Source organism: Phytobacter sp., from assembly GCF_059074235.1.
Genome location: NZ_JCACPZ010000004.1, coordinates 113,789 through 336,553 on the forward strand (window position 1 = coordinate 113,789; position 222,765 = coordinate 336,553).

Consider the following 222,765-nt stretch of genomic DNA (forward strand, 5'->3'; position numbering starts at 1 on the left):
TATCCGGGATGCGAAACGGCTTAATGACGTGCACCGACGCGTCCCAGAGATGGTCAAAGCGTCCGCCGCTGGTAACGTCCCAGGAGCCCTCAACCCATGCTTTGCGCCGGTTAGGGTCTTTGATTGCCATCAGCGTTGCGATGTACTGCGGATCCAGATAAGGGTTTTCTTTGAACGAACCGTGAATTGCAACGCGGGTGAGCGTCACATCCTCTTCTCGCTCGGTCTGCGGGTTAAACACCTGCTGCGTTTCGCGAATGATGGTGCCGCGTGGTGCTGGCTCGATGAAGCGTTTCTTCACCCAGGTATGGCCGATGCCAAACGGGTTGGTCGTGCTGAATGTTTCCAGGGGGATCGGCTTCAATAGGCCGCCACCTGCCAACGGGTAGTTCTCTGGGCGAAACGATGAGCGCCGACATGAGAACATCATTTCGTAAAACTCTGCTGACTGCTGTTTGGTCAGTTCGTTGAAACCGATAAACGGAAACTCCTGCCCGTGGTAGTCCCAATAATCGCTCTCTTCTTTCCCGAAGCGAAACAGCAGCTCTTCGCCGGTAGGCCAAACCCAACGCAATTCACTGGCCGATGCCAGATAGCGAGCACCGTCATTAAACAAGCGATACATACGCTTTGACTGGGTAATGATGTCGGTGAGGTTTTTATACTCGGTATCAAAAATGACGCCCCGCCAGAATGAGCCGTAGCCCAGCCCAACAAGGCGGCGAAAACGTGCCAATTGCGCGGCAGTCTTACCGGGTCCGCGCGTTCCCTCGTAGAGGATCTCGTTACACGGACAACTCAGGGAGAGCGATTGCGATCCCGGCAAAGGTTTCCAGACGGCTTTGTAATTCATCCACCCAGTACCTCGCTCCGCTGCTTCTGCGCTGCTGCTTCCCAGTCGTCGACGTTATCGCAGGACGGGACTGGCATAATGCTGTGGGTCGCAGTGACCTTCTGTTCAACCTGCTCTTTAAACGCCTGCACCTTTATGTGCTTGCCGAGCAACTCCAGATTCTTAACCTTATCCGGCCACTTAACCTTTTTAAGGATGGTTTCCGCCGTCTCCTCGTCGAAGTTCTGAATCGTGGTGCTGATGTCCAGACCAGTTAGCGACGTTCTCCAGGCTTTCGGCCATGAGCTAATCGGCCTCAGGCTACCGTCATCGTTCAGGATATCCAGAACGTCCATCTGGTCAATCTCAACCAAGCGCCGGAGCACGTAATCTGCATCAATGCCAACGTCTTCGTTGCGCTTCGCTTTGAGTTCAGAGATTCTGTTTTGGATGACAGGTTTTGACAGGTTCTCGGATGCGGTACGATTTGCAGTCTTGACGCTGTACCCCGCCCGAATAGCCGCCTGCGTGGCGTTTAAATCGATGAGGTACTCGCGACAGAACATTTCTTGCTTGTCGGTGAGTGCCATTTGAATTCCTTAGGGAGGTACCGATGGGCAACTTAAAGATTTATGCTGGGTTAGTTAATGGTGATCTGATGCCAATCATCGAAGATAAAACCTCAAAAGAGATCGTCACCGAGTTCACTGGTAATGACACTGGCGCACCACCTACGTCTGTAACAATAGAGGTCGTAACTGAAAGCGGAGCACGAATTAGAATTTATATTCCCAATAGCACAGCTGATGCCAGCGTTACGGTTGATGGGAAAAAATTGTAGTCGCACATGCTATTACCATGGGTCTACCCATGGTGATGGCAATAAAAAACCCCGCTATTGCGAGGCTTCCGTGGTAGAGATGAAATTTAGCTTTTACTAAGAACTCTTTTAGCAGTTAGTCAGAGAAGCTTGTTGGCAGCACTCACAATCTCTTCTGGCGATAACTCTCTGTCCGATGCCACATAAATCTCAGTATGATCACCGGTAATGGAATGGATCCCAGCAAGCATAATCTTAAGATGAGTTTCCTCACCGTTTGGGTAGTTTCTTGCAATGGTGGTTACAGCTTTAATCGTCTCTACCACTTCTACTGATTTTGCATTGAAGAATACTAAGACTTTTTTCATCATCTCACCTACAACAGGCCTATAGGATGAATGTGCTTATTTTCCGAGCGTCGCATTAACATTCTCGCTGACGATTGAGCAACAACACAAACGTTAGAAAAGGCCACGTGAATATTAAACGTGGCCTTTAGTATTTGTTATCCGGGCCAAATGCTCTCACACCATGGAGCCACCCAGAGGGAAACGAGAAGTCTCGCCGGGATAACAGACCCTGTCATCTGGTGTTGGGATTGCTTACAGGGTCATAGCTGAGAGTAGGTTATTAACAGGATTAATCAAACAATATTAATCATACCAATCGACATTTTTTATCAACAACTTGATTTCGTTAACTTTGTTAAAAAATATTTATATATCAATTGCTTATTGATTTATCATGCACGCCTGTTTCAGGCACTATCCACGCACATACGTTTGCAGGCCAGTCAGTCGTTTGGTGACTGTTTCGATTCGCTCTCTGAGGGTGAAACAATCCCGTTTAGTGGCCTCAGTAAAGTGAGATCTTTCACCATTACCACTCCTATAAATCGACATTGTCACCGGCTCTCAGTGAATGCATGCTGTAATGCCTGCCACTAACCGTAGTGGTCACGCTCATGCTGCCATATAATGCTCGCTGGCTTGCTTAAGTTGCTCTTACGCTGAGGTACTCATGGCTATTTTTCAGTTGCATAAGGAAGGAATGCCACATGCTGTAGATATAGGCCTGTGGTTCAACAACGGCTTCTATTGGGCTCAAACATCTGAATTTATACTTAAAGCGAAAACTCTCGAAGATATGGCTGCTTCAATTGCTATGGCCGTTAAGGAAATGTCAGCAGATGAAGTAATGAAAGAATTGAACATTATTGATTTAAAGACTGTTCACATACATACACGGCCAGGCCATTTGACTGTCTGGTGATGCTTTCGATTCGCCCTCTACGACGCATCAGTGGCGTCTGTAAGTGAGTGTTTTTGCCATCATTACAGGCACTCAGTGAATGCCTGCTGTAGCATTCCTTAATTAAGGGATGCTTTTTCTGCCTTTTGCTTTGCAAGAGTGCGAGCCAGAATAGAAGAATACAATGGTTTACCCCCCAGAAATTGTGCCAACAGCGTTGCGCCAAGACATGTGATTATCATCGGTAAAATGAGCTGATAATTATCTGACATTTCCAAAACAAGAACGATGCCAGTCAGCGGTGCTCGAACAGATGCGGCGAATAGTGCCCCCATACCTGCAATAGCAAATGTACCCGCTTCAAGTCCATACGTAGGAAATAAATCAGCAGCCCCGACGCCATAAGCTGTTCCAAGTAAAGTGCCCAAAGCCAACATTGGCGCAAAAATACCGCCAGGCGCACCAGAACAAAAACACAGCAGAGTCATTAGTAACCGAACAAGAAACATCACTATTAATGCGTCAAAACCAAAACTACCTTTGGCAGCATCTGGAATCAATTCAAAGCCGCCGCCAGATCCTGGTGCATAGAGAATGGTTAGGATGCCGCAAAGACCACCGATGCAACCTCCAATGAAGACCGCCCGCCAGTTACGACCAGCATAAATTCGCTGAAATCCATCCTGGAAAAGAAAGACAAGACGGTTGAAGACCACGCCAATAATGCCGAAGAACATTCCCAATATAAGATAAAGCCACAATGTGTTAACCGGCGCATTTGATAAATGCCCTACATCTATTACCGGCCTCTCACCATTGAATATGCGAAATACAATACTGGCCATTATTACGCCGATAAATACGGCCTTAATGGATATAAGGTTATAGCGAAACTGTGGCCGCATTTCTTCGAGAATAAACAGGATGCCGGCAAGCGGCGCATTGAACGCAGCTGCAAGACCGGCTGCTGCACCAGTGGCAATCAATGTATGACGCGCTTCACCTCGTTTAACCCTTAACAGGTCTGTCACCATTCCACCGATATTGCCGCCAAGCTGGACGGTGGGGCCCTCTCTCCCCAGCACCATACCTGCACCGAGTGTCCCCATCCCTCCAAAAAATTTAACTGGGATAACTCGCCACCAGCGTACAGGTCGTAGCTCTTCGAGCGCACCTTCAATTTCAGGAATTCCTGAACCCGATGCTTCAGGGGCAAACACTCTTACGAGAATATAGCCAACCATTGCCAGCAGACCAGATACCACGAAGGCAATGATGCAGACCGTCCATCGACTCAAGGAAATCTGACTGATAAAACCTGTACGCAAATGCTGCACGATATTTACGGCATAAAAAAAACCGACACCAACAAGGCCGACGAGAATACCAACAATAGCAGCACAAACCAGTACAGCAATCGGTGTTCTGTCTCGATACAGCAACGCTCTGAACATGCTTTTGCGAGCAGATTCTGTTTCAGGAACCTGAACATCCGATGAACCAGGAACAATCATTATAAAAGGCTTCTCTTACCAACAGGGGGTATGAGTGTATCCGCCTTAGTAAGAAGAAATAAAGAGGCTGTGGTTGTTGAAACCACTGGTATGGTTGAACACGTTATTGTGATTTTATAGAGCAGAAGCTCACCAGCCACACTTAACTTAAATTAGCACGATCTCAACCAGACCTATAAGCACTATAATGAGGGCAATCCATCTGGATTCTTTCTTGAACCCTATGTAATAAAGCGCAGAACTTTGTCCCAGAAGAATTAAGACCAAAACAGGCCATAATTCATTAATAAAATACAAATAATTCATAATGGTTATTATTAGGCGTGAATGTTTAATCGCTTTGATTCTAACATATGCCTTTTCAATACAGCCAAACTTTACTGAGGTCTTTTAGACATATCGCTTTGGGCCTCGCTACCTATTTCTTTTGTCGTTAACTGGCGTTCTTGTTCAATATCCCGAATCCCCGCTAAATTGTTGTTGCCCTGCTCTATGGTTGCCAGCAGCGGCTCAATCCACAAAACAGCCTGGCAATACGTCATCCCGCTGGCGGTAGCGGCGGCACCATCGGCTGGGTCAGTGATGGCGGTATCGGCGTGCATTGCGCTGGAACGTAAACGGTTCGCGTATTCGAGCAGCCCACCAGCGACATCAGCAGGAACAGGCAGATCGCAGGTTTTTTCACGGCGTAATATCTCCCGGTATTCGATAACGGTTTTTTCGCGGTTGCCGGCCACGATTGCATTTGCCCGAGCGACTATTTGAGCGGTTTGATTGAATCGGTTAATGTTGAGTGCCTGAGTGGCGATGGTCTGCCCCTGCAATGCGTTATCGGATTCAAGCACGCGCTTATCGCTTTCGGCGGTGTTGAGGTCAGTATTTGCAAACGCCAGCAGAACAGCCAGGACAGCAATAATCACCACGGCTACCAAAGCAGTGAACAGCGTTGCGCGATTCATCACGCACCATCCAGGCAGAGCGTTTTCTCATTTCCGCGCCGCGTTACCAGTCCAGGGAGAATCACACCAGCGGCATACACCCAACGGGTGAACTGATTACAGGCGTCCACAACCTGGCCCTGTCGCAACATTCGGTAAAGGGTCGATTTCTGCATTGCACCGCACCCGACGTTAAACGTCAGAGAGGTCACGGCAGAAAACGTGTTGTCGCTGAGTTGTTTCCCGGCGGCATATTGATTAACGCACTGCTCAGCCTGAAGAATGTTTTTCTGCCAGTCGGCGGCGATCTGCGCGTCAGACTTGCGGGTACCGGCTTTCACACCGTTCGTATTGCCGACACCATCAGTCAACACACCTGCCGGGCAGACATATGGCTCTCGGCGGCATGATTCGGCATTACCGATCAATTCCAGTCCGCGCTGATTGGTGCGAACCTCTCCGTTGCTCATGACTATCGCGATGATTGCCATCACTGAGCAGACCGCGCCACCAGCAATTTTTGTTTTGCTCATGACTGGCCCCTTGCCGCCTTACGGCGATCCTCTTTGATTTTGAAATACAGGTTGGTCAGAAAAGTCAGCAGTGCAAACATCAGACTGCCTAACACACCAATCGCTGCCCACTGTTCAGGTGTGTAGCCATCCAATAGCTTTTTAATCCAGAAAGCGGCGCTCCCGCCGGAAGCACCGTACGAGATGCCGGTTGTCAGTTTGTCCATTCGTATCATGCTCCACCTCCGTTTTAGGGAAGTGCCAGGGGATTGAGGAACTTCTTCAGGTCTATGAAATCTGGTTCGTCCAGGAATAAGTGAACAGGCAAAAAATGTTCTTTGGGATCTGGTTCACTACGCAGGAAACCGCAATTGATTATGGTGATAACGTGTAATTAAATTATTAAAAACACCGTGTTTTGTACTCTCGCCACAGATAATCAAGCAGTAAATGTATCAGGAGGTAACTTATGGCTGATGCAATTTTCGTTCTTCCCAAAGGGGTTATTCATAGAAAAGAGTATCTTTTCAAAACCCTCAACGTGGATTATGAAGTTAACACTGATGCTACTGATACAGACGAGTTGATGCTAAATTGCACTGGTTTTTGGGATAAGAGCGATTTCGCAGACCTTACTAGTGCGTTAAGGCTGGCCATTTGTCGAAGCGAAAATTTAGGAACTGATTCAGACCAAGAACAACACGTCTGGTCATTTCACTATCAGAGATAATAACCTTCGAAAAAAAAAGCCTGTACGGAGAGGTACAGGCTTAAAGGAATAAAGGCACAACATATTTTTTATACGTGGTGCCGGGTGCCTCCCGGTGCGCCATGGCTTGACTTACCACAACACGCGCTCCTTCACTGCAAGATAATAAATATCATGTCAAGGCGCCCCACCGCATAGGGGGATTCACCACACAAATAATTTATATTTTTCTGAGTCTTGCCGTCAAGAGTCAGGCTTTGTCCATCGGGATATTCACGACAAGGTCAGTTTATGGAAGGGGCCAGCGGTCAACGACAAAGCCCCGCATCAGCGAGGCTAATATGTGTTTTTCATTTTGCAAAACGGCGCTATGACAGGGGTACTGGTGCAATGCACCTCGCGAATACCCCTGTCGTATCGCCGGAAAGCAAAAACCCCGCCGGAGCGAGGTTTTTGAATTTGTCAGATTGTGACTTAACAGCGCTGTCATCATGTCATAGCTCTGCCAAGCATGAATACATTAAACACTTTGTTGGCCCGTTTTCAATATTTAATCCATAAAATAGCACGATTAATCAAAAAATCATTGCGCCTGCTCAGCCAATAGCTTTCGCGATGATAGAAAAACCTTTGCCCTGAAAATCTCCAGGCACCACCTGACACGCCTTCTGGCTTCGCTGTCGGTCAACCAGGGAGCGATTAATTGCAATTCACGAGTGATGTCTGAAATCTTTTTCCGGGTCGTGTAGAACTGAACGCCAACCAGATAAACCGGGTCGGTTGAGTCCAGCGCCAGCAAAACACTTTGCTCCACAAAATCGATGTCATCGTTGTGAAGAGCCTGTTCAATTAAGCTCACGGGTTCTTTCGGCCATAGGATGACTTGGGCGCGCTTCATAATGTGTTGCCCTTTAAATCCCTCACTGCGAGCTTGGTCCAGTGCGGCCGTAAAACGTTCGAGCGCCTTATCTGACCAACGGCTGCCTCTGAGGCCATTCCAGCAACTATGGCTTCTTGGCATTTTTGGGGCCAAGTCACCCTTTACCCCTTCCCCCCAGATTGTAAGTAACGATTTGATCCAACCGGACTGGGTGGATGTTAGAGGGGTGAATTTGCCCAGGTAAGTTTTCCGTGGAGCTGTCGCAATAGTTCCCAACCCTGCAATTTGCTGTCGGCGTTGACGTGGAGTCATTGTTTATTTCCTTGCTGTTGGGTTTTACTGGTGTGATGGGCAATCATGATTTAACAAACCCTTCCTTCCGCCATATTTCCAAGGTGCGCATAACACCTTCCGCGTGCATTAGCCGCAGTTCGTCATGGATGTAATCAGTGGTTTTCTTGCGGCCGTCGATAAGGTCGTGGCACCCGTTACAAGCAATAGCTGCCTGTGTATCGTCTGGCTTGCATCCGGTACCGCAGGTTCCTGCCAGCCGGTAATGCGCCAACACACTAGTTTCAGGATTGCCATTGCAATAACCCGGAATGCGGACGGTACATTCTCGGCCACGCGCAGCTTTACGTAAGTCAGCCATGCTTACCCCGTGTAGCTCATCAACTGCGCCGCTGCGTTCTCTGCTTCCGCTTTGCTGGTAAATGCGCGGGAGAGGATGAAACGCCATAACACATTGAGAGATTCGTTGTAGAGAGGGGAAAACGTGGTGTCGTCCATGTTCGCAAAAGAGATGCTTTTAGCCCGCTTACGCTGGGTGCCATCCGGCAGGTTTACGATGTCGTAATACCCTGCACTGACAATGACCCACTCCCGATAGGCATCGAAAGATTTAGTGGCGGTGAGATTTGATGATGAACGGCGCTCAGCCACGTCAGAAAAGAACTCTTCTGCATAAGAAGTCAGGACGTCACCATTACCCACCCGAAGGGCGAGATATCCCGCATAGCGATTCACAATTGATTTTTCAGAGGATGTTATTGCGCCGCCGTTCGGCTCCCAGTATTCGAAGCCCAGATTCAGGAGGGAGAAGTATTTACGGTGCAAAGCGGCATTGCGTACCTGGCGGAACTCACCTTCGAGTACGGAGCCGAGTTTGCATTTTGAATGCAGAAAGTCGCTGGTCTCCGGCGTAGCGGGGATCAGGATTCCTGATGAATGCTTGATAAGTTGTAACTGCGCCATGGGTTCTCCGTGGCGCACAGGTCGTCAGTTGTTCAGACTGACACTGGTATTATGGACAGGTGATTATGGAAAATCAAAAAAAATTAAAGTTGGCTTATAAGCAAGCTGTTTTTCGATCTAATCCAAATAAATGATAGGTAATCGAAATCATCATGGTCATAATGTTCGGTAATATTAAATGCCGGGTGCTTATCTCTGAACAATTGCTCCGATGCCTCAAAACATAAATGCGTTATTAGTATCGATTTTAGTTCATTTTCCTCAACCTCATTAAGATCATATTTTTTTGAAGAAAATTTTATTGTTGTGCATCCAGTATCAACTGCTTCAGCAACATTCAATGCGATACGAAATGGCATATCCCGATTTTCATACTTCCCAAAATATACATTGATTTTTGACGCAATGGATATTAAACGATCTTCAATTCTGTTGATCTGCTGTTGCCTATCAAATTCTGCTTGCTTTTTATCAACGAATTTTTGATGGCGGAAAGACTTTAACGCAACCATGACACTCATCGTTGCGGCTATCGCAGAACATATGCCACCGATAGCGCTCCAAACCTCAGCTCCATAGCTCATCTTTAAACCTCCTAAACCATGTATCAGATCGCCAAAAGCATTGATGAAAGATGAAATGATAACCAGCCCAACGCCCCATAATATGTTTAGTAAAACTTTCCGTCCTTCAGCCGAAGTTACGGCAGTTTTGCCATCTTCATCAACGGAGCCAAAACCAAAAGCCTCAGCTTGTGAAAGATACACCCCATCAGCAAACATAGGTGAGAGTGTCAGGAGCGTTCCTATCATAATTCAAATACAGCCAAATCTTGGCAGCAAAGACCATTGTTCTAAATATCCAGATAAAACAACACCTATAAAAATGGTTATCCCCCATGTAGCTAACATAAGATTCCTGCTAGCTAACCATTTTATGTAGGGATCTAACGGATGGATATCATGTTTACTTCTATAAATGTCACTCATCACCCCTCCCGTGTTTGTAGCGGATTATATCAGACTGCATTACGTCAGGTTTGTGCCAAGAGGGGACGTTGACAACATCAGCTTGTGTTAGTCTATGGGTAGCAGGTCAATAAAGCACTATCTAACGTTGCAATTGAATACACACATCAATAGAGGCTGCTATGAGTTACATTCACGTTCTTGTAAAAATGAAAAAAATCGGAAACTCAAAGGACAAATCAAAGGACAAATCAAAGATTTATATTGAATCTGATTGCACTAATGAAGATGAGGTTTTAGAAGATATAATCATTCCTTACGTTTCTAATTCAACCAGAATTTTAATTGAAGGTGCTTTCATTTCAGCTGCCGACATCGAACAAATGACAGTGGTAAAAAGCGATGAAGATAGTAAAAAACTCTATGCGAAAGCTACAGCTGAAAGCCAAGTTCGTGCATCCAACATGGCATCTCAAGGCGTATTCATGGGAGGATTTGGACCGTCGATGTACGGAGCGATTATTCGGATGGGAAACGACATCACCACTGAAATCATACGCAAGGCCATGAAAAAAAATCAATAAAATCAACGCTACTCATAGAGAATGTATGTGAGTAGCGCATTCCATTTTTAGGCCCTATGGCGCGGCTTTTTCATGCCGCGTTCTCCCCTGGTAGTGCTTCCTGACCATTTGAGATCATTCGCTCTATGTCGCCAAAAATACGGCGCAAGCGCTGTATTTCACTATCCTCTGCTAACCGATTACTCGCCGTTTGTATTGCGCGAATTAATTGATAAATCGTCGCGTCTGCAGCCAGCCCCAGAGTCACCGCTAATTCGCTTTGCTCTTTGTTGAGACGTTCTTCCCGCCGCTCGCGATCTTCCCGACGTTGCCGCGATTCCTCGTCGGTCTGCCTCACAACTGCCTGGCGTTGTTTTTCCTGATGCTCAATGGCGTTTTTGAATCGTTCATTGGACTGGTGGGCTTGAGCCACCAGCGAGGCGATATCCTCGCCGTGGCGTTTTCTCAGGCGTTCTTCGACGTAATAGGTAGAGTTAGTTCGTGCCGATATTCTGGTGCGCTCTACTTCGCGTTTAACTCCATCCATGACCAGTTTTATCCAGGCATCGCGTGGGATATTGTCCATCGGGCGGATAGTTGGGCCTTTGAGCGTATGCCACCCAGTTTCTTTTCGGATCATCAGACCGCAGCCTTCCGGAATGTCTGTCTTTTTCAGCATCCCCTCAGGGACAGCAAACACCACTGCGCTGGCGTATTTGAAATATTTGGTATATTTCCCGGCAGTAACGTCGGCGCGAAAATCGGAAACGCTGACTTTGATTTCGTAAACTACCGGGCAAAATTTGCTATAGGAATGTGGCAGCGCGTATACATCAGGGCGCGCCGTTCCGCTTGGACCGAGTTGCATGTCTTCCCAGACCATGCGAGCCGTGTTCTGGCGCAAATGCTCAGCGAGATCGTGAGCGAGTTCGTTATGTCCCCATTTCATGCCCGTGCACTCCCGAAAATTTTGTGGATCTGATAGCCCTGCCAGTTCTGGCGGCATACTGCTGCTACGGCGTTTTTTACCTCAGTTTCTTTGAGGCGCTTGATGTTTGGTTCCTGGCCCGGAAGCAGCGTAAATACCGGGTGATGAGACTCGCCAGTGCGGCAAACTACAGCCTTTCGGATTAAGTGCAACAGCAGGTTGTGAGACTTCTTGCAGTCGCAGCCCAACAGTATTTGAACCTGACGAGGCGTGATGGTCTCGTTTTCACGGAGGTAATCGACTATTGCCCAAAGTGATTTACTGGCCATGCTTACGCTCTCCCGCCTTTGAAACCGAACTTCGCCCGGATTTCCGCTACACGCGCCATTCCCTGCTCGCGAGTCAGTGGCTTACCGCCCAGCAATGGCAGACGAATAATCGGTTCTGGCAGATCTTCACCGCTACGAATGCGACTCACCATCTTCGCCAGTTCCTCTCCGGCTTTGCGATTCAACTCGCCGTCAGTAAGGCCCTGAGCGCGCATTTTTTGGTTGAGGGTCGTCACCATCCAGTAACAGGCTTTGGATTTGGTGGTGTGCTGCTTGTCAGCGGTTTTACCAGGCCACGGATAAGATTCAGCGTCCGGGTAGTTCCCGCGAGTTCGGCAGTACTGATACACCAGGGCAACCAGCTCGTTCTGGTCAGGTAATCCGACAGCGGCGCTTTCCTCGGCGCGGCACCAGGCAACAAACTGGCCTGGAGACGGCAGGAACGGCTTTTCCTGGCGACGAGCAACGCGCATACCAGCGTCAACCTGCGCCATGCTGGTGATTCCGGCTTCGCCCAGCGCCAGAACCCACTGGCGGCGAATTTCGTCAAACTCGTCCTGCGAGCGGATAGCAGACACGGCGGCCGGGAATGCGGCGCGGAGCCTGGCGAACAGCGAGTTGAAAATCTCCGCCACCTGTTCGGCCTGACGCACTGGTGCGCTGGCATCCTGAACTTCAGGCATACCGTGAGCGGCACGACGGAAGTTTTCGCGGTCTAAGCTGACCATCTGCTCAGAGAGATTTTTCATCGAACACCCCGTTGATCCAGTCGGTATTGTTGAAATCGATAGCGGTACCGCCACGAGTAACACCGCTACTCTGGCTCTGCCGCTTCGTGGTGAGCTTGTCCCACTGCTTGCGAAGGCTGGAAGGGCTGAGGATATTGTCTTTCCAGAAGACGTCCTGGCTGGCCCATTTGAACAGTGAGCAGATATCGTGATGAGAGCGAAAGTCCTGTACGCGCATCAGTCGGATGGTGTTTGCCCATTCGACCCACTTGGGCTCTGACAGACTGGCATTCACCACCAGCACCTGGTCATAAATCCACTTGGCGGCGCGAAGGTCTTCGGCGGTTCCCCAGGATTTACCTGCAGGTGTGTAAATACCGCCGATCGCTTGCGGGTGACGAGAGAGAAACTTCTCAGTAGGGTCGTCCGAGGATTCGTCAGAATTCTCAGACGAAGATCTTTTAATACTGTTCTTGTTATAGTCTTGGGTGTCTACCGTTTCCGGGAAGGTCTTTCCCGATTCCGGGAAGGATTTTCCCGTTTTCGGGAAGAGTTTTCCCGTTTTCGGTTTGTCCAAAATCCAGGCAGATAGGTCAGTATTTATACCGACTGTTTTCATCACGCCCTGCTTGTGACTGAAAATAATTCCACGCTCAGCCAGGGCGCTTATCGCATCAGAAACATGCGAATCCGCAAGCCCGGTAAGCCCGGAAATGACAGTATTCGTAACCCGGTCCTGTTTTTTGTTCCATCCGTAGGTCAGCCAGATAATCGCTTCCAGGCATTGCCATTCACGCCCTGACATGCGCAGGCGCGGCTTCAGCTTCTGAATCTCGTTTGCGATCCTGGTGTACCCGTTGGACAGGTCGGCCATAAGACCTCCTGTTTGCTCGGTTTTGATAGGGAAATTGATAACTTCAGCGGTATTTGCCATACTGCTCTCCGCAATTGTTCACTGCATTTGCACCTGAAAGCCGTTGGTGTTCGAGCACCGCGGCTTTCGCCCTTTCTGAATGCTTCACAAGACCCATCCCAGCATTGACGTGACCATCGTCATAAGCGGCCCTATTTGCTCTGGCATAAGTTTGAAAAGTGACGTGATACCCTCGCTCACCTCCTTCAGTTTTTGATGCTCTGGCGCCCCCAGCAGCACAGCCTGCTTTGCTTCCGCACACTCTTTCATTGCTGATGCAATGCGCGACATCGTGTCTTCCTGCGGCACGAGCCGGGTGCGGAACTCCAGCGGCAAAACGGCCATGATTGCCGGGCTCAGCTGGCGAACATTCTCGCGGTACTGCTCGGAGTCGAACCGGTTATCCAGAAAACGAAAGAGCTTCTGGCGCGCCCGGCTGATGTCTTCCGGAAAGTCGATAGCGCAGCCTCCCCTCTCGCGGTACTCACTGATAATCAACGCCGCCACGACATCCTGATTGTCGATAGCTGCCGACCAGGCGCGCACTGCATCACGCACTCGTTCATGACTATCGTCCTGCTTTGTTTGAGTGCGATTTATCATCGCTACCGGTGACATTCCGGTATTTTGTTGATACGTAAGTGATTGCGTCTGCATTGCTTTCCCTTTCGTGGTTAGCGCCGCCGGTTAGGCGGCTGTATTATTTGCGCTAAGAAGCTGCGCGAGATCGGGCCTGATATCTGCCGCTTTGATTCTCCCTTCAGTGGCAGACACGATTTTCATCACGTAACGTGCGTCAATCCCGCCGCCATGCAGCCAGCGCCACACGGTTGGTTGAGCAACACCGCAGCGATCTGCTAATTTTTTTTGGCTGCCAGCGATGTCGATTGCTCGCTGGATAACTTTGTTGGTCATATCCAATTCCTTTAAGTATTGGTCGATATGGATAATAGCAATGCGTATTGATATTGGCAATAGCGAAACGTGTTTTGACCACCAATACGCAAGCGTATAAATTGAAAACTATGAAAAAAGAATCTCTTGCAGACCGCCTTAATCAGGCAATGGAATTGTCCGGCATGTCCCAGGGCGCTCTCGCAAAAGCGTCAGGCGTGGCTCAGCCCACCATTTGGCGACTCACCAGTGGCAATGCTCGCGGCTCGACGAAAATCGTTGAGATTGCCAATGCGCTTGGCGTTAGAACGGAATGGCTTTCAACTGGCGAAGGAAGCATGAGGGCTGATGGCCAGAAGCCTGCGGAAGTTGTCACTCAGCCGCGATCTGATATCTACAGAGTCGATGTGCTGGATGTTCACGCAAGCGCGGGGCCGGGTTCTATGCTGTCGACCGACTTTATCGAAACCATCAGAGCGATTGAGTACACGCCCGATAAAGGGCATGCCCTCTTTGGCCCAGTACCATCTTCTCAGGTGAAGGTGATCACCGTTCGCGGTGACAGCATGGAAGGCACGATTGACCCAGGCGATGAAATCTTCGTGAACATCGGTGTGCGGCATTTCGACGGCGATGGCGTGTACGTTTTTGTGTTTGGTAATACGCTGCACGTTAAGCGCCTGCAGATGCACAAGGACAAGTTGTTGGTGATATCGGATAACGCTCGATACAAAGAGTGGTACATCGAGGATGGAGAGTTAGATCGCTTTCACATCATGGCGAAGGTACTCATTAAGCAGACAATTGCTTATAAGCGTTTTGGGTAAACGAAAGGAAATTGCTAGTTAAGTTCTAATAACATAATTAACGTATTTAAATGGTGTGCTTCGATGGCTCCACTCCCCATTTTGGAGCTCTGCATTTTTGTAATTACATACAGTTAATCTTTAAAAGGAACACATTAATGGTCAGATTCCGTAGTTATATCATCACACCAGAAGAAGAGATTGGTTCAGGTGGTTACGGAATAGTTGAACGCATTAACATTTCAAACACATCTGGATTCAATGCCGGCGCATATGCTCGAAAAAAGCTTATCCCTGACCCTTCAGATACCGACCTACATGAAAGATTCAAGCGTGAAGTATTCTGCCAAACTAAATGTATACATAATAATATTATACAAATTTTTATGTTTGATCTGCAAAGCGCAAATCCGTGGTTTGTAATGGAGTTAGCAGAGTGCAGCCTAGACACGGAAATATCAAAAAAATCATTAAATCAAGAAGATAAAGTAAAAATAATAAAGATGGTTCTCAATGGTCTTTCTTTTATACATAGCAAGGGTTATGTTCACCGTGACATAAAGCCAATGAACATCCTTAAATTTAAGACAGGTGTTTATAAACTTTCAGATTTTGGTTTAGCTAAAAGTATCAGCCCAACACAAACCCAATTTGCCACAAAGGTTGGTGTATTTTTAGGTACGCCAAAATATTTTGATTATGGGGTAATGCTACATGGTTATTCTTTCCAATCAGATATCTATTCAGTTGGCGTTCTGATGGAAGATTTGGATATTGATGGGTATGATGATATTATAAACAAGTGCAAGCACAGGCAACTACAAAAGCGTTTTCTCAACGTCGAGCAGGTATTACAAGCTATTTCTGAATTAGAGGCCAAGGGATAATGTCACTTATAACTTCTTCATCGGGATTCTCACTTTCGAAAAGTAGAGAAACAGAGAACCAGGATACTGTATTGTACCCTCGTGAAATTGATGGCGGCTATCTTTTCGCTGTTGCTGACGGTGTTGGTGGTTATAAGGGTGGAAAAGAAGCATCCTCTTCAGTTATTTCTTTTTTATCCAACTATGATTCGACTCCTAGAAACGTTGATTTACTTTTTGAGAAAATAAAAAGTAATCTAGAAAAAATAGCCTATTATAATACAGAACTGTCATCAGCATCGACTACCCTTACTTTTTGTCATGTATCTAAAGATGGCTTGGTCATTGGTCATGTTGGCGATTGTCGTTTGTATATCAAAAAAGAAAACAAATTAATCCAAATTACCAAAGATCATACTCAGCATCAAATGCTCTTAGATGAAGGCCATTTTACTGCAAGAGAACTCAAAAAAGCTCAAGGTAAGAACATCATTACTGCAGCAATATCTCCGTCACCACGAATACCATTTAAATATCAATCACTCTTTATCCCATTTAATAAATTACAATTGGAAGATGGATCCCTAAATATTTTTATAATGTCTGATGGGGCTCATAGCCATTGGGTCGCACGCCCAAGGTTTTCTTCGGCAACGCTTTCTTCTCCAGCTAAATTTGCTAGCAGCTTGCAAAGGCGCATTGAATTAAAGGGTATAGAAGATGATTACTCCTTGATGGCTGTTAAGCTTATGCTCTAAAAGGTATGGGTTATTATTATTTACCCGGCTGCCGCGCCGGGTTTTTTATACCCCTTTCCTGACCAGCTCCGCCGCATCCCTGTTCGCGCCCTTCCCAATCACGTTCCCTGTCTCACGCCGGTTGTGCTCCAGCTTATCAACCAGGTTGACTCTGATGATGGGCACCCTCTCGCCAATCATCTCAACAACCGCCAGGCCAATGGCGCTCAGAATCAACCCAGCTTTGTCTTCATTCATACCCATACGAACCTCCATTTCGATGTTTTTCTGAGCATGACACGCATTTTTTACAAAATTAAATTCATTTAGCTATCAAGAGTTTAATGCGAATTGCTATTACTTAATATCAATACGTATTGCTATCAATAATACTCATGGCTATTATAAATCCATCATAACGAAACAGCTAAGCGCACAGGTTTATTAACGTTCCGCGACCCGGCGATAAGGGAGGAGATTGATATGAAAGGCAACACAAAAAAGGTAGGCATGGTCGGCTTTGGTGTGTTCTGGTGGCGTCTCTTTGAAACTCGACAGAAGCCCTTGCAGCTTCAAAGCGCCCGGCAGGATGGCGGCACGGGAATGAATAGTCCGGAAGAAAAACACATGCGCCACCTTCGCCGGAAGATGAGCAGAACAGGCGGCGTACCTCGCGGCAAGATGAATAAAAAAATGTACCGCCTGGGTTGGAGAAGTGAGTGCCGTAAAGACCTTACCCGAGCGACTCAATAGATTTCAGAGCCAGAGGCTGATCTTGTTCAGGTACAAAGCGAACCTTAACCAACTCAGCAAGTCGGGATTTTACAGATGGATCAGTGCTGTTAGTGACGAGGTCATTGATTTGCTCAGAAAGCATGATCCAGCCGTGTTCATCGCAAACATAAACCACGGACGGAACGGCTCTGATAGTCGGCGGAGTCACTCGTATGTTAACGACCTGATTTACGTGATTAAACGATGTGGATGCTTCACCACAGATCGGGCACGGCTTAGTTACTGATTTCATAGTTCGTCCTTGCTGGTTGTGTAGGAACTCCAGCATACCACCGAGCCTGAAGTGGTGAAAAGACAGGCATAACAAGGGGATCGTAATGATTGATTTTGCACGTAAACCAGCGAGGCAGCAGGCAGTGAAACTGAATTACTTCGAGGCGCTGCTCCGCCGCCTTTGCTACATGCTGGCGCAGAAAGGGGACCCGGATGCATAACCAAAAGAAATGCGCTTACCACCTGTGTGGAAAGCCGATTGAGCAGGGAAAAGAAGTGAAGAACACTCTGACGCTAATTCACGGCGCGCAGCTGAAGCACGAAGAGCGCGACTACTGTTGTGTGCGTTGTGCTTCATACGACCAGATGGCCCACGAAGGCTAAACGTAAAAACCCGCCGAAGCGGGCCTGTACGTCCGGTGACACCGTCGAAAGCACACCGGAAATTACCAAAACCAATGAATACCCAATGGGCGCTATCAATGGCTCGGGGATCTTATCACCCAAAAATGAGGTTCTGTATGGATTTTTTCACCTTACTCAAAGCCAGTCAGAAATCAGGAAGGCCGAACGCGGTTTTCTGGTTCTCTGCTAAAACCGAATCCCGCGCAAAGCTGCAGGTGCAGGTTGTGCTGGAAGACAACGCCATTGAAGTCGGTCGCGGTCACGACTACCAGCTGCCGATTTTTACCAATTTCCCGGTCGTGAACGATCTGCCGAAAGAAGAGGCAATTGATTACACCTGGTGCGAGCGTTATGAGCTGGCTGACGATGGTCGCACATGGCAACTGAAAGTCGATAAGAGTCCCGTGGATGATTTTCACCCTTCTGCAGACGATACCGTTGTGCCGAAAAGTACTTCTGTTGTGCTGAAAGAAAATACCGAAATTAGCAGCGTGGCAGATGATGCTGAAGTACTGCTTGAGAACCGCTCTGATGCCGTTCGTCTGGCCGTGCACCTGCTTAATGACAAATATCTTACCCATATCAGCAAAGAGCAGCAGATGACTGCCAGCGAACTGTCTATGGATGAAGGTAACGCCTACATGCAGAACCTGCTGCAGGCCAAAGCAGAAGCCCCGGATTTTAAGGGATTGTCAGTACATGCTGAGTGGAAGCTGGTGCAGGCTGTAAAAGCTGTTTTCGCCCAGGATGCCGACCACGACCCGCTGCTTATTTGTGAATTTATGACGGACTGGATTCAGGCTGAGCCTAATGCTCGCAATCAGTTGGTAGAAAACTGGTTAAGTGAGAAGACTGAGGGCAGCGATTCGGAAGGTCTGAGCCGCGATGTTGACGAAGAAATGCAGTGGCCAGTAGCACAGTTGCAGTTCCGCAAACTATTGCTGTCTCAGTTCATATCTGAAGAGCTAACTCACCACGTGTCCGCCGAACAGCGTAATCAGATCTCCGCACTTGAGACTGGATATGGACAACAGCTACGTCCAGAACCTGCTGATGGCAGCCGAGAATGCCGAAGGCATGAAAAGTTTGTCCACCAATGACATCTGGAAATTCACCCAGGCGGTGAAAGCTGTCTTTGCTCAGGATAAACGTCAGGAACTGGGCGCAGTGGTCGCGTTCACCAAAGCCTGGCTGACAACTCACCATGTAGACCGCGGTCTGCTCGTTAAAGAATGGGCTGCTGGCAAACGCATTTCTGCGATTCAACGCACTGACGCTGGCACCACGGCTGGCGGTGGAATCCCGACTGATCGTAATTCCGATTACGTCCACACGTTGGACACGCTTGATATTGAAATCGCTGCTGCAACGCTGCCGATGGATTTCGACATCTACAACATCCCTGGCGGCTATCTATCGCCGGGCAAAAGAAATCGTCACCAACAAAGAAAGCCCGTTCAAAGAATGGTCTGCGTTTCTGCGTAAAACCCCGGGCATTCTCGATTATTCACGCGCTGCCATCTTTGCTGTCATCCGTACTGCATCTCTCGACATGCATAAATCTCAGGCCCAGCTGCAAGTTTGGGTGTGCGCAAGACCTCACGGAAACTGACCATGTTAACCCGACAGCACAAACATTGGGCGGAGCACGCCAGCTTGATAGTGCTGCTGTTGTTGCCGGAGTCATTCAGGGTACCGAACCGGTTGAGAGCCTCGATAAGCTGGACACCGGATTTTCTGTAGTGGGGAAACTGGCGGTAGAGGCAGCCAGTAAATCAGAGGCGACGACCACAACAAAATCTGATGTTGCCAACCTCGGCAACGGCATTTTTTCCATAGATGACCTGATGGGTCAGCAATCCACCACCAGCATCACTAAATCAGAAGAGGCTGCCGACGATGTGCAGATGGAAACGACTGTCACGGTCGAAAGCGAAGTTGATAGCGCGGTATCAGGAAGCCAGGGCGCTGATGAGTCTGGTGCGGAAACAGCTACCCTGACAGCTCAAGAAATTCTGGCCCCTGTCGGAGAAGTTCTCGCAACTGCGATGGCTAAGTTTGATGAGGCCGAAGAAGTTCAGGATGCGACTACCGAACCGGTCGAAGAATACCCGGCCTATTTCGAACCAGGCCGCTATGAAGGTCTGCCAAACAACGTCTACCACGGCGCTAACGGTATCAGCAGCACGCAGGTTAAAGACGCCCGTGTGAGCCTGATGTACTTCAACGCGCGTCATGTCGCGAAGACGATCGCTCGCGAACAGTCCAAAGTGCTCGATATGGGGAACCTGGTGCACGAACTGGCGCTGCAACCTGAAAACCTGGACGCTGAATTCAGCGTTGAGCCGGTTATTCCGGAAGGTGCATTCACCACCACGGCGACACTGCGCGAGTTCATTGATGCCCACAATACCACCCTGGCGCCGCAGTTAAACGGTGACGACATAAAAGCGCTGCTGGAAGAGCATAACGCCACCCTGCCCGCCCAGGTACCGCTCGGTGCATCCATCGAAGAGACCGGGCAGAGCTACATGTCCCTGCCAGCGGAGTTCCAGCGCATCGAGGCAGACCAGAAACAAACGGCCGCAGCCATGAAGGCCTGCATCAAAGAGTACAACGCCACCCTGCCCACTCCGGTGAAAACCAGCGGCAGCCGTGACGCCCTGCTCGAGCAGCTGGCGACCATCAACCCTGATCTGGTTGCCCAGGAAGCGCAGAAGCCCGCACCTTTGAAAGTGTCCGGTACCAAAGCAGATCTCATTCAGTCCATTAAATCGGTAAATCCGACAGCGGTATTCGCTGACGAACTGCTGGATGCCTGGCGCGCTAACCCGGATGACAAGATTCTGGTGACTCGCGCGCAGCTGGCAACGGCTCTGGCTATTCAGGATGCGCTGCTGGCACACCCAACTGCCGGTAAGTTCCTGACTCACCCAAGCCGCGCTGTTGAGGTGAGTTATTTCGGGTTCGACGATGAGACCGGGCTGGAAATTCGTGTTCGTCCGGATCTGGAAATCGACATGAACGGGGTCCGCATAGGCTTCGACCTGAAGACCATAAGCATGTGGAACGTCAAGCAGTCAGGCCTCCGGGCGAAGCTGCACCGCGAAATAATCGACCGCGATTATCACCTCAGCGCAGCCATGTATATGAATACCGCGGCACTGGATCAGTTCTTCTGGATTTTCGTCAACAAAGACGAAGGCTACCACTGGATCGCCATCGTCGAAGCCAGCCCGGAACTGATTGAGCTGGGTGCACTGGAGTACCAGACCACCATGCGCTCTATCGCGAACGCATTTGACACTGGCGAATGGCCAGCACCGATTGTCGACGATTACGCCGATGAACTGAATGACTTCGACCTGCGCCGCCTTGAAGCGCTGCGTGTGGCATAAGGGGAATAACGATGGAAAACACCAACATCATCACCACTGAGCAGCAGGCACCAAACACAATCTCTGCCAGCAATGCCATTTTCAACGTACAGGCGCTGGGTCAGTTAACAGCGTTCGCCAACCTGATGGCGGACTCGCAGGTCACTGTCCCGGCACACCTTGCCGGCAAGCCAGCTGATTGCATGGCTATCGTGATGCAGGCCATGCAGTGGGGCATGAATCCCTATGCTGTCGCGCAGAAAACCCACCTGGTAAACGGCGTGCTCGGCTATGAAGCCCAGCTGATAAACGCCGTAATTGCCAGCTCAAACGCCATCCGTGGACGTTTTCACTACCGCTACGGTGGTGAATGGGAGCGCTGCACACGAACCCGCGAAGTCACCAAAGAAAAAAATGGTAAGAACGGGAAATACCAGGTCACTGAGCGTGTCCGCGACTGGACTGATGAAGATGAAATCGGTCTGTACGTTGAGGTCGGGGCCATCCTGCGCGGTGAAAGTGAGATCACCTGGGGCGAACCCATTTACCTGTCAGGAGTGGTAACGCGTAACTCTCCACTTTGGGTCTCGAACCCGAAACAGCAGATTGCCTATCTCGGCGTTAAATACTGGGGCCGCCTCTATTGCCCGGAAGTCATCCTGGGTGTTTACAGCCCCGATGAGGTTGAGGCTCGCACTGAGCGTGAGGTTAACCCTGAGGTAACTCAGCGCATGTCGGTGCAGGAGATTACTGCTGAGGTACCCACAACCACCAGCGGGCAGGAATCCGCAACGAACATCGATGTGATGGCCGATGACTTCCGCGATCGTATTGATGCAGCTGAAGATGTAGACAACGCCAAAGCGGTGCGTGCTGATATCGAATCGAAAAAATCAGTACTTGGCACCGCGCTGTTTACCGAGCTGAAGAACAAAGCCGTTAAACGTTATTACCTGGTTGATGCTCGCAACAATGTTGAGGCGGCGATCAACTCCCTGCCGCAACCTGGCGAGATAGGGGCAGCAGAACGCTTTGCAGACGCCGAGAAGATTCTGGCATCAGCCAAACGTCATCTGGGCGATGAGCTGTACGAAAAATACAGCGTCAATCTCTTGGATATGAAACCGGAATACGTGGGCTAAGGGCGTCGGGAGGGGAAGCCCTCCCACTCGCAGGAGGATTTATGGACTGGAGTATTGAAGAACTGGTGATTCTCGCGAAGCACCACAACAACCAGGTGGTTGCTGAGCTAACCGGCCGCAGTGTGGATGAGGTTTCAGAACGCCGCCTACTAAGAAACATTGAAATTAACTGTTGGGATGAATACGACCCGGAGCGTGCAGCATGAGACCAGACACCATCGACGCGGCTAACGAGCTGGCGCAGCAACGCATTGATCAGGCCGTGGCCAACATGCGCATCGACCGCAATGCGGTATCCGCAACTCACTGCGAGGCATGCGGAGATCAGATCAAAGAGGCGCGCCGAGTCGCAGTTCCTGACTGCCAGATGTGTGCAGAGTGCCAGGACACCACCGAAAAGCGTAACAAACATCGTCGTTGAATTAATCGGCCCCGGCAGGGGCCAGGAGATCGGTATGCATAAAGTTTCATTTCAACCGGTTCTGGTTAACCGGGAAAACGTTCAGGCGATGTTGGGTGGGATTTCACGCACAACGTTCTGGAGGAAACGCCAGGCTTGGGAGAAAAGCGGTACGCCTTTCCCTGCACCAGCACCGGGTACGAACCCAGGGAAAGGCGGTGAACAGTACCGCTATTGTGACGTGATGCGTTTTTTTGCCGCTCAGGGATTGGTAGAGCCAACGCAGGAGTGAATATGAGCAGCCAGTATTTCAAGTGCCTCCTGCTGTTCTTTCAAGTAATCGTGCTGGTCATAGACGGCGAGGACGCCCGCAAGTTTGTGGCCCAGCACCTTTTCGGAAACATGGGGAAGGATCCTCAACTCACTCATTTTGGTTTTGGCAGTGCGGCGAAGGTCATGAATCGACCAGTGGGGAATGTCCAGATCATCGCGCAATTGTGCTGCCAGGTTTAGCAACACACCAGCAGCCATTGGCCGGTCCTCTTTCTTCGCTGCAGGCGGGAAGACCTGAAGAAAATCAGGATAAAGCGCAAATGCCTTCTTCAGTAACTCCACCGCTTCCTGAGACAGCCCTCTTACAAAGGGCTCACGCGTTTTTGAACTGGTTTCCGGTACATTCCAGACAGCAGCATCAAGATCGAATTCATCTTTTTTCGCCAGGCGCATCTCAACACCACGACACGCTGTAAGCAGAAGGAGCTTTAGCATCAGTTTGTTTTGCTCGGTGATAGTGGATGCCTCCACCGCTAACCAGAACGCCCCTATTTCCTTGTCGTTGAAAACTCTCTTCCCGGTCTTAACCGGTTTACCAACATCCATCACACGCAGATCAGCAACGGGGTTAGAACGAATTAGTCCGGCGCGGATGCAGTAAGAGAAAATGGTCTTCATCCGCGAAAGCACTTCACCAGCAAACGTCTCAGCACCATTTTGTCGCATTCTGGCGAATACCGGCTGCCAGTGGGAAACGACCATATCCTCAACGACCATTGAACCAACCTGGCTTACAACATGCCTTTCAAGAGCACGCTTCCAGTGATCGTGTTTGACGAGTCTTTTTGCGGGGGCACTATCAAGCCACGCATTAACGCAAGCTTCGACGGTTGGGGAAGTCCTTTGCTGGTCGAGGTGCATTTCACGGGAAGTGATGGGATCTTTCCCGGTACTGAGAACCTTCCTTGCTTCTGCTGATGCTTCCCTGGCCTCTTTCAATGACAGGTCATCATATTGACCCAGCGTCATGCGCCTGGGCTTGCCATTGAACTGATAGCGAAACTGAAAGACGATCATGCCTGCTGGTGTCACACGAACAGACAGGCCATTCGCGTCTGAAAGCTCATAACGCTTTTCGCACGGCTTCCCTTTAATCTTTCTCAGCTTCGCATCGGTAAGCATTTTCGTTCCTGAATGTGTACATCAGTATGTACAAGAAATGCGTGGCACAAAGACGCACGGACAGAAACGAAGTGAAACATCCAGGCGGTTAAAAGTCAAAGCTGATAAGGGGTTGGGGGGCGAAGGTGAAACGGGGTGAAATCAGAAGAAACATCGTATGTGTCTTACACGTAAGATCACATACGAAGTAAATATTTATATGTTTACAATCAATTACGCCGCCATCTAACCAACAATTGCTAAATTGGCGCGTAATGGTTTACGCAAATGTCTGCCCTCAGGGCGGTTTTTACATTTGGTCCGGGGATGGTAACACTATTAAAAGCGGGAATGCACCACTCAGTGAGATATTGGTTCAATTCAGATTTTTTCAAATGGACAGGAATCCATCATGCTTCATAGCCTAACGCTTTAATCACTTCAGCCATCGCCTGCTTAGTGAGTTCGGTACGCTGTAACTTCTGGTTAGCCAGCATCGTGCGTACCATTCCGGCAATCACAATGTGTTTCGGTTCCTGCCCCAGATCACGCATTTCGAGCACAATTTTGCCAACAACCCGGCACATTTCTTCGTATAACTCAGCGTCTTTGGCTTTACCCATCCATTCCCCCTGCAAGTGGATCGCTATTTTCAGTAGATTGCTGTCTCGCTGTACGTCTTTAATAATAACGGACTGGACGAAAGCGCCATTCACTATAAGGAAATCACTATGCCATTTACACCAAAAGAACGTGATGCGTTACTCGATTGCAAAGGCGTCGGCCCTAAAGTGGTTGAGCGACTGGAGCAGATGGGGTTTAGTTCACTGGAACAACTTCGACAGGCAAGCGTGGAAGATATTGTGGCTCAGGGGGCCGAACTGGTGGGGTCAACGTGCTGGAAAAACAGTCCGCAGGCAAAATCCGCTATACGCAATGTTATTGCCCTGGCACAAGCGCAACCGGAATAAATGAAGTATTAATGATTAAGGGCCGGAGAAGACCGGCCCATCGCATTTACATCTTGTAGCCAAGAGTAACGGTCGTCCGGCGATCGGTGTGATCGGGTGCCGTTGACGGTGGCTGGGAGTTCCAGGTCAGGTTATAGGCAACCTTCAGACCGAAGTGATCGTTGATGGCAACGTTCAGCGCTGTCTCTGAGTTTATGGTCGTGTCGTCTGAACCAAACACGGAAACACCCTGAGTGAATTTAGCGGTATCCGTCATCTGCCATGCATAGGTACCTGATGCATAACCCAGCCCCTGAGTTTTAGTATCGCCATTGGTGTACTCGTCATAACGCACACCAGGACCGAATTCAAAACGGAAGCTGTGCACCGGTCCATTGAGGAACTGACGACCATAACCCGCGGTAGCAACATCACGCTCATGGTAACCATTGTATCGGTCGGTCAACCAACTTGCCTGACCGAAAAGGTAGTCATAATCGGTTAAGTTGTAACGGCTACGTCCGCCCGCGGAGTATTTCTCAGAGGAACGCTCATCGTTAGCAGATGTATTACTGGCAGTACCCCACAGAGACCATGCAGTCGTTGAACCATACCAGGTCAGCGTAGTGTCAGCAGTTAATGAAGAACTTGTGGTATTTCCTGACTGGGCCAGATAGCCCCCGTTCAAATTACCTTCGAACGGTTTCTTAGCAGTTGATGGGTCATCCATGACAGTAAAAACGGTGTCATCTGCGGCAGCATTCATGGACGCAAGCACGCCTCCCGCAAGAAGAACCAGAGCGGGTACTGTCTGTAAAAGCTTCATTTGGTGTCTCTAAATACATTACAAGGTTAAGCGCTATTTTGCGCGGGCTAATGTTAATACTATCCGCAGATAAAAACGATGTAATTTCACCGTCTTTCCCCCTCTTTATTGCCTGCTTTCTATCTTTAGTCTGCCCTTAACTTACATGGCTCATAGAAAAATTTTTTATCACCACATACATCCCATTTTTACCGGTTAAATTAAGTCATAGAAAAGTCACGCCCGATAAAGACTGACTAAAAAATACAACCCAATGACTTTAATAAGGTTAATAAAAATACAAAACAAACACTTTTAATAGTCATTGAAGTCAAGATGGATTAGTCATACCATTCATCTCACTTAAATGATTTTCAGCACACCGATAGATTTGTACCCTTTTCACCAGAGGTTCTCCTGAATGTTTGTTCTCATAATTATCATGACATTAGTGCTGTTATTATTCTTTATTGGCACTCTGATGATGGTAAAAAGCCTGCGTACTCTAAAAAAACTCAACCACGAACTTCACGATCGTTACGCCCTCCTCTGGGCCGATTACACCCGCCGCGGCCAACGCATCATGCTGTATGAAGCGGGAATGACGAAAGCCAGTGTCGACGAACTCGACAGAAAAGTATTGGCTCGCATTGAAAAGTTTTCACAAAGTGAGTGAATAAGTGACAAGAAAGTCAATTAACCCACTTTAGGAAAAACCTCATTGGTCCTGAACTCATCAATTTAGAGGGTAAAGGGAGTAATCGACTCCTGAATCCTGCATTGACCTTTTCAGAATATATTGCCTTCTGAGCACCCAGTGCCAGGCTTACACAATCCACAATAAAAGGAGATTAGAATGGTTAATGTATATACTCTGACGCTCGCCCCTTCGCTTGACAGTGCAACACTGACACCACAAATCTACCCTGAGGGTAAGCTGCGCTGTACCTCGCCGGTATTTGAACCTGGTGGAGGCGGTATCAATGTTGCCCGCGCTATCTCACATCTCGGCGGCAAAGCCACAGCGATCTTCCCCGCAGGTGGTGCAACAGGTGAACACCTCATTGCATTACTGGCGGATGAACAAGTTCCTACGCAGAGCGTTACCACTCGCGACTGGACCCGACAAAACCTGCATGTTCATGTCGAGACCAGTGGGGAGCAGTATCGATTCGTGATGCCAGGAGCGGCACTCAGCGACAATGAATTTCGGCAACTGGAAGAACACGTGCTGGCTATCGACAGCGGCTCTCTGCTCGTTATTAGCGGCAGTTTGCCTCCGGGCGTTAACGTCAAAAAACTAACGCAGCTGATCGTCACTGCCCAGCAGAAAGGTATTCGTTGTATTGTTGACAGCTCCGGAGAGGCCCTGACGGCGGCACTGGACATTGGCAATATTGAACTGGTGAAACCTAATCTGAAAGAACTTAGCGCTTTGGTAGGACGAGAGTTAACGCAACCTGATGATGTGCGTAACGCTGCCCGGGAGATTGTCAACAAAGGCAAGGCACTGAGGGTTGTGGTATCACTGGGGCCACAAGGCGCACTCGCCGTCGATGCAGAACATTGTGTACAGATGGTACCTCCACCAATAAAAAGCCAAAGTACGGTTGGCGCAGGCGACAGTATGGTCGGTGCGATGACTTTAAAACTGGCTGAAGGTGCCACACTTGAAGATATGGTGCGCTATGGCGTTGCTGCCGGTAGTGCGGCAACCCTTAATCAGGGCACGCGTCTGTGCTCTCTTGCCGATACGCAAAAAATCTACGATTACCTGCGACAGATCTGAAACCCGCCCTTCATCTATGTGATGAAGGGCTACCCAGCCCACAACAGTCGACAAATCCGCCTCGCGGACTATGCTAAAAAAACTCGGGATAACAATGAGGTGAATTATGAGCAGCGGTGAGATTGCACGCTACGTCATCACAGTGTCTTTTCATGAACAAAGCCTGACGGAAATTAATGAGCTGAATAACCAATTTACGCGCGCGGGTTTTCTCCTGACATTAACCGATGATGAAGGCAAGGTGCACGATCTCGGAACGAATACTTTTGCTCTCATCAGCCCACTCAGCGAGCAAGAAGTACACGATCTGGCCAGCAGACTGGCAGAGGGTGCCATAAGCGAAACGCCAGATGTCCAGGTCACGAGTTGGGAAAACTGGCAAAAAGAGTTTCAATAAATGCCATCTTAGCGATTGTCGTGCGCAGGTGTGCGTTGGTTCGTATTTTTTCGTGGCTGTAGTGCGCTAACTTAATGATCTGGCTGATAACATGGGAGACATATCATGTGGCAAGCAATTAGTCGTCTGTTAAGCGAACAACTTGGCGAGGGTGATATCGAACAGCGTGACGAATTGCCGGGTGGAGAAATCCATGCTGCATGGCACTTACGTTACGGTGGTCGGGACTTATTCGTTAAATGTGATGAGCGCGAACTTCTCCCCATTTTCACGGCGGAAGCCGACCAACTGGAACTGCTTTCACGCAGCAATACTGTTCGCGTACCCAAGGTCTGGGCCGTTGGCAGCGACCGCGATTACTGCTTTCTGGTGATGGAGTATCTCCCTGCCCGCCCGCTCGATGCGCATAGCGCATTTCAACTCGGACAGCAGCTCGCCCGCCTGCATGAATGGAGCGACCAGCCGCAGTTCGGCCTCGATTTTGATAACGATCTCTCTACCACGCCGCAACCTAATGCCTGGCAGCGACGCTGGTCGACCTTCTTTGCGGAACAGCGTATCGGCTGGCAACTAGAGCTGGCAGCAGAAAAAGGGCTGGAGTTTGGTAACATTGACGCCATTGTTGAACATGTACAACAGCGTCTGTCCTCACATCAGCCCCAACCTTCACTACTGCATGGCGACCTATGGTCATCAAACTGCGCACTGGGTCCCGATGGTCCCTACATCTACGATCCGGCCTGCTATTGGGGTGACAGAGAGTGCGATCTGGCCATGTTACCACTGCATCCCGACCAGCCGCCGCAAATCTATGATGGCTATCAGTCGGTTTGCCCGCTGCCAACTGATTTTCTCGACAGGCAACCTTTGTATCAGCTGTACACGCTGTTCAATCGGGCAATTTTGTTTGGCGGGCCGCATCTGCTCGCGGCACAAAAAGCGCTGGAGCGGGTACTCGCAGCATGAGAACTGAGGCCACCTTATGGGTGGCCTTTTGATTTACAGGAAACCGAGGAGCGAGAAGAAGAAGTAGCCTGCAACAATAATGATAACGGGCAGGACATAGAGCGGAAAAATTTGCAGGAAAATAGTGTGATGAGGCACGACGATCCGCCCTTCAATCTGTTCACGGGTCAGCCCTTCGGCCCCCTTCGCTTTCTCCAGAATCATCTGGTCTTCGACCCCTTCACGCAGGAAACGCGTCTGGCGGCTCATGCGGGCGCCGGATGCCTGTAGCGCCAGCCCCACAAAAATCAGCACGAAGATAATCCAGAACACAATATTCAGTTGCTGATGAAAATCGGGGGTTGGGGAGTTGTACCAGAAGAGGTTAAGAAACGGCGTATTGAAGCGCATCATCTCAATAATCACATGGGCGAAATCCAGCATCACAGCATTAATACCCGCCTGCTTTTCGCTGTGGTCGTACATAAATTTCAGTACGGAAATAATTGTCGAAATCACGGACGGGATAAAAATAACCCACCCCAGAACGCGTTTAAGTACCGCAATGCGTCCAGCTTGTTGATACGTCATGGATTCCCCTTTTCAGACGTGCTGTTTTGCGCCTAAGTCTACCTGCTCAGATTCATTTTCGCCTGAACTTTAAAGACGGTATGATGGTAACTTGACCATAATGTGTGTTTTCTCTGCTCTACAATGCGACTTAGAGAGGTGTAAATGTCTGCCCCGCGCCAAATTCTTGCTGCTATTTTCGATATGGATGGATTGATTATGGACTCAGAGCCACTCTGGGATCGAGCTGAACTGGAAGTCATAGCAAGCCTGGATGTGGATATTTCCCGCCGCGATGAATTGCCAGATCTGCTGGGATTGCGCATTGATGTGGTGGTCGGCATGTGGTTTGACCAACAACCCTGGAAGGGACCGAGCCGCGAAGAAGTGACAGCCCGCATCATCAGCCGCGCCATAGCCCTCGTGGAAGAAGAGCGCCCGTTATTGCCTGGTGCTCGCGAAGCCATTGCTTTATGTAAAGCAAGCGGCCTGCGGGTTGGCCTGGCATCAGCGTCACCGCTGCACATGCTCGAAAAAGTACTGACCCTGTTTGATCTCCGTGGCAATTTTGATGCACTGGCTTCCGCAGAAAAACTTGCGTACAGCAAACCGCATCCACAGGTTTACCTGGATTGCGCCGCAAAACTGGGCGTAGACCCACTCTCATGCGTAGCACTGGAAGACTCCACTAACGGTATGATTGCCAGTAAAGCCGCCCGCATGCGTTCGATAGTGGTGCCCGCAGAGGAGAACTGTGATGATCCACGTTATGCCCTCGCCGATATCAAACTGACCAGCCTTGAAGAGCTGACCCTCACTCATCTGCGCGGTTAATACCCCATGCAAGAGGCGATTCATGCCTCTTGCGTTTTTTTTGAAACAACGTTTCATTTCATTTGTATTTCTGCCTTTCTCCCTCTACTCTCATCACAGGCTATGTGAGAAAAACGAAGACGAGGGAACCATGATTCTGGATGCATTTTCGCTGGTAAATAAGGTCGCCATTGTAACCGGCTGTGACACCGGTCTGGGTCAGGGTATGGCGCTGGGCCTGGCAGAGGCCGGGTGTGATATTGTCGGCGTTGGCCGCAAAATCCCGCATGATACCGCCGCGCAGGTCAGCGAACTGGGCCGCCGTTTTTTGGCCATTCAGGCGGACCTGAGTAAACAAGATACGATTAACAACATTGTCAGTCAGACCGTTGCGCAGATGGGGCGTATCGATATTTTGCTCAATAACGCGGGCACCATTCGTCGCTGCGATGCCATTGAATTCACCGAAAAAGACTGGGATGAGGTCATGGATCTCAACCTGAAAACCGTTTTTTTCCTCTCTCAGGCCGTAGCACGGCAATTTATCGCCCAGGGTCAGGGTGGCAAAATCATCAATATTGCCTCGATGCTCTCTTTCCAGGGCGGCATTCGCGTGCCTTCTTACACCGCGTCAAAAAGTGGGTTGATGGGGTTGACCCGCTCTATGGCTAACGAATGGGCCATACACAATATCAATGTCAATGCGATTGCGCCGGGATACATGGCGACCAACAATACGCAGGCACTGCGCGAAGATGAGGATCGCAATAAAGAAATTGTGGACAGGATCCCTGCCGGGCGTTGGGGAAAACCGGACGACCTTAAAGGTCCGGCGGTATTTCTTGCGTCTTCTGCTGCAGATTACATCAACGGATATACCGTGGCAGTCGACGGTGGCTGGTTGGCACGATAAATGTCAGCTTTGTGACAAAGAGTTACACCGTCACCTCTTCCGCCTACTGTATAAAAACCCTATACTGTATACATCGACAGTTAGGTGAGTTTTATCATGACGGCGGAAGGACACCTGCTTTTTTCTATTGCCTGCGCGGTGTTTGCCAAAAATGCCGAATTAACGCCCGTGCTGGCACAAGGTGACTGGTGGCATATTGTGCCGTCTGCCATTCTCACCTGCCTTCTGCCTGATATCGACCACCCAAAATCTTTCCTCGGGCAGCGATTGAAGTGGATCTCAAAACCGGTCGCCCGCATGTTCGGGCACCGGGGGTTCACGCATAGTCTGCTTGCTGTTTTTATTGCCCTGACGTTGTTCTATCTGAAAGTGCCTGAGAGCTGGATAATTCCCACCGATGCTCTACAAGGTATGGTGCTCGGATACCTGAGCCATATCCTCGCCGACATGATCACACCTGCCGGCGTTCCGCTGCTCTGGCCATGCCGTTGGCGTTTTCGCCTGCCACTGTTGTCGCCGAAAAAAGGAAACCAACTTGAGCGTGTGCTCTGTATGGCACTGTTCACCTGGGCGCTATGGATGCCGCAAACAATGCCCGATAACAGTGCAGTGCGTTGGTCGTCGCAGATGATCAATTTGCTGCAAAACCAGTTCAATCGCTTTATCCATCAGCAAATCGGTCATTAAAAAAACGAAAACGTCGATTACGTCATAAATCATTCCATTTGGATATAAGCCACACCCATCAGTTCTGCTAACCTTCCGCCACAGGTCGGTATTTGGATACCGATCACATTATTACATCAGGAGAACGGGAATGAATTTTCCTTTAATCGCGAACGTCGTGGTCTTCGTTGCACTGCTACTGCTTCTGGCGCAAACCCGCCACAAACAGTGGAGCCTGGCGAAAAAGGTGCTGGCTGGTCTGGGACTGGGCGTGGTTTTTGGCCTTGCGCTACAGGCTATCTATGGCTCAGATAACCCGGTACTGAAGAGCTCCATTCAGTGGTTCAACGTGGTCGGTAATGGCTATGTGCAACTGCTGCAAATGATTGTTATGCCGCTGGTCTTCGCCTCCATTTTGAGCGCTGTTGCCCGTCTGCATAACGCCTCTCAACTGGGCAAAATCAGTTTCCTGACCATTGGTACGCTGCTGTTTACCACACTGATTTCTGCGCTGGTCGGTGTACTGGTTACAAATCTGTTCGGCTTAACGGCAGAAGGCCTGGTACAAGGCACCGCGGAAACCGCGCGCCTGACCGCTATTCAGACCAACTATGTCGGCAAAGTGGCAGACCTGAGCGTTCCTCAGTTACTGCTCTCCTTCGTGCCGAAAAACCCGTTTGCCGATCTGACCGGGGCGAATCCCACCTCCATCATCAGCGTGGTGATTTTCGCGGCTTTCCTGGGTGTGGCTGCGCTGAAGCTGCTGAAAGACGATGCACCGAAAGGTCAGCGTGTTCTTACCGCTATCGATACCCTGCAAAGCTGGGTGATGAAACTGGTACGCCTGGTGATGCAACTGACCCCGTACGGTGTGCTGGCGCTGATGACCAAAGTGGTCGCAGGCTCCAACATTCAGGACATCATCAAGCTGGGCAGCTTTGTTATCGCCTCTTATTTGGGCCTGGGCATCATGTTCGTGGTGCACGGTATTTTGTTGGGTGTGAATGGCGTCAGCCCGCTGAAGTTCTTCCGTAAAGTCTGGCCAGTACTGACCTTTGCCTTTACCAGCCGATCCAGCGCTGCTTCTATTCCACTGAATGTGGAAGCACAGACCCGCCGTCTGGGTGTTCCTGAATCCATCGCCAGCTTCTCTGCTTCCTTTGGTGCAACCATCGGTCAGAACGGTTGTGCGGGACTGTATCCGGCAATGCTGGCAGTTATGGTTGCGCCAACCGTGGGGATTAACCCGCTGGACCCGGTGTGGATCGCCACACTGGTCGGTATTGTCACCGTGAGTTCTGCGGGTGTAGCGGGTGTGGGCGGCGGTGCGACCTTCGCTGCACTGATCGTACTGCCTGCGATGGGCCTGCCGGTCACGCTGGTCGCCCTGCTGATCTCTGTCGAACCGCTGATTGATATGGGTCGTACAGCCCTGAACGTGAATGGTTCAATGACTGCCGGTACGCTCGCAAGCCAGTGGCTGAAGCAGACCGATAAAACCATTATGGAGAGTGAAGACGACGCCGAGCTGGCGCATCGTTAAGCTGAACTACATAAAACCGCCTGTCATGTCAGGCGGTTTTTTTATGCCTGTTACTCTTCGATTTCGCCGTCCTGGCGAATCTGATTAGCCCAGCGTTGTGCCGCTTCTGCCACACCAAAAACGGGAGAACGTTTAAAACGCTCACCCATCAGCACGAAAGCCACGAATTTCCCGCGCAGGATCCAGACATCCCGAAATCCCTCCACCTTTGAAGCATGTTCAGGCGGTGCAGGTTCAATACGAGGGACATAGCTGATAACGCGGCGGTTTTGCTGGCGCATAGGTTTCATAGGCGAAGAGTTCACTAAGACGAATTCCACTAACACGAAAGTCCTATCATAGCCGAAAGTGGCCCTGTGCGTCGCGCCCGGACTGATTTTCAGTAACGCTTTCAGGCCATCATCGTTACCCTGGCTCCCGCTGCGCCTGAATTACGCAGGGAGTTGTTCTACAGTTAGAGTGTTTTGCCACAACAACGACCATTTTCAGAAATGAAAACAGGAGCCGAGTTCAATGTCGCGTAACGAAAAAAAACCACAACCTCATCAATCCCCCGTGCACGATGCTACTGAATCAAAACCAGGTCTGGATTCCCTGGCCCCCGAAGACAACTCTCACCGCCCTTCTCCTCATCCCACGGCACCGGGTGAGCAGCCCACGGCACCCGGCAGCCTGAAAGCGCCGGATACTGCGAACGGAAAACTCACTGCACTGGAGGCGTTTCGTAAAAACAGTGAAGAAGTGCCGCTGACGACCAATCAGGGCGTGCGTATTGCTGATGATCAAAACTCGCTGCGCACAGGGTCTCGTGGACCAACGCTGCTTGAAGATTTCATCCTGCGGGAGAAAATTACTCATTTTGACCATGAACGTATACCGGAGCGCATCGTGCATGCACGAGGATCGGCCGCACACGGTTATTTTCAGCCCTATGAAAATCTGTCAGCTATCACCAAAGCCGATTTTCTTTCCGACCCGGATAAAATCACACCGGTCTTTGTCCGCTTCTCTACCGTGCAGGGCGGCGCAGGATCCGCCGATACCGTGCGCGATATTCGCGGTTTTGCCACCAAGTTTTATACCGACGAGGGCATTTTTGATTTAGTCGGCAACAATACGCCGGTATTTTTCATTCAGGATGCACATAAATTTCCTGATTTTGTCCACGCGGTAAAACCCGAACCGCACTGGGCCATTCCACAAGGCCAGAGCGCGCATGACACGTTCTGGGATTACGTTTCCCTGCAACCAGAGACGCTGCATAACGTTATCTGGGCGATGTCCGATCGTGGTATTCCGCGCAGTTACCGCACCATGGAAGGGTTTGGCATTCACACCTTCCGTTTGATCAACGCCGAAGGGAAAGCAACCTTTGTGCGCTTTCACTGGAAACCGGTGGCGGGCAAAGCCTCCCTGGTCTGGGATGAATCGCAAAAGCTCACCGGACGTGACCCCGATTTCCACCGTCGTGAATTATGGGAATCCATTGAAGCCGGTGACTACCCGGAGTATGAACTGGGGCTGCAATTGATCCCGGAGGAGGATGAGTTCAAATTTGATTTTGATCTACTGGATCCAACCAAACTTATCCCTGAAGAACTGGTGCCGGTGAAACGCGTGGGCAAAATGGTTCTGAACCGCAATCCGGACAACTTCTTTACTGAGAACGAACAGGTTGCTTTCCATCCCGGCCATATCGTCCCTGGGCTTGATTTCACCAACGACCCTCTGCTTCAGGGGCGTTTGTTCTCTTACACCGATACACAAATCAGCCGTCTGGGTGGACCAAACTTCCATGAAATCCCGATTAATCGCCCCACCTGCCCGTACCATAATTTCCAGCGCGACGGCATGCACCGCATGGATATCGACACCAATCCTGCAAATTACGAGCCCAACTCGATCAATGACAACTGGCCGCGTGAAACGCCACCGGGGCCAAAACGGGGCGGTTTTGAGTCTTATCAGGAACGTGTCGAGGGCCATAAAGTGCGCGAGCGCAGCCCTTCGTTTGGCGAGTACTATTCCCACCCGCGTTTGTTCTGGCTGAGCCAGACACCGTTTGAGCAGCGCCATATCATTGATGCGTTTAGCTTTGAACTGGGTAAAGTGGTGCGTCCCTATATTCGTGAACGCGTCGTGGACCAACTGGCGCGCATCGACAACCAGCTTGCCAGTCGCGTGGCAGAAAATCTCGGCATTACCCTTACCAAAGAACAACAGAATCTGGCACCACCTGCGGCGGTCAGCGGTGTGGAAAAAGATCCTGCCTTAAGCCTGTATGCCGTACCGGATGGCAAAGTGAAAGGCCGCGTTGTCGCGATTTTGCTGAATGAGAAAACGCGGGCCAGCGACCTACTGGCTATTTTGCAAAATCTTAAGGACAACGGTGTACATGCCAAATTGCTCTATTCCCGCATGGGCCAGGTCACGGCAGACGATGGCACCGTTTTACCCATCGCGGGCACTTTCGCGGGAGCACCTTCCCTGACCGTCGACGGGGTTATCGTACCTGGCGGCGATTTAAGTCACCTGCTCAAAAACGGGGATGCGCGTTATTACCTGTTGGAGGCTTATAAGCATCTAAAAGCGATTGTGTTACTGAGAGATGCACGAAAATTCGCAGCAGATCTACAGGTCACTGCTAAAGGTGAAGAAGGTGTAGTGATTGCCGACGACGCCAGTGGGAGTGTCATGGACGATTTGATAACGCTACTGGCAGCACACCGGGTCTGGTCACGTATCGCGAAAATTGACGCCATTCCGGCGTAATGAAGCAAAGCGCAGCAGTTTTACTGCTGCGCTTAGTACCTACAGATCGCGGAAAGTGCCCAGCCGAAAGTTACGTTCGGCAATAGCCCATTTGAGCGCGGGCTGCGTCAACACCTCCAGCTCTTCAAGTCTGGGGTAGCAGTAGTTGCTGGTCATCAGGCCGTTATCCACAAAAGCCGGGTGACACATGACCTCCAGCGAATCCTCTTTGCGTTGCAGGGACTCATCAAGAATGGTCGTGAAGAGAGAGGAAGAGATCGCCTCGCCATAGAATGCACTGGAAAATCCGCTACTGCTGAGCACGCCATCCGTAGCCAGAGTATGGCGTTGCACTTCGTCGCGATCGACACGCATAGGTACACCTTTTTTGCTGGCAAAGTCAGCCACCAGTGGGAAAAGGTCAGCCAGCATGTGTACGTGATGATGGCTGTCGATATGCGTAGGCGGTGCACCAAAGAGCGTAATAAACCGCGTATATTGGCATTCAAGCTCATCGGCTATTTCAGCAAGCGGCAGCGTGCCCGCCGAGGCCCGCTCCCAGAGCCATTTCCCTAATAATCCGTCACGGGTCAGTGACGGCAGCTGACCAACAGGTTTACCCAATGTGAGGGTAAAATGCAGCCCGACACCCAACTCCGGTACAAGACGGCGAACATCAACCGCATGGTCAATAGCAGCACCATTGACCAGCGCGGTGGTCGAGGTCACTACGCCGTTTCGGCAGGCCTCAACGATGCCGTAGTTTTGCCCCCGGCTGAGACCGAAATCATCAGCGTTCACAATCAACAATTTGCGCATACGTCCTCACTTGTTGATGTCAGTGACCGTTTTAACAAAGCGCGGTAACCACTGCTGATTAGCAAGAATCATCTCACGGGCCAGCTTTTCGGCATCTTTATCGGAGTGAATAAGCGGGTTGAGATTAAGCGCCAACAGAACATCATTCATCTCGCCACTCAGCGCGGCTTTGCTTGCCGCAATCTCAAACCCTTTGATGGTGTAAATCAGCCCAAGCACTTTTTCATCGAAGTGTGTGATGCGCGGATGAGGTATTGCCCCGTTTTTACCCAGCAGACAGGTCATCTCTACCGCCCAGTCAGCCGGAATGTTCTCCACGCTACCGATGTGCGGCACGTTAACGTAATGCTCGGCCTGCTTGTCGTTATAAATCGCATTGATCACTTCGCAGGCCGCATCGGAGTAATAGGCACCACCGCGCATCTCCAGCTCTTTGGGCTTCACATCCAGGTCAGGATTTTTGTACATCTCAAAGAGATTTTTCTCCACGCCCTGCACCACCTGCGCTCGCGTACCGCCTTTGTAATACTCTCCAAGCTCGATGCCCAACATCTCTTTTGACTTAAAGTAGTACTGCAGGTACGAGCACGGCAGTAAGTTCAGGGAACGTAACAATCCTTCGGAGAACGGCAAATCAAAGATGTTTTTGACCGACGATTTTGCAAACCGGCCAGAGGCTACACCGTCCATCAGCTCGGCGAAACGTGATTCACCATTAACCAGCACATCGCGGACAAAGACCAGATGGTTCAGACCAAAGAGATCCAAAGAGAGGGAGTCTGTCGCGTCAACGTTCAGTACATCGCGCACAAACATCTTCATGCCAATCGGCACATTGCAAACGCCAATAAAACGGCGGAAATCGGTATAACGGTAAACGGCTTCCGTCACCATGCCTGCCGGATTGGTAAAGTTGATCACCCACGCCTGAGGGCAAAGTTCTTCCACATCTTTAATGATGTCGAATATCACCGGGATAGTGCGCAGACCTTTGAACAAACCGCCCGCTCCGTTGGTTTCCTGCCCCAGATAGCCATGACTGAGTGGAATGCGCTCATCCTGTTCACGCGCTTTAAGCTGCCCAATACGGAACTGGGTGGTAACAAAATCCGCATCACGGAGCGCTTCCCGGCGATCCAGAGATTTCATCACTTTAAGCGGCACACCCGCTTTTTTAACCATGCGACAGCACAGGTCATAGATAATATCCAGCTTGTGCTGCCCCTCTTCGACATCCACCAGCCATAATTCACTGACCGGCAATTCGTCGTAGCGCAGAATAAATCCTTCGAGTAATTCCGGTGTATAACTGCTCCCGCCACCAATGGTTACCACTTTCAATTTATGCGTCATGTTCGCTCCCTTCAGGCTTTTTAAGGATAAGCCGAGCCGTTACCGCAATGCGCGATAAGTATAGAATGATGAATGTTCTTTACGGGGATCATCCCCGCAAATCAGGAAATACTGGCTAACTGTTTTCGATAGTTACCCGGTGTAAATGATGTTAATTTTTTAAAGGTCTTAATAAATAAACTGGCACTGCTATAACCTGATTCCCATGCAATATCGGTTATGGAAAAGTTTGTTATCTCCAGTTGTTTACAGGCGAAATTAATACGAATCTCATTAATAATTTGTACTGGTGTTTTTTGGTAATAACGCTGCGTTGCGCGAGTTAAATACTCCTGGGACTTACCCGATAATGCCACCATATTTTCCAGTGCATTTTCCGAGAAGCGAATTTTGTCATGCATACTTTCAACGGTGAATTTTAGCCATTGCGGAATCACATCTTCCGTTTGCTGTTCACGAAAGTGGCGCAGGCGGTTGATGATATAAAAACTCACATGCTCAATAAATTCATCAAATTCACTGTCACGGAAATTCAGTGACGCAATAATCGACTCGATATACGTCAGGAATGCAGGCTGAACGGTATGCACTTGTGAGGCGACATAACAGAACGGAACCAGCGACTGATAGTGCTCGTCAAAGAAGTGCTTACTGATGCCCACGTTGAGAATGCGCGTGGCACCAAACTCGTAAAAACTCTGATGTGATGACCCAACGGGAATGAAGACAAAATCCCCGCGCTCCAGTAAGACGCGTTTGCCATTGATGACCTGGTAATAACGCCCGGTCAGCACAAGGGTAAACTCATGATAGTCATGCTGGTGCAGCCCGCTAATGCTCTCCACTTTGTTGTAAATAAACACGTGGAAGGGCCTGCCGTTAAACAGCTGTTGCTCCTTAACCAGTCTGACTTCCGTGTTGTTTACCACTGGCAGCATATCGGGCCTCTCCTCTCTTCAGGCTTTCTCGTGCAGTTCGATCAGTTCAGCAATCAGTTCACGTGCCAGCATCGCGGTCATCAAATGATCCTGCGCATGCACCAGCACGAGGCTAACTTTCATCTTACCTTCACCGGCGTCGCTTTCAATCAGTTGCGTTTGTACCCGGTGTGCGCTGTTGAGCGCGGCATGGGATTCCGCCATCAGCGTTCTGGCGGTGTCGAAATTGCCCGCTTTAGCCTGCTTCAGTGCTGAATACGCCAGGCTACGTGCCTGACCGGCATTAATGATCAGTCCCATCACGACTTCTTCAAGCGCATCACTGCTCTCTTGCGTATCGACAACATCGTCCAAATCAAACATCGTATTCTCCTTTACAGGCGTCGCGGTGAGCCAGCACACCGCGACGCATTGACATTAAAACTTCAGGGATTCGGCAATCTCTTCTTCACTCTCTTCGGCATCAATGGCGCTTTGCGCTTTATTCGAGATGATGACGAATGGCATATAAATCAGCGTGGCGACACCCAGGTTAAACAACGCGACCAGCAGTGCGGCGATACTGCCGTTGGTATTGAAGAATGCCCCAAGCCCGGTTGGCATTGTCCAGGGCGCGATGTTAGTGATCGGCGGGATAATGCCCGTGTAGTAGGCTGCCAGGGTGATGGCTGCCAGTACCGGCTGCACCAGGATAAAGGGAATAAACATCACCGGATTCATGATGATCGGCAGACCAAAGAGAATCGGCTCGTTAATCTGGAAGATCCCCGACGGCAGCGCCAGTTTGGCCACCTGACGATGATCGGCACGGCGAGAAGCGATAAAGATGGCGATAATCAGCCCCAACGTTGCCCCCGTACCCCCGAGGAAAATATACGAGTCCAGCATCGGTTTAGCCCAGACATGGAAGGTTTTCCCTGCAGCCAGTGCGGCATCGACCGAGCCGTATTCTGTATAGAGCGCGACGTTTTCCAGCGCCCAGGGGGTCATGATGCCGCTGTCGAGTGCCGCCAGCGCCAGCGAGCCGTGGACACCAAAGAACCATAACAACGAGGTAAAGATGACATAGGCCCAACCTACCACGCTGCCCATCGCGGCCAGCGGTTTGGAAATCGAATCCATGATGATCTGGTGGAAGGTGGTACCCGCCCCCGCCAGTCCCCAGGCAATAATCCCCATCACCGACAGAATCAGGAAGCCGGGAATTAATGCCGAAAATGAACGTGAAACAGAGGCCGGGACGCTGTCAGGTAATTTAATGACCCAATTACGTCGCACCACAAAGGCAAACATTTCCGCGACAACCAACCCCACAATCATCCCGGAAATAATATTTGAGCCACCCAACCAGGTAGCGTCAACACCATATGCTTGCCCAACACTAAAGGGGGTGAGCGTCATAAATGCAGCGATAGATAATAACCCTGCAGCCAGAGAATCGACTTTTCGCTCTTCTGCTAATGCCATCCCAATAAAAAAAGGCGCCACCAGCGACATAATGCCTAACGTACCGTTATAAACATTACCGCCGATGGCTTTAAGGCCGTTCAGACTTTCAATGGTAGAAGCATCTAAGCGAATACCCAGGGAGTAAAAAAATGAACCCTCGCCAAAACTCAGGAACACATTATTAATTAATACGAACATGGCCCCGGCGAGGGTTAATGGCATTAATTTAATAAAACCATTTTTTATGGCATTGACGTGTGGCTGCTTTCCTATTTTTACCGCAAAAGGCAGAAGAACCTTTTCAAGAGAACGAATAACACTATTCATACGAGATGCCCCAAAGGGCCGCAATAATCATTGCGGCAGTCGTGTGTGAAATAACTCTTCGACGGGAAAGATAACTACTAAATGGCCGCTTTTTTAATGGCAGCAACAGCACTTTTAAGCACCGCAAGACCATCGATCTTGCCGTAAAGCACCGAATCAATCACTTCCACAGGTTTACCAGGAAGAATACGTTGAATTTCGGGCAGCATATACGCGATTTGTGGCCCGATTAACACGACATCCGCCTGCGGCCCTTTTTCCGCCGCCAGCGTTTCCGGGAACGCATCAATGATCACCGGGACGTTATATTTTTCGGCCTGGGCGCGCATTTTCGTCACCAGCAGCGATGTCGACATGCCCGCAGAGCAGAACAAGTAGATGTGCTTTTTATCCATGAGAAACCTCTCTTGTAAGACCTTCGCCAACGGTTTAGAACGGCTACCGATTGTTGAAATTGATATCTGATGGTTGATATCACTCAGTGAATGTCAGTATACGTTGTCGCTAAGTGACGGGATAATTCGACACAAACCTCAATTGTCTCTCCTTGACCTGGCATCATGACATTCTTCACATTCCAACCAAATAATTCGCGACGATAAAAAAGTATCGCCCACAAAAAAACCGCCCGAAGGCGGTTTCGTTAGCTCAGGCAATTTAATTAAAAAGTTACTTCTTCGCAGCCTGCGGATCGGTGTCGTACTCCGCACAGGTTTGATAACCGGAGTTCATCACGTGGCCGGTTTCATCCAGTGCCACGAAGTAGGTCTCAGTTTTACCTTCACGTTGACCCAAAATGTAGGTCTGGCAGGTACCGCGAGCGTGAATCATTGACACTTCAGAAGACGGACGGCCCGCCAACTGGTTAACCTGCTGGCGCGTCATGCCTTTTTTGATATCTTTCACCACCGGCGTGGTGAATTGATCTTTTGTACGATCATAAGCAGTACAGCCTGCCAACATCGTCAGAACCGCGGCTGCACCTAACATTCCTGCAATATTCTTTTTCATATTCCTTCCTCTTGTTATCCGCTTGTGTATCAGCGCGTTATCTAAGCCTGGAATATAAAATTACATTTTTCAACTATAGGGCGCGACAGGCATAACTTTCGGAAAATTCTAACAAAACAGCGATAAGTGGCTAAAACGCTGTAAATTACGGCACTCGAAACCGTGCGCCTTGTCGTTTTACTGCTTAAGGGTTAATTTGACCTCATCAACCATATTGTATCCTGCAAAGCAGGTTCACTTACGGAGGGGTTAAATGACTCTGCAACAAGAGATTATTCAGGCGCTGGGCGTCAAACCAACCATTCATGCAGATGAAGAAGTACGCCGTAGCGTCGATTTCCTGAAAAACTATCTTCAAACTTATCCCTTTTTAAAATCCCTGGTTCTGGGGATCAGTGGCGGCCAGGACTCAACCCTGACCGGTAAGCTTTGCCAGACGGCTATCGCTGAGTTACGTGAAGAGACTGGCGACAGCACGTACCAGTTTATCGCCGTACGTCTGCCTTATGGAAAACAAGCCGATGAACAGGATTGCCAGGATGCAATTTCCTTCATCCAGCCGGATCGCGTGCTGACCGTTAACATCAAAGGTGCTGTATTAGCCAGCGAGCAGGCGCTGCGTGATGCCGGTATTGAGCTGAGTGATTTTATTCGCGGCAACGAGAAAGCGCGTGAGCGTATGAAAGCGCAGTATAGTATCGCCGGGATGACCAAGGGCGTTGTCGTGGGTACCGACCACGCGGCAGAAGCCGTTACCGGTTTCTTCACCAAGTATGGTGATGGCGGCACGGACATTAACCCTATCTTCCGCCTGAACAAACGCCAGGGGAAACAGTGCCTGGCCTTTTTAGGTTGCCCGGAACATCTGTACAAGAAAGCGCCGACAGCAGATCTTGAAGATGACCGCCCTTCCCTGCCCGATGAGGCCGCGCTCGGCGTGACCTATGAAAACATTGATGATTATCTGGAAGGTAAATCACTGGATGCCGGTACGTCGCACATCATTGAAGGCTGGTATCTGAAGACGGAGCATAAACGTCGCCCGCCGATCACTGTTTTCGATGATTTCTGGAAAAAACAGTAAACAGTAAAGGCGGCCTGAGCCGCCTTTTTTATTGACTTATTATTGGCTTCGGAGCGTCACGGTTAGCCGCGATCGTCTTTCGGCCCCAGGAAGTAAAATCCAAAGGGTAGCGAACCAATAATCGTAAACATAAGACTGTAAATCGCCGCCCAGGCCCCCTGAATAATAAACAGGGAAACACTCCATTGCTCCATAGGCAGATTATACTGTTCCTCAACGCCCTGGAAAGTGACGCTGGTTATCACCGAAACGGCAATGATGAAAACGATAACCACCGCAGTGAGAAATTTTTTCCCTTCCGGGGTGCGCAATATTTTAAGCATGCAGGCCTCCTTGTATTCGTATCGCGATAGTGTAACCCGGCTCACCTGAACCGGGCATCACTTAGAATGTGGCATTCAGTTTCCCCAGAATGTTCGTCCCGGCTCGTTCACTGATGTGTTTGCGGAATAACCGGCGCAACAAACAGCATGGCTACGGCAACCAGTGCCAGCAGGGCAGCTATGCAGTTAAATCGGATGCCCCCCCTGCAAATTACGCTCAATGATGGATGATTTTGGCGCAAGTGTCGCTGGTTTACCCCCTCTGATTACAGAACTCATTGATAAATTGTATGATTCGTATTTGAGTCCGGTCACGAAACGTTTTCTGCTTTGCTGCGCGTCTGATATGAGGTCAGCGGCATGTTGCATGTCGTCTCTTTTTTAGGCAGCCACACTCTGCTACACTGTACAGGTAACCAGTATCAGGAGTCATAGTGAGCAGGCGTCAATCTGCCCCGCGTCTTGAGTTTGAAGCGGCGGCCATCTACGAATACCCCGAACATCTTCGCCCATGGCTTGAGGCATTACCTAAGCTTCCTGGCGTCTACTTTTTCCATGGCGAAAGCGAAGCCATGCCGTTGTACATCGGCAAAAGCGTCAATATTCGCAGCCGGGTGTTGTCGCACCTGCGTACGCCGGATGAAGCCGCTATGCTGCGTCAGGCGCGGCGTATTACCTGGGTTTGCACCGCCGGTGAACTGGGGGCATTACTGCTCGAAGCCCGGCTGATTAAAGAACAGCAGCCGTTGTTCAATAAACGACTTCGGCGCAATCGCCAGCTCTGCTCATTGCTGCTGCAGGGCGGCAAACCGCAGGTGGTTTACGCCCGAGAGGTGGATTTCTCAACTCAACCCGGACTGTATGGATTGTTTGCCAACCGCCGGGCAGCACTACAGGCGCTGCAATCCATCGCCGATGAAGAAAAACTCTGTTACGGCCTGTTGGGGCTGGAGTCGCTAACAAAGGGGCGTGGATGTTTTCGTGCCGCGCTGCATCGCTGCGCGGGTGCATGCTGTGGTAAGGAGACAGAAGAAACGCATCAGGTGCGTTTTCACCTGGCAATGGCACGAATGCAATTAGTGTGTTGGCCGTGGCGTGGCCCGGTGGGTCTACGTGAAACAGGCAGCGAAAAAACGCAATACCACATCATCCATAACTGGTTGTGGCTAGGTGCGGTTGATTCGCTGGAAGAGGCAGCAGAATTGCTCCGGACACCTGCCGGATTCGATCACGATGGCTACAAAATATTATGTAGGCCGATGATGTCAGGGCTGTATGACATCATCGAATTGAATTAATGGCCCGGTAGCCATTTTATTTCGCTGAACAGTAACTGGCCTTCTGATTTCAGCAAGCGCAACGTGTGGCGACCTTCATCCCAGCATGCCCCCTGATCGGCAGTCAGCAGTTTATCGCCCAGTTGCCATGCTCCGCTGAGAACAAATACCACGCCTCCACGTGATCCAAAGGTCGTAAACGTTCTGATCAGCAATACGCACTTTTGCCTGGCAGTGATCCCTGCGAGTCATGATGTTAAAATCCATCGACATCTGACCATCATGCAGATGAGCTTTCACATGCTGTTCGCCAGCAAATGTGAATGGCTGGAAGCGCTTAAGCGTGTGGCAAAATGCCGTCCCCGCATCGAGGGTCATCTCTCCCACCTTCAATCAGCGTCATAACGCGATCCACACCCGGGAAATTGCGGAAAATCCCCGTTACTGGCCAGGGAGGCAATACTCGCACGCCAGCTAAAGTCACGGGTCGCCTCGGGGAAACAACAAATTTCACGGGTTTCACCTGCGCCATTGCGCCAGAGGTTGACCGGCATTTTGCGGATATCAAAGAATTCCATCATCACTCCTGAAAGGCGCAGCTCTGTGTCCGCGCCGCTGCTTCTGGAGGCAGCGTGTTGTTTATTATTACCCACCCTGCCATAAACGCATTATCGGCAGAGAAAAGGGATGCACTTAGTCATGCCGTGAAGTGACATGTAAAAAAATATTAACGTTAAGATTTATGGAAAATTTCGCTGAAGACTGGCTAGACGAGAATACCGTGCTGCGAGCGGCTGGCAAGAGGGAAGAAAGAAAAAACCGCCGGACCTGTCCACAACGTTAACACGTGCTATGGACAAGTCCGGCGGTCTTGATAGGGGTTGCTGAATTACTCAGCAGGTTCTGGCATTTTACCTTCTGGCGCCGGACGTTCTGTCAGACGCTTCTCAAAATTCGCATTGAATTGCTTTTTCTGTTCCGGCGTTAAGATGTTGTAAATCTTGTTCTGGGTTTCCAGATGCGCCAGCATATGAGCTTTGCGCTGCTCGTCCATTTTGGCGATCTGCGCTTCCGCTTTGGCTTTATCGAAGGTATCGCTGGCGATCACTTCATGCATGCTGCGCCGTTCTTCCTGCATTTGCTGCAAATTCGCCTTTCTTGATATCGCGAATCTGCTGTTTCTGCGCATCCGTCAGGTTCAGACCTTTGAACATCATGTCGTGATGCGGGCCTTTCGGACCTTTGTGGTGCATCGCCGGTTTGCCGTCGGCTGGTGCAGTCGTGGTGGTATCGGCAGCATGTGCCAGGTTAGCAGCGCCAAGCGCCAGGGTAGAGGCAACAAACAGGGCAGTCAGTTTACGCATAATTTAATTCCTTACTTTCATGTTTTCTTGCGGCAATTGCCGTGTTGACGATATTCACTTTAGCGTCTTTATCGTCAATTAATCAGAGCGTCGGTAAAACAATGAAAGTGTAAAAAACGTTTTTACAGCAATTGTGGAGGAAATAAGGATAAACAGTGGAGAGTGGATAAATAAATATTCAATACACTGATTTACATGGAAATCATGAAGATTGTAAAACAACTGCGCGCATTAATAAACCACTTACCCAGGATTAATCCGTAATTAGTCATGATAAATAACTAAGCCCCATATTCATGGGGCTTAGGATTAATTAATACGTTCCAGCAGCAATCCTGCTCTTAATCCGATGGCAACATCAGGATTGGGGAAAAGAATATATTCCTGTTCTCGCTGAACAACATAGCGCTCCCCACGGTCCTCAGCCAGCAGCGTTCCCTGAGTGAAGGGCGTGAAATTGAGAGTTTGAGGAGGCATGTACAACACAAAATCTTCGCTGTGCCGCGTCAGTTGCTGTACCACACGGTAACGCAACGGTGGTTTGTCGGCCTCAGGCACCGCGTCTCCCGCCAACAGAGCGGCCAAAGCCCAAACGGTACGGGAGAACTGCCCCAGGTCATTCTTGCCAAAAGGTAAGGCTTTCCCCAACTCAAGGGTGCAGGCATGAGCATCAAAATGTTCACTGCTGTAATGGGTGAAGGTCCCAGCAGGCGCCTGGTGAAAGACCAGTGCATCCAGTCCGGCATCGCCTAACCATTTCAGGAACATTTCATCCCAGGGTTCATCACGAGCAGGCAGAACGCCAAATCGCACATGAAGCGATCCGCGAATCGCCGTGTGCATATCCAGATGCCAGCGCTCTTCATCCTCTTCACTATAAAAGTGGGTAACCGCACGCTCGAGCTGGGCCGCTCGAATGGTCTCATCACTGGCGGGAAACTGCTGCCAGCGGCCACCAAACATACGGTTAATATCGTTATGCAGAAAACGTTTGTTCTGCCCCAGCGCCTGCGGGTTTCCCATAATCACCAGCAGTCGCCAACGAAGAGTGAGCGTTCCGTTAAACAGGTTTGCCAGCAGTTCATCCACCATCTCAACAGGTGCCGTTTCGTTACCATGGATGCCGCATGAAATGATGAGCGCCCGCGTCGACGGCTCAGGAGGGATAAGCTCCAGAATCCCCTGTTCATGCCAAAGCCAGTGGATCCCTGCCGCTTCACCTGTCGTTTTGCGTGGCATTTCACCCGACAATGTTATCGCGAGAAAATTGTCCATATGACCTCCTGTTACTGCTGGAAGGGATAAACGGAACCCAGGCGCAAGAGCTGTGTCAGTGTATCTAACGCTTCCCGGTTTTCTCTTAAAAGCAGCGGATCAGCCAGATCGGCCTGTCGCAGCTTGTCACGGTAGTAACGGTCAATCCAGTTCTCCAGCGCATGGAACAACGCATCATTCATCATGACGGCCGGGTTTACTGCCCGCTGTTCCGCATCGTTAAGTACAACGCGCAGGCGCAAACAGGCAGGCCCTCCACCATTCGACATACTCTCACGTAAATCGAACACTTTTAGTTCACTGATGGGATTATCTTGTGCCAGCAGTTTGTTCAGATAACGCCACACGCCAGGATGGTCATGGGATTCCTGGGGCAATACCAGCACCATGCTGCCATCATTACGGCTAAGTAACTGGCTGTTAAAGAGATACGTTTCTACCGCATCGGCAACCGAGACCTCAGAATCCGGCACTTCCAGCGCCATAAATCCGGGTACGCGCGCGCTTAAGTTTGCCAGCACACTTTGCTGCTGCATAAATGCCAGCTCATGGCAGAAAAGCACCTGCCGGTTAGAGACGGCGATAACATCATTATGGAACACACCGAGGTCAATCACCGCCGGATTTTGCTGCGCAAAGACAACCTGACGTGGACTAACCTGGTTAAGCCTTGCCACTGCCTGGCTGGCCTCCAGCGTTTGTCGTGCAGGGTAACGCCCAGGAGCCGTATTGCCGCCCTCTTCCCGCCCATAAACAAACATCTGTACACCCGGCTCGCCATACTCACCACCGAATCGGTTGTGGTTAGCGGCACCTTCGTCCCCCATCATCGCCACCTGGGGTAAGGCACCATGGACGGCAAACGCCTGGTCATCACGAAAAATCGCCCGCAGCACAGCCTCCGTCGTGGGGGCTTCAATAGAGCGATGGAACTTGTTGTTCAGGTTTGCAACCGTGAAGTGCACTTTACCATCCAGCGCATCCGCTGAAGGGCATACGGTTGCCGCATTGGCGACCCACATTGACGAGGCGGAACTGACCGCCGACAGCAGTTGTGGCGACTGTGTAGCCACTTTCTCAACCACCTGCTCATCACTGCCGCTGTAGCCTAACTGACGCAACACGCCAACATGCGGGCGTTCCTGCGGTGGGATAACCGCCTGCGGAAAACCGGCATCAGACAGCGCCTTCATTTTCAGCAGTCCCTGTTTTGCCGCCAGCCTCGGGTTCGAGACCCGATCGCGATGCTTTGTCGAGGCTTCATTGCCAAACGACAATCCAGCATAGTGATGCGTCAATCCCACCAGGCCATCAAAATTCACTTCGCGCGCTTTCATTGGCTGTTCTCCCGACTGAAGTCGAGCCCAGGACTGAGCGACGCCGGTAACGCCAGGTCTGGCGATTCGAGGCTGGCCATCGGCCATGCGCAGTAATCTGCCGCATACCAGGCGCTCGCCCGGTGGTTGCCGGACGCTCCCACGCCGCCAAAGGGTGCGGTACTGGCCGCCCCGGTAAGTGGCTTGTTCCAGTTAACAATCCCCGCACGCGCTTCCAGCAACAGTTGGTCAAAGCGCTCGCGGTCGGGCGAGATTAAGCCGCAGGCCAGTCCATATCGGGTGTGGTTGGCAAGGCCGATGGCATCATCAAATTCGTCATACCGCCAGACACACAGTAACGGACCAAACACCTCTTCATCGGGCACATTCTCCACCCCGGTCATGTCGACAATGCCGGGGCTGAGCAGCGAAGTGCCCGCCTGCATCAGCCGTGGTTCGAGCAACGTTTTCCCGCCACGCTCAACGTGGGCCTGCCATGCCTGATGGACATGCAACGCGGCCTGCGCGGAGATAAGCCCGCCAAAGAAGGGCTGCGGCTCCGCATTCCAGCTTCCCGGCACCAGTTTTGCTGACACCTCGACCAGCCGCGCAAGAAAAGCATCACCCGCTTCGCCACGCTTTACCAGCAGACGACGTGCGCAGGTGCAACGCTGCCCGGCAGTAATAAAGGCGGACTGAATCGCCAGATGGACGGCCGCATCAATGTCTGCCGGGTCGTCAACAATGAGTGGGTTGTTGCCCCCCATCTCCAGCGCCAGTATCTTCTCCGGTTGCCCGGCAAGTTGACGATGAAGTTGGTACCCGGTGCCCGCACTGCCGGTAAACAGCAGGCCATCTATACCCGGTAAGGCACTCAGCGCCTGCCCGGTTTCGCGTCCTCCTTGCACCAGATTCAGTACGCCTGGTGGCAAACCGGCCTGTTCCCATAATTGCACCACGGTCTCACCCGCCCAGGGGGTCAGTTCGCTCGGTTTGAAGATCAGAGTGTTACCTGCCAGCAACGCCGGAATAATATGTCCGTTGGGTAAATGGCCCGGGAAATTGTAAGGGCCAAACACCGCCAGCACGCCATGTGGACGGTGGCGTAATGTCGCCGCGCCATCGGGCATGTCAGTGTGCTGAACACCGGTACGCGCGTGGTACGCTTTCACCGAGATGGTCGCTTTGTTGATCATCGCCGTCACTTCCGTCGCCGCTTCCCAGCGCGGCTTACCCGTTTCCCGGGCAATCACTTCCGTCAGTTTGGCCTTATTGGCCTCCAGCAATCCGGCAAACTTTTCAACAATGCTCTGGCGCTGCGTAAAAGCGCATTTTGCCCAAGCAGGAAAAGCCGCGCGTGCCGCGTTGTAGGCCAAATCCACCTGTGCGCTGTCAGCATCATTACCGTGCCACAATGCTTCATTGCTGACCGGATTGGTTTTAATTCGCCGTCCGCCCAGCCCGGCTACCCACTCGCCATTAATCCATTGGTTCATGATTTTTTCTCCTCTGCACACAGGCGAACCAGACGTACACGGTCACCGGCTTTGCATTTCAGTGCATCAAGTTGTGCGGCGCTCAGCAGCAGCCTTTCTGTATTCGGGTCCACGTTAATAAGCATGGCTCTGAACTGGTGATATTGCTCGTTGGCAACGATACAGGCTGGCCACTCTCCGGGAGCAATCTGGCCTTCAGCCACCTCCACCAGCCGGCTTTTGCGAATCGCCCGCACGCGGTCAATGTCACACTCCAGCGTCGGCCCGCCATCGAAAATGTCGACATAGTTACAGTAGCGAAAGCCCTCTTTTTCCAGCACCGTGCGGGCGGGCGCTGTTTGCGGATGTACCGCGCCAATCACCGCTTGCGCTTCTGCTGAGAGAAAATCGGTATAAATAGGGTGTTTGGGCATAAGCTCGGCAATAAACGCCTTTTGCCCGGTGCCGCATAAGTAATCTGCGCGGCTAAATTCCATTGAGAAAAAGCGTTTTCCCAGACTTTCCCAGAAAGGGGAATAGCCGGTTTCATCGATCACGCCGCGCATCTCCGCCACCACTTTTTCATTAAAGCGATCGCGAAAAGCCGCCATAAATAGAAAACGGGATTTGGAGAGTAGGTAACCATTCCCCTCTTTGCGCCACGCCGGATCGAGAAACAGCGTACACAGCTCACTACTGCCCGTGTGGTCGTTGCTGAGAAAAAGCGTGGGTAGCGCATTGTAGACATTAAGCTCTTTTGACGCGTGAACGAGTGTACCGACCCGGTAGTTGTACCAGGGATCGTTGAGACCGACAGCCACTTCGATGGCGCAGATCCCGGCTACTTCACCGGTATCAGCAGACTCCAGCACGAAAACATAGCCCTGCTCGCTTTTCGGTAAGTCACCACTCCAGGTCTGTATTGCACGCTCAATGCGTTCAGAAAGCGTTTTTTCATCAACCGGGAGCGACGTCAGACCGCCGCCCGTTTTCCCGGCAAGCGTCATTAATGCAGGCAGATCCGTGCGTTCGACAGGACGAATCACCATCATGATGAACACCCCGCAAGGAAGGTACCGCAAGCGGTAGCAAAGCGCGCCAGTCCGCGAGAAACTTCATCCTGAGTGATGTTGAGCGCGGGAGCGAATCGCACCACGTTGCCCCCGGCAATCAGCACCATTACCCCTTCTGCTGCGGCGAGTTGTGAAATCTGTTTCGCTTTTCCAGCGTAATCAGAATGAAGTTCGCACCCGATCAACAGCCCCAGCCCCCGGATTTCACGGAAGAGATTCAACTTAGCGTTGATTGCCTGCAGTTGCTCAGTAAACCATTGATGGCGCTGCTTCACGCCATCGAGCGTTTCACGGGTATTGACGATATCCAGCACGGCCCCCGCCACTGCTGATGCCAGCGGATTGCCGCCGTAAGTCGTACCGTGGGTGCCGACGGTCATCACACTGGCGCATTTTTCCGTCGCGAGCAGGGCAGCAACCGGGAAGCCACCACCGAGCGCTTTTGCCGTGCTCAGAACGTCCGGCGTCACACCATAGTGCATATAGGCGTAAAGCTCCCCCGTCCGCCCGACCCCGGTCTGCACTTCATCAAAAATCAGCAGTGCATTGTGTTTATCGCACAGTTCACGCAGACCTTGCAGGAAAGCCAGATTCGCGGGCACTACGCCCCCTTCACCCTGCATGGGTTCAACAATCACTGCGCAGGTATTGTCATTCACCAGTGCGGCTGGCAGAGTCGAGATCGTTGTACTCGGCATGCTGAATATCCGGTGGCAGCGGTGCAAAATCTTTTGAATACGCCGGTTGCCCACCCGCACTGACAGTAAAGAGCGTGCGACCGTGAAACGCATTTTTGAAAGCGACAATGCCGCTTTTTTGCGGACCAAAATGATCGTGGGCATATTTACGTGCCAGCTTGAGAGCGGCTTCGTTGGCTTCTGCACCTGAGTTGCAGAAGAACACGCGGTCAGCAAAGGTCGCGTCAATTAAGCGCTTCGCCAGACGCAGTACCGGTTCGTTAGTATAACCGTTACCGGTATGCCAGAAGCGCGATGCCTGTTCGCCCAGCACGTTACACAACGTCGGGTGCGCATGCCCCAGCGCGTTCACGGCTATTCCCCCGGCAAAGTCGATGTACTCTTTCCCTTGCTGATCCCATAAACGTGACCCTTCGCCACGAACCGGAATAAAAGGTGCTGGCGCGTAAACGGGCATCATCCATTCATCAAAATTTTCACGCGTAATTGAGTGAGACATAGCGACCTCTTCCGGTAAATGATTGGTTGTATATTTGTTAAGAAATATGAGTAATCACGCTGTAAATGTATATTGCACAGGGCGTGCCAGCCAGCCGTAAAATTGCATAAACGTGGGGAGACAACGAAATATCAATAACTTAAAATCTATCAATATTCACATTTAATGCATAAAAAGTGAATAAGATGACGAGGAGAGTGATTGCGGCTGAGTTAAAACAGAAAGTTTATGCATCAGAAAAATTAATTATGAAAGTGTGATCATCAGCGAAATTAATCTTTGAATGGCGCTACATTTTGGGGCGGCATGCACCGTTGCGGGGCGTCAGGCTATTTCTGCCAGACATCTGCAAACCGCCGTATGCTCCCGATGGAGGGCCTACTGTTCCCGTAGTCCCTTTCCCCCTTTTCTGCTAACATTCCTGCCACATTCCCTCAGCACTCTGGCGGCGACTATGAAATTTGTCTCTTTTAATATCAACGGCCTGCGAGCCCGACCTCATCAACTGGAAGCGATCGTCGAGCAGCATCAGCCTGACGTCATTGGTCTGCAGGAGACGAAAGTCCATGACGATATGTTCCCGCTCGAAGATGTCGCTAAACTCGGTTACAACGTCTTCTATCACGGGCAGAAAGGCCATTACGGTGTGGCGCTGTTGACCAAAGCCACGCCAATTTCCGTTCGCCGTGGTTTTCCGGATGACGGTGAAGAAGCGCAGCGTCGTATCATCATGGCGGAGATTCCTTCTCCATTGGGAAATATCACCGTAATCAATGGCTACTTCCCGCAGGGCGAAAGCCGCGACCACCCGACGAAGTTCCCGGCAAAAGCGAAGTTTTACCAGGACCTGCAAAATTACGTTGAAACCGAGCTGAAGAAAGAAAATCCGGTGCTGATCATGGGTGATGTCAACATCAGCCCAACCGATCTGGACATTGGCATTGGTGAAGACAACCGCAAACGCTGGCTGCGTACCGGAAAATGCTCCTTCCTGCCGGAAGAACGTGAGTGGATGGATCGCCTCATCAACTGGGGTCTGGTGGACACCTGGCGCGCCGCGAATCCGGACAACAACGAGCGCTTCTCATGGTTTGATTACCGCTCAAAAGGTTTCGATGACAACCGTGGCCTGCGTATAGACCTGCTGCTGGCAAGCGCACCGCTGGCGGAACGCTGCATTGAGACCGGCATTGATTACGATATTCGCGGCATGGAAAAACCGTCCGACCACGCGCCGGTCTGGGCGAAGTTCAAAATCGACTAATCCCGCCCATCTCACTCTGCGGCAGCCCTCAGACTGCCGCTTCTTACTGAGATCTCCGCCATGGCTCATCCGCTCACTTTCCTTCAGGCCCAGCAGCAGCATGCTGTCATCATCGACACCCGTGATAGCGCCTCTTTTAACGGCTGGCCTGCTGAAATGGATGGAACAATCGGCCACGAAACAGGTGCACTCCATCTGGCTGGTGATTGGTTGAGCCTGATGGATAACGGGGCATTACAAGCCTGGATATCCGCTCACGCACTCACGCCTGATACCGTTATTGCGCTTTACGGTGACGAGAGTGAACGGGTTCGCCAGCGTCTCATGCAAGTAGGACTTAAGGCCGACTACACGCTCAGTGATGCCCTGACTATTCCCTCCCGCCTCATGTTTCTGCCAGGCTTTCAGCAATGGGTCTATCCGCAGTGGCTATGTCGCCTGTTACAGGGTAAAGCCGTTTATGCAAAGCCCACTGCTGGGTGGCGCATCATTGAAGTTGTCACTGGTGACACCGCTGTTAAAGCGCATATTCCGGGCGCGACCTGCCTTAATATCAATCACCTTGAATCTCCACCTCTCTGGAACGTGGTGCCGGCGTCAACGCTTTCGTCTGTACTTGAGGCGCAAGGTCTTCGCGTTGATACCACTGTTATCCTGTATGGTCGTCATCTGCTGGCCACTGCGAGAGCCGCCCATATTCTGCTTTATGCGGGGGTTGAAGATGTTCGTATGCTGGACGGTGATGCCTTTAACGCAGAGTTCCCGCAAGCAACAACCCAGCTACCTCCCCCCCGCCATCACACCGATTTTGGCGTCACGGTCCCTGCGCGCCCTCAACTGATGATCAACATGGTGCAGGCGCAAAGTCTGTTACATCGCCAGGACGCCTCGCTGGCGAGCATTCGAAGCTGGCAGGAACACACCGGGCAGAGCAGTGGTTACGATTACATTTGCGCGAAAGGTGATATTCCTGGCGCTCGCTGGGGTCATGCCGGAACAGATAAAGACGGGATGCAGGATTACCTCAATCCCGACGGCACATTGCGCAGTGAGGAAGCGATAACGGCGATGTGGCAGGCACAACACATAAGATCAGAACAAGACATCGCGTTTTATTGCGGTACCGGCTGGCGTGCCTCGTTGGCCTTTATGTGCGCCAGGGCGATGGGCTGGCAGCGGATTGCCGTCTATGATGGCGGCTGGTACGAATGGAGCCAGAAGAACACGCACGGAGAAACATGCTAAAAATTATCGACGTTGTTGCGGCCATTATTGAACGCAACGGGAAAATTCTGCTGGCGCAGCGTCCCGAACAGGGCGACCAGGCGGGTTTATGGGAGTTTGCTGGCGGGAAAGTGGAGCCCGGCGAGACGCAACCTGAGGCATTGATTCGTGAGCTACGCGAAGAGCTGGGCATCGAGGCGACACCCGGGGATTACGTTGCCAGCCACCAGCGGGAAGTCTCCGGGCGCATCATCAACCTGCATGCCTGGCATGTGCCGGTGTTTACCGGCACGCTCACTCGCCATCATCACACCGCGCTGGTCTGGTGCGCGCCTGACGACGCGCTGAACTGGCCCCTCGCCCCGGCAGACATTCCCCTGCTTGAGGCGTTTAAGGTTTTATGCGCCGCCAGGCAAGCGGATTAGTCGAAATGGCCCGTTCATCTCGCCCGCATTGCAGCAACACGCCTTCCATTTTGACGACCGCACCCTCTGAGTAATTTCGTCCCTCATAAATGCAGCACTGGTTGCACGGAGGGGGATTTTGCTGCCCACCCGAACTGAACACCTCCGGCGGCACATTCACTTGCACATCCGGCGAAATCTGCCGATTGGCCTGGACGCCTGCTGATACCACCATCAGTAAACCGATCATCACCCTGAGCGTACGCTTCATGACATTTTCTTCCTGAATTAATCCTTTAATTACTATAACGGATCTCTATTAATGAGCAGCAGTTTCTTGCGTCATCGTTTTTTGTTATGACAGAAGGCTGATTATTAATTTCGCGCCACTGACCGATTTTTGCTTGCTTTACGTCACATTGCGGATGTTATAGTCGAAAACCGCTGAATTTTTAGCTGACATAAAAACATAACATCCAACATCTAGCATAAGAGGCTCTTATATCTATGGAACAGACATGCACTCTTGAATCGTTCCTTTCCCACGTTCAAAAGCGCGATCCGCACCAGACCGAATTCGCTCAAGCCGTCCGTGAAGTCATGACCACCCTGTGGCCTTTCCTCGAACAAAACCCACGTTATCGCCAGCTATCTCTTCTGGAAAGACTGGTTGAACCTGAGCGTGTGATCCAGTTCCGCGTGGTGTGGGTTGATGATAAAAACCAGGTGCAGGTTAACCGTGCATGGCGCGTGCAGTTCAGCTCCGCCATCGGTCCTTACAAAGGCGGTATGCGTTTCCACCCGTCCGTAAACCTGTCTATCTTGAAATTCCTCGGCTTTGAGCAGACATTCAAAAATGCCCTGACCACGCTGCCAATGGGCGGTGGTAAAGGCGGTAGCGATTTCGATCCTAAAGGGAAAAGTGACGCTGAAGTGATGCGTTTCTGCCAGTCATTGATGACTGAACTGTATCGTCATCTGGGATCAGATACCGATGTCCCTGCGGGCGACATGGGCGTGGGTGCACGTGAAGTCGGCTTTATGGCCGGGATGATGAAAAAGCTGTCTAATAACAATGCCTGCGTCTTCACCGGCAAAGGTCTCTCTTTCGGCGGCAGCCTGATTCGACCGGAAGCCACCGGTTACGGTCTGGTTTACTTCGCAGAAGCGATGTTAAAACGCCATGGTTTGAGCTTCGAAGGGTTACGCATTTCTGTCTCTGGTTCAGGTAATGTGGCGCAATATGCTATCGAAAAAGCGATGGAGTTAGGTGCACGAGTCATTACCGCCTCTGACTCCAGCGGAACTGTGGTCGACGAAGCTGGCTTCACCAAAGAGAAACTGGCGCGTCTGATTGAGATTAAAGAGCAGCAGCACGGTCGCGTGGCAGATTATGCCCGTGAGTTTGGTCTGCAGTATCTCGAAGGCCAGCAGCCATGGTCTGTTCCGGTTGACGTTGCCCTGCCGTGCGCGACTCAGAACGAACTGGATGTGGATGCCGCTCGTCAGCTCATCGCTAACGGCGTGAAGGCCGTTGCGGAAGGGGCAAATATGCCAACCACTATTGCGGCAACGGATCTGTTCCTGGAAGCGGGTGTGCTGTTCGCGCCGGGTAAAGCCGCCAACGCCGGTGGTGTCGCGACATCGGGTCTGGAAATGGCGCAAAACGCCGCTCGTTTGGGCTGGAAGGCTGAGAAAGTGGATGCGCGCCTGCACCACATCATGCTGGACATTCACCAGTCTTGCGTTCAGTACGGCGGTGAAGCGAAGCAGACGAACTATGTTCAGGGTGCAAACATTGCAGGCTTCGTGAAAGTCGCCGATGCAATGATTGGTCAGGGACTTATCTAAAAAATAAAGCCGGGTGGCTTAACGCTTCCCGGCTATTCGGTATCAGGCCTGGTGTCTATTTTAGCACCGGGCCTTTTTATTGCTCAGGCTCGTGCAACGAGTGACGATACGATTTCCCGATGGCGTTTAAGAATGATGGCAATTTGCTCATCTGCGGTGAGCTCGTTAAACAATTTGTCGTGGCTTTCAGAACGCGTGTTGCGCAACGCGGTGGGGATCTGCACTACGGTATTTTCTACTGATTTTTGCTCGCTCATTTTCCAGTCCTGCTACTAAATGGTCTGTGTTCGCGCGCATCATAATCCTGTTTCTCTATGACAGGAAGACGACAAGATCACGTCTTCCTGCATATTGGGCAATTTTACGCCATCTTTGGGCAATTTCACGGAAACGAACGCAACAAACCGATCAGGTTGCGGCCGGTGGCGCCGAAGCATCCTCACCACGCGGTTTTCGTCCGCTGCGTTTGCTGGCGGCTTTTTTCTTACTGTCCGCCGGAGCAGTAATGCCCCTGAAACGCTGCACCGGTGTATTACGCGCCTGATGAATCAACTCGTGCAATGTGCCAACCAGCGGCTGCATAAAGTCCTGATACCGACACTGCTTTTCACTGATTTGTGTCAGCACCGATTCCCAGTGCGCAGTCATGTCGGGTCTGCCTGCCATCTCGGGGAGAGAGTGGATCAGCGCACGTCCCGCATCGGTAGACAGAATATAACGCCCTTTCTTAGTGAGAAAACCGCGCTTAAACAGCAGCTCGATGATGCCAGCACGGGTCGCTTCCGTTCCCAGTCCGTCCGTTGCGCGCAGGATTTTCTTCAGCTCTTTATCCTGTACAAAGCGAGCGATACCGGTCATGGCGGAGAGCAGAGTGGCATCAGTGAAGTGGCGCGGTGGCTGGGTTTGACGCTCGACCACTTCGCCCTTCTCACACAACAGTTCATCGCCTTTGGCAACCACCGGCAGCGGTGTCCCGTCGTTCTCTTCATCACGCTCTTTGCCACCGAGCAAGGTACGCCAGCCTGCTTCAGCAAGGAAACGGGCCTTCGCGATGAACTTACCATTGGCGATATCTAAATCAATCTGACATTTGCGGAAGACCGCATCAGGACAGAATTGCAGCAGATACTGACGGGCAATAAGGTTGTAAACGTCGGCTTCGCTGTGAGTCAGATTGACCTTCGAGGTGCGTGCCGTCGGAATAATGGCATGGTGGGCATCGACCTTTTTATCGTCCCAGCAGCGGTTGCGCAAATCCGGGTTGACCACCGGCTGAGGCAGCAGATTCTGCGTATGTACGCTTATCGCGTTCATGACAGCATGACGCCCGGCGTAATGTTCCTCCGGCAGATAACGACTGTCAGAACGGGGATAGGTGATCAGCTTATGGGTTTCATACAGCTTCTGGCAGATATCCAGGACGCTCTGCGCGCTCAGACCATAGCGTTTGGCGGCTTCAATCTGTAATGCCGACAACGAGAACGGCAACGGTGCCGGTTCTGATTCCCGTTTATCGTTATAACCGGTGACGTTTGCGGGCTGCCCGGCAATTCGCGTCACCACGTGATCGGCTAACTGACGGTGTAACAGTCGTCCTTCTTCGTCCTGATACGGCTCGCAGGCTTCACTTGGCTGCCAGAGGGCAGTAAAACGCTCTCCGGCGGGGGTGACAATATGGGCTTTCACTTCAAAGAAATCTTTCGCCACGAAGTTTTCAATCTCTTCGTCACGACGGACCACCAGCCCGAGCAGTGGCGTTTGCACGCGCCCAACGGACAACACGCCCTGGTAACCGGCATTACGGCCCAACAGCGTGTAGGCGCGGGTCATGTTTATTCCGTATAACCAGTCGGCGCGGGCGCGAGCCAGCGCTGAAACGCACAGCGGCACAAACTCGCTGTTGGAACGTAAACGGGAGATCGCCCGCTCTACGGCCTGCGGGTTAAGATCGTTGATCAGACAGCGCTGCACCTGTTGACGCTTGTCAGCGGGCAGTTCGAGATAATCAATCACCTCGTCCACCAGCAGTTGTCCTTCCCTGTCCGGGTCACCTGCGTGTACCACTTCCGTGGCATCGGCCAGCAAACGTTTGATGACATTAATCTGTTTGGTCACGGAAGGACGTGGCTGCAGTCGCCATTTTTCCGGCACGATAGGCAAGTCGGCAAGATTCCAGCGGGCGTAGCGGCTGTCGTAGACATCCGGCTGCGCCTGTTCAAGTAAGTGACCAATACACCAGGTCACTACCTGCCCGTTTCCGCACTCAATGTAGCCATCGCCTTTGCGATGTGGCTTGGGTAGCACATCAGCAATGGCGCGGCCAAGACTCGGTTTTTCTGCAATAAACAACCGCATCGACTTAACGGATCTCAATCATCGGACGACCTGCACGGGCACTCACCAGTTCACCCACGGCGGCAAGCGTAATGCCGAATTCCGCAGCAGTGGCATAGACTTCACTTTCCGCTTCCGGGGCGACCGCCAGCAGCAGGCCACCGGAAGTTTGTGGGTCACACAGCAAGTCGCGCACCGCTTCCGGCATCTCACCCATCAGGTGACCATAGCTGGCAAAGTTACGTTGCGTACCGCCCGGCACCGCACCGAGGGCGATGTACTCCTCCACGCCCGGCAGTTTCGGCACATCCTGATACCAGACCTGCGCCTGAACGCCTGCCCCCTGGCACATCTCGCTCAGGTGACCCAGCAAACCAAAACCGGTGACATCGGTCATCGCCTTCACGCCGTTGATACCGGCAAAGGCAGCGCCCGCAAGGTTCATCTGGCACATCACTTCCGTCGCCAGACCCTGATGTTCAGGTTTCAGCAGCGACTTTTTCTCCGCCGTGGTCAGCACGCCAATACCCAACGGTTTGGTCAGGAACAATCTGCAACCTGCCTGCGCCGTGCTGTTTTTCTTCACCCGGTCGGTGGGCACCACGCCGGTAACCGCGAGGCCAAAAATTGGCTCCGGCGCGTCAATGGAGTGACCGCCTGCCAGCGCAATGCCCGCCAGTTGGCAGGCGTGACGACCGCCTTCAATGACTTCACGGGCGATTTCCGGGGCCAGCGTGTTAATCGGCCAACCGAGGATCGCGATCGCCATGATCGGTTTGCCGCCCATCGCAAAGATATCGCTGATGGCATTTGTCGCCGCAATACGGCCAAAGTCGAACGGGTTATCCACGATAGGCATAAAGAAGTCGGTGGTGCTGATAACACAGGTACCGTTACCTAAATCGTAGACTGCCGCATCATCACGGGTTTCGTTACCCACAAGCAGGTTCGGGTCGAGAAACTTCGCCTGTTCACTGTGCAGGATGGTATCGAGCACCTTGGGGGAAATTTTACAACCACAACCCGCTCCGTGGCTGTACTGGGTCAGACGAATACCGTTTTCGTTCATGGACATCTCCTGTCAGGACAATCTGACTATGGTAACGCTCAAAGCCGAAAGTGATAAGCGAGACTGTCTGAATTGCGGCGATTCGCTCACAATCCAGACAGATTTACCGGTGGGTATCAGAAATGACGCACGAACGGTGCGGTATCAGGCACGCTGACCGTGGTGGAGGCTTTCAATTGTGGCGTGCCGAGATAAAGGAAGCCGACAATCTGGTCCTGCGCGCGGCAGTCAAATGCCTTACGCACTACCGGACTGTCCGTCAGCGGGCCGGTACGCCAGATGCCGTTAAAGCCCTGCGCTAGTGCCGCCATTTGCATTGCCATCACCGCACAGCCGGCGGAGAGCAGTTGCTCCCATTCAGGAACTTTATGGTTCTCTTCGCACTTCGCCACCACAGCGATGATCAGCGGTGCGCGGAACGGCGAGGTGCGGGATTTCTCCTGCGCTTTCTCATCCAGTCCCGCATCCACGGCGGCGGTTTCCAGCGTCTGGCTGAAACGCTCGCGACCTTCCCCTTCAATCAGGAAAAATTGCCAGGGTTGCAGCGTGCCATGATCCGGTGCACGCATGCCCGCTCGAAGAATGTTTTCCAGTTGTTCGCCTGCCGGGGCCGGTTCAGCCAACCGGGAAGCACTGCGACGGTTGATGAGCAGATCAAGTGCATCCATTAGTTAAACTCCTGTATTGAAATTTGTTCCTAAAATTAACACGAGCATAGAATTTGTTACAGCACCGACCGCGATTCCTGCTGACATTAGGCCGCAGGGTAATTAGGATAACCTCACTCCCCGCTCAGGGCAGCGGGAGACATTACTCATCAGGGAGAATGCATGCGAACCCTTTGGCGCATTATTGTTGGTTTTTTTAAGTGGACCTGGCGATTGCTGAATTTTATTCGCAATCTGGTACTCAACATATTCTTTATCTTGCTGCTGTTAGTCGTGGTTGGCGTCTGGATGCAGTTCAGCAGCAGTAAGACAGAACACAGCAGCCGCGGTGCGCTGCTGATGGACATCACCGGGGTGGTGGTCGATAAACCCAGCGCCAGCAACCGTCTGGGTGCGCTGGGACGTCAGGTCTTTGGTGCCAGTTCAGACCGTTTGCAGGAAAACTCGCTGTTCGACATCGTCGATACCATTCGCCAGGCACAAGGCGATCGCAATATTACCGGTATCGTGTTGGATCTGAAAAACTTCGCCGGGGCGGACCAACCGTCTATGCAGTACATCGGTAAAGCGCTGCGTGAATTCCGTGACAGCGGCAAACCGGTCTATGCAGTTGGCGATAACTACAGCCAGGGTCAGTACTACCTCGCGAGCTTCGCCAACAAGATTTGGCTCTCTCCGCAAGGTGTTGTCGATCTGCACGGCTTCGCCACCAACGGTCTGTACTACAAGTCCTTGCTCGATAAGCTGAAAGTGACGACCCACGTCTTCCGTGTAGGCACCTATAAATCAGCCGTTGAGCCGTTCATTCGTGACGATATGTCACCAGCGGCCCGTGAAGCCGACAGCCGCTGGATTGGCGAGCTGTGGCAAAACTATCTCAACACCGTTGCCGCTAACCGTCAGGTGACGGCGCAACAGATCTTCCCGGGTGCACAAGGCGTGCTGGACGGCCTGCGCAAAGTCGATGGCGACACAGCGCAATACGCACTGGACAACAAACTGGTGGATGAGCTGGGGTCGAGTGCCGATGCTGAAAAAGTGCTGACCAAACAGTTTGGCTGGGATGATAAGGACAAACATTTCCGCGCCATCAGCTATTACGATTATCAGTTGAAAACGCCAAGCGACATCGGTGACACCGTGGCAGTCATCTTCGCCAATGGTGCGATCATGGACGGTCAGGAAACTCCGGGCAACGTCGGTGGCGACACCACGGCCTCGCAGATCCGCGATGCACGCCTGGATCCAAAAGTGAAAGCCATCGTCCTGCGGGTTAACAGCCCTGGCGGCAGCGTGAGCGCCTCGGAGGTGATTCGTGCAGAACTGGCCGCGGCGAGAGCAGCAAACAAACCGGTTGTCGTCTCAATGGGTGGCATGGCCGCGTCCGGTGGTTACTGGATCTCCACACCTGCCAACTACATCGTGGCAAACGCCAGCACCCTGACCGGTTCCATCGGTATCTTCGGTGTTATCAATACGCTGGAAAACAGTCTGGATACCATCGGCGTGCATACCGACGGCGTGGCAACATCGCCGCTGGCGGACATGAGCATCACCAAAGCCCTGCCGACAGAAGTGCAGCAAATGATGCAAATCAGCATCGACAACGGCTACAAGCGTTTCATCGACCTGGTAGCGAAATCGCGTAACAGCACACCAGAACAGATAGACAAAATTGCCCAGGGCCACGTCTGGACAGGTCAGGATGCGAAAACCAACGGACTGGTCGATGGATTGGGTGATTTTGATGATGCCCTGACCAAAGCCGCTGAACTGGCGAAGCTCAAGCAGTGGCACGTCGACTGGTATGAAGATGAGCCGTCATTCTTTGACCGGGTGATGGACGGCATGTCCGGGTCCGTTCGCGCCATGTTGCCGCAGGCACTGCAGGCTTACCTCCCTGCCCCGCTTGCCAGCGCAGTGGTGCAGGTGAAAGCCGAGACAGACAAACTGGCCGCGTTTAACGATCCACAGAACCGTTATGCGTTCTGCCTGACCTGCGCCAATATCAAATAAGGCGTAGGTCTAAAACCTGTGAAGGCGGTGGCGAAAGCTTCCGCCTTTTCTTTTCGCTTTCGCTGCATCAAACATTCACTGAGTATATACTCCCCCCACTTTGTGCTAACACGTCCTCTATCATGCAAAAAAAATCGATTTATGTTGCCTACACCGGCGGTACCATCGGTATGCAACGTTCTGAACACGGGTATGTTCCGGTCTCCGGCCATTTACAGCGTCAACTGGCGCTGATGCCTGAGTTCCATCGCCCGGAAATGCCGGACTTCACGATCCACGAATATGACCCGCTGATGGACTCTTCGGATATGACCCCCGAAGACTGGCAGCACATCGCAGACGATATCAAAGCTCACTACGACGAATACGACGGCTTCGTGATCCTGCATGGCACTGACACCATGGCGTACACCGCCTCTGCGCTGTCGTTCATGCTGGAAAATCTCAGCAAGCCTGTCATTGTCACCGGCTCGCAGATCCCGCTGGCCGAGCTGCGATCCGATGGGCAGATTAACTTGCTGAACGCGCTGTATGTGGCAGCTAACTTCCCGATCAACGAAGTGACGCTGTTCTTCAACAACCGTCTTTATCGTGGCAACCGTACCACCAAAGCCCACGCTGACGGTTTCGATGCCTTTGCGTCGCCAAACCTTGCGCCTCTGCTTGAAGCCGGGATCCACATTCGCCGCCTGAATACCCCTCCGGCACCACAAGGCGACGGTGCGCTGATTGTTCACCCGATTACCCCACAGCCGATTGGCGTGGTGACCATCTATCCGGGCATTTCCGCTGACGTGGTACGCAACTTCTTACAGCAGCCGGTCAAGGCGCTGATTTTACGCTCTTATGGTGTCGGTAATGCCCCGCAGAATGGGCAATTCCTCAAAGAGTTGCAGGAAGCCAGCGATCGCGGCATCGTGGTGGTTAACCTCACCCAGTGCATGTCCGGCAAGGTCAACATGGGTGGCTATGCCACTGGCAACGCGCTGGCGCATGCCGGAGTGATTGGCGGTGCAGATATGACCGTAGAGGCGACCCTGACGAAACTGCACTATCTGTTGAGTCAAAACCTGGACGCGGCGGCTATTCGTGCAGCTATGAGCCAGAACCTGCGTGGTGAACTCACGCTGGACGAGTAAGGAAAGCGACATGAAACGTGCGTTACTGCTGGTCGATTTGCAAAATGATTTCTGCGCCGGTGGCGCGCTGGCTGTGGCTGAAGGCGACAGCACGGTGGATGTAGCAAACCAGCTAATTGACTGGAGCCTGGCCCGAAATGAACCGATTGTGGCGACCCAGGACTGGCACCCGGCAAACCACGGCAGCTTCGCCAGTCAGCATGGCGTCGAGCCTTTTACGCAAGGGCAGTTAGACGGCTTACCACAAACCTTCTGGCCGGATCATTGCGTCCAGCAGAGCGAAGGGGCGCAGCTGCATCCTTTGCTCAACCGTGCGGGCATCAATGAAATCGTGCATAAGGGTGAGAACCCGGCTATCGACAGCTACAGTGCTTTTTTCGATAACGGGCATCGGCAAAAAACGGCGCTGGATGACTGGCTACGTGCGCATGCTATTACGGAGATCACCGTGCTCGGTCTGGCCACTGACTACTGCGTGAAATTCACCGTGCTGGACGCGCTGAAACTGGGTTATCAGGTCAATGTGATAACCGATGGCTGCCGTGGCGTGAATCTGCACGCTCAGGACAGCGCACAGGCCTTTATGGATATGGCCGCCGAAGGGGCAACGCTATACACTCTCGCGGACTGGCTGGAAACGCAGGCGTAACTATGGTGTCCGGCCCCCGGCCGGACCACTTTCAGGACAGACTGGAGATCTCTTCCAGCGAGACCATCCGCGTCTCGATACCGAACACAAACAGGATCAGCGAGCAGCAAAAGAGCAGCCCTCCCAGCACTGAAAATACCGCATAAGCCCCGTAGTTCGTCAGCAAGGATGCCACGCCGTAAGGGGTAAACACTGCAACAATCCGCCCTACCGCATTGACGAAGCCCGAGCCGCGAAGGCGCATATGGGTTGGCCACAATTCCGGGACATAGACTGCGGAAGCAAAACAGACATACATGTAGAGAAAGAAGATCAGCACCAGTCCAATAGAGAGAATGGCCCACTCTTCCTTTTGCAGCGAATACCAGTACCCCAGCAGCGCCACAATCATCAGCAAAACGGAGCCAAACCATTTGCGCGGAAACTTATCAATCACCAGTGCAGCGATAAAGATCCCGACGGGTGCGCCCACCATAATAACGGCGGTCATCATAATGGATTTGGTGACATCAATTCCCGAGTTCACAAATATCGTCGGGATCCACACCGTGATGGTATAAAGCGAGATATTCATCGCCACCAGCACGGTTATCGCCACCAGCGTGCGCCTCAGCATTGCGCCACGAAAAAGCTGCATGAAGCCGTCTTTTTCTGCTCTGTTGGCTGCCGGTTTCACCATGGGTATCACATCTGTGAATGCTATCTTTTTCTCTTTTGCGACCCGCCGCTCAATGTCCAGCAAGCTTTGGTGCGCATGTTCTGCTTTACCCTTCCCTGCCAGCCAGCGCGGCGACTCGATGAAATATTTGCCGGATAAATACCATGCCAACAGCATGGCAATGCCGCCCAATAAGAACATCACCCGCCAACTGAGAAACGAAATCACCACCACGCCGATAGCCGCTGAGATCATCGGTGACCAGTTACCAACAAACGAGAGGCGCGCCGACCATTTGCCGCGCACCGTGGGCGGAATAAATTCGGTAAAAGAGGCATAGCCCACCATAATTAGCGCCCCCATGCCGATGCCCATCATGCAGCGTAAAAATATAAGCCAGTGCATATCCGGTGAAAACGTGGCGGCGGTGGCAGAAAAGCCCACAATCAGCAGATTAATGCGAAACGCTTTACGCCTTCCCAAATAATCGCCGATAAAGCCGCCCAGCAATGAGCCGAGGAAATAGCCGAGCATCAATGCAGAAGTAAAAGCAGCATTAAGATAATTCGTTGACCAGCCATTGCTGATTAATTTTGCCAGCACCACATTACCGGAATAACTCAAAAAACCCGTAATTAATAAACTAAAGCCAATGGTGCCAAATATCTGATAATGAAATGAAGAGAGCGGCAAGCGATCCAGTCTTGCACCAATAGGGTCATGATGTTCCATTGTCTATGCCTCACAGTATACCTGGTGAAAAGGTCACTTTTCGTAATCGGAATAATCTCCGTCAACCACATGGCGTGGTTCACATGTGTAATTATTTTATTTATTCACCAGGTCGAGACAGTTAAATATAGCAAACAGAGTGCCTGTAACCCCTCCGTTTGCTTATATTAATAGACAAGCTGAATGTTGTTTTGTTTGCAGAAATGAATCCACTGCTCGCCTGGTTTTTTATCCGTAATAATATAATTGATATGACTAAAGTCGACTAACTGCACAAAGGCTTTGCGATCAAACTTTGAGTGATCGACCAGCAGGGCAACTTCGGTCGCCTGACGAATCATCACTTTTTTAATGTCCGCTTCAGCCTCATTGGAGTCCAGCGCACCGCTGTCGATGTCCAGACCTTTACAGCTCATCACCATGATATCGACATGGTACTTACCAATGATCTCTTTGGTAATCCGCCCCTGAAAAGAGAGCGTGTTTTTATTGAACTCGCCTCCGGTCGAGACAATATTGATCTCGGATTGTGCCAGCTCACGAAACGCTTCCGTGGAATTGGTCAATAAGGTGAGATCTTTGCGCTCTTTCAGCAGTTTCAATAATTCCATCGCGGTGGTGCTGGAATCTGCCGCCAGGGTGGTTTTATTATTGATAAACGGTAATGCATTCAGCGCGATAGTCTGTTTTTCTTCATAAAAGGATTTTGCCCGTTTATAAAAATGGACATTATCCGCCAGGGTCGCACTATTTAAAACGGCACCACCGTAAGTTCGGGTAATAATACCTTCCGCTTCCAGTTTTTCTAAATCACGACGAATAGTTTCTTCCGTCACCTGAAAAAGGGTACTCAGATGAGTAACGGTAACTTTCTTTTCATTCGTTACCATCTGTTTAATGGTTTGCAGTCTGTCTTTTGCAGCCACGATTTATGCCTCTGCTTCATTCAACACCATGATATACAGGCAGTATGTCACACGCCATGTTTATTTTCAAAAGAATATATTTGAATCACAGATTTAAACATCTGTTTTACGAAACAGAGGCATTCATCTATTACTGATACTTATTAGTTAATGTATCAGCCATCTCTTTCATTAATCTTTCATCGTTGTCCGAAAGCGTTATTGCCGTTGCCTGGACATTTTCACGTACCTGCTGCGGCGATGTCGCACCACTTAATATCGAAATGACCGGGCTTTGTTTCAGGATCCACGCCAGCGCCAGAGTCGGGATGGTGCACTGGTATTTGTCACAAAGTGGCTGCCAGCGTTCAAGCATATCAATCACCTGCAACATATTGTCGCGCTGGAACCACAGCTTGTTTGCCTGTGCGCCCACCGGAACATAATCACGCGCAATCGTCCCCGTTAACAACCCCTGCTCCAGCGGTGAATAAACCTGAACGATGATCCCGTGCTGCTGGCAAAGCGGCAAAATATCTCGCTCGATCTGTCTGTCCAGCAGGCTGTATTTGGCCTGCACGATATCCAGGTCACCGTGGCGCAGGTACTCTTCGATATGTCCGATGTCCACATTTGCCGCACCAATGGACTTAATTTTCCCCTCTTTCTTCAGTGCATTCAGCACCTCAACGGTTTCGCTGATGGGCGTGAAATGCGGCGGCACCGACTGCCAGTGGGTCATGTAAATATCGATAGCCTCGATATTCAGCCGTTTCAGGCTCGCATCCACCTCTTCGCGGATGGACTCCGGCGTGAGGTTTTTGTACAACTGGCGATCGCCCACTTTGTTAAACAAGCTACCCGTGCGTTCCCAGACAATGCCGCACTTGGTTTCGACAATCACCTCATCTCTCGGCAGGCCCGCCAGTGCCTTGCCGACAATCACTTCGCTGTTGCCAAAGTTGTAACCGGGTGCGGTATCAATCAGGTTGATGCCACAGCGCCAGGCTTCGACGATGGTATCGATACAGACCTGGGTCTCAAGATCGCCATTCCATGCCGGCCCACCGCCAATGGCCCACGTACCCAGACCCAGTTGTGAAACACTCAGACTGGTTTTTCCCAACGGTATTCTTTTCATGCCAGTTTTACCCTTCGTATTCATCGAGCAATTGTTCAACAAGCTGCCTGTTTTTGACCCCGGTGGTCGCCCCGACGCTCAGCACCGAAATCGCCGCCGTGGCGTTGGCGAAGAGCGCGCAGTCACGCAAGGATTTCCCCTCCAGCAATCCGCTGATAAACCCCGAGGCAAAATTATCGCCGGCACCGATGGTGTCGATGGCCGTGATCCCCCTGACAGCAGGTACTTCCAGACGCTCTGAACGACTTTTGATAAAGCAGCCTTTCTTGCCGGTTTTAATCACCACTGTTTTAACGCCGCATTGCAGAAAAGCGTCGGCGATACCGTCGAGGGAGTCCTGACCGGTCAGGGTTTTTGCTTCATCAAAATTGGGGAACAGATAGTCCACATAGCCCAGCGCAGTGCGGATATCAGCCAACGTCTCTTTCAGGCGTGGCTTGATCATGTCAGCGCAAATCAGCAAGTTGTGCTGTTTCGCTTGCTGGAAAATCTCCGTCAGCGCCCCACCATCAAGCAAAGGGCTGTTAAAAATGCTCGCCAGCGACAGCACCTTCGCCTCTTTAAAGCGGCTGAAATCCACATCCCCCAGACACAACTTCCACAAGCTGCCGTTACGGTTGGTGACAAAGGTGCGTTCACCGTCCGCCGTCACCAGCCCGACGTTGATGGAGGTATCGATTGTGTTATCCTGGCGCAGACTTTTAATATCGATATTCTCCTCACGACAGCGCCCGAGGATGAAATCCCCTGCCGCATCTTTTCCGATGCGGCTGTTGAGTGCTGTTTTGTGACCAAGGCGGGAGATGATCATCGCCTCATTAATGGCGTCACCGCCGGTGGTCATCGCAATGCGTTCCAGTGGGTAAGAGTCCACATCAAAGATGTTTTTACTCACCGGTTGCAGCGGGATGTCCACGATTGCCGCCCCTATGCAAATGACCTCGATGTTGCTCATGGCTGCGCGTCCGCTTTTCCATCTGAGCCGAAGAGTTTGATTTTTTCCAGCGCACGTTCTTTCACCGCTTTACGCACTTCACGCTCCAGGTGCAGGAACGGCTGATGCTGGTTCTCTTTAACCGCTACCATCGCTGCCTGGCAGAGTTCGGTATGAATGTTGATTTTGGCGATGCCCAGAGATATAGCGGTCTTGATATCCTCATCGCTGATACCGGATGCACCGTGCAGTACCAGGGGAACAGTGACTGCTTCACGCACACGCTTAACCACATCAAAATTCAGCTTCGGTGCCGAGGTATAGACACCATGCTGGTTGCCAATGGCCACCGCCAGCGAATCACAACCGGTGCGGGCCACAAATTCTGCCGCCTGATCCGGGTCGGTATAGTGATAATCCGCCAGCGCTTCTTCATAGACGGTTTCATTACCGACGTGGCCCAGTTCTGCTTCAACCGGAATGCCCAGAGGGTGGAAATAATCGACCGCTTGTTTGGTCAGACGAATATTTTCTTCGAATTCGAATGACGACGCATCGCGCATTAACGAGTTCATGCCATGTTCCCAGGCATTATGAATAATTTCCATACTGCGACCATGATCCCAGTGGGTAATCACCGGCACGCTGGCTTTTTTCGCCATAGAAACCATCATGTGGGAGAAGTCTTCAAAAGACGTGTTGCCCACAAACCCGGTGCCAAAAGAAATAATAACGGGTGACTTACTTTCTTCTGCCGCATCAATAACACCCATGAGCATTTCGGCATTCCAGACATTGAAATGGGCGATGGCATAGTGATTATTTTGTGCGTGTATTTCCCAGAACCTGATATCTGCTAGCATGAACTACATCCTCTTGGTTAATTAATTCAAAACTTTAATAATGCCTTTAATAATGTCGCGTTTGTTATTGACCGATTCATCAAAGGCGCGTTGCACGTCCTGATAATCGTAAATATGTGTCACCATCGATTTCACATCGAATTTACCTGACGAAATGGCCTCAATGGTCATGGGATAACGGTTGGCATAACGGAATACGGTCTGAATCGTGACCTCACGGTTAATTTTGAGGAAATTAATCGCGGAATCACCAGGCACCGTCCCGACAATCATAATTTTGCCACCGCGCATCACTAAATAAGGCGCTTGTTTGACCGTAATGGCCGAACCCGCCGTTTCAAATACAATATCTGCGCCCATCTCGCCCACGCGGGCGGCACAGGCCGCAACGGTATCTTCCAATGCGCCGTTGACGATGGCGCTCGCCCCCAACTTCTCCGCCATGGCGAGGCGTTTTTCCAGCACGTCCACAACCACAATCTCTGATGCACCGAGGAAACGGCAGGCCTGTAAGGTCATCAGGCCAATACACCCAGCACCCAGAATCACAATCTTTTTGCCCGGTTTCACGTCTGCCAGCATGGCGGCATGAATGCCCACCGCAGCCGGTTCCACCAACGCGCCTTCAAGGGTATCCATGTTGTCCGGCAGCTTGTAGGTGAAGCTCTCCGGATGGCAGAGGTAATATGTCAGCGCGCCGCGGTAGTTCGGCTGGGTCGCCATAAAATCGACATCCGGGCAGATGTTATATTTGCCTTCCAGGCAGTAACGACACTTGCCGCAGGGCACGCCGGGTTCGATGTTGACTTTGTCACCAGCTTTGAATTTCTTCACACTGCGACCAACAGCCACCACGGTACCCGCACATTCATGCCCGAGACCAATTTCCTGATTAGGGTCTTTGGGCGGAATAAAGGGACCCGATTCAAATCCATGCACATCAGAACCGCAAATACCGACATATTCAATTTTAATTAAGACTTCATCATCTTTTGGCACTGGTATTTCGGCAGGCAGAATTTTCATTGTGCCCGGTATTTTTAATATTGCTTTGGAATTTTGCATTGTTAATCCTTGTTGAATTTATTTATTGGTAACCACATCCATCCCAATACTTTCGACAGACGCGCCTTTTGTTTCAATGCCAATAACGGCAATGGCGGCAGCAACAATAACAGCGACAGAGCTGAGAAGAATAAACACACCCGTCACACCATAATTACTCAATAAAACAGCCACGGCATAAGGTGCTACAATACCACTAATTCTTCCTACCGCATTTGCAAGACCAGAGCCTCTGAGTTTGGCTTCCGTCGGCCATATTTCCGGCACATACACCGCCGAGGCGTAGCAGACATACATATAAACGAAGGTAATCAGGAAAAAGCCGCACAGCGTAATCATCATCATGTTGGTTTGCAGTGAGTAGACATACCCCAGCACAGCGATGAATAACAGCAAGCCGACGCCCATAGTTTTACGCGGAATTTTATCCATCACCATCATGGCAATAAAAATGCCAAACGGTGCGCCAAACATGCTCATGGTGTTTAAGACGATGGAGTCTTTAAGGTTGATGCCCTGGCTCATAAAAATGGTCGGCAGCCAGTTTATTAAGGTGTATTGCACAACGTTCATGGCGATGAGGACAAACGAACCCAGCACAACACGTTTTAACAATGCCCCTTTGAGCAGTGATGAGTAAGGCACCGGTTTGGGCAGCGCTTTTACCTCGGTGGGCGATACCGGACTCAGAGTCTGTTGCATCTGCTCACTGACTTTACGTTCAATCGCCTGCATCACCGCTTCGGCTTCCTGATAGCGGCCCCGCGACTCCAGCCAGCGAGGGGATTCCGGGAAGTAACGCCAGGCAAACCAGGTGGCAATCAGCGACAGCAGACTTGGGATTAATAACTGTACCCGCCAGTTCCATTCTGCGCTAATGAGGGTCGTCAACCCCATCGCAATCAGTGAGCAGAGCGGATAAGACCAGTTGCCTATAAAGGAGACACGGCTGGACCAGGTTCCACGGCTGCGTCCAGGCATGTACTCGGTGTAACCCGCAAACAGCGTGACCAGCAGCGCGCCAAGGCCAAAGCCCATCACCAGGCGGCAGGCAATCAGGAAGGTCATATCCGGCGAGAATGCCCCGGCAACCATCGAGGCAATATGAATGGCCTCATAGAGCAAAAACGCTTTTTTACGGCCAATTTTGTCACCGATAATGCCGCCCACCAGGGCACCGGCAAACATGCCGGCCGTAGTGATGGCCGAAAAAGTGGCGGTCGTTGAATTGTCCGTCCAGCCCAGTTCCTTAAGTTGCGCGAGGATTAATCCACCGACTGCGTTGCTCCAGCACACCAGTAAACCGAAAGCCACCATGCCAAACATGCTGTAGTGCCAGTGGCTATCGGGAAGTCTGTCTAATCTCGCCCCGCAATTGGGTCTTTGTAGTTGTTCCATCTCACTTTTCCTTTAAAAAGCGATACCGCAGCGGATTAATGGTCGTAGTCGTAGGTCAGAATGACTTTGATGGCCGTTTTATCGAGCATCGCGTCAAACCCTTGTTCCCATTGCGACAGGCCCAGGCGGTGAGTGATCATCGGCTTGACCTGAATATCACCAGAGGCCAGCAGGCGGATGGCATTGCGCCAGGAGACAGAGTCATAGGCCATATGACCGATAATGCTTTTGTTCCAGGCTGTGATGTCGTTGATGGAGAAGTCGAGCGGTTTGAATCCCATCCCCACGCGCACCACTTCCCCGTTCGGGCGGAGCATTTCGATGGATTGTTTGAGCGCGATATTGGCACCGGAGCATTCGATAACGAGACCGAGATTGTCTTTGCCGCAGATTTCCTGGCAGCGGGCCACCACATCTTCTCTTGAGCCGTTGACCACTGCCGTTGCGCCCAATTCGCGCGCGACCGGGAAACGGACCTCGACGTCTTCATCCAGCCCGACCACCACAATATTGACCGCCCCCATGATGCGAGCCATCTGTACGGAGAACAGACCTAACGGCCCGGTGCCAATCACTACGACATCCTGACCTGGCAGGAATTTGGACTGTTGCGCGATAGATTTGTAGGCATTGCAGATAGGATCCAGTACCGCCGCTTCTTCGTAATCCACTCCTTCCGGAATTTCCCATAACGCACGGCGATGGATTTTGAGGATTTCACCCGGCACCAGACAGTATTTCGAGAAACCACCGCCCCAGGTGTTGTTGTCCAGACCCAAATTGACTTTTTCTGCACAACACAGAAAATCGCCCTGTTCACAGGCAGGACAGACACCGCAGACATGACCGCTGTTATCGGACACCACGCGCTGGCCGACCTTCCAGTCCTTAACGTTACTGCCGGTTTTGCAGATGCGTCCGGCAAACTCATGCCCGCGAATGGAGTTAAAGACATCGGAACCGCTGTCAACTTTGTAGTGCTTCATATCCGCGCCACAGATAGCCGCGGCTTTGATTTCAATCACGACGTCATCCGGGCCACACTCGGGCTCAGGGACATCAATCATTTTGTAACCACCAAACGCCTTACCGAAACGTGCCAATGCTTTCATTGTGAATACCTCAGTGTTTTCTTGCGATTTGATGAGGCTATTATCGGCACCTGATATTTTTGAAGTCAACTTTAAATCTGTTAAACAAAGATTTTAATCTGTATTTCACAACATAGATCACACATAGAGAACAGGGGTAATGGCAAACACGTGCAGAATCAGTAAATTAGAAAGGAAGGGATTAAATGTGGGAAAAACAGATTTTTACGTTGGCTAAAAAACAGCGCGGCGGCTAATGCTGGAAAAAATGAGTGGGAGAGAATGAGTCACAGAGAAGAGTGTCGGGAAAAAACCAACAGAGGAAAATACGACGAAGCGTGATGGCTTCGTCGTTTGTCGATTCAGGGAGAGCGTTATTGAATCTTGAGGGTGGCAATCGGCTTAGTGCCAATCCCAAACTCTTCTTTGAGCTGCTGCTTGGTCTTCATGACCATCTGACCCTGCGTGTCGATGGTCATGTGCTGCGCCTGAGTATTGTTCTTGGCCTGCCAGAGCATAACTAACTGTAAGCTGTTCTCTTTTTGCTCAGGCGTCAGCGCCACGCCATCTGGCCATTTTCCTAATTCCACCGCCGTCACGAGACGCTGGTAGATTTCTGGCGTCATACTGTTAATGACTTGATCAAGATCCATGGTAAATTAGCTCCAGTGGAATAAATGCTGAATCGATTCGCTAACCTTTGATTTGCTCGCCGTTTTCGTCATCAGAAAAACTCAGTGAAGCGGAGTTCACACAATAACGTTCACCGGTCGGTTGCGGACCATCCGGGAACACATGCCCCAGATGCGCATCACAGTTGCCACAGCGGATTTCGACGCGCTGCATACCATGTGAATAGTCGTTGATATAGCGAATCGCCTCTTCACTGACGGGCTCGAAAAAGCTCGGCCAGCCGCAGCCAGAGTCGAATTTAGTTTGTGACTGGAACAGCGCGGCATCACAGACCAGACAGTGGTAAACGCCTTCACGCTTGTTATGTAATAAGCGACCCGTGAAAGGCGGTTCCGTGCCGTGATTTTGCGTCACATAGAACTGCATTTCTGTAAGATTCTTTTTCAGGTCGTCCTGAGAGGAATTCGTCGTCATATGCTCACATCTCGCAATAAGAACTCGTACAACACCTCTCCGATTCTAACAAAACATTAACAATGAAGTACTAACTTTTGTTCTAAACTTAATCGCGCCCAAAATCCGCGGGGGTAATTGTGACCTTGTTCACATTTTTATCCTGCGTGACCTTTAAAATTCGGGGCGGCGTCCCCATTAGGGGAGGATGCTCATGGGAAGAGTGGGACGAATCAGTCGAACAAAGGTTATGCGGAGTATTGATTTGTCGCAATGATTGACACGATTCCGCTTGACGCTGCGTAAGGTTTTTGTAATTTTACAGCCAACCTTTTATTCACTAACAAATAGCTGGTGGAATATATGACTATCAAAGTAGGTATCAACGGTTTTGGCCGTATCGGTCGCATTGTTTTCCGTGCTGCTCAGGAACGTTCTGACATCGAAATCGTTGGTATCAACGATCTGTTGGACGCAGAGTACATGGCGTACATGCTGAAATATGACTCCACTCACGGCCGCTTCAAAGGCACCGTAGAAGTCAAAGACGGCCATCTGGTTGTTAACGGCAAAACCATCCGTGTTACTGCTGAAAAAGATCCGGCTAACCTGAAGTGGAACGAAATCGGCGTTGACGTTGTTGCTGAAGCTACCGGTATCTTCCTGACCGACGAAACTGCTCGTAAGCACATCACTGCTGGCGCGAAAAAAGTGGTTCTGACTGGTCCTTCCAAAGACAACACCCCGATGTTCGTTCGTGGTGCTAACTTTGAAAAATATGCTGGCCAGGACATCGTTTCCAACGCATCCTGCACCACCAACTGCCTGGCACCGCTGGCTAAAGTTATCAACGACAACTTCGGTATCGTTGAAGGCCTGATGACCACCGTTCACGCAACTACCGCTACTCAGAAAACTGTTGATGGCCCGTCTCACAAAGACTGGCGCGGCGGCCGTGGCGCAGCTCAGAACATCATCCCATCTTCTACCGGTGCTGCTAAAGCTGTAGGCGTTGTACTGCCAGAGCTGAACGGTAAACTGACTGGTATGGCGTTCCGCGTTCCTACTCCTAACGTCTCTGTTGTTGACCTGACCGTTCGTCTGGAAAAAGCAGCGTCTTACGAAGAAATCAAGAAAGCAATCAAAGCGGCTTCTGAAGGCGCAATGAAAGGCGTTCTGGGTTACACCGAAGACGACGTTGTATCTACCGATTTCAACGGCGAAGTATGCACTTCCGTGTTCGATGCTAAAGCTGGTATCGCACTGAACGACAACTTCGTGAAACTGGTTTCCTGGTACGACAACGAAACTGGCTACTCCAACAAAGTTCTGGACCTGATCGCTCACATCTCCAAATAAGTTGAGATGAGACTCTGATCTATAAAGGCGACCTCGGTCGCCTTTTTTGTTTTTAGTGTCACGCTAACGAAGGATTGCACCATGATAAACACAATTTTTGCTCTCCCGGTTGTCGAACAAATTACCCCTGTCCTCTCCCGCCGTGTGAATGACGAACTGGATGTTATCGTCGTCGATCACCCGAAAGTCAAAGCATCCGTTGCCCTGCAGGGTGCTCACCTGCTCTCCTGGAAACCGCAAGGTGAAGATGAAGTGCTGTGGCTGAGCGACAACACCCCCTTCAAACACGGCGTTGCACTGCGTGGCGGCGTGCCAATCTGCTGGCCGTGGTTTGGCCCTGCGGCACAGCAAGGTCTGCCAGCTCACGGCTTCGCCCGTAACCTGGCATGGACACTGAAAGCGCATAACGAAGATGATAATGGCGTGGTGTTGACCTTTGAACTGCAGAGCAGCGATGAGTCCCGTAAATTCTGGGCACACGACTTCGCCCTGTTAGCGCGCTTTAAACTGGGTAAAACCTGCGAAATCGAACTGGAAGCGCACGGCGAGTTTGAAACCCACTCCGCCCTGCACACCTACTTCAACGTCGGTGATATCGGCGCGGTGAAAGTGAGCGGTCTCGGCGATCGTTTCATCGATAAAGTGAATGGCGCAAAAGAAGATGTATTGATCGATGGCGTGCAGACGTTCCCGGATCGTACCGATCGTGTTTATCTGAACCCGGAAGCCTGCAGCGTGATCCACGATGGTGCTCTGAACCGCGCCATCGAAGTCATTCATCATCATCACTTTAACGTGGTTGGCTGGAACCCAGGCCCGGCGCTCTCTGCCAGCATGGCCGACATGCCTGATGACGGTTACAAGACCTTTGTTTGCGTGGAATCCGCATGCGCAACTCAGGCACAGAAAACGACAGAAGAGAAACCGTCTCGCCTCGCGCAGACGATCAAGGTTGTGAAGCGTTAATCACATCTGAGCCCTCTCCCGGCCGGGAGAGGGTTTGATCGCAAATTTACACCACGTCCAGTGGCGTTTTACGTCCCGGAGCCGGAAAAGCCTTATCCAGTCGCGCCAGATCGTCTGCACTTAACGTTATTTTCAGCGCCGCCGCATTCTCTTCAACATGAGCAACGCTTGCCGCTTTCGGAATCGCCATCACGCCTTTATGACTGATAACCCAGGCCAGCAGAATTTGTGCCGCACTGGCATTGTGCGCCGCCGCGATATCCTCCACCACGCCGTTGTGCATCAGTCCGTCGCGCAGTCGACCCGCCTGTGCCAGTGGGCAATACGCCATCACCGGCATCTGCTTTTCCTGACACCAGGGCAGCAAATCATACTCAATGCCACGCGATCCGAGATGGTAGAGCACCTGATCTGTCACACAGGCGCTACCGCCCTGCACCCGCCACAACTCCTGCATATCGCCGTAATCCAGGTTCGAGACACCCCAGCGACGAATTTTGCCCTGTGCAATCAGCGTCTCCATCACCTCTACGGTTTCGGCAAGGGAGAAGTTCCCACGCCAGTGCAGCAGATATAAATCCAGATAATCGGTGTTAAGGCGACGCAGGCTGGCTTCACAGGCGGCGATGGCTTTCTTACCGCCCGCGTTCCACGGGTAGACTTTAGAAACGAGGTACACTTTGTCGCGCAAACCGCCGCGCAGTGCTTCACCCACCACCTCTTCAGCGCCGCCATCAGCGTACATTTCCGCGGTATCGATTAGCCCCAGTCCCAGATCGATGCCCGCACGCAGTGCATCGACCTCTTTCTGGCGTTGCCGGTCGTTTTCGCCCATATACCAGGTTCCCTGACCGATTGCAGGCAGCGTGGTCCCTCCTGCGAAAAGCACATTCTTGTCTGTCATTTCATCCTCCTGAACGTAACGCACCACCGTAAAGCAAAACAGGGCCAAAGGCCCTGTTTTGATGCACATATTGCACTATAAAAAAGCACAATCAGAAGCGATAAGTCACACCTGTGGATAACAGCCCTGCCCATGACTTATCGACCATCGGGCTGTCTTTAATCTCATCAGACAGATGGGTGTAACGGCCAGTGCCGTAAACGCTCCAGTTATCGGTCAGGCTGTAGCTGACGCTGAGCTCCAGATACGGGCTCCAGCCGTTGTCCGGATCGTAGCTGTTCAAACCACTGCGACGCGATTCCGCACGCGAAATACCGTAGTAATACTCGTTCTGGTTATCGCTGCTCCACTCAACACCAATACCAGGCGTCAATGTCAGGCTACCGTTGGTATAGCGATACAGCCATGCCGCATCCCCGACCACACCGTTACTGTTGTCGAGTACATCAGTCGCCAGTGAGGTACGCAGGAAGCCATATTCCGTGTTGTGGATGTACAGCAAGCCGGCCACTGCGGTGGATTTACGTTTGTCCAACTGACGCAGTTGGTTGTTGTCACTGTCGCCCGGTTTAAAGTTCCACGGCGAGTAGGCAGCAAAGACAGACAGTTTGTCTGCTTCGTCATTCCATAGGTAGTAACCCCCACCTAATCCGCGGAACCAGAAATCGTCACTTTCATAGGTAACAACCGGTACCGGGTAGAATTTGCGGTCGTACTGTTTATAGGGAGATTCCACCATGCCCACGCCTGCACCGAGTGAGAAATTACTTTCGGCAGCAGCGGCAAAGGTTGAAGAAGCGATTAGCACACCCAGTGCCAGGAGTTTGAATTTGGTCACAGTCCTTTCTTTCCCGTAGTCAATAATCGTCGAAGGAAGTTTACCTGCCCGTCTCTTTCATCCCAAATTTTTTTACTTACTCATTACAAAACTGAACTCTGTATCCTGCTGTCTATATATGACAGAGGGCTTGCAAATTTGTGAAGCGGCTGTGATTTCGTAATGAAAGGCTTATCACAAAAGAAAGTATTTATGGATGAGTTATTGATATGTCATTGAAATTAGTTTTTTGCTGCATGCAAGTTTTGCAAATGCCATCTACGCTTATTTTAAGAAGACGATTTGACGAACCCGCTTTTTGATATGCGCTCAGAACCTGGCATAAGGGTTGCTGTGTGACTGTTAGCGTCGTTCAGTTAACGCTTCCGGGAGCCTCTACTATTCATATGAACGGCTCTTTACCTGTGCTAAAAAACGAAAGGACGGCATGCCATGAATATATTCGATCACTACCGCCAGCGCTATGAAGCTGCCAAGGACGAAGAGTTCACACTGCAGGAGTTTCTTGCCATTTGTAAGCAAGATCGCAGTGCCTATGCTAACGCAGCTGAAAGACTATTAATGGCCATTGGTGAGCCAGTGATGGTGGACACTGCTTTAGAGCCACGGCTTTCCCGTCTCTTTTCTAACCGGGTAATCGGACGCTACCCGGCGTTTGAAGAGTTCTATGGTATGGAAGAGGCCATCGAGCAAATTGTTTCTTATCTCAAACACGCCGCCCAGGGGCTGGAAGAGAAAAAACAAATTCTGTATCTGCTCGGCCCGGTAGGTGGCGGTAAATCGTCACTGGCAGAACGTCTGAAAGCCTTGATGCAGCGCGTTCCTATTTACGTACTGAGCGCTAACGGCGAGCGCAGCCCGGTCAACGATCACCCGCTGTGCCTGTTCAATCCGCAGGAAGATGCGCAGATACTGGAAAAAGAGTACGGCGTACCACGCCGCTACCTCGGCACCATCATGTCTCCGTGGGCGGCGAAACGTCTGCATGACTTTGGCGGCGACATCTCGAAATTCCGCGTAATCAAAGTATGGCCGTCCATACTTGAACAAATCGCAATTGCCAAAACCGAACCCGGTGATGAGAACAACCAGGACATCTCCGCGCTGGTGGGTAAAGTCGACATTCGCAAACTGGAAAACCACGCCCAGAACGATCCTGATGCCTACGGCTACTCAGGTGCACTCTGCCGTTCGAACCAGGGGATCATGGAGTTTGTCGAAATGTTCAAAGCGCCTATCAAGGTGCTGCACCCCCTGCTGACGGCAACACAGGAAGGGAACTATAACGGGACAGAAGGTATTTCCGCCCTTCCCTTTAACGGCATCATCCTGGCGCACTCAAACGAATCAGAGTGGGTCACGTTCCGTAATAACAAAAACAATGAGGCCTTCCTTGACCGTGTTTACATCGTCAAAGTGCCTTATTGCCTGCGCATCTCGGAAGAGATGAAGATTTACGAAAAACTGCTCAATCACAGTGAACTGACCCATGCGCCTTGCGCACCGGGAACCCTTGAAACCCTGGCACGCTTCTCGATTCTGTCGCGTCTGAAAGAGCCAGAAAACTCCAGCGTTTACTCGAAAATGCGCGTGTATGACGGTGAAAGCCTGAAAGATACGGACCCGAAAGCCAAGTCTTATCAGGAGTACCGTGATTACGCAGGCGTGGATGAAGGGATGAACGGTCTGTCGACCCGCTTCGCCTTTAAAATCCTCTCACGCGTGTTTAACTTCGATCATGTCGAAGTGGCGGCCAACCCGGTTCACCTCTTCTATGTTCTCGAGCAGCAGATTGAGCGTGAGCAGTTCCCGCAAGAGCTGGCCGAACGTTATCTCGAATTCCTCAAAGGCTATCTGATCCCGAAATATGCCGAGTTCATTGGCAAAGAGATCCAGACGGCCTATCTGGAATCCTATTCCGAGTACGGGCAGAACATTTTCGACCGTTACGTGACCTACGCGGACTTCTGGATTCAGGATCAGGAGTATCGCGATCCGGACACCGGTCAGCTGTTTGACCGTGAATCACTGAATGCGGAACTGGAGAAAATCGAGAAACCAGCGGGGATCAGTAATCCAAAAGATTTCCGTAATGAAATCGTCAATTTCGTGCTACGTGCCCGTGCCAACAACAGCGGCCGTAACCCGAACTGGACCAGCTATGAGAAACTGCGCACGGTTATCGAGAAGAAAATGTTCTCGAACACCGAAGAGCTATTGCCGGTTATTTCGTTTAACGCCAAAACCTCAACCGATGAGCAGAAAAAACACGACGACTTTGTTGACCGTATGATGGAGAAAGGATACACCCGCAAACAGGTCCGCCTGCTCTGCGAATGGTATCTACGTGTACGCAAATCGTCTTAACATTAAAACGTGCCCGGTATGACATAAGGGCACGAAAAATGAGAACTGTAAGCCGGGTTCGCATGCTGCAATCCGGCATTACAACGCCATATGAAGTTGGCAAATGCAGTATCGGAGGAGCCTATGACCTGGTTCATTGACCGACGACTTAACGGCAAGAATAAAAGCACGGTTAACCGCCAGCGATTCTTACGCCGTTATAAAGCGCAAATAAAACAGTCCATATCCGAAGCCATCAACAAGCGTTCGGTGACGGACGTGGAGACGGGCGAATCCGTTTCCATTCCCATTGACGATATTAGCGAACCGATGTTCCATCAGGGACGCGGCGGCCTGCGTCATCGCGTTCATCCAGGTAACGACCACTTTGTACAAAACGATCGCGTTGAGCGCCCACAGGGCGGTGGCGGTGGAGGCGGGAGTGGTCAGGGCGAAGCCAGCGCCGACGGTGAAGGTCAGGATGAATTCGTCTTTCAGATTTCCAAAGATGAATATCTCGATCTGCTGTTCGAAGATTTAGCCCTGCCGAATCTGAAGAAAAATCAGCACCGGCAGCTTAATGAGTTTAAGACCCATCGAGCGGGTTATACGGCAAACGGCGTTCCGGCCAACATCAGCGTCGTACGCTCATTGCAGAACTCGCTGGCACGTCGCACCGCGATGACTGCCGGTAAGCGGCGCGAATTGCGCGCACTGGAAGAGGATCTGGACACGGTTGCCAAAAGTGAACCGGCCCAGCTTCTTGAAGAGGAGCGTCTGCGCAAAGAGATTGCCGAACTGCGGGCAAAAATCGAGCGAGTGCCGTTTATCGACACCTTCGATTTACGCTACAAAAATTATGAAAAACGCCCTGAGCCGTCGAGCCAGGCGGTCATGTTCTGCCTGATGGATGTCTCCGGTTCCATGGACCAGGCCACCAAAGACATGGCTAAGCGCTTTTATATTCTGCTCTATTTGTTCCTGAGCCGGACCTATAAAAACGTTGAAGTGGTCTACATTCGCCACCACACCCAGGCCAAAGAAGTGGACGAGCATGAGTTCTTCTACTCGCAGGAGACGGGCGGCACCATTGTGTCGAGTGCGCTGAAGCTGATGGATGAAGTGGTGAAAGAACGTTACGACCCCAACCAGTGGAATATCTACGCCGCACAGGCGTCGGATGGCGATAACTGGGCAGACGATTCACCGTTGTGTCATGAAATTCTGGCGAAAAAGATCCTGCCGGTGGTCCGTTACTACAGCTACATCGAAATTACCCGCCGTGCGCATCAGACACTGTGGCGGGAATATGAGCATCTGCAAACGATGTTCGATAACTTCGCGATCCAGCATATCCGCGATCAGGAAGATATCTATCCGGTGTTCCGTGAGCTTTTCCATAAGCAGACTTCGAATACCAACAATTAAACCTTGTTTATCAGCCAGTTAAATCACTTTTTCTGGCTGATTTTTTCATTTTTATGCGATTGAAATTTGTTATTTAGATCAGAAAGTTAAGTTAGGTTTTGGGGAAAGCTTTTCTTATAGTTCCAGCATGGGCTATGGTGCCTGGAGGTTAAAATCCTCCCGTGCTGACCACGATTTCATATTTACTCGGAGGGTTTCTTATGGATGACTTCATGAAATATAAGTACGGTTGGGAAAAGTTTCACTCTGCAGTCTTATTACTAGCCTCAGAAGGGCACTTAGAAAAACGGCTTAGCGATGCATTCGCATTTAATATTTCGCATTTAAAAAAGGTAAACGACATCCCTAGGCCACTTTGGGAAAGATTTGATGAGCTGGTCGCTCTATTGACTTCTTCAGACCCAGAAGGCGATGAAGGAAGAATTAATGCCTCTGTAAGTAAGTTGGATGAGATGCAAAAACACCAAGCAGTAGATCTCTTTGTTGGTCTCTACGACGATTTATGTCGCTTCATGCCTAATCTTTATCGGCGCTGACATGGGGTGTCGGGGGTCGGAGGTTCAAATCCTCTCGTGCCGACCAAAAATCCCTAATTAAACCAACCTATTACGGTTGGTTTTTTTATGCATGCAATTTGGCGATGGTGAAACTATGGTGAAATGATGGTGAAACCCCCGCTTACATGACAGGGCAATCATCGAATTCGCCAAGCCTTGCATCATTAATAACGTAAGTTACAACGCCGAACAGATCAGACTCTTCGTCGGCAGGGAGATGCTCTCGCCGCCCATTAGAGAGGTTAACTAAGTGAGGATGTGGGTTTGTCCGGTATCGTTTTATGCATAGCTCGCCATCCACACTGCATACAAGCAACGATCCGTCGCAGGGTCTCAGTGACCTGTCAACTATCAACAATGCTCCCTGAATTATTCCGTCGCGTAGATAGGTTGCACCCGCTCGCATAAAGAACGTTGCGGCTGGTTTACTGATCAAATGACGGTCTAATGACAGCGTCTCTTCGATAAAATCCTGAGCAGGCGATGGAAATCCCATTACAGACCTCCGTTGGGGTTGTAGAGCTTGAATGTACGGTTCTCGCCTTCCTGGGTGCTGATGTCGGTGAACGTGGTTACGTAGGTTTCTATCCACTCGTTAGCCTGACGTAACGACCACTCCCAGTTATGTTTAGCCAGTTCTCGTACAAATCCGCTGGTCGTTATCGTACGCCTGCCACTCGGTTCGATCTTCACTGCCTTTCTGAACGCCAAGTCTATGTCGTCACGCCTGCCCATATTTCACCTCACGAATACTGTTTTTATATACAGTAGATTGTTCGATGTAAGTGATCAAGCCCCTGCTCCATTAGCCGGGGGTTGGTTTGAGGGGATTATATTTTGAGAAGAAAAGGTTAAGGCGGAAAAAAAATATTAGACCGGGGGGACTGGCCACTCAATGTCTGGTGCCTGGTTAACGTCGATGCGGTTCAGCGCTACCCGGTAGGCTTTCCACTGCTTCCAAAGTGCCAGTTCTTCGGGAGTTGCTTCGTCAATGTCGACAGCATCCTGTAGCGGGGTAATCGCTGCGTTCGCCTGCAAAAATAATTGAGTGCGCTGCGCCTCGGCTTCTGACACGTAATCAGGCGGGAATGTCGGCTGCTCGCCCTCGACCAGAGATTCACCAGGCAGCAGGTCGTCCTTCGTGTTTATTGCCCTGAAACTACGGCCACTAACGGCCCAATACTGAATATTACCTGGCATATTTGTACCCTCCGACATCGACATAGAATCCACTGCCACCAGATGGCGTTGATATGTATTTGTAATATGTGTTCGGATAGGCAAGGATTGGAAAATCCGCAACAATCTTTGAACCAGGAGCTATGGAGAATACATATGCATCATTGGTGTTTCTGGGATAGATAACTGCTGCTCCTGACGTTGCAGTGTTTGGAAGAGCAGCTCGGAACTCAAACGCTGTAACTGGCACTCTTCCTACAAGCGATACAGCGACGAAATCAGTTGCCGTCCCTCCCGCCAGAACACGCCCATTATCGTCCCAGGAGCTTTGATAAATGCACTGCCCGTTTTGTAGGGTTTGCGCGAACACCGCATTAGATGGTGACGTCCTGAAACTGCCAATATAACGTCGGGTAGCATCGCCCGTCTTTTGATGTGCCGGGTACGCGTAGGCTACAGGGGCCGTAGTGCTCACCTCGATAGCTGAGGTACTACCGCTAACATAAGCGTAGAGGTGATACCATGTGTTAGCGGTTAACGTAGGGAAAGCTGCGGTTAGGGCAGTAGTCACTTGCGTAACGGAACCATCAGGTAATGCAAATGCACCAACACCTACAGTAATACCGGATGCCGTGATTGATACGTCAAGGCCGCGAATAAATGATGCCAGGTTAATTGCGCCAGCCGCGCCGATATTACTTCGCGCTGTTACCGCATTCGCCACATCGCTGAGGTTGTTCGCCTTTTTAAGTTGGTTATCCGGGTTTGCCTGCTGAGCGGCATCACGCGCCGCCTCAGCTGCTGCCTTTGCCGTTACTGCATCAGTCTTGGCCTGCTGGGCAGCGCCATTAGCCGCAACAGCACCACCAGCAGCATTGGATGCAGTTTGCGCGTCGGCCTGCGCCTGAGCTGCCTTTTCGTCGACATCGAGTCGGTCAATTGCGACCTGTTGAGCATTTGCATTAACCTGGTCGGCCAGCGCCTGCAGGGCAACCGGATCAATGTCTTCAAGCAGATCCGATATTTTTTTCCAGCTCGGCCCTGTGAATGTGGAGCCGTCCGGCAGTATGACAGTGATATCACCGCTAGCACTGAAAACCGCCTGCCAGTTGGCTTTGTCATAGTTTAAGCTGCGCAAATACTCTGTAGACTGAACCACCAGCTCAGCTGTCACCTGATTTTGAATGGCTCGCGGCACTGCGTTCCAGGCGGCATTCCCTTGCGTCGGCCCGGTATATTTCTTGATGAGTGTTAATGCCGTATCGCTGCCGACAGCTTTAACCGGCAACGTATAGGTAATTCCTCCGACTGTTGCCACTACGAAATCACCGGCAGCCAGATCGGTTGTAAACGTGGTTCCTGTTCCGGTAACGGCATCAGAGCCGTTAGTCAGTGTGATGGTTCCTGCTGACATTGGATTCTCCTGATATCAGGTAATAAAAAACCCGCCGAAGCGGGTTAGTGTTTGCGTTTGGTCTGGAATAATATTTTTAAAGGGACATCCTTTTTCCTTTCCCCTGGCTGGAAACGCCAAAGAGAAACATCCTTTTTAACCTGTCGTTCAAAAATATATTCAGGGGTTGCATCAATAATGCGGATGTTTTCGGTTCGACCTGAATCATTTATGTCGTAAAGAACATTCACCTCACCCTGAATTCGAAGTCCGTTTGCTCTTACGGGGTAAGTAATACTTTGAGAAAATGCAGCGTTACTTATTGCGAATATCAGGAGCCACAAGTATTTCATTTTAATATCCGTCAGAGATTTGGCAGGATGGCGTAAGGGATCCGTAATCCATACGGCCTAAGAGTGGATGCCCATGTTTGTTGAAATCTGTTTACCCATTGGCACTGAAGCGTCCCGTTGGTGAAGCGGAAAAATGGTCCCGAGTATCCAGTTACGGTTCCGTCATCCGAAATATTGCCACCAGGCACCGAGCTAACAGAGATCCACACATTGGTACCAATATACTGAGAATATACGACATTATCCAAATCAAAATTTGGTGGTATATCAAAGAAACCCAGTATGCGAGGGATGCGAGCAGCCATTGCCGCCGACCAGACCAGCACGCCTGCAGCATTAAAAACATCACGATACCCACTGATAATTGGTAGGTCACTGCGCGTGCGAGCCATCGAACCGGCTGACGCGGTCACCCAGTCTGGGCCAGTAAAAAACATCTTCGCATTGTTGTTGGGTTTGAACCATCTGAGGCTGTCATCCAAAGGCACACTGGCATTAGCAAATCCCATATCCAGAGAGTTTCCCAGCTGGCAGGTAATATTGTAAAAGCCGACATCTGAGATACCAGTAAAGTCTCTTGTATCCAGGTAATAAGTCCCCTTGTAATTAGAATCAATGACAAGGGCTCCCGCTTCATTGAAATATTGATATCCACTCATAGGAACGCGTACATATCCAGTGAAAGAGTAACTGCCGTGGTGTCGCGTGAAAGTCTGAATATACCAAACCCACCATTGAACGCCCGCGCCGCAAAATTACCAGGAGTAAAATAAGAGGTGCTAAGCGTTGATACCACAACAACAAAACCACCAGCCTGTGTTAACTCCGGGAATGATCCAGTTATGCTGTTCACGTTGGCTGGCAGAAATACAGTGGTTCGCCCCAGGTATCTGGAATTGTAATCCCCGATATCTATCACTAATTTACCGTTAGCATCCCAACATTGAAGACCACCGGGCATTCTATCTCCTTACCAGAGGCCATCTCTGACTCGTAACGTGCCGTTAGCGTCATATACCAGCCGCAGTGTGCCGGTATCGATAACGCGCCCCGATCCATTGGCAGCGTTGCGCTCAAAGGTGCCTGTTTTAGCCAACCGCCAGCCCGATACACCCGCCACATAGTTATCTGACTGGATGAAATCGCCAATTTTCGCACTGGTGATTGTACCGTCCTGAATAAATGCGCTGGAAATGAATACCTGCCCATTCACGACGGCAAACGGTGAATACTGCGCGTCCCCACTGCCACTCATAAGCACGAACTGGTTGGCGTTGAAACCGACGCGTGTCACTACCGGCTGCCCCTGCTGCGCCAGGACGGCGATCGACATTCCGGCGTTGTAGAAAACATCACCGATACGAATGCCCGCTTTCAATGTATGAATAGCTGTTGCTCCATCAGCATCTATTGTCGCAGTCAGCTTGTCTTCCAGCGAGGCGGTCACATCCTCGATTTGTGCCTGCACGGTTGTCGACAGTTCAGCCATCGCTTTGTCGACATCAGCAATAGTGGTTTTCACTATCAGAATATCGGCGCGAACTTCACCGTACTGCCGCCACTGGTGTTCAACCGTTGCCCCTATCGACAGCGCATTTTGAAGAGATGCCTCAAGGTTGGTATCAATGTCATTGGTGAGTCTTTCCCCGTCTTCAGCAGAAAGGAAATCTCCAGTGATATCGCCCAGGTAATCATCGGCATTGTTGTTCACCATGCCGCGAACCCAGTCGGTGTAGCCCGATTCGTTACCCGTTTTATCGACCAGTTGCGCGCGGTACCAGAATTCCTGCCCAGCTTTTAGCCCGAGCTGGATGTATTCCGATGATGGGTAAGGGACATCCGCGAGCAAGAGCGGATCAGACTGGTCACTGTTTGCGGTGTACTGGATTTCAGTTTTCAGGGTGTCAGCGGTATTAGCCGGGAACCCCCAGTTCAGTTGAATACCCCAGTTGATGCCCGTCGCAATAAATCCAACAGGTTTCGGTGGGTTGCCGACTTTCCCGGTCAGCGTAGTTTCCGTGGAGTACCCCCAGCCAGATGAGACTTCAGCGGCGTTAATCGCCCGAACGCGAACCAGATAGCGCCCGGTGTAGATAGCAGGCACCTCAAATGACGTGGTTGAGCTGCGCGTTACGTTCACCCATTCTCCGTCGTTACGCCGCCACTGCGCCTCATACGCGATCGCATTCGGTGCCGCATCCCAGCTGGCCCTCATGGTTTCAAGGCTGATACCCTGGTTCACGACGGAATAACTGCTGATGACAATGTTATCCGGCGCAAACTGACTGCCAGGAGGAATAACGCTTATTGGTCGCTGGTCAATCACCGCGCCAGTATCGATTCTGGCGTACTTATCCGGGTCGTGTGCAGCGGCGGTAATGGTAAACGTACCGTCGTTATTATCCGTGACCGTCGTGACGCGATACTGCTGCGCGTAAAGTTCGGATGATTCCACCACCCACACACATTCTGCCTCTGGCATTTCGCTGTAGGCGGTTGTGACAGTCACGACATTATTCGATAACGACTGAATGGTTCTGGCCTGCGAAATTCCGCTCGGCAAGTTTACCTGCAGGCGATCACCAGCATCGGCATCTGGAACTCGGTCAAGGGTGAGAACGCGACCGTTTACAGAGCTGATTCGACCACCAGCCACCCGGCCAGACAAGTTTTCATCAGCGATAGCTATCACGTAGCCAGGTAACGGGATGTCGCCATCCATGCCCACCGAAAACGCTACTATGCGATCTTTGTTATTTGTCAGAATTCCCCAGCGCCCTTTACGGTTAGCCTCCGACTGGCGGGTGCAGCCAATAGCCGTCACCTCAAGCTGGTTGAAGACTCGATATCGAGACACCAGGTCTTTTTCGAATACCGGCTCCATCGCATCGGCATAGCCGTTTTCAGGATCGGAATAAGAAACCAGCGCCGAGGTGTAGCGTGTTTTGGCTGTGCTGCTGGAATACGCAAATTCGCCGTTCACAACGTTGGCGTTGGTGAAGTTGTAATCCACATCGCGTGGCATATCGGCCAGCGCAACAATCTGATCACCGCCCCAGTACGTCATACCCCGGAAAATGGCCGCAAAGTCACGCATCACCGTGTATGCATCATTCCGGGTTTGCACGTAAACATTGCAGGTATAGCGTGGTTCGGTACCGCTGCCGCCCTTCCCGTCTGGCACCGGCGCATCGCAGTATTGTGCTACCTGATACAGCGTCCATTTATCGATGTTTGCCGCCGTCAGCCTGTCGCCCAGGCCAAAACGGTCAGTCACGACGAGATCATAAAAAATCCACGTAGGGTTGTTTGTCCAGGCCCATTTGAACGAGCCAGACCAGATGCCAGAATACGTACGGCTACCGGGATCGTAGTTATCAGGAACGCGGATAACTCGCCCGTCAGGTTCGCAGGTAATTTGCGGTACCGACCCGTTGAACTGACTTGAGTCAAACTCGATATACAGCAGTGCGGTATTCGGGTAGCGAAGTTTGGCATCAATGACTTCGGTATAGCTCTGCAGCGTCATCGTGTCGCCGACTTTGGCGCTATTTGCTTCAGTTGTGATCTTACGAACGCGAATCGTCCAGGTGCTTCCCGATTGGGGTAAATCAATGCGGTGACTGCGTTCGTAGCCTGAGGTAGTTTTACCGATTGCGGCCGTACTAATTACGGGGACAAACGCCCCACCGTCGGTCTGCACATCGATGGCATAACTGATGGCGTGCCCAACAAGATCGCCGTCATTTTCCTGTTTAAAAATCGCAGGCCATTTCAGTCGCAGGCGAACAGCTGAAAGCTGAGTATTGGTAAACGTGTGTACCCATGCTGTTGTTGATTTAACCTCAGTACCAACAGAGATCTCATTTTCGGTACCCGGGATGCCCTGGATATAGCTTTGCGCCTGTGTGCCTGATCGAAACTCCCAGGACACACCGCTAAAATTCACCGAGCCGTTAGCATTCAGTAGCGGCGTACCATCCAAAAAGATGTTTTGCCCAGTCAGACCGCCGTAAAACTCCCCCTCGCCCAACGCCAGCAATATCTTCGCTTTCGCTACCGACTGCAGGTCGTCTGGCTGTTCTGTAGGCGTGCGGGATTTGGAGCCGCCACCTTTGCGGCCCTGAATTTTTTTATTTTCCATATTGCGCCCATAAAAAAACCGCCCTGAGGCGGTCATGTTCAAAGGAGGATATTAAGAGGTTACTGCTGATCTTCTACATAAATCCCGGCAGAAATAATTGCCCCACCAATACGACGGCGACCATAAAGAAGTGGGACGGGGTAGCCTTGCGCGGCTGTATTTGTTGGGCTACCAAAGGCATAACTCGCCTGATTGTCGGCATCTTGTTTGCTCGATAGTCCAGGCGTTTGCGGTGAAAGCATCTGGATAACACCACCAGCCATTAAGCCAACACCAGCGCTGATTAGCGCGCCACCGACTGGAGCCGCCCAACCGTAAGAAAGGCCGGTGACTACCACGCCAACGACCACCAGAACAGCGCCGAGAATTGTCTGAAGCAACCCACCGGTTTTACTTCCGATAATTACTGGGGCTATGCGGATGTCTTCTTCACTTTTATCCATGCCCAACTCGTCGTGAACAAGGTTCCTTTTGCCACTGAATACTGCATAGGTAAGCCCCCGCTTACGGCTTGAATTAAGGTAGCGTTCGAACCCAGGAATAACGACACACAAAGCACGGATTGCTTCACGCGGAGTCTCTACGGCCATTTTATGAACACGCCCGAAAGTAGCCCCGAGGACACCATAGAGGCGTATGGTTCTGATTTTTTGATTCATATTGCGCCCATAAAAAAACCACTCCGAAGAGTGGTTGTTTGTTTATTCGTTAGGCAATGGTTTGATGTCAACATTCCCACTGGGATCAGCAAATAGCCTTACTGCCTTTTCTCCATTCGGAATCAGATTGAAGTCACGCATTGCAGGGACAGCGTCAGAAACGCACATCTTACCTTCACCTTTAATTCCTATGCTCACCTCGCCAGGCTTAACAAAGAAAATTGCTTTTTCTGCCGGGTCGAGCGTAGCGACTCGTTGTCCGTTAATAAGGACACCAGCGAAACAACCGCTCCCTAAATAGCCACTATCACGAACAACAATCAGCTTTGAGTTATTTTGAGTAGTTTTATTTTGAAAGAGATAAACCCTGTCGGAAGGGGCTAGCTTCGCCTTGCTGGGTAATACTGCCTCGGTGGCACAACCGGCCAATGATAATAAAGCAACAAGCAGAAGTGGCTTTTTCATTATTCCTCCATTGATTTATGCTTCGAAGAATAACAACACTCCCTACCTTCGCAAGTTTAAATCTTTGTATCGGACTATCGTCATGGTTCTTTCCAACCAGTAGCCACCATAAGGAACGCGATTGCTGGGCCGTCCGTAAAGATGGTGGAGCATCAAATTTCCCTCTAACAGCACCCCGGCGTGATTCCATTTATTGGACTGGACCTGCATCAGAACGACGTCACCGGGTTGCAGATCACCTGTTACCTCAACAAACCCCGCCTGCTGCCAGTTATCCCGGTAGAGGTTGTCCGGGTACTGGTCCTCCCACCAGGGGTAATCGACACGAAAATCCGGTAATTCTATGTAATGCTGCTGGCGGTAATAGGACATCACCAGCCCCCAGCAGTCGCTATGCCCCAGCACAAACGGGCGCCCAACCAGAGGCAAATCTCCACGCGGCTGGATGGTGCGCAAATCCCCTTCCGGCCAGCTCACGATATGCCAGGGTAAAAGCGTTGCATCGCATTGCGCTTTATCCAGTTCGCTCGGCTGCGTCGTGGCGTCAGGGTGACTGTGAGCGATGGCGATCACTGTCCCCCAGTCCTCAGCCGCTGCATAATCTTCCGGGCAGAGGACAAAACTGTCCTCCGGCGCTGCGGCAAGATTCAGGCAAGGGAAATAGCGTTCAACACGGCTTTTCTGCGCCACCACACCGCAACACTCTCGGGGGTATTCAGCAGCAGCGTGTGTCATGATCGCATCAATGGTTTTCTGCTGCATATCAACTCCTGATTAACGACGTGCCGGGGAACCCGCCGAACGGTAACTCATTGAGTTCACCGAATCGCTTTTTACACCCTGTTAGCGTGCCGCTGCAGGCGTCCAGTGACGGGTCGTCTACCGGATTGTTAAACTTGTCGAAGTAGCGAGTGCCGACATAATCGCAGCCATCGCCTGAGCGGTATTTTCCACGGATGCACCAGGTGCAGAGAGAATGAAGCTGCCGCGTGGGGATTTGCAGCCCCTGCAGGTCCATCGGGCTACTGAGCGTGAATTCCACCTGCGTTTTCGTTTCGCTGCTTTTGCTGTCGATGTAATACGTTTTCAACTTTTCCTGAGTGGGATCGGCAGTGGCGTTACCATCAGGAAAGTTTTTAGCGTCGAGAAACTGCGCAAGAGTGTCATGGATTGATACTTTTGCCTGCAACATGTCGTCATAGGCCAGGCATAACGCGGTGATCGAACCGTCAAGGTTGGCGACCGTCAGTTTTGGTTGCGCAGCGCTGCCGGTTGTCGACGTTTCAATGCCTTCTATTTGACACGGCCACGCGGTGTATTCGTTGCCCTGCCACCAGACCGACTTTGCCGGAAGCAATGCTTCATCCCCGTTCGCCGCCAGAATCTCAGCTTCAGAATGAGGAATGTTATGCGCATGGAAACGCAAGATCTCCCCGGTACCAAAAGCGGTGCCATCCACCTCGTAGAGGCGAATGGCGTTTCCCGGCTCTAATTTCTGGTAATCACTGTTCAGACTCATGGTTTAAATGCCTGTTGGAATGTGGCGTCCAGGGTGTATTTCTTGTTACCCAATGCCGTGGGTTTATAGGTGTCACAACGATAAAGGCCAATATCCTCAAGCGGGGGCTGCCATTGAAAAGAGCGCGTGCCACCGTGAGCATCAAGAAAATCTTTAATGGCCTTGATGTAGGTTTCTGACCCGGTAAAACTCAGCGTCCATTCCTGGCTTCTGGGGTTGAGCCCATCTCCTGATACCTGCGTGTATCCATCACCAAACTGAACCTTTCGGGTTCTGAATTTGGTATCCGATGAGGCGTTCAGCCGGGGGCACCACGTAAAGGTTTCAATCGCCATAGTTACCTGCTTTTAGCCATATTCCAGATATCACCGCCTGGGCGGATATCGCGCATTTTTAATTGCTGATACCGCTGATCAACAAAACGCCCGATCTCCGCACCAAACTGTTCTGCACCAGCACTTGATTGCGTGCTGGTGTTACCGTTGCTGTCGATGGTGATATAAACCTGAGGTGCGCCGCCGGATGCCTGCGCACTATTGACGCCGGAACTGACAGCACGAACACCCAGCGAACCATCGGCGGCGCGGGTGAGTGGCATGATGGCTTCTGGCCCCGCTTCGCCAAAGACCCCGGCCCCTTGAGCAAAGGCGAACAACTGGGGTGAGTCATAAACACCGTTGCTGTAGGCGCTGAGTGAGGGGGAGTTATAAACACCGCCCAGGGCGTTGAACTGGAAGTTAGCGGCATATTCCTGCAGTGCCGTGCCTGAGCTGGTACCAACTGACGCCGCCGAACCGCCGAAATAGCTACTGACGCCACTAACAACGGTACCCAACAAGCCACCGAGGCCAGACGATGACGACCCGCCGCCCATCGCGCTGACGACAGCCATTTGCAAAGCGACTTTTTCAATCATCTGCAGGACGGAAATACCCCAGGATTTCCAGGAGACTTTATTGCCTTCCAGCATCGAGGCGACATTATCAAATGCGCCTCCCAATCCAGATTTGATGCCGTCAGCGACCGAACCGGCACTGTCGCTCATGTCGTCCAGCCAGCTGTTGTATCCGCGTGAAACACCGGCGCGCCAGTCAGACTCAGATGCAGCCAGAGCCTTATATTTTGCATCCAGCGCGTCGAGGGCTTCCCTTCTCGCGGCGATTGCAGCGGTACCGCCGTCGGTCTTCGCAAAGACACGATCAACCTGCTGCGTCTCGTCAAAGCGCTGGCGCTGACGATCGCTTAACCCTGCGGTTTCGGTTGTCAGCGTGGCGTCATCACGGAATTTACGAGCCGCCTCAGTCAAATCTTTCAGCGCTTCAGTCTGCTCTCGCTGTTTACGCACGTTTTCATCCGCACGTTGCGTCCATGTCGCCAGTTCTGCTGATGAGGCCCTGATTGCTTTGCGCTGCTCGTCGGTCCACTTCACCCCGGCCTGATGTGCCGCCGCATACAATTCAGCCGCTTTTTCACCCTGGGTTGCGCGAACCTGCTGCACGTCAATGGCAACCGTCAAATCGGCCATTTTGCGGCTGTACTGTTCGGCCTGAGCTGCCGCCTCGCGTTCCGCTTTATTCGCTGCATTGGTTGCAGAAGTGGCATCTTTTTTAGCCTGCGCCGCAGCAGCATCTTTTCTCGCCGCCTCGTCTTTCCGGTAAATGTAAGTGGTGTACAGATCCCCGGTAAGTTTCAGATCCTGCGCTTCGTAAACAAACTGCTGATGTTGCTTTTCCAGTCCATCCATGCCGGACAGAACGACATCGCGCTGTGCCTTATCAAGTGCGTTTTGTTGTGCAGGTGTGGCTTTTGCCATAGACACAACCGGGCCAGCATATTGCGGTGGTGTTGCGCCAGCCGTCGCGGACATTGAGCGGTTAAGCAGGTCATACGCGCCCTTAAGTATGGATACAGCACCAGCCTGTTCTACTGCTTTTTGAGTGGCGAGATCACTGGCGGTGTTTACCAGTTTTTGGGTTGCCTCAACTTTTGCCGCCGCCTGTTCACGCTGATACTCCAGGCGGTTTAATTGCCCGGTTAATTCAATATTCTTTTCGGTGATATCAGCCTGGTCCATGAAAGTATTCAGGTAGGTCAGGCGTGGGGATTTGTTGTAATCCTGCTGGATTTTATTCAGTGCAGACAGGCTGTCTTTGACTTTGGCGATCTGGTTATCAACATCAGCCAGGTCTTTTTTCTGCGCCACCAGCGACGTGCTGGCGTCAACTGCGGTTGAACGCAGGCCAGCAGGAGACATCTGATTAAGCTTTTTATTGATCTCGTCCAGGTTATCAGCAAAGGCAACGGCTTCTTTATGCACCTGCTGCGTGTGCTCATACAGCCCATACATAGCCGTGCCAGCACCAATAATCAGCCCCGGCCAGCCACCGAGAACACCCAGCACACCAGATCCAAGTCTGGACAGGGTTGAAGCGCTGTTATTCAGGTTGGTCATCGCGGCGGAACGGCCAGCAATGGAGTTATTCAGTGCTGACTGAGCCGCAATCAGCTTCCGCTCGGCGGTGATTTGAGCCTCAATTGATGTTGCGGCAGCCACCGCTTTTTGAGCGCGGTATACGGCTTCCCGGGAGATGGCCACACTGACCTGAGCGCCACGAACCTGCGCTTGCGCCAGGGCAACCTCGGCGGCAGTATTACGGACAATCGCTGCTGTTGCGCTCCCCACGCCAGTAGCCATGTTGCCAAAGTAACGGGCCAGACCTATCCCCACCAGCACGCCAGCAGTATTTGCTACGGTGTCGATGTTGTTTGCCACGCCGTCCAGAACGCCAGCCAGAGCACTGGATGCCCCCACTGCGTCATTTGCACCGCCCACCCATGACATAAACGCGTTTTCTACTTTTTGCGCTGACCCGCTGATGCTGGCAGGCAACTGCTCGAATTCCTTGCGCAGCAGCCCAACATTGGTCAGCAATGGCACAATTTTATCGGTGGTGAGCTCACCGTTATTTGCCATATTACGCAGACCGCCGACCGTTGTACCCAGCCCATCAGCCAGTAATTTTGCCAGTCTCCCGCCGTTTTCCATGATGGCATTGAATTCTTCACCACGCAGCACGCCGGAGCCGAGCGCCTGGCTCAACTGGGTAATAACGGAGCTGGCCTCCTCGGTGCTGGCACCTGACAGTTTCAGAGAGGTCGCTACAGTTTCTGTCACTTTTGCCACATCAGCGGAGGCATAACCAGCTGTACGTAATGACTGCGCAATTCGGCTGTACAGGTTTGAGTTAGCCTCTAATGAAGTGCCGGTACGCTGGCTAATTTCCATTAGCGTACGTTGCGAAGTGGTGAAATCATCCGTGCCAGTGGACGCTAATTTCAGGCGACCGTTCATCTGGTTCCAGGTATCGGCAAACTGGATAAGTTGATGAGTTGCGAATGCACCCGCAAATGCACCAGCAAGCCCACTCGCACTGGCCTTCACGGTAGCCAGTTGAGAATTCAGGTCAGAGATTGAACGCTGAGTATCCCGCGTTGCCTGAGCGGCTTTCTTGCCGCCAGATTCCATCGTGCGATAGAAGTCACTCCCGGTACGTTGGGCGCGGGCAACTTCTGACTGAAAAGACCCTGAATTTGCAGAAATTTTAATGATCAGTTCACGCAGCGTAGCCATAACTCACCCATAAAAAACCCGCCGGAGCGGGTGTTAAATTTGTTCGAACCACTGTTCTAATTCGCGGGTCCCTTCATCCTCGTCCTGAGGCCCGAACTTCAGCATCAAATCAAGCATGTTGGCTTTGCCACCCTGAGCGTTAAATACTGCGGCAGAGATTTGTGCAGACTGCGCGTCACCGCGCCAGTCACCAATTGGGCTGATGCGGTCATAAGCGATCCACATTTTCAGCTCACTGGCGGTCAGGGATTGTTCGAGCTCATGCAGGGTGCGCCCCAACCGCAGCGCGAGAGACATAAGGAAGAAGGTCAGCGGTTCATTTACTTTTTTTCTGCATATTCCTGAGAGTTACCCAGGGCCAGCGCCTGACGAAGTAAACGGGCGTGGACCTGCCCATAAATTTCGGCCACCTCGTTGGCATCGGATTCACTGAACACTGACGCACCGGCCTCATCCAGCAGCACATCGATAAAGAGGATCACATCCCCCATTTTGTTGCGCGCAAATTCCTGCGCAGCTGACAACTTCGGCGCATCGTCACCTTTTGGCAACTGATCGTAGTGCTCACGAAACTTCACCCACGCCTTACTGGACGGCTCGCGAAGAGTAACAACGGCATCCTCCCATTCGGGGACAATGACTTTTTGGGAGCGGTACGCAACAGCAGCAGTCAGCGCCAGGCTACGCAGCGGAATACTTTTTTTGTTCGCCATTTTTCACTCTCTGTAAGAACTGGAAGAAAAAAGCGGCCGGAGCCGCTTAAGAACCTGATACCGGGGCAATAATGCGTTTCGGCTTGCCTTTGACGCGCAGTGAGTACGTCGCACTGACAACCGCAGACGTCGCCGCAGACCAGCTGCTCTGTCGCACTTCAACCAGCACATAAAAACCGTTGCCGGAGGGGAAAACCACTTTCAGGGCGCGCAGTTCGTCGTTTTCATAGGCAGCCTGCAACGCGAGTTGCGCCTCTTCGTCGCCCACCCAGTTACGGGAGATCGACATTTCCGCAGGTGCCGCCAGGCCGTTGGTTTGCTCCTGTTCGGTAGAGCACAGCGTGGTGACATCGATGTCGCCCTTTTGCCCGCCGGTGTAACTGATTTCTTTCGTTGCACACTCTGCTTCCAGGAAAGTGACGCCTACCGCCGGAAAGCCTTCATCAAGAAAATCAGCTTCTGTTACAACGGTGCTTGATACGCCGATCTTTGTACCTTTAGTTTTTTCAAATTTACTGGTCATATTTTCTCCAGACGAAAAAAAACCGCCGGGAGGCGGTCATGTTTAAATGGGGGTTTTACTGCTGAATGGAGACTTCCAGCGTGGCGCGCCGCAACTGAGTTTCAGGCTCATAGCCTCCGGTTTTGCTCATCTGAGTGTATTGTAGTGGCACCAGCGCGGCGGCAATCTCTTCACGCAGTTCGCGTGCTTCATCAACCGTCTGCGCATAAACGTCAACCTGCAACGATGTAGTTTCCTCGGCGATGTCGCAGAAGGTGTCACCGTAGACTTGATCCACCAGCGTGAAGGTAATCCATGGGGGAGCAATGGCCGGGTAACCCGCATCATTCAGTGGAGCGATATCGGGGTAAACTTTCCCGTCGGCCAGCGCACCAATCAGCGAAAATACGTCGGCCTCTGTCATTTCATCAGTGCCTCATCAATCGCCTGATTTGCACGGGCAAACGCCACGCGGGTGGCTTCATCCTGTTTTGCGTCATACGCTGGGCGGATGAACGGGACCGGAGCCATATTTGATGTTCCCAGTTCAACGAAGCGCCAGTAATACGCATTTTTTTGATTGCTGGCTTTCATTTTGTTGTCGCTGTTCCCGGTTCGGGTATTTGTCCCGCGCACGTGAACACCCGATGAAATATCGCCGTTACGATCACGCTGAGTCATGACCACGATGTTTTTTGCCAGCTTGCCCGTGCGCCGGGGAGCCCGCTTGACGGCTTCATCCTTAAACACCGTGGCAGCTGATCGGGTGGCGTCTCGCATTACCTTTCGGTTTTGGGATTTGCTGAGTGCCTCCAGATCACTTGTTAGATCCAGCATGTCAGATACGTCAATTTTCATATCAAACACTTTTCACCCCCTGCTTACAGAGAAGTTCAAGCCTGGTCCCTTTTTCATCGGGAATAGGCGGGCCTGATACCTCCAGAATCATTCCCTTAAAGGGGCCATTCAGTACCTTCAGGCGAGACGCTGCCGAAACATCCCGACGAAATCGCATCCATACTCGCACGGTGACTTCCGCTTTTTCAGCACCGGAAGCCACCAACTCCCGACCACTGATGGCTTTAACCTCACCCCATACCGTCTTACCGTCCTGCCATTCCTGTTTTGGCTGGCCTGACGGCGTTTTAACAGTAACTGCATTCTGGATTGTTACCCGGTGGGATAATCTACCTGCCTGCATATCAACTCCTACAAACCGTAAATACGGTGTGGCTGCAGCAGTGCTTCAACGGCGAGAGGGATCTCAGTTGTTATGTTGCCGATGTTCACCGCTTCACGGTTGGCGTACCAGTGACCAATGAGCAACAACATAGCTGTACGAATGTCGTTATCAAGAAGTAGGCGATCTGCATCATCTGCAAAGCCTGTTTCATCATTCGTCTTGTAAAGCTTTCGGCGTGTCCAGGTTTCAACATAACGCGCTGCAGCACCTGTATAAATTTCTAACAGGGCATCATCATCGGTGAAATCATCATCTATTCGACAATGCCCACGAACAACAGACTGATCGATAAATTCCATTGACTCATCACCTCTGTGAAATGCGGCCCGAAGGCCGCAGGATATTAGCTACCAGATGCGCCGGAGAAAGAACCGTAAATGAAGGACTCAGGACGCTTAACCGCCAGGGCCAGACGCTCTTCACAACGGATAGAAATCATGTTTTTCTCGAAGTCGTCGGCGTTCTCGGTGGAGATAACCACGTTCGCATCTTCACGGTCGAAGATTTGAGCGCCAGCGTTGAAAGCTCCGGTCAGGAATTTGCCGATGAACTGAGCGGCCTCAGTGGCCACAACTGGCAGACCCCAGAGGGTTGGTCCAGTCAGACCTACCGGGTTAGCGAGGATGTAACGACCCAGCGTATCTTTGGTCAGTTCGATCTTCGCCCAGTCGATGAAGTGAATGACATGACCAGATGCCGGGAAGCGGGCCAGTTGGGCCTGCAACATTGCCAGACGCAGATCATCAATACCGTTCTGCTGCTCGACGCTGAATGCAGGGTCGAATGCAGATGCCTGCGGGACGATGCCGTGAAGATGCACGCCGGTGCCATCGCCAAAGAGAATTTCCTGCTCTTCGGCATACTTCAGGCCGTAACGCATTTCAGCATCAACGGTAGACTGCAGTTGCGAAAAATCATCCAGGATCTGTTTTGATGCTTTGAACATGTGGGCGATGGTCGTCACCGGGGTAATTTTGGTCGCGAACTGAATTTCGCTGTATGGCTTGGTTGTGTTTTCCGGTACAACCGCCGCATTATTAGTGAACCCGGTTTGCTGTACCCAGAAGATTGCCGGAGATGCGGTGCGACCAGGTGCAATGAGATCACGGATGAACAGTCGCTGTTTTGGCGCAGTGTCGATACCCGGCAGGCGCTGTGGTTCAACCACACCATCAGCAACGTCAGTAGAAATCATTGCTTTCACCGGGACGCTGATACGCTTACCACCAGCAATGTTAGCGGAAATATCTTTCATCGCTTCTGATGAAATAACCTGCTTACCGACGCTTTCAATGACCTGTTTCGCGCTGGACAGAGGCATCTGGGCAACATGTTGCTCAAGTTCACCCAGAGCCGCTTTCAGAGTTTTTTCAGCTTGTTGCAAGGCATTAAATTCCACTGCCATTTTGTCGACAGTTTCTTTCGTTTCTGCTGAAAGTTTCCCGGTTTTCTTGGCTTCTGTCAGCGCTTCTTCCGCCTTTGCGTTAAATTTCCCGGTCGCCTCTTCGATAGACGCGGTGACTTTTTTCAGAATATCGTTTACATCAGACATGTTTGATCCTTATTGAGATAACGCGGTTAGCGCGCTTTCAAGAGATGAGAGGGTTTCAGGATTTATTTTGTCAGTAGCGCACGGCGTACCGTCAGGATTGGTGGCAGCGCCAGGCATGCCACCGGATAATGCTTTAATGAGCTTCCGGCGCTCAGAGCGCGGAGTGTTTGTTTTCGCCAGCAACGCATCGAGTTTTCGAAGTGCAGCAGCCGGAGAGTCGTCACCGTCAGTTACTGCATCAGCAGAAAGCAAACTGTCTGCCAGGCCTTTTTCAACGGCATCACTGCCGCCGATATAGCTTTCGGCATCCATTAACTGATGCACTGTCTCTGTACTCAGACCAGAGCGGGAGGCGTAAATATCTGCCATCGCGTTATCAAATGGCTCAAGAGAAACTGATATTTCTGCGAAATCATGGCGATTACCCATCGCGATAACCCAGCAGTTATGAATCATCAGGAAAGCACCACGGCCAATCTGAATATCATCACCGGCCATGGCAATAACCGAGGCAGCACTGGCGGCAATACCCAGTACTTTTACGGTCACTTTCCCCTGGTGTTCACGAAGAAGGTTGTAAATAGCAAGCCCTTCAAACATGTCACCACCGGGGGAGTTGATATTGACGATTACATCAGCACCATTCATGGCACGCAGAGCGCCAGAAATACGCTTAGCTGTTACGCCTTCGTCCCAGTAATCACGGCCAACGACATCAAAAATGCTGATGGTGTTATCGCTGTCAGCAGCGGCGCGTAATCCGCCATTCCACCGCTCAAGTGCAGCTGGTTGTGGTTCGCTGGTAACTCCCGCGCAGGGGCGACCCGCCGGAGCTACCGGAAGTTGTCTTTTTGTCATGGTTTGATTAACTCCTAAGCCGCCTGTTTAAGAGGGGATTGTTCAAACGGAATATCAGGGAACACGTGGTTATGAACCTGCCTCAGTGCGAATGCCTGAGCGGTCTGATTATTTTGTTTCAGATCTTCAAGGGGCGTCAGGTTGAGCTGAACGGTATAAATATCACCACCGGGGATCGGAGGATAATTTTCAAGACGCCGCACATCGTTTCGGCTCATCCAGCCATTCTGCAACGCACTGGTGTAGTAGGCGGCTCGACCCGCGCTGTCAGCACGCAGTAACCCTTCTACCGAGAACTCTGCAAACACATCCTCGTCACCGTTCAGAAGACACCGTGAAATTTCCTGCTCAATGTTGACCAGTAGCGGCCTTAACGTATGTGTCAGGAACTGCAGGTTCATCCCTTCAAGACTTGAAGCCCAGCTGCTTTGTTTAGTTGTATGACCGACCATAAAAGGTGGCACACGGAACCATCTGCAGATTTCTTCAATACTGAAGCCTCGTGATTCAAGCAACTGGGCGGCCTCAGGATTCATGGTAACGTTCTGGTATTTAAGCCCCCCTTCTAGAACCATTATTTTCCCGGCATTTTTGGAACCAGTGAATGCCTGCATGTAACCGCGCAGGCGCTCGCGTTGCTCGGCATCAAGAGCATTGTCAGCAGAAAGGAATCCCGAGCTCTGTAGGCCGTTCTCAAATATCTTGGCTGCTGATTCATCTACAGACATCGCCGCCCCGAATACATCTACACCAGCACGGGTCGGCATCATTCCACATACACCATCAAGCCCGAAACCTCGAATATGCATGAGACGATCAGGAGGAATAATTCTCTCCTTGCCATTCTCGGTATAGGTGTACTGGAGACGACCACTATCGAGCCGTTTCACGACCATGTTTTGAGGCAGTAGCGGTATCAGAGACACCAGTTTGGAACCAATGAACAGTTTTTCGACAAATGCATTGCCGCGTAAACAGATGCTGGCGACCACCATCAGCATGAATCGTGACGGCGTCATTTCAGGGTTAGGTCGGCGGCAAAGAACCTGATAAACATTATTGCTTTGTGCCAGCTTTCGGGAACCATCTGGCTCACGCTCATACACTTTGAGCGGCAGCGTAGAAACCGATTCACTTAAAAGCCTGACGCAAGCCCAAACCGCTGACAGGCGCATGGCTTTATCAGCCGTTACAACTTTTCCGCTGCTGCTCGTCCCATACCACTCCTGCCAGAACGTGCCAGTAGTCAGGCTAATTGGGACACCCAGCCAGTTCAGCAGAGCTGATTTAACCCTACCGGGCTGCTTACTCTTTTTCATCAGACACCTATCATGATTGGGTTATCAAAGAATCCGCTCAGATCCTGCTGGTCATTTCCACCATTGACGAGCTGGCGACTGGTGGCCGTGAACAGCGCCACGGGACCATCAATTTTGTTTTCAGGCGTGGATTTATTCGGAAAGATGTTGTCGTTCTTGTCGGGCTTTACCGTCACATTTGACATCATCCAGGTCATGACGGGGTTACCGTCATGATGAATCTTGTTACCGTAAACACTGGCCTGAACAGATTTCATCGCCTCAGACAGATTTTTCACTGTCTGAGCGACTTCAACGAGAGGTAGCCCTTCCTCGGCAAGCGAAAGACTGAATTGCGTTGCACTCCAGGGGTCAAACGCAATTTCTTTGAGGCTTTCACCTTTAACCCACTTTTCAACCTCTGCCTTGATGTAGCCATGATCGATAACGTCGCCATCAGTCAGATCAAGATATCCTTCAGCGGCCCATTTCCTGTAAAGCTCTGCGATATGGTTTGGTGCTGTTTCAAGCCTACCCTCAGGTATCCAGAATTTTGACTTCGTATGCGTATGACCGTCGGGTGCCTGCCACGTTTTAACAGCGGCGCAAATATCGATTTTGTTTGACAAGTCAATACCCACCCACAGTGGCCATTTGCGAAGAACCTCATCAGCGGCAATATCGCTGCACTTGCTCCAGCGTTCCATATCCATCCAGGCACATTCAGCTGTAACCCAGATATTAAGATGCTTAGTGAAGAAATTCGGGCGGGCTGCGACCTGCTCTTTCGCCTTTTTCGCAAGGCGACGCATATCATCCCAGCGTTTACAGATACCGAGACCAGGGTTCGCCTTAGGCCAGTTAGCCTCATCAAAAGGGTCATCATCTTCATCCAGGGTGTAGATGAGTGCAAAGTAGGTGTCATCATCAACAATGCCACGTAGTACCTTGATGGCGTAATCCCGCTGCTCGTAACAAATGCCCTCTTTATTGGTACCTGCAGTCGTTATTGCAAAAAGCAGGGACTGAAGGCGCGCCCCGGTGGCTGTCTCCAGAACGTCCCAGACATCACGGGTACGGTGAGCGTGCAGCTCGTCGACAATGCCGCAGTGAATATTCAGGCCGTCGAGGTTGTTCGCATCGCTGGAGAGCGGTTCAAACTTAGAGGCCGAACGCTCCTGGTGAATGTTGAGTTTAACGTGACCAAAAAGACGCCCCAGTGTGCGGGGGGCTTTCTTGATCATGTTCTTGGCATCATCAAAAACAATCCGCGCCTGGTCGCGGGTCGTTGCAGCCGAGTAAACCTCAGCGCCCCCTTCGCCATCGGCACCGGTCATGTACAACCCAATACCAGACGAAAGTGTGGATTTGGCATTTTTACGCGCCACCTCGTCATAAGCCGTGCGAAAGCGGCGCACCATGACAGCTGCACCATCCTCCATAACCACTTCACCCGTCATCTCATCAACTAAATGTATGACGAAGCCAAACAGGTTGATTAGTATGAAAACGTGCCAGGGCATCAGCTTGATCGGCTTTCCAGCCAGCGCACCTTTGACGTGGGGTACAAAATCATAAAAATCGAGAATGTGCTGGGCGCGACCTTCGTTGAAGTACACGCCCCGCTTCGGTCCGTGCTCTAAATCATTGAAGAATCGCTGGCACGCCAGACGTACCAGTTCGCCAGCAACAATCTCGCCAGACAGTACGCGCTCGGCGTACTGGATACCTTCCGAAACCGTTGCCATTCATCATTTGCGCTTTTTAAGAAATTCTTCCAGAGGGTCCGCTTCAGCAGGGTTATTGCCACCAACTTTGGCACGGCTGGCGGGAGTCATGCCAAACTCAGTCAGCATTGCCCGGATACGCTTCCAGGCATCTGCTTTCATGATCGCTGCCGGGTGGCCTTTAATCAAAACATCACCAGTCTGCGTTTCAGTGCGATAGGTGTAGCCCTCAATTTCCAGTGTTTCACAGTGATGCCGGTACTCGGTGTAAGCCTCTACAAGTAATTCGAGCGCCCGTGCATCAAGAAGAGAAATCACCCCGATAGCGTCAAGTTCTTCGGCCATACGCTTAAACCAATACTTCCCCTGCTTGTCAAAATGCTTCGGTGTTGGGGGCACCCCTGCAGGGGGTTTTGGTTCATTCTTATTTATGGCTCGTTTCGATGGGTTACCCTTCACGAGAGCCAGACGTGTTGGGGTTTTCGGTGGTCCTGGCATAATCGAAAACTCCTATTAATCGTTGCTGGGGGTTCCCATAAAAAAGTTTTCTAACCTGCGGCGGTGTGAAAAAAACTTAGGCGACGGTCCTGAGCAGGCAAGCTCCTGAACTCTTTACCCACCCTCCCCTTGATGAGAATCACTATCATTCACATTTAAATGATTTCATTTGCAACCATTTTATTGATATTGATTATCATTTAAATCTTTCTCGACCTGTCTTGGTTCGATGGCAGGGCCAGCAGAGTGATTCAAGATTGGCGAGATCGTCGGTGCCACCATTGGCTTTCGCAATAATGTGGTCGACGGTCTTTGCAGGTGCGATCAAATTGTTCCGTTTGCAGCTCTGGCACAAATGCTTATCGCGAGTAAGCACCGTGGATCTGAGAGAATCCCACTTACTGCCATATCCACGCTGCTGGCGACTCTGCCCACGTTGATGCTGCTGCCAGCCTTCGTTGCGATGTTTTTCGCAATAGCCTGATCTGTCGGTTGTGGTTCCTGCACATCCCCGCTTACGGCATGCTCTCGGTATGGCTGCTGGCATTAGGCAAGTCTCCACGCTAGTCGGCGCTCAGTGCGCGGCATTCCATCGGGGTGACGTTCAACAGGTTCGCCATCATCATGATCGACCAGTGACCAGCAGGGATAAACCACCGGGCCACCGTATGCATTACCCACGGCGTAATCAGCAGCCGCACTGTTATCCCATCGGGCCAGTACGTCAGCCAGCTTTGCAATCGGCACGCTGTAGCACACGCCATGAATCAACTGAGGCAGGGTGATGAAGTCTGCCCGCGTCTTATCAGCAACAATCAGACGCTCAGCTATCGCCGCCTGATATTGAGGCGGGCGACCCGTGCCGAGGTAGAAGCTGATCAGATCGTCAGGCTTATCATTGAGCCAGGCACAGGCCTTCTCTACGAATCCACGGACAGGCTGCGCATCATCCTCAACAATGACCACTCTGCATTTCTGGCTGGCTGCCCAGTCCAGTGCACGGCGGTGATTCCAGTTCGCACCATGCTGGCCTTCATCCATAAAGAGTTGAGCGTTCAGCTCATTGACCAGCATGATGGCCTGAGCAAACCGCGAGTGATGTGCGACCACTGCAAACTTCACTTGTGCATCCACCAGGCGCACTCCTTACCGATACCGTTTGTTTTGAATACCGTGTGCACCTGAGGGCCGGTAACCAGTCGCTCACTATAACGGTGCGCCACAATACCGAACGCAAGCATGTCGCCCACTGCAGCGGCAGCCTGTTCTTTCTTCCAGAACCGGTTGCTTTCATTCAGGTAGTAGAGTCGAACGATCCCGTGAGCTATCGCCATGACATCAGCGCGGGAGCCACCCAACAGACCAGCATTGAGCATCAGATCATTACGGTGCATATCAATGAATTGCTGATAGATGCTCTCAGGGTGGTTGCTCGCTGCCCATGGGTCGGCGTAGGTCTTTGGCTCGGAGCCAACGTAAACCTTGCCGGGGTTCATTTCATCCCACGGTTCACGCAGCATTTGAACGTCAGTGCCATCAGTGCACCACACGAAGCGGTATTCAGGATGTTCTCGCAGGTGCTGATAGATATGCAGCCAGCGCCGAAAATAAACATTCATCTCTACCTTAGGCACGGTAACCAGCTGCGTGCCGGTGGGTGCTTCGCTGAGCTCATCAGCCAACACAACAGCGGACACACCACGGATAGATAAAGCCCATGCATTGAGTATTCCGGCATCTGGCTTTAAACGTTCATTGCGCTGGGGGTCTGCTTCGCTGGTGAGTAAGGTTGTGATAACCACATCATGCTGCTTACGAAACTCCGCATACCCCGTGTAACCACTGTCCCGGCGGCTGTTATGGATGGTTACGTTGCGTTGCACCAGTGCGTCACGGTCTGGCCGTGGTACCGAGCGTTCTACCGCTTCATGCTCATCCAGCGAATAAATCAGCTTCTCAGAGCAAGCCACGTCAGCAAATGCCCACGACGTCAGTCCGGCATTGTGAATCCGGGTAGCCAGATCTGAATGCTCATACATGCCGCGCCCATAAACCGGGTCGAATCCACCGACACGCTCAATCGCACTCCGGTGATAGTAAAGCATCACGCCACGCTGCCCAGTGTACGCAACATGCCGATCATCACGATAAAGCACTGAGATATCGTTCAGTTTGCGCACCCCGGCCAGATCAAGAAACTGATAGGCAAGATGCGGCTCTGGTGACTCAATATAAGGAACATGCCAGCCATCAGTAATCGGCCAGGCATCATCATCAAACAGAAACAAATGCTCGCACCCCGCATCCACCAGCGCTGAAAGGCTGGCGTTCTTGGCGGCCACAATTCCCTGAGACACATCGAGGCGACGCAGTTGCACTCCGGCAGGAACCGAGGCAGCCGGTTGCGATCCATCATCAATAACAACCACCAGCGCACCAGCGGGCAGGTGTTTAAGTTGCTGCTCAATGGCGCGTGAAATAATTCCAGGGCGGTTGTGAGTGCTGATCGCGATGCCTATGCGTGCAGTTGAGATGCAGATAGGCGCATACGGGACACCATTAATAGTGACCTGCATATAATTACCTTAAGTAGATTTAGACAGAAGTTATTATGAATGATAGTTTTGTGAAGCTGTCCAACAATCAAATTTCAAATTTATTGAGGTTTATCAAATGGATAATATTGACTTTGAAACATTAAGACAACGCACCGATACTAATGGACCAACACTAAATTTCATTAAAAACAACTTTTTCAAAAAAATTGCAGAAGAACATGCTCGTGCTTACGAGACATTAGATACTGTTTTATATGACATTTCATTCATTGATAACGAATTCAAGCTAGACCTTAGCCCATTAGGGGTGAATATTCTCTCTAAAGAGAGGTTCATATTTATTGATTCTCGTGTTTTGAAAGAAATTACTTTTTTTCATAAGGACGAGTTAACCAAAGATATACATAGCTTATTTAGCATTTATTTTAAAAGAGAAGGTGAAATATTTTTCGAACTTAACTCACGACCTGTTGGGTCAGTAGAACAAAGCTACTGCTACGATTTGTTCTTTGATAAACTTTTCGAAGAACTTAATAATAAAAATTTAATTTTTGTTAAGTGAAGATTCTACAAGGCGCTTTATGCGCCTTTTCCCATTTACCTCAGACACTGCTCACGCACATACGCTTGCAGGCCTGTCAGTTGTTTGGTGACGGTGGCGATCCGTTCTCTGAGGGTGAAATAATCCCGTTCAGCGGCGTCAGTAAGTCGGGGGCTGGTAGCATCATCCATGCCGGGGGCGCTGGCGGTATTACCTTTTGGGCAGGTGGCGGCGACTTGCAACCGCTTACGGCCAGCAGCAACATCAGCACGCAGTTTTTCCAGTTCGGCTTTGGCATCTGCCAGTTCTCCGGTGTATTTGGCGTCGAGCGCGGCAACATCACGCTGTCGCGTTTGCATGTCTTTGATGGTGTCATTCGCCAGCGTCAGCGCACTGGTCGCTTTGTCCAGCTGGTCTTTGTAGGTGATGGCGTTGTCGCGGTAATGGTTCACCAGAAACGCCAGCAGGCCGATAAGCGCCACCACCGCCAGCTGAAACCAGTACCGTTTAACCAACGCGGCAATCACGACAGGAACAGAGCACGCTCTGCCTCACGGCGTCGAGTCAGTCCATTCAGCACCTTGCCACCAGCTTTATTCCAGCGAGGGAACTCATCAGCTGCGCCTTTGTAATCACCGGCGTTGAGTTTCTTCAGGAGAGCAGATGTTGACAGTGATCGGGCGCCGAGGTTGTAAGCAAACGACACAAGCGCATCGAACTGACCCTGCGTCAACTTTACTTTTACCAACTTGCTGACGTCATTCTCATAGCTCACCAAGCCCGTTTTCAGTAATCGGTCAGCGGTAGGCAGGTCGATAGTCATTCCCTGCTTAACCGGTTTCCCATCAACGGGGAGCGTCCAGCCATAACCAATTGTCCAGGGCGTACCGCCAGTTCCCGGATCTGGATAAGCGGTTAGACGGCAACCTTCAAACTGTTTAATCAGGGAAATGCCGTTAGGACTGGTTTGCATCGTCCACCCCAACCTTTTTCGATGTGAATTTTTTAATCAGGGAACCGATAGAAGCGGTCCCGAGATAGCCGATGAACACACTGCCGATGTAAGCCAGATTTGTGCTCAGTCCAATGAAGTCGAGGATGTCGCGGACGAACCAGGCAATCATGGCGCACATCAGGCCATCAATCAGCGTCTTCGATAGCGTGTCGCCGTTGTACCGCCCACGCAGGTACGCCATGCCGAAAGCCAGCATTGCGCCAATACCCTGCTCTTTTGCAGCCAGTAGGGCAGCAATGAAGTCTTGTTTATATGGCATTTTCATAGGCCTCACCTCCGATTAAACGGATGGCGCTGTGTGAGTGGGAAAAGGGTCAGGCCTCGGGCTTGATTAACAAAAAATCTAGTCGAGGATAATTCTCGTTGGCGTAGGATTTAAAAGATAATTTAAGTTTGAGGAACAAACATGAAATGGTGATTTTTTATCTGGTATAATAATGACTTAAGGAGAAATACATTAATGAACGAAGACACAACCAGCCTATTATGGGCATTTGAAAAAGCTAAGCTTCAAAGACACCCGGAGATATACTTAGTCCCCGATTATTCAAGCCACTCAAGTCACCCTTACTGTCTATGCGATAATCTTGGAAACATATTATTTGTATCTTACAGCTCAGGAGCTTGGGAAGAATTCGAAGGTGAATGTAAAAGAAGCATTACTGGATTACGTCCTCTTACTGAAGAGCGAGCATTCCTATGTACAACAGCAATATAAAAAACCCGCTCGCTGGCGGGTTTCTTTTATTTCAGGTCGCTTTCGATGTAGCTTTGCGAAGCATACATGAATCTAAACACATGCTGGCTCATTTTGCAAATAAAACTTGTCGCCATTTGTGCCGAATGCATCACACATTGGTGCGTAAAGCATCGATTCGGCCAAACTTAGCCAGGTATCAATGCGGCGACGGCACGTCATGTAGCTCCACTCAGGGTGTTTGACTTGCAGATCGTCAGCCATGGCCCTTTTGCTTTTCCTGTTGAGGTAATGCTCTTCCAGAGCAGCGTAAAGCCCAGCGTGCCCTGCGGTAATCAGTACGGCGCTAAGAACACCGTTGATAACCATCGCTTCATCATCTGAACAGAAAGCCAGTCCGCTTTTGTTTTTACCGTTGAGAACCTCAATGAAGAACGCCTCCAACTCCGGCTTAGTGATGCCAGACTTCTTCATTCTACGGAGCGCCTCTTTGATTGCCGTTTTGGTGACTTTGTTTTCGGTGAGCAGTTGGTTGAACATATTTCCGCTCTTACCACCGCCGATATAAGACCAGCGACCCCACATGTTCAATTTTCCCTGAATCCAAACGCTCTCTAAGGTACGCAGTCTTACGTGTTCTTCTGCTTTGCCAACTTCGGAAGGATTAATCATTTTGTTACTCCACTCAATTACGCCAGCACGCCAATTGCTAATGCGCGGTCTAAAAATCGAAACAGCAGCGTGAGCTGACTGCCATATTTGGCCTCGAAAGCCACAGGGTCCCGATGCAATTCATCGTGATGTGCTCTGCACAGCGGTATCACGAATAAATCATGGGCCTTTGTTCCCATCCCTCCTTGTCCATGTCCAATGATGTGATGTGGGTCGTCTGCCGGTTGGTTACAGCAGGCGCATGTCTGGGATTTAGCCCAGCGGGTGTACTTCTCGTTCTCCCAGCGGCGGCGCTTTGGGCGCAGCATGTAGGATTCTGGTGTTTCCGGGTCAACCTTCAGTGCCAGAACCTTTTTCGCCGTTTCCTGCACAATCTCAGATGGTCCGCGGGTTGGCGCGGTTTCACTCTCACGCGTGACAGACCTGACAACTGCCGGAGGCAGACGCAGAACCTGACGGGCTGCACCTTCAGGAATGACGTCGGCGAGGTCGTTATAGGCCAGCCACCAGCAAAGCTCCGGCAGTGTCAGAGCGTGAGTATCGTCGAAGCCCAGAGTGGTGCGTGCTGCCCTAATGACATATTGCGAGGCGTTAGCTCTGGCTATCGCCGCCAGCGTTTCGGTTGTGTGGTCGCGTAACTCATTATCGCAGGACCAGCACAAACGGATTACGCCGGGTTCATGGCGCAGCGTAGTCATGTTCTCTGCGTGATAGTCGCTATGGGGCCACTGACAACCGGATTCACGCTGCAACCATGACTCCAGCCCGTTGATGCCACCAGCACGTTGAAGCACGCGTGAATCGGCAAACACTGCCTGCAATGCCGGGTCTTCTGCCAGTGGCTGTACTGCTGGTGGAATTGCGCCGCTAGGGTAATTAGCCAGGCGTTCAGGCTCGTTTTCCAGCAGCATGCGCCCACGATGGAAGTGCGGGTAAAGCTGCGAGCCTGGCTTGAATGCCACAATGCCCAGCTCAGGGATGAGGATCGGCTTTAACAATGCTTTCACTGTTGATCACCGTGCATTGTCGAGCAAACGAAGCAGCTCAGGGAATTTTGACTCGAAGAAGTGAGGCTGAGTCTCTCGCGGATTAGCAGGGCTGGTGATGTTCTTGCCGTACATGCAGCCCTTCGCCGTCAATGACCAGAAGCGTTTAACACCGTTGGGTCCCGATCTGCTTCTGCGCTCGCGCTGTTCAACGATGCCCAGCGATACCAGTTGCTTGTAAACCTGGCTGGCAGTCAGGCGTAAGCCCTCAGCTTTCAGAAGCGCACTTAATGAAAGAGTCGGTCGGCTTGAGCCATCCAGCGCACCAGCAGGTGCATCAATGGCGTACTTCGGCATGAGATCAGGAAGACCGGCAACTTGCTGCAGCTTTTGGTAGGCACCGAGTTTTGATGAGTTGGAGAGGTTGAGCATCTTCGCTGCTGATTCAAGGAGAATTACCCCCGCCTGAACCTGATCGGATTTGAGGTGTGCGCCGTTGGCGCTCTGCAAAGAGTCAAAGGTGCGGATAACCTTCAGATTAAATGCGGCGCTAATCCACATCGCGTACGAGTAGACCAATTCCTTACAAACGAAGGTTCCCTGGTTATTGCCACCGGCTACAGTGACTATCGGGGTCGCTCCTGTAATGTCAGGAGCGCTAGAAATTTCTGAGATGAGTTCTTGGGTCTGGCTAAGCGTCGCCCAGTTTGACGGTTGATGGCGTTTTTCACCACCAGCAGCACGGTGTAAATCATTCAGGCAGTAACGACCATCAAGATCACGGCGTACGGAAACGCCGTCAATTACGAGTAATTGACTCATTTTTGTTCTCCACTGTTTGTATTGCGAGGGGCCTGCACGCCCGCTTCGCTTGCACCTTTTGACATTACTGCCAATCGGCAAGCCGCGCAAGGTTCAACTGTATAAGTATCCACCACCTTATCCAGGGGGGTGATCGACATCTCAACCTTCCCTTTCGCTACTACCGGCCCCCACTCCACCAGCATCTTTTTCACCTGACTGTCGTCTTCCCACACACCAGCATGCGTAAGAGCGTCAAAGAGCCCTTTGGTGTAGTTGTCGATGTCACGGACGCGGTTATCAGGCGGGTAAAGCATGATGTCCACTGCACACAATGAGTTGGACGGTTTAGGTAGGCGGCGCAACTGTTCGATGATCGACGCACAAGCCTCGCTCTGAAACTTTCTCCCTGCTTCACTGATCAGGTGTCTGCCCTTTAGTGGCCCTTTGTTCGGGGCGCGCCAGTATGTGTTCACGCTGGGTGGAAATGGCAGTATCAACTTCATGCTGCATCCCCTTTTGCCCAGTCGCAGGCCATGACAGCACCTGGCAATAAACTTACTGCTGGGTTGATAGCCTCATTTCCCCAATGGTCCCAGCCATCAGCAGGGTTACGGCTGAACAGCTCAATGCGTGATACGTCGCCATACAGACGCTCAAGGCGGTGACGTGCCTCTGCAGGTTTCTGGCTATGCTCACCCAACGGGCTGTAGATGACCTGTTTAACCCCGGCATCCTGACGTTCCAGCCCCCTACCCCGCGTGGCGATCAGCAGGTCTTCAGTGTTGGCGCGGGTGTGGTTGCCGCCGTTCATGCGGGTCTGATCGTTCAACAGGTCGAGGAAGTCGTAGAAGTCCAGGATGTCGCCGGAGGCCAACGCTTTGTTGATGTGCTGCTCAGCCAGGGCGTTTAATTTCACCCAGGTGAAACCCTTCATCGTCCGAACAGTAAAGCCCCAGGCTTCAGCCAGCTCGATCGCCTCACGGTTGTGTGTCCCGGTGTACCACATCGCCAGTACCGCGTTTTCTTCAGCAAGAGCCCATACAGGAAGGCGTTTCAGGTCGGTCATGCTCATCGTGCTGTAGTGGTCTTTGGCGGCACCGTTGCTGGCGTTGTTGCCGTAGCTCCACGGCGGGTCTGCGTAAATCAGGGAGTAAGTTTTCATACGTCACCATTGAATCGGCCAGCCATGTCCCACATGCGCTCGGTGTAACGGGTGCACGGTGAATGCTGAAGGCATTTTTTGCGCTGTTTGAGGCATAACTCCCGCTCGCTCGGAATTTTCGATGAGTCGAATGCTTCAAGCCACACACGGCCAGCGCGTTGATATAAACCAGCTTCCTGTAAGGCCTGGGCTTTCTTGATGAGAGGTTGGACGCATGGTTTTTTCATGTGCGGAACCCCGAATTTGCTGGCGCTGAGTAATCCACGTTGTCGTAGCTGGATTTGAATGCCGTGTCGGTCTTCGGCTTGCGGTGGGTATCCCACTCGTCACGGGCTGGACGGCCCTTGGCATTCCACCGAGCGGCGCTATGCAAGTAGCCCTCAAACTTGGTCGGTCTGAAAAGCGTGCTGGGTTGCATGTAGTCGTACTGCGTGGTGCCTTCCCAGTGCACATGCTTGTAATCAACCATCAGGATCATATCTTCGACGGTGTGGCCTTCACGCAGACGAGCCCGAATGTTCTCCAGCGAGGTCTTGCCCTTCTGGAATTTAGAGCCTGTAACCGTGTTGAGATGGTTCAGAACCAAAATGGCCTGATCTGTAACCAGCACTTCAGGATCAGATCCCCCCTTCCCTTCGTCGGGTTGCCCCGCAACCTGACAAGAGGGTTTACCTGTAATCTCTGTAGTACTCTCTGTTGTAATCTCTGTAGGATCATCGTGCCAATTTGACCTGATGACAGCGGGTCGATCTGAACTGATGGAGCGTTTCTTTTTGACCTGTTCCATCTGGTCATTTTGAACTGATGGAGTAGTTCGTTTTGACTTCATGGAACTGGTCACTTTGACCTCATCTAAAAGATCGCTCTCGTAGTTGATCGTGTAGAAGTTCGTCATGTCGCGCTGAGACTGATTTAACTGCTCAATTCGCAGCAGTCCCAGCTTCTTCAGGTTGGTGAAAGTGCGTTTAAGCGTGGACTCAGACCAGAACGGGAACTGTTCAAGCCACTGCTCACTCGTGTTGTAGATCCAGCGCTGGCCGTCATGATCCATGCCGGATGTCGTTTCTTTCAGCCAGTAGTGAACCTGCTGCAAAGCGATAGCCTCATTGAGGCCAATGCTGAAGGCTAAATCAGGGCTTATCACTATCGGCCTGGATGGCATTAGTAGGCTCATTAAGTCCCTCTATTTCCCTGAAGTCGCGCAGAAATTCTTTAAGTGGGCTGAAGCATTCGCCGTGCTCATAACCAGTGCGCAGGTAGATAACTCGCTGGGTTTCTGACTCCCAACGGATGACGTGTACTGGGATTCCTCTTCTGTCTTTGAACCAACGGTTGAGTGCGCGCATAGCTCAGACTCCGCTTTTCGTCTCCAGTCACCCACGGCCCACTCTGCAAAGTCGTGGGTTACAACCTCCCGATCACCTGGTACATTTACGGCATAGCAATATTCGACCTTCGCTTTGCCACCTGGCATCGGCAACGCAATCAGTTGCGAGCGACGGTACGGTGTTGTTACACTGTTCATGCGTTAGTTCTCCACTTGATTGCGAAGCGCCACGACGCCAGGAGCTGCACACTCGCTGGCGTCACCTTTTTCAGGGTCGCAAAATACCCGATACAGCAGCGTCAAATGCTCCTGCCACTTCGCCATTACCTGATAGCTGTTCTCTTCAATCTTCTCGCGCTCACTGGCATCAATAACCCCATCAGCAGTCGCTATACGCACGTACTGAGAGTGCTCACTGATCCACTCGATGGTTTCCATCAGGCGCTCGTTGATATCGGCATTCTCAATTTCTTCGATCGCCACCAGCGGAACGTTTACGCTGTTTGACTGACGGGAAACGGCATCAGCGATGTATTTCTTGCCGCTGGCCTGCTGCAACACCATTGCCCAGCCCATTGGGAAGATCTGATCGCCACCGTCGCGCAGACGGTTAAACAAAGCGTCCTGCGTTACATCCAGGATTTCAGCAGCTTCCGCATAACCACCCGGCAACGCTGCAATGGTCTTGCGAACTGCGGCCACCAGCCACGCTGGCTGTTTCTCTACTTTCCAGTGTTCATTACCCACGGTTAACCTCTTGATTCTGTGGTTACTGTTTTGAGGATGCTTCGTTAGACTTTCCATACAGCTCAGGACGGAAAGGCAATTTACCCTCAGTGCGATATGCAGCCTCAGCAGCCCGACCTTTGGGAATTAACCGACCAGGTCGATTGCGCCACTGGTAAACCGCCTCGCTTGTGATGCCGAAAAAAACCGCTACCTTCTCGGTGCTACCGAAAAATTTCTCTACTTCATCGGTCGTCATAACGCCTCCTTTACTAAGTTTGATTAGATATTAAATACCAATCTATCTTTGGTCAATAAAAACTAAGATTAGTTAGTTTTATTTAATGAGTGACGTGAGAATGGAAACGGTTGGGCAACGAATAAGAGGCTTGAGAAGAATCACAAAGACCTCTCAAAAGGAATTAGGTAAATTTTGTGGAGTTAGTGATGTCGCAGTGGGCTACTGGGAAAAGGATGTTAATGTTCCTGGTGGCGAAGCGCTGGGCAAACTTGCAAAATTCTTCAATACGTCAATAGATTACATTCTATATGGCACTGAATTTGAAGATAAGTTAATCACTAGCATGAGGCGTATCCCTGTAATCTCTTGGGTACAGGCAGGTCACTTTACCGAAACGCCACCAGCTGAGATCAGGAGTGAAGCGGAGAGATGGGTTGAAACATCGCTACGCATTAGCGACAGCTCCTTTGCGCTTGATGTTCAGGGCGACTCGATGACAAACCCAAATGGGCTACCTACCATTCCTCAGGGTGCGACGGTTATCGTTGATCCGGATGCAGAGCCGACCAATGGCAAAATTGTAGTGGCTCGACTGGATGGCACAAACGAAGCAACAGTGAAAAAACTAGTCATAGACGGGCATCAAAAGTTCCTGGTCCCATTAAACCCCCGCTACCCGAATATCCCAATAAACGGCAACTGCGTCATCATTGGTGTGGTTAAAGGCGTTCAGTACGAAATCTAAGTTTCCCTTCATCTTAAAACACTAAACTAAGAAAAGTTTGGTGTTTCCTCTTGACCATAAAACTAAGTTAAGTTAGATTTTATACATCAACAGCGAGCAGGCAGGACGCCCACGAAGTAGCCGCCGGTGGCATATGAATGACCGGATGATTCGCGAAGTGAACCGAATATGGCGTAAGCCGACAGTCTTGAAGGCGTTTCTCTCAGGTTTCGCGCTAAAGAATAGCGGGGAGAACCTGGGGCGGTGAGCAAACCCCGCGCAGCTGCACCTGATGCTACAGCTCAGACCAATAAGCCGAATGGCAGCGTAACTGCCCTTTGCATCTGCCCCGGTAAGGTAGCGCTGCCGAGCCGGGGCGGGTGAATCGTAAAAGGTTTCATGTACCGAATGAACACATGATGACGCGGGGAAAGAACCGTGACAGGAGGGAAGTAGACCCCGCGAACACAACAGGTGAGAGCATTGACGAGCAAGGCACAAATGCTGGTTCAATTCCAGTTACCTCCCTTAACTGGGAGGGGTTGGGCAGGGAAAAGGTCCGTTCAATTCGGACACCGGCAGTGCTCTCCCCGTTGTGGTGAATTGCAGCCCACCGAGGCAACCAGAAGATAAGCGCCTGGAACCACAACACAATCATCCATTGCGTGTGTAGTCGTTAGCGGCATCTGATCCTAACCCGTGAGGGTGCCGCACTTTTTACACAACACACAAGAGCATCACCAGGCGACGGGCTCATAACCCAATCCACCTGGGCGGCACTCACCGCAGGTGCTCTTTTGTGTTGTGTGGAGAAACTAACTTTTTAGCGCCGGTGCAGAGGCGCTGAGGAACCGAGAATGAATAATCCGTTTTTCAAAAATATGTTGGTGTATCGCCTTAGTCGCGATTTAACCATCAACCAGGAAGAGTTGGAGCAGCAGCTTGAACTGTTTCGCTTCGCCCCATGTGGTAGCCAGGATATGGCAAAAACCGGTTGGGTATCACCACTGGGTCAGCGGTCAGATCGATTGCATCACACCGTCAATAATCAGGTGCTGTTGGTTATTCGCCGTGAAGAAAAAATACTGCCCTCTCCCGTCATCGCTGAAGAACTGGGTAAGCGCGTAGCTAAGCTGGAAACGGACCAGGGCCGTCGCCTCAAGAAAACAGAGAAAGACTCTCTGCGTGATGAAGTGTTGCACTCCCTGCTTCCTCGGGCGTTCTCCAAAAACTCGACTGTTAGTTTGTGGATCAACGTCACCGACGGTCTGATCATGGTTGATGCTGCCAGTGCCAAGCGTGCCGAAGACTCATTAGCCTTGCTTCGTAAAACTCTCGGCTCTCTCCCGATCGTTCCACTCACTATGGAAGCGCCGATCGAGCTGACCATGACTGATTGGGTTCGTTCCGGTAGTTCCCCCGCTGGCTTTGCCCTGGGTGATGAAGCCGAACTTAAAGCCATTCTTGAGGATGGTGGTATCGGACGCTTTAAAAAACAGGCGCTGGTCAGTGACGAAATTCATGTGCATCTGGAAGCTGGGAAGGTTGTTACGAAGCTGTCTCTCGACTGGCAAGAGCGCATTCAGTTCGTTCTCTGCGATGACGGTAGCATCAAACGCCTTAAGTTCTCTGATGAGCTGACTGAGCAAAACGGTGATATCGACCGTGAAGATGCAGTTCAGCGGTTCGACGCCGATTTTGTTCTGATGACCGGCGAGCTTATCTCTCTCATTAACGGGTTAACAACCTCTCTCGGCGGCGAAGCCAAGCGATAAACAACAGGCAGCAATTACCCCATGAGCACGGGTTGGGTTGCTGCACTCCAAATCTGGCGAAGGTTGGTTCGGAGGGCCGATGAATCACATCGAATTTATTGAGAAGAACGTAAGGGAAGAATTAATTCGCCAGGGATTTTCACTGACAGTTGCTCAGGGGGGGGCATGGCAAGCGGTTGATTTATATAAGCGTATGTCTCAAGCCAGTAAGAAAGGCAAGATTTTTGATGATGTTTTACGGCATGCAAAATTGTGGGCCGAAAAACAAACCACAAAAGCTGAACGGTCCCCAACGAAACGCGTTAAGCGCGTGACCCAGCAGGGGTTGTTCTGACCGTAAAAGTAATTAGCGCGGTGCAGCGCGTAATGGAGAATTAACAATGTCATTTATTCAGACCCTTAGCGGGAAAAAGTTCGACTACATTCACTCTACCGTTGACGATATTGATATCGAAGATATCGCCAATGCGCTCTCTAATATCTGTCGCTTCGCAGGCCATCTGCCAGAGTTCTACAGTGTCGCTCAGCACTCCGTGCTTTGCAGTCAAATCGTTCAGCCAGAGTTCGCCTTTGAAGCGCTGATGCACGATGCAGCCGAGGCGTATGTGCAAGACCTGCCTGCCCCGCTTAAGTGGCTGCTGCCTGACTATAAACGCATCGAAACGATGGTCGACGACCTGATTCGAAGTAAATACGCCTTACCTGCCAATCAATCTTCAGTCGTTAAATACGCAGACCTGGTCATGCTGGCGACCGAACGCCGCGATCTGGAAATCGACGACGGCACCGAGTGGCCCATGCTCCAGGGTATCCCGTGCACCGACATTATTCAGATCGCCCCACTCCGTCCTGGTCAGGCGTATGGCCTGTTCATGAACCGGTTCAACGAACTGATGGAGGCCCGTAAATGAAAGAGCGCCTGACCAAACAGCAGTTACTCGATGCTGCACGTAACGCGGCAAAATACGTACCAGCAGCTACCGCCGACATTCTCAACGAACTGGCTAACCGTCTCGACGTGACCAGTGTGGCGTTAAGTGAGTCGATGGAACAGCGTAACGCGCTTATCGCCGATAAGGCCGCACGTGATGACATTATTGGTCGCTTGATCGGTCAATACAGCGCAGCAGGTCTGCATGCTGTTCAAGGTTCCCTGAATCCTGGGCAGTCTCTTTTGTATGACGCAATGCAGGTGATGAATTTCGGAAAAGATACCGAGAAGAAGCGCGCCTATATCGTGATCATCCAGCGGGCGTGGTGCAACGAATCTGGTCATGGAATTAACTACGACTCTGATATGGAATCGTTTGATACCAGAAAAGAAGCCATCGATTACGGCGCAGAATTATGCGGATCTGATGACTTTAATATCGGTGTGACTGAAGCAGGACGCCTCATCTCATTTGACTGGATGGATAAGCCAGTAGGCGATTCACCAGAAACACTGGCTAAGATTGCCGAGGCGTTAGGTCTGGATGAGGAGCCCACCAGCAATGGCCGCTAACTCATTCAAACTCATGTCCCGTTCTGGCGTCATAAAACGTGCCGATACCGGGATGTTTATCAGCCTCAATGACATTCACGTCAAAGAAGGTTTCAACAAGCGTGATGACGATGAGCGCACGCGCCAGGCTGATGACGACCTTTACAACTACCTGATGAATGGTGGTACCGTTCCCCCGCTGGAAGTCACTCCACGTGATGAAGGTGGTGTGTGGGTTGTTGAGGGGCATCGCCGTCGGCGCTGCTATGAACGTTGCCGCGATGCGGGTAAACCCGTCGATCGCATTCACATCATGCCATTCGTTGGCAATGACGTTGAGCGCCTGGCCCGTGTCATGACCAGTAACAACCAGCTCCCGCTAACCCCGCTGGAACAGGCGCAGGTGGTGAAAGAACTGGCTACCACGTTCAACCTGACCACACCGGAAATAGCGAAGCTGGTTCACAAGTCAGCGCCCACGGTTGAGAAGCTACTTACCCTCGCCACTGCGAACCACGACGTGCAGCAAATCGTTCGTGCCGGGGAAGTGTCTGTCGGTGTTGCCGTTGATCGCGTTCGTGAACATGGCGAGAACGCCGGGAAAGTCTTACAGCAGGATCGGGAAGTTGCCGCAGCAGCAGGGAAAACCAAAATCACCAAAAAACTCATCGCACCCGAAGTCAGCGTTAAAAGCGCTCGCCGCCTCGTCGAGCTGATCAGCACGGCAGGTATCAACGATAACGGTGTAGTCACTCTGGAAGGTCTCGTGCTGGCTGAAGTGCTGGCAATCGTGGATGAGCATAAGGCTGTTTCAGCTCAAAGGACCACCAGCAAAGGAGCGCACTCATGAGCGATTCAATAGCCACCGGCGCAAAACTGACGCCAGAAACTTTTGCTGATTTTATTGAGCGCCTGAAATACCACAGCCGTGGAGAAGGTGTTAACGAGCATAGCACCGCAGATGCCATTTTCATTGTCCAGCGCAAGCGGTTAGTGAGTGGCATTGATGCCGATTACACCGACCAGTTGATGATTTGGTGCGATGACTGTAAGTGGTTCAGTATTCAGGAATATTGGGATGATCTGGATGCTGATGGCCGGGTCAGGCTGAATAAAAAATCACAGGAATGGTGCGATAAGCAATTCATGAAAGCTGATGCCAGCGACCAATGGTATTTAATCGGTGAACTGGAAGATCACACCGTCACTGGTTATCAGTGGGAATGGGAATATGTGAATAGCCATTTCACACGCGAAGCGGCTGAGGCGTTTATTAAGCGAAAAGCCCATGACTATCGCGACGGCCTGAGAATTTACGTCGATGCCAATATTTATTGTTGGGAATTTAACGCAATCAAAGAGGCGTTGATGGATGGGCGTCTGGTGCTTGCGGAAAGCAAAGGCGGTGCAGCATGACCCAGACCAACGAACAGATTCAGGCACTCCAGGCGGCTGAAGGCGACACGCTGGCACTTAACGCATACGAAATATCTAACCAGCTCCGGCATCTGGCTGATAACGAAATCGACAGCGATTCATTCGCTGTTGTTATCGAAAATTATAACGGTCAGGAAGTTGAATTCGAGCGCCCAATTACCGACCTGGCTATCGACGCCGCAGAAATGATGGACAAGCTGCTTGCGGAGAGGGAAGCGGATAAGGCTCTGATTGCTGAGTTAGAAGGAAAGCTGAAAAACGTCCGGGATGGGTTGGACTATTGGGCAAAACGTAACGCTGAAAACGAAGGTGCTGCCGGGAGATTGTTCATGGCTAACAAGCGCATCGCCGAACTGGAGGCCCGCACGCTCACCGTTAAGTTGCCGCGTGAATACACCTGCTATCACGGCGGACCCGATGGTGATGATTTCCGGGAGCGGTGCTACCTAAAAGACGACGTGCTCAGCATGTTCGCCGCCGCTGGCATCACTTTAGTCGTGGGAGGGGAAGATGCCACTAACTAAGAAACAGCGTGCGGAACTGCGTATGAAATTCGGCGGCAAGTGCGCGTATTGCGGCTGCGAACTGGGTGAGAAGTTTCACGCCGACCATGTAGAAGCTGTTCGCCGCAATATCAGCAAAGGCTATGCGATGGATAGGCCAGAAAATGACACTCTCGCAAATATGGTACCGGCGTGCGTGCCGTGCAATCTCTACAAGATGTGCGACACGGTAGATGGATTCCGTAGGCGCATAGCCACTCAGGTAGATGTTACGCGTCGGGCATCCAGAAGTTATCGATTCGCGGAAGCCTTTGGCCTGGTTAAAACGACAAACGCACCTGTTGTGTTCTGGTTCGAGCAATACCAGGTGGGAGGGGAGTGAAGATGAGACCAGCAAATTTTGCCCCGGTGTATTGCGCTCTTTATCCAGCACTGGCTGAGATAGCGCGTAAGCATGGCTACGCAATGGCTATTCACGGAACGATGGCGCGTGACTTTGACCTGATTTGCATCCCCTGGGTTGAGAGACCTTCAAAACCAGAAGATGTCGTTGCGGAAATTACTGCGACTTATTCCACCACGGATATCACCAATCCTGGATTTAAACCGCACGGACGTCTGGCGTATTCCGTGTGCTTTGGGTTCGGTGAATTCTTCGCTGATTTATCGTTTATGCCTGTTGAGTCAGCGTATTTTGACGGCATAAAAGCTGCTGCTGACTGGATAGATAAACAGCGCGAGGCATACGATGACGAGCATGGAAGGCGTGACCCGGACACGGGTTCGTTTGAGTTCGGTAATGATGCACAGCTTGAATATTCGTACTCTCTGGTAGAGCTAGCTGATGGAGTTCGTGCGTTAACCAAAAGAAATCAGGAGTCAGCATGACCACACAATTACCGTGGCGCGGCAATCAACGCGGTCGTAGTCAGGCGATTCTCACCGAATACAAATATGACCGCGACGCCGGGAAGACTCAGTCAGTTTTCCTCATCCGGCATAGCAGTAGTGTGCAGCAAACGGTATTGGAGCAGAAAGTCACAATCGAGCGCAGCAGTTACGGCGCGTTCAAGCCGACAGTGGCGCTTGACGATTTCCCGCAAGGGTTAAGTGACCGCGAATCCATGCTGAAACTGGCCGACTGGCTGCACCGTCTCGGTGTGGCAATTGAAGATAACTGGGCGCAGCCATGACCAGCAAACTCAAACAGCGGCGCTTGCGCCGCCTCAAGGCTGATGTGTGGTGGTGGCAGCAGGAGGCCAACGACTGGAAGCAGATCGCAATGGAGCACGCCGCCGAAATTGATCGCCTGCGTAGCCAGGTGATTCATGTAGTGATGCCAATGATGGTGCCACCAGCAATAGTGGAAAACCTGAAGGCAAAGCGCGTAGAGCATGAGCTTTGCCTCAAATGTAATGACGGCGCACGCAGTGGTTGTTCTGCCTGCGCCTACAATATTCGTTAACCGGGTGCAGCCGGTAATGTGGAGGGCTAACTATGGGGCAGCTTGTAGCAATAAATGATTGGGCGTCTGGTCCAAACGGTTTTCGTGAACCGATCAGTAGATCGGCGCTGCATAAAATCGCAAAGACTAAACAAACATACCCCCCAGCAATCAAGCATGGTCGACGCTGGGTAGTAGATGAAGATGCCCGTTTTATCGGTCTGGTTGGGAAGGTAGAGATTTCTTCAGGAATATCTGATCCTGCCCGTCAGTTAGTGGAGAAAGCATTGAATGGCTGCTCGCCCAAGAAAACATAATATCGACATTCCTAACCTCTACTGCAAATTAGATAAGAGAACAGAAAAGGTTTATTGGCAGTACAAGCACCCCATTACAGGAGTCTTTATAGGTTTTGGTTTGGATGCCGACGCCGCGAGAGCGGCAGCTACTGAGATGAATAGAATCGTCGCAGAGCAAGAAACCAAACAGTCATATGCATTAATAGATATGGCTATAAAAGCAAACACAAAACAGGATGCAGCGATTAGGGTTGTAGATTGGATAGTAAAATATATTGACATCCAAAAAGAAAGAGTTAACAACAATGAATTATCACCAAAAACATTAAAAAACAGAAAATCATGCGCTCTTATTTTTTCCAGGCGCGTGCCAAATTTACGGCTCAAAGATGTTGACACGAAAATAGTCGCTTCTTTAATTAATGAATATAAAGAGGATGGCAAAATAAGAATGGGGCAGCTTATCAGGGCTGTACTTATCGATGTATTTAAAGAGGCGCAACATGCCGGGGAAGTGCCACCTGGTCATAACCCAGCTTTAGCTGTGAGAAATCCAAAAGGTAAAGTTCAGCGAAGTAGGATGTCGTTAGAACAGTGGAAAGCAATATTCGAAATAGCCAGTCATTCTCAGCCATTTTTTCAGAACTCAATGTTATTGGCATTGGTAACAGGGCAGCGGCGGGGAGATCTAGTAGCTTTGCAGTTCTCAGACATATGGGATGGATATCTTCACATACAGCAAAGGAAGACAGGTGTGAAGATAGCCATACCTCTAACCCTTCGTTGTGATGCAATAGGGATGTCGTTAGGGGATGTGATCTCTAAATGCCGGGACCGCGTCGTGAGTAAATATCTTCTTCATCATTCGAGGAAGCATTACACGATCAATACTGGAGACCCTGTTACAGAAGGAACTATTAGCCGAGCTTTTATGGAGGCCAGGGTTGAGGCTGGAATTGAAGCGCCAGAAGGCAGCACCCCTATTTCGTTTCACGAGCAAAGATCACTGGCATCACGGCTTTACACCGAACAGGGCGTGGATGTGAAAACGCTTCTTGGGCATAGCACTGAGGCTATGACAGAGCAGTACCGGGATGACAGAGGATTGGGCTGGAAACATGTGGTGATTTAGAGGTTTTGGGGAATGATTTTGGGGAGATTTTGGGGAAAGGAAATAATTCATATAAATCAGTTGGTTGTTTTTCCGCGATTTTCTCCATAAGCAGACTGCCACCTCAGGCAGTTAATCGAGCCGGCAGCCAGCGATCCCCTCGCTGGCTGTTTTTTCTCTTGTCAGTGATTAAGGCGCAAATTACGGTACAAAAATGCATCTATTTACCCCCTTGCCCTGCCGCAGATGTGGCATATTACTCCCCAGACAAACTCGATTTTCCAGTCGCCTCTTTCGCGTCTGGAGTTTTTAAAACAGTACACATAATAGCGTTGTTGAAGTGAGTACTCTTGAAGCCGTCCTTTTTTTGGGGCGGCTTTTTTATTTTCATCCTCACCCGGCTGGATTACTCTTGGACTTTATGTTGTTCATCCGGGAGCGATGATGTCAGAGATAGCAAGTCTTCATATCCACCAACACCTTATTGAAACCCTCGACACCCATCAGGCGCGCTATCGTGTGGTAGAACACGAAGCATCAGGCAAATGCGAAGCGGTGAGTGAGATTCGCGGAACCGCGCTGGGTCAGGGGGCTAAAGCGCTGGTCTGTAAAATCAAAGGCAACGGCGTGAAGCTGCATGTCCTTGCGATTCTCGCCGCAGATTTGCAGGCAGATTTGTCGCAACTGGCGTCATTCTTTGGGGGAAGTAAAGCCTCGCTGGCGAGCCCAGCCGAAGTGGAAACCCTAACAGCCTGTGTGTTTGGTGCGATTCCGCCGTTCAGCTTTCATCCCGATCTGAAGCTGGTCGCTGACCCACTCCTCTTCGATCGTTTCGACGAAATTGCTTTCAATGCCGGATTGCTGGAGAAGTCGATTATCCTCAAAACCGAAGACTACCTGCGCATTGCTCACCCGGAACAAATTAGCTTCCATCGCGTGGCCTGACGCTAAATGGGTTGAGCCATTATGGCCAGCCCGCCTTTTCCAGAGTCAACACCGAAACCACCAACACCACCACAATCGCAATAAATGATGATGTGATAATCAGTACATCATTCAGCATGGGATCGTTCATCTTCATCTGCCTGTTCTTTGTTCAGTCATACTATTAATAATCACTATGAGTGACAATTTGATGACAGGTACATCCTCTTTCTGAAACACCTCGTCGCTGAAACGATTCCTGCGCTAATACCCTGATTCTCCAACCTTTGAAAGCACTGATTTTATTTTTCAGCGAAACGACAATTAAATTGTTACCGGTATCACGAAAATCACTTTCCATAATTCCGAAGGCAAATCTCGTAATTGTTAAGCACGCCATATTACAACACCATAGATTCAGTACCTCCCTGAAATAACCTTACAGAGTCTGGTGAATACAATGAATTTAACGATCACCCGGAAAGAAAAAATCAGTTATGGATTGGGCGACATGGCCAGCCATGTCGGGCTGGATAATGTCATTATTTTTCTGACTTTTTATTATACGGATGTGGTGGGATTACCGGCTGCGTTCGTGGGCACCATGTTTTTATTAGCACGTACCGCCGACGCGATTATCGATCCGGCCATGGGATATCTTGCGGATCGTACCAAAACCCGTTGGGGAAAATTCCGCCCCTGGATGCTCTGGCTCGCGCTGCCCTTCGGTGCCAGCTGCCTGCTGACCTACGCCGTGCCTGAGTCGCTGACCCTTTCCGGAAAAATGATCTTCGCTACCGTCAGTTATACGCTGATGATGTTGATGTATACGGCGATTAATATTCCCTATTGTTCCATGGGTGCCGTGATTACACCCAACAACGAAGACCGTATTTCACTGCAATCGTACCGCTTCTTTTTAGCCACCCTTGGCGGTGCGATGTCCACCTTCTTTATGATGCCGCTGGCGCAGTATCTTGGCGGTGACGATAAATTACTCGGCTACCGTTGGGCAATGGCAATAATGGCCAGTGCCGCGGTCATTATGTTCTGGATCTGTTTCGCCAATACCCGTGAGCGAATTAAAGCACCAGCCACCCATAATAATTACCTCGCTGAACTGCGCGATTTATTACGTAACGATCAGTGGCGCGTGGTCGCCATGCTGGTTATTACCAATATCGGCTTTGGGGTTATTCGTCTTGGCGCAATGATGTACTTCGTCACTTATTATCTGGGCAGCGCCAGCTATTTTATGTGGATGCTGGGTGCGCACATTCTGGGTAAAGCTGCCGGCAGTGCTTTGGCAAAACGCCTGACCCGCAACTTCAGCAAAGTACAGATGTTTGGTTATTGCTCGGTGCTGGCGGGGGTTCTGAGCATCGCCCTCTTCTTTGCACCGAAATCTATTTTTGTGTTAGTCCCTCTCACCTTCATCGTCTCCACTCTGTATCAATCCACCACCACGCTGATGTGGGTGATGATGGCGGACGTTGCCGACTATGGTGAATGGCTGCAGAAAAAACGGATGGACGGCGTGATTTTCTCCACCTTCCTCGCCGTGCTGAAACTCGGTATGGCGATCAGCGGCGCAATCGTCGGCTGGACACTGAGCCTCAGCGGCTACGTCGCCAACGCCCCGGAACAAACGTCAACGGCAATGTACTGCATCGTTGCCCTCTTTACCGTCGTACCCGGTCTGCTTTCACTGGCCGCGTTTGCCACGCTTCGCTGGTATAAGCTCGACGATAACACCATGAAATCTATCAACCTTGCCCGTCATAGTCTCTCGTAAAAAGGACGCATTATTCATGAGCGAATTGATTCAACACCCTGACAGCATTGAGTGGCGTTTTGAGCGTCAAATCCTGCGCATCGAACCCTGGGGTGAAAACAGCCTGCGCGTGCGTGCCACCTGCTCCCCGGATTTCAGCGACAGCCTGCATGCGTTATTAGCGCCACAGGCCAGCCAGGCGGAGGTCAGTGCCCAGGCAGAGCAACTGACACTGCGTAATGGGAATATCACCGCCGTACTGAACCTCAAAGGGCAACTGGCCTTTTACAACCAGCGCGGCGAGCTGCTGCTCGAAGAGATGTGGCGTCAGCGTTCCACGGTCGGCATCGGGGCCAGTGAAAAGAGCCAGGACAAGTACATCAGCGCCCTGAAGCTCGATGGCCGGGAATTTAAACCGCTGCCAGGCGGCAAATATCAGCTGACCGTGCGCTTTGAATCTCGTGCAGATGAGCGTATTTACGGCATGGGCCAGTATCAGCAGCCGTGGCTGGATCTGAAAGGCTGCGTGCTGGAACTGGCTCAACGTAACTCGCAGGCCAGCGTGCCCTTTATGCAGTCCAGCCTCGGTTACGGTCTGTTGTGGAACAACCCGGCCATTGGCGAAGCCAGCTTTGCCAAAAACCAGACCGAGTGGCAGGCAAAGGTCACTCAGGAGATGGACTACTGGATAACCGCCGCTGATAGCATTCAGGGCATCACCCGCCAGTATGCCAAAGCGACCGGCACGCCACCGCCCGCCCCAGGCTTTACCAGCGGGTTATGGCAGTGCAAGCTGCGCTACCGCACTCAGCAGGAGGTGCTGGAGGTCGCACGCGAGTATCGCCGTCGCCACCTGCCGCTCTCCGTGATGGTCATCGACTTCTTCCACTGGCCGAATCAGGGCACCTGGTGTTTCGACCCAGTGGACTGGCCGGATCCCAAAGCGATGGTGGAGGAGCTAAAATCTCTCGGCATCGAGCTGATGGTCTCCGTCTGGCCGACGGTGGAAGCCCGCAGCCCGCTTTTCCCGGTGATGAAAGCCAAAGGCTATCTGGTCACCAGCGACCGGGGTGTGCAGGTGAACCTCGATTTTATGGGGAACACCACCTTCTTCGACGCCACGCACCCGCAGGCGCGTGAATTTGTCTGGGAGACGGTGAAGAAGAATTACTACGATCTGGGCATCAAACTGTTCTGGCTTGATGAAGCCGAACCGGAATATCGGGCGTACGATTTTGACAATTACCGCTACCATGCCGGGCCGGTGCTGGAAGTCGGCAACCAGTATCCACGCGACTTTGCCCAGGGCTTTTATGACGGGCTTGTTGCCAATGGTGAGAAGGACATTGTTAACCTGGTGCGCTGCTCCTGGGCGGGAAGCCAGCGCTTTGGCGTGCTGGCGTGGTCCGGCGATGTGCACTCCTCTTTCCATGCCTTCCGCAACCAGCTGGCGGCCGGGTTAAACATGGGGCTGGCCGGTATTCCGTGGTGGACCACCGACATCGGTGGTTTCCAGGGCGGTAACGTCAACGATCCGGCTTTCCACGAACTGCTGATCCGCTGGTTCCAGTGGGCGGTCTTCTGCCCGGTGCTGCGCATGCACGGTTATCGTGAACCGCAAATCCAGCCGCCAGAAAGCTACCGTAACGGCATTCCGCAATGCAACAGTGGCTCACCCAACGAGTTGTGGAGTTACGGTGAGGAAAACTACACCATCATGCAGCACTGGCTGAGCGTGCGTGAGAAGCTGCGTCCTTACGTTGATGCCTTGTTTGATAATGCTCACCAGCACGGCGATCCGTTGATGCGCCCGTTGTTCTGGCGCTATCCGGACGAAACGCAAAGCTGGCAGGTCGAAGATCAGTATTTGTTTGGCGATGACCTGCTGGTCGCGCCGGTACTGCATGCAGGTGAGCGGGAGCGTGAGGTCTGGCTGCCAGGCACCCACGCCTGGGTGGCACTCAACGGCGAGCGGTATAAGAGTCAGCAGCGTATCCGGGTTTCTGCCGGGCTTGATACCATCCCGGTATTTATTCGCGACGGCAGCCCGCTGGTGAATGTATTAGTCAGTGGCTAATGCAATTGCCCGAAAATAAGCGCTTTCGGTATAAAAAGCCTGCTTATCAACGCGCTTACGCGTAAAGTAGTGTAAGCAGGCTTCTCTTGATTTTCATGGAAAGGAACAAAACACTCTCCATGTTTGATACCACTCTCTTTATCCTTCTTGGGCTGGTGGCACTGAGCTTCTTTAGCCATAACACCACCGTCGCCGTCGCCGTTATGGTGCTGATCATTGTACGTATCACCCCGCTCAACGCCTGGTTTCCGTGGGTTGAAAAACAGGGGCTGACCATCGGGATCGTTATCCTGACGATTGGCGTGATGGCACCGATTGCCAGCGGCACGCTGCCGCCTTCGACGCTTATCAATTCTTTCCTGAACTGGAAGTCGCTGATTGCCATCGCGGTGGGCGTGTTCGTCTCGTGGTTAGGTGGACGAGGCGTGACCCTGATGAGCTCACAGCCTTCGCTGGTAGCTGGCCTGTTGGTGGGAACCGTGCTGGGTGTGGCCCTGTTCCGGGGGGTGCCGGTCGGGCCACTGATTGCCGCAGGTCTGGTCTCGCTGTTAATTGGTCGGCAGTAAGTGTCGGCGCTGCCAGCGCTTAACGCCCAGTTCCAGCAGGCTACACAGCAGGTAGTAAACCAGTCCGGTAAAGATGAATAACGCTGCCGGGTAAACCTGTACCCGGTTATTCACCTGCCCGGCTACCGTTGTCAGCTCTGGCACATTGACGATAAACGCCAGCGACGTGTCTTTCAGCAAGGCAATCAGCAAGCCGATAAACGACGGAATGGCATTGCGCAGCGCCTGGGGCAACAGCACCAGTTGCAGAATGTGCCAGGATCCAAATCCGCTACTCAACGCCGCCTCATATTGCCCCTTCGGTAACGCATTCAACGCGGCCAGCGTGGAGTACATGACCGAGGCCGAGGTAAACCATGCCAGCGCCAGCGTCACGGTGACCGCGCCTGGCAAATCCGCGCCGGTTATCCACGGCAGTAAAAACCACATCCAGAATATGACAAAAATCAGCGGGATCCCGCGTATTAACTCCGCCCATGCAAACAGCACTTTGCGCAGCCAGCCCGGATACCGCCACGCCAGACAGGCCAGCAAAATCCCACCTGGAAACGCCAGTACGCCTGCGCCCAGGGTCATCAGTACTGACAGCAGCACACCGCCGGGTTCGCCCTGTAGCGTGCGCCCCAGCAGCAGATAACTGAGGTTATCGGTAATCACGGTGATGTTAGCGAGCACGGTAAGCCTCCTTGCGGGTCATTGCGCGCCAGCCGCGCGGCAGATTGAACAACAGGCTCATCACCAGTCCCAGCGCCAGATAGAGGACACTGCCCACAGTGAAGGCTTCCAGCGCGTGCGCATTGAAGCTTTCGATTTGCCGGGTCTGGTAGGTCAGTTCAGCAAAACCAATACCGGTCGCCAGCGAAGAGAGTTTCATTAGATTGAGATACTGCCCCACCACCGGTTGCCAGGCATTTTCCAGACCTTGTGGTAGCAGCACCCAACGGAACAGTGCCAGGTCACTAAACCCCTGCGATTTCGCCGCTTCAACTTGCCCCTTCGGTACGGCCAGCAGCCCGGCCTGAATCTCTTCCACCAGAAACGCCGCCGTAAACAGCCCCAACGCCCACGCCGATGAGAGAAACTCCGGCGTAAACCACCAGACATCACCGGGTAAGATGCTGAATGCGTGGTCATCATTCACATACTGGCGAAAGCCTTCCGGCAGCACATTCCAGGCGGCGAAGTACCAGAAGAGGATCTGTACCAGCAGCGGCGTGTTACGAAACAGCGAGACCCAGCAGGCGACAATCGCTTTTCCCACCCGTCCGCCCGCCAGGCGCAGTGCAAGCAGGAGCACAGTAAGCAAAGTCGCCAGCAGCACACCCACCACCGTCACCCAAATGGTGGTCAGGAATCCCGATATCAGCCATTGCGCCGGTTGGCCGGTAAACACGCCGGCCCAGTCGAGATGGATCCCCATTACAGCTCCTTGCTATCGGCATGAAGTGGATTGAGGACTTTTTGCAGAAAACGTTGCGCGCGCGGATGCTGAGGGGCAGTAAAGAATGCCTCGGGAGCCGCCTGTTCAAGGATTTCCCCGCCGTCGATAAACACCACCCGGTCAGCAATTTCCCGGGCAAACTGCATCTCGTGAGTCACAACAATCAGCGTAATCCCGCTATGGGCGAGCGATTTCATCACCTGCAGGACCTCACCGATCATCTCCGGATCCAGCGCCGAAGTCGGCTCATCAAACAGGATGATATGTGGATCAGCCGCCAGCGTGCGGGCAATCGCCACGCGCTGTTGTTGACCGCCGGAAAGCTGCGACGGGAAATGTCCGGCTTTCTCTTTCAGGCCCACCCGCTCCAGCAGGCTCAGCGCTTTCGCTTTGGCTTCCACCGCCGATTTGCCGTGAATTTTGGTCAACGCCAGGGTGATGTTGTCCAGCGCGGTCAAATGGGCGTAGAGGTTAAATTGCTGGAAAACAAAGCCCACGTGGCGACGCAGATTGCGCAGTTCACGGCCCTTAAGCTGCCGGGTCGGTTTGCCATCCACCAGAATCTCGCCGTCGGTGAGGGTTTCCAGTTGATTGATCAGGCGAATCAGTGTCGATTTACCGGAGCCAGATGGTCCGCAAACCGCCACCACTTCGCCTGCTGCTACCTGCAAATCAATGTTGTTCAATACGCGGTGGTCGCCATAGCTTTTGCTCGCTTTGCGAAATTCCACCGTGCCTTTTTGCACGGGAAAAGCCTCCGGGGCTTGCGCCACGGAGGTAGAAAAGAGACCTGCCAACATATTTACTTCGCTTCTATTTTAAAGCTGCGCGGAGCCGGGGCTTTGGTTTGCGGACCAAACCAGACGTCGTAAATTTTTGCAGCTTCACCGCTCTGCTCAAGCTTAACGAGTTCGTCGTTAACGGCTTTCAGCAACGCCGTTTCGCCTTTGGTGACGCCCACACCGATCTCTTCTTTAGAGAGCAGGTCAGGCAGAATTTTGAATTTGGCTTTGTCCGGTGCTTCCGCCAGCAAACCCGCCAGAATGGTGCTGTCCTGAGTAATCGCCTGAACGTTACCGTTACGCAGCGCGGTCAGCGCCAGCGGGATGTCGTCATATGCCAGCACGCGGGACTGCGGGAAACGCTGGTGCAGCGCCTGCTCACCGGTGGTGCCTTTTACCGCACCGATGCGTGCTTTGCTGTAGCTGTCGAGTTTATCGGAACCGCTCGCCGCAACCAGGAACTGCTGACCAGTGACAAAGTAAGGCGTCGAGAAATCAATGACCTGCGCACGTTCCGGTGTAATGGTGATGTCTGCAACAATCAAATCCACTTTGCCGGACTGCAGCAGCGGAATGCGGTTCGCCGGGTTGGTTGCCACCAGCTCCAGCTTCACACCCAGACTTTTCGCCAGCGCTTTCGCAAAATCGACGTCGTAGCCCACGATTTCATGACTCTGTGGGTCGATGGCACCAAACGGAGGGTTAGCATCAAATGTCGCCACTTTCACGACGCCAGCGGCTTTAATATCAGCCAGTTTGTCCGCGTGAGCGGCAAATGAGAAAGTTGAAAGCAATGCCAGTGCGGTCAGTGCACCGATTTTTTTATTTTGTGCTGTGGTTGCCATGCTAATCCTTACGCCCTGTTATAAGTAAGATTTCATGGCTAAAGTCACATAACCGTAATCATCAGACAAATATCAAAAAGTGCATTTATTATCTATAAAAGTTATTAAAACAATAAGGTCCATATGATTCGCTTATTCAACTAAAGTTGTCAGTGGAAACGTGCAAAGTCCATGTTATCTACATGGATTTAGCAGCATAAAATATTCACCCCGCACCCAATGCCGCCAGATATCGACCCGGCGTTTGCCCGAGCCCTTTTTTAAACATAGTGATAAACGCCGTGGTGGAGTCATAACCCAGCGTCTGGGCAATATGCTGAACTGCATGTCCGCTAATCAGTAACCTGACCGCCAGAATCAACTGCAACTGCTGACGCCAGCGCCGAAAACTTAAGCCGGTCTCCTTCACCACCAGACGCGCCAGATTACGCTCACTCATGGCAAAGATTTGTGCCCATTCGGTCAGTGTTTGCCGCTTTTCCGGGGCATGTTCCATGCTTTCAACCATCTGGCGAACCTTCGGGTGCGGCGAGACGGGCAGTTGCAACTGCATTTGCGGTTGGCGCGGGAGTTCGTCAAACAGAACCTGTACCAGACGCTGTGTTGCAGGTTCTTGTCGTTCGCGATGATTACGGGCCGCCAGCGTGATGATTAATTCCCGCACCAGCGAAGAGATTTTAAGCGTGCAGCAGGTTTCCGGCATCTCAACCCGACCCGGTTCAATAAACAAAAAGTAGAGTTGTGCCCCCGGCGTGGCATGGTTGCTATGGGCCACCATGCCCGGCAGCCAAACGGCGTGATGGGGTGGCACCATCCAGCGGGCATTTTCGACTTCACTGGTTATCGCCCCCGTCAGTGCGAGGATCAACTGTCCTTTGCGATGACGATGTGTCGGAATACGCTGCTCGTCGGCACTAACGTTAATCCCGAAAGCCAGCGCCGCTTCCTGCTGTCCGTCCGGATTAAAGCCATCCAGTCCCAGTCCATGCTGCATTATTTTGTCCGAATTTAGCGATAAAGTGTCATTTTAGCTTGATTTAAACAACGGCAAAAAGGGGTAAGGTGTGTTTCTGATATTTTTCCTGAGAATACAATGACCACTGTTATCACTTCGCGTGGCAAGCAGGGTGTGCTGCTGATTGCAGGCATTCTGATGATCGCCACGACCCTGCGCGTCACCTTTACCGGTGCGGCCCCCTTGCTGGATGCTATTCGTGCCGATTATGGTTTATCTACTGCAGCAACCGGAATGCTCACCACCCTTCCTCTGCTGGCGTTTGCCCTTATCTCTCCGTTAGCGGCAGGGGTTGCCCGACGTATTGGAATGGAACGCAGCCTGTTTGTTGCCATGCTGCTGATTTGCGCAGGGATTGCCGTGCGCTCTCTGCCCTCACCTGCCATGTTGTTTACCGGCACGGCTATTATTGGTTGCGGCATTGCTTTAGGTAATGTGCTACTGCCAGGCATTCTTAAGCGTGATTTTTCGGGTCAGGTTGCAAAACTCACCGGCGCTTACTCGCTGACCATGGGGGCCGCAGCGGCGCTGGGCTCTGCCGTGGTGGTACCTATTGCGATGATGGGGGCAGGCTGGCACGGCGCGTTACTGGCGCTGATGGCCTTCCCTTTGCTGGCACTCTTGTGTTGGTTACCGCAGTTAAAACGCCAACAAGCCACAAATCTGACAACCTCTCCCCTTACGCAAAGTCGTGGGATTTGGCGCTCTGCGCTCGCCTGGCAACTGACGCTCTTTCTTGGCATCAACTCTTTAATCTATTACGTGGTAATTGGTTGGCTCCCCGCCATTTTGATTAGCTATGGTTACAGCGAGGCGGGTGCGGGTTCCCTGCATGGTCTGCTGCAACTGGCGACAGCCTCACCGGGCATTCTCGTGCCGCTGATTTTGCATCGCCTGCGCGATCAACGTGGCATTGCGGTCGTTATCGCCTTGCTATGTGCGGTGAGTTCAGCCGGGTTTGTCGTCTGGCCTGAGCAGGCCGTGTTGTGGACGCTGATGTTTGGCTTTGGCTCCGGGGGGACCATGATCCTCGGCCTCACGTTTATTGGCTTACGCGCAAGCTCAGCACATCAGGCGGCGGCGTTATCTGGTATGGCGCAATCCGTCGGTTACCTGCTTGCCGCCTGCGGCCCTCCGCTAATGGGCAAAATTCACGATGTGAATGGGAGCTGGCATATTCCGCTGATTACCTGTGCGGTGCTGTCCGTGCTGATGGCGATGTCGGGGGCGTTTGCCGGGCGGGCTCGTTGATCCAGAGGATGGTAGTATCGGGCTTGTAGGCCCGATACTACCATCGGGCAACAAAATGATTGAAAACTATCGACTAATCATAGGCCGCACGCAGCAGCGCTTGCACCAGCGGCACCGGTCGCCCGGCCAGCGCATTACGCTCATGCTGGAACAAGGTCGCGACAAAGAACGGATGATTCACCAACTCAACGGCCCGGATTTCTCCGTCTTCATCCCATCCGGTCACCCGCAGGTCCCCTTTCTCCAGTTCTGCGGCAAAATCAGCCGCAATACCATAATTACAATGATAACCTTCAGATATCTCTTCCTGTCCGTAAGCCTTAGCAATCAATGTATTGGGACGTAATTCAATTGATGCTGTCTGTTCCACCAATGAGCACGCCAGCGGCACAATAACCATTTTACCTTCGGTATCGGTTTCCTGATGTGCGGCGTTTTCATAACCCAGCACATTACGGGCATACTCAATGATGGCGTGCTGGAAACCACCACAGGTACCGAGGAACGGAATCGCATTTTCCCGCGCATATTGAATCGCAATAAATGCCCCTTCAGGGTTTTTATAGGGGCTCGCCGGTACCACCCAAATAGCATCGTAGCCAACGAGGTCGTCACTACAGGTGATCTCGGGTGTCGCCAGCCAGTCGTAATCTGCGGTAAGCTCAAGAACGGCGGCTGCGTCATCTATCGCCAGAGGAATTGCCTGATGGGCGACGACGTCGTGGTTATAATCGCCGACAAGGGCAATACGCAGCGTATCTTTAACGGGAATATGGGTCATGAAGGGTTCCTTACGTTCAGGCAGATAACGGACAACATAAGGAACCTCACATTAGCGATCTTTTGCCTTTATCACAATCTCTTAAAACGAGTAGTTCGTAATTTTTCACTTTGCGATGAAAATGGCGTGCAGAGCGGCAACCAAGTTGTAAAAGAGAAAACATGCAAAACAAAATTCTGGTGAGCGCCTGCCTTATGGGCTTCAAAGTTCGCTATAACGGAAGCGAAAAGGCCACCCTGCAAGAAACACTGGCCCGCTGGAAGCAAGAGAAACGTCTGGTTGTTCACTGCCCTGAACTGGCAGCAGGTTTAATCACCCCACGCCCACCGGCAGAAATTGTTGCAGGCAACGGACATGATGTAATGCAGGGCAATGCGCGGATCGTCGAAAACACTGGCCAGGATGTGACCGCCCATTATCAACTGGCGGCCTGGCTGGCACTGGAAACAGCGCAGAGAGAACAATGCTGCGCAGCATTACTCACCGACAGCAGCCCCACCTGCGGCAGTCAGGTGATTTACGACGGCACCTTCAGCGGTACGCAAGTTGAAGGTAAAGGTGTCGCAGCGACACTGCTTGAAGCACATGGTATTAAAGTGTTTTCACATGCACAAATTCCGCAGCTCATCGCGTGGATGAATGCGAGGGATAACAATGACGATTCAATGTAAGCGCGTCTATGAAACCGCGTCGGCAGATGATGGTTATCGGGTACTGGTTGACAGATTATGGCCCAGAGGAATGAAAAAAGCTGAACTGGCTTTTGATGAATGGTGCAAAGACCTCACCCCTTCGGCCGCATTGCGCAAAGAATTTCACGCAGAAATGATAGACTTCACCGCTTTTCGTGAAGCCTATTTGCAGGAGTTAGCAGAGCACAAAGATGAGGGTTTAACGCTGGCCGCACGGCAAAAACAGCAAACGGTCACCCTGCTCTACGCGGCGAAGAATGAACAGCAAAACCATGCCATAGTGCTGGCTGAGTGGCTCAGAAGTTTGTAATTAGCAGGCTTCGCGGGTGCGCGTCTCTTCTGGCTGGTGGTCTGGCTGAAGCGGCATCAAATGCCCGGCACGTATAAATGCAAAACCCGACTGACCATCAAAAGCCACTACTTCTCCTGTCACTAACCAAAGCGCCTGAGGCATATTCAACGGCATACGGGTCATGACGCCATTGACAGGATTAAGGAAAGTCTCGCCTGGCTGAAAAAGACCAAAAAGCTCAACGGCTTTGCCAATATTGCTTCTGCCGGCAGGGGTTTGAGCGCCTATCACCATTGCCAGGCTGCCCGGACGTAGCTGGAACATATTCTTCTCACGCGAAAGTAAACGGGGGTACTAGGATAATTCTTAACCGCTAGTGTACCCTGGCCCTTGCGCTGCTGTCACGATCCTCATTGAGGGTGATCGTGACGCCATAATTCCCACTCATCCACCACCTCTCCTGTCGGCAGTTTGCACTCCGTTCGAACACCCTGCGGGCTTTGTACCGGCACGCGCTCACCGCCTTTTTGCAGGCAATATTCCGCCGCCGGATTAGCAAGGCCAGTTGCAGGTGGCCGCGGTGCATTTCGATCTGCGGCACATGCGGTGAGTGTGAAAATAAACATGAGTAATGTCTTATGCATCAAATTATCCATTTTGAAATAATGAACCGAAAATTTAGCTTAATGCGTTACGCGCTACATCTCCATGATTTCTCCATCTTTACACCACTTTTAGCCGATATATTTACCTCGTTCTCACCCATGACCAGAGAACATCATTCCGTAATCAATGAGTTTTTTGCCCCGTTTCATCAACGGGGCTTTTTTTATGCGTTATCTCTTAAACTCTCCGTTTATTGATGCCGATATATGAAATGTAGTTTAGCCATGCTTTAATATGGCGAGTCTAAATTTTCAGCATTAAGTGCATTAAAGCGCGCAGTCTATAGGGGTAAACGAGCGTAATGTCCGATTTCATTTTGGCCCGAGTTTCCGAAACTCTCTCACAAGATCAATCCCTTGAAAGCCTGGTACGACAACTCCTTGAAATGCTGGAGATGGTCACCGAAATGGAATCTACGTACCTCACAAAAATTGATGACGACGGCCGTTATCAACATATCCAGTACGCCCGTAACAGCAAACAGCTTGATATTCCAGAAGGTTTTTCCCTTCCCTGGGGCGATAGCCTGTGCAAACGCGCACTTGATGACGGCTGTTTCTTCAGTAATGAAGTCGCAAGCCACTGGGCAGATTGTGAAGCGGCAACAACGCTCGGTATTACCAGTTATTTAAGCACGCCTGTACATCTGGCAGACGGTTCGCTTTATGGCACGCTTTGTGCGGCCAGTTCCGATACGCGCACATTAAGTGTCCGTGGTGAGCAGGTTCTGAATTTATTTGCCGGGCTAATTGCCCGTTCAATCGAAAAAGATCATCTGGTTAATCAGCTTCGTGAAGCCAATGCTGCGTTAATTGCCCATTCATACACCGACGCCCTGACCGGTTTGCCGAACCGACGCGCCATTTTTGATAATCTGATTACTTTGTTCTCTCTAGCCCGCCACCTTAATATACAGATTATTATTGGGTTTATTGATCTCGATAATTTTAAGAGAATTAACGATGAACTGGGACACGAATCCGGCGATCAATTCCTTATTCAGATAGGCCATCGTCTGGTCGATGGCTGCGACCGGGACGATGTAGTGGGCCGTCTTGGCGGTGATGAATTTTTAATTGCCTGCCCCGGCGCTCCTGTTGGCCAAACGCAAATTGAACGATTAAATTCACTTAAGCGAAATTTACAGAAGTGTCTGACCGGCGAATATCAGCTTGGTACTGTGAAGATATTTTACCCCGGTGCAAGTATCGGTGTAGTAGAAATTAATCCTGAAGACGTAGATGCCGACAGTGCGTTGCGCATAGCCGATCAAGCTATGTATCAGGATAAAAACGGGAAAGAGAAAAAACCTTTTCTGCGTCTCAATTAATCACGTCAAAACATCGTTTTTGGCTTGAGAATTATCTCATCTTCTTCTATTTAATTTATGTAAGTCTGGCGCTCGTGAGAGTTGCCAGCTGAGGAGTTCCATTGTGAAAAAAACGACCATCATAATGCTTATCGTGGCAATTATTGCTGTTGCTGGCACGCAACTTGGCTGGTGGTAACCGATGAGCTAAACGTAACGTTCCTGGCAGATTCCTCCGGACCAATGATGTTGTCGGTGTAGCAGATCCCATTAGACTCATTTATCTGAGCAGGAGCTCGCAATGTTCACCGGACTTAAAAAAAGCGAAAGTAAACGGCTTGCGGCGCTGGAATTATTGCGCAAAGAGGATAAAACCCGTGACGCAGCCCTCACAGAATATGCCTGCCTCGCCTGTGAGGTGATGGGTGTCGAAGGATGCTTCATCACGGTATTTGATGATGACTATCAATATATCAAATATGTTAAAAACGTTCCGCTGGAGCATTTTAAAGTTCCGATAGAAAAAACAATGTGTCAGTACTCACGCGACAGTGGTCAGACTGTTGTGTGTCCTGACACACGTCTTGATGACCGTTTTTCACATCAGCCGCTGGTAAAAAATGGGGATATTCTGTTTTATGCTTCAGCCCCCATGATGACCAAAGAGGGTATGGTGCTGGGTACGCTATGCGTCAGTAGCTCGTCTATCTTTAGCCCAACTAACCAGCAGATCGAGAGTTTCAATCGCGTTGCAGAGCTCTCAGCGGTCTATCTCGAAGCACGCTACTCCATTGGCCGCGTTGATACCTTAACGGGGTTACCAAACCGCCAGTTCCTGATTCGCGAAATGGAGCAAAAAACACTGAATAAAGATCGTAAAACTTACGGTCTGGTGATTTTTGACTGCATTGATATGCCGAGAGCCTACGAGCTCACACGTTATTTGGGTCTGCCAGCGGTAGATAACATGCTGCGCAGTTTTATTCCTTTGTTACGCCTGCGTCTTCGGCTCAAGGATAGCGTCCCTCTCTACTCCTTCGCACCAGCACGTTTCGCCGTGCTGGTTGATATTGAACAAGCCCTGACCCTGGTAAAACGAGCTGAAACACTACCCGGCACGCAGGCACAAATGGCTCAGGACATTGATATCACGTTGACTATCCACACCGGCTACGTGAAATTCTCGCCACAGGAAGATGATGCGCATGAAATTGTACGTCAGGCGATCAGTGCGCTGCATGAATCTATTCGCCAGGATATTCCGGTTCTGCAATTTAATCCGATCCTTGATCATAAAAGAAATAAAGACTTTAAACTCCTGTATGACTTAAGTGAGGCGATTAAAGCAAAAAGCCAGCTTTATTTAGTGTATCAACCTAAAGTTTCTCTGCGCTCTGGCAAAACAGAAGGCGTAGAAGCCTTGTTACGCTGGCGCCATCCTCAGTTGGGAAATATCTCGCCCACGACTATTGTGACTCTCGCTGAAAAAACCAGCCTGATGCCAGAAATTACACAATGGGTAATAAAAACCGTCATTTCACAACTTAAGGTATGGCGTTCGGTGGGAATTACTATTCCAATCTCTATTAACGTCACCGTCAGTGATTTTTCCCGCCCGGGTTTTGCGGATGAACTGGAACATGATGTCCTTAGCGCAGGTTTATATCCTGCCGATGTCCGTATCGAGTGTCTGGAGACGGAAAAAGTACTCGAAAGCGACCTCGCGCTTGAAGAGTTAGACCGACTTAAGTTACTGGGTTTCCAGATCCTGCTTGATGACTTTGGGGCCGGCTACAGCAACATTAGTTACTTGCGCCGTATTCCAATCGATGTAATAAAACTGGACAGGTCTCTCATCAGTCAGATAACCAGCGATACGGGTAGCCGAATTATTGCTCGCAATGTAATTATGATGCTTAAAGAATTGCATTATGTGGTGCTTGCAGAAGGCGTTGAAGATCAGGAAACGGCGCATATGCTCAATGAATATGGCTGTGATGAAGCACAGGGTTATTATTTCTCACGTCCTATTCCTCCGGATGAAATTCCGCTCTGGTTGGCTGACAGCAAGCCGTATCGCGTCCTGGAACGCATTAGTGTCAACCAACATCAATACGGTTCATAGCCCCCTGATGTTAAGCCATTTTTACTACGCCGCACCTGAATAAGGTGCGGTATTTTTTTAGATAGCGTGCACAAAACAATATCAAGATGGATTAATACCGCACTCATCAATTTTATGAATCATGACCCTGCAAAAAATCCATTGGAACGTTTCGCAGACAAAGGTTATAAAGTGCACAAGTGATGGACATACGATTTAACATTTTCTACTTTATTCCGGGCAGTTTTGGTGTCGAAGCTGCCAGTTTTTCTTTTGTCTGACTTCACGTCGCCCACGACTTTAGCTTATTCATCACCTTTCTCGTTTCATTGAGTGTGTTTTTGCGCAAACGCCAGAATGGGAAAACACAGTATAACCATATTTGATATATTATCTTATCGGCTCCGTGTAGTAACACCACAGGTTCACGTAACCTGCTGTAGTGATCGCGGCTAATAAGCTTCATAACTTTCGAATTCACATTACGATAAATCAGCCCCACATTGCGATGATTCTCTTTGAGATGAAACCCCTTACATTTCTCGACTTTTTCAATCCCCAAAGAGAACGGAACAGGCCCGGTAGTGTGTAGTACGCCCTGCATCCCTACCCCATAGCGCCAGGGCTTGTAGCTTTTCAACCGCATCACAACTTCGTCGATGACCGCTTTAAGATAAGGTGAATGGGGCGCCGCAATAATATTCCACTGCTGATATTCGCCATTCTTCAGGAAACATAATACCGGATGCTTGCCCATGTTATTGTCACTGCCACCGGGTTTGTTATCCCAGTTGCAGACCATTAAATCGCACTCATCTGGAATGATGTCATCGAGCGGCTTACTGCATGAGCTTTTAATATCTAAATAAATCCCCCCCTCTTTATACATCAGGAGATAGCGGAAAAAATCTGCCCGGGCCGCGCCATATTGAGGGTTGATTTCAGAATAAAGATTAAGTATTTCTGGCTCATAATTTTTTTCGAGATAATCAACAATGCAATTATCATCATAAAAATGATATTCCCAGTCGGGATTGCGCTTACACAAATCGACAATAGACGCATGAATTTCATCAGGGAGCGCATCGGCACCCTTGGTATATATCTGATGAATTTTTTTGGGTATGTTTCTCATCATTTATCCTGCCATCATAAACGTCAGTACGTAAAAATGCATAAAAATCATAACTATCAGATAAATGTATTCATGTTCTATGACATAAGCATTAACGCTCCGCAGGAATTTAGCCAACGGATTTCTCTGGAATGAATTGTCTGTCATGTTCGACAACGATTTGTGGGTAAGGTTGCAGATGCAGAAATAAGAAGTGGCGGAAAAATATGTGAAGATGAACAAGGGACTGCTCTTCAGCAGTGTCAAAAAAGATGCTCCGGCGGTCGAGTACGTATGGCTGGCGATACGTCTCACTCCCGTGACTTCTCAGGATAAAAAAACGGGAACCAATTGGCTCCCGTTCTTCTTTAACCCAGAAACTGGATTACATGTTCTTGATGATCGCGTCGCCAAATTCTGAACATTTCAGCAACTTAGCGCCTTCCATCAGACGTTCGAAATCGTAAGTCACGGTTTTGGCCGCGATTGCGCCTTCAACGCCTTTAACGATCAGGTCAGCGGCTTCAAACCACTGCAGGTGGCGCAGCATCATCTCAGCAGACAGGATCACGGAACCTGGGTTCACTTTGTCCTGACCCGCATATTTCGGTGCAGTACCGTGGGTCGCTTCGAACAGCGCACACTCGTCACCGATGTTAGCACCCGGAGCAATGCCGATACCGCCAACCTGGGCTGCCAGGGCGTCGGAGATGTAGTCACCGTTCAGGTTCATACAAGCGATAACGTCGTATTCAGCCGGACGCAGCAGGATCTGTTGCAGGAACGCATCGGCGATCACATCTTTAATGATGATCTCTTTGCCGGTGTTCGGGTTTTTGATCTTCTGCCACGGGCCGCCGTCGATCAACTCACCGCCGAACTCTTCGCGAATCAACTGGTAGCCCCAGTCTTTGAACGCGCCTTCGGTGAACTTCATGATGTTGCCTTTGTGAACCAGGGTCAGGGAGTCACGGTCGTTGGTGATCGCATACTCAATCGCTGCGCGCACCAGACGTTTGGTCCCTTCTTCAGAACACGGTTTAATACCGATGCCGCAATGTTCCGGGAAGCGAATTTTCTTCACGCCCATCTCTTCGCGCAGGAATTTGATCACTTTCTCTGCTTCAGCGGAGTCAGCTTTCCACTCGATACCCGCATAAATATCTTCAGAGTTTTCACGGAAGATAACCATGTCGGTCAGTTCCGGGTGTTTAACCGGGCTTGGCGTGCCCTGGTAGTAACGTACCGGGCGCAGACACACGTACAGGTCCAGCTCCTGACGCAGAGCCACGTTCAGAGAACGAATGCCGCCGCCAACTGGCGTGGTCAGAGGGCCTTTGATGGCAACACGGTATTCACGGATAAGATCGAGGGTTTCAGCAGGCAGCCAGACGTCCTGGCCATAAATTTGGGTAGATTTTTCACCGGTGTAAATTTCCATCCAGGAAATTTTACGCTCGCCTTTATAGGCTTTCTCCACAGCGGCATCGACCACTTTCAGCATCGCAGGGGTAACGTCGATACCGATTCCGTCGCCTTCAATGAACGGGATAATCGGGTTATTCGGAACGTTCAGCTTGCCGTTTTGCAGGGTGATCTTCTTACCTTCCGCCGGAACAACTACTTTGCTTTCCATTCACCTCTCCTTCGAGCGCTTCTGGTTGTTACTGATTTTTGTTAATGAATTGTAATTAGCCCATCAATACTACCCGATAGTTGGGTGCCATGAAAGGCAATCATGATTCAGTTATAATGCTGCAAATGATAACTACTGAAAATACCATGAAGAAAACTTCTGATAGAAATCACCACCTTAAGCGATTCAGCTCACGACAAGCCACTAAGCCTGAACGTGAAAGCGAGCCAAAACGGGTGATTTTGTTCAATAAACCCTACGATGTTTTGCCTCAGTTTACCGACGAAGCAGGTCGCAGCACGCTCAAAGATTATATAACTGTACAGAATGTATACGCAGCTGGTCGTCTGGATCGCGATAGCGAAGGGTTGCTGGTGTTAACCAATGACGGCGTATTGCAGGCAAAACTGACGCAGCCGGGTAAACGCACCGGGAAAATTTACTATGTACAGGTGGAAGGTGAACCAGGTGAAGACGCGTTAAAAGCGCTGCGTGAAGGCATAACACTTAATGATGGCCCAACGCTCCCTGCTGGCGTTGAATGTGTGGCAGAGCCCGAGTGGCTATGGCCGCGCAATCCCCCCATTCGCGAGCGAAAATCGATTCCTACCTGCTGGTTGAAAATCACACTTTATGAAGGACGGAATCGCCAGGTACGTCGCATGACGGCGCACGTGGGCTTTCCGACACTGCGTCTTATCCGCTACGCTATGGGTCATTACACCCTGGACACGTTAGCCAGCGGTGAATGGCGTGATGCCCTCTGATTCAAGGAGAAACAAACATGTTTAAACCCCATGTCACCGTTGCCTGTATCGTACATGCTGAGGGTAAGTTTTTAGTTGTGGAAGAGACCATCAGTGGCAAAGCCTTGTGGAATCAACCTGCAGGTCACCTTGAAGCCAATGAAACCCTGCTGGAAGCCGCACAAAGAGAGTTATGGGAAGAGACCGGTATTCGCGCCACGCCGGACGCGTTTGTTCGTATGCACCAGTGGATAGCGCCGGACAAAACGCCATTCCTGCGCTTTTTGTTCTCGATAGAACTTGATGAGATCTGCGCGACAGAGCCGCATGACAGCGATATTGACCGCTGCCTGTGGGTCAGCGCCGATGAGATCCTTGATGCCACTAATCTGCGATCCCCCTTAGTGGCCGAAAGTATTCGTAGCTGGCAAAGCGGTGAACGTTACCCGTTATCAATGATTGGGGCCTATAACTGGCCTTTTTAATAGGTCATGCTCAGAGCCGTTGCCCTGACGGCTTTGAGCCCCTTCTTCGCCACCTCTTCTCTTTTTATGACACTTTTAAGCATCAGTTAAAAACATTTAACAGAAGCTTAACATGCTGAATTACATCGCTCCGGGCAGAGGATTATTTCACCCCTTTTGCACCTTTAAACCTCACTCTTCTGCAGAACGTCTGCATTGAACATTTTCGCACCATGAATTCTGCTTTTTAACAATTAAAGATCAAATTTCATACGCCGATAGAACCCCTGATGGAGGCTTTCCATTCAGGGACGGTTGAATGACGTTTAAAGGTTGAGAGCACAGGAGCCGCAATGGCCAGACAATTCGTTCAAAAGAAAATGAGTACCCGCGCACAAATGTTGCTGACGGGTGCATTGACCATCACGCTCGGGTTTGTGGTGACGATTGGTGTTCTGAGCTGGCAGTCCAGCAATGAGCAAAAAACGCTGGCCGAAAATTACCTGCAGCAAATCGCACAGTCAGAAGCGCTAAAGATCCAGCAGGAACTTAATTACGCCCGCGACGTGGCGCACAACCTCGGGCATAGCCTGATTTCTTTGCCTGGTGCCGGTATTACCGATCGCAAAGTTGCCGACAAAATGCTTGAGTATGCACTGCGTGATAACCCTGACTATCTCTCGGTTTCCGTCATTTTTGAAGAAAATGCCTTCGATGGCCGCGATGCTGATTTTGCAGATAAGCCCGGCCAGGCACCGAAAGGCCGATACGCGTTCTTCGTCGATCGCGATCAATCAGGCACCTTCAAACTTCACCCGCTTACCTCTTACCAGACGCCAGGTCAGGGGGATTATTATTTACTGCCACAAAAATCTCAGAAAGATACGCTGATTGAGCCTTATAGCTATGCGTATAACGGCGTACCCACGTTGTTGACCTCCGTAGCAGCACCTATTGTGAGTGATGGCAAATTGCAGGCCGTCATCACCTCCGACATCTCTCTTGCCTCGTTGCAGGCAAAAGTGAACCAGATTAAACCCTGGGAAGGCGGTGGCTATGCCATGCTGCTCTCTTCCGCCGGAAAGGTGATTTCATACCCTGATAAGAGCCTGACCAGCAAGCCTTATCCTGGCGAAACGCATGATTACAGCACCAGCGTGGTTGAACAACCGGATAGCATACTGGGTGAAGATGCGTTAGTTACCTGGCAGCCAGTATCCATCGGTAACAGCCCGGACAAATGGTATCTGGGCGTGGTTGCGCCGGTCAGTCAAGTGATGGCAGCCGCCAACCGTCAGTTGATGAACGCCATTATTCTGATGGTAATAAGCATCCTGCTGGTAAGTGCGCTTCTGGGTATTGTCTTTAATCGTAAAGTGCTTAAACCGATTGGCGGTGAGCCACTGGAAGCGGCAACCATTGCGCTGGCCGTCGCCGATGGCAAACTGGATAATGTTATCGATGTGAAATCCGGCGACCGTAAGAGTCTATTCTATGCTCTTCATACCATGCAGGCCCAGTTGCGGCAGATTGTGGGGCAGATTAAAGATGCCAGCGACTCTGTACGCCAGGGAGCGGGTGAGATAGTCAGCGGTAACATCAACCTCTCTTCGCGTACCGAGCAGCAGGCAGCGGCACTGGAGCAGACGGCCGCCAGTATGGAGCAGTTCAGTGCCACCGTGAAACACAACGCCAGTAATGCCCACCATGCAACGGAACTCACCGCAAATGCCACGCAAATTGCCAGCCGCGGTGAGGCGCTGGTCAGCCAGGTGGTCAAAACCATGGCGCAGATCGATGACAGTTCGAAGAAAATCAGCGACATCACCACCATGATCAACAGCATTGCCTTCCAGACCAACATCCTCGCCCTTAATGCTGCGGTTGAAGCTGCACGTGCCGGTGAACAGGGTCGCGGCTTTGCGGTTGTCGCCTCAGAAGTGCGTAATCTGGCTCAGCGCAGCGCCAATGCGGTGAAAGAGATTGCCGCGTTAATTGAAGAGTCCAGCCAACGCGTTGAAACGGGTGTGCAGCTGGTGAATGACGCCGGGAAAACCATGCAGGAGATGACCCAGGCGGTCAATTCCGTGCAGACCATCATCAATGAAATCGTCAGCGCCTCCGATGAGCAGGCCAAAGGCATCGGGCAGGTGACGATTGCTGTGAACGAGATGGATGGCGTCACTCAGCAAAACGCCTCGCTGGTCCAGGAGATGGCGGCAGCGGCCAGCTCTCTCGAAGAGCAAGCGCAGCAGCTCGCCCAGAGCGTGGAACAGTTCAGCCTCGACGACAAAGCCGCATAGTCTAAATGGTCGGGAGTCTGTACCTCAGGCTCCCGCTTTTTGAGTGGGTTTCGCAGAGGGGGTGCCTGAGCGGCGAGTGCGTGATAGAATACGCCGCCTTGAAGTTCAATGTCGTGAGTATTCTATGTCTGATAGCCCAAAAAAAGTGATCGTCGGCATGTCCGGCGGTGTCGATTCTTCCGTTTCTGCCTGGCTGTTGCTGCAACAGGGTTATAAGGTCGAAGGCCTGTTCATGAAGAACTGGGAAGAAGACGACGGCGAGGAATACTGCACCGCAGCAGCCGATCTTGCCGATGCGCAAGCCGTCTGTGACAAGCTCGGCATTGAGCTGCATACCGTTAACTTTGCCGCAGAATATTGGGACAACGTGTTTGAACTGTTCCTTGAAGAGTACAAAGCCGGACGCACGCCAAATCCGGATATTCTGTGTAACAAAGAGATCAAATTCAAAGCCTTCCTCGAATTCGCGGCTGAAGATCTGGGCGCAGACTATATTGCGACCGGTCACTACGTGCGTCGTGCAGATGTTGACGGCAAAAGCCAGCTGCTGCGTGGACTCGACGGCAACAAAGATCAGAGCTACTTCCTGTATACCCTCAGTTCTGACCAAATCGCACAAAGCCTGTTCCCGGTCGGTGAACTGGAAAAACCTGAAGTGCGTAAAATCGCGGAAGAGCTTGATCTCATTACCGCGAAGAAAAAAGACTCCACTGGTATCTGTTTTATCGGCGAGCGCAAATTCCGCGAATTTTTAGGCCGCTACCTGCCAGCTCAGCCGGGAAAAATCCTCACCGTTGACGGCGAAGAGATTGGTCAGCACCAGGGTCTGATGTATCACACTCTGGGTCAACGTAAAGGTCTGGGCATTGGCGGTACCAAAGAGGGGTCAGAAGACCCGTGGTACGTGGTCGATAAAGACGTTGAAAAAAATATTCTGGTCGTCGCGCAGGGTCATGAGCACCCGCGTCTGATGTCCGTCGGGCTGATTGCCCAACAGCTGCACTGGGTTGACCGCGAACCGCTGGTTGGCACGCTGCGTTGTACTGTTAAAACCCGTTATCGTCAGACCGACATTCCGTGCACCGTGACCGCACTGGATGCCGATCGTATTGAAGTCCGTTTTGATGAACCGGTCGCCGCGGTGACACCAGGGCAGTCTGCTGTCTTCTACAGCGGCGAAATCTGCCTGGGCGGCGGTATCATCGAACAGCGTTTACCGCTGCCGGTTTAATTGGCGATAAGAGATAGCGAATCAAGGAGCGAGTGTGGCGAAGAATTATTATGATATCACCCTGGCACTGGCGGGCATTTGCCAGTCAGCCCGTCTGGTGCAACAACTGGCGCATCAGGGACATTGTGACGCGGATGCACTCCATGTCTCACTGAACAGTGTGATTGATTTAAATCCGGACTCGACGCTCAGCGTTTTTGGTGGCAGTGAAACCAACCTGCGTCTTGGACTGGAAACACTGCTGGGGGTGCTGAATGCCAGCAGCCGCCAGGGTCTCAATGCCGAATTGACCCGCTATACTCTTAGCCTGATGGTGCTGGAGCGCAAACTTGCAGCGCAAAAAGGGGCAATGGACACCCTGGGTGACCGCATTTCCGGCCTGCAACGCCAGCTTGACCATTTTGACCTCCAGTCCGACACACTGCTCAGCGCCATGGCAGCTATTTATGTGGACGTCATTAGCCCATTGGGGCCACGTATTCAGGTTACTGGCTCCCCTGCCGTCCTGCAAAGCTCGCAGGTGCAGGCGAAAGTCCGTGCCTCGCTGCTCGCAGGTATTCGTGCCGCCGTATTGTGGCATCAGGTGGGCGGCGGTCGCTTGCAGTTAATGTTTTCTCGTAGTCGCCTGACCACTCAGGCCAAACAAATTCTTGCTCATTGTTAACCTCCCGGAGTTCTGAACTATGGAATTATCCTCACTGACCGCCGTTTCCCCTGTCGATGGACGCTACGGCGATAAAGTCAGCGCGCTGCGCGGGATTTTCAGCGAATACGGTTTGCTGAAATTTCGTGTACAAGTCGAAGTACGCTGGTTACAAAAACTGGCCGTCACACGTAGCGATCAAGGAAGTTCCTGCTTTTGCTGATGACGCAAACGGTTTCCTTGATAAAATCGTCGCTGATTTCAGCGAAGAAGACGCGGCGCGCATCAAAACGATTGAGCGCACCACCAACCATGACGTAAAAGCGGTGGAATATTTCCTGAAAGAGAAAGTGGCAGATGTGGCGGAATTACACGCTGTTTCTGAGTTCATCCACTTCGCCTGTACTTCAGAAGATATCAACAACCTCTCTCACGCGTTGATGCTGAAAACTGCGCGTGACGAAGTGATCCTGCCGTACTGGCGTCAGCTGATTGATGCGGTGAAAGATCTGGCCGTTCAGTACCGTGATATCCCTCTGCTCTCCCGTACCCACGGTCAACCGGCTACGCCGTCGACCCTGGGCAAAGAGATGGCTAACGTTGCCTACCGTATGGAGCGTCAGTTCCGTCAGCTCAATCAGGTTGAAATCCTGGGCAAAATCAACGGGGCTGTCGGTAACTACAACGCACACATCGCCGCGTACCCGGAAGTTGACTGGCATCAGTTCAGCGAAGAGTTTGTGACTTCCCTGGGTATTCAGTGGAACCCGTACACCACGCAGATCGAACCGCATGACTACATCGCTGAACTGTTTGACTGTATGGCACGCTTTAACACCATCCTGATCGATTTCGATCGTGACGTGTGGGGCTACGTGGCGCTGAACCATTTCAAACAGAAAACCATTGCTGGTGAGATTGGCTCTTCCACCATGCCGCACAAAGTTAACCCGATTGACTTCGAAAACTCCGAAGGCAACCTGGGCCTGTCCAATGCCGTGCTGCAGCATCTCGCAAGCAAACTGCCGGTATCCCGCTGGCAGCGTGACCTGACGGACTCCACCGTACTGCGCAACCTGGGCGTGGGTGTGGGCTACGCATTGATTGCCTACCAGTCAACGCTGAAAGGCGTAAGCAAACTGGAAGTGAACCGCGAGCGTCTGCTGGACGAACTGGATCACAACTGGGAAGTTCTGGCAGAGCCGATCCAGACTGTGATGCGCCGTTATGGCATCGAGAAACCGTACGAAAAACTGAAAGAACTGACTCGCGGCAAGCGCATTGATGCCGAAGGTATGAAACAGTTTATCGACGGTCTGGCCCTGCCGGAAGATGAAAAAGTCCGCCTGAAAGCGATGACCCCTGCCAACTATATTGGTCGTGCCATCACCATGGTTGATGAACTGAAATAACGATTTTCCTGCTTTAACCCTCTTTTCGACCGAAAAGAGGGTTTCCTTCCCCCCGGTTTAATAAATGTTTATCCCTGACACAAGACAATCAGCGTTACACTCAATGTATCGAAAAAAGTCAGGAGAATTCATACGATGCGCGTACTCGTTGTGGAGGATAATGCTCTCTTACGTCACCATCTAAAAGTCCAGTTACAGGATCTTGGTCATCAGGTGGATGCGGCGGAAGATGCAAAGGAAGCCGATTATTTTCTTAATGAACATTTACCCGATATCGCCCTTGTCGATCTCGGCTTGCCGGACGAAGACGGCCTCTCTCTGATACGCCGCTGGCGCAATCATGACGTCTCTTTACCGGTTTTAGTGCTGACGGCCCGTGAAGGCTGGCAAGACAAAGTTGAAGTTTTGAGCGCCGGTGCTGATGACTACGTGACCAAACCTTTCCATATTGAAGAAGTCGTTGCCCGCATGCAGGCGCTAATGCGCCGTAATAGCGGCCTGGCCTCGCAGGTTATCTCCATGCCCCCGTTCCAGGTTGATCTCTCCCGTCGGGAGATGTCGATTAACGACGAAGCGGTGAAACTGACCGCATTTGAATACACCATTATGGAGACGCTTATCCGTAATAACGGAAAAGTAGTCAGCAAAGATTCGCTGATGCTCCAGCTTTATCCCGATGCCGAACTGCGCGAGAGCCATACTATTGATGTGCTGATGGGCCGTCTGCGTAAAAAAATTCAGGCGCTCTATCCCAGCGAAGTGATCACCACAGTGCGTGGTCAGGGCTATCTGTTCGAATTGCCAAAATGAGAAAAATGAAGCGCTTGTTACGCCATTTTTTCCCCCTCTCATTACGCGTTCGCTTTTTACTGGCAACCGCCGCCGTCGTGCTGGTGCTGTCACTGGCCTACGGTATGGTTGCCCTGGTGGGTTACAGCGTCAGTTTCGACAAAACCACCTTCCGGCTGCTGCGCGGCGAAAGCAACCTCTTCTATACCCTGGCGAAATGGGAGAACAACAAACTCAGCGTTGATCTTCCGGAAAATCTTGATCTGCAAAGCCCGACCATCGCATTGATCTACGATAAAGACGGTAACTTGCTTTGGGTACAGCGTGATGTCCCCTGGCTGGCAAATCGCGTTGACCCCTCCTGGCTAAAAGCGGATGGTTTCCAGGAAATAGAAGCGGATGTCGATGACTCCAGCACGTTGGTGCACAATGACGAATCGGTAAAACAGCAATTTAACGCTATCCGTGAAGATGATAATAATTCTGAGATGACCCACTCAGTGGCGGTGAACCTTTACCCTGCCACGGCGCGAATGCCACAATTAACCATTGTGGTGATTGACACTATTCCTATCGAACTCAAGCGCTCATGGATGGTGTGGAGCTGGTTTATCTATGTCTTAACCGCCAATCTCTTGCTGGTGATCCCTCTGCTATGGTTGGCTGCACGCTGGAGTCTGCGCCCTATCGAGGCACTCGCAAAAGAGGTTCGCGAACTCGAAGAGCACCATCGCGAGAATCTCAACCCGGCCACCACCCGTGAGCTGACAAGCCTGGTGCGGAACCTCAACCGCCTGTTGAAAAGCGAACGTGAGCGTTACGACAAATACCGCACTACGTTGACCGATCTTACCCACAGTCTGAAAACGCCATTAGCTGTTTTGCAAAGCACGCTGCGTTCATTGCGCAGTGAGAAACTGAGCGTCAGCGAAGCCGAACCGGTGATGCTGGAGCAGATCAGCCGTATCTCGCAGCAGATTGGCTATTATCTGCATCGCGCCAGCATGCGCGGCAGCAGCGGATTACTCAGCCGGGAGTTACACCCCGTCGCACCCCTTTTGGATAGCCTCACTTCAGCACTGAATAAGGTGTATCAGCGCAAAGGGGTGAATATCAGCCTCGATATCTCACCGGAAATCAGTTTTGTCGGCGAGAAAAATGACTTCATGGAAGTCATAGGCAATCTGCTGGATAACGCCTGCAAATACTGTCTGGAGTTTGTCGAAGTCTCAGCACGGCAAACAGACGATAATCTGCACATTATTATCGAAGACGATGGTCCGGGTATTCCGCATACCATGCGTGAAGCTGTTTTTGATCGGGGTCAGCGTGCCGATACATTGCGCCCAGGTCAGGGTGTGGGGTTAACCGTAGCACGGGAAATTGTCGAGCAGTACGATGGGCAAATCATCACGCAGGAGAGTTTGCTTGGTGGTGCGAAAATGGAAGCCGTTTTTGGCCGCCAACAACCGCCAAACGGCGATAATTAAGACATTCAGTTAAAATTACGTTACGTAGCGCACGCAGGCTGTTATGCATCCGTTATACTCCGACTCAAACAAACGTTTGGGGAACGAACATGGACTATAACGTCAATCTTAACTGGCCGGAATTCATTGAACGCTACTGGCAAAAACGCCCGGTACTGTTAAAGCGCGGCTTCACGCAGTTTATCGATCCGATTTCCCCTGACGAACTGGCCGGGCTGGCCATGGAAGATGAAGTGGACAGCCGTCTGGTCAGCCACCTCGACGGCAAATGGCAGGTCGGCCACGGTCCTTTTGAAAGCTACGATCACTTAGGTGAGAGCAACTGGTCACTGCTGGTCCAGGCAGTTAACCACTGGCACGAACCTACTGCTGCGCTGATGCGCCCCTTCCGTGCCCTGCCCGACTGGCGCACCGATGATCTGATGATTTCGTTCTCGGTACCTGGTGGCGGAGTCGGTCCTCATCTCGATCAGTATGATGTGTTTATTATTCAGGGCACTGGCCGTCGTCGCTGGCGTGTTGGCGAAAAAACGCCTATGAAGCAGCACTGCCCGCACCCGGATCTGCTGCAGGTTGATCCTTTTGACGCCATCATTGATGAAGAGATGGAGCCCGGCGATATTCTCTATATTCCGCCAGGATTCCCACATGAAGGCTATTCGCTGGAAAACTCAATGAACTACTCAGTCGGCTACCGTGCGCCAAGTGGACGGGAGTTGATCAGTGGTTTCGCCGATTATGTTCTGCAACGTGAGCTGGGCAGTCTGCGCTATACCGATCCGAATTTACCTTCCCGCGAGCACCCGGCAGACGTGCTGCCGCAGGAACTGGACGGACTGCGCCAGATGATGCTGGATCTGATTAATCAGCCAGAGCATTTCAATGAGTGGATTGGCGAATTTATTACTCAGACGCGTCACGAGTTGGATATTACCCCGCCAGAACCACCTTATCAGCCGGATGAAATCTATGATGCTCTCCAGCAAGGTGACAAACTGGTTCGCTTAGGTGGACTGCGCGTGTTACGCATCGGAGGAGAAGTGTTTGTCAACGGCGAGCGCGTTAACTCTCCGCACCGTCCGGCACTGGACGCGCTGGCTAACCATATCGTCCTGAGCGGCGAAGCCTTCGGTGATGCACTGGAAGACCCGTCATTCCTGGCGATGCTGGCTGCGCTGGTCAACAGCGGCTACTGGTTCTTCGAGGATTGATTTTCATGTCCCGGAGGCGCTCGGCCTCCGGGACATTGTCCAATACTTACTTCGCGGTCAATTCTGCGATACGCACGATCACTTTCACCGCTTTCTCCATGCCTTCGAGGGTCACGAACTCGTGTTTGCCGTGGTAGTTATAACCGCCGGTAAAGATGTTTGGGCAGGGTAATCCCATGAAGGAGAGCTGCGCACCGTCGGTGCCGCCACGAATGGCCTTCATCTGCGGCTCAATATCGCAATCCCGCATCGCCTGCTGCGCCAGCTCGAGAATATGCGGATACTCGACAATCTTCTCGCGCATATTGTAATAGCTGTCTTCCATGATGAGCTCTATGTAGCAATCCGGGTGCAGCCCTTTACCGACCTTTTTGGCAATCTCCATCATTTTACGTTTACGTGCTTCAAAGGCTTTGCGGTCAAAGTCGCGTATGATGTAGTGCATCTCGGCACGCTCAACGGTCCCCTTGATGCTGGTGAGATGGTAGAACCCTTCGTACCCTTCGGTCTGCTCCGGGCTTTCTTCTTCAGGGACCAGTGCATGGATGCGGCTCGCCAGCGTTAGCGCATTCACCATCACGCCTTTGGCCGTTCCCGGATGCACATTGTTACCGACGATTTTGATGGTCAATGACGCAGCATTGAAGTTTTCGAACTCCAGTTCCCCGACCCCGCCACCGTCAACGGTATACGCCCATTTTGCACCAAAGGCCGGAACGTCGAAGAATTTCGCCCCTTTACCTACTTCTTCATCCGGGGTGAAGGCCACACAGATGTCACCGTGCGGAATTTTGTTTTTAATCATCACTGACAGCGCAGTCATGATTTCCGCAACGCCGGCTTTATCGTCCGCGCCAAGCAACGTTTTACCGTCAGTGGTAATCAGCGTCTGACCGAGCAACTGATGCAGTACAGGGAACATCACCGGCGAGAGTATTTCATCGCCTACGCCCAGCGCGATATCACCACCTCGGTAGTTTTCGAGAATCTGCGGGTTGACGTTTTTCCCGCTGCAGTCAGGTGACGTGTCCACGTGAGAAATAAACCCAATCGCCGGAACAGGTTTCGCCACGTTTGATGGCAGCTTAGCCATCACCGTGCCTTTATCGCTCAGTATGACGTTTTCGAGCCCCATCTCTTCAAGCTGTTGCTGGAGCAAGTTCAGGAGCTTCCATTGCCCGTCGGTGCTGGGAACCTGGCGGACGCCGGGCTTTGACTGAGTATCCAGCGCGACGTACTGTAAAAAACGCTCTAATAATTTTTCCATGCAGCCACCCTCACTTAATGTGACAACATTATCAGTAAGCACGAAAACACAAATATTGCGTCAGGTCACTTTTATCCCCTAAACGAGAATATTTTCATTTTTGCCCTGCTCAATAAAGGTAGCGAATAACGCAGCTTTTGCGCAGCAAAAACGCAACAACAATTGGCGATTTCAAGGGTTTGCCGTAGAATGCCAGGCCTCTATCAATGTGTCAGACCCTAAGGTGGTTAATCACAAACCCCGCATCCGGAACGTCATCCGATGCGTTTATATGGGACAGCGTAAAAAATTGACTACACACTCGCGTTCGCCTTCTCCGCTGGTACAACTGGCCGGGATAAGCAAAGGCTTTGATGGCAAAACTGTCATTTCTGATTTCAACCTCACCATTAATAACGGCGAATTTATCACGCTACTGGGGCCATCCGGCTGCGGGAAAACCACGGTTTTACGCCTGATTGCCGGGCTGGAAAATGTCGATGCCGGTCATATCCGCCTTGATGAACGTGATATCACCGATGTGCCCGCCGAACACCGCCACGTCAATACTGTCTTTCAGAGCTACGCCCTCTTTCCGCACATGACCGTGTATGAAAACGTGGCATTTGGCCTGCGGATGCAAAAAACACCTGCAGCCGAAATTGGCCCGCGCGTCACGGATGCGCTGAAGATGGTGCAACTTGACGCCTTCGCACAGCGTAAGCCTCATCAGCTCTCCGGCGGTCAGCAACAGCGCGTTGCCATTGCCCGCGCCGTGGTGAATAAACCCCGTCTTCTGCTCCTTGACGAATCGCTCTCTGCGCTGGATTACAAACTGCGTAAACAGATGCAGAACGAGCTCAAGGCGCTACAACGTAAACTCGGTATTACCTTTGTATTTGTCACCCACGATCAGGAAGAAGCGCTGACCATGTCAGACCGCATCGTGGTGATGCGTGACGGCAAAATCGAACAAGACGGTACCCCGCGCGAAATCTACGAAGAACCGAAAAACCTCTTCGTGGCCAGCTTTATTGGTGAAATCAACAACTTCGATGCCACCGTGATTGAACGTCTCGATGAACACCGGGTGCGAGCAAGCGTCGAAGGCCGCGAATGCAATATTTACGTCGACTTCGCTGTTGAGAAGGGTCAATCACTTCACGTTCTGTTGCGCCCGGAAGATCTGCGAGTCGAAGAGATCAACGATGCCAGCCACGTAGAAGGGCTAATAGGCTATGTTCGCGAGCGTAACTACAAAGGGATGACGCTTGAGTCAGTTGTTGAGCTGGAGAACGGCAAGATGGTGCTGGTCAGTGAGTTCTTCAACGAAGACGATCCCGACTTTGACCACTCGCTGGACCAGAAAATGGCCATCACCTGGGTAGAAAGCTGGGAGGTCGTACTGGCAGATGAAGAGCACAAGTAAATTCCAGAATGTGGTGATTGCCACTATCGTCGGTTGGCTTGTGCTGTTTGTCTTTTTGCCCAACCTGATGATCATCGTCACCAGCTTTTTGACCCGTGACGATACCCATTTCGTGGCGATGGTCTTTTCGCTGGATAACTATACGCGACTGCTGGACCCGCTCTATTTTGACGTCCTGCTGCATTCGCTGAATATGGCCGTACTGGCGACCCTCGCCTGTCTGCTGCTAGGCTATCCATTTGCCTGGTTTCTGGCGAAACTGCCTGCAAAAGTGCGCCCTCTGCTGCTTTTCCTGTTAATAGTCCCCTTCTGGACGAATTCGCTTATCCGAATTTATGGCCTGAAAATCTTCCTCAGCACCAAAGGGTATCTGAATACCTTTTTGCTGTGGCTCGGCGTCATTGATGAGCCAATACGGATAATGTTCACACCCGCTGCGGTGATCATTGGCCTGGTCTATATCCTGCTGCCTTTTATGGTGATGCCGCTCTATTCGAGCATTGAAAAGCTGGATAAACCTTTGCTGGAAGCAGCAAAAGACCTCGGCGCGAGCAAGTTACAGACTTTTATTCGCATCATTATTCCGCTGACGATGCCGGGCATTATTGCCGGTTGCCTGCTGGTCCTGCTGCCAGCCATGGGATTGTTCTACGTCTCGGATCTGATGGGCGGCGCGAAAAACCTGCTGATTGGTAACGTGATTAAAAGCCAGTTCCTTAATATCCGCGACTGGCCGTTTGGCTCCGCCACCAGCATTATGCTGACCGTCATTATGGGACTGTTACTTCTGGTTTACTGGCGTGCGTCACGCTTGCTGAATAACAAGGGGGAGCTGGAATGATCGGTCGACTGCTTCGCGGTGGTTTTATGACCGCCATTTATGCATACCTCTATATTCCGATCATCATTCTGATTGTGAATTCCTTTAACCGTTCGCGATTTGGCATTAACTGGCAAGGCTTTACCACAGACTGGTACAACCTGCTGATAAACAATGACAGCCTGGTACAGGCCGCCCAGCACTCTCTGACGATGGCCATTCTGTCGGCAACCTTTGCAACGCTGATTGGCGCTCTGACAGCGGTGGCGCTTTATCGCTACCGTTTTCGCGGTAAGCCCTTTGTCAGCGGCATGTTGTTTGTGGTGATGATGTCGCCGGATATCGTGATGGCTATCTCGCTGCTGGTCCTCTTCATGCTGATCGGCGTTCAACTGGGATTCTGGTCATTACTGTTCTCGCACATCACTTTTTGCCTGCCCTTTGTGGTGGTCACCGTCTACTCCCGGCTGAAAGGTTTTGATGTGCGCATGCTTGAAGCGGCGAAAGACCTGGGGGCCAGCGAAATCACTATTTTGCGCAAAATCATTCTGCCCCTGGCAATGCCCGCCGTCGCGGCAGGCTGGCTGCTCAGCTTTACCCTGTCGATGGATGACGTTGTTGTCTCCTCGTTTGTGACAGGTCCAGGGTATGAAATTCTGCCGTTAAAAATCTATTCCATGGTTAAGGTCGGTGTCTCACCCGAGGTGAATGCACTGGCGACCATTCTGTTGGTGCTGTCACTGGTGCTGGTAATTGCCAGCCAGTTGATAGCGCGTGATAAAACCAAAAGCCTGGCTCGCCAGGCGTAAACACAGGGGACGTTAAATGATTAAATGGTCACGCCACCTGCTCGCTGCGGGCGCTCTGGCATTGGGAATGAGCGCGGCGCATGCGGACGACAGTAAAACACTCTACTTCTACAACTGGACAGAGTATGTGCCGCCAGGCCTGCTGGAACAGTTCACGAAAGAGACCGGCATCAAGGTGATTTATTCGACTTACGAGTCCAATGAAACCATGTATGCCAAGCTCAAAACCTATAAAGACGGTGCTTATGACCTGGTCGTCCCGTCTACCTACTTTGTGGATAAAATGCGCAAAGAGGGGATGATCCAGAAGATCGACAAAACGGCGCTGACCAACTTCCACAATCTCGATCCTGAGATGCTCAACAAGCCCTTCGACCCGAATAATGACTACTCCATTCCTTACATTTGGGGAGCGACAGCCATTGGCATCAACAGCGATGAAATCGATCCTAAATCGGTGACAAGTTGGGCGGATCTGTGGAAACCGGAATACAAAAGCAGTCTGCTGCTGACCGATGACGCACGTGAAGTGTTCCAGATGGCGCTGCGTAAACTGGGGCTTTCTGGCAATACCACCGATCCGAAAGAGATTGAAGCCGCTTATAACGAGCTGAAAAAGCTGATGCCCAATGTGGCAGCGTTTAACTCCGATAACCCGGCAAACCCGTACATGGAAGGTGAAGTGAATCTCGGCATGGTGTGGAACGGCTCAGCGTACGTGGCGCGCCAGAACGGGACGCCGCTTGAAGTCATCTGGCCGAAAGAAGGCGGTATTTTCTGGATGGATAGCTTATCCATTCCGGCGAATGCCAAAAACAAAGAGGGTGCACTGAAGCTGATTAACTTCCTGCTGCGCCCGGATGTAGCGAAACAGGTGGCGGAAACCATCGGTTACCCGACGCCTAACCTTGCCGCACGTAAGTTACTGAGCCCGGAGGTTGCCAACGATAAATCGCTCTACCCGGATGCTGAAACTATCAGCAAAGGGGAATGGCAGAACGATGTCGGCAGCGCCAGTGCGATTTATGAAGAGTATTATCAGAAGTTGAAAGCGGGTCGTTAAATCATTACGTTTCTACGGCTCTCCTCCGCAGGGGAGAGCCCTTACTTCAAAGACCTTTCAGCAGCTTATCGACAAACGCCGGCACCACTGCGCTCGCCAGCCCGTACTGTTTCTCTTCAAACTCACTGCCCACCTGGCTTGGCTCCAGATTCAGCTCGACGGTATGCGCACCATGTAGTTTGGCCTCATGGACAAATCCGGCAGCAGGATAAACATGCCCCGACGTGCCAATAGCAATAAACACGTCCGCCATCGAGAGAGCATGGTAAATCTCGTCCATGCCGAGCGGCATCTCACCGAACCAGACCACATGGGGACGTAAGGGTGCGGGGAACTGACAGCAGTGACATTTATCATCTGGCGTCACATCCTGCGTCCACTCCAGCACCTGCCCGCTTTGCGAGCAGCGCACCTTCAGCAATTCACCGTGCATATGAATAATGTGCTTATTGCCTGCACGCTCATGCAGATTGTCGATGTTTTGCGTCACCAGTAAAAAACGATCGCCCAGTACCTCTTCCAGTTTCGCCAGCGCCAGATGCGCGGCATTGGGGGCGATTTCTGGCTGCTGCAACTGATGGCGGCGGGCGTTGTAAAATGACTGCACCAGTTGCGGGTTACGGGCAAAACCTTCCGGGGTTGCCACATCTTCCACATGATGCTCTTCCCACAGGCCATCTGCAGCCCTGAATGTTCTAATCCCGGATTCAGCGGAAATTCCCGCGCCGGTCAGTACCACGACTCTCGGTTTATCCATCACTTTGGGCACCACGATGTCTCGAAAGAATATCCGCTGGCGTAAGCGCTCACGCAAGCGGCGTTTGTTACGGCGAAAACAGCTGAGACGATGTGACCGACGAGACTGCATATCATCCTCTCAGGACTAATCAGTAAGGTGAAGGAACGCTGCACCGCGCATACCGCCTGCATCGCCATGACGCGCACACTCAATGCGGGGGACGCGGGCAACAGGCAGCAGATGCGGAGGGAGTCGCTGTGCTAACAGGGTAGTCAATGCAGAGAAATTCGACAAACCGCCGCCGATAACCACTAAATCAGGATCCACAATCGTCAGTATATTGCCAAGACAGACGGCTAGCAGGTCAGCATAACGTTCGACATGGGAAGTTGCCCGCGGATCTTTTTGTTCCCAGCGAGCAATGATCTCGGGAGCAGCGAGTGCTTCACCGTAAAAATAGTGGTAAAGCCAGCCAAAGCCACGACCCGAAAGATAATTTTCGATGCAGCCCAGCTTGCCACAGCCGCAACGCGTGAGCGGGAAATCGAATCCCATCAGGGCGAGGGCATCCACCGGCAGGCGAATATGCCCAAACTCACCAGTGATGTAGCTGCGCCCGGTGACAGACTTGCCGTTGACCACCAGTCCCCCACCGACACCGGTGCCCAGAATCAGCCCCATAACCAGCGGATACTGGCGAAACTCATCGTCCCAGGCTTCGGAGAGGGCAAAACAGTTGGCATCGTTATCAAGGCGGACATCGCGATCCAGCAATGCACAGAGATCACGACGCAGCGGTTTCCCACTGGCAGCGGGTACGTTGGCGGCATATAAGGTGCCATCGGCGGTTTCCGGCATACCGGGGATACCAATGCCAACGCTACCCTGACTGCCAAAGCGGGTATCCGCTTCGGCAACCATTTGCGCGATGGTGTTCAGGAAGGTGTCGTAACTGTCCTTTGGGGTGGCGACACGCGTTTCCCATTGCAAACGTCGGGTATCATCAAATACCCCCAGCGCGATTTTGCTGCCGCCGATATCAAATCCGTAATACATCGCCTCTCCTTGTTAACCCGTTTACTGCCCGCTCAGCACCCTCGCCGGATCGATATTGCTGGCGCGTCGCGCCGGATACCAGCTCGCCACCAGACTCAGTAGCAGCGCAGTGGTCAGCACGTACACCACGTCCAGAACGTGCAGTTCCGATGGCAGGAAATCGATAAAGTAGATATCACCGGACAAGAACTGATGACCGATAATCTTTTCAATCAGGCTGATAATCGACGTTAATTGCAATGCGGCAACCACACCGATCACCGCGCCAATCACACTGCCCAGCAGCCCTGCCAGCAGTCCATACCAGACAAAGATGGCACGAATCAGACCGTCTTTCGCTCCCAGCGTACGCAACACGGCGATATCGCTGCTCTTGTCTTTCACCGCCATCACCAGGGTAGAGACAATATTGAAACAGGCAACGCCAATCACCAGCACCATCGCCAGATACATAATGGCGCGGATCATCTGGATATCGCGATACATATAACCGTACTTGCCGATCCAGCTTTTGATATAGACGTAACTGTTGGTGACTTCACCCGCATTACGCACAAGCTGATTCGCGTTAAAGACATCGTTTACCTTAATAGCAATACCGGTCACGCTGCTACCCATGTCCAGATATTGCTGAGCATCTTCCATCGGGACCATGGCAAACGCATGATCAAGCTGACCACTCAGTTGCAGCACGCCCGTCACATGCAGTCTGACACGCTTTGGTTGCAGCAGTTTATGATCGGTGTCGGAGTTAGGGATCATGATCGAAACCCAGTCATCCTGCTTCACGTTCAGCGCATCCGCCACGCCTTTTCCGAGGATAATTTGTTGCTCACCTGGTTTGAACGCACGCCAGGCATCAGCCTGAATAAAGCTCGGTAGTGCGCTCAGGCGTGACTCCTGCTCAGGGTTAACCCCCTTCACCTGGATTGCACGCAGGTTGCTACCGCTCTCTACCAGCCCGGTGAAATTAACGTACGGTGCCGCCGCAACGATACCTGGCACTTTTTCGACTTTAGTCAGAGCCTCGTTCCAGTTGTTCCACGGCTGGTTAACCGGCTCAATTTCACCGTGAGGTACCACCAGCGAGGATGCGGTTATTCAACTCGCGCTCAAAGCCGTTCATGGCACTCAAGCCCACGATTAACACCGCCACGCCCAGCGCAATGCCAACCGTAGAGATAATGGAGATCAGAGAGACCATGCCGCTACGGCGACGCCCCCGGCTGAAGCGCAGGGCAATCAGTAAGGACAACGATGAGGACATTACTCCGCCCCCATCAGGGTCAGGTCAGTGGTCAGGCGGCCGTCGCGCATCTCAAGCTGGCGAGTCATGCGTTTTGCCAGTTGCAGGTCATGGGTCACCACCAGGAAAGCGGTCCCCTGAGATTGGTTCAGCTCGCCCAGTAACTGGAAAATGCTGTCGGCATTGCGGGCATCCAGGTTACCGGTCGGTTCGTCCGCCAGCACCAGACGAGGATTATTGACCAGTGCACGGGCAATCGCCACACGCTGACGTTCCCCGCCAGAGAGTTCCGATGGGCGGTGGCTCGCACGGTGTTCAAGCCCGACTGAGCGCAGCATTTCGCGGGCGCGGGCATCGATTTCAGCCGGTTTATGCTTGCCAATCAGCAGCGGCATGGCGACGTTTTCCAGCGCGGTGAAGTCCGGCAGCAGGTGGTGGAACTGGTAGATAAAGCCCAGTTCGCGGTTACGCAGGTCGGCTTTCGCTGCAGATGAGAGTTTGCTCATCGACTGGTTATCAAATACCACGTCGCCAGAAGTCGGCGTATCCAGCCCGCCGAGCAGATGCAGCAGCGTACTTTTCCCGGAACCCGAGGTGCCGACAATGGCCAGCATTTCCCCCTGCCCTACGCTGAAAGTGACGTCATGCAACACGTCAGTGTGCATATTGCCTTCCTGATAGCGTTTGCACAGGTTGTCGCATTGCAACAGGATCTTATTCATAACGTAAAGCCTCAGCGGGTTGGGTGGCGGCAGCGCGCCAGGAAGGATAAAGCGTAGAAAGCAGCGCAATGGCCATTGCCACCAGCGCAATCACCACGACCTGTAGCGGGTCGATGGCCACCGGTAACGCCGCGCCGTCGAGCAGCGCGCCGATAATCGGCATCAAATTATTCAACTGGCTGGCCAGCAGCACACCCAGCACGGCACCGAGCAGCGCGCCGATGATGCCCGCACTGGCCCCTTGCACCATAAAGACCGCCATGATCTGACGCGGCGTTAAGCCCTGGGTTTGCAGAATAGCCACTTCACCCTGCTTCTCCATCACCATCAGGCCCAGCGAGGTAATGATATTAAACGCAGCAACGGCAACAATCAGGCTTAACAACAGCCCCATCATGTTCTTCTCCATGCGCACCGCCTGGAAAAGCTCGCCTTTACGGTCACGCCAGTCCTGCCATTTTGTGCCCTGCGGCAGTGTTTGCTGACTCAGCACATCGACCTGCAGCGGCGCATCCAGCCACAGACGCCAGCCGGTGATGTTCCCGGCCGGGTAGCGCAGTAAGCGAGATGCATCCTGAATATTGACCAGCATCTGGTAGTCGTCCACTTCACTGCTCGCCGCGAAAGTACCCACCACGTTAAACAGACGTTGACTCGGCAAGCGCCCCATCGGGGTGAACTGACTGGCTGAAGGAACCATCACGCGGATTTGATCGCCCCGGTTCACGCCAAGCTGCCCGGCCAGTCCTTCACCGATGATGACATTGTACTGGCCCGCCTCGAGCGCGGACTGCTGCACATTCACCAGGTAAGGCGTCAGGGGATCTTTTTGCGCCGGATCGATACCGAGCATCACTCCCACAGCGACACTGCGTGCGCTTTGCAGCACCACATCCCCAGTACTGAGCGGCGCAACGCGGTTAACGCCCTGTAATTTCAGCGCACTGGCGGGAAGTTGCTGCGGGTTAATTGATCCATTCTGCGCTGAGATAACAGCTTGCGGCATCAGGCCCAGAATGTTGTTTTGCAGTTCTCGCTCAAAGCCGTTCATGACCGAAAGTACGGTCACCAGCGCCATCACGCCAAGCGTAATGCCGATAGTCGACAGCCAGGAAACGAAGCGACCGAAGCGGTCGGCTGCACGCCCACGCATGTAGCGCAGGCCGATAAAGAGAGTGACAGGTTGGTACATGAAATCCGTCTGATTGCTGGTAGCAGACTCAGGAGTATATAAGCGAAAGCAGGGAGCGTAAATGAGCGAAACCGTAAGCGAACTTCTCAAAGCCCGGGAAAAAATCCGAGAAATCAATTTGCTATTCATTCACAAACCAAGCGGGTCTAATCCGACACACCCAATTTCCACGGTAACGAACCTGATCTTAATCCGAAAAAAGTGAAATGCAGACTGTTTCCCATTACATCGTGCCGTATGGCTACCAGGATTAACGGCCACACTTTGGCAACGAAAATGGCACGTCATGATGAAAAAAAAGACACTCTGGATTAATCAGATCAAGGGGTTATGTATCTGTCTCGTGGTTATCTACCACTCGGTCATTACCTTCTATCCCCACCTTAACGCTTTTGCTCACCCCTGGTCGCAAACCCTTTCGAAGTGCTGGATTTACTTCAATCTCTACCTTGCACCGTTTCGCATGCCGGTGTTCTTTTTTATCTCCGGTTTCCTGATCCGCCGCTACATCGCTGACGTCCCGTGGAAGGAGACGCTCGATAAGCGTATCTGGCAGATTTTTTATGTGCTGGCACTCTGGGGGATCCTGCAGTGGCTGGCACTGAGCCAGATTAATGCCTGGCTTGCGCCTGAGCGTGATTTGAGCAACGCTGCCAATGCCGCCTACGCCGATAATATCAGCGAGTTTCTGCAGGGTATGCTCACCGCCAGCACCAGTCTCTGGTATCTCTATGCGCTGGTGGTGTATTTCATCGTCTGTAAGTTCGTCCACCGGTGGGCCATGTTCGCCCTGATGGCTATGGGGCTGATGAGCATCGCCATCAACTTCCTGCCGACGCCGTGGTGGGGCATGAACAGCGTGCTGCGTAACATGATTTATTACAGCCTGGGTGCCTGGTACGGCGCGGCAATCATGGAGGCGGTCAAGACCGTTCCCCTGCGTCGTTATCTGCTACTGATTATTCCGGGTCTGCTGGCAGCCGTCGTCCTGTGGTTCCTCAATGTTCCGCTGTTGCTGAGCCTGTTTTCGGTCGTCGGGATCCTGCGTCTTTTTTACACTATCGAGGCGCGTTTTGGGGCCAGCGAAAGCTCGCTACTCAATGTGGTGGGCACGAATACGCTCGCGATTTACACCACCCATCGCATTTTAATTGAGGCACTGAGTCTGTCGTTACTGGCACCGCTTAATGCCGGACGCTGGTCCGAAACGGCAGAGCTGGCACTGCTGCTGACCTACCCGTTCCTGAGCCTCGCGGCCTGTACGCTGGTGGGACTGGGCGTGCGCAAGCTCTCAGCCCTGCTGTTTGCCGATCTTTTTTTCACGCCGCCGACAAGGCTCCACCCTGCCCCGTCCTCGCGCTAAAGCGATGCGATAAGGTTGGCGAATAAAGCACAATCGCGGATAATAAAGGGATTGCGTATCAGTGATATGCCCCCATAACAGGGGCATACATTCAAGAGATCCTGACTCTATCTATGCCTGAACACTATCGTTATTCCCTGCCCGTGAAGGCCGGCGACAACCGTCAGCTTGGCGACCTGACTGGCTCTGCGTGTGCCACCGAAGTCGCTGAAATCGTCGCGCGCCACAATGGCCCGGTGGTATTAATTGCCCCGGATATGCAAAATGCCCTGCGTTTACAGGACGAAGTTGCCCAGTTTACTCAAAGCAACGTGATTAACCTTGCTGACTGGGAAACGTTGCCCTACGACAGTTTCTCGCCACACCAGGAGATCATCTCTTCGCGTCTGTCGACACTTTATCAGTTGCCCACGCTGAAACAGGGCGTCCTGATAGTGTCGGTGAACACCTTGATGCAACGCGTCTGTCCCCATAGCTATCTGCATGGCCACGCGCTGGTGATGAAAAAGGGCCAGCGTTTGTCGCGCGATGCCCTGAGAGCGCAGCTTGACAGCGCCGGTTATCGTCATGTCGATCAGGTGATGGAGCACGGTGAATATGCCACCCGTGGTGCGCTGCTGGATCTCTTCCCGATGGGCAGTACTCAGCCTTATCGTCTTGACTTCTTTGATGATGAAATCGATAGCCTGCGCCTGTTTGATGCCGATACCCAGCGCACGCTGGAAGAGGTCGAGGCCATCAATCTGCTTCCGGCACATGAATTCCCGACGGATAAAACCGCGATCGAACTGTTCAGAAGCCAGTGGCGCGATAAGTTTGATGTTAAACGCGATGCTGAACATATTTATCAGCAGGTCAGTAAAGGCACCTTGCCCACCGGGATCGAATACTGGCAGCCGCTGTTCTTTAGCGAACCCCTGCCCGCGCTGTTCAGCTACTTCCCGGCCAATACACTGCTGATCAACACCGGCAATCTGGAAGCCAGTGCAGAACGTTTTAGCCAGGAAACCCAGGCGCGTTTTGAAAACCGTGGCGTTGATCCGATGCGTCCGCTGCTTCCTCCTGAGCAACTCTGGCTGCGGGTCGAGGAGCTTTTCAGCGAGCTTAAGAACTGGCCGCGTGTGCAGTTAAAAACCGAGCACCTGACCGACAAAGCCGCGCACACCAACCTCGGCTACCAGCCGCTACCGGACCTGGCGGTGCAGGCGCAAAATAAATCGCCACTCGATAATCTGCGTAAGTTCCTCGAAGCCTTCACCGGGCCGGTTATCTTCTCCGTTGAGAGCGAAGGCCGCCGCGAAGCGCTGGGGGAACTGCTGGCGCGCATCAAGGTCTCGCCAAAGCAAATTGTCCAGCTTGATGACGCTGAAAAAGCAGGACGTTTCCTGATGATTGGCGCGGCAGAACATGGTTTCGTTGATACGCTGCGTAACCGTGCGCTGATTTGTGAAAGTGACCTGTTGGGCGAACGTGTCGCCCGTCGTCGTCAGGACAGTCGCCGCACGATTAACCCGGATACGTTAATTCGAAACCTTGCCGAACTGCATACCGGTCAACCGGTGGTGCATCTGGAGCATGGCGTCGGGCGTTATGCGGGCATGACTACGCTGGAAGCAGGTGGCATCAAAGGCGAATACCTGATGCTCACCTATGCCGGTGATGCCAAACTTTATGTGCCCGTCTCATCGCTGCATCTTATCAGCCGCTATGCCGGTGGCGCGGAAGAGAACGCGCCGCTGCATAAACTGGGCAGTGACGCCTGGTCGCGCGCCCGTCAGAAAGCGGCGGAAAAAGTCCGCGATGTGGCGGCAGAATTGCTGGATATCTACGCCCAGCGTGCGGCAAAAACCGGCTTTGCGTTCAAACATGACAGAGAGCAGTATCAGCTTTTCTGCGACAGTTTCCCGTTCGAAACCACCGTAGATCAGGCGCAGGCCATCAATGCGGTGCTGAGTGATATGTGTCAGCCGCTGGCAATGGACCGACTGGTGTGTGGCGACGTGGGCTTTGGTAAAACCGAAGTCGCGATGCGTGCCGCTTTCCTGGCGGTTGAGAACAATAAACAGGTTGCCGTCCTGGTGCCGACCACGCTGCTGGCGCAGCAGCATTTCGATAACTTCCGTGACCGTTTTGCCAACTGGCCGGTACGCATTGAAATGCTCTCCCGTTTCCGCAGCGCCAAAGAGCAAACACAAATTCTTGAACAGGCCGCCGAAGGCAAAATCGACATTCTGATCGGCACTCATAAGCTGCTGCAAAGCGATGTGAAGCTCAAGGATTTGGGTCTACTCGTGGTCGATGAAGAGCACCGTTTTGGCGTACGTCACAAAGAGCGAATCAAAGCGATGCGTGCCGATGTCGATATCCTGACGCTGACTGCAACACCGATTCCGCGTACGCTCAACATGGCGATGAGCGGCATGCGTGACCTGTCGATAATTGCCACTCCTCCTGCTCGTCGTCTGGCGGTGAAAACCTTTGTTCGCCAGTATGACAGCCTGGTGGTGCGCGAGGCGATTTTGCGTGAAGTGCTGCGTGGTGGTCAGGTTTACTACTTATATAACGACGTCGAAAACATCCAGAAAGCCGCCGACAGGCTGGCGGAGCTGGTGCCGGAAGCGCGTATCACCATTGGTCACGGTCAGATGCGCGAGCGCGAACTGGAACGGGTGATGAACGATTTCCACCATCAGCGTTTCAACGTGCTGGTGTGTACCACGATCATTGAAACCGGTATCGATATTCCAACCGCTAACACCATCATTATTGAACGGGCCGATCACTTCGGTCTGGCGCAATTGCACCAGTTACGTGGTCGTGTGGGCCGTTCACATCATCAGGCCTATGCGTGGTTGTTAACGCCACACCCGAAAGCAATGTCCACTGATGCGCAAAAACGTCTGGAAGCCATTGCTTCTCTGGAAGATTTGGGTGCCGGGTTTGCGCTGGCGACTCATGACCTTGAGATCCGTGGTGCGGGTGAGCTATTGGGCGAAGATCAAAGCGGATCGATGGAAACGATAGGATTCTCGCTCTACATGGAGCTGCTGGAAAGCGCCGTTGATGCACTGAAGGCCGGCCGCGAGCCGTCGCTGGAAGATCTGACCAGTCAGCAGACGGAGGTTGAACTGCGTATGCCGTCGCTGCTGCCGGATGACTTTATCCCGGATGTGAACACCCGCCTCTCCTTCTATAAACGCATCGCCAGTGCGAAAACGGAAAATGAGCTGGATGAGATCAAAGTGGAACTGATTGACCGCTTTGGTCTGCTGCCGGACGCGGCCCGCACACTGCTGGATATCGCCAGATTGCGTCAGCAGGCACAGAAACTGGGGATCCGTAAGCTTGAAGGCAATGAGAAAGGCGGCAGCATTGAATTCAACGAGAAAAATCATGTTAACCCGGCGTGGCTGATTGGTCTGCTGCAAAAACAACCTCAGCACTTCCGGCTTGATGGCCCTACGCGCCTGAAGTTCTTCCAGGAGTTGACCGAGCGCAAAACCCGCATGGAGTGGGTGCGCAACTTTATGCTGCAACTGGAGCAGAACGCCGTGGCGTAAACGCTGACCGGGTCGGCGCACTCGCCGATCCGGTTTTCTTCCGGGTCATATTTACAAACACTTTGCACTCGTCCAGGACTTCCCGACACTTCCCCCACCCATAATTCCATAACAATGCTGTATAAAAATAACCTTATGATTTGCATGGATTATGATCATGATAAAAAACCCCCGCTTTGTGCTCTGGGCACTGCTGATTTCTGTGGTACTGGTGCTCCCGGCCAGAGCCAATACCTGGCCCCTTCCCCCTGCTGGTAGCCGCGTCGTCGGTGAAAACCGTTATCACGTGGTTGAGAACGACGGAGGGTCACTGGAGGCTATCGCTAAAAAATATAACGTCGGTTTTCTGGCATTGTTGCAGGCAAACCCCGGCGTTGATGCTTACGTGCCCCGCGCTGGCAGCGTGCTGACCATCCCACTACAAACTCTGCTGCCCGACGCGCCGCGTCAGGGAATTGTGATTAACCTGGCCGAACTGCGTCTCTATTACTATCCGCCAGGAAAAAATGAAGTCACCGTCTACCCTATCGGCATCGGTCAACTGGACAGCGACACCCTCACCCCCACCATGGTGACTACCGTTTCCGATAAGCGAGCCAATCCAACCTGGACGCCAACGGCGAATATCCGCGCACGCTACAAAGCACAAGGAATCGATTTACCCGCCGTTGTGCCCGCAGGCCCGGACAATCCCATGGGCCATCACGCTATTCGTTTGGCCGCTTACGGCGGTGTCTATTTGATTCACGGCACAAACGCGGATTTTGGTATTGGTATGCGAGTGAGTTCAGGCTGTATCCGCCTGCGCGATAACGACATTCTGGCTCTGTTCAGCGTCATTACGCCGGGCACGCGGGTCAACATTATCAATACACCAATTAAAGCCTCTGTCGAGCCTGACGGCCGTCGTCTGTTGGAAGTGCATCAGCCGTTATCAAAATCCATTGATGACGATCCACAGCAGTTACCCATCTTGCTGAACCCGGCGATGCAGACCTTCAGGGACTCACCGCAAAGCGCCACCGACGTTTTTGAACATGCTATTGAGCTTCGCTCGGGTATGCCGGTCGATGTGAGCCAGCATGACGCACCGCTTGCACAAACACTGTAGGCCGGAAAAGCAAAAAGCCCCGTTTCTCAACGGGGCTTTTTGTATTGCAGTGGCAGAGAGCTAACTCAGGGTGATTATTTGTAGAGAACCGCTGTACCGTGCAGTTTGTCAGAACCGGTTACAGAGGTAATACGGAAAGACGTTGCACCGGATGCTTCAGCTTTCTGTGCCAGTTTGTGTTCAACAGAAGACAGGTTATCCCCCGCAGTGATCCCGATGGAACCCATTTCCTGCTGACCAGCAGGTGCAGACTGCACTTCAACAGCAGCAAAGCTTGCGAAAGAAAGTGAACTGAGGACAGCGGCTGCAATCAATGTTTTAACGTTTTTCATGATTAGATTCTCTTGGCAGATGATTAATAGGGTCGTTAATGTTTATTTACTTAACGATCGATAATCAAACTATAAGTGTGATCTACGTCACTCGTCAATGTATTTTTATAATGAATGTTATTTAATTAAACAAATCCATATTTATCATAAAGATAGAATTTATTAATTTGTGCTATTTGCTGCTGGTTTATCTGAGCGTTTATTTTTATAATGACTGCTCAACAAACCAACAAGGTTGAACGGCATATGACCATTGAAGTCAGCAGTTGTGTAAAAAAAAGCCGTGGCCGACCGAAAGTGTTCGACAGGGAAGCGGCGCTCGACAAAGCCATGACGCTCTTTTGGCAGCATGGCTATGAAGCCACATCATTATCCGATCTCGTAGAGGCCACCGGGGCGAAGGCGCCTACCCTCTATGCAGAGTTCATTAATAAAGAAGGATTGTTTCGGGCCGTGCTGGACAGATACATCGCCCGATTCGCAGCACAGCACGAAGCGCAGCTGCTTTGCGAGGAGAAACCCGTTGTTCAGGCGTTAGAAGATTACTTTACGGCGGTGGCAAGCTGTTTCACCAGCAAGGATACCCCCGCGGGCTGTTTTCTGATTAACACCTCGGCGACCCTTGCCGCTTCCTCGCATGCTATCGCTGAGACCATCAAGTCGCGACATGCCAGGCAGGAGCAACTTTTGCTGCAATTCCTGCTTTTGCGTCAACAACGCGGTGAAATTCACGCGGGCGTGAATACGCAGACGGTCGCTGAGTTCCTGAGCTGTATTCTGCAGGGGATGTCTATCAGCGCACGCGAAGGTGCCAGTTGCGACAAGCTGCTGCAAGTCGTACGCACCACAATGCGGCTATGGCCGACGCTAGTCGCAAACTAACCGGTCTCATCATCAAGCCAAAGCTATCGTTTTCACCTATTGGATTAATAGGTGAAAACGTCATGCCACCTATACCGCTTTGCTAAGATTAAACAGTGATTATTGCCCTGCTAACCATTACAGGTGCAAGTGAAATGATAAACGTCATGATGACGTACAGCACGACTCTTATTGCTTCAACTTTTCGCGCTAATTGGCTGTTTCCGATGGATTTGAGTACATTCATTGACTGGACACATGCAGAAGGAAAAACGAGATGATTTTGCTATTACCATTCCTTAAAGTGCTAATAGTAATAACATTGTTATTTGGCCTCTGGGTTTTATGTGGTGGCTCCGTTTTATTCGCTTTTCTCTCCATTCTGATTACCGGTTTTTTGGTCATCCGCCAGCAGGACCTGATTTGAACCTTAAAAAACCTTATTTATTAAGGACTTTTCTATAAAAAAGGCCCCTCAGCCTGAGCAATTGAGGAGCCAATAGGTACAGTACTGCTGTTTTAGGCTTTGTTATTCAAAACAAGCTGGCCGTTACTATCCAGTGGGATTTGTGTCCCTGGATCGCTGTTCATGCGGATCTTGCCCTGCTGGTCACCGATTTTGTAAGTCACGTCGTAACCGAGCATTTTTTCTGATTTGTCATACACGGTGCTACAGCGCTGCTGGTTAGTGGTGTAGGTGTCACGGGACTGCATTTCGCCCTGCACCTGGTTACCAGCATAGCCACCGCCTAACGCACCCACGACAGTCGCAACGTCTTTCCCGCGTCCACCACCGAACTGATGGCCCAATACGCCACCAGCAACGGCACCCAGTACAGAACCGGTAATACGGTTTTCGTCCTGTACCGGACGACGGTGGGTCACAGTGACGTTACGGCATTCCTGACGGGGTGTTTTGATTGACTCTTTAATTGGCGTGGCAGAGATGACCTGCGCATACTGAGGACCACGGTCAAACACATTCATGCTGGCAACCGCGGCTACACCCAGCGCAGCGGCCACGCCAATACCGATACCCGCTAACATTGATTTATTCACAGGATTTCCTCCCCTGGTTTGCTATTGGTAACAATTTTGCAACCTGTAAAAGGGGAAGCCAATCGGAAAGAGCGGAAAAAAGGAGGATTGTGAAGGAAACAGGAGGGATTCAGAGTTATCCGAGCAGATACGCACTTGCAGGACTGAGGAATAACTGCTCTCCCACCAGACGTGCGGGAGAGCGGAAAGGAGGATTAGTGCAGTTTCAGACGTGGACGAATCACACGGTTAATACTGCCTACAACCATCATCAGACCCGTTTTAAAGTAACCGTGCAGCGCCACCTGGTGCATACGGTACAGGGAGATGTAGACGAAGCGTGCAATGCGCCCTTCAATCATCATCGAGCCCCGCATCAGGTTACCCATCAGGCTACCCACCGTGGAGAAGTTCGACAGGGATACCAGCGAGCCATGATCTTTGTAGGTGTACGTTTTCAGCGCCTTACCCTTGGCCTGTGCCAGAATGTTGTGCAGTGCCAGACTCGCCATCTGGTGTGCGGCTTGTGCACGTGGCGGCACAAATCCACCTTCAGGACGAGCACAAGAAGCACAGTCTCCGATAGCATAGATGTCCGGATCGCGTGTGGTCTGCAACGTCGGTTCTACCACCAGCTGATTAATGCGGTTGGTTTCCAGTCCACCAATTTCTTTCATAAAATCGGGGGCTTTGATACCTGCCGCCCAGACCATCAGATCGGCCTTGATGTATTCGCCGTCTTTGGTATGCAGGCCACCTTCGTCTGCGCTGGTGACCATGGTTTGCGTCAGAACGCGCACACCCATTTTGGTCAACTCGCTGTGTGCCGCACCGGAAATACGCGGCGGCAGTGCAGGAAGAATACGTTCGCCCGCTTCGACCAGCGTCACGTTCAGCGCTTCATTGGTGAGCCCTTTGTATCCATAACTGTGCAGCTGTTTAACCGCATTGTGCAGTTCTGCAGACAGCTCAACACCTGTTGCGCCACCACCGACAATAGCAATGTTCACTTTGCCGTTCGCACCGAGATTCGCGGAATATTTCAGGAACAGATTCAGCATTTCCTGGTGGAAACGACGCGCCTGATGCGGGTTGTCGAGGAAAATGCAGTGCTCTTTCACGCCAGGGGTATTGAAATCATTCGAGGTACTGCCGAGTGCCATGATAAGGGTGTCATACGCCAGCTTACGCTCAGGCACCAGTAACTCGCCCTTCTCGTCACGTAATTCCGCCAGGCTAATGGTTTTGCTTTCACGGTTAATATCGACCACGGACCCCAACTGGAACTGGAAATGGTGGTTGCGCGCGTGTGCCAGATAGCTCAGAGCATCAACACCTTCGTCCAGGGAACCGGTCGCCACTTCATGCAACAGTGGTTTCCATAAATGACTGTGATTACGATCTACCAGCGTAATTTTTGCCTTCTTGCCCCGACCCAGTTTTTTACCCAACTGCGTTGCCAGTTCAAGCCCGCCAGCACCACCGCCAACAATCACAATTTTTTTCAATGGTGTAGTCAACGTGACCCCCTCAAATTATTAACCAATTGTTAATTAAAAGTTATTAAAATAACACTTAATTAACAACAAGTTACAAGGCGAATACCTCTTTGGTGCAGTGAGAATAACATGTTCGGTGCATTGGTCATACCAAAATTGATATGCATCAAGTTTTGATGACTAAAAGTTGAACAAGTGTAGTCTCATCACGAAAAGTATGAGGTAAAAGAAGCCGATGAGGCCGAAAGAAAAAGAGAGCCCGGCAGTGCCGGGCTGAGGTCTTAACCGAGGGATTTAAACGCTTTAATACGTTGCAAATGCGGCGAGATACTTTTGAATTTGTGCGACTGAACTTCGTCCCAGACCACTTCATAGAAGTGGTGCAGCACATCTGAAGAACGCTGGCTGTCCAGCGCCTCATCGTTGCGGGACAGAATGGCCAGACAACGGTCACGATTCTTTTCACGAAAATTGGTGACGCACTTGGTAGCGATATCCACATACTCTTCCGGTCGGTCGATCTTGCCTTCCATGTTTTCGAATGGGAAAAGGTTCGGGTTAAACATCACCTGGCGGATATCGCATAGAAAACCAATACGCTCAGCCCAAAAGCCGCCGAGACCGACACCACAAATCAATGGGCGGTCATCAACATTCAGTTGCAGCATCTTGTCGACCTCTTTGAGCAGATGCTGCATATCATGTTTCGGATGCCGCGTACTGTAGCTGATCAACCGAACATCTGGATCGATAAACTGCAACTGCAGTACTTTTTCATGATTACCTGGACTGTTTGAGTCAAAACCGTGCAAATAGATGATCACTGTACCTCACCCCCGGGCCAACGCCCCGTCCGTTAAAGGTCACTGAGCGGCTTTATGGGCCAGCCAACGCTCGTGAAGCTGCTCCAGCTCACTGTTGACCGCCTTCCAGCGCGAGGAACTCAGCAATTCCTGACGAGAAAATGAACCTTTATGATACAATTTCGTAACACGTTCCGCTTTGATCGGCGACAGGTTATCTAACACACTGACAGCGCCCTTTCGATTATTGCAGACCAGGATCATATCGCAACCGGCATCCAGAGACGCCTGTCCTCGCTCCGCATAACTGCCCATAATCGCGGCCCCTTCCATCGATAAATCATCCGAGAAGATGACGCCATCAAAGCCCAGTTCCCCCCGCAACACAGTTTTCAGCCAGTAGGGTGAACCGCTTGCCGGACGCGGATCCGCATCGCTGTAAATCACATGAGCGGGCATCACCGCATCCAGCTTGCCCTGCTCGATTAGCGTGCGGAAGACCGCCATATCTTTGCTACGAATATCAATCTGCGGGCGAGGATCATGCGGTGTCTCTTTGTGAGAATCGGCGGTCACCGCACCGTGCCCGGGAAAATGTTTGCCGGTCGTTTTCATGCCTGCGCTGTGCATGCCGTCGATGAAGTGCGTCGCTATCGCCAGCGCTTTGGCCGGATCTTCATGGTAAGAACGCTCACCAATGGCTGCGCTGATATGCCCTACATCCAGCACCGGCGCAAAACTGATATCGATATCCATGGCGATCATTTCGCTGGCCATTAGCCAGCCTGCATCCTTCGCCACGCGTCCACCCTCTTCCAGCCCAAGCAGTTCAGCGAAGGACTGTGCGGCAGGCAAGCGGGTAAAGCCTTCACGAAAACGTTGCACCCGCCCCCCTTCCTGATCGACGGCAACCACCAGACGATGATGAGAAGCCGCACGGATTTGGCGTACCAGTTCGCGTAACTGTTCCGGATCGTGGTAATTACGGGTAAACAGGATCAAGCCGCCCACCAGCGGATGAGCCAGAATTTCACGCTCTTCTGCATCCAGCTCATACCCTTGCACATCTAACATCACCGGACCCACATTGACCTCTCTTCTACTGTTGTTCTTAGCTGATGCCATACCGCATCCGCCAGAGTAATAAATTGTCGTTCGCCACTCTGTTGCCAGCGGCATTCGTACCATCCTGCCATGAGCATCAACACCCAGGGACGCCAGCGCAAAACCTGTCGTTTTAGTGCTTCAGAGTCAAGGGATGCCGCCCGGGCATAGGCGGTGACCAGGCCTTCACGCTGAGTCTCATTGTCCATCCAGACGCTGGCAAGCTCCAGGGCCACATCCCCATCGCCAGCATATTCCCAGTCGATCAGACGCAGACCGCTTTCAGCGTGCACCACATTGCCTGCATGAACATCCATGTGCAATGGGGCCAGCCGTAACGGACCGGGCTCTCTTTGCTTACGCATCTTGCGCAGTTGCTGGAGCCAGAATGGATGACGCCGGGAGGGCGAGCACTCAAGCCAGTACTCTTCAAGCAAGGGCAACAGGGAAATACGCCAGCCAAACAGCGGCTCACGATGTAATGCGCACAGCAGAGAAGCCAGACGGTCAACATCAGGTAATACGTCATTGACATCTCCGTCGATGAACTCAACGGCCATCCAGTTTGCGAACAAGCCATAGGGTCTGGGCGCAAGCCCGACGGGCAGCTTTTTGAGTGCCCGGTACTGGCGTAAAAAAGGGGATGAGGTGGCCTGATGCTTCTGACGAAGCACGATGGAATGATGACCGTCGCTAATCAGAAAACTCCCGCCACTCAGGCCAGCTAACTGGCCTGCGACGGGAGTATAAGCGGGGAAATAGCGTGACAATACATCGTCACGCGTCAGGTTATTGCTGTTGAACGGCACCTTTACCCGACCAGATAATTTCGCCGGTTTGTACCAGCATCAGTTGCATTTGCAGACCCGGTGCCGTCGCACTGCCGTTGGCACTGGAGTAAAGCACATATTGCGCACCAACGTTGCGGGCAATACCTATGGCTTTGCTGCGTGTACCTAAACTGTCCTGTGGGGACAGGCCCAGTTGCTGTTTCGCCACACCGAGCTGCTGTGCGGTCACCAGGGTAAACTTGCTGTTATTTGCCAGCGAATTACGCAAGGCTTCGGTCGCCTCACTGGTGTTAACTGAGCCGTTAGTACGGTTGTTTACGCTATCTACCAGCAGCACACTGCCTGATGCTGCGCCACTGGCCTGCAACATTTTGCCTACCATCGGCTGAATCGCACTGTTCCAGTCATAATGACGCTCACGCGGAGCAGGCTGTGCGGTCTCGTCAGGATGTTCAATCGGGCCCGGCTGTTGCGGGAACGTCGGGACTGTCGGCACCGCGGTGACCGGCGGCTGCGGTTGTTCCGGTGTCGGTTGCTGCGGCGTAGGATTTGCCTGATCAACAGGTGCAGGCTGCTGTTCACCACGCATAATACAACCAGAAAGAACCAGGGCGACCGCCGTAAGCAGCGCATAACGTCCAACTGTCTTAATCAATTTTCACCCCTTATAAATAGAGATACAGTCTGACTTTATGGGCACCCAGAAAATTGGCGCTGCCATAAAGTGTGACTGAGGAATGTGCTGGAATGGTGACACGACGAGGCATCTCAAGTGGGTGCATTTCCAGGCCCCGGGCGTCGTACCAGTAGAAGCGATAGTTTAAGGTTACCGGCTGCGCACGTTCATTATAGAGACGCGATGAGGCCGAAGGCTGTATGTCCCGCGTCGTCAGACTTGGCTCTTCTGCCGTAATCCCCGCGGCCAGGACAGTGGACTCCATCACCAGTGTCTGATCGTTTGCCACCGGAATGGCCGGACGGGAGGAACACCCTACTATCGACATTGCCACCAGCAACAGCATCACGCGTCCTGTAGACATATTATGGGCCTTTATGAGCCAGCATTGGGCCAAGTGGACGACCGCCCACCAGATGCATGTGGATATGCCAGACTTCCTGGCCGCCGTGACGGTTACAGTTCATGATCAAACGGTAGCCATCTTCAGCGATCCCTTCATCGCGCGCAATTTTAGCCGCCACTGTCATCATACGACCAAGCGCCTGCTCGTGTGCTTCCGTAACGTCATTCGCCGTTGGAATGAGAATATTCGGCACAATCAGAACGTGAGTCGGCGCCTGCGGGGAGATATCACGAAAGGCGGTAACAAGTTCATCCTGATAGAGAATGTCCGACGGGATTTCGCGACGGATGATTTTACTGAAAATGGTTTCTTCGGCCATGACGGTTTCCTTTTTATTCGCGAGGGTTATGCATTTTCATTTTTATGCACTCGGCACCCGGCTACGCAGACGTAAGTATGAGCGAGATTCTTCGGCTCTTTCAACTATAACGCTCTTTTTCTTCATTTTTTCCCCAGGGTTGCTGGCGTAATGCGCAATACATTAGCCCCCCTTCTTTAAAACGCTATTTCAGTCATCAATCTTACATCTGTTTACATGTGTATTCCGAATGCGTATATTTCGCATTTGCATTTTCATGCGCGTTTATTACCTAAAAAGAGATAACAGGTCCGACGGCGACAACGTATCGCGGCCAGGACAACTCCGCTAACACACCATTAAGGGTTAATAATGTCTTTCACCACTCATGTCAGAGATGAGCAGCGCAAATTTGCCTGCCCTCCTTCTCTGCTCGCGATGTCCATTGCATTTGCATTAGCACCAGCAGCAAGTTTCGCAGCAACAGCGGCAACCGAGGAGACAGTTGTCGTTGAAGGTAATGCGCTGCAAACCGATACCAGTCAGGATCAGGATTACAGCGTTAAAACCACCACCACTGGTACCAAGCTGCTGCTGGTTCCGCGTGACATCCCGCAGTCGGTGAGTGTTATCAGCCAGCAGCGTATGCAGGATCAGGAACTGAGCACCATTGAAGATGTTCTTTCCAATACGACAGGCGTCAGCGCTGCCCGCATTGACAGCTCGCGTACTAACTTCTTCGCACGTGGTTTCTTCGTCAGCAATTTTGCCTATGAAGACATGCCGACGTTCCTTGATAACCGTTGGAACTTTAACGATACCGCTGGCGATACGGCTATTTTCGACAAGATCGAAGTCGTGCGTGGTGCCGCAGGTCTGATGAGTGGGACAGGTAATCCTTCCGCTTACGTCAACATGGTACGTAAGCATGCGGACAGCAAAGAATTCAAAGGTAATGTTTCCGCTACTTATGGTAGCTGGGATAAACAACGCTACGTGCTCGATCTCCAGGCACCGCTTACCGAATCAGGCAATGTCCGTGGACGTGTAATCGCCGGCTATCAGGACAATGATTCATGGCTTGAGCGTAATCACTACCGTAAGAAATTCATCTCCGGCATCATTGATACCGATATTACTGACTCCACCACACTCTCCCTTGGTTACGACTATCAGGAAAGTGAAGAAGACAGCCCGACCTGGGGTGGTTTCCCCTCGCTCTACAGTGATGGCAGCAAAACCCACTTCCGTCGTGGCTTCAACTCAGCCGCTGACTGGGCCTATTCCAATACCGACTCAACGAAAATCTTTGCCAACCTGACACAGCGCTTCGATAACGGCTGGGAAGCGAAAGTTAACGCAATGCATGCGGAAACCAATTTCGATAGCAAGCTGATGTATATCGATGGCTACCCGGACAAGACTACCGGTCTGTACGATTCTGCTGCATACCAGGGGGCATGGGGCGGATGGAACCGTGGCGAACGTAAACAGGACTCCGTCGATGCCTTCGTACGCGGAGGCTACGATCTGTTTGGCCGCCAGCATGAAGTGATGTTCGGTGGCAGCTACAGTCGTCAGCGCAACAACTATGACAACTCCTACCCTGTAAATGATAACTACGGCCTCATGGATGTGGGCAATATCCATAATTACAACGGCAAAACGCTGGCCGATCCACAATGGTCTGACTGGGCTCTGTATCAACGCGATATCATTCGTCAAAAATCCATTTACTCAGCGACACGCCTGTCCCTTGCCGATCCACTGCACCTTATCCTGGGGGCGCGCTGGACCGAATGGAGTGCTAAGTACAATCTCGAACGCAAACCTGACGAGATCCGCAACGCTAAAGCAGATAAAGTCACCCCGTACGCGGGAATTATCTATGACATTGATGACACCTGGTCTGCTTATGCCAGTTATACTTCAATTTTCCAACCAAGCGGCCAGCGTGACGCCAACAGTGTATTCCTCGATCCGACCACCGGTAAGAGCTACGAAACGGGTGTGAAAGGCGACTGGTTTAACACTCGCCTGACAGCCAGCCTGGCTGTATTCCGCACCGAACAAGATAACGTTGCCGTCTCTACCGGCCAGACGATTCCAAACTCCGGCGGGCAGACTGCATATAAATCGGTAGACGGTACCGTCAGCAAAGGTATTGAATTTGAGCTTAACGGCGCGTTGACCGATAACTGGCAGTTAACCTTCGGCGCAAGTCGTTACATCGCAGAAGCAGGTGATGGTTCTGCAGTTAACCCGGATCAGCCACGTACCACTGCAAAATTATTCACCCGTTATCAGTTGCCAATGTTACCAGACCTGGCTGTGGGCGGCGGCGTTCGTTGGCAGAACAAAACCTGGCAAGAACTGGATAATGGCCCGAACGGTGTTTCACGTATCAACCAGAATGGTTACACCGTGGTTGACCTCTTCACACGTTACCAGGTAACGAAAACCTTCTCCGTTCAGGGGAATATCAACAACCTGTTTGATAAAGAGTACTACGACTACCTGGGCAGCTACGGCGTCTATGGCGCACCACGTAACTTCTCCGTGAGCGCAAACTACAGCTTCTGATTGTAAAATCCGAATCTGATCCAAGCCCGCCAGTTTCTGGTGGGCTTTTTTATTCTCTCCACTCCACCCAGCACTGCTAACCAATGCGACCGCGTTTATCTACTCTGCTGACACAGAGGAACTTGCCCTACGCGGGTTACGGTCGCATACATGCCATTTACAGATGACAGGGTCAATACTGGCACGCAACCGCTCCGCGCGTCAGCATAGTGACTTAACGACAGGACGATGACTTCAGTCTCGCCCACCAGCCCTGTCTTTCACCCAATAAAAAAGGCAGCCTTGCGGCTGCCTCAGTCTCCCCAGACTTTATGGCTTAGTGGCTACGGATGTAGTCATCCATTTCAGTCTTCAGGTTATCGGATTTGGTACCGAAAATTGCCTGAACACCAGAACCAGCCACTACCACACCAGCCGCACCTAATTTTTTCAGGCCAGGCTGGTCGACTTTCGCCACATCGGCCACGCTAACGCGCAGACGAGTGATACAAGCGTCGAGGTTGGTGATGTTCTCTTTACCACCGAAAGCAGCAACCAGTGCCGGAGCCATTTCGCTTGTTGAAGCAGCTTTGGTATCTTCAGACGCGTCTTCACGACCAGGCGTTTTCAGGTCCAGTGCTTTGATCATCACGCGGAACACAACATAGTAAATCGCTGCGTAGCACAGACCGACGATCGGGAACAGCCAGATTTTGCTGCCATTACCGCTCAGTACGATAAAGTCAATCAGGCCGTGAGAGAAGGACGTACCATCACGCATACCCAGCAGGATACAGATAGGGAATGCCAGGCCAGCCAACACTGCATGAATTGCGTACAGGATCGGCGCAACGAACATGAAGGAGAACTCGATCGGCTCGGTGATACCGGTCAGGAACGAGGTCAGCGCTGCGGAGATCATGATACCGCCCACTTTGGCACGGTTCTCTGGTTTAGCAGAGTGCCAGATTGCAATCGCAGCAGCCGGCAGACCGTACATTTTGAACAGGAAGCCGCCTGACAGCTTACCTGCAGTCGGGTCACCCGCCATGTAACGTGGGATATCGCCATGGAAGACCTGACCTGCCGCGTTGGTGAATTCACCAATTTGCATCTGGAAAGGAACGTTCCAGATATGGTGCAGACCAAACGGCACCAGGCAGCGCTCAATGAAGCCATAAATACCGAACGCAACGACCGGGTTCTGATAGGCGGCCCATTGCGAGAAGGTCTGAATAGCTGTACCAATCGGAGGCCAGATAAAGGACAGCACTACGCCGAAGACGATAGCGGTCAGACCGGAGATAATCGGTACAAAGCGCTTGCCAGCGAAGAAGCCCAGGTACTCAGGCAGCTTAATACGGTAGAAACGATTGAACATGTAAGCTGCAATCGCGCCCGCGATGATACCGCCGAGAACCCCGGTATCAGCCAGGTGTTTCGCCGCGATTTCTTCTGCAGGTAAATGCAGCACCAGCGGTGCAACCACAGCCATGGTTTTCACCATAATGCCGTAGGCTACAACGGCAGCAAGACCGGAAACGCCGTCGTTATTAGTGAAGCCAAGCGCAACACCGATAGCGAAAATCAGTGGCATGTTAGCAAAAACGGAACCGCCCGCTTCAGCCATAACATGAGAAACCACTTCTGGCAGCCAGCTGAAGTTTGCAGAACCGACGCCCAGCAGGATACCTGCGATCGGGAGTACGGATACTGGCAGCATCAGCGATTTACCGACCTTCTGCAGGTTAGCAAATGCATTCTTAAACATAATTGAGAGTGCTCCTGAGTATTTGTGCTTTTTTTACGCTTTTTGCGCATTGGCACGGGGGGAGAACCGTGCTGTGGACAGGACATCTAAGTGCCCTTTATTTATTACACAGAGTAAAATAAATAAGCTTTTGTTTGTTTGACGGCTATCACGTTTCAGCTACCGCCTGTCTTAAAACTTTCATAGATTTACAAAAACCATTGCCAAATATGTCAAAAAGAGTATCCACCGCCCTTTTTATGGCGGTGAACTTTACTCTTAATGTCTATTAATTACGAGGACTAAAATAAGCTGAAAATTCAGGCAGATTGGAGGCGGGCGGGGTTAATATGGAACAGCGTCGCAAAATTTTCAGTGGTTTGTTGCGCCAGTTGTTCTACCGATACGCCTTTTAAAACCGCCATGTATTCAGCCACATCCCGAACGTAAGCAGGCTGATTTTCTTTTCCACGATGCGGAACCGGTGCCAGATACGGCGAGTCCGTTTCCACAAGCATTCGATCCAGTGGTATATAGCGCGCAGCGTCGCGCAGCTGTTCAGCATTACGAAATGTCACAATACCGGAAAAGGAGATATAAAAACCGAGATCCAGCAACGCCTTCGCCGTTTCCCTGTCCTCAGTAAAACAGTGTAGTACGCCACCGCATTCAGAAACCTTCTCTTCGCGCAGGATGTCGAGCGTATCCGCACGTGCGTCGCGGGTATGCACGATCACCGGCTTATTTAATTCGCGGCCAATACGAATATGATGGCGGAAAGATTCCTGTTGGCGGTCTTTGGTCTCCGGGGTGTAAAAATAATCCAGCCCCGTTTCGCCCATAGCGACCACGCCAGGTTCAGCAGCCATCCGCAGTAAATCTTCCACATCATATGTTTCATCCTGATTAAGGGGATGCACACCGCAGGAAAAAGCCACATCGTTACGCTCACCCACCAGCTCCCGCATGTTGCGGTAACCCGGTAGAGTTGTCGCTACTGCGAGGAAAAATTTCACGTCACGGGCTGCTGCTTTACTCAGCGCGTCATTGACGTCCGTATGCAGCGCCTGATAGTCCAGGCCATCAAGATGGCAGTGTGAATCGACTAAAAACATAATGTCTCTTTCTTAAAGGTGCGACGTGGGCAGTGTTGCACCGGGTTGCAGGTAACGTTCAACACGTAATAACAGGTCGGTCAGTAATAACTCGCGATTGACGCCGACGACGGTCAACAGCTGCTCACGACATTCCACCAGCGCATGCAGAAAAGCATGTAACCGGCGTTCCGGTATCTGCTGCGCGAGTATCTGTACCAGAGCGATGACATCCATATTGGTCAGCAACGTCGTGTTTCGCTGCACCTTGATGGCATCCAGTAACAGTGCACCAAGCCAGTGAAGGCGTTCAGCAACCTGCTCATGATTAAGTGCGCCGAGCAATGAAAGCCAGTCGCCGCTTTTCACGCTCTGTTCAACGGACTGACAAAGCGCCTGACGAGGTTCCTGTTGGTCTGGCTGGAGGAGTGCCACTGCAGCACCGGGGGCACCACTGCACAGGCGCAGCGCAGTAATTATGCTCTCGTGCGTTGAAGAGGTTTCGCGCCCTAGCCAGGCACTGGCGTAATTCTCCGCTGGCGGTGAAAGATGATGCATACGGCATCGACTGCGCAATGTGGCCAGCAGACGTGCAGGCTCGCGGCAGGCGAGGAAAAACCAGGTATTGGCCGGTGGCTCTTCAAGGGTTTTCAGCAGAGCATTGGCTGCGGCATCCGTCAGCAACGCCGCATCAGGAATCCAGACCACCTTTGCACCGCCCAACCGCGAATGCTCATACAACTTCTCGCTGACTTCACGTACGGCATCGATACCCAGCGTCGCCTTCCCTTTTTCCGGCGCCAGCAGATAATAATCCGGGTGCGTGCCCGCCTGCATAAGCTGGCAGCCTTTACAGTGACCACAGCTTTTCTGGTTTTCAGGCTGCAGACAAAGTAAAAAGCGGCAGAGTGCATAGATGAGTGCATCATCGCCCATCCCAGGTAAGGCATGAATCAGTAACGCATGGTGCCCGCGTCCGGCCTGGTAACTGGCAACCAGTTGTTCATAGTCCGGGCGCAGCCATGGGTACCATTTCATGCGCCCTGCTCCTGTACCCATTCGGTCACGGTCCGGCGAAGAGAGGCGACAACGTCCTCCAGGGATTGCGTGGCATCAATGGTACGAATGCGCGCATCCTGTGCGGCCAGTTCCTGATAACGCGCACGGGTACGGTTAAAGAAATCGAGGGACTCTTGCTCAATACGATCCAGTTCACCGCGGGCGCGGGCGCGTTTCAAACCGACCTCCGGCGTGACATCAAGGTAAAGCGTCAAATCCGGGCGGAAGTCGCCCAGTACAGCATCACGCAGCGTGGCCAGCATGGCCTGATCGATACCCCGACCTCCACCCTGGTAAGCCTGGGTCGACAGATCGTGACGATCGCCAATCACCCAGCAGCCACGGGCGAGCGCGGGTTTAATCACCGTCTCCACCAACTGGACACGGGCAGCATAAAACATCAGCACTTCGGCTTTATCGGTAATGATTTCATCACCCACTGAGCGGATATCCAGCACCAGACTGCGGAGTTTCTCCGCCAGTTGCGTACCGCCCGGCTCACGCGTAAAGGCAATTTCCTGCACGCCGAGTTCACGCAGCGTTTCCACGACCACATCGCGAGCGGTGGTTTTGCCTGCGCCTTCCAGACCTTCAATGACAATGTATTTACTGCCCATTTTTTTCCTTAAGTACTTTCAGGTAATCCTGTACTGATTTGTTGTGGCTGGAAAGGTTCGTATTAAAGGTATGCCCACCTTTACCATCCGCCACGAAATAGAGATACGGTGTTTTAGCCGGATGCGCAGCCGCCTTAAGCGACGCTTCACCCGGTGTGGCAATAGGGCCAGGCGGCAAGCCGCTGATCACGTAAGTGTTGTAGTCTGTCGGCGTCTCAAGGTCGTTGCGCGTGAGTTTTCCATTATAACGCGCCCCCATGCCGTAGATCACCGTTGGATCGGTCTGAAGACGCATACCAATACGTAAGCGGTTGATAAACACCGATGCAACCTGGTCACGCTCGCTGGCAACCGCGGTTTCTTTTTCGATGATTGAGGCCATTGTGACCATCTGGTTTTTGTCTTTATACGGCAGTCCGTCAATGCGTGCGTCCCAGGCCCGATCAACCGCGCGCACCATTTTCAGGTGCGCGCGCTTGAGCAACGCGACATCCGTCGTATTGGCGGTGTACATCCAGGTGTCGGGCCAGAACCACCCTTCAACCCAGTCCGCATGTTCAAAATTGAGCGCGGCGGCAACGGTCGCGTATTCATCATCTTTCAGGGTGTGCTTGATCCAGGGAGAATCGCGCAACTGCTGGAGGTAATCGCTCAAGCGCATACCTTCAACAAACCGCAGAGGGAACTGCGCCTCTTTGCCACTCTCGAGTAATTCAAGCATCTCGCGAACCGTCATATCCGGTGTCAGGCGATAGGTCCCCGCTTTGAAGTGCGAAAGTGCGGGCTCAACGCGAAGCAGCCACTGGAAAACACGCGGGCGGTTCAGCACTTTTTCGTTATAGAGCTGCACACCTAAAGCCGTGCGCCCGGTTCCGGCTTCCAGAGCGAAAATAGTCTCTTCTTTAATGAGTAATTTACTGTCAGCTAACTGGCGGACCTTCCATAGGCCAACGCCTGCGGCAATGCCCATAACCAGCAGCAAAAGAAATACAAAGCGCAGCATTTTTTTCATGACGATTCAGGGTGCTCACAAAGAGGGGCTAAAAAGTGGTACATCTCGCGGGACGTCCAGACTCGCTCATCCCACTGACGAACAGGAACGACGGGCATTAACGCATTGCACACAAGGACTTCATCGGCAGCGTTTAAGGCACCCGGCCGTGCATTCACTTCGACAACGCGGTAACCAGAAGATGCCAATCGTTGCATACAATTCTGCCGCATAATGCCGTTAACTCCCGCCTGGTCGACAAAAGGGGTAAATACATCACGACCCTGTCGCCAGAAAATATTCGCGGCACAGCATTCCGTAAGCCACCCTTCACTGTCAAGAACCAGCGCCTCGTCGGCATCAGTTTGCTCAAGATAGCGGCGGACCAGAACCTGCTCCAGACGGTTTAAATGTTTGATTCCGGCAAGCATCGGGTTTCTGCCCCAATCGTAACGGGACTGAGAGAGAGTGTTATCCCCTCCTCTCTCCAGCTGAGCAGTAATGCGCAGGATATGGTGAGAGGCTAAGCAGACGTGTCGGTGACTGGCAGGCCGTACCGCTGAATAACCACGCCCACCTGACACCCCGACTGATAATCACTTTAAGCACGCCTTTAGCCTGTTGTACTGGCAAGTTGGCTGCATTTCGGCTTCAAGCGATATGCCACTGGGTAAAAGGAATGAAAAGCGTATCACAGGCTTTTTCCAGCCGCGCTAAATGCTGATGCAGGAAATGAACGTTCCCTTCCATCGATACGCGCCGTCGTGAAGCAGCCATCACCAAACTGTGATTGCCCTGTCAGCTCGCGGTGCAGGGAATCCTGTTCGAGGCCATTAATCAAAAACATAGTGGCTCCTTTTGCATGGGCGGGTAGTTTCTCAGGACAGCATGTGCAGGACAAGCGGAGAAAGCTGAAATTATTTGGGCGCAAAGACTATGTGATATTTACAGTTCCATCGGGTGTGCGCTAAGCTCTTTTCGTCCCCCATTGGGACCCCCTTTTGATTTCTTGTTTAACTTTTGCAGTTGCCAGACCGCAAAGATGTTTTAACAAATCAAAAGGGGTTTTTATATCCGGCTCAAAGCTGAAAGCTTTACTGAACCCCCAGCCTAGCTGGGGGTTTTCTATAGACAAAAAAAGGCCCGACATGCGGGCCTTTCAGTGCTTCATAATGTGAGTAACCGGAGCTCAGACCTTTTTGAAGATCAACGAACCGTTGGTGCCACCGAAGCCGAAGGAGTTACACAGGGTATATTCCATTCCACTGACCTGACGCGCTTCATGCGGTACAAAGTCGAGGTCACAACCTTCATCCGGATTGTCCAGGTTGATGGTTGGCGGAACCGCCTGATCGCGCAGCGCCAGAATAGAGAAGATAGACTCTACCGCGCCAGCAGCACCCAGCAGGTGTCCTGTCATGGATTTTGTTGAGCTGACCAGCACACGGCTCGCCGCTTCACCAAAGACTGACTTCACTGCCTGCGTTTCGGCTTTATCGCCCGCAGGCGTAGAGGTGCCGTGCGCGTTGATGTAGCCAATCTGGCTCGCCTCAAGACCTGCGTCACGCAGCGCATTGACCATGGCTGCTGCTGCACCTGCGCCATTTTCTGGCGGTGAGGTCATGTGATAGGCATCGCTGCTCATGCCGAAACCAATGATTTCTGCATAAATTTTGGCACCGCGTTTTTTCGCGTGTTCATACTCTTCCAACATGATAATGCCTGCACCATCGCCAAGAACAAAACCGTCACGGTCTTTGTCCCACGGGCGGCTTGCAGCCTGCGGATTATCATTGTTGGTTGAGAGCGCACGTGCCGCACCAAAGCCACCCACACCCAGAGGCGTACTGGCTTTTTCTGCGCCACCTGCAAGCATCGCATCCGCATCACCATAGGCGATAATACGCGCCGCATGGCCAATGTTGTGCACACCAGAGGTACAGGCCGTGGCAATTGAAATACTCGGTCCCTGCAGACCAAACATGATGGTCAAGTGACCGGCCACCATATTAACAATCGTCGACGGTACGAAGAACGGGCTGATTTTACGCGGACCACCGTTCACGAGAGAACTATGGTTTTCTTCGATTAAGCCCAGACCACCAATACCAGAACCGATAGCGGCACCGATACGTGTAGCGTTTTCTTCCGTCACTACAAGGCCAGAATCAAGCATGGCCTGTGCGCCAGCGACAATTCCATATTGAATGAAGTCATCCATCTTGCGCTGTTCTTTGCGCGAGATAATGTCTTCACAGTTAAAATCCTTTACTAAGCCAGCAAATTTCGTTGCGTAGGCGCTAGTATCGAAATGGTCGATCAGGCTGATGCCACTCTGACCGGCAAGGAGAGAGGTCCATGTAGACTCTACGGTGTTGCCGACAGGAGACAACATGCCAAGTCCGGTCACAACTACACGACGCTTAGACACGTTTGTCCTCCAGGGAGGGAAAAAAAGGAATTCGTGGGATAAAAGATAAAACTCAGGCGGTCGAATGACCGCCTGGAGATGTTCACTTACGCCTGGTGACCGTTGATGTAATCAATGGCAGCCTGAACGGTGGTGATTTTCTCAGCTTCTTCGTCCGGAATCTCAGTATCAAACTCTTCTTCCAGAGCCATTACCAGCTCAACGGTGTCAAGAGAATCAGCGCCCAGGTCTTCAACGAAGGAAGCATTGTTGGTAACTTCTTCCTGCTTAACGCCCAGCTGTTCGCCGATAATTTTCTTAACGCGTTCTTCGATAGTGCTCATACTCTTAAATTTCCTATCAAAACTCGCTTTCGCGATGGTTTTCGTAGTGTATAAAATGTTGAAAAATTTGCAACTAAATCCCGGCAGTTCGTACCACGATTTTACGCTATTTTGAGGCCTTTCACCCTAATAACGCAAATAATTTTAATCGTGATTAAACCATATACATTCCGCCGTTGACGTGCAGGGTCTCACCAGTGATGTAACCCGCCTCGTCAGAGGCTAAAAATGCAACCGCATTGGCGATCTCTTGCGCACCACCAAGACGGCCTGCCGGAACCTGCGCCAGAATACCCGCACGCTGATCTTCAGACAGCGCACGCGTCATGTCCGTTTCAATAAAGCCCGGAGCAACAACGTTCACAGTAATACCACGTGATGCGATTTCTCGTGCCAGTGACTTACTGAAACCAATCAGACCCGCTTTCGCCGCAGCGTAGTTAGCCTGACCAGCATTTCCCATGGTACCAACCACAGAACCGATAGTGATGATACGCCCATGACGCTTTTTCATCATAGCGCGCATCACCGCTTTTGACAGACGGAAAACAGATGACAAGTTAGTTTCGAGAATATCGTTCCACTCATCATCTTTCATACGCATCAGCAGATTGTCGCGTGTGATACCGGCGTTATTCACCAGGATATCGACTTCGCCAAACTCAGTGCGAATGTTTTCCAGAACAGATTCGATGGATGCCGGATCGGTCACGTTTAACAGCAGACCTTTACCATTTGCACCCAGATAATCACTAATGGCCTGCGCACCACTTTCGCTGGTTGCAGTACCAATCACTTTTGCGCCACGAGCGACAAGGGTCTCCGCGATTGCGCGGCCAATGCCACGGCTCGCACCGGTAACCAGTGCGATTTTTCCTTCAAAACTCATGGTGTTCCTCTTCTATTGCGCCAGTGCCTCTGACATCGCCGCAGGCTCGTTGAGCGCAGACGCCGTCAGGGTATCAACAATACGTTTAGTCAGACCGGTCAGTACTTTGCCTGGTCCAACTTCATACAGATGTTCAACGCCCTGCGAAGCGATAAACTCAACGCTTTTGGTCCACTGTACCGGGCTAAACAATTGGCGAACGAGCGCGTTACGAATAGCCTCTGGTGAGGTTTCACACTGCACGTCGACGTTGTTAACAACCGGAATCTGTGGTGCGCTGAACACGATTTTTTCGAGCTCAACAGCCAATTTCTCAGCGGCAGGCTTCATCAGCGCGCAGTGAGACGGAACACTGACCGGCAGCGGCAGTGCGCGTTTTGCACCTGCGGCTTTACAGGCTGCGCCCGCGCGCTCAACGGCTTCTTTATGACCCGCGATAACGACCTGGCCCGGAGAATTGTAGTTTACTGGAGAAACAACCTGTCCTTCAGCAGACTCTTCACAGGCTTTTGCAATCGACGCATCATCAAGACCAATGATCGCTGACATTGCGCCAGTGCCTTCCGGCACCGCTTCCTGCATGAATTTGCCACGCAGTTCAACCAGACGCACGGCATCTGCGAAAGGCAGTACGCCTGCGCATACCAGCGCAGAGTATTCACCCAAGCTATGGCCCGCCATCAACGCAGGGGCTTTTCCACCCTGCTGCTGCCATACGCGATACAACGCGACAGAAGCGGTCAGCAGTGCTGGCTGAGTCTGCCATGTTTTGTTTAATTCTTCTGCCGGACCTTGCTGGACCAATGTCCACAAGTCATAACCCAGTGCAGCAGACGCTTCACGGAACGTCTCTTCAACCACCGGATGAGTGGCTGCCATATCAGATAGCATGCCCACGGCCTGGGAACCTTGTCCCGGGAACACAAAAGCAAATTGCGTCATCTCTTTTATCCTTAAATACTAGAAACGGACCAGCGCGGAACCCCAGGTAAACCCACCGCCAAAGGCTTCAAGCAGGATCAATTGACCCCGCTGAATGCGGCCATCACGGACGGCTTCATCAAGCGCACAAGGAACAGATGCCGCAGAAGTGTTGCCGTGACGATCAAGCGTCACCACCACATTCTCCATCGACATGCCCAGTTTCTTCGCTGTTGCACTGATGATGCGCAGGTTTGCCTGATGCGGCACCAGCCAGTCCAGTTCGCTGCGCTGCAGGTTGTTCGCTTCCAGGGTTTCATCGACGATGCGAGAAAGCTCAGTCACCGCCACTTTAAAGACTTCATTCCCGGCCATCGTCAGGAAAATAGGGTTTTCTGGATTGACGCGATCCGCATTTGGCAGCGTCAACAATTCACCATAGCTACCATCAGCATGCAGATGCGTAGAGATGATACCCTGCTCTTCAGAAGCTCCCAGAACGACCGCACCAGCACCGTCACCAAAGATGATGATCGTGCCGCGATCTTCAGGATTACAGGTACGCGCCAGAACGTCAGAACCGATCACCAGAGCGCGTTTAACCGCCCCGGATTTAACGTACTGATCCGCAATGCTTAATGCATAGGTGAAACCTGCGCATGCCGCTGCGACATCAAACGCCGGGCAACCTTTCACGCCCAGCATACTCTGCACCTGACATGCCGCACTCGGGAAGGCATGGGTTGCAGAGGTGGTGGCAACAACAATCAGACCAATCTCATCGGCTGTAACGCCTGCCATTTCCATCGCGCGCTTAGCAGCTTCGAAACCCATGGTTGAGACGGTTTCATTCGGCGCGGCGATACGGCGTTCACGGATACCTGTGCGTGTGACAATCCACTCGTCAGACGTATCCACCATTTTTTCCAGATCGGCGTTAGTTCGCACTTGTTCAGGCAGATAGCTGCCGGTACCCATAATCTTCGTATACATGTACGCTCAGTCTTTTTCCGGTAACACAGATTCCAGGCGAGCGGCAATTCGCTGAGGAACTTGCCGCTGCACCGCCTGCACTGCCTGCTCAATAGCGACGCTAAAGGCTCGCTGATTGGCGGCACCATGACTCTTAATCACCGTGCCGCGCAATCCTAACAGACAGGCGCCATTATACTGGTCGGGGTTGAGGTGACTGAATCGCCTGCTCAGGCTTTTTTGTAACCAACGCTTTAATATAATCAGCCACCACGACCTTTTTTTACCTTCACCCTGAGATTTCAGCAGTGAAAGGAACACTCTGACAACACCTTCCATAGTTTTTAATGTAACGTTTCCTGTAAAACCGTCACAAACTAGCACATCCGTTTTGCCAGTGAGTAATTCGTTCGCTTCCAGATAACCAATATAGTTAATGTCTGGAACTGCCTTTAAAATAGCGGCGGCGTCGTGAATGCTATCGTGACCTTTGGTTTCTTCTTCACCAATATTCAGTAATGCCACGCGAGGATTCGCAATCCCCACCACTTCTTCTGCCATAACCGCGCCCATCACGGCGAACTGCGCCAGCATTTTGCCATCGCAATCGACATTAGCGCCTAAATCCAGTACGACCGTTTTACCTTTTTGCTGATGAGGTAACACGGTGACGAGAGCCGGTCGTTCGATCCCTTCGATGGGCTTAAGCACCATTTTCGCCAGGCCCATCAGTGCGCCGGTATTTCCTGCACTCACGCACGCCTGCGCGCGCCCTTCTTTTACCAATTCCAGCGCCATACGCATCGAGCTCCCCCGACTATTGCGGATAGCATGCGAAGGACGAGCATCGCTGGCAATAACTGACTGCGCCGGAACAACAAGCAGGCGTGAGCGTTGCTCAAAATCAGCTTTTGCGAGCAATGGTGTGATTGTGTCGGGATCGCCGACTAAAAGAAGATTGAGGTGCGAATTAGAATCCAGTGCCTGCAATGCTGCAGGCACTGTCACGGAGGGACCAAAATCTCCCCCCATGACATCTAACGCCAGGGTTAGACGTGTCAAGGTATCGGTATATCCCCGTTTTCACGGGGAAATCCTCACTAAGTTTGACCACGCTTGCGCGTGATTACTTAGTGATTACCTTGCGGCCACGGTAGAAACCGTCGGCAGTGATGTGGTGACGCAGGTGTTTTTCACCAGAAGTTTTGTCTACAGACAGGCTGGTGACTGCGGTCAGCGCGTCATGGGAACGACGCATGCCACGTTTGGAACGGGTTGGTTTATTCTGTTGTACGGCCATGGACCTTACTCCTTAATTACGATTAACCCTGTTTGAGCAGGGAAAACCTATTACTTACGCTTTAAGCTGGCTAATACGGCAAATGGGTTTGGCTTTTGCGCTTCATCAGGCAGTTCACCAAATACCATGTCCGCCTCGGACACTTCACAGTGTTCAGAATCATGCACCGGAACTACAGGCAGGGAGAGAATGATTTCATCCTCAACTAATGCTCGTAGGTCGATTTCACCGAATTCGTCAACCTCAATCGGTTCATACGCTTCCGGCAGTGCTTCGGCCTGTTCGTCTGAACGGACAGGGCTGAAACAATATGTTGTGTGAACCTGATGGGTAAACGGCTTACCGCAACGCTGGCATTCCAGAGACACCGTAACCTTCGCATCACCGGTAATAACCGCAAGGCGTTGGTTGTCGATGGCAAAAGAGATGGAGCATTCCACATCACTGTCCACACTGGCTACAGACTCGGCGACACGACTGACCTGATCGGCCAGGTAGACACCCTGGTAATCAAGGCGCTTTTGAGCCGTGCGAACCGGGTCGAGAGTCAGGGGTAATTTTACCTTTTGCATAGGGCGCGCATATTAACTTTGTAACGTCATAGAGTCAAAGAAAAAGGCAGCCTCAGGTTGCCTTTTGCCAATAATTCGCACACATTGCGGCTTACAGTTTAAAATGCCTGTCATGGTTAAGCTATATTTGGTGGAAAAAATATGTCAGATATTATTCTTGCCTCGACCTCCCCCTGGCGGCGCATGCTGCTGGAAAAGCTCGGAATGCCCTTTGAGTGTGCCGCACCGGTCACGGATGAAACACCTCTGGCAGGTGAGTCACCTCGCCATCTCGTCCTGCGCCTCGCACAAGACAAAGCCCAGTCGCTCACCCAGCGTTTTCCTCACCACCTGATAATCGGTTCAGATCAGGTCTGCGTGCTGGAAGGTCAAATAACCGGCAAACCCCACACGGAAGAAAATGCCCGTGCACAATTACGCAAGGCCAGCGGAAATATTGTGACCTTCTATACAGGACTAGCACTGTTTAACTCCGCCACCGGTCATTTGCAAACAGAGTGCGAACCCTTTGATGTCCATTTCCGCCATTTAAGCGAACAGGAAATAGACGATTACGTACGCAAAGAGCGACCATTACAGTGCGCAGGCAGCTTTAAGAGTGAGGGGCTGGGGATCACTTTATTTGATCGCCTTGAAGGGCGCGATCCCAATACTCTGGTAGGTTTGCCGCTCATTGCGCTCTGCCAGATGTTACGTCGCGAACATCGAAACCCATTGCAAAGCTAATAAAAGCAATAAATCTGACATTCATTTTTAAGGAAAATCGGTGGATTCACGAGATCTGTCTCAGCGGTCATCTGCTGGCCTGTGGTCGCTCATTGCGCTGGCCAGCCTGATTTTAATGATAACTATGGGTATTAGGCAGACCGTTGGCCTGTTTGTGCACCCTATTGTGCACACGACCACTATGAGCATTGCTGAAGTCAGTATGGCGCTGGCGATTGGTCAGCTCATGTGGGGAGCATTTCAGCCACTATTTGGTGCCTGGGCAGACAAACGTGGGGCGTTCACCGTTCTGGTGCTGGGCGCGTTACTGATTGCCCTGGGCCAGATAGGTACGCTCTGGGCATCATCCTTTTTGCCACTCACCCTGGCGCAAGGACTGTTAAGCCCGGCCGGAGCAGCTGCGGGCAGTTTTTCTGTGCTTATCGGCATTGTTGCCAGCCGATTGCCTGCCGATAAAGGCTCAGTAGCCAGTGGGATGATTAACGCAGGCGGGTCGCTGGGGCAATTTATCTTCGCCCCGCTGATTCAGTTGATTGTCAGCCTGCGGGGAGCAGCATCGGGTTTGATGTTTCTCGCCCTTGCGGCACTCACCACCATTATCCCCTCATGGTTCCTGTGCCGAGGAGATAAAAAACCGGCTGCCGTGCCGGAGCAGCCCATCGTCTCTGACGAACCCGGGCTTAAAAAGCAGATCCGTGCTGCATTTCGTCACCCCAGTTACCTGCTACTGCACGCGGGCTTTTTGACCTGTGGTTTTCACGTTGCGTTTTTAACCACGCATTTGCCGAGCGAAGTTAACCTGTGTGGACACGACGCATCAGTATCCGCCGTCAGCTTGTCGTTGATTGGCCTTTGCAATATCGCCGGCAGCATTTTTGCCGGTTTTCTAGGCAAGCGCTATCCGATGAAATACATCCTCGCGGTGCTCTACGCTTCTCGCGCCGTCCTGATTATCGCGTTTCTGCTTTCCTCAAAATCTGAGCTGGAGTTTTACATTTTTGCCTGTGCGATCGGTCTGACGTGGCTTGCCACAGTGCCGCCTACGGCCGGGATCGTAGGCAAGCTGTTTGGTACCCGTTATCTGGCGACGCTGTTTGGTTTCACGTTGTTTTCACATCAGGTGGGCGCATTTTTTGGCGCCTGGCTCGGCGGCGTAGCCATGCAGTATGAAGGGAATCTTGACTGGGTGTGGTATGCCGATATCGTACTCGCCATAATGGCAGCGTTAATTAATCTGCCGATCCAAGAAAAAAACACTGCGGTACCGCTTGAGCCCAACGCAGCATAAAAAAGGTAGTCAGTACGACTACCCTTTTTACTATTTTTGGTTTCGTAGCACCTGAAGACAGCGCTTAAGCCCATCGTCCATCGGCGCTTCAATGCGTATCGTCTCACCCGTGTTGGGGTGCGTAAACTTCAGCGCTGCGGCATGCAGGAACAGGCGAGATAACCCCGTACTCGCGAGCTGCTTATCAAACTCCCGGTCGCCATAACGATCGTCAAAGGCAATCGGATGACCAGCATGCAGGGTATGCACACGGATCTGGTGAGTACGCCCGGTAACAGGGCTGCAGCGCATCAGGGTGGCAACTTCATAGCGCTCTTCCACCTTGAAACGGGTTTCAGACGGTTTTCCTTCCTGGTTCACGCGCACGATGCGCTCACCGCTTTGCAGGATATTTTTAAGCAACGGTGCCTGTACCACTTTGACATGGGACTGCCACTGGCCACGCACCAGCGCCAGGTAATCTTTTTGCATTCCCTTATCGCGCAGTTGCTCATGCAAAGATCGCAGTGCAGAACGCTTTTTCGCCACCAACAGAACGCCAGAGGTGTCGCGATCCAGTCGATGAACCAGCTCGAGAAAACGCGCCTCCGGGCGAAGTGCACGCAGGCCTTCGATCACACCGAAGCTCAAACCACTACCACCGTGTACAGCCGTACCTGACGGTTTGTTGAGCACCAGAATATGGTCGTCTTCATAAAGGATTACGTCGTTGAGCGCAGCGACTTTCTGCAAGTGAGGCGAAACCGCTTCTTCTTCTTTTTCAGACACACGTACCGGCGGAATGCGTATTTCATCGCCCGCTTCGAGTTTGTATTCGGGTTTGGTGCGTCCTTTGTTTACCCGCACTTCGCCCTTACGGATGATGCGGTAAATCATGCTTTTCGGCACACCTTTGAGCTGCGTGCGCAAAAAGTTATCGATACGTTGCCCCGCTTCATCATCAGCGATAACAACAAATTTTACGGATGGGTTCTCAGTTTTCATGGGAGGCGATTCTAATTATCGCAGATGATTAGCGCCACTCATTTTTCTATGCTTATATTTACTCTTGATCCTGGATGACTTCGTTCTTCACAGATGATTTGGCGGTTATTAAAACAATCACCAGTTAAAAGTGAAAAAACTGTGAGTAACCGGGTGATAAAAGGTAAAAGTCAGCTTGCTATAACAGGGCTCGCAAGGAATAATGTTGCAGTTTTCCGCGTTGAATCTTGTTAAAACAAGCAATTGTGCGGAATGACCAGTTTTGCCTGTCCGACCATACACGCAGCAATGGCGTAAGACGTATTGGACTTTCAGGCACTTAGCGGGCTGCGGGTTGCAGTCCTTACCGGTAGATGGAATCTTCTCTGGAGAGTTTTTCCCAGGCTGTTCCCCTGATAATTGCGCTGTGTTTTCCACAGGAAATACAGGCAACCGACACACTGCGCCTCTTAAGCGAGCGACAACCGTGAGGTTGGCGACGTGAACAGTCACGAGGCCATCGGTTCTCCCCCGGAAAGGCGTTACTATGCCCGCAGCTTAGTCGTCAATGTAAGAATAATGAGTAAGTTACGATGAAAAGAATGTTAATCAACGCAACTCAGCAAGAAGAGTTGCGTGTTGCCCTTGTGGATGGGCAGCGTCTGTACGATCTGGATATCGAAAGTCCTGGACACGAGCAGAAAAAAGCGAACATCTACAAAGGCAAAATCACCCGTATTGAACCGAGTCTGGAAGCTGCATTTGTTGATTACGGTGCTGAAAGACACGGTTTCCTGCCTCTCAAAGAGATTGCCCGCGAATATTTCCCTGCCAATTACAATTCTCATGGTCGTCCGAACATCAAAGATGTGCTGCGCGAAGGCCAGGAAGTCATTGTTCAAATTGATAAAGAAGAACGCGGTAACAAAGGCGCAGCGCTGACGACGTTTATCAGCCTCGCAGGCAGCTACCTTGTGCTGATGCCAAACAACCCGCGTGCGGGTGGTATCTCTCGTCGTATTGAAGGTGACGATCGCACTGAGTTAAAAGAAGCACTGGCCAGTCTGGAACTTCCGGATGGCATGGGCTTGATCGTTCGTACCGCAGGCGTGGGCAAATCTGCCGAAGCCCTGCAGTGGGATCTGAGTTTCCGTCTCAAGCACTGGGAAGCAATCCAGAAAGCTGCCGACAGCCGCCCAGCCCCGTTCCTGATTCACCAGGAAAGCAACGTCATTGTACGTGCATTCCGTGATTATCTGCGCCAGGACATTGGCGAAATTCTGATTGATAACCCGAAAGTCCTTGAGCTGGCCCGCCAGCACATCGCCGCACTGGGTCGTCCGGATTTCAGCAGCAAAATTAAGCTGTACACCGGTGAAATCCCGCTGTTCAGTCATTATCAGATTGAGTCGCAGATTGAGTCCGCTTTCCAGCGTGAAGTCCGTCTGCCGTCCGGTGGTTCCATCGTCATCGATTCCACCGAAGCGCTGACCGCCATCGATATCAACTCCGCACGTGCAACCCGCGGTGGTGATATCGAAGAGACCGCCTTCAACACCAACCTCGAAGCCGCCGACGAAATCGCGCGCCAGCTTCGTCTGCGTGACCTTGGCGGCTTGATTGTTATCGACTTTATCGATATGACGCCGGTACGCCACCAGCGCGCAGTGGAAAACCGTCTGCGTGAAGCTGTCCGTCAGGACAGAGCCCGCATCCAGATCAGCCACATTTCCCGCTTTGGTCTACTGGAGATGTCCCGTCAGCGTCTGAGCCCATCTCTGGGTGAATCAAGCCACCATGTCTGCCCGCGTTGTACGGGGACCGGTACGATTCGTGACAATGAATCTTTGTCACTCTCAATTCTACGCCTCATTGAAGAAGAAGCGCTGAAAGAGAATACCCAGGAAGTCCATGCGATTGTGCCAGTACCCATTGCTTCCTACCTGCTTAACGAAAAACGTTCCGCAGTCAGCGCGATTGAGACCCGCCAGAACGGTGTTCGCTGCGTGATTGTGCCAAACGATCAGATGGAAACGCCGCATTACTCCGTACTGCGTGTGCGCAAAGGCGAAGAGACACCTACCCTCAGCTACATGCTGCCTAAACTGCATGAAGAAGAGATGGCGCTGCCTTCTGAAGAAGAAGCCGCCGAACGTAAACGTCCTGAGCAGCCTGCACTGGCGGCATTCGTTATGCCTGAAGTACCGCCAGCACCTACAGCACCGACGGCACCTGTTGCTAAATCACAAGCGCCTGTTACTGCACAAGCTGCCGCAACGCCTGCTGCACCAGGTCTTCTGAGCCGCTTCTTCTCAGCACTGAAAGGTATGTTTGCAGGCAATGAGCCTGTTGCCCCTGCTGAAGTCAAAGAAGAGAAGAAAGAAGAGAAACAGGAACGTTCGCAGGAGCGTCGTAAACCGCGTCAGAACAACCGTCGCGATCGCAATGACCGTAATGACCGTAATGACCGCGGCGAGCGTAATGAACGCCGTGACAACCGTGCTGACAGCAATGAGCCGCGTGAAAATCGTGATGAGAACCGTCGTAATCGTCGTGAGAAACCGCAGCAGAATGTTGAAGAGCGAGATAACCGCCAGCCGGTAGTTGCAGAAGAAGGTGAAAAAGCGAAATCGCGTGATGAGCAGCAGCCACGCCGCGATCGCAACCGTCGTCGCAACGAAGAAAAACGTCAGCCGCAGCAGGAAGTCAAAAACCAGGAACGCGAAGAACAATCTGAGCAGGAATCTGCACAGGAAGAACGCGTTCAGGTGATGCCGCGTCGTAAGCAACGTCAACTGACTCAGAAAGTTCGTGTAGGCGAAACTCAGACCAACGAACCGGTTGTTGAAGCTGTCGCCGTTGAAGAAGTGCATGAACAACGCACTGACATCGCTAAACGCGATCTGCCTGCTGTAGTCGACAATGTTGCCGAGCATGATGAGTCCGCAGAAGCACGTGATAACGCGGGTATGCCGCGCCGTTCACGCCGTTCTCCGCGCCACCTCCGTGTAAGTGGTCAGCGCCGCCGTCGTTACCGTGATGAGCGTTACCCGACGCAGTCTGCAATGCCACTGGCTGCGGCTTGTGCATCACCAGAGATGGCATCCGGTAAAGTGTGGATTAGCTACCCGGTAGCCCGTCCGCAGGATGAAGTGTCAGAGGCACCGGTAGTTGAACAGCAATCTGATGCAGACGTGCAGATCACCCCGGAAGTCGCTCCGCTGATTGCCGAAGCTCAGCTGGTTACCGCGCAAGAAAATCAGCAGCCTGTGCCGGTTGTTGAAGAACCAGCTCCAGTGGTGGTTGAACCTGAAGCGCCTGTTGCTGAACCCCAGCCAGTCGCAGTGGAAACAACGCATCCGGAAGTGATTGAAGCGCCGGTAACCGAGCAGCCGCAATTCATCGCAGAAGAAGACACTACCGTTGCCGACACGGTGGCGGAAGAAGTGGCTCCGGCTGCAGAGTCTGTTGTGGCTGAGCGCGACATCGTTGTACCGGTTGAAGAACTGGCTGCCGAAACTGCCGTGGTTGAAGAGACCGTCGTTGTGGAGCAACCGTCTGCAGCACCTGCTGTTGAGGCACCGGTCGCAGTTGAACCTGCACCTGTTGCTGCAAGCGCACCTGCTGCTGCTGCGCCGCAGTCTGTTGACACCGCTGTCGTGAGCCATGCCACCGCGCCAATGACTAAAGCACCGGCTCCGGTCTATGTGCCAGAAGCACCACGTCATAGCGACTGGGTTCGTCCGCAGTTCGACTTTGACGGAAAAGGTTCAGCCGGTGGTCATAGCGCTACGCACACTGCGACTGCGCCAGCAACGCGTCCGCAGGCTGTGGAATAATATTCCGCAACGTTAAAAAGCCGACCTTCGGGTCGGCTTTTTTATGCCTTGCTGACAGGCTGGCGCATGCCACTGAGGCCGGGCATCACTTCCCGCATGAGCTGTAAAAACATCCGCAACCTGGCAGGGTAATAACGCGCCCAGGGGTAAACCAGATGTACCGGCAAAGGCGCTGGCTGCCAGTCCGGTAATAGCATAACCAGTTTCCCATTACGAATATCTTCCTCCACCGTCCAGCTTGATACGGCTGCCACGCCTAATCCTGCCAGTGCCGTATTCCGTGCCACGTACAGACTGTCGGTGTACAAACGTGGTGATATAGTCACGCGTTCAGATTCACCGCTAACAGCATGTGTGAGGGTAATATCATGCTGATAGAATGTACTGAGTGCCACCCAGGGTAATGCACTCAGTCGGGCGGGACTGTCGAGCACGCCAAAACGCGCTAGCAAAGCCGGAGATGCAACCAGACAGCGTGGTACTTCCGCCAGTAAGACCGACACGGTAGAAGGATCCACCTCAGCACCTACACGGATCGCACAGTCGATATTGTCGCTCAGAAAATTGACGGTTTTATCATTGAGCATCCACTCCACACTGAGCTGCGGATAGCGTTCAAGAAATTGAGTGAGAGGAGACAGCAACTGTTCCTGACCAAAAGCATGGGGCGCCCTGACCCGCAACATGCCGACCGGTTCATCCTCTTTCTGACTCACTTCATCTTCCAGCGTGACCCAGGCATCAATCACTCGCTTCGCGTGCTCGTAGCAGCGTTCGCCATCATCCGTCAGCTTCATGGCGTGCGTGGTTCTCAGCAGTAGCTTCACCCCCAGCAACGTCTCCAGCGACTGTAAACGACGGCTGATGGTCGCCTGCGTTGTGTCCAACTGCCGCGCGGCGGCTGACAGTGACCCGGCCTCAACGATACGCACCAGCGTACGCATTAAGTCCACTCTATCTATACGTTCTGATCGCATATTAACCACCATATTCATACGTTATGCGTATAACCGTTTTACCACCACGGTGTCTACCGTGCCATCCCGTATTAGTAAAAAATGCACTCACACTATATCTGAGGAAATCCTAATGAACCGTCATTCTCAACCGTTATATATCGCACGCTGGATAATTTTCGTGCTGGCGCTGGGGGCGGGATTCAGCGTGGCCGCCATCTACTACGCACAGCCTCTGCTGCCATTAATGGGCAGCGATCTGCATTTAACCATCAACGGGATGGGACTGGTCCCCACGCTCACCCAGGCCGGTTATGCGCTGGGCATTCTGTTTTTACTGCCGCTGGGAGACCGTTACGACAGACGCCGTCTCATTCTGGCAAAATGTGCCGCCCTTGCACTGCTGCTTCTGGCCTGTAGTTTTACCTCGCAGCTTTCGGCACTGCTGGCCGTCAGTTTGCTACTGGGGATGGCCGCCACGATGGCACAGGACATTGTCCCGGCAGCAGCCATTCTTGCGCCTGAAGGTAAACAGGGGAAAACCGTCGGTACCGTAATGACTGGTTTGTTACTCGGTATTCTGCTCTCCCGTACCGTCAGTGGTTTTGTTGGGGCCGCTTTCGGTTGGCGGGTTATGTTTCAGTTGGCGGCCGCGAGCATTACATTCATCGGCACGTTGATGTGGTTTGTGTTGCCGCGTTTCGCCATTCATTCAACCCTGAGCTACCCACAGCTGATGAAATCCATGGCGCACCTGTGGCAGCGCTACCCTGCCCTACGCCGTGCTGCGTTCGCGCAGGGCTTTTTATCCATCGCCTTCAGCGCTTTCTGGTCCACACTGGCGGTGATGCTGCTGGAAAAATATCAGCTAGGTAGCGCGGTAGCCGGTACCTTTGGGATCGCAGGTGCTGCGGGTGCATTAGCAGCCCCGCTGGCTGGTGGGCTGGCTGATAAAGTCGGTGCAGAGAAAGTCACACAACTCGGTGCAGCACTTGTCTCCGTCTCGTTCGCACTGATGTTCGTTCTGCCTTTCGTACCGACACATGCCCAGTTAGTGATTATTGCGCTGGCCGCCGTTGGTTTTGACCTGGGTCTGCAATCAAGCCTGGTCGCTCACCAGAATCTGGTATACGGACTGGAACCCCAGGCGCGTGGTCGCCTGAACGCATTGCTGTTCACCGTTGTGTTTATCGGAATGGCGTTGGGTTCTGCACTAGGCAGTAAAGTTTACTCCGTAGCAGGTTGGTCAGGCGTGGTAGCGCTGGCAACGCTGACCGGATTGATAGCCCTGGTCATTCGCCTCGTGGACAATCGTCGTCTGCAGGCTGCGGCAAGAAATGTCGGATAAAAAAAAGCCCGCGCCGGAAGCCGGTGCGGGCATACCGACCCTGTCCAGTTTCAAGACAGGGCCAAAGCGAAGATTACTTATTGAGTTGGAACAGCGACATGCCTTGCATGTCGCTAAATGCTTTATAGGATGCCTGCAATGCCGTCTGCTGCATGGTGTAAGACGAAATGGCAGAACTCCAGTCCACATTCACCAAATCACTCATCTGTTGTGTCAGACTCAGCGAGCGATCATCACCCAATGAGTCCAGCTTATCCAGCTCATCAAGCTGGGTACCGAGTTCAGCACGAACGGTCAGCACGTTGTTAAGCGAGTTACGCAAACCACGGTTCGCTTTATCCAGCGCGGCTGTTGAGGTTGCCTTGGCTGTCTCGTCATCACCGACGGGCACTTTCAAAGCTGCAATCGCCTCGTCGAGCATTTCAAAAACGTTGCTCGGTATCGAGCCATCAGGCTCTGCCACCGCGTTGCTGGTGACGCTGTCGAATACCTGAGCCCCCGTATGGGCAATCACCATGGTACGCGCTGAATCCACCTTCTGAGTAATCGCTTCAGTACCGCCGTTGTACGCACCGTTAGTGGTATCAAAAGGCGCATCACTGGTTTTGTAGCCACCAAAGATATAGCGACCATTACCGTCTGTGCTGTTTGCCAGGTTCATCAACTGATCGCGGATGCCTTGCAGCTCCGTTGCCACTGATGCACGGTCGTCATCACTCAACGAGCCGTTCCCCGCTTTAACGATGGTGGACTGTGCTGCCGTCACGGTGGTGGTCACCTGACTCAGCACGCTTTCTTCCAGAGAGATTTTCTGGTTAGCAAAGGTACGCGCCGTTTTGTACTGTTCGTTCTGCTGCTGCGCCTGTGAAACAACGACTGCCTGAGAGGCCGCGATCGGGTCATCAGAAGGGCGGTTCACGCGCAGCCCGGTAGACATTTGCTCGCCGTACGCCAACCACTTAGTTTGTGAGTTGGTAATACCACGCATGTTTTGTTCATACATCATCTGTGTACTGATACGCATCATTCACCTCTTACTTAGCGTATGTTCAGTAACGCATCAAACAGCGTGCTGGCAGTCTGCAGCACCTGTGCGTTGGCGAGATAATACTGCTGGAAGCGCTGCAGATTACCGTACTCTTCATCCAGGTTAACGCCGGAGATGGACTGCTGCTGATTACTCAACTGCGTGACCACATTTTCCTGCGTCGTACTGCTACTTTTCAGCGTCGAAGTCGTTGTACCAATGGTACTGATCAAAGAAGCATAAGAATCGTTGAAGGTCTTAGAGCCCCCCACAACCTTCGCGCTCTGCAAATCCAGCAAAGCCTGACCGTTTTTGTTGTCGCTCTCACCGGACGTCGCACTGGCTGCCATGGCAATTTTCGACTCATCGGTTATCAGCACGTCCATATTGATGATCGCGTTGGCCACCGGTTTCACGGTGAAGCTGTCGTTCTTCGCTGCGGTACCTGAAACCGTGATTTTCAGACCTTCAAACTCCAGTACACCACCGGTTTCCGTTGCCGCAAAAGAGGTGTTATCGGAAAGGCGGGTTACGCTCCAGCCGGAATCTGTTTTGGTTAACTTATAGTCCGTCGCTTTCACGTCGCTACTACTGGTCACTTCCGCAGTCATGGTTGCAGTGCCAGTGTTTTTCGCATTGCTCAGCGTGGTCGGGTCACCAATCTTAAAGAAATCTGTACCCTGAGTGCCGTCAACGTCATAGCCAGCAGTGTGTTGCTTGTTGAACGCGTCAACAAAAGTCAGCGCCAGTTGCCCCAGGGTATTACGGGTTTGATCAAGATCCTGTGAACGGAACGTCAACAGACCGCCGAGTGAACCACTGGTCAGTAGTTTTTCAGGGATCTCAATATTACCCGCGGTGTTATCTACATAGGCAACAGTGGTACGCCCAGGATCGGCACTGGAAGGAACTGCCGCCAGCTGACGTGCAGTACTCCCCTGCACCAACGTATAACCATTGGCCATGGTTACGTTATAGGTGCTGCCATCTTGAACACTTACCTCTACGCCGACAATCTTATTCAATTCACTGACCAACTGGTCACGCTGATCGAGCAGGTTGTTCGGGGATGCACCACCGCCCACGCCAGTCAGTCGCGAAATCTGGTCATTCAGATTGGCTATCTGTGTGGTGTAGCTGTTGATCTGGTCAACACTCGACGAGATCGAAATATTAATTTGTTTGTCCTGGTCACGCAGATACTGGTCGGTAACCTGAAACTGGTTAACTAACGCATCGGCTTTACCCAGAAGGCTCTGACGAGATGCCGGATCTTCCGCATTACTCACCAGCGTCTGCAGGCTGGAGAAGAAACCTTGCAGGGAGGTCGACAAGGAGTTCGTGGTACTGGAGACCATGTCGTTGATTTTTGACATCTGCTCATAGCGCGAGGTCAGCCCACTGCTCTGCGTCTGCGCTGCACGAAGCTGATTGGTAATAAACGAATCATATTCACGCTGCACGCCAGAAACATATGCACCGTTACCCACCCAACCTCCTGCACCCAGCGTACTGTTGGCGGCAGAAATGATCGTCGTCTGGCGGTTGTAACCCGTCACGTTATAACTGGAAATGTTATTACTGGTGGTACTCAGTGCCGCCTGGGCTGCACTCAGGCCGCTCATGGCGCTGTTAATCAAGCTGGACATGGAGGTTCCTTATTAACTTTTAAGACATAAGTCCTGTTAACGATTATCGGCAACCTTGAGCTGAACTTGAGCCGTTTCAGAACAGATTTTCAATATCATTGCTGTACGCTTTGCTGACCTTCTCACCCATAGATTTAAGTTGCTGAATCATGGAGGTGAGTTTTTGCGCGTATTTAGGATCCGTGGCATACCCAGCGCTCTGCAACGCCTGAGCGCCCTGCTCTGCGGTTGCAGCATTGGTGACGGCCGCATAGCGTGGGTTTTTAGTGAGGATGCCTACATAATCCGAGAGTGCTTCCAGGTAAGAGCTGTAGACACGGAACTTAGCTTTCACTTTTTTGGCTTCGCCATTCTCAAACTCGGTGGTCATAATTTCGGTCACCGGACCTTTCCAGTTTGAAGTGGCCTTCACACCAAACAGGTTGAAGCTTGGCTCGCCATTTTCGCGTTTGATCTGGCGTTGCCCCCAACCGGATTCCAGTGCCGCCTGGGCAAGGATCAGGTGGTGAGGGACGCCGCTCTGCTGGCTGGCAAGGCGCGCAGGCAAGGAGAGTTGAGCGAGGAAGTCTTTGCTGTCCCCGCTCATCGGTTCATCGTCGTTATCAAGTGCTCGTGGCAGCGCTTTGCGAACCATCTGCGTCAGCGCCTGATTTTGATAAGTATTGACCGTTTCCAGATCAAACTTCATCGGCACCTGCTGCACCTGATCGCCAGGATCAACCGGCGCCTGACCATCCGTCATCTGCTTAACCATCATTTCAGCCAGACCCAACCCTTTTCCGGCCGTCATCTGCTGAGCAATCTGTTGGTCATACATGCTGGTGTACAGCCGTGTCGAATCACTGCTGAACAGACCGTCTTTCGGCAAAGCTTCGCGCATGCTTTTTAGCATCATTTGCACGAACATCCCTTCCACCTGACGGGCCACTGGCCGGATATTGGCCTGCGGATCCTGTCCGGCTTTGGTTTTGAGCTCATTGAGGGATTGCGCATCCCAGGCTGCACTTGCATTCAGACGGCCATCAGTCAGCATCAGATGATCTCCAGCTTGGCGCGTAAGCAACCCGCACTCTGCATTGATTGCAGGATAGACATCAGATCAATCGGTGTCGCACCAAGGGCGTTCAACGCACGCACAACGCTGTTCAGATTGGCACTGGAACGAATGCTCTGCAGTGAACCACCGCTCTGGCGAAGATCGATTTGCGTTTGTGGCGTAACAACCGTCTGACCGCCACCAAACGGCGTATTTGGCTGGCTGACGTTTGCAGACTGGTTCACCGTCACGGACAGATTACCCTGTGCAACCGCGCAGGTATCCAGCGTCACTTCGCGGTTCATGACCACGGAGCCCGTTCGGGAGTTAATGACGATTTTGGCATCCTGAGGCGCGGTCCCGACTTCCAGGTTCTGGATATCGGCCAGCATACGGACCTGGGAGCTGCCACCTTGTGGCACACGAATTTGTACGGTACGGGCATCCAGTGCAGTTGCACCGCCCATACCACGGCGGTTCACCGTATCGGCAATCAACTGTGCCATGGTGAAGTCATCCTGATTGAGCTGCAGGTTAATGGTATTGCCGTTACCGAATTGAGACGGCAGTTCACGTTCAATCACCGCGCCGCCAGTGATACGACCACCGTTGAGTTGGTTAACCGCCACGCTGCTGCCCCCCGCAGATGCTCCAGCGCCACCGACCAGGATATTCCCCTGGGCCAGCGCATAAACCTGGCTGTCCACCCCTTTAAGCGGCGTCATCAACAGCGTACCGCCGCGCAGGCTTTTGGCGTTACCCATTGAGGAAACAACCACGTCAATGCTTTGCCCCTGGCGTCCAAAAGCAGGTAACTGGGCCGTCACCATCACCGACGCGACATTTTTTAACTGCATATTGGTGCCGGCAGGAACGGTGATCCCCATCTGCGACAACATGTTGTTAATACTTTGGGTAGTGAATGGTGTTTGCGTCGTCTGGTCGCCCGTCCCATCAAGACCGACCACCAGACCATAACCAATTAAGGAGTTTTCACGTACGCCCTGTACAGTGGTGAGATCCCGGATACGCTCAGCCTGGGCGACAGTCGCCAGCAGAATCAACGCAAGTCCAGTCAGATATCTAAACATAATTCACCCCGGTTACATCGGCGATAAGTTAAGGAAGAAACGCTGCAGCCAGCCCATGTTCTGCGCTTCGTTAATGTAGCCATTGCCGACATATTCGATGCGCGCGTCCGCCACCTGAGTGGAAGGAACTGTGTTGCTGCCGCTGATGGTGCGTGGATTCACGACACCCGAGAAGCGGATGAACTCAGTGCCCTGATTAATGGCGATCTGTTTTTCACCCACGACATGTAAATTGCCGTTGATCAGCACCTGGTCGACCGTCACGGTCAAGGTGCCACTGAAGGTGTTGCTGGCGTTTGCGCCACCTTTACCGTTAAAGGAGTTACTGCCTGAGCTGGAGAGATCCGCACGGGCGTTACCAAACAGTCCTTCGAGATAGCGTGGCGTGGTATCCATACCGAAGCTGCTCTTGCCATCACGGCTGGCGTTAGCCGATGAGCTTTTGCTCGCACTGACATTTTCTTGCAGAACCAACGTCAGCGTGTCGCCCACATTACGCGGACGTCTGTCTTCAAACAGCGGCTGATAGCCATAGTTAATCGGCTGCGCGGTTTGGTAAATAGAACCATTGACCACAGGAACAGGGCCTGGCATTGGTTGGGCGGTGGTTGCGCCCTGCACCAGCGGAGTTGAAGGAACCCAGGCACACCCGGATAAGGTGGCAGCCAGTAAAGCCAAAACAGGGTAACGGCCGGTGCTGATTTTTTGCATCACATTCATCTTCGAAATCAGGGTTCCGGCGCGGTATGAATGACCGCGCCGGAATGCGCCTTAGAGTTGCGTCAGTTTCTGCAGCATCTGATCGGTAGTGGATACCGCTTTGCTGTTGATTTCATACGCACGCTGTACCTGGATCATATTCACCAGTTCTTCAGCCACGTTAACGTTCGAGGTTTCCACATAACCTTGATACAACAACCCTGCCCCATTCAGGCCAGGCGTGGTATCGTTTGGCGCACCCGAAGATTGGGTTTCGATATACAGGTTTTCACCGATACTCTCGAGTCCCGTGTCGTTCATAAAAGTCGTCAGGTTTAACTGGCCAACCTGCACCGCAGCCGCAGCACCTTGCTGGGTGGCACTTACCACACCGTCACGACCAATGGTAATGCTAAGCGTGTTTGCAGGAATGGTGATCGCTGGCTGAACCTGGAAGCCACCCGCCGTAACTAACTGGCCATTCTGGTCAACCTGGAATGAACCATCACGGGTATATGCAGACGTTCCATCCGGCAGCAGCACCTGGAAAAAGCCCTGGCCTTTGATTGCCACGTCTTTGCTGTTGTTGGTCTGAGACAAGTTGCCCTGGCTATGAAGACGTTCAGTCGCCACGGGACGCACACCCGTACCAATCTGCAAACCCGAAGGTAGCGTAGTCTGTTCGGAAGACTGAGCGCCGGGCTGACGAATAGTCTGATAAAGCAAATCTTCAAATACCGCACGCTGACGCTTAAACCCGTTGGTGCTTACGTTCGCCAGGTTGTTGGCGATGACATCCATATTGGTTTGCTGCGCATCAAGGCCGGTTTTAGCGATCCATAATGAACTGATCATAAGAAATCCTGTTTATTAGGTCAGAGACAGCAACTGGTTGGCGCGCTGCGCATTTTCATCAACGCTGCCAATCACTTTCATTTGCATCTCAAATCGGCGGGCGCTGGCGATCATATCCGCCATTGCTTCTACCGGTTTAACGTTACTGCCTTCCAGCACACCCGACATCACGCGGATGGTCGGGTCAGGCTGCAAAACCTGTCCACGCGTGGCTCGTGCGGTCTGGTTCAGGCGGAATAAACCGTCATCACCACGAACCACTTCGCTGCCCTGCGCTTTTACCAGTTTCAGCTTACCTACCGGTGATACCGTGTTCGGCGGATCGCCCGCGGTCAAAGCAGAAATCGTACCGTCAGCGGCGATGGTCACTTGCGAACCTTCCGGTACAGCAATAGGACCGGCTTCACCGATAACTGGCTGTCCGCCGATCGTTAGCTGTCCCGTCGGCGTGACCTGGATATTACCGTTACGGGTATAGCCTTCGCTGCCATCTTTACCCTGAACGGCCAGCCAGCCGTCCTGTTGCATAGCCACGTCGAGTGGACGCCCTGTATAGTTCATTTCGCCCGGCGTCATATCGGCACCAGGTGTCGATGCAATGACCAGTGTACGGGTCGGCACCGACATCCCCTGAACCGGTACCGCGCGCAACGCATTCAACTGCGCGCGAAAACCCGGGGTTGAAGCATTTGCGAGGTTGCTGGCGGTGACAGCCTGCTGGTTCAGCGTCTGGCTCGCTGCGCCCATCGCGGTATATATTGCGTGATCCATTAGGCCATCCCGTCAGGCGATTAACGCAAGTTAACCAGGGTATTAAGGATCTGATCCTGGGTTTTGATGGTCTGCGCGTTCGACTGATAGTTACGTTGCGCGACGATCATGTTCACCAGCTCTTTACTCAGATCCACGTTGGACGCTTCCAGCGCACCGTTGGTCAGGGTACCGAAAGTACCTGTACCCGCAGCACCCAGCAGCGCAACACCTGAAGCCGTAGTTTCAGACCAGACGTTATCACCTTCAGATTTCAGGCCTTCGTTGTTGGAGAAACTCGCCAACACAATCTGACCCAGCAACTGAGTCTGTTCGTTGGAGTACTTGCCCACAACAGTGCCATCATCATTAATGGTGTAGCTCACCATCGAACCAGGTTTGTAACCATTCTGAGTCGTCGTCACGGCTGCGCTGACGCCCACGTTCTGCTGCATAGAACCCTGGAAGCTCAGTGAGAATGTTGCCGGGGTCGCGCCACTCACAGCGCCAGTGGTGACGTTGATGGCTGGTGTCGTGTTCGCTGTAGTGTTCAGTACATAGGTTTCAGGCGTGGTACCCTGAGCATCCCAGTTGTTAACCGCTTGTAAATTACCATTCGCATCGAAGGTCATCTGAGCTGCTTTTACCGCAGTCGAACCAGTTACACTGGTATCCTGGGTATACACATCCCACTTGTTATCCCCTGTTTTAACGTAGTAAACGTTCATGTCATGGGAGTTACCCTGAGAGTCATAAACGGTCACTGGCGATTTCTTGCTGTAGCTGTTGGCGTCAGTCGGGTCAAAGGTCGTGACGGTCGGCAGGGCATCAGATGAGTTAAGGTTCATCTGCATTGTCGCAGTGGTGGTGGTTTTCGCCGACATCAGTGTGCTGGAAATGTTGATAGGCACTGGGTTACCACCCGTCTGGATAGTCGGAGGAGTACCGGTTGCCGCGTAGCCCGTCACAGACATCCCCTGCATGTTAACCAGGTTACGGTTAGCATCCAGAGTGAACTGACCATTACGGCTGTAGTAAACAGAACCGTTGCTGTCCGTTAAACGGAAGAAACCGCTCTGACTGATGGCTACGTCCAGACCACGACCGGTACTGGTAGTTGTACCGTCGTTAAAGTCCTGAGTAATACCCGCTACTTTAACGCCCAGACCAACTTTAGATCCTGCAAACATGTCTGCGAAAGACGCTGTACTGGATTTAAAGCCATAGGTGGCGGAGTTGGCGATGTTGTTACCAATAAGATCGAGGTTAGTGGCTGCAGCATTTAAACCGCTGACCGCTTGTGAAAAGGCCATGACTTACTCCTGATAAGTGTTAAGGCTTAAATAATCTGCCGAACATCGTCGAGCGTAGTATTACCGTAAGTACCGAGATCTAAGGTACTGCCAGTAGAAGTACGAGTTACACCTTGAACCAATGCATATTGCAAAGGTTGAGCAACCAACTGCGTCGTGCCGGAGGACGCAGCAATAGAAACTTTGTATGAACCGTCTGGCGCCGCAGAGCCATCGGTGAGTTTGCCATCCCAGGAAAAAGTATGAACACCAGCGCTGAGTGCACCGATTTCGATAGTACGCACCACGGTGCCATCTTTGTTGGTGATGGTAGCGGTCACTTTGTCAGACGCTTGTGACAACTCAACGCCAAATGGGGTGGTCGTAGAATTGCCTGCCAGCACCGTTGTGCCCGGGATCATCACACCATGACCGATTAAGGCACTGGCCTGTACGGACTGATTGTTATCAATCTGACCGGAGATTGACCCCAGGGTGGTGTTGAGTTTTTCGATACCATTCAGCGTACTGATTTGCGCAAGCTGCGAAGTCAGTTCGTTGTTCTGTAATGGGTTGGTTGGGTCCTGGTTTTTCAGCTGGGCAACCAGCAGAGTCAGGAAGCTACTTTGCAGGTCCGATGCGCTGCTTGTGGTCAGCGAAGAAGAACTGCTACTGCTGCTGGTGGAGCTGACACTGCTGCTTGTTGTGTCATTCACATTTACGGCGATAGACATTGACGTCTCCTTTACTGGCCGAGAGTGAGCGTTTTGAGCATCATGCTCTTAACGGTATTGAGCACTTCAACGTTTGCCTGGTAACTGCGTGAGGCGGACATGCTGTTCACCATTTCGCCCACGACGTCAACGTTAGGCATTTTGACGTAGCCATTGTTGTCCGCCAGAGGATTACCCGGCTCATAAACCAATTTGTCTGGCGCCTGGCTTTCAACAACTTCAGCGACTTTTACGCCACCGGTTGCCTGACCAGGTGCAGCATCAACCTGAAAGACGACCTGTTTTGCACGATAGGGTTGACCATCAGGCCCCGTCACGCTGTCGGCGTTGGCCAGGTTACTGGCCGCCACGTTCAGACGTTTGGACTGTGCAGTCAGTGCAGAACCGGCAACATCAAAGATATTCAGTAGTGCCATCTATTAGTTCCCCTGTAGCACGCTGAGCATGCTCTTAATCTGCCCGCCAAGCACGGTCAGACCCGTCTGGTATTTCACGCCATTGTCTGCAAATTGCGTACGCTCACGGTCCATATCGACGGTGTTACCATCCAGGGAAGGCTGGTCGGGAATGCGATATAACAATTCGGTAGACGACGTAGAGGCAGCCTGTGCCGGAATATGGCGGCTGGAAGTCAATGCCAGCGAAACGCCGTTTGTCTCAGGACGACCACGCTCCATGACTTTTTTAAGCTCACTGGAAAAATCCAGATCGCGAGCCTGAAACCCTGGGGTATCGGCGTTGGCGATGTTCGCGGCCAGGATTTCCTGGCGCTTAGCGCTCAGGTTCAGCGCTTCTTGCTGGAACCGTAACGCGGCATCAAGTTTATCGAGCATGACTTCCCCGCTGATGAGAATTATTTAGTCAATAGCTTAAATCTCATTACGTGCGCGTTATCGTCAGAATAAGAGCAAAATGCGTCGCTATTTATTGCGTTGATAGATTTGCTCCCCGGTTAGAATCCTGTCATCCCTTCCACAGGCAGGAGTCTGCGATGAACAACTTAAAAATCGGTTTAGCCGCAGTCTTGCTGTTATTAAGCCCTTATCTGTTTGCACAGGACCTCAATGCGCAGCTGACTGCATTTTTCACGCAGCGTCTGATGGGCCTGAGTGATGAAGTGGTGGTAAAAGTACGCACGCCACAAAATCTTCTTCCTGCCTGCGAGCAACCTGCATTGAATGTGACGGGTAGTGCCAAACTGTGGGGCAACATCAATGTTCTGGCGATGTGTGGAAACGAAAAGCGTTATTTGCAAGTGAACGTTCAGGCGACGGGAAACTATGTGGTAGCAGCGCAGACCATTGCCCGAGGCAGTTCGCTGGAACCCGGTACTGTCAAACTCGCCCGGGGTAGACTCGACCAATTGCCACCAAAAACAATGCTCGATATTGCGCAGGCACAAGACTCGATCAGTCTGCGCGATTTAGCCCCAGGGCAACCCGTGCAGCTTACTCTTCTTCGCCAGGCGTGGCGGGTTAAAGCAGGTCAGCGGGTACAGGTCATTGCCAATGGTGAAGGCTTTAGTGTAAACAGTGAAGGTCAGGCGCTAAACAATGCCGCGGTGGCACAGAATGCCCGGGTTCGCATGGCGTCAGGTCAGATTGTCAGTGGGACGGTGGGGGCTGATGGGAATATTCTTATTAATCTATAATCTTTTTAAAGAAATTGCGGTGACTGCCGATAAATAAGCAACGACTGAAGATTGGAAGCCCCCAAACGCCGGGAAACCTCACTGAGGAAACATTATGAGCATTGATCGTACATCGCCTTTAAAACCGGTTAGCACCGTACAACCGCGTGAAGCCAGTGAAACACAGGCCCAAAAAGTACGCCAGGAAAAATCAGCGACAACCAACAGCACCAACGTCACTATCAGTGACGCGCAGGCCAAACTGATTCAGCCGGGTTCAAATGATATTAATATGGAACGCGTTGAGCAGTTAAAAACCGCGATCCGCAATGGCGAGCTGAAAATGGACACTGGCAAAATTGCCGATGCCTTGATCAGTGACGTGCAGAGTTACTTACAGAGTAAATAATTGATGAATGGACTGTCAGACATTCTTGATCAAATGACAGTTATCCTGAACGCGTTAAAAGACGTGATGGATGCTGAGCAAAAACAGCTTTCCGTAGGCCACATCAATGGCAGCGCGTTACAGCGCATTACGGAAGAAAAAAGCTCATTGCTCGCTACTCTGGATTATCTTGAGCAGCAACGCCGCGCAGCACAAAACGTGCAGCAGAGCGCGAACGATGATGTGGCAGGTCGCTGGCAAATTATCACTAAAAAAACGCAACATTTGCGCGATCTGAACCAACACAACGGCTGGTTACTTGAAGGGCAAATTGCTCTAAACCAGAAGGCGCTTGAAGTGCTGAAACCTCACCAGGAACCTGGTCTCTATGGTGCAGATGGTCAGACATTCTCGGGCGCACGCGGCGGCAAAAAGATTTCCATTTAAACGTAGACGTATTCAGTAAAACGAGCGGGAGTCGCCAGTCTGGCAGACTCCCTTTTGTGCTTATATTGTCCGACGAGCAAACTCTTTCACTCTGAACCCCAGCAGCGCCAGAGTGGCGAAGTAGGCCACAACACCCACTATCACAACCGCCATCAGACGCATGATCCGGTGTGCCATGTTACCGTCCGCCCATTCCGGCATGATGTACAGCATTCCCACCAATGCCGCAGACATGACCAGCACTGCCACAACCAAACGCGTCAGGAAACTGCCCCACCCGGCTTGCGGGGTAAAAATGTTCTGTTTGCGTAACTGCCAGTAGAGCAGACCGGCGTTAAGGCAGGCCGCAAGGCCAATCGACAGTGACAGTCCTGCATGTTTCAGCGGTCCAATAAAGGCCAGGTTCATCAGCTGCGTCATGACCAGGGTGACAATGGCAATCTTGACCGGGGTTTTGATGTCCTGACGGGAGTAGAACCCCGGCGCAAGCACCTTCACCACAATGATTCCCATAAGACCGACGGAGTAAGCCACCAGCGCGTGCTGGGTCATCAGTGCATCAAACGCCGTGAATTTCCCGTACTGGAATAGCGAAACGGTTAGTGGTTTTGCCAGAATACCTAAAGCCACGGCACTTGGCAGCGCCAGCAGGAAGCACAGGCGTAATCCCCAGTCCATTAAGCGGCAATACTCATCATGATTACCACTGGCGAAACTGCGTGACAGCGACGGCAGCAAAATCGTCCCTAACGCGACACCCAGTACGCCTGACGGGAATTCCATCAGGCGGTCAGCGTAGTACATCCAGGAGACCGAACCGGAAACCAGGAAAGAGGCAAAAATGGTATTAATGATGAGGGAGATCTGACTCACCGACACACCAAGGATCGCTGGCCCCATCTGTTTAACGACCCGCATTGCACCCGCATCACGAAAATTAACGCGCGGCAGCACCAGCATGCCAATCTTCTTCAGATGCGGCAGTTGATAGACCAGTTGCAGCACGCCCCCCACCGTTACCGCCCAGGCCAGTGCCAGTACGGGCGGGTGGAAGTAAGGCGCACCAAAGAGTGCAAAGCCAATCATGCTGATGTTCAGGAAGGTCGGGGCAAACGCTGGAACGGAAAAACGGTTCCACGTATTGAGAATGGCTCCCGCCAGTGAGGCCAGCGAGATAAGCAGAATATAAGGAAAGGTAATTTTGAGCAGTTGCGACGTCAGGGCAAATTTATCTGCCGTATCGGCAAATCCGGGAGCCGTGACCAGGATTACCCAGGGCGCAGCCAGCATACCTGCAACGGTGACAACCGCCAGTACCAGCGTCAACAAGCCTGAGACATAAGCCACAAACACCCGGGTAGCATCTTCACCCTGTTTGCTTTTGTACTCAGCAAGAATAGGTACAAAAGCCTGAGAAAAAGCGCCTTCCGCAAAAATGCGGCGCAGAAGATTGGGTAATTTAAAGGCAACAAAAAAGGCATCGGTCGCCATACCTGCGCCAAATACCCTTGCCACAATGGCATCGCGCGCAAAACCCAGCACGCGAGAAAACATGGTCATTGAACTGACCGCAGCCAGCGATTTTAATAAATTCATTTGAGGTTCCATAAGGCACAACGCCTGCAAAGCAGGCGTTGGTATAGCGAAGCGCTTAGTCTACCGGGAATAGCACGAATTACTACCGGCATATGTTACAGAGGGTTATTCACGAATCGCATCACGCCAGAGCTTATCAATCACCCGTTGAGCAAGGATGGCCTGCTCACCAGCCGTTTCAGGAACAGTCTGATTCTGCACGCATTCGATAAAATGGCGTGCGCAACCGACAAAGCCACGCTGATCCAGTGTTGTCTGCCAGCCGGGTATTGGACGCTCAATCACACCCTGCCCGGCTTCCTCACGCCATTGGCGCATATCGGTCACGTCATACAACGCCCCATCCGTGACGGCCTGCACCCATTCCCGCTGACTTCCCGCACGACGATGCATACTGGTGGTTATCTGCAAACCAGCAGCACTGAAATGATGTTCGGCATAAACCATCTCACCGTCATCGTTGGTCAGTAATGTTCCACTGGCTAAAGACGCAGTACCGCCACCGAGCCAAAGCGCCGTATCCACCACATGCAGGTAGTCATCCAGAAGCGTAAAGCGTAAATCATGCGGGCCCACACTGTTGGTACGATGCTTGTCCATACGCAGAGAGGCAGCACCAGACAAGCGGGATTTGAGATCCTGATACAAGGGCGCGAAACGGCGGTTAAAGCCGACCATCAGGGTCAGTTTTTTTCTGGCGGCAAGATCAACGAGCTTTTCAGCGTCAGCGAGGTTGTCCGCCAGCGGCTTATCCACACAGACGTGAACGCCTGCATTGAGCAACTCACTCACCACCGCATAATGCGAGGCGGTTGAGGTATGCACGAACACGGCATCACATTGGGCGGCCAGCTCAGGAAGAGAGCCCGCATAGGGGATGCGCCAGGTATCACACACCGGCTGTGCCTTTTCGCGGGTCGGCGACCAGGCCGCAGTGAGCGTCCAGTCTGTCGCCGCCCCAAGCACGGGCAACCATGCCTTTTGCGCAATGCCCCCTAAACCGACGACGCCAATTCGTAATCTTGTCACGCTTATTCCCCCAGATGTGCGAGTAAAGAGTCCAGACGCTGTTTTAGCTCTGCCACCTCAATCTCCAGCGCTTCGACGCGGGCGGTCAAATCATCCGAGGATGGACTCGCCGCTTCTACGACATTAATAAGCGTTTCTACATCACCGCTGAACCGATGCATATACCGACTTTCACGTTTGCCTGGCTCTCTGGGTAGACGCACCACATACGGACCGTCTTCACGCTGCGCCAGATTTTCCAGCGCATTTTCAACTTCAGCCATGTCATTGAACTTATGCATGCGTTCCGCACGGCCGCGCAGCTCTCCCGGCGTTTGCGGCCCCCGCAGCAGCAGTGTCGTAATGAGCGCGACTTCCGCCGATGTCAGTTTCAGATCACCAAACTCGGAGTTACAGAAGCGCTGTTCATACTTGGTCACCCGGTTCCCAAAACCGCTGACGGTGCGTAAATAATGGCGTTTAACGAGGGTATCCAGCAGATCCTGCACCTCATGCTCGCCGAGATTCATGACCGGTTCACGGTTGGTTTTTTGGTTACAGGCAGTCAAGACCGCATTCACCGACAGAGGATATTGTTCAGGCGTGGTCACCTGTTTTTCCAGCAGACAACCAATCACGCGCGCTTCCGTCGCACTGAGTTGATATTTCATGTTTTCTCCTTAACGACCCGCAGTCCAGTTTTCTGTTGTCAGCGCCGTCAACACGTGGTCACGCCACTGCCCATCAATCAGCAGATACGCCTTCGCGTAGCCCTCTTTCTCGAAGCCCAGACGCGCCAGTAAATCGCCGCTGCGTTTATTGTGTGGCATATAATTAGCCATAATACGGTGCAGATGTTGCGTGCGCTGCATGTAGCGGATCGCCGTCGTTAAGGCCTCAAACATCAGGCCTTGTCCCTGCCATTTCTGCCCTATCGAATAGCCGAGATAGCAGGCATGGAAAGAACCACGAACGACGTTGGAGAAATTCGCCACGCCAATGATTTCTTTCTCCTCGGGATCGAGTAATGCGAAGTAAAATGCCGTGCCCTGCTTATGAAATTCATTGATCATACCCAAGCGGGCCTGCCAGCCTGAGGGATAACAGTGGCTTTCATCGCGAACAGGTTCCCAGGGTTTCAAAAACTGTCGATTTTCGGCGTAATAATCGGCAAGCCGCCAGGCATCGCGCTCATGGACCAGTCGAACCACTAACCGGTCTGTCACCAGGCGCACTTTGGGCACATTACTGCGATAGCCAAACATTCAGTCCCTCTCTTTTGGTTTACGTCTCTATACCCTCTCCCTTTACTATACCTTTGCGCAGACACTCTGTGAAAACAACAACCTACATTTTCGCTATCCATAACTGTTTTCGATGAGAACTCTGAATGAAAGCCCGATTTTGATAAAAAAATATTGTCATCTCAGCAATGGGAAAAGCGCTGGCGCAGCGGCAAAATAGAGGTGAATTTACTGTTAATTTCCCAGGAGGGGAAATGGCACGCGTCTCACAGGCCAGGAGCCTGGGTAAATATTTCCTGCTTGTCGATAATATGCTGGTTGTACTGGGCTTTTTCGTCGTTTTCCCACTGATTTCTATTCGCTTTGTCGATCAGCTCGGCTGGGCCGCCTTAATGGTGGGGATTGCTCTTGGCTTGCGTCAGTTCATTCAACAAGGACTGGGCGTATTCGGCGGGGCAATAGCCGACCGTTTTGGTGCCAAACCGCTCATCGTCACCGGGATGCTGATGCGTGCCGCCGGTTTTGCCACCATGGGTATCGCACATGAGCCCTGGGTCCTGTGGTGCTCCTGCATTCTCTCCGGTCTGGGCGGCACACTGTTCGATCCGCCGCGATCGGCGCTGGTCGTGAAACTTATCCGCCCTTCTCAGCGCGGCCGTTTTTTCTCGCTGCTAATGATGCAGGACAGTGCAGGTGCGGTTATCGGTGCGCTCATCGGCAGTTGGCTGCTGCAATATGATTTTCGTCTGGTCTGCGCCGTCGGGGCATCCGTGTTTGTGCTCTGTGCTGCATTTAACGCCTGGTGGCTACCGGCGTGGAAGCTCTCTACCGTTAAAATTCCGATGCGCGAAGGGCTGGGCCACGTGTGCCGCGACAAGCACTTTGTCACCTATGTGCTGACCCTGACCGGTTATTACATGCTGGCCGTGCAGGTCATGTTAATGCTGCCGATTATGGTCAACGACATCGCCGGTTCCCCTGCAGCAGTAAAATGGATGTATGCCATAGAAGCTAGCCTGTCCCTGACGCTCCTTTATCCCATTGCACGCTGGAGCGAAAAACGCTTTCGCCTTGAGCACCGGCTGATGGCCGGCCTGCTGTTTATGACTTTCAGCCTGTTACCCATTGGTATGGTCAGCAACCTGCAGCAGTTATTTACGCTGATCTGTACGTTTTACATCGGCTCGATCATCGCCGAACCCGCACGTGAAACACTCAGCGCGGCCCTCGCCGATGCCCGTGCTCGCGGGAGCTATATGGGGTTCAGCCGTTTAGGCCTGGCGCTGGGCGGAGCGCTGGGGTATGCCGGTGGTGGCTGGTTATTTGACGCCGGTAAAGCCTTTAATCAGCCGGAATTACCCTGGATGATGTTATCGCTCATCGGGCTTATCACCTTCTTCGCGTTGCTCTGGCAGTTTGGTTATCGTCGAACCCACCCGCGCATACTGGAACCGGAAGCCTGATTTGCCACCTCTTTTATTCTCCTCCATACTTTTTGGTGATGACCCACCACTATGGAGGAGAAGCGTGAAACTCTACATTTACGATCACTGCCCGTACTGCATCAAAGCCCGCATGATTTTTGGCCTCAAGAATATCCCGGTTGAACTCAATGTGTTCCTGAGTGATGACGAAGCCACTCCCACAAGGATGATCGGTCAGAAAATGGCCCCCATTCTGCAAAAAGACGACAGTCGGTATATGCCAGAGAGCATGGATATTGTGCATTACGTCGATAAGGTCGACGGCAAACCTCTGCTCACCGGGAAGGCCAATCCGGCGCTGGAAGCCTGGCTACGTAAGGTCAATGGTTACCTGAACCGCCTGCTTATTCCTCGTTTTGCAAAATCCCGTTTTGATGAGTTCGCCACTCCTGAAGCACGGGCGTACTTCGTCAACAAGAAAGAGGCGTCACTCGGTAATTTTGCCGACCATCTCGCGCACTCCCCCGGCCTTATCAAAAACATCAGTGACGATTTACGGGCGCTGGACAAGCTCATCGTGAAACCGAATGCGGTGAATGGCGAACTGTCCGATGACGATATTCACCTCTTCCCGCTTCTGCGCAATCTGACCCTGGTCGCCGGTGTCGTCTGGCCAACCCGCGTGGCAGACTACCGCGATAACATGGCGAAACAAACGCAGATAAACTTACTCTCTTCAATGGCGATATAATGCCGTTCAGCGGAAGCTGCGGCTTCCGCTTTCAGCTAATTCCGCTGGCATTAATAGATCGAAACGTTGATGCTGCGGGCAGGGAAGACGACCCGATCACATTTTGAGGATCACAATGAAAAAAGTTCTTTTTGCCGCTGCACTCATTTTAAGCGGCGTCCTGGTGGGATGTAATCAGCTAACACAGTACAGTATCAGTGAGCAGGAAATTAATCAGGCGCTGCAAAAACGCAATGATTTCTCTAAGGACATCGGCCTGCCCGGCGTTGCCGACGCGCATATTGTGCTGACGAACCTGGCCAGTGAGATCGGCCGGGAAGAACCGAATAAAATCACGCTGACGGGTGATGCAAACCTCGACATGACATCACTGTTTGGCAATCAGAAAGCCACCATAAAGCTGAAAATGAAAGCCTTGCCCGTCTTCGACAAAGATAAAGGGGCGATTTACCTTCATGAGATGGAAGTGGTCGACGCCACCGTTGAGCCGAAAAAAATGCAGACCGTGCTGCAAACCCTTATGCCTTATCTCAATCAATCCCTGAGCAATTATTTTAACCAGCGTCCGGCCTATGTTTTGCGGGAAGACAGCAGTAAAGGTGAAGCACTGGCGAAGAAATACGCGAAAGGCATTGAGGTCAAACCGGGCGAGATTATCATCCCTCTTACCGACTGACGCGTTAGCATTCTTCAGGAAAAGGATGCAAACGGAAACGATTACGCTTATGCTTAGTGCCCGGCAAAAACCAGCCAATAATGACTGATTCTCACCCAGCCGGAGCACTATCATGACAGCACAGACCCAGGTTTTGAAAATCCGCCGCCCAGATGACTGGCACGTCCATTTACGCGACGGCGATATGCTAAAAACCGTGGTGCCCTGGACCAGCGCAACCTACGCTCGCGCCATCGTGATGCCCAATCTTGCACCGCCTGTGACCACCGTCGATGCCGCCATCGCCTATCGCCAGCGCATTCTTGATGCCGTGCCAGCCGGGCATGATTTCACTCCCCTGATGACCTGCTATTTGACGGACACCCTGCTGGCCGACGAAGTTGAACGCGGTTTTAACGAGAACGTGTTTACCGCAGCAAAACTCTACCCGGCCAATGCCACAACTAATTCCAGCCACGGTGTCACCAGCATTGATGCGATCATGCCGGTTCTTGAACGCATGGAAAAACTGGGAATGCCGCTGCTGGTTCATGGCGAAGTCACTCACGCAGACATCGATATCTTCGATCGCGAAGCACGTTTTATCGAAACCGTGATGGAACCTCTGCGCCAGCGCTTACCCGGACTGAAAGTGGTGTTTGAACACATTACGACGAAAGATGCGGCCGATTACGTGCGCGAAGGCAATGAACTGCTGGCGGCGACCATCACCCCTCAGCATTTGATGTTCAACCGTAACCATATGCTGGTCGGCGGTGTGCGCCCTCACCTTTACTGCCTGCCTATCCTTAAACGGAATATCCATCAACAGGCGCTGCGTGAACTGGTGGCAAGCGGATTCGATCGCGCCTTCCTCGGGACGGACTCCGCCCCGCATGCGCGTCATCGTAAAGAGACCAGCTGTGGTTGTGCTGGCTGCTTTAACGCCCCTACCGCACTCGCCAGTTACGCGACCGTATTTGATGAAATGAATGCTTTGCAACACTTCGAAGGCTTCTGTTCGCTGAACGGCCCGCGTTTCTACGGTCTGCCGGTCAACGAAGGTTTTGTTGAGTTAGTGCGTGAAGAGTCAACGGTGATGGAGTCTATCGCGCTCACAGATGACACACTGATTCCTTTCCTTGCTGGCGAAACCATACACTGGACAGTTAAACAGTAATTTTTTATTGCTCCCTGTTGTAATGTTTTTAATGTGGCTGTATATATATACAGTAATTAATACAGGGGGCTGCCATGCGCATTGAAGTCACTATCGCTAAAACATCACCACTTCCACCAGGTGCAATTGACGCGCTGGCCGGGGAGTTTTCCCGGCGCTTGAATAATCATTTTCCCGAAACCGACAATACCATTACGGTGCGTTATGCTGCCGCGAATAATCTTTCC

243 protein-coding genes and 9 pseudogenes (2 of these 252 only partly in view) are annotated in these 222,765 nt (G+C 51.8%); 95 read left to right on the plus strand and 157 right to left on the minus strand.

Going from position 1 to position 222,765, the window contains the following annotated elements; translation table 11 throughout:
- Both AC5JPW_RS04390 and AC5JPW_RS04395 read right to left on the minus strand, forming a co-directional pair.
- On the minus strand, window positions 1–853 hold the 5' portion of the coding sequence (locus AC5JPW_RS04390) for a terminase (protein WP_494238442.1). The gene continues 695 nt to the left of window position 1, outside the view; 853 of the gene's 1,548 nt are visible here — the first part of the coding sequence; the start codon lies at window positions 851–853; its stop codon lies beyond the left edge, outside the window.
- The gene (locus AC5JPW_RS04395) at window positions 850–1,422 is read right to left on the minus strand and encodes a terminase small subunit (protein WP_494238443.1); all 573 of its coding nucleotides are present in this window, start codon (window positions 1,420–1,422) and stop codon (window positions 850–852) included. The genes AC5JPW_RS04390 and AC5JPW_RS04395 overlap by 4 nt, the downstream gene beginning before the upstream one ends.
- Window positions 1,423–1,445: 23 nt before the next feature.
- Between AC5JPW_RS04395 and AC5JPW_RS04400 the strand changes: the two genes are divergently transcribed.
- Window positions 1,446–1,673 (plus strand): hypothetical protein, encoded by a 228-nt coding sequence (locus tag AC5JPW_RS04400; RefSeq protein ID WP_494238444.1) that lies wholly within the window; start codon window positions 1,446–1,448, stop codon window positions 1,671–1,673.
- 119 nt (window positions 1,674–1,792) lie between these two features.
- Here AC5JPW_RS04400 and AC5JPW_RS04405 read toward each other — a convergent pair whose 3' ends face one another.
- Together AC5JPW_RS04405 and AC5JPW_RS04410 are read right to left on the minus strand one after the other, a co-directional pair.
- Window positions 1,793–2,020 (minus strand): hypothetical protein, encoded by a 228-nt coding sequence (locus AC5JPW_RS04405; protein ID WP_494241123.1) that lies wholly within the window; start codon window positions 2,018–2,020, stop codon window positions 1,793–1,795.
- Window positions 2,021–2,416: 396 nt separating this feature from the next.
- Complete coding sequence (locus AC5JPW_RS04410) at window positions 2,417–2,554, minus strand: lysis system i-spanin subunit Rz (RefSeq protein ID WP_494238445.1); 138 nt, start codon at window positions 2,552–2,554, stop codon at window positions 2,417–2,419.
- Window positions 2,555–2,672: 118 nt separating this feature from the next.
- Here AC5JPW_RS04410 and AC5JPW_RS04415 point away from each other — a divergent pair, with 118 nt between their 5' ends.
- Window positions 2,673–2,924 (plus strand): hypothetical protein, encoded by a 252-nt coding sequence (locus AC5JPW_RS04415; protein WP_494238446.1) that lies wholly within the window; start codon window positions 2,673–2,675, stop codon window positions 2,922–2,924.
- 98 nt (window positions 2,925–3,022) lie between these two features.
- Here the strand turns inward: AC5JPW_RS04415 and clcA are convergent, their stop codons facing one another.
- The 4 genes from clcA to AC5JPW_RS04435 all read right to left on the minus strand — a co-directional run bounded on the left by clcA (window position 3,023) and on the right by AC5JPW_RS04435 (window position 6,103).
- Window positions 3,023–4,417 carry a H(+)/Cl(-) exchange transporter ClcA gene (gene clcA, locus AC5JPW_RS04420; protein ID WP_494238447.1) on the minus strand — a complete coding sequence of 465 codons (1,395 nt, stop codon included), beginning with the start codon at window positions 4,415–4,417 and terminating at the stop codon, window positions 3,023–3,025.
- A 377-nt stretch (window positions 4,418–4,794) separates the two neighbouring features.
- Complete coding sequence (locus AC5JPW_RS04425) at window positions 4,795–5,376, minus strand: hypothetical protein (RefSeq protein WP_494241125.1); 582 nt, start codon at window positions 5,374–5,376, stop codon at window positions 4,795–4,797.
- Complete coding sequence (locus AC5JPW_RS04430; protein ID WP_494238448.1) at window positions 5,376–5,888, minus strand: lysozyme; 513 nt, start codon at window positions 5,886–5,888, stop codon at window positions 5,376–5,378. Before AC5JPW_RS04430 ends, AC5JPW_RS04425 begins: the two co-directional genes overlap by 1 nt.
- The gene (locus AC5JPW_RS04435) at window positions 5,885–6,103 is read right to left on the minus strand and encodes a class II holin family protein (RefSeq protein ID WP_494238449.1); all 219 of its coding nucleotides are present in this window, start codon (window positions 6,101–6,103) and stop codon (window positions 5,885–5,887) included. Before AC5JPW_RS04435 ends, AC5JPW_RS04430 begins: the two co-directional genes overlap by 4 nt.
- A 233-nt stretch (window positions 6,104–6,336) precedes the next feature.
- On the opposite strand from AC5JPW_RS04435, the gene AC5JPW_RS04440 reads away from it, so the two are divergent.
- A complete protein-coding gene (locus AC5JPW_RS04440) occupies window positions 6,337–6,597 on the plus strand; it encodes a hypothetical protein (RefSeq protein WP_494238450.1) in 261 nt (86 codons plus the stop codon).
- Between the two features lie 562 nt (window positions 6,598–7,159).
- Here the strand turns inward: AC5JPW_RS04440 and AC5JPW_RS04445 are convergent.
- The 4 genes from AC5JPW_RS04445 to AC5JPW_RS04460 form a co-directional block, all read right to left on the minus strand.
- Window positions 7,160–7,768, minus strand: a complete 609-nt coding sequence (locus AC5JPW_RS04445; protein WP_494238451.1) for a hypothetical protein — start codon at window positions 7,766–7,768, stop codon at window positions 7,160–7,162.
- 43 nt (window positions 7,769–7,811) lie between these two features.
- Entirely contained in the window at window positions 7,812–8,108 is a 297-nt protein-coding gene (locus AC5JPW_RS04450; protein ID WP_494238452.1) for a DUF1364 domain-containing protein, read from the minus strand.
- A gap of 2 nt (window positions 8,109–8,110) precedes the next feature.
- The gene (locus tag AC5JPW_RS04455) at window positions 8,111–8,710 is read right to left on the minus strand and encodes a DUF1367 family protein (protein WP_494238453.1); all 600 of its coding nucleotides are present in this window, start codon (window positions 8,708–8,710) and stop codon (window positions 8,111–8,113) included.
- A gap of 83 nt (window positions 8,711–8,793) precedes the next feature.
- On the minus strand, window positions 8,794–9,522 hold the full coding sequence (locus AC5JPW_RS04460) for a hypothetical protein (RefSeq protein WP_494238454.1): 729 nt from the start codon (window positions 9,520–9,522) through the stop codon (window positions 8,794–8,796).
- A 338-nt stretch (window positions 9,523–9,860) separates the two neighbouring features.
- Here AC5JPW_RS04460 and AC5JPW_RS04465 point away from each other — a divergent pair, with 338 nt between their 5' ends.
- Window positions 9,861–10,262: a hypothetical protein gene (locus AC5JPW_RS04465; protein ID WP_494238455.1), complete on the plus strand. Its 402-nt coding sequence runs from the start codon at window positions 9,861–9,863 to the stop codon at window positions 10,260–10,262.
- A 70-nt stretch (window positions 10,263–10,332) separates the two neighbouring features.
- On the opposite strand, the gene AC5JPW_RS04470 is transcribed toward AC5JPW_RS04465, so the two are convergent.
- From AC5JPW_RS04470 to AC5JPW_RS04495, 6 genes are all read right to left on the minus strand, one after another.
- The gene (locus tag AC5JPW_RS04470; protein ID WP_494238456.1) at window positions 10,333–11,190 is read right to left on the minus strand and encodes an MmcB family DNA repair protein; all 858 of its coding nucleotides are present in this window, start codon (window positions 11,188–11,190) and stop codon (window positions 10,333–10,335) included.
- Window positions 11,187–11,498, minus strand: coding sequence for a hypothetical protein (locus AC5JPW_RS04475; protein ID WP_494238457.1), 312 nt, complete (start codon window positions 11,496–11,498; stop codon window positions 11,187–11,189). The genes AC5JPW_RS04470 and AC5JPW_RS04475 overlap by 4 nt, the downstream gene beginning before the upstream one ends.
- Window positions 11,499–11,500: 2 nt before the next feature.
- On the minus strand, window positions 11,501–12,247 hold the full coding sequence (locus AC5JPW_RS04480; protein WP_494238458.1) for a replication protein P: 747 nt from the start codon (window positions 12,245–12,247) through the stop codon (window positions 11,501–11,503).
- Window positions 12,231–13,160, minus strand: a complete 930-nt coding sequence (locus AC5JPW_RS04485) for a phage replication protein O (RefSeq protein ID WP_494238459.1) — start codon at window positions 13,158–13,160, stop codon at window positions 12,231–12,233. The genes AC5JPW_RS04480 and AC5JPW_RS04485 overlap by 17 nt, the downstream gene beginning before the upstream one ends.
- A gap of 84 nt (window positions 13,161–13,244) precedes the next feature.
- On the minus strand, window positions 13,245–13,796 hold the full coding sequence (locus AC5JPW_RS04490; RefSeq protein ID WP_494238460.1) for a toxin YdaT domain-containing protein: 552 nt from the start codon (window positions 13,794–13,796) through the stop codon (window positions 13,245–13,247).
- Between the two features lie 30 nt (window positions 13,797–13,826).
- Complete coding sequence (locus AC5JPW_RS04495; protein ID WP_494238461.1) at window positions 13,827–14,054, minus strand: helix-turn-helix domain-containing protein; 228 nt, start codon at window positions 14,052–14,054, stop codon at window positions 13,827–13,829.
- A gap of 110 nt (window positions 14,055–14,164) precedes the next feature.
- On the opposite strand from AC5JPW_RS04495, the gene AC5JPW_RS04500 reads away from it, so the two are divergent.
- From AC5JPW_RS04500 to AC5JPW_RS04510, 3 genes are all read left to right on the plus strand, one after another.
- Window positions 14,165–14,860, plus strand: a complete 696-nt coding sequence (locus AC5JPW_RS04500; protein ID WP_494241126.1) for an XRE family transcriptional regulator — start codon at window positions 14,165–14,167, stop codon at window positions 14,858–14,860.
- A gap of 137 nt (window positions 14,861–14,997) precedes the next feature.
- Window positions 14,998–15,726 carry a protein kinase domain-containing protein gene (locus tag AC5JPW_RS04505; RefSeq protein ID WP_494238462.1) on the plus strand — a complete coding sequence of 243 codons (729 nt, stop codon included), beginning with the start codon at window positions 14,998–15,000 and terminating at the stop codon, window positions 15,724–15,726.
- On the plus strand, window positions 15,726–16,463 hold the full coding sequence (locus AC5JPW_RS04510; RefSeq protein WP_494238463.1) for a PP2C family protein-serine/threonine phosphatase: 738 nt from the start codon (window positions 15,726–15,728) through the stop codon (window positions 16,461–16,463). Before AC5JPW_RS04505 ends, AC5JPW_RS04510 begins: the two co-directional genes overlap by 1 nt.
- 45 nt (window positions 16,464–16,508) lie before the next feature.
- Here AC5JPW_RS04510 and AC5JPW_RS04515 read toward each other — a convergent pair whose 3' ends face one another.
- Complete coding sequence (locus AC5JPW_RS04515) at window positions 16,509–16,706, minus strand: hypothetical protein (protein WP_494238464.1); 198 nt, start codon at window positions 16,704–16,706, stop codon at window positions 16,509–16,511.
- 219 nt (window positions 16,707–16,925) lie between these two features.
- Between AC5JPW_RS04515 and AC5JPW_RS04520 the strand changes: the two genes are divergently transcribed.
- From AC5JPW_RS04520 to AC5JPW_RS04565, 10 genes and pseudogenes are all read left to right on the plus strand, one after another.
- On the plus strand, window positions 16,926–17,195 hold the full coding sequence (locus tag AC5JPW_RS04520; RefSeq protein WP_494238465.1) for a hypothetical protein: 270 nt from the start codon (window positions 16,926–16,928) through the stop codon (window positions 17,193–17,195).
- Window positions 17,196–17,554: 359 nt separating this feature from the next.
- A pseudogene (locus tag AC5JPW_RS04525) lies at window positions 17,555–17,671 on the plus strand (hypothetical protein); the annotation flags it as partial.
- Window positions 17,664–17,834 carry a YdaE family protein gene (locus AC5JPW_RS04530; protein ID WP_494238466.1) on the plus strand — a complete coding sequence of 57 codons (171 nt, stop codon included), beginning with the start codon at window positions 17,664–17,666 and terminating at the stop codon, window positions 17,832–17,834. The pseudogene AC5JPW_RS04525 and the gene AC5JPW_RS04530, both read left to right, overlap by 8 nt.
- Before the next feature lie 137 nt (window positions 17,835–17,971).
- Complete coding sequence (locus AC5JPW_RS04535) at window positions 17,972–18,955, plus strand: RecE family exodeoxyribonuclease (RefSeq protein WP_494238467.1); 984 nt, start codon at window positions 17,972–17,974, stop codon at window positions 18,953–18,955.
- On the plus strand, window positions 18,879–19,340 hold the full coding sequence (locus AC5JPW_RS04540) for a RecE-related exodeoxyribonuclease (RefSeq protein WP_494238468.1): 462 nt from the start codon (window positions 18,879–18,881) through the stop codon (window positions 19,338–19,340). The genes AC5JPW_RS04535 and AC5JPW_RS04540 overlap by 77 nt, the downstream gene beginning before the upstream one ends.
- A complete protein-coding gene (locus tag AC5JPW_RS04545; protein WP_494241128.1) occupies window positions 19,271–21,253 on the plus strand; it encodes a PD-(D/E)XK nuclease-like domain-containing protein in 1,983 nt (660 codons plus the stop codon). The genes AC5JPW_RS04540 and AC5JPW_RS04545 overlap by 70 nt, the downstream gene beginning before the upstream one ends.
- A pseudogene (locus tag AC5JPW_RS04550) lies at window positions 21,210–22,374 on the plus strand (RecT family recombinase). The gene AC5JPW_RS04545 and the pseudogene AC5JPW_RS04550 overlap by 44 nt, the downstream one beginning before the upstream one ends.
- A 41-nt stretch (window positions 22,375–22,415) precedes the next feature.
- Window positions 22,416–22,580 (plus strand): hypothetical protein, encoded by a 165-nt coding sequence (locus tag AC5JPW_RS04555; RefSeq protein WP_494238469.1) that lies wholly within the window; start codon window positions 22,416–22,418, stop codon window positions 22,578–22,580.
- The gene (locus tag AC5JPW_RS04560) at window positions 22,577–22,795 is read left to right on the plus strand and encodes a TraR/DksA C4-type zinc finger protein (protein WP_494238470.1); all 219 of its coding nucleotides are present in this window, start codon (window positions 22,577–22,579) and stop codon (window positions 22,793–22,795) included. Before AC5JPW_RS04555 ends, AC5JPW_RS04560 begins: the two co-directional genes overlap by 4 nt.
- Window positions 22,796–22,829: 34 nt before the next feature.
- Entirely contained in the window at window positions 22,830–23,066 is a 237-nt protein-coding gene (locus AC5JPW_RS04565; RefSeq protein WP_494238471.1) for a hypothetical protein, read from the plus strand.
- On the opposite strand, the gene AC5JPW_RS04570 is transcribed toward AC5JPW_RS04565, so the two are convergent.
- Entirely contained in the window at window positions 23,036–24,229 is a 1,194-nt protein-coding gene (locus AC5JPW_RS04570; protein WP_494238473.1) for a tyrosine-type recombinase/integrase, read from the minus strand. The two genes, AC5JPW_RS04565 and AC5JPW_RS04570, sit on opposite strands and share 31 nt — an antisense overlap.
- A gap of 389 nt (window positions 24,230–24,618) precedes the next feature.
- The gene (gene fumD, locus AC5JPW_RS04575) at window positions 24,619–24,831 is read right to left on the minus strand and encodes a fumarate hydratase FumD (RefSeq protein WP_494238475.1); all 213 of its coding nucleotides are present in this window, start codon (window positions 24,829–24,831) and stop codon (window positions 24,619–24,621) included.
- A 108-nt stretch (window positions 24,832–24,939) separates the two neighbouring features.
- Between fumD and AC5JPW_RS04580 the strand changes: the two genes are divergently transcribed.
- Entirely contained in the window at window positions 24,940–25,179 is a 240-nt protein-coding gene (locus AC5JPW_RS04580) for a helix-hairpin-helix domain-containing protein (RefSeq protein ID WP_494238477.1), read from the plus strand.
- A gap of 46 nt (window positions 25,180–25,225) precedes the next feature.
- Here the strand turns inward: AC5JPW_RS04580 and AC5JPW_RS04585 are convergent, their stop codons facing one another.
- Window positions 25,226–25,984, minus strand: a complete 759-nt coding sequence (locus AC5JPW_RS04585) for a DUF481 domain-containing protein (RefSeq protein WP_494238479.1) — start codon at window positions 25,982–25,984, stop codon at window positions 25,226–25,228.
- A 400-nt stretch (window positions 25,985–26,384) separates the two neighbouring features.
- Here AC5JPW_RS04585 and AC5JPW_RS04590 point away from each other — a divergent pair, with 400 nt between their 5' ends.
- The 4 genes from AC5JPW_RS04590 (at window position 26,385) to AC5JPW_RS04605 (ending at window position 29,115) form a co-directional block, all read left to right on the plus strand.
- Window positions 26,385–26,639, plus strand: a complete 255-nt coding sequence (locus AC5JPW_RS04590; protein WP_494238481.1) for a hypothetical protein — start codon at window positions 26,385–26,387, stop codon at window positions 26,637–26,639.
- Between the two features lie 180 nt (window positions 26,640–26,819).
- Window positions 26,820–27,752 carry a 6-phosphofructokinase II gene (gene pfkB, locus AC5JPW_RS04595; RefSeq protein WP_494238483.1) on the plus strand — a complete coding sequence of 311 codons (933 nt, stop codon included), beginning with the start codon at window positions 26,820–26,822 and terminating at the stop codon, window positions 27,750–27,752.
- A gap of 106 nt (window positions 27,753–27,858) precedes the next feature.
- Entirely contained in the window at window positions 27,859–28,149 is a 291-nt protein-coding gene (ghoS, locus tag AC5JPW_RS04600) for a type V toxin-antitoxin system endoribonuclease antitoxin GhoS (RefSeq protein ID WP_494238485.1), read from the plus strand.
- Between the two features lie 105 nt (window positions 28,150–28,254).
- Complete coding sequence (locus tag AC5JPW_RS04605) at window positions 28,255–29,115, plus strand: fructosamine kinase family protein (protein ID WP_494238487.1); 861 nt, start codon at window positions 28,255–28,257, stop codon at window positions 29,113–29,115.
- A gap of 33 nt (window positions 29,116–29,148) precedes the next feature.
- Here AC5JPW_RS04605 and AC5JPW_RS04610 read toward each other — a convergent pair whose 3' ends face one another.
- Window positions 29,149–29,685: a YniB family protein gene (locus AC5JPW_RS04610; RefSeq protein WP_494238488.1), complete on the minus strand. Its 537-nt coding sequence runs from the start codon at window positions 29,683–29,685 to the stop codon at window positions 29,149–29,151.
- Between the two features lie 144 nt (window positions 29,686–29,829).
- On the opposite strand from AC5JPW_RS04610, the gene hxpB reads away from it, so the two are divergent.
- The 4 genes from hxpB (at window position 29,830) to AC5JPW_RS04630 (ending at window position 33,599) form a co-directional block, all read left to right on the plus strand.
- Complete coding sequence (gene hxpB, locus AC5JPW_RS04615; protein WP_494238489.1) at window positions 29,830–30,498, plus strand: hexitol phosphatase HxpB; 669 nt, start codon at window positions 29,830–29,832, stop codon at window positions 30,496–30,498.
- Between the two features lie 130 nt (window positions 30,499–30,628).
- Window positions 30,629–31,390: a 2-dehydro-3-deoxy-D-gluconate 5-dehydrogenase KduD gene (gene kduD / locus AC5JPW_RS04620; RefSeq protein WP_494238491.1), complete on the plus strand. Its 762-nt coding sequence runs from the start codon at window positions 30,629–30,631 to the stop codon at window positions 31,388–31,390.
- A gap of 96 nt (window positions 31,391–31,486) precedes the next feature.
- Window positions 31,487–32,077 carry a metal-dependent hydrolase gene (locus AC5JPW_RS04625; RefSeq protein WP_494238492.1) on the plus strand — a complete coding sequence of 197 codons (591 nt, stop codon included), beginning with the start codon at window positions 31,487–31,489 and terminating at the stop codon, window positions 32,075–32,077.
- A gap of 130 nt (window positions 32,078–32,207) precedes the next feature.
- A complete protein-coding gene (locus AC5JPW_RS04630; protein ID WP_494238494.1) occupies window positions 32,208–33,599 on the plus strand; it encodes an L-cystine transporter in 1,392 nt (463 codons plus the stop codon).
- A gap of 50 nt (window positions 33,600–33,649) precedes the next feature.
- Here AC5JPW_RS04630 and cedA read toward each other — a convergent pair whose 3' ends face one another.
- Window positions 33,650–33,904 carry a cell division activator CedA gene (cedA, locus tag AC5JPW_RS04635; RefSeq protein WP_494238495.1) on the minus strand — a complete coding sequence of 85 codons (255 nt, stop codon included), beginning with the start codon at window positions 33,902–33,904 and terminating at the stop codon, window positions 33,650–33,652.
- A gap of 208 nt (window positions 33,905–34,112) precedes the next feature.
- Between cedA and katE the strand changes: the two genes are divergently transcribed.
- Window positions 34,113–36,371, plus strand: a complete 2,259-nt coding sequence (gene katE, locus AC5JPW_RS04640; protein WP_494238496.1) for a catalase HPII — start codon at window positions 34,113–34,115, stop codon at window positions 36,369–36,371.
- Window positions 36,372–36,410: 39 nt separating this feature from the next.
- Here katE and chbG read toward each other — a convergent pair whose 3' ends face one another.
- From chbG to osmE, 7 genes are all read right to left on the minus strand, one after another.
- Window positions 36,411–37,169, minus strand: coding sequence for a chitin disaccharide deacetylase (gene chbG, locus AC5JPW_RS04645; protein WP_494238498.1), 759 nt, complete (start codon window positions 37,167–37,169; stop codon window positions 36,411–36,413).
- A gap of 6 nt (window positions 37,170–37,175) precedes the next feature.
- Window positions 37,176–38,522, minus strand: a complete 1,347-nt coding sequence (locus tag AC5JPW_RS04650; RefSeq protein ID WP_494238499.1) for a 6-phospho-beta-glucosidase — start codon at window positions 38,520–38,522, stop codon at window positions 37,176–37,178.
- Window positions 38,523–38,623: 101 nt separating this feature from the next.
- Window positions 38,624–39,460 carry a transcriptional regulator ChbR gene (gene chbR / locus AC5JPW_RS04655; protein WP_494238500.1) on the minus strand — a complete coding sequence of 279 codons (837 nt, stop codon included), beginning with the start codon at window positions 39,458–39,460 and terminating at the stop codon, window positions 38,624–38,626.
- An 18-nt stretch (window positions 39,461–39,478) separates the two neighbouring features.
- Window positions 39,479–39,823 (minus strand): PTS N,N'-diacetylchitobiose transporter subunit IIA, encoded by a 345-nt coding sequence (gene chbA, locus AC5JPW_RS04660; protein WP_494238502.1) that lies wholly within the window; start codon window positions 39,821–39,823, stop codon window positions 39,479–39,481.
- A 54-nt stretch (window positions 39,824–39,877) separates the two neighbouring features.
- Entirely contained in the window at window positions 39,878–41,236 is a 1,359-nt protein-coding gene (gene chbC / locus AC5JPW_RS04665; RefSeq protein ID WP_494238503.1) for a PTS N,N'-diacetylchitobiose transporter subunit IIC, read from the minus strand.
- A 77-nt stretch (window positions 41,237–41,313) separates the two neighbouring features.
- Window positions 41,314–41,631 carry a PTS sugar transporter subunit IIB gene (locus AC5JPW_RS04670; RefSeq protein WP_494238504.1) on the minus strand — a complete coding sequence of 106 codons (318 nt, stop codon included), beginning with the start codon at window positions 41,629–41,631 and terminating at the stop codon, window positions 41,314–41,316.
- Window positions 41,632–41,905: 274 nt separating this feature from the next.
- Window positions 41,906–42,247: an osmotically-inducible lipoprotein OsmE gene (gene osmE, locus AC5JPW_RS04675; RefSeq protein WP_494238506.1), complete on the minus strand. Its 342-nt coding sequence runs from the start codon at window positions 42,245–42,247 to the stop codon at window positions 41,906–41,908.
- A gap of 253 nt (window positions 42,248–42,500) precedes the next feature.
- On the opposite strand from osmE, the gene nadE reads away from it, so the two are divergent.
- On the plus strand, window positions 42,501–43,331 hold the full coding sequence (gene nadE / locus AC5JPW_RS04680) for an NAD(+) synthase (protein WP_494238508.1): 831 nt from the start codon (window positions 42,501–42,503) through the stop codon (window positions 43,329–43,331).
- 62 nt (window positions 43,332–43,393) lie between these two features.
- On the opposite strand, the gene AC5JPW_RS04685 is transcribed toward nadE, so the two are convergent.
- A complete protein-coding gene (locus AC5JPW_RS04685; protein ID WP_494238510.1) occupies window positions 43,394–43,654 on the minus strand; it encodes a DUF2534 family protein in 261 nt (86 codons plus the stop codon).
- 434 nt (window positions 43,655–44,088) lie between these two features.
- Here AC5JPW_RS04685 and cho point away from each other — a divergent pair, with 434 nt between their 5' ends.
- On the plus strand, window positions 44,089–44,952 hold the full coding sequence (gene cho, locus AC5JPW_RS04690; RefSeq protein ID WP_494238511.1) for an excinuclease Cho: 864 nt from the start codon (window positions 44,089–44,091) through the stop codon (window positions 44,950–44,952).
- Here the strand turns inward: cho and ves are convergent.
- From ves to astC, 7 genes and pseudogenes are all read right to left on the minus strand, one after another.
- A pseudogene (gene ves, locus AC5JPW_RS04695) lies at window positions 44,949–45,509 on the minus strand (environmental stress-induced protein Ves). The gene cho and the pseudogene ves sit on opposite strands and share 4 nt — an antisense overlap.
- Before the next feature lie 311 nt (window positions 45,510–45,820).
- A pseudogene (gene spy, locus AC5JPW_RS04700) lies at window positions 45,821–46,295 on the minus strand (ATP-independent periplasmic protein-refolding chaperone Spy).
- Between the two features lie 309 nt (window positions 46,296–46,604).
- On the minus strand, window positions 46,605–47,570 hold the full coding sequence (gene astE, locus AC5JPW_RS04705; protein WP_494238512.1) for a succinylglutamate desuccinylase: 966 nt from the start codon (window positions 47,568–47,570) through the stop codon (window positions 46,605–46,607).
- An 11-nt stretch (window positions 47,571–47,581) separates the two neighbouring features.
- The gene (astB, locus tag AC5JPW_RS04710) at window positions 47,582–48,907 is read right to left on the minus strand and encodes an N-succinylarginine dihydrolase (RefSeq protein WP_494238513.1); all 1,326 of its coding nucleotides are present in this window, start codon (window positions 48,905–48,907) and stop codon (window positions 47,582–47,584) included.
- Window positions 48,904–50,382, minus strand: a complete 1,479-nt coding sequence (gene astD / locus AC5JPW_RS04715; protein WP_494238514.1) for a succinylglutamate-semialdehyde dehydrogenase — start codon at window positions 50,380–50,382, stop codon at window positions 48,904–48,906. Before astD ends, astB begins: the two co-directional genes overlap by 4 nt.
- Window positions 50,379–51,413, minus strand: coding sequence for an arginine N-succinyltransferase (gene astA, locus AC5JPW_RS04720; protein ID WP_494238516.1), 1,035 nt, complete (start codon window positions 51,411–51,413; stop codon window positions 50,379–50,381). Before astA ends, astD begins: the two co-directional genes overlap by 4 nt.
- Window positions 51,410–52,631: pseudogene (gene astC, locus AC5JPW_RS04725) on the minus strand (succinylornithine/acetylornithine transaminase). The gene astA and the pseudogene astC overlap by 4 nt, the downstream one beginning before the upstream one ends.
- A gap of 454 nt (window positions 52,632–53,085) precedes the next feature.
- Here astC and xthA point away from each other — a divergent pair.
- Genes xthA through AC5JPW_RS04740 form a run of 3 tightly spaced genes read left to right on the plus strand, consistent with a single transcriptional unit; the run spans window position 53,086 to window position 55,544 of the window.
- Window positions 53,086–53,895 (plus strand): exodeoxyribonuclease III, encoded by an 810-nt coding sequence (gene xthA, locus AC5JPW_RS04730; protein WP_494238517.1) that lies wholly within the window; start codon window positions 53,086–53,088, stop codon window positions 53,893–53,895.
- Window positions 53,896–53,946: 51 nt separating this feature from the next.
- Window positions 53,947–55,140, plus strand: a complete 1,194-nt coding sequence (locus AC5JPW_RS04735; RefSeq protein WP_494241130.1) for a rhodanese-like domain-containing protein — start codon at window positions 53,947–53,949, stop codon at window positions 55,138–55,140.
- Window positions 55,134–55,544 carry a pyrimidine (deoxy)nucleoside triphosphate diphosphatase gene (locus tag AC5JPW_RS04740; protein ID WP_494238518.1) on the plus strand — a complete coding sequence of 137 codons (411 nt, stop codon included), beginning with the start codon at window positions 55,134–55,136 and terminating at the stop codon, window positions 55,542–55,544. The genes AC5JPW_RS04735 and AC5JPW_RS04740 overlap by 7 nt, the downstream gene beginning before the upstream one ends.
- Here AC5JPW_RS04740 and AC5JPW_RS04745 read toward each other — a convergent pair.
- Entirely contained in the window at window positions 55,510–55,794 is a 285-nt protein-coding gene (locus AC5JPW_RS04745) for a DUF1496 domain-containing protein (protein WP_494238519.1), read from the minus strand. The genes AC5JPW_RS04740 and AC5JPW_RS04745 overlap by 35 nt on opposite strands.
- A 236-nt stretch (window positions 55,795–56,030) precedes the next feature.
- Between AC5JPW_RS04745 and gdhA the strand changes: the two genes are divergently transcribed.
- Window positions 56,031–57,374, plus strand: coding sequence for an NADP-specific glutamate dehydrogenase (gene gdhA, locus AC5JPW_RS04750; protein WP_494238520.1), 1,344 nt, complete (start codon window positions 56,031–56,033; stop codon window positions 57,372–57,374).
- A gap of 83 nt (window positions 57,375–57,457) precedes the next feature.
- Here gdhA and AC5JPW_RS04755 read toward each other — a convergent pair whose 3' ends face one another.
- From AC5JPW_RS04755 to AC5JPW_RS04770, 4 genes are all read right to left on the minus strand, one after another.
- The gene (locus tag AC5JPW_RS04755; protein WP_494238521.1) at window positions 57,458–57,631 is read right to left on the minus strand and encodes a hypothetical protein; all 174 of its coding nucleotides are present in this window, start codon (window positions 57,629–57,631) and stop codon (window positions 57,458–57,460) included.
- 151 nt (window positions 57,632–57,782) lie between these two features.
- Complete coding sequence (locus tag AC5JPW_RS04760; protein ID WP_494241132.1) at window positions 57,783–59,729, minus strand: DNA topoisomerase III; 1,947 nt, start codon at window positions 59,727–59,729, stop codon at window positions 57,783–57,785.
- Window positions 59,730–59,733: 4 nt separating this feature from the next.
- Window positions 59,734–60,777, minus strand: coding sequence for a selenide, water dikinase SelD (gene selD / locus AC5JPW_RS04765; protein WP_494238522.1), 1,044 nt, complete (start codon window positions 60,775–60,777; stop codon window positions 59,734–59,736).
- 116 nt (window positions 60,778–60,893) lie between these two features.
- Window positions 60,894–61,445 carry an NAD(P)H nitroreductase gene (locus tag AC5JPW_RS04770; RefSeq protein ID WP_494238523.1) on the minus strand — a complete coding sequence of 184 codons (552 nt, stop codon included), beginning with the start codon at window positions 61,443–61,445 and terminating at the stop codon, window positions 60,894–60,896.
- A 162-nt stretch (window positions 61,446–61,607) separates the two neighbouring features.
- On the opposite strand from AC5JPW_RS04770, the gene sppA reads away from it, so the two are divergent.
- The 3 genes from sppA (at window position 61,608) to pncA (ending at window position 65,249) form a co-directional block, all read left to right on the plus strand.
- Window positions 61,608–63,461: a signal peptide peptidase SppA gene (gene sppA, locus AC5JPW_RS04775; RefSeq protein WP_494238524.1), complete on the plus strand. Its 1,854-nt coding sequence runs from the start codon at window positions 61,608–61,610 to the stop codon at window positions 63,459–63,461.
- 122 nt (window positions 63,462–63,583) lie between these two features.
- The gene (gene ansA / locus AC5JPW_RS04780) at window positions 63,584–64,600 is read left to right on the plus strand and encodes an asparaginase (protein WP_494238526.1); all 1,017 of its coding nucleotides are present in this window, start codon (window positions 63,584–63,586) and stop codon (window positions 64,598–64,600) included.
- 10 nt (window positions 64,601–64,610) lie between these two features.
- Window positions 64,611–65,249, plus strand: a complete 639-nt coding sequence (gene pncA / locus AC5JPW_RS04785; RefSeq protein ID WP_494238528.1) for a bifunctional nicotinamidase/pyrazinamidase — start codon at window positions 64,611–64,613, stop codon at window positions 65,247–65,249.
- Window positions 65,250–65,280: 31 nt separating this feature from the next.
- Here the strand turns inward: pncA and AC5JPW_RS04790 are convergent, their stop codons facing one another.
- From AC5JPW_RS04790 to msrB, 10 genes are all read right to left on the minus strand, one after another.
- A complete protein-coding gene (locus AC5JPW_RS04790; protein WP_494238529.1) occupies window positions 65,281–66,639 on the minus strand; it encodes an MFS transporter in 1,359 nt (452 codons plus the stop codon).
- A 167-nt stretch (window positions 66,640–66,806) separates the two neighbouring features.
- Window positions 66,807–67,565, minus strand: a complete 759-nt coding sequence (locus AC5JPW_RS04795; protein WP_494238531.1) for a DeoR/GlpR family DNA-binding transcription regulator — start codon at window positions 67,563–67,565, stop codon at window positions 66,807–66,809.
- A gap of 130 nt (window positions 67,566–67,695) precedes the next feature.
- Entirely contained in the window at window positions 67,696–68,685 is a 990-nt protein-coding gene (gene ydjG, locus AC5JPW_RS04800; protein ID WP_494238532.1) for an NADH-dependent methylglyoxal reductase, read from the minus strand.
- A 7-nt stretch (window positions 68,686–68,692) separates the two neighbouring features.
- Entirely contained in the window at window positions 68,693–69,640 is a 948-nt protein-coding gene (locus AC5JPW_RS04805; protein WP_494238534.1) for a carbohydrate kinase family protein, read from the minus strand.
- On the minus strand, window positions 69,637–70,482 hold the full coding sequence (locus tag AC5JPW_RS04810; RefSeq protein WP_494238536.1) for a ketose-bisphosphate aldolase: 846 nt from the start codon (window positions 70,480–70,482) through the stop codon (window positions 69,637–69,639). The genes AC5JPW_RS04805 and AC5JPW_RS04810 overlap by 4 nt, the downstream gene beginning before the upstream one ends.
- Before the next feature lie 21 nt (window positions 70,483–70,503).
- The gene (locus tag AC5JPW_RS04815) at window positions 70,504–71,547 is read right to left on the minus strand and encodes an NAD(P)-dependent alcohol dehydrogenase (protein WP_494238538.1); all 1,044 of its coding nucleotides are present in this window, start codon (window positions 71,545–71,547) and stop codon (window positions 70,504–70,506) included.
- Window positions 71,548–71,565: 18 nt separating this feature from the next.
- Window positions 71,566–72,945, minus strand: a complete 1,380-nt coding sequence (locus tag AC5JPW_RS04820) for an MFS transporter (protein ID WP_494238540.1) — start codon at window positions 72,943–72,945, stop codon at window positions 71,566–71,568.
- 35 nt (window positions 72,946–72,980) lie between these two features.
- Window positions 72,981–74,057 (minus strand): zinc-binding dehydrogenase, encoded by a 1,077-nt coding sequence (locus AC5JPW_RS04825; RefSeq protein WP_494238542.1) that lies wholly within the window; start codon window positions 74,055–74,057, stop codon window positions 72,981–72,983.
- A 353-nt stretch (window positions 74,058–74,410) separates the two neighbouring features.
- Complete coding sequence (locus tag AC5JPW_RS04830) at window positions 74,411–74,689, minus strand: YeaC family protein (protein WP_494238544.1); 279 nt, start codon at window positions 74,687–74,689, stop codon at window positions 74,411–74,413.
- A gap of 40 nt (window positions 74,690–74,729) precedes the next feature.
- On the minus strand, window positions 74,730–75,143 hold the full coding sequence (gene msrB, locus AC5JPW_RS04835) for a peptide-methionine (R)-S-oxide reductase MsrB (protein ID WP_494238545.1): 414 nt from the start codon (window positions 75,141–75,143) through the stop codon (window positions 74,730–74,732).
- A gap of 342 nt (window positions 75,144–75,485) precedes the next feature.
- Between msrB and gapA the strand changes: the two genes are divergently transcribed.
- A complete protein-coding gene (gene gapA / locus AC5JPW_RS04840; RefSeq protein ID WP_435947980.1) occupies window positions 75,486–76,481 on the plus strand; it encodes a glyceraldehyde-3-phosphate dehydrogenase in 996 nt (331 codons plus the stop codon).
- Window positions 76,482–76,562: 81 nt separating this feature from the next.
- Window positions 76,563–77,447 (plus strand): D-hexose-6-phosphate mutarotase, encoded by an 885-nt coding sequence (locus tag AC5JPW_RS04845; RefSeq protein ID WP_494238547.1) that lies wholly within the window; start codon window positions 76,563–76,565, stop codon window positions 77,445–77,447.
- Window positions 77,448–77,493: 46 nt separating this feature from the next.
- Here the strand turns inward: AC5JPW_RS04845 and AC5JPW_RS04850 are convergent, their stop codons facing one another.
- Complete coding sequence (locus AC5JPW_RS04850) at window positions 77,494–78,351, minus strand: aldo/keto reductase (protein ID WP_494238549.1); 858 nt, start codon at window positions 78,349–78,351, stop codon at window positions 77,494–77,496.
- Between the two features lie 91 nt (window positions 78,352–78,442).
- Window positions 78,443–79,189, minus strand: coding sequence for a MipA/OmpV family protein (locus tag AC5JPW_RS04855; RefSeq protein ID WP_494238551.1), 747 nt, complete (start codon window positions 79,187–79,189; stop codon window positions 78,443–78,445).
- Window positions 79,190–79,621: 432 nt separating this feature from the next.
- On the opposite strand from AC5JPW_RS04855, the gene yeaG reads away from it, so the two are divergent.
- From yeaG to AC5JPW_RS04870, 3 genes are all read left to right on the plus strand, one after another.
- Window positions 79,622–81,556 (plus strand): protein kinase YeaG, encoded by a 1,935-nt coding sequence (gene yeaG / locus AC5JPW_RS04860; RefSeq protein ID WP_494238552.1) that lies wholly within the window; start codon window positions 79,622–79,624, stop codon window positions 81,554–81,556.
- 123 nt (window positions 81,557–81,679) lie between these two features.
- The gene (locus AC5JPW_RS04865; protein WP_494238554.1) at window positions 81,680–82,963 is read left to right on the plus strand and encodes a YeaH/YhbH family protein; all 1,284 of its coding nucleotides are present in this window, start codon (window positions 81,680–81,682) and stop codon (window positions 82,961–82,963) included.
- A gap of 200 nt (window positions 82,964–83,163) precedes the next feature.
- A complete protein-coding gene (locus AC5JPW_RS04870) occupies window positions 83,164–83,499 on the plus strand; it encodes a hypothetical protein (RefSeq protein ID WP_494238555.1) in 336 nt (111 codons plus the stop codon).
- A 142-nt stretch (window positions 83,500–83,641) separates the two neighbouring features.
- Here AC5JPW_RS04870 and AC5JPW_RS04875 read toward each other — a convergent pair whose 3' ends face one another.
- From AC5JPW_RS04875 to AC5JPW_RS05015, 29 genes are all read right to left on the minus strand, one after another.
- Window positions 83,642–84,016, minus strand: a complete 375-nt coding sequence (locus AC5JPW_RS04875; RefSeq protein ID WP_494238556.1) for a HumD family translesion DNA polymerase — start codon at window positions 84,014–84,016, stop codon at window positions 83,642–83,644.
- Entirely contained in the window at window positions 84,016–84,255 is a 240-nt protein-coding gene (locus AC5JPW_RS04880; RefSeq protein ID WP_494238557.1) for a DNA polymerase V, read from the minus strand. The genes AC5JPW_RS04875 and AC5JPW_RS04880 overlap by 1 nt, the downstream gene beginning before the upstream one ends.
- A 135-nt stretch (window positions 84,256–84,390) precedes the next feature.
- Window positions 84,391–84,720, minus strand: a complete 330-nt coding sequence (locus AC5JPW_RS04885; RefSeq protein ID WP_494238558.1) for a tail fiber assembly protein — start codon at window positions 84,718–84,720, stop codon at window positions 84,391–84,393.
- On the minus strand, window positions 84,710–86,113 hold the full coding sequence (locus tag AC5JPW_RS04890) for a hypothetical protein (protein WP_494238560.1): 1,404 nt from the start codon (window positions 86,111–86,113) through the stop codon (window positions 84,710–84,712). The genes AC5JPW_RS04885 and AC5JPW_RS04890 overlap by 11 nt, the downstream gene beginning before the upstream one ends.
- Before the next feature lie 44 nt (window positions 86,114–86,157).
- A complete protein-coding gene (locus AC5JPW_RS04895; RefSeq protein ID WP_494238561.1) occupies window positions 86,158–86,445 on the minus strand; it encodes a TonB family protein in 288 nt (95 codons plus the stop codon).
- 11 nt (window positions 86,446–86,456) lie between these two features.
- Window positions 86,457–87,104, minus strand: a complete 648-nt coding sequence (locus tag AC5JPW_RS04900; protein WP_494238563.1) for a DUF8377 family phage-derived protein — start codon at window positions 87,102–87,104, stop codon at window positions 86,457–86,459.
- Window positions 87,101–87,406 carry a hypothetical protein gene (locus tag AC5JPW_RS04905; protein WP_494238565.1) on the minus strand — a complete coding sequence of 102 codons (306 nt, stop codon included), beginning with the start codon at window positions 87,404–87,406 and terminating at the stop codon, window positions 87,101–87,103. Before AC5JPW_RS04905 ends, AC5JPW_RS04900 begins: the two co-directional genes overlap by 4 nt.
- A gap of 9 nt (window positions 87,407–87,415) precedes the next feature.
- Complete coding sequence (locus AC5JPW_RS04910; protein WP_494238567.1) at window positions 87,416–90,589, minus strand: TipJ family phage tail tip protein; 3,174 nt, start codon at window positions 90,587–90,589, stop codon at window positions 87,416–87,418.
- 59 nt (window positions 90,590–90,648) lie between these two features.
- Window positions 90,649–91,248: a tail assembly protein gene (locus AC5JPW_RS04915; RefSeq protein ID WP_494238569.1), complete on the minus strand. Its 600-nt coding sequence runs from the start codon at window positions 91,246–91,248 to the stop codon at window positions 90,649–90,651.
- Window positions 91,249–91,290: 42 nt separating this feature from the next.
- Window positions 91,291–91,713 (minus strand): hypothetical protein, encoded by a 423-nt coding sequence (locus AC5JPW_RS04920; RefSeq protein WP_494238571.1) that lies wholly within the window; start codon window positions 91,711–91,713, stop codon window positions 91,291–91,293.
- Between the two features lie 42 nt (window positions 91,714–91,755).
- Window positions 91,756–92,475, minus strand: coding sequence for a C40 family peptidase (locus AC5JPW_RS04925; RefSeq protein WP_494238572.1), 720 nt, complete (start codon window positions 92,473–92,475; stop codon window positions 91,756–91,758).
- Between the two features lies 1 nt (window position 92,476).
- On the minus strand, window positions 92,477–93,232 hold the full coding sequence (locus AC5JPW_RS04930) for a phage minor tail protein L (RefSeq protein WP_494238573.1): 756 nt from the start codon (window positions 93,230–93,232) through the stop codon (window positions 92,477–92,479).
- Window positions 93,229–93,567, minus strand: coding sequence for a phage tail protein (locus AC5JPW_RS04935; RefSeq protein ID WP_494238574.1), 339 nt, complete (start codon window positions 93,565–93,567; stop codon window positions 93,229–93,231). Before AC5JPW_RS04935 ends, AC5JPW_RS04930 begins: the two co-directional genes overlap by 4 nt.
- A 2-nt stretch (window positions 93,568–93,569) precedes the next feature.
- A complete protein-coding gene (locus AC5JPW_RS04940) occupies window positions 93,570–96,863 on the minus strand; it encodes a phage tail tape measure protein (RefSeq protein WP_494238576.1) in 3,294 nt (1,097 codons plus the stop codon).
- A gap of 33 nt (window positions 96,864–96,896) precedes the next feature.
- Window positions 96,897–97,160 (minus strand): phage tail assembly protein T, encoded by a 264-nt coding sequence (locus tag AC5JPW_RS04945; RefSeq protein WP_494238577.1) that lies wholly within the window; start codon window positions 97,158–97,160, stop codon window positions 96,897–96,899.
- Window positions 97,161–97,183: 23 nt separating this feature from the next.
- Window positions 97,184–97,576, minus strand: a complete 393-nt coding sequence (locus tag AC5JPW_RS04950) for a phage tail assembly chaperone (protein WP_494238578.1) — start codon at window positions 97,574–97,576, stop codon at window positions 97,184–97,186.
- 46 nt (window positions 97,577–97,622) lie between these two features.
- Complete coding sequence (locus tag AC5JPW_RS04955) at window positions 97,623–98,099, minus strand: phage tail tube protein (protein ID WP_494238580.1); 477 nt, start codon at window positions 98,097–98,099, stop codon at window positions 97,623–97,625.
- A gap of 55 nt (window positions 98,100–98,154) precedes the next feature.
- Entirely contained in the window at window positions 98,155–98,502 is a 348-nt protein-coding gene (gene gp17, locus AC5JPW_RS04960; RefSeq protein ID WP_494238582.1) for a tail completion protein gp17, read from the minus strand.
- The gene (locus tag AC5JPW_RS04965) at window positions 98,499–98,936 is read right to left on the minus strand and encodes an HK97-gp10 family putative phage morphogenesis protein (RefSeq protein ID WP_494241133.1); all 438 of its coding nucleotides are present in this window, start codon (window positions 98,934–98,936) and stop codon (window positions 98,499–98,501) included. Before AC5JPW_RS04965 ends, gp17 begins: the two co-directional genes overlap by 4 nt.
- A gap of 1 nt (window position 98,937) precedes the next feature.
- Complete coding sequence (locus AC5JPW_RS04970; protein ID WP_494238583.1) at window positions 98,938–99,279, minus strand: phage head closure protein; 342 nt, start codon at window positions 99,277–99,279, stop codon at window positions 98,938–98,940.
- An 8-nt stretch (window positions 99,280–99,287) separates the two neighbouring features.
- The gene (locus AC5JPW_RS04975; RefSeq protein ID WP_494238585.1) at window positions 99,288–99,620 is read right to left on the minus strand and encodes a head-tail connector protein; all 333 of its coding nucleotides are present in this window, start codon (window positions 99,618–99,620) and stop codon (window positions 99,288–99,290) included.
- A 44-nt stretch (window positions 99,621–99,664) separates the two neighbouring features.
- Window positions 99,665–100,873: a phage major capsid protein gene (locus AC5JPW_RS04980; RefSeq protein ID WP_494238586.1), complete on the minus strand. Its 1,209-nt coding sequence runs from the start codon at window positions 100,871–100,873 to the stop codon at window positions 99,665–99,667.
- Between the two features lie 9 nt (window positions 100,874–100,882).
- Entirely contained in the window at window positions 100,883–101,731 is an 849-nt protein-coding gene (locus tag AC5JPW_RS04985) for a head maturation protease, ClpP-related (RefSeq protein ID WP_494238587.1), read from the minus strand.
- Between the two features lie 14 nt (window positions 101,732–101,745).
- Window positions 101,746–103,050, minus strand: a complete 1,305-nt coding sequence (locus AC5JPW_RS04990) for a phage portal protein (RefSeq protein ID WP_494238588.1) — start codon at window positions 103,048–103,050, stop codon at window positions 101,746–101,748.
- Window positions 103,050–104,777: a terminase large subunit gene (locus AC5JPW_RS04995; protein WP_494238589.1), complete on the minus strand. Its 1,728-nt coding sequence runs from the start codon at window positions 104,775–104,777 to the stop codon at window positions 103,050–103,052. Before AC5JPW_RS04995 ends, AC5JPW_RS04990 begins: the two co-directional genes overlap by 1 nt.
- 3 nt (window positions 104,778–104,780) lie before the next feature.
- Window positions 104,781–105,254 carry a phage terminase small subunit P27 family gene (locus AC5JPW_RS05000; RefSeq protein WP_494238591.1) on the minus strand — a complete coding sequence of 158 codons (474 nt, stop codon included), beginning with the start codon at window positions 105,252–105,254 and terminating at the stop codon, window positions 104,781–104,783.
- A 196-nt stretch (window positions 105,255–105,450) separates the two neighbouring features.
- Window positions 105,451–105,801, minus strand: a complete 351-nt coding sequence (locus AC5JPW_RS05005) for an HNH endonuclease (RefSeq protein ID WP_494238592.1) — start codon at window positions 105,799–105,801, stop codon at window positions 105,451–105,453.
- Window positions 105,801–106,391 (minus strand): hypothetical protein, encoded by a 591-nt coding sequence (locus AC5JPW_RS05010; protein ID WP_494241135.1) that lies wholly within the window; start codon window positions 106,389–106,391, stop codon window positions 105,801–105,803. Before AC5JPW_RS05010 ends, AC5JPW_RS05005 begins: the two co-directional genes overlap by 1 nt.
- The gene (locus AC5JPW_RS05015) at window positions 106,373–107,830 is read right to left on the minus strand and encodes a glycosyltransferase family 2 protein (protein WP_494238594.1); all 1,458 of its coding nucleotides are present in this window, start codon (window positions 107,828–107,830) and stop codon (window positions 106,373–106,375) included. Before AC5JPW_RS05015 ends, AC5JPW_RS05010 begins: the two co-directional genes overlap by 19 nt.
- A gap of 97 nt (window positions 107,831–107,927) precedes the next feature.
- Here AC5JPW_RS05015 and AC5JPW_RS05020 point away from each other — a divergent pair, with 97 nt between their 5' ends.
- Window positions 107,928–108,374, plus strand: coding sequence for a hypothetical protein (locus tag AC5JPW_RS05020; RefSeq protein ID WP_494238595.1), 447 nt, complete (start codon window positions 107,928–107,930; stop codon window positions 108,372–108,374).
- 35 nt (window positions 108,375–108,409) lie between these two features.
- On the opposite strand, the gene AC5JPW_RS05025 is transcribed toward AC5JPW_RS05020, so the two are convergent.
- The 13 genes and pseudogenes from AC5JPW_RS05025 to AC5JPW_RS05085 form a co-directional block, all read right to left on the minus strand.
- Window positions 108,410–108,880, minus strand: coding sequence for a lysis protein (locus AC5JPW_RS05025; RefSeq protein ID WP_494238596.1), 471 nt, complete (start codon window positions 108,878–108,880; stop codon window positions 108,410–108,412).
- Window positions 108,877–109,326 carry a lysozyme gene (locus AC5JPW_RS05030; protein WP_494238597.1) on the minus strand — a complete coding sequence of 150 codons (450 nt, stop codon included), beginning with the start codon at window positions 109,324–109,326 and terminating at the stop codon, window positions 108,877–108,879. Before AC5JPW_RS05030 ends, AC5JPW_RS05025 begins: the two co-directional genes overlap by 4 nt.
- Entirely contained in the window at window positions 109,310–109,633 is a 324-nt protein-coding gene (locus AC5JPW_RS05035) for a phage holin, lambda family (RefSeq protein ID WP_494238598.1), read from the minus strand. The genes AC5JPW_RS05030 and AC5JPW_RS05035 overlap by 17 nt, the downstream gene beginning before the upstream one ends.
- Window positions 109,634–110,158: 525 nt before the next feature.
- The gene (locus AC5JPW_RS05040; RefSeq protein WP_494238600.1) at window positions 110,159–110,737 is read right to left on the minus strand and encodes a DUF1133 family protein; all 579 of its coding nucleotides are present in this window, start codon (window positions 110,735–110,737) and stop codon (window positions 110,159–110,161) included.
- Between the two features lie 17 nt (window positions 110,738–110,754).
- The gene (locus AC5JPW_RS05045) at window positions 110,755–111,744 is read right to left on the minus strand and encodes a DUF968 domain-containing protein (RefSeq protein ID WP_494238602.1); all 990 of its coding nucleotides are present in this window, start codon (window positions 111,742–111,744) and stop codon (window positions 110,755–110,757) included.
- Between the two features lie 6 nt (window positions 111,745–111,750).
- Window positions 111,751–112,545 carry a KilA-N domain-containing protein gene (locus tag AC5JPW_RS05050; RefSeq protein WP_494238603.1) on the minus strand — a complete coding sequence of 265 codons (795 nt, stop codon included), beginning with the start codon at window positions 112,543–112,545 and terminating at the stop codon, window positions 111,751–111,753.
- Window positions 112,546–112,661: 116 nt separating this feature from the next.
- Window positions 112,662–113,030, minus strand: a pseudogene (locus tag AC5JPW_RS05055) (RusA family crossover junction endodeoxyribonuclease); the annotation flags it as partial.
- Window positions 113,027–113,689, minus strand: coding sequence for an MT-A70 family methyltransferase (locus AC5JPW_RS05060; RefSeq protein ID WP_494238605.1), 663 nt, complete (start codon window positions 113,687–113,689; stop codon window positions 113,027–113,029). The pseudogene AC5JPW_RS05055 and the gene AC5JPW_RS05060, both read right to left, overlap by 4 nt.
- Entirely contained in the window at window positions 113,686–113,916 is a 231-nt protein-coding gene (locus AC5JPW_RS05065; protein ID WP_494238606.1) for a PerC family transcriptional regulator, read from the minus strand. The genes AC5JPW_RS05060 and AC5JPW_RS05065 overlap by 4 nt, the downstream gene beginning before the upstream one ends.
- Window positions 113,913–114,863 (minus strand): conserved phage C-terminal domain-containing protein, encoded by a 951-nt coding sequence (locus AC5JPW_RS05070; RefSeq protein ID WP_494238607.1) that lies wholly within the window; start codon window positions 114,861–114,863, stop codon window positions 113,913–113,915. The genes AC5JPW_RS05065 and AC5JPW_RS05070 overlap by 4 nt, the downstream gene beginning before the upstream one ends.
- A complete protein-coding gene (locus AC5JPW_RS05075; protein ID WP_494238608.1) occupies window positions 114,820–115,035 on the minus strand; it encodes a DUF4222 domain-containing protein in 216 nt (71 codons plus the stop codon). Before AC5JPW_RS05075 ends, AC5JPW_RS05070 begins: the two co-directional genes overlap by 44 nt.
- Before the next feature lie 182 nt (window positions 115,036–115,217).
- Window positions 115,218–115,763, minus strand: a complete 546-nt coding sequence (locus tag AC5JPW_RS05080) for a YmfL family putative regulatory protein (RefSeq protein WP_494238610.1) — start codon at window positions 115,761–115,763, stop codon at window positions 115,218–115,220.
- Window positions 115,764–115,785: 22 nt separating this feature from the next.
- On the minus strand, window positions 115,786–116,001 hold the full coding sequence (locus tag AC5JPW_RS05085; RefSeq protein WP_199160767.1) for a Cro/CI family transcriptional regulator: 216 nt from the start codon (window positions 115,999–116,001) through the stop codon (window positions 115,786–115,788).
- Window positions 116,002–116,101: 100 nt separating this feature from the next.
- On the opposite strand from AC5JPW_RS05085, the gene AC5JPW_RS05090 reads away from it, so the two are divergent.
- The 15 genes from AC5JPW_RS05090 to AC5JPW_RS05160 all read left to right on the plus strand — a co-directional run bounded on the left by AC5JPW_RS05090 (window position 116,102) and on the right by AC5JPW_RS05160 (window position 125,704).
- Window positions 116,102–116,728 (plus strand): LexA family protein, encoded by a 627-nt coding sequence (locus AC5JPW_RS05090; protein ID WP_494238611.1) that lies wholly within the window; start codon window positions 116,102–116,104, stop codon window positions 116,726–116,728.
- Between the two features lie 836 nt (window positions 116,729–117,564).
- Window positions 117,565–118,482 (plus strand): recombination-associated protein RdgC, encoded by a 918-nt coding sequence (gene rdgC, locus AC5JPW_RS05095; protein WP_494238613.1) that lies wholly within the window; start codon window positions 117,565–117,567, stop codon window positions 118,480–118,482.
- Window positions 118,483–118,561: 79 nt separating this feature from the next.
- Window positions 118,562–118,816 (plus strand): hypothetical protein, encoded by a 255-nt coding sequence (locus AC5JPW_RS05100; protein ID WP_494238614.1) that lies wholly within the window; start codon window positions 118,562–118,564, stop codon window positions 118,814–118,816.
- 46 nt (window positions 118,817–118,862) lie between these two features.
- Entirely contained in the window at window positions 118,863–119,393 is a 531-nt protein-coding gene (locus tag AC5JPW_RS05105) for an HD domain-containing protein (protein WP_494238615.1), read from the plus strand.
- The gene (locus tag AC5JPW_RS05110) at window positions 119,390–119,986 is read left to right on the plus strand and encodes a hypothetical protein (protein ID WP_494238616.1); all 597 of its coding nucleotides are present in this window, start codon (window positions 119,390–119,392) and stop codon (window positions 119,984–119,986) included. Before AC5JPW_RS05105 ends, AC5JPW_RS05110 begins: the two co-directional genes overlap by 4 nt.
- A complete protein-coding gene (locus tag AC5JPW_RS05115) occupies window positions 119,976–120,815 on the plus strand; it encodes a ParB/RepB/Spo0J family partition protein (protein ID WP_494238618.1) in 840 nt (279 codons plus the stop codon). Before AC5JPW_RS05110 ends, AC5JPW_RS05115 begins: the two co-directional genes overlap by 11 nt.
- Window positions 120,812–121,381 carry a hypothetical protein gene (locus AC5JPW_RS05120; protein WP_494238619.1) on the plus strand — a complete coding sequence of 190 codons (570 nt, stop codon included), beginning with the start codon at window positions 120,812–120,814 and terminating at the stop codon, window positions 121,379–121,381. The genes AC5JPW_RS05115 and AC5JPW_RS05120 overlap by 4 nt, the downstream gene beginning before the upstream one ends.
- Window positions 121,378–121,926 carry a hypothetical protein gene (locus AC5JPW_RS05125; protein ID WP_494238621.1) on the plus strand — a complete coding sequence of 183 codons (549 nt, stop codon included), beginning with the start codon at window positions 121,378–121,380 and terminating at the stop codon, window positions 121,924–121,926. The genes AC5JPW_RS05120 and AC5JPW_RS05125 overlap by 4 nt, the downstream gene beginning before the upstream one ends.
- Window positions 121,913–122,287 carry an HNH endonuclease gene (locus AC5JPW_RS05130; RefSeq protein WP_494238623.1) on the plus strand — a complete coding sequence of 125 codons (375 nt, stop codon included), beginning with the start codon at window positions 121,913–121,915 and terminating at the stop codon, window positions 122,285–122,287. Before AC5JPW_RS05125 ends, AC5JPW_RS05130 begins: the two co-directional genes overlap by 14 nt.
- Window positions 122,288–122,289: 2 nt before the next feature.
- On the plus strand, window positions 122,290–122,793 hold the full coding sequence (locus AC5JPW_RS05135; RefSeq protein ID WP_494238624.1) for a hypothetical protein: 504 nt from the start codon (window positions 122,290–122,292) through the stop codon (window positions 122,791–122,793).
- Complete coding sequence (locus AC5JPW_RS05140; protein ID WP_494238626.1) at window positions 122,790–123,098, plus strand: hypothetical protein; 309 nt, start codon at window positions 122,790–122,792, stop codon at window positions 123,096–123,098. The genes AC5JPW_RS05135 and AC5JPW_RS05140 overlap by 4 nt, the downstream gene beginning before the upstream one ends.
- Window positions 123,095–123,370, plus strand: a complete 276-nt coding sequence (locus tag AC5JPW_RS05145) for a hypothetical protein (RefSeq protein WP_494238628.1) — start codon at window positions 123,095–123,097, stop codon at window positions 123,368–123,370. Before AC5JPW_RS05140 ends, AC5JPW_RS05145 begins: the two co-directional genes overlap by 4 nt.
- Before the next feature lie 32 nt (window positions 123,371–123,402).
- Window positions 123,403–123,666 (plus strand): excisionase, encoded by a 264-nt coding sequence (locus AC5JPW_RS05150; RefSeq protein WP_494238630.1) that lies wholly within the window; start codon window positions 123,403–123,405, stop codon window positions 123,664–123,666.
- On the plus strand, window positions 123,641–124,780 hold the full coding sequence (locus AC5JPW_RS05155) for a phage integrase Arm DNA-binding domain-containing protein (protein ID WP_494238632.1): 1,140 nt from the start codon (window positions 123,641–123,643) through the stop codon (window positions 124,778–124,780). Before AC5JPW_RS05150 ends, AC5JPW_RS05155 begins: the two co-directional genes overlap by 26 nt.
- A 423-nt stretch (window positions 124,781–125,203) precedes the next feature.
- Window positions 125,204–125,704 (plus strand): YbaK/prolyl-tRNA synthetase associated domain-containing protein, encoded by a 501-nt coding sequence (locus AC5JPW_RS05160; protein ID WP_494238633.1) that lies wholly within the window; start codon window positions 125,204–125,206, stop codon window positions 125,702–125,704.
- A 19-nt stretch (window positions 125,705–125,723) separates the two neighbouring features.
- Here the strand turns inward: AC5JPW_RS05160 and yoaI are convergent, their stop codons facing one another.
- On the minus strand, window positions 125,724–125,834 hold the full coding sequence (gene yoaI, locus AC5JPW_RS05165; RefSeq protein WP_494238634.1) for a small membrane protein YoaI: 111 nt from the start codon (window positions 125,832–125,834) through the stop codon (window positions 125,724–125,726).
- 309 nt (window positions 125,835–126,143) lie between these two features.
- Between yoaI and AC5JPW_RS05170 the strand changes: the two genes are divergently transcribed.
- The 3 genes from AC5JPW_RS05170 to AC5JPW_RS05180 all read left to right on the plus strand — a co-directional run bounded on the left by AC5JPW_RS05170 (window position 126,144) and on the right by AC5JPW_RS05180 (window position 130,100).
- Complete coding sequence (locus AC5JPW_RS05170; RefSeq protein WP_494238636.1) at window positions 126,144–127,478, plus strand: glycoside-pentoside-hexuronide (GPH):cation symporter; 1,335 nt, start codon at window positions 126,144–126,146, stop codon at window positions 127,476–127,478.
- A 16-nt stretch (window positions 127,479–127,494) separates the two neighbouring features.
- Window positions 127,495–129,534, plus strand: a complete 2,040-nt coding sequence (locus tag AC5JPW_RS05175) for a glycoside hydrolase family 31 protein (RefSeq protein ID WP_494238637.1) — start codon at window positions 127,495–127,497, stop codon at window positions 129,532–129,534.
- A 119-nt stretch (window positions 129,535–129,653) separates the two neighbouring features.
- Entirely contained in the window at window positions 129,654–130,100 is a 447-nt protein-coding gene (locus AC5JPW_RS05180; RefSeq protein ID WP_494238638.1) for a DUF441 domain-containing protein, read from the plus strand.
- Here AC5JPW_RS05180 and AC5JPW_RS05185 read toward each other — a convergent pair.
- The 5 genes from AC5JPW_RS05185 to AC5JPW_RS05205 form a co-directional block, all read right to left on the minus strand.
- A complete protein-coding gene (locus tag AC5JPW_RS05185; RefSeq protein ID WP_494238640.1) occupies window positions 130,083–130,775 on the minus strand; it encodes an amino acid ABC transporter permease in 693 nt (230 codons plus the stop codon). The two genes, AC5JPW_RS05180 and AC5JPW_RS05185, sit on opposite strands and share 18 nt — an antisense overlap.
- Window positions 130,765–131,520: an amino acid ABC transporter permease gene (locus AC5JPW_RS05190; protein ID WP_494238641.1), complete on the minus strand. Its 756-nt coding sequence runs from the start codon at window positions 131,518–131,520 to the stop codon at window positions 130,765–130,767. Before AC5JPW_RS05190 ends, AC5JPW_RS05185 begins: the two co-directional genes overlap by 11 nt.
- Window positions 131,520–132,341, minus strand: a complete 822-nt coding sequence (locus tag AC5JPW_RS05195) for an amino acid ABC transporter ATP-binding protein (protein WP_494238642.1) — start codon at window positions 132,339–132,341, stop codon at window positions 131,520–131,522. Before AC5JPW_RS05195 ends, AC5JPW_RS05190 begins: the two co-directional genes overlap by 1 nt.
- A gap of 2 nt (window positions 132,342–132,343) precedes the next feature.
- The gene (locus tag AC5JPW_RS05200) at window positions 132,344–133,168 is read right to left on the minus strand and encodes an ABC transporter substrate-binding protein (RefSeq protein ID WP_494238643.1); all 825 of its coding nucleotides are present in this window, start codon (window positions 133,166–133,168) and stop codon (window positions 132,344–132,346) included.
- A gap of 205 nt (window positions 133,169–133,373) precedes the next feature.
- Window positions 133,374–134,162: an AraC family transcriptional regulator gene (locus tag AC5JPW_RS05205; RefSeq protein ID WP_494238645.1), complete on the minus strand. Its 789-nt coding sequence runs from the start codon at window positions 134,160–134,162 to the stop codon at window positions 133,374–133,376.
- Between the two features lie 99 nt (window positions 134,163–134,261).
- On the opposite strand from AC5JPW_RS05205, the gene AC5JPW_RS05210 reads away from it, so the two are divergent.
- The gene (locus tag AC5JPW_RS05210; RefSeq protein ID WP_494238647.1) at window positions 134,262–135,434 is read left to right on the plus strand and encodes a CynX/NimT family MFS transporter; all 1,173 of its coding nucleotides are present in this window, start codon (window positions 134,262–134,264) and stop codon (window positions 135,432–135,434) included.
- Window positions 135,435–135,507: 73 nt separating this feature from the next.
- On the opposite strand, the gene AC5JPW_RS05215 is transcribed toward AC5JPW_RS05210, so the two are convergent.
- A complete protein-coding gene (locus AC5JPW_RS05215) occupies window positions 135,508–136,215 on the minus strand; it encodes a CTP synthase C-terminal region-related (seleno)protein (protein ID WP_494238648.1) in 708 nt (235 codons plus the stop codon).
- Window positions 136,216–136,376: 161 nt separating this feature from the next.
- On the opposite strand from AC5JPW_RS05215, the gene AC5JPW_RS05220 reads away from it, so the two are divergent.
- Together AC5JPW_RS05220 and AC5JPW_RS05225 are read left to right on the plus strand one after the other, a co-directional pair.
- A complete protein-coding gene (locus tag AC5JPW_RS05220; RefSeq protein ID WP_494238650.1) occupies window positions 136,377–136,886 on the plus strand; it encodes a 2-thiouracil desulfurase family protein in 510 nt (169 codons plus the stop codon).
- The gene (locus AC5JPW_RS05225) at window positions 136,870–137,217 is read left to right on the plus strand and encodes a DUF488 domain-containing protein (protein WP_494238652.1); all 348 of its coding nucleotides are present in this window, start codon (window positions 136,870–136,872) and stop codon (window positions 137,215–137,217) included. The genes AC5JPW_RS05220 and AC5JPW_RS05225 overlap by 17 nt, the downstream gene beginning before the upstream one ends.
- Here the strand turns inward: AC5JPW_RS05225 and AC5JPW_RS05230 are convergent, their stop codons facing one another.
- Together AC5JPW_RS05230 and AC5JPW_RS05235 are read right to left on the minus strand one after the other, a co-directional pair.
- A complete protein-coding gene (locus AC5JPW_RS05230) occupies window positions 137,218–137,523 on the minus strand; it encodes a hypothetical protein (protein ID WP_494238653.1) in 306 nt (101 codons plus the stop codon).
- 86 nt (window positions 137,524–137,609) lie between these two features.
- Window positions 137,610–137,843, minus strand: a complete 234-nt coding sequence (locus AC5JPW_RS05235; protein WP_494238655.1) for a putative hemolysin — start codon at window positions 137,841–137,843, stop codon at window positions 137,610–137,612.
- 323 nt (window positions 137,844–138,166) lie between these two features.
- Here AC5JPW_RS05235 and AC5JPW_RS05240 point away from each other — a divergent pair, with 323 nt between their 5' ends.
- Window positions 138,167–139,195 carry a GGDEF domain-containing protein gene (locus tag AC5JPW_RS05240; RefSeq protein WP_494238656.1) on the plus strand — a complete coding sequence of 343 codons (1,029 nt, stop codon included), beginning with the start codon at window positions 138,167–138,169 and terminating at the stop codon, window positions 139,193–139,195.
- A gap of 280 nt (window positions 139,196–139,475) precedes the next feature.
- Entirely contained in the window at window positions 139,476–141,299 is a 1,824-nt protein-coding gene (locus AC5JPW_RS05245) for a sensor domain-containing phosphodiesterase (RefSeq protein WP_494238658.1), read from the plus strand.
- A 262-nt stretch (window positions 141,300–141,561) separates the two neighbouring features.
- On the opposite strand, the gene AC5JPW_RS05250 is transcribed toward AC5JPW_RS05245, so the two are convergent.
- Entirely contained in the window at window positions 141,562–142,416 is an 855-nt protein-coding gene (locus AC5JPW_RS05250; protein WP_494238659.1) for a glycosyltransferase family 32 protein, read from the minus strand.
- Window positions 142,417–142,777: 361 nt separating this feature from the next.
- Complete coding sequence (gene icd, locus AC5JPW_RS05255) at window positions 142,778–144,028, minus strand: NADP-dependent isocitrate dehydrogenase (RefSeq protein ID WP_494238660.1); 1,251 nt, start codon at window positions 144,026–144,028, stop codon at window positions 142,778–142,780.
- A 116-nt stretch (window positions 144,029–144,144) separates the two neighbouring features.
- Between icd and rluE the strand changes: the two genes are divergently transcribed.
- The 9 genes and pseudogenes from rluE (at window position 144,145) to AC5JPW_RS05300 (ending at window position 154,317) form a co-directional block, all read left to right on the plus strand.
- Window positions 144,145–144,795, plus strand: coding sequence for a 23S rRNA pseudouridine(2457) synthase RluE (gene rluE, locus AC5JPW_RS05260; RefSeq protein ID WP_494238661.1), 651 nt, complete (start codon window positions 144,145–144,147; stop codon window positions 144,793–144,795).
- A 17-nt stretch (window positions 144,796–144,812) separates the two neighbouring features.
- Complete coding sequence (locus AC5JPW_RS05265; protein ID WP_494238663.1) at window positions 144,813–145,259, plus strand: NUDIX hydrolase; 447 nt, start codon at window positions 144,813–144,815, stop codon at window positions 145,257–145,259.
- A 332-nt stretch (window positions 145,260–145,591) separates the two neighbouring features.
- Complete coding sequence (locus AC5JPW_RS05270; RefSeq protein ID WP_494238665.1) at window positions 145,592–147,541, plus strand: methyl-accepting chemotaxis protein; 1,950 nt, start codon at window positions 145,592–145,594, stop codon at window positions 147,539–147,541.
- Between the two features lie 88 nt (window positions 147,542–147,629).
- Window positions 147,630–148,772 carry a tRNA 2-thiouridine(34) synthase MnmA gene (mnmA, locus tag AC5JPW_RS05275; RefSeq protein WP_494241137.1) on the plus strand — a complete coding sequence of 381 codons (1,143 nt, stop codon included), beginning with the start codon at window positions 147,630–147,632 and terminating at the stop codon, window positions 148,770–148,772.
- A 34-nt stretch (window positions 148,773–148,806) separates the two neighbouring features.
- The gene (hflD, locus tag AC5JPW_RS05280) at window positions 148,807–149,436 is read left to right on the plus strand and encodes a high frequency lysogenization protein HflD (protein ID WP_494238667.1); all 630 of its coding nucleotides are present in this window, start codon (window positions 148,807–148,809) and stop codon (window positions 149,434–149,436) included.
- 19 nt (window positions 149,437–149,455) lie between these two features.
- Window positions 149,456–150,827: pseudogene (gene purB, locus AC5JPW_RS05285) on the plus strand (adenylosuccinate lyase).
- 135 nt (window positions 150,828–150,962) lie between these two features.
- Window positions 150,963–151,637 (plus strand): two-component system response regulator PhoP, encoded by a 675-nt coding sequence (gene phoP, locus AC5JPW_RS05290; RefSeq protein ID WP_494238669.1) that lies wholly within the window; start codon window positions 150,963–150,965, stop codon window positions 151,635–151,637.
- A gap of 5 nt (window positions 151,638–151,642) precedes the next feature.
- The gene (gene phoQ / locus AC5JPW_RS05295; RefSeq protein ID WP_494238670.1) at window positions 151,643–153,106 is read left to right on the plus strand and encodes a two-component system sensor histidine kinase PhoQ; all 1,464 of its coding nucleotides are present in this window, start codon (window positions 151,643–151,645) and stop codon (window positions 153,104–153,106) included.
- A gap of 89 nt (window positions 153,107–153,195) precedes the next feature.
- On the plus strand, window positions 153,196–154,317 hold the full coding sequence (locus AC5JPW_RS05300; protein WP_494238672.1) for a ribosomal protein uL16 3-hydroxylase: 1,122 nt from the start codon (window positions 153,196–153,198) through the stop codon (window positions 154,315–154,317).
- Window positions 154,318–154,363: 46 nt separating this feature from the next.
- Here the strand turns inward: AC5JPW_RS05300 and pepT are convergent, their stop codons facing one another.
- Window positions 154,364–155,584, minus strand: a complete 1,221-nt coding sequence (gene pepT / locus AC5JPW_RS05305) for a peptidase T (protein WP_494238674.1) — start codon at window positions 155,582–155,584, stop codon at window positions 154,364–154,366.
- A gap of 271 nt (window positions 155,585–155,855) precedes the next feature.
- Between pepT and potA the strand changes: the two genes are divergently transcribed.
- The 4 genes from potA to potD are packed head-to-tail and all read left to right on the plus strand — an operon-like array spanning window position 155,856 to window position 159,684.
- Complete coding sequence (gene potA, locus AC5JPW_RS05310; RefSeq protein ID WP_494238676.1) at window positions 155,856–156,992, plus strand: spermidine/putrescine ABC transporter ATP-binding protein PotA; 1,137 nt, start codon at window positions 155,856–155,858, stop codon at window positions 156,990–156,992.
- A complete protein-coding gene (gene potB, locus AC5JPW_RS05315) occupies window positions 156,976–157,833 on the plus strand; it encodes a spermidine/putrescine ABC transporter permease PotB (protein WP_494238678.1) in 858 nt (285 codons plus the stop codon). Before potA ends, potB begins: the two co-directional genes overlap by 17 nt.
- Window positions 157,830–158,621, plus strand: coding sequence for a spermidine/putrescine ABC transporter permease PotC (gene potC / locus AC5JPW_RS05320; RefSeq protein WP_494238680.1), 792 nt, complete (start codon window positions 157,830–157,832; stop codon window positions 158,619–158,621). Before potB ends, potC begins: the two co-directional genes overlap by 4 nt.
- A 16-nt stretch (window positions 158,622–158,637) precedes the next feature.
- A complete protein-coding gene (potD, locus tag AC5JPW_RS05325) occupies window positions 158,638–159,684 on the plus strand; it encodes a spermidine/putrescine ABC transporter substrate-binding protein PotD (RefSeq protein ID WP_494238682.1) in 1,047 nt (348 codons plus the stop codon).
- A gap of 46 nt (window positions 159,685–159,730) precedes the next feature.
- On the opposite strand, the gene cobB is transcribed toward potD, so the two are convergent.
- The 5 genes and pseudogenes from cobB to lolC all read right to left on the minus strand — a co-directional run bounded on the left by cobB (window position 159,731) and on the right by lolC (window position 164,639).
- Window positions 159,731–160,552 carry a Sir2 family NAD+-dependent deacetylase gene (gene cobB / locus AC5JPW_RS05330; RefSeq protein ID WP_494238684.1) on the minus strand — a complete coding sequence of 274 codons (822 nt, stop codon included), beginning with the start codon at window positions 160,550–160,552 and terminating at the stop codon, window positions 159,731–159,733.
- 15 nt (window positions 160,553–160,567) lie between these two features.
- Complete coding sequence (gene nagK, locus AC5JPW_RS05335) at window positions 160,568–161,479, minus strand: N-acetylglucosamine kinase (protein WP_494238686.1); 912 nt, start codon at window positions 161,477–161,479, stop codon at window positions 160,568–160,570.
- A 21-nt stretch (window positions 161,480–161,500) separates the two neighbouring features.
- Window positions 161,501–162,746 (minus strand): annotated as a pseudogene (gene lolE, locus AC5JPW_RS05340) (lipoprotein-releasing ABC transporter permease subunit LolE).
- Window positions 162,746–163,447 carry a lipoprotein-releasing ABC transporter ATP-binding protein LolD gene (gene lolD, locus AC5JPW_RS05345; RefSeq protein WP_494238688.1) on the minus strand — a complete coding sequence of 234 codons (702 nt, stop codon included), beginning with the start codon at window positions 163,445–163,447 and terminating at the stop codon, window positions 162,746–162,748. Before lolD ends, lolE begins: the two are co-directional and overlap by 1 nt.
- Window positions 163,440–164,639, minus strand: a complete 1,200-nt coding sequence (gene lolC / locus AC5JPW_RS05350; protein ID WP_494238690.1) for a lipoprotein-releasing ABC transporter permease subunit LolC — start codon at window positions 164,637–164,639, stop codon at window positions 163,440–163,442. The genes lolD and lolC overlap by 8 nt, the downstream gene beginning before the upstream one ends.
- Window positions 164,640–164,928: 289 nt before the next feature.
- On the opposite strand from lolC, the gene AC5JPW_RS05355 reads away from it, so the two are divergent.
- The 3 genes from AC5JPW_RS05355 to ldtC all read left to right on the plus strand — a co-directional run bounded on the left by AC5JPW_RS05355 (window position 164,929) and on the right by ldtC (window position 170,673).
- Complete coding sequence (locus tag AC5JPW_RS05355) at window positions 164,929–166,002, plus strand: acyltransferase family protein (protein ID WP_494241139.1); 1,074 nt, start codon at window positions 164,929–164,931, stop codon at window positions 166,000–166,002.
- Between the two features lie 113 nt (window positions 166,003–166,115).
- On the plus strand, window positions 166,116–169,562 hold the full coding sequence (mfd, locus tag AC5JPW_RS05360) for a transcription-repair coupling factor (RefSeq protein WP_494238692.1): 3,447 nt from the start codon (window positions 166,116–166,118) through the stop codon (window positions 169,560–169,562).
- 157 nt (window positions 169,563–169,719) lie between these two features.
- Window positions 169,720–170,673, plus strand: coding sequence for a L,D-transpeptidase LdtC (ldtC, locus tag AC5JPW_RS05365; protein ID WP_494238693.1), 954 nt, complete (start codon window positions 169,720–169,722; stop codon window positions 170,671–170,673).
- 74 nt (window positions 170,674–170,747) lie between these two features.
- On the opposite strand, the gene bhsA is transcribed toward ldtC, so the two are convergent.
- Window positions 170,748–171,005 carry a multiple stress resistance protein BhsA gene (gene bhsA / locus AC5JPW_RS05370; RefSeq protein ID WP_494238694.1) on the minus strand — a complete coding sequence of 86 codons (258 nt, stop codon included), beginning with the start codon at window positions 171,003–171,005 and terminating at the stop codon, window positions 170,748–170,750.
- 246 nt (window positions 171,006–171,251) lie between these two features.
- Here bhsA and AC5JPW_RS05375 point away from each other — a divergent pair, with 246 nt between their 5' ends.
- Entirely contained in the window at window positions 171,252–171,887 is a 636-nt protein-coding gene (locus AC5JPW_RS05375) for a TetR/AcrR family transcriptional regulator (RefSeq protein ID WP_494238696.1), read from the plus strand.
- A gap of 498 nt (window positions 171,888–172,385) precedes the next feature.
- Here the strand turns inward: AC5JPW_RS05375 and AC5JPW_RS05380 are convergent, their stop codons facing one another.
- The 8 genes from AC5JPW_RS05380 to hinT form a co-directional block, all read right to left on the minus strand.
- Window positions 172,386–172,925 carry a glycine zipper 2TM domain-containing protein gene (locus AC5JPW_RS05380; protein ID WP_494238697.1) on the minus strand — a complete coding sequence of 180 codons (540 nt, stop codon included), beginning with the start codon at window positions 172,923–172,925 and terminating at the stop codon, window positions 172,386–172,388.
- A gap of 194 nt (window positions 172,926–173,119) precedes the next feature.
- Window positions 173,120–174,424, minus strand: a complete 1,305-nt coding sequence (locus tag AC5JPW_RS05385) for an NAD(P)/FAD-dependent oxidoreductase (RefSeq protein ID WP_494238699.1) — start codon at window positions 174,422–174,424, stop codon at window positions 173,120–173,122.
- A gap of 260 nt (window positions 174,425–174,684) precedes the next feature.
- Entirely contained in the window at window positions 174,685–175,227 is a 543-nt protein-coding gene (gene ycfP / locus AC5JPW_RS05390) for an alpha/beta hydrolase YcfP (protein WP_494238700.1), read from the minus strand.
- Between the two features lie 39 nt (window positions 175,228–175,266).
- The gene (gene nagZ, locus AC5JPW_RS05395) at window positions 175,267–176,292 is read right to left on the minus strand and encodes a beta-N-acetylhexosaminidase (protein WP_494241141.1); all 1,026 of its coding nucleotides are present in this window, start codon (window positions 176,290–176,292) and stop codon (window positions 175,267–175,269) included.
- The gene (thiK, locus tag AC5JPW_RS05400) at window positions 176,280–177,119 is read right to left on the minus strand and encodes a thiamine kinase (RefSeq protein ID WP_494238702.1); all 840 of its coding nucleotides are present in this window, start codon (window positions 177,117–177,119) and stop codon (window positions 176,280–176,282) included. The genes nagZ and thiK overlap by 13 nt, the downstream gene beginning before the upstream one ends.
- Entirely contained in the window at window positions 177,100–177,756 is a 657-nt protein-coding gene (gene lpoB / locus AC5JPW_RS05405) for a penicillin-binding protein activator LpoB (protein ID WP_494238703.1), read from the minus strand. The genes thiK and lpoB overlap by 20 nt, the downstream gene beginning before the upstream one ends.
- Before the next feature lie 10 nt (window positions 177,757–177,766).
- Window positions 177,767–178,141, minus strand: a complete 375-nt coding sequence (locus tag AC5JPW_RS05410; RefSeq protein ID WP_494238705.1) for a YcfL family putative periplasmic lipoprotein — start codon at window positions 178,139–178,141, stop codon at window positions 177,767–177,769.
- Between the two features lies 1 nt (window position 178,142).
- Window positions 178,143–178,502 (minus strand): purine nucleoside phosphoramidase, encoded by a 360-nt coding sequence (hinT, locus tag AC5JPW_RS05415; protein WP_494238707.1) that lies wholly within the window; start codon window positions 178,500–178,502, stop codon window positions 178,143–178,145.
- Window positions 178,503–178,853: 351 nt separating this feature from the next.
- On the opposite strand from hinT, the gene fhuE reads away from it, so the two are divergent.
- Window positions 178,854–181,064, plus strand: a complete 2,211-nt coding sequence (gene fhuE, locus AC5JPW_RS05420) for a ferric-rhodotorulic acid/ferric-coprogen receptor FhuE (protein ID WP_494238709.1) — start codon at window positions 178,854–178,856, stop codon at window positions 181,062–181,064.
- Between the two features lie 316 nt (window positions 181,065–181,380).
- Here the strand turns inward: fhuE and ptsG are convergent, their stop codons facing one another.
- From ptsG to yceD, 16 genes and pseudogenes are all read right to left on the minus strand, one after another.
- Entirely contained in the window at window positions 181,381–182,814 is a 1,434-nt protein-coding gene (gene ptsG, locus AC5JPW_RS05425) for a PTS glucose transporter subunit IIBC (protein WP_494238711.1), read from the minus strand.
- Window positions 182,815–183,113: 299 nt separating this feature from the next.
- The gene (locus tag AC5JPW_RS05430) at window positions 183,114–183,908 is read right to left on the minus strand and encodes a metal-dependent hydrolase (protein WP_494238713.1); all 795 of its coding nucleotides are present in this window, start codon (window positions 183,906–183,908) and stop codon (window positions 183,114–183,116) included.
- Between the two features lie 12 nt (window positions 183,909–183,920).
- On the minus strand, window positions 183,921–184,925 hold the full coding sequence (gene holB, locus AC5JPW_RS05435) for a DNA polymerase III subunit delta' (RefSeq protein WP_494238715.1): 1,005 nt from the start codon (window positions 184,923–184,925) through the stop codon (window positions 183,921–183,923).
- Window positions 184,922–185,563 (minus strand): dTMP kinase, encoded by a 642-nt coding sequence (gene tmk, locus AC5JPW_RS05440; protein WP_494238717.1) that lies wholly within the window; start codon window positions 185,561–185,563, stop codon window positions 184,922–184,924. Before tmk ends, holB begins: the two co-directional genes overlap by 4 nt.
- A complete protein-coding gene (yceG, locus tag AC5JPW_RS05445; RefSeq protein ID WP_494238719.1) occupies window positions 185,553–186,575 on the minus strand; it encodes a cell division protein YceG in 1,023 nt (340 codons plus the stop codon). Before yceG ends, tmk begins: the two co-directional genes overlap by 11 nt.
- A complete protein-coding gene (gene pabC, locus AC5JPW_RS05450) occupies window positions 186,572–187,138 on the minus strand; it encodes an aminodeoxychorismate lyase (RefSeq protein ID WP_494238721.1) in 567 nt (188 codons plus the stop codon). Before pabC ends, yceG begins: the two co-directional genes overlap by 4 nt.
- 107 nt (window positions 187,139–187,245) lie before the next feature.
- Window positions 187,246–187,401 (minus strand): hypothetical protein, encoded by a 156-nt coding sequence (locus tag AC5JPW_RS05455; RefSeq protein WP_494238723.1) that lies wholly within the window; start codon window positions 187,399–187,401, stop codon window positions 187,246–187,248.
- Between the two features lie 73 nt (window positions 187,402–187,474).
- Window positions 187,475–187,543: pseudogene (locus tag AC5JPW_RS05460) on the minus strand (IS200/IS605 family transposase); the annotation flags it as partial.
- A gap of 200 nt (window positions 187,544–187,743) precedes the next feature.
- A complete protein-coding gene (gene fabF / locus AC5JPW_RS05465) occupies window positions 187,744–188,985 on the minus strand; it encodes a beta-ketoacyl-ACP synthase II (RefSeq protein WP_494238725.1) in 1,242 nt (413 codons plus the stop codon).
- Window positions 188,986–189,071: 86 nt separating this feature from the next.
- On the minus strand, window positions 189,072–189,308 hold the full coding sequence (gene acpP / locus AC5JPW_RS05470) for an acyl carrier protein (RefSeq protein ID WP_000103754.1): 237 nt from the start codon (window positions 189,306–189,308) through the stop codon (window positions 189,072–189,074).
- A 154-nt stretch (window positions 189,309–189,462) separates the two neighbouring features.
- Window positions 189,463–190,197 carry a 3-oxoacyl-ACP reductase FabG gene (fabG, locus tag AC5JPW_RS05475; RefSeq protein WP_494238737.1) on the minus strand — a complete coding sequence of 245 codons (735 nt, stop codon included), beginning with the start codon at window positions 190,195–190,197 and terminating at the stop codon, window positions 189,463–189,465.
- 12 nt (window positions 190,198–190,209) lie between these two features.
- Window positions 190,210–191,139, minus strand: a complete 930-nt coding sequence (gene fabD, locus AC5JPW_RS05480; protein WP_494238739.1) for an ACP S-malonyltransferase — start codon at window positions 191,137–191,139, stop codon at window positions 190,210–190,212.
- Window positions 191,140–191,157: 18 nt separating this feature from the next.
- The gene (locus tag AC5JPW_RS05485; protein WP_494238740.1) at window positions 191,158–192,111 is read right to left on the minus strand and encodes a beta-ketoacyl-ACP synthase III; all 954 of its coding nucleotides are present in this window, start codon (window positions 192,109–192,111) and stop codon (window positions 191,158–191,160) included.
- Between the two features lie 6 nt (window positions 192,112–192,117).
- On the minus strand, window positions 192,118–193,152 hold the full coding sequence (plsX, locus tag AC5JPW_RS05490) for a phosphate acyltransferase PlsX (RefSeq protein ID WP_494238742.1): 1,035 nt from the start codon (window positions 193,150–193,152) through the stop codon (window positions 192,118–192,120).
- Window positions 193,153–193,216: 64 nt separating this feature from the next.
- The gene (gene rpmF, locus AC5JPW_RS05495; protein ID WP_003857964.1) at window positions 193,217–193,390 is read right to left on the minus strand and encodes a 50S ribosomal protein L32; all 174 of its coding nucleotides are present in this window, start codon (window positions 193,388–193,390) and stop codon (window positions 193,217–193,219) included.
- 50 nt (window positions 193,391–193,440) lie between these two features.
- Window positions 193,441–193,962, minus strand: a complete 522-nt coding sequence (yceD, locus tag AC5JPW_RS05500) for a 23S rRNA accumulation protein YceD (protein WP_494238744.1) — start codon at window positions 193,960–193,962, stop codon at window positions 193,441–193,443.
- A gap of 141 nt (window positions 193,963–194,103) precedes the next feature.
- Here yceD and AC5JPW_RS05505 point away from each other — a divergent pair, with 141 nt between their 5' ends.
- A complete protein-coding gene (locus tag AC5JPW_RS05505; protein ID WP_494238746.1) occupies window positions 194,104–194,688 on the plus strand; it encodes a Maf family protein in 585 nt (194 codons plus the stop codon).
- Window positions 194,689–194,728: 40 nt separating this feature from the next.
- Window positions 194,729–195,976: an MFS transporter gene (locus AC5JPW_RS05510; RefSeq protein ID WP_494238747.1), complete on the plus strand. Its 1,248-nt coding sequence runs from the start codon at window positions 194,729–194,731 to the stop codon at window positions 195,974–195,976.
- Window positions 195,977–196,006: 30 nt separating this feature from the next.
- Here the strand turns inward: AC5JPW_RS05510 and rluC are convergent, their stop codons facing one another.
- Window positions 196,007–196,960 (minus strand): 23S rRNA pseudouridine(955/2504/2580) synthase RluC, encoded by a 954-nt coding sequence (rluC, locus tag AC5JPW_RS05515; protein WP_494238748.1) that lies wholly within the window; start codon window positions 196,958–196,960, stop codon window positions 196,007–196,009.
- 572 nt (window positions 196,961–197,532) lie between these two features.
- On the opposite strand from rluC, the gene rne reads away from it, so the two are divergent.
- Complete coding sequence (rne, locus tag AC5JPW_RS05520) at window positions 197,533–200,778, plus strand: ribonuclease E (RefSeq protein WP_494238749.1); 3,246 nt, start codon at window positions 197,533–197,535, stop codon at window positions 200,776–200,778.
- Between the two features lie 41 nt (window positions 200,779–200,819).
- On the opposite strand, the gene AC5JPW_RS05525 is transcribed toward rne, so the two are convergent.
- A complete protein-coding gene (locus AC5JPW_RS05525) occupies window positions 200,820–201,755 on the minus strand; it encodes a LysR family transcriptional regulator (RefSeq protein WP_494238750.1) in 936 nt (311 codons plus the stop codon).
- Between the two features lie 112 nt (window positions 201,756–201,867).
- Between AC5JPW_RS05525 and AC5JPW_RS05530 the strand changes: the two genes are divergently transcribed.
- The gene (locus AC5JPW_RS05530) at window positions 201,868–203,082 is read left to right on the plus strand and encodes an MFS transporter (protein WP_494238752.1); all 1,215 of its coding nucleotides are present in this window, start codon (window positions 201,868–201,870) and stop codon (window positions 203,080–203,082) included.
- 73 nt (window positions 203,083–203,155) lie between these two features.
- Here AC5JPW_RS05530 and flgL read toward each other — a convergent pair whose 3' ends face one another.
- The 11 genes from flgL to flgB form a co-directional block, all read right to left on the minus strand.
- Window positions 203,156–204,106, minus strand: a complete 951-nt coding sequence (gene flgL / locus AC5JPW_RS05535) for a flagellar hook-associated protein FlgL (RefSeq protein WP_494238753.1) — start codon at window positions 204,104–204,106, stop codon at window positions 203,156–203,158.
- A gap of 14 nt (window positions 204,107–204,120) precedes the next feature.
- The gene (gene flgK / locus AC5JPW_RS05540; protein WP_494238754.1) at window positions 204,121–205,758 is read right to left on the minus strand and encodes a flagellar hook-associated protein FlgK; all 1,638 of its coding nucleotides are present in this window, start codon (window positions 205,756–205,758) and stop codon (window positions 204,121–204,123) included.
- A gap of 76 nt (window positions 205,759–205,834) precedes the next feature.
- Entirely contained in the window at window positions 205,835–206,791 is a 957-nt protein-coding gene (gene flgJ / locus AC5JPW_RS05545) for a flagellar assembly peptidoglycan hydrolase FlgJ (protein ID WP_494238755.1), read from the minus strand.
- A complete protein-coding gene (locus tag AC5JPW_RS05550; RefSeq protein WP_494238756.1) occupies window positions 206,791–207,885 on the minus strand; it encodes a flagellar basal body P-ring protein FlgI in 1,095 nt (364 codons plus the stop codon). The genes flgJ and AC5JPW_RS05550 overlap by 1 nt, the downstream gene beginning before the upstream one ends.
- Before the next feature lie 12 nt (window positions 207,886–207,897).
- Window positions 207,898–208,596 (minus strand): flagellar basal body L-ring protein FlgH, encoded by a 699-nt coding sequence (locus tag AC5JPW_RS05555; RefSeq protein ID WP_494238758.1) that lies wholly within the window; start codon window positions 208,594–208,596, stop codon window positions 207,898–207,900.
- Between the two features lie 60 nt (window positions 208,597–208,656).
- Entirely contained in the window at window positions 208,657–209,439 is a 783-nt protein-coding gene (gene flgG / locus AC5JPW_RS05560) for a flagellar basal-body rod protein FlgG (RefSeq protein ID WP_494238760.1), read from the minus strand.
- Between the two features lie 15 nt (window positions 209,440–209,454).
- Window positions 209,455–210,210 (minus strand): flagellar basal body rod protein FlgF, encoded by a 756-nt coding sequence (locus AC5JPW_RS05565; protein WP_494238761.1) that lies wholly within the window; start codon window positions 210,208–210,210, stop codon window positions 209,455–209,457.
- Window positions 210,211–210,230: 20 nt separating this feature from the next.
- Window positions 210,231–211,502, minus strand: coding sequence for a flagellar hook protein FlgE (gene flgE, locus AC5JPW_RS05570; protein ID WP_494238763.1), 1,272 nt, complete (start codon window positions 211,500–211,502; stop codon window positions 210,231–210,233).
- 26 nt (window positions 211,503–211,528) lie between these two features.
- A complete protein-coding gene (flgD, locus tag AC5JPW_RS05575) occupies window positions 211,529–212,215 on the minus strand; it encodes a flagellar hook assembly protein FlgD (RefSeq protein WP_494238764.1) in 687 nt (228 codons plus the stop codon).
- Between the two features lie 11 nt (window positions 212,216–212,226).
- A complete protein-coding gene (gene flgC, locus AC5JPW_RS05580) occupies window positions 212,227–212,631 on the minus strand; it encodes a flagellar basal body rod protein FlgC (RefSeq protein WP_494238766.1) in 405 nt (134 codons plus the stop codon).
- 3 nt (window positions 212,632–212,634) lie between these two features.
- Window positions 212,635–213,048 (minus strand): flagellar basal body rod protein FlgB, encoded by a 414-nt coding sequence (flgB, locus tag AC5JPW_RS05585; RefSeq protein WP_494238768.1) that lies wholly within the window; start codon window positions 213,046–213,048, stop codon window positions 212,635–212,637.
- Between the two features lie 158 nt (window positions 213,049–213,206).
- Here flgB and flgA point away from each other — a divergent pair, with 158 nt between their 5' ends.
- The 3 genes from flgA (at window position 213,207) to flgN (ending at window position 214,680) form a co-directional block, all read left to right on the plus strand.
- On the plus strand, window positions 213,207–213,866 hold the full coding sequence (gene flgA / locus AC5JPW_RS05590; RefSeq protein WP_494238769.1) for a flagellar basal body P-ring formation chaperone FlgA: 660 nt from the start codon (window positions 213,207–213,209) through the stop codon (window positions 213,864–213,866).
- 94 nt (window positions 213,867–213,960) lie between these two features.
- Complete coding sequence (gene flgM / locus AC5JPW_RS05595) at window positions 213,961–214,254, plus strand: flagellar biosynthesis anti-sigma factor FlgM (RefSeq protein ID WP_494238770.1); 294 nt, start codon at window positions 213,961–213,963, stop codon at window positions 214,252–214,254.
- Between the two features lie 3 nt (window positions 214,255–214,257).
- Complete coding sequence (gene flgN, locus AC5JPW_RS05600; RefSeq protein ID WP_494238772.1) at window positions 214,258–214,680, plus strand: flagella biosynthesis chaperone FlgN; 423 nt, start codon at window positions 214,258–214,260, stop codon at window positions 214,678–214,680.
- Window positions 214,681–214,740: 60 nt separating this feature from the next.
- On the opposite strand, the gene murJ is transcribed toward flgN, so the two are convergent.
- From murJ to rimJ, 4 genes are all read right to left on the minus strand, one after another.
- The gene (gene murJ / locus AC5JPW_RS05605; RefSeq protein WP_494238773.1) at window positions 214,741–216,276 is read right to left on the minus strand and encodes a murein biosynthesis integral membrane protein MurJ; all 1,536 of its coding nucleotides are present in this window, start codon (window positions 216,274–216,276) and stop codon (window positions 214,741–214,743) included.
- A gap of 105 nt (window positions 216,277–216,381) precedes the next feature.
- Window positions 216,382–217,305, minus strand: a complete 924-nt coding sequence (locus AC5JPW_RS05610) for a Gfo/Idh/MocA family protein (protein WP_494238774.1) — start codon at window positions 217,303–217,305, stop codon at window positions 216,382–216,384.
- 2 nt (window positions 217,306–217,307) lie between these two features.
- Window positions 217,308–217,955 (minus strand): YceH family protein, encoded by a 648-nt coding sequence (locus AC5JPW_RS05615; protein WP_494238775.1) that lies wholly within the window; start codon window positions 217,953–217,955, stop codon window positions 217,308–217,310.
- A 9-nt stretch (window positions 217,956–217,964) separates the two neighbouring features.
- Window positions 217,965–218,549: a ribosomal protein S5-alanine N-acetyltransferase gene (rimJ, locus tag AC5JPW_RS05620; protein WP_494238777.1), complete on the minus strand. Its 585-nt coding sequence runs from the start codon at window positions 218,547–218,549 to the stop codon at window positions 217,965–217,967.
- A 233-nt stretch (window positions 218,550–218,782) separates the two neighbouring features.
- Between rimJ and mdtH the strand changes: the two genes are divergently transcribed.
- The 5 genes from mdtH to dinI form a co-directional block, all read left to right on the plus strand.
- Complete coding sequence (gene mdtH, locus AC5JPW_RS05625) at window positions 218,783–219,991, plus strand: multidrug efflux MFS transporter MdtH (protein WP_494238779.1); 1,209 nt, start codon at window positions 218,783–218,785, stop codon at window positions 219,989–219,991.
- A gap of 64 nt (window positions 219,992–220,055) precedes the next feature.
- On the plus strand, window positions 220,056–220,703 hold the full coding sequence (gene grxB, locus AC5JPW_RS05630; RefSeq protein ID WP_494238780.1) for a glutaredoxin 2: 648 nt from the start codon (window positions 220,056–220,058) through the stop codon (window positions 220,701–220,703).
- A 115-nt stretch (window positions 220,704–220,818) separates the two neighbouring features.
- Window positions 220,819–221,379 (plus strand): lipoprotein, encoded by a 561-nt coding sequence (locus tag AC5JPW_RS05635; RefSeq protein WP_494238782.1) that lies wholly within the window; start codon window positions 220,819–220,821, stop codon window positions 221,377–221,379.
- Window positions 221,380–221,491: 112 nt separating this feature from the next.
- Window positions 221,492–222,538, plus strand: a complete 1,047-nt coding sequence (gene pyrC / locus AC5JPW_RS05640) for a dihydroorotase (RefSeq protein ID WP_494238783.1) — start codon at window positions 221,492–221,494, stop codon at window positions 222,536–222,538.
- Between the two features lie 74 nt (window positions 222,539–222,612).
- Window positions 222,613–222,765, plus strand: partial view of a DNA damage-inducible protein I gene (dinI, locus tag AC5JPW_RS05645; protein WP_494238785.1) — the 5' portion only. 93 nt of this gene lie beyond the right edge of the window; only the first 153 of its 246 coding nucleotides appear in the window; its start codon is at window positions 222,613–222,615; its stop codon lies beyond the right edge, outside the window.

What these genes read in the sequence shown, in the direction of transcription:
- AC5JPW_RS04605 (WP_494238487.1), top strand. Translation starts at nt 28,255, where the DNA reads ATGTGGCAAGCAATTAGTCGTCTGTTAAGCGAACAACTTGGCGAGGGT.
- AC5JPW_RS05145 (WP_494238628.1), top strand. Translation starts at nt 123,095, where the DNA reads ATGACCAGCAAACTCAAACAGCGGCGCTTGCGCCGCCTCAAGGCTGAT.
- tmk (WP_494238717.1), bottom strand. Translation starts at nt 185,563, where the DNA reads ATGGGCAGTAAATACATTGTCATTGAAGGTCTGGAAGGCGCAGGCAAA.
- ansA (WP_494238526.1), top strand. Translation starts at nt 63,584, where the DNA reads ATGCAAAAAAAATCGATTTATGTTGCCTACACCGGCGGTACCATCGGT.
- AC5JPW_RS04470 (WP_494238456.1), bottom strand. Translation starts at nt 11,190, where the DNA reads ATGAAATGGGGACATAACGAACTCGCTCACGATCTCGCTGAGCATTTG.
- AC5JPW_RS05455 (WP_494238723.1), bottom strand. Translation starts at nt 187,401, where the DNA reads ATGTTTTTGATTAATGGCCTCGAACAGGATTCCCTGCACCGCGAGCTG.
- AC5JPW_RS05170 (WP_494238636.1), top strand. Translation starts at nt 126,144, where the DNA reads ATGAATTTAACGATCACCCGGAAAGAAAAAATCAGTTATGGATTGGGC.
- AC5JPW_RS04950 (WP_494238578.1), bottom strand. Translation starts at nt 97,576, where the DNA reads ATGGCGAACAAAAAAAGTATTCCGCTGCGTAGCCTGGCGCTGACTGCT.
- fabG (WP_494238737.1), bottom strand. Translation starts at nt 190,197, where the DNA reads ATGAGTTTTGAAGGAAAAATCGCACTGGTTACCGGTGCGAGCCGTGGC.
- AC5JPW_RS05190 (WP_494238641.1), bottom strand. Translation starts at nt 131,520, where the DNA reads ATGGGGATCCATCTCGACTGGGCCGGCGTGTTTACCGGCCAACCGGCG.
- AC5JPW_RS04740 (WP_494238518.1), top strand. Translation starts at nt 55,134, where the DNA reads ATGCTAAAAATTATCGACGTTGTTGCGGCCATTATTGAACGCAACGGG.
- AC5JPW_RS05005 (WP_494238592.1), bottom strand. Translation starts at nt 105,801, where the DNA reads ATGCCAGCAGCCATACCGAGAGCATGCCGTAAGCGGGGATGTGCAGGA.
- AC5JPW_RS05115 (WP_494238618.1), top strand. Translation starts at nt 119,976, where the DNA reads ATGGCCGCTAACTCATTCAAACTCATGTCCCGTTCTGGCGTCATAAAA.
- hinT (WP_494238707.1), bottom strand. Translation starts at nt 178,502, where the DNA reads ATGGCCGAAGAAACCATTTTCAGTAAAATCATCCGTCGCGAAATCCCG.
- AC5JPW_RS04885 (WP_494238558.1), bottom strand. Translation starts at nt 84,720, where the DNA reads ATGCCAGGTAATATTCAGTATTGGGCCGTTAGTGGCCGTAGTTTCAGG.
- ydjG (WP_494238532.1), bottom strand. Translation starts at nt 68,685, where the DNA reads ATGAAAAGAATACCGTTGGGAAAAACCAGTCTGAGTGTTTCACAACTG.
- AC5JPW_RS05265 (WP_494238663.1), top strand. Translation starts at nt 144,813, where the DNA reads ATGTTTAAACCCCATGTCACCGTTGCCTGTATCGTACATGCTGAGGGT.
- AC5JPW_RS05375 (WP_494238696.1), top strand. Translation starts at nt 171,252, where the DNA reads ATGACCATTGAAGTCAGCAGTTGTGTAAAAAAAAGCCGTGGCCGACCG.
- AC5JPW_RS04825 (WP_494238542.1), bottom strand. Translation starts at nt 74,057, where the DNA reads ATGAAAGCATTGGCACGTTTCGGTAAGGCGTTTGGTGGTTACAAAATG.
- AC5JPW_RS04990 (WP_494238588.1), bottom strand. Translation starts at nt 103,050, where the DNA reads ATGAAAAAGAGTAAGCAGCCCGGTAGGGTTAAATCAGCTCTGCTGAAC.
- AC5JPW_RS04415 (WP_494238446.1), top strand. Translation starts at nt 2,673, where the DNA reads ATGGCTATTTTTCAGTTGCATAAGGAAGGAATGCCACATGCTGTAGAT.
- phoP (WP_494238669.1), top strand. Translation starts at nt 150,963, where the DNA reads ATGCGCGTACTCGTTGTGGAGGATAATGCTCTCTTACGTCACCATCTA.
- AC5JPW_RS05180 (WP_494238638.1), top strand. Translation starts at nt 129,654, where the DNA reads ATGTTTGATACCACTCTCTTTATCCTTCTTGGGCTGGTGGCACTGAGC.
- rne (WP_494238749.1), top strand. Translation starts at nt 197,533, where the DNA reads ATGAAAAGAATGTTAATCAACGCAACTCAGCAAGAAGAGTTGCGTGTT.
- msrB (WP_494238545.1), bottom strand. Translation starts at nt 75,143, where the DNA reads ATGACGACGAATTCCTCTCAGGACGACCTGAAAAAGAATCTTACAGAA.
- rpmF (WP_003857964.1), bottom strand. Translation starts at nt 193,390, where the DNA reads ATGGCCGTACAACAGAATAAACCAACCCGTTCCAAACGTGGCATGCGT.
- AC5JPW_RS04520 (WP_494238465.1), top strand. Translation starts at nt 16,926, where the DNA reads ATGAAAGGCAACACAAAAAAGGTAGGCATGGTCGGCTTTGGTGTGTTC.
- clcA (WP_494238447.1), bottom strand. Translation starts at nt 4,417, where the DNA reads ATGATTGTTCCTGGTTCATCGGATGTTCAGGTTCCTGAAACAGAATCT.
- AC5JPW_RS04975 (WP_494238585.1), bottom strand. Translation starts at nt 99,620, where the DNA reads ATGGAATTTATCGATCAGTCTGTTGTTCGTGGGCATTGTCGAATAGAT.
- potC (WP_494238680.1), top strand. Translation starts at nt 157,830, where the DNA reads ATGATCGGTCGACTGCTTCGCGGTGGTTTTATGACCGCCATTTATGCA.
- AC5JPW_RS04630 (WP_494238494.1), top strand. Translation starts at nt 32,208, where the DNA reads ATGAATTTTCCTTTAATCGCGAACGTCGTGGTCTTCGTTGCACTGCTA.
- phoQ (WP_494238670.1), top strand. Translation starts at nt 151,643, where the DNA reads ATGAAGCGCTTGTTACGCCATTTTTTCCCCCTCTCATTACGCGTTCGC.
- icd (WP_494238660.1), bottom strand. Translation starts at nt 144,028, where the DNA reads ATGGAAAGCAAAGTAGTTGTTCCGGCGGAAGGTAAGAAGATCACCCTG.
- AC5JPW_RS04610 (WP_494238488.1), bottom strand. Translation starts at nt 29,685, where the DNA reads ATGACGTATCAACAAGCTGGACGCATTGCGGTACTTAAACGCGTTCTG.
- AC5JPW_RS04475 (WP_494238457.1), bottom strand. Translation starts at nt 11,498, where the DNA reads ATGGCCAGTAAATCACTTTGGGCAATAGTCGATTACCTCCGTGAAAAC.
- AC5JPW_RS04805 (WP_494238534.1), bottom strand. Translation starts at nt 69,640, where the DNA reads ATGAGCAACATCGAGGTCATTTGCATAGGGGCGGCAATCGTGGACATC.
- AC5JPW_RS04815 (WP_494238538.1), bottom strand. Translation starts at nt 71,547, where the DNA reads ATGCAAAATTCCAAAGCAATATTAAAAATACCGGGCACAATGAAAATT.
- AC5JPW_RS04515 (WP_494238464.1), bottom strand. Translation starts at nt 16,706, where the DNA reads ATGGGTATGAATGAAGACAAAGCTGGGTTGATTCTGAGCGCCATTGGC.
- AC5JPW_RS05230 (WP_494238653.1), bottom strand. Translation starts at nt 137,523, where the DNA reads ATGTTCCAGCTACGTCCGGGCAGCCTGGCAATGGTGATAGGCGCTCAA.
- AC5JPW_RS04880 (WP_494238557.1), bottom strand. Translation starts at nt 84,255, where the DNA reads ATGGGCAGGCGTGACGACATAGACTTGGCGTTCAGAAAGGCAGTGAAG.
- AC5JPW_RS04915 (WP_494238569.1), bottom strand. Translation starts at nt 91,248, where the DNA reads ATGAATCAAAAAATCAGAACCATACGCCTCTATGGTGTCCTCGGGGCT.
- fumD (WP_494238475.1), bottom strand. Translation starts at nt 24,831, where the DNA reads ATGGGTAAAGCCAAAGACGCTGAGTTATACGAAGAAATGTGCCGGGTT.
- AC5JPW_RS04570 (WP_494238473.1), bottom strand. Translation starts at nt 24,229, where the DNA reads ATGCTTACCGATGCGAAGCTGAGAAAGATTAAAGGGAAGCCGTGCGAA.
- osmE (WP_494238506.1), bottom strand. Translation starts at nt 42,247, where the DNA reads ATGAAAAAGAATATTGCAGGAATGTTAGGTGCAGCCGCGGTTCTGACG.
- yeaG (WP_494238552.1), top strand. Translation starts at nt 79,622, where the DNA reads ATGAATATATTCGATCACTACCGCCAGCGCTATGAAGCTGCCAAGGAC.
- AC5JPW_RS04970 (WP_494238583.1), bottom strand. Translation starts at nt 99,279, where the DNA reads ATGCAGGCAGGTAGATTATCCCACCGGGTAACAATCCAGAATGCAGTT.
- AC5JPW_RS05240 (WP_494238656.1), top strand. Translation starts at nt 138,167, where the DNA reads ATGTCCGATTTCATTTTGGCCCGAGTTTCCGAAACTCTCTCACAAGAT.
- AC5JPW_RS05015 (WP_494238594.1), bottom strand. Translation starts at nt 107,830, where the DNA reads ATGCAGGTCACTATTAATGGTGTCCCGTATGCGCCTATCTGCATCTCA.
- AC5JPW_RS04565 (WP_494238471.1), top strand. Translation starts at nt 22,830, where the DNA reads ATGCATAAAGTTTCATTTCAACCGGTTCTGGTTAACCGGGAAAACGTT.
- AC5JPW_RS04485 (WP_494238459.1), bottom strand. Translation starts at nt 13,160, where the DNA reads ATGGCAAATACCGCTGAAGTTATCAATTTCCCTATCAAAACCGAGCAA.
- AC5JPW_RS04590 (WP_494238481.1), top strand. Translation starts at nt 26,385, where the DNA reads ATGTTTGTTCTCATAATTATCATGACATTAGTGCTGTTATTATTCTTT.
- AC5JPW_RS04490 (WP_494238460.1), bottom strand. Translation starts at nt 13,796, where the DNA reads ATGCAGACGCAATCACTTACGTATCAACAAAATACCGGAATGTCACCG.
- lolD (WP_494238688.1), bottom strand. Translation starts at nt 163,447, where the DNA reads ATGAATAAGATCCTGTTGCAATGCGACAACCTGTGCAAACGCTATCAG.
- AC5JPW_RS04510 (WP_494238463.1), top strand. Translation starts at nt 15,726, where the DNA reads ATGTCACTTATAACTTCTTCATCGGGATTCTCACTTTCGAAAAGTAGA.
- yceD (WP_494238744.1), bottom strand. Translation starts at nt 193,962, where the DNA reads ATGCAAAAGGTAAAATTACCCCTGACTCTCGACCCGGTTCGCACGGCT.
- lolC (WP_494238690.1), bottom strand. Translation starts at nt 164,639, where the DNA reads ATGTACCAACCTGTCACTCTCTTTATCGGCCTGCGCTACATGCGTGGG.
- AC5JPW_RS04505 (WP_494238462.1), top strand. Translation starts at nt 14,998, where the DNA reads ATGGTCAGATTCCGTAGTTATATCATCACACCAGAAGAAGAGATTGGT.
- AC5JPW_RS04540 (WP_494238468.1), top strand. Translation starts at nt 18,879, where the DNA reads ATGGACAACAGCTACGTCCAGAACCTGCTGATGGCAGCCGAGAATGCC.
- AC5JPW_RS05135 (WP_494238624.1), top strand. Translation starts at nt 122,290, where the DNA reads ATGAGACCAGCAAATTTTGCCCCGGTGTATTGCGCTCTTTATCCAGCA.
- chbA (WP_494238502.1), bottom strand. Translation starts at nt 39,823, where the DNA reads ATGTTTGATTTGGACGATGTTGTCGATACGCAAGAGAGCAGTGATGCG.
- AC5JPW_RS04480 (WP_494238458.1), bottom strand. Translation starts at nt 12,247, where the DNA reads ATGAAAAATCTCTCTGAGCAGATGGTCAGCTTAGACCGCGAAAACTTC.
- AC5JPW_RS04405 (WP_494241123.1), bottom strand. Translation starts at nt 2,020, where the DNA reads ATGAAAAAAGTCTTAGTATTCTTCAATGCAAAATCAGTAGAAGTGGTA.
- mdtH (WP_494238779.1), top strand. Translation starts at nt 218,783, where the DNA reads ATGGCACGCGTCTCACAGGCCAGGAGCCTGGGTAAATATTTCCTGCTT.
- flgK (WP_494238754.1), bottom strand. Translation starts at nt 205,758, where the DNA reads ATGTCCAGCTTGATTAACAGCGCCATGAGCGGCCTGAGTGCAGCCCAG.
- AC5JPW_RS05210 (WP_494238647.1), top strand. Translation starts at nt 134,262, where the DNA reads ATGACCACTGTTATCACTTCGCGTGGCAAGCAGGGTGTGCTGCTGATT.
- AC5JPW_RS05065 (WP_494238606.1), bottom strand. Translation starts at nt 113,916, where the DNA reads ATGAAAAAACCATGCGTCCAACCTCTCATCAAGAAAGCCCAGGCCTTA.
- AC5JPW_RS05220 (WP_494238650.1), top strand. Translation starts at nt 136,377, where the DNA reads ATGCAAAACAAAATTCTGGTGAGCGCCTGCCTTATGGGCTTCAAAGTT.
- AC5JPW_RS04650 (WP_494238499.1), bottom strand. Translation starts at nt 38,522, where the DNA reads ATGACGCATAAATTGAAAGTGGTAACCATTGGTGGCGGGAGCAGTTAT.
- rluC (WP_494238748.1), bottom strand. Translation starts at nt 196,960, where the DNA reads ATGAAAACTGAGAACCCATCCGTAAAATTTGTTGTTATCGCTGATGAT.
- cobB (WP_494238684.1), bottom strand. Translation starts at nt 160,552, where the DNA reads ATGCAGTCTCGTCGGTCACATCGTCTCAGCTGTTTTCGCCGTAACAAA.
- AC5JPW_RS04435 (WP_494238449.1), bottom strand. Translation starts at nt 6,103, where the DNA reads ATGATACGAATGGACAAACTGACAACCGGCATCTCGTACGGTGCTTCC.
- AC5JPW_RS04900 (WP_494238563.1), bottom strand. Translation starts at nt 87,104, where the DNA reads ATGAGTGGATATCAATATTTCAATGAAGCGGGAGCCCTTGTCATTGAT.
- AC5JPW_RS05235 (WP_494238655.1), bottom strand. Translation starts at nt 137,843, where the DNA reads ATGCATAAGACATTACTCATGTTTATTTTCACACTCACCGCATGTGCC.
- AC5JPW_RS05050 (WP_494238603.1), bottom strand. Translation starts at nt 112,545, where the DNA reads ATGAGTCAATTACTCGTAATTGACGGCGTTTCCGTACGCCGTGATCTT.
- AC5JPW_RS05155 (WP_494238632.1), top strand. Translation starts at nt 123,641, where the DNA reads ATGGCTGCTCGCCCAAGAAAACATAATATCGACATTCCTAACCTCTAC.
- bhsA (WP_494238694.1), bottom strand. Translation starts at nt 171,005, where the DNA reads ATGAAAAACGTTAAAACATTGATTGCAGCCGCTGTCCTCAGTTCACTT.
- AC5JPW_RS05175 (WP_494238637.1), top strand. Translation starts at nt 127,495, where the DNA reads ATGAGCGAATTGATTCAACACCCTGACAGCATTGAGTGGCGTTTTGAG.
- kduD (WP_494238491.1), top strand. Translation starts at nt 30,629, where the DNA reads ATGATTCTGGATGCATTTTCGCTGGTAAATAAGGTCGCCATTGTAACC.
- AC5JPW_RS04560 (WP_494238470.1), top strand. Translation starts at nt 22,577, where the DNA reads ATGAGACCAGACACCATCGACGCGGCTAACGAGCTGGCGCAGCAACGC.
- AC5JPW_RS04450 (WP_494238452.1), bottom strand. Translation starts at nt 8,108, where the DNA reads ATGGCTGACTTACGTAAAGCTGCGCGTGGCCGAGAATGTACCGTCCGC.
- AC5JPW_RS05120 (WP_494238619.1), top strand. Translation starts at nt 120,812, where the DNA reads ATGAGCGATTCAATAGCCACCGGCGCAAAACTGACGCCAGAAACTTTT.
- yceG (WP_494238719.1), bottom strand. Translation starts at nt 186,575, where the DNA reads ATGAAAAAAATGCTGCGCTTTGTATTTCTTTTGCTGCTGGTTATGGGC.
- AC5JPW_RS05140 (WP_494238626.1), top strand. Translation starts at nt 122,790, where the DNA reads ATGACCACACAATTACCGTGGCGCGGCAATCAACGCGGTCGTAGTCAG.
- chbR (WP_494238500.1), bottom strand. Translation starts at nt 39,460, where the DNA reads ATGCTGCCAGTGGTAAACAACACGGAAGTCAGACTGGTTAAGGAGCAA.
- potD (WP_494238682.1), top strand. Translation starts at nt 158,638, where the DNA reads ATGATTAAATGGTCACGCCACCTGCTCGCTGCGGGCGCTCTGGCATTG.
- chbG (WP_494238498.1), bottom strand. Translation starts at nt 37,169, where the DNA reads ATGCGCAAATTGTTGATTGTGAACGCTGATGATTTCGGTCTCAGCCGG.
- AC5JPW_RS05020 (WP_494238595.1), top strand. Translation starts at nt 107,928, where the DNA reads ATGGATAATATTGACTTTGAAACATTAAGACAACGCACCGATACTAAT.
- AC5JPW_RS04395 (WP_494238443.1), bottom strand. Translation starts at nt 1,422, where the DNA reads ATGGCACTCACCGACAAGCAAGAAATGTTCTGTCGCGAGTACCTCATC.
- flgJ (WP_494238755.1), bottom strand. Translation starts at nt 206,791, where the DNA reads ATGCTGACTGATGGCCGTCTGAATGCAAGTGCAGCCTGGGATGCGCAA.
- AC5JPW_RS04810 (WP_494238536.1), bottom strand. Translation starts at nt 70,482, where the DNA reads ATGCTAGCAGATATCAGGTTCTGGGAAATACACGCACAAAATAATCAC.
- pyrC (WP_494238783.1), top strand. Translation starts at nt 221,492, where the DNA reads ATGACAGCACAGACCCAGGTTTTGAAAATCCGCCGCCCAGATGACTGG.
- AC5JPW_RS04440 (WP_494238450.1), top strand. Translation starts at nt 6,337, where the DNA reads ATGGCTGATGCAATTTTCGTTCTTCCCAAAGGGGTTATTCATAGAAAA.
- AC5JPW_RS04920 (WP_494238571.1), bottom strand. Translation starts at nt 91,713, where the DNA reads ATGAAAAAGCCACTTCTGCTTGTTGCTTTATTATCATTGGCCGGTTGT.
- rdgC (WP_494238613.1), top strand. Translation starts at nt 117,565, where the DNA reads ATGAATAATCCGTTTTTCAAAAATATGTTGGTGTATCGCCTTAGTCGC.
- astD (WP_494238514.1), bottom strand. Translation starts at nt 50,382, where the DNA reads ATGAACCAATGGATTAATGGCGAGTGGGTAGCCGGGCTGGGCGGACGG.
- AC5JPW_RS05040 (WP_494238600.1), bottom strand. Translation starts at nt 110,737, where the DNA reads ATGATTAATCCTTCCGAAGTTGGCAAAGCAGAAGAACACGTAAGACTG.
- potB (WP_494238678.1), top strand. Translation starts at nt 156,976, where the DNA reads ATGAAGAGCACAAGTAAATTCCAGAATGTGGTGATTGCCACTATCGTC.
- AC5JPW_RS04685 (WP_494238510.1), bottom strand. Translation starts at nt 43,654, where the DNA reads ATGCTTAAAATATTGCGCACCCCGGAAGGGAAAAAATTTCTCACTGCG.
- selD (WP_494238522.1), bottom strand. Translation starts at nt 60,777, where the DNA reads ATGAACGAAAACGGTATTCGTCTGACCCAGTACAGCCACGGAGCGGGT.
- flgG (WP_494238760.1), bottom strand. Translation starts at nt 209,439, where the DNA reads ATGATCAGTTCATTATGGATCGCTAAAACCGGCCTTGATGCGCAGCAA.
- AC5JPW_RS05160 (WP_494238633.1), top strand. Translation starts at nt 125,204, where the DNA reads ATGTCAGAGATAGCAAGTCTTCATATCCACCAACACCTTATTGAAACC.
- AC5JPW_RS04770 (WP_494238523.1), bottom strand. Translation starts at nt 61,445, where the DNA reads ATGGATGCACTTGATCTGCTCATCAACCGTCGCAGTGCTTCCCGGTTG.
- AC5JPW_RS04895 (WP_494238561.1), bottom strand. Translation starts at nt 86,445, where the DNA reads ATGAAATACTTGTGGCTCCTGATATTCGCAATAAGTAACGCTGCATTT.
- AC5JPW_RS05060 (WP_494238605.1), bottom strand. Translation starts at nt 113,689, where the DNA reads ATGAAAACTTACTCCCTGATTTACGCAGACCCGCCGTGGAGCTACGGC.
- AC5JPW_RS04555 (WP_494238469.1), top strand. Translation starts at nt 22,416, where the DNA reads ATGGACTGGAGTATTGAAGAACTGGTGATTCTCGCGAAGCACCACAAC.
- AC5JPW_RS05430 (WP_494238713.1), bottom strand. Translation starts at nt 183,908, where the DNA reads ATGTTTTTAGTCGATTCACACTGCCATCTTGATGGCCTGGACTATCAG.
- gdhA (WP_494238520.1), top strand. Translation starts at nt 56,031, where the DNA reads ATGGAACAGACATGCACTCTTGAATCGTTCCTTTCCCACGTTCAAAAG.
- AC5JPW_RS05195 (WP_494238642.1), bottom strand. Translation starts at nt 132,341, where the DNA reads ATGTTGGCAGGTCTCTTTTCTACCTCCGTGGCGCAAGCCCCGGAGGCT.
- AC5JPW_RS04820 (WP_494238540.1), bottom strand. Translation starts at nt 72,945, where the DNA reads ATGGAACAACTACAAAGACCCAATTGCGGGGCGAGATTAGACAGACTT.
- AC5JPW_RS04935 (WP_494238574.1), bottom strand. Translation starts at nt 93,567, where the DNA reads ATGGCGATTGAAACCTTTACGTGGTGCCCCCGGCTGAACGCCTCATCG.
- AC5JPW_RS04430 (WP_494238448.1), bottom strand. Translation starts at nt 5,888, where the DNA reads ATGAGCAAAACAAAAATTGCTGGTGGCGCGGTCTGCTCAGTGATGGCA.
- AC5JPW_RS04445 (WP_494238451.1), bottom strand. Translation starts at nt 7,768, where the DNA reads ATGACTCCACGTCAACGCCGACAGCAAATTGCAGGGTTGGGAACTATT.
- rimJ (WP_494238777.1), bottom strand. Translation starts at nt 218,549, where the DNA reads ATGTTTGGCTATCGCAGTAATGTGCCCAAAGTGCGCCTGGTGACAGAC.
- AC5JPW_RS05090 (WP_494238611.1), top strand. Translation starts at nt 116,102, where the DNA reads ATGGAAACGGTTGGGCAACGAATAAGAGGCTTGAGAAGAATCACAAAG.
- hxpB (WP_494238489.1), top strand. Translation starts at nt 29,830, where the DNA reads ATGTCTGCCCCGCGCCAAATTCTTGCTGCTATTTTCGATATGGATGGA.
- AC5JPW_RS05245 (WP_494238658.1), top strand. Translation starts at nt 139,476, where the DNA reads ATGTTCACCGGACTTAAAAAAAGCGAAAGTAAACGGCTTGCGGCGCTG.
- AC5JPW_RS05110 (WP_494238616.1), top strand. Translation starts at nt 119,390, where the DNA reads ATGAAAGAGCGCCTGACCAAACAGCAGTTACTCGATGCTGCACGTAAC.
- gp17 (WP_494238582.1), bottom strand. Translation starts at nt 98,502, where the DNA reads ATGACAGAGGCCGACGTATTTTCGCTGATTGGTGCGCTGGCCGACGGG.
- AC5JPW_RS04955 (WP_494238580.1), bottom strand. Translation starts at nt 98,099, where the DNA reads ATGACCAGTAAATTTGAAAAAACTAAAGGTACAAAGATCGGCGTATCA.
- AC5JPW_RS04790 (WP_494238529.1), bottom strand. Translation starts at nt 66,639, where the DNA reads ATGGAACATCATGACCCTATTGGTGCAAGACTGGATCGCTTGCCGCTC.
- flgN (WP_494238772.1), top strand. Translation starts at nt 214,258, where the DNA reads ATGAATGGACTGTCAGACATTCTTGATCAAATGACAGTTATCCTGAAC.
- AC5JPW_RS04845 (WP_494238547.1), top strand. Translation starts at nt 76,563, where the DNA reads ATGATAAACACAATTTTTGCTCTCCCGGTTGTCGAACAAATTACCCCT.
- AC5JPW_RS05105 (WP_494238615.1), top strand. Translation starts at nt 118,863, where the DNA reads ATGTCATTTATTCAGACCCTTAGCGGGAAAAAGTTCGACTACATTCAC.
- AC5JPW_RS05555 (WP_494238758.1), bottom strand. Translation starts at nt 208,596, where the DNA reads ATGCAAAAAATCAGCACCGGCCGTTACCCTGTTTTGGCTTTACTGGCT.
- AC5JPW_RS05205 (WP_494238645.1), bottom strand. Translation starts at nt 134,162, where the DNA reads ATGCAGCATGGACTGGGACTGGATGGCTTTAATCCGGACGGACAGCAG.
- astA (WP_494238516.1), bottom strand. Translation starts at nt 51,413, where the DNA reads ATGATGGTGATTCGTCCTGTCGAACGCACGGATCTGCCTGCATTAATG.
- AC5JPW_RS04830 (WP_494238544.1), bottom strand. Translation starts at nt 74,689, where the DNA reads ATGGATCTTGATCAAGTCATTAACAGTATGACGCCAGAAATCTACCAG.
- ldtC (WP_494238693.1), top strand. Translation starts at nt 169,720, where the DNA reads ATGATAAAAAACCCCCGCTTTGTGCTCTGGGCACTGCTGATTTCTGTG.
- fabD (WP_494238739.1), bottom strand. Translation starts at nt 191,139, where the DNA reads ATGACGCAATTTGCTTTTGTGTTCCCGGGACAAGGTTCCCAGGCCGTG.
- pfkB (WP_494238483.1), top strand. Translation starts at nt 26,820, where the DNA reads ATGGTTAATGTATATACTCTGACGCTCGCCCCTTCGCTTGACAGTGCA.
- AC5JPW_RS04985 (WP_494238587.1), bottom strand. Translation starts at nt 101,731, where the DNA reads ATGACAAAAAGACAACTTCCGGTAGCTCCGGCGGGTCGCCCCTGCGCG.
- AC5JPW_RS05410 (WP_494238705.1), bottom strand. Translation starts at nt 178,141, where the DNA reads ATGTCTACAGGACGCGTGATGCTGTTGCTGGTGGCAATGTCGATAGTA.
- AC5JPW_RS05615 (WP_494238775.1), bottom strand. Translation starts at nt 217,955, where the DNA reads ATGAAATATCAACTCAGTGCGACGGAAGCGCGCGTGATTGGTTGTCTG.
- AC5JPW_RS05215 (WP_494238648.1), bottom strand. Translation starts at nt 136,215, where the DNA reads ATGACCCATATTCCCGTTAAAGATACGCTGCGTATTGCCCTTGTCGGC.
- AC5JPW_RS05030 (WP_494238597.1), bottom strand. Translation starts at nt 109,326, where the DNA reads ATGCAAACCAGTCCTAACGGCATTTCCCTGATTAAACAGTTTGAAGGT.
- katE (WP_494238496.1), top strand. Translation starts at nt 34,113, where the DNA reads ATGTCGCGTAACGAAAAAAAACCACAACCTCATCAATCCCCCGTGCAC.
- nagK (WP_494238686.1), bottom strand. Translation starts at nt 161,479, where the DNA reads ATGTATTACGGATTTGATATCGGCGGCAGCAAAATCGCGCTGGGGGTA.
- mfd (WP_494238692.1), top strand. Translation starts at nt 166,116, where the DNA reads ATGCCTGAACACTATCGTTATTCCCTGCCCGTGAAGGCCGGCGACAAC.
- flgA (WP_494238769.1), top strand. Translation starts at nt 213,207, where the DNA reads ATGAACAACTTAAAAATCGGTTTAGCCGCAGTCTTGCTGTTATTAAGC.
- AC5JPW_RS05485 (WP_494238740.1), bottom strand. Translation starts at nt 192,111, where the DNA reads ATGTATACGAAGATTATGGGTACCGGCAGCTATCTGCCTGAACAAGTG.
- nadE (WP_494238508.1), top strand. Translation starts at nt 42,501, where the DNA reads ATGACTCTGCAACAAGAGATTATTCAGGCGCTGGGCGTCAAACCAACC.
- AC5JPW_RS05100 (WP_494238614.1), top strand. Translation starts at nt 118,562, where the DNA reads ATGAATCACATCGAATTTATTGAGAAGAACGTAAGGGAAGAATTAATT.
- AC5JPW_RS05085 (WP_199160767.1), bottom strand. Translation starts at nt 116,001, where the DNA reads ATGACGACCGATGAAGTAGAGAAATTTTTCGGTAGCACCGAGAAGGTA.
- yoaI (WP_494238634.1), bottom strand. Translation starts at nt 125,834, where the DNA reads ATGAACGATCCCATGCTGAATGATGTACTGATTATCACATCATCATTT.
- ptsG (WP_494238711.1), bottom strand. Translation starts at nt 182,814, where the DNA reads ATGTTTAAGAATGCATTTGCTAACCTGCAGAAGGTCGGTAAATCGCTG.
- astE (WP_494238512.1), bottom strand. Translation starts at nt 47,570, where the DNA reads ATGGACAATTTTCTCGCGATAACATTGTCGGGTGAAATGCCACGCAAA.
- holB (WP_494238715.1), bottom strand. Translation starts at nt 184,925, where the DNA reads ATGAAATGGTACCCATGGCTGCGCCCGGACTATGAACAACTGGTTGCC.
- AC5JPW_RS04930 (WP_494238573.1), bottom strand. Translation starts at nt 93,232, where the DNA reads ATGAGTCTGAACAGTGATTACCAGAAATTAGAGCCGGGAAACGCCATT.
- AC5JPW_RS04910 (WP_494238567.1), bottom strand. Translation starts at nt 90,589, where the DNA reads ATGGAAAATAAAAAAATTCAGGGCCGCAAAGGTGGCGGCTCCAAATCC.
- AC5JPW_RS04670 (WP_494238504.1), bottom strand. Translation starts at nt 41,631, where the DNA reads ATGGATAAAAAGCACATCTACTTGTTCTGCTCTGCGGGCATGTCGACA.
- pncA (WP_494238528.1), top strand. Translation starts at nt 64,611, where the DNA reads ATGAAACGTGCGTTACTGCTGGTCGATTTGCAAAATGATTTCTGCGCC.
- AC5JPW_RS04875 (WP_494238556.1), bottom strand. Translation starts at nt 84,016, where the DNA reads ATGGGATTTCCATCGCCTGCTCAGGATTTTATCGAAGAGACGCTGTCA.
- AC5JPW_RS05530 (WP_494238752.1), top strand. Translation starts at nt 201,868, where the DNA reads ATGAACCGTCATTCTCAACCGTTATATATCGCACGCTGGATAATTTTC.
- AC5JPW_RS04945 (WP_494238577.1), bottom strand. Translation starts at nt 97,160, where the DNA reads ATGTCTCTCGCGCTGCGGTTGGGGCGCACCCTGCATGAGCTCGAACAA.
- potA (WP_494238676.1), top strand. Translation starts at nt 155,856, where the DNA reads ATGGGACAGCGTAAAAAATTGACTACACACTCGCGTTCGCCTTCTCCG.
- AC5JPW_RS04460 (WP_494238454.1), bottom strand. Translation starts at nt 9,522, where the DNA reads ATGATAGGAACGCTCCTGACACTCTCACCTATGTTTGCTGATGGGGTG.
- flgC (WP_494238766.1), bottom strand. Translation starts at nt 212,631, where the DNA reads ATGGCACTACTGAATATCTTTGATGTTGCCGGTTCTGCACTGACTGCA.
- AC5JPW_RS05225 (WP_494238652.1), top strand. Translation starts at nt 136,870, where the DNA reads ATGACGATTCAATGTAAGCGCGTCTATGAAACCGCGTCGGCAGATGAT.
- acpP (WP_000103754.1), bottom strand. Translation starts at nt 189,308, where the DNA reads ATGAGCACTATCGAAGAACGCGTTAAGAAAATTATCGGCGAACAGCTG.
- flgD (WP_494238764.1), bottom strand. Translation starts at nt 212,215, where the DNA reads ATGTCTATCGCCGTAAATGTGAATGACACAACAAGCAGCAGTGTCAGC.
- AC5JPW_RS04905 (WP_494238565.1), bottom strand. Translation starts at nt 87,406, where the DNA reads ATGCCCGGTGGTCTTCAATGTTGGGATGCTAACGGTAAATTAGTGATA.
- gapA (WP_435947980.1), top strand. Translation starts at nt 75,486, where the DNA reads ATGACTATCAAAGTAGGTATCAACGGTTTTGGCCGTATCGGTCGCATT.
- AC5JPW_RS04455 (WP_494238453.1), bottom strand. Translation starts at nt 8,710, where the DNA reads ATGGCGCAGTTACAACTTATCAAGCATTCATCAGGAATCCTGATCCCC.
- AC5JPW_RS05355 (WP_494241139.1), top strand. Translation starts at nt 164,929, where the DNA reads ATGAAAAAAAAGACACTCTGGATTAATCAGATCAAGGGGTTATGTATC.
- AC5JPW_RS05300 (WP_494238672.1), top strand. Translation starts at nt 153,196, where the DNA reads ATGGACTATAACGTCAATCTTAACTGGCCGGAATTCATTGAACGCTAC.
- xthA (WP_494238517.1), top strand. Translation starts at nt 53,086, where the DNA reads ATGAAATTTGTCTCTTTTAATATCAACGGCCTGCGAGCCCGACCTCAT.
- AC5JPW_RS04745 (WP_494238519.1), bottom strand. Translation starts at nt 55,794, where the DNA reads ATGAAGCGTACGCTCAGGGTGATGATCGGTTTACTGATGGTGGTATCA.
- AC5JPW_RS04995 (WP_494238589.1), bottom strand. Translation starts at nt 104,777, where the DNA reads ATGGCAACGGTTTCGGAAGGTATCCAGTACGCCGAGCGCGTACTGTCT.
- fhuE (WP_494238709.1), top strand. Translation starts at nt 178,854, where the DNA reads ATGTCTTTCACCACTCATGTCAGAGATGAGCAGCGCAAATTTGCCTGC.
- AC5JPW_RS05130 (WP_494238623.1), top strand. Translation starts at nt 121,913, where the DNA reads ATGCCACTAACTAAGAAACAGCGTGCGGAACTGCGTATGAAATTCGGC.
- flgM (WP_494238770.1), top strand. Translation starts at nt 213,961, where the DNA reads ATGAGCATTGATCGTACATCGCCTTTAAAACCGGTTAGCACCGTACAA.
- AC5JPW_RS04965 (WP_494241133.1), bottom strand. Translation starts at nt 98,936, where the DNA reads ATGAAAATTGACGTATCTGACATGCTGGATCTAACAAGTGATCTGGAG.
- AC5JPW_RS05250 (WP_494238659.1), bottom strand. Translation starts at nt 142,416, where the DNA reads ATGATGAGAAACATACCCAAAAAAATTCATCAGATATATACCAAGGGT.
- murJ (WP_494238773.1), bottom strand. Translation starts at nt 216,276, where the DNA reads ATGAATTTATTAAAATCGCTGGCTGCGGTCAGTTCAATGACCATGTTT.
- AC5JPW_RS04535 (WP_494238467.1), top strand. Translation starts at nt 17,972, where the DNA reads ATGGATTTTTTCACCTTACTCAAAGCCAGTCAGAAATCAGGAAGGCCG.
- AC5JPW_RS04925 (WP_494238572.1), bottom strand. Translation starts at nt 92,475, where the DNA reads ATGCAGCAGAAAACCATTGATGCGATCATGACACACGCTGCTGCTGAA.
- AC5JPW_RS05150 (WP_494238630.1), top strand. Translation starts at nt 123,403, where the DNA reads ATGGGGCAGCTTGTAGCAATAAATGATTGGGCGTCTGGTCCAAACGGT.
- AC5JPW_RS04890 (WP_494238560.1), bottom strand. Translation starts at nt 86,113, where the DNA reads ATGTCAGCAGGAACCATCACACTGACTAACGGCTCTGATGCCGTTACC.
- AC5JPW_RS05550 (WP_494238756.1), bottom strand. Translation starts at nt 207,885, where the DNA reads ATGTTTAGATATCTGACTGGACTTGCGTTGATTCTGCTGGCGACTGTC.
- AC5JPW_RS04980 (WP_494238586.1), bottom strand. Translation starts at nt 100,873, where the DNA reads ATGTCTGATGTAAACGATATTCTGAAAAAAGTCACCGCGTCTATCGAA.
- AC5JPW_RS04870 (WP_494238555.1), top strand. Translation starts at nt 83,164, where the DNA reads ATGGATGACTTCATGAAATATAAGTACGGTTGGGAAAAGTTTCACTCT.
- AC5JPW_RS05525 (WP_494238750.1), bottom strand. Translation starts at nt 201,755, where the DNA reads ATGCGATCAGAACGTATAGATAGAGTGGACTTAATGCGTACGCTGGTG.
- flgL (WP_494238753.1), bottom strand. Translation starts at nt 204,106, where the DNA reads ATGCGTATCAGTACACAGATGATGTATGAACAAAACATGCGTGGTATT.
- AC5JPW_RS05270 (WP_494238665.1), top strand. Translation starts at nt 145,592, where the DNA reads ATGGCCAGACAATTCGTTCAAAAGAAAATGAGTACCCGCGCACAAATG.
- AC5JPW_RS04940 (WP_494238576.1), bottom strand. Translation starts at nt 96,863, where the DNA reads ATGGCTACGCTGCGTGAACTGATCATTAAAATTTCTGCAAATTCAGGG.
- AC5JPW_RS04425 (WP_494241125.1), bottom strand. Translation starts at nt 5,376, where the DNA reads ATGAATCGCGCAACGCTGTTCACTGCTTTGGTAGCCGTGGTGATTATT.
- AC5JPW_RS04625 (WP_494238492.1), top strand. Translation starts at nt 31,487, where the DNA reads ATGACGGCGGAAGGACACCTGCTTTTTTCTATTGCCTGCGCGGTGTTT.
- AC5JPW_RS04760 (WP_494241132.1), bottom strand. Translation starts at nt 59,729, where the DNA reads ATGCGGTTGTTTATTGCAGAAAAACCGAGTCTTGGCCGCGCCATTGCT.
- ghoS (WP_494238485.1), top strand. Translation starts at nt 27,859, where the DNA reads ATGAGCAGCGGTGAGATTGCACGCTACGTCATCACAGTGTCTTTTCAT.
- AC5JPW_RS05070 (WP_494238607.1), bottom strand. Translation starts at nt 114,863, where the DNA reads ATGAGCCTACTAATGCCATCCAGGCCGATAGTGATAAGCCCTGATTTA.
- AC5JPW_RS04530 (WP_494238466.1), top strand. Translation starts at nt 17,664, where the DNA reads ATGCATAACCAAAAGAAATGCGCTTACCACCTGTGTGGAAAGCCGATT.
- AC5JPW_RS05565 (WP_494238761.1), bottom strand. Translation starts at nt 210,210, where the DNA reads ATGGATCACGCAATATATACCGCGATGGGCGCAGCGAGCCAGACGCTG.
- AC5JPW_RS04410 (WP_494238445.1), bottom strand. Translation starts at nt 2,554, where the DNA reads ATGTCGATTTATAGGAGTGGTAATGGTGAAAGATCTCACTTTACTGAG.
- AC5JPW_RS05075 (WP_494238608.1), bottom strand. Translation starts at nt 115,035, where the DNA reads ATGCGCGCACTCAACCGTTGGTTCAAAGACAGAAGAGGAATCCCAGTA.
- pepT (WP_494238674.1), bottom strand. Translation starts at nt 155,584, where the DNA reads ATGGAAAAATTATTAGAGCGTTTTTTACAGTACGTCGCGCTGGATACT.
- AC5JPW_RS05505 (WP_494238746.1), top strand. Translation starts at nt 194,104, where the DNA reads ATGTCAGATATTATTCTTGCCTCGACCTCCCCCTGGCGGCGCATGCTG.
- AC5JPW_RS05200 (WP_494238643.1), bottom strand. Translation starts at nt 133,168, where the DNA reads ATGGCAACCACAGCACAAAATAAAAAAATCGGTGCACTGACCGCACTG.
- flgE (WP_494238763.1), bottom strand. Translation starts at nt 211,502, where the DNA reads ATGGCCTTTTCACAAGCGGTCAGCGGTTTAAATGCTGCAGCCACTAAC.
- sppA (WP_494238524.1), top strand. Translation starts at nt 61,608, where the DNA reads ATGCGAACCCTTTGGCGCATTATTGTTGGTTTTTTTAAGTGGACCTGG.
- astB (WP_494238513.1), bottom strand. Translation starts at nt 48,907, where the DNA reads ATGAAAGCGCGCGAAGTGAATTTTGATGGCCTGGTGGGATTGACGCAT.
- chbC (WP_494238503.1), bottom strand. Translation starts at nt 41,236, where the DNA reads ATGAATAGTGTTATTCGTTCTCTTGAAAAGGTTCTTCTGCCTTTTGCG.
- rluE (WP_494238661.1), top strand. Translation starts at nt 144,145, where the DNA reads ATGCTGCAAATGATAACTACTGAAAATACCATGAAGAAAACTTCTGAT.
- AC5JPW_RS04400 (WP_494238444.1), top strand. Translation starts at nt 1,446, where the DNA reads ATGGGCAACTTAAAGATTTATGCTGGGTTAGTTAATGGTGATCTGATG.
- AC5JPW_RS04865 (WP_494238554.1), top strand. Translation starts at nt 81,680, where the DNA reads ATGACCTGGTTCATTGACCGACGACTTAACGGCAAGAATAAAAGCACG.
- AC5JPW_RS05035 (WP_494238598.1), bottom strand. Translation starts at nt 109,633, where the DNA reads ATGAAAATGCCATATAAACAAGACTTCATTGCTGCCCTACTGGCTGCA.
- AC5JPW_RS04755 (WP_494238521.1), bottom strand. Translation starts at nt 57,631, where the DNA reads ATGAGCGAGCAAAAATCAGTAGAAAATACCGTAGTGCAGATCCCCACC.
- AC5JPW_RS04465 (WP_494238455.1), top strand. Translation starts at nt 9,861, where the DNA reads ATGAGTTACATTCACGTTCTTGTAAAAATGAAAAAAATCGGAAACTCA.
- AC5JPW_RS04495 (WP_494238461.1), bottom strand. Translation starts at nt 14,054, where the DNA reads ATGACCAACAAAGTTATCCAGCGAGCAATCGACATCGCTGGCAGCCAA.
- AC5JPW_RS05635 (WP_494238782.1), top strand. Translation starts at nt 220,819, where the DNA reads ATGAAAAAAGTTCTTTTTGCCGCTGCACTCATTTTAAGCGGCGTCCTG.
- AC5JPW_RS04580 (WP_494238477.1), top strand. Translation starts at nt 24,940, where the DNA reads ATGCCATTTACACCAAAAGAACGTGATGCGTTACTCGATTGCAAAGGC.
- flgB (WP_494238768.1), bottom strand. Translation starts at nt 213,048, where the DNA reads ATGCTCGATAAACTTGATGCCGCGTTACGGTTCCAGCAAGAAGCGCTG.
- AC5JPW_RS04585 (WP_494238479.1), bottom strand. Translation starts at nt 25,984, where the DNA reads ATGAAGCTTTTACAGACAGTACCCGCTCTGGTTCTTCTTGCGGGAGGC.
- AC5JPW_RS04850 (WP_494238549.1), bottom strand. Translation starts at nt 78,351, where the DNA reads ATGACAGACAAGAATGTGCTTTTCGCAGGAGGGACCACGCTGCCTGCA.
- AC5JPW_RS05000 (WP_494238591.1), bottom strand. Translation starts at nt 105,254, where the DNA reads ATGCCAGGACCACCGAAAACCCCAACACGTCTGGCTCTCGTGAAGGGT.
- AC5JPW_RS05125 (WP_494238621.1), top strand. Translation starts at nt 121,378, where the DNA reads ATGACCCAGACCAACGAACAGATTCAGGCACTCCAGGCGGCTGAAGGC.
- AC5JPW_RS04500 (WP_494241126.1), top strand. Translation starts at nt 14,165, where the DNA reads ATGAAAAAAGAATCTCTTGCAGACCGCCTTAATCAGGCAATGGAATTG.